Annotated in this window: 201 protein-coding genes, 1 pseudogene and 1 riboswitch (2 of these 203 cut by a window edge); of the genes and pseudogenes, 99 read left to right on the top strand and 103 right to left on the bottom strand. The window is 76.5% G+C overall.

Annotated elements, in window-relative coordinates; genetic code table 11:
* On the bottom strand, positions 1-802 hold the 5' portion of the coding sequence (locus tag CHC04_RS09930) for a hypothetical protein (RefSeq protein WP_089403740.1). 125 nt of this gene lie to the left of the window's left edge; the window shows 802 of its 927 coding nt (coding positions 1-802); its start codon is at positions 800-802; its stop codon lies off the left edge, out of view.
* 5 nt (positions 803-807) lie between these two features.
* The gene (locus CHC04_RS09925; protein WP_089403739.1) at positions 808-2031 is read right to left on the bottom strand and encodes an ATP-grasp domain-containing protein; all 1224 of its coding nucleotides are present in this window, start codon (positions 2029-2031) and stop codon (positions 808-810) included.
* A gap of 97 nt (positions 2032-2128) precedes the next feature.
* Between CHC04_RS09925 and CHC04_RS09920 the strand changes: the two genes are divergently transcribed.
* Positions 2129-3355, top strand: coding sequence for a hypothetical protein (locus CHC04_RS09920; protein ID WP_089403738.1), 1227 nt, complete (start codon positions 2129-2131; stop codon positions 3353-3355).
* A gap of 17 nt (positions 3356-3372) precedes the next feature.
* Positions 3373-4584 (top strand): ATP-grasp domain-containing protein, encoded by a 1212-nt coding sequence (locus CHC04_RS09915; RefSeq protein ID WP_217897281.1) that lies wholly within the window; start codon positions 3373-3375, stop codon positions 4582-4584.
* A 213-nt stretch (positions 4585-4797) separates the two neighbouring features.
* Here CHC04_RS09915 and CHC04_RS09910 read toward each other — a convergent pair whose 3' ends face one another.
* Positions 4798-5280, bottom strand: a complete 483-nt coding sequence (locus CHC04_RS09910) for a hypothetical protein (RefSeq protein ID WP_089403737.1) — start codon at positions 5278-5280, stop codon at positions 4798-4800.
* Between the two features lie 465 nt (positions 5281-5745).
* Positions 5746-6471 (bottom strand): esterase family protein, encoded by a 726-nt coding sequence (locus CHC04_RS09905; RefSeq protein WP_089403736.1) that lies wholly within the window; start codon positions 6469-6471, stop codon positions 5746-5748.
* A gap of 102 nt (positions 6472-6573) precedes the next feature.
* On the opposite strand from CHC04_RS09905, the gene CHC04_RS09900 reads away from it, so the two are divergent.
* Entirely contained in the window at positions 6574-8055 is a 1482-nt protein-coding gene (locus tag CHC04_RS09900) for a glutamate-cysteine ligase family protein (RefSeq protein WP_089403735.1), read from the top strand.
* A gap of 53 nt (positions 8056-8108) precedes the next feature.
* On the opposite strand, the gene CHC04_RS09895 is transcribed toward CHC04_RS09900, so the two are convergent.
* Both CHC04_RS09895 and CHC04_RS09890 read right to left on the bottom strand, forming a co-directional pair.
* A complete protein-coding gene (locus CHC04_RS09895) occupies positions 8109-9368 on the bottom strand; it encodes an ATP-grasp domain-containing protein (protein ID WP_089403734.1) in 1260 nt (419 codons plus the stop codon).
* Positions 9369-9436: 68 nt separating this feature from the next.
* A complete protein-coding gene (locus tag CHC04_RS09890) occupies positions 9437-10852 on the bottom strand; it encodes a M20/M25/M40 family metallo-hydrolase (RefSeq protein WP_245817093.1) in 1416 nt (471 codons plus the stop codon).
* Positions 10853-11415: 563 nt separating this feature from the next.
* Here CHC04_RS09890 and CHC04_RS09880 point away from each other — a divergent pair.
* Positions 11416-11820 carry a hypothetical protein gene (locus CHC04_RS09880; protein ID WP_089403732.1) on the top strand — a complete coding sequence of 135 codons (405 nt, stop codon included), beginning with the start codon at positions 11416-11418 and terminating at the stop codon, positions 11818-11820.
* A 145-nt stretch (positions 11821-11965) separates the two neighbouring features.
* Here the strand turns inward: CHC04_RS09880 and CHC04_RS09875 are convergent, their stop codons facing one another.
* The 5 genes from CHC04_RS09875 to CHC04_RS09855 all read right to left on the bottom strand — a co-directional run bounded on the left by CHC04_RS09875 (position 11966) and on the right by CHC04_RS09855 (position 17037).
* Positions 11966-12874 carry an NAD-dependent epimerase/dehydratase family protein gene (locus CHC04_RS09875; protein ID WP_089404023.1) on the bottom strand — a complete coding sequence of 303 codons (909 nt, stop codon included), beginning with the start codon at positions 12872-12874 and terminating at the stop codon, positions 11966-11968.
* A 59-nt stretch (positions 12875-12933) separates the two neighbouring features.
* Positions 12934-13974: an alcohol dehydrogenase catalytic domain-containing protein gene (locus CHC04_RS09870; protein ID WP_089403731.1), complete on the bottom strand. Its 1041-nt coding sequence runs from the start codon at positions 13972-13974 to the stop codon at positions 12934-12936.
* Between the two features lie 300 nt (positions 13975-14274).
* Complete coding sequence (locus CHC04_RS09865) at positions 14275-14769, bottom strand: STAS domain-containing protein (protein WP_217897280.1); 495 nt, start codon at positions 14767-14769, stop codon at positions 14275-14277.
* Between the two features lie 172 nt (positions 14770-14941).
* Positions 14942-16738: a SulP family inorganic anion transporter gene (locus CHC04_RS09860; protein ID WP_089404022.1), complete on the bottom strand. Its 1797-nt coding sequence runs from the start codon at positions 16736-16738 to the stop codon at positions 14942-14944.
* Between the two features lie 8 nt (positions 16739-16746).
* Positions 16747-17037, bottom strand: a complete 291-nt coding sequence (locus tag CHC04_RS09855; RefSeq protein WP_089403729.1) for a three-helix bundle dimerization domain-containing protein — start codon at positions 17035-17037, stop codon at positions 16747-16749.
* A gap of 166 nt (positions 17038-17203) precedes the next feature.
* Here CHC04_RS09855 and CHC04_RS09850 point away from each other — a divergent pair, with 166 nt between their 5' ends.
* Positions 17204-17509, top strand: coding sequence for a hypothetical protein (locus CHC04_RS09850; protein WP_089403728.1), 306 nt, complete (start codon positions 17204-17206; stop codon positions 17507-17509).
* A gap of 10 nt (positions 17510-17519) precedes the next feature.
* Here CHC04_RS09850 and CHC04_RS09845 read toward each other — a convergent pair whose 3' ends face one another.
* The 3 genes from CHC04_RS09845 to CHC04_RS09835 are packed head-to-tail and all read right to left on the bottom strand — an operon-like array spanning position 17520 to position 20047.
* Positions 17520-18284 carry a CPBP family intramembrane glutamic endopeptidase gene (locus CHC04_RS09845; protein WP_089403727.1) on the bottom strand — a complete coding sequence of 255 codons (765 nt, stop codon included), beginning with the start codon at positions 18282-18284 and terminating at the stop codon, positions 17520-17522.
* Positions 18281-19222 carry an NAD(P)H-binding protein gene (locus CHC04_RS09840; RefSeq protein ID WP_089404021.1) on the bottom strand — a complete coding sequence of 314 codons (942 nt, stop codon included), beginning with the start codon at positions 19220-19222 and terminating at the stop codon, positions 18281-18283. The genes CHC04_RS09845 and CHC04_RS09840 overlap by 4 nt, the downstream gene beginning before the upstream one ends.
* Positions 19223-19273: 51 nt before the next feature.
* Entirely contained in the window at positions 19274-20047 is a 774-nt protein-coding gene (locus CHC04_RS09835) for an enoyl-CoA hydratase/isomerase family protein (protein ID WP_089403726.1), read from the bottom strand.
* A 114-nt stretch (positions 20048-20161) separates the two neighbouring features.
* Here CHC04_RS09835 and CHC04_RS09830 point away from each other — a divergent pair, with 114 nt between their 5' ends.
* From CHC04_RS09830 to CHC04_RS23540, 3 genes are all read left to right on the top strand, one after another.
* Positions 20162-20473: a hypothetical protein gene (locus CHC04_RS09830; RefSeq protein WP_089403725.1), complete on the top strand. Its 312-nt coding sequence runs from the start codon at positions 20162-20164 to the stop codon at positions 20471-20473.
* A gap of 197 nt (positions 20474-20670) precedes the next feature.
* Positions 20671-21264, top strand: a complete 594-nt coding sequence (locus CHC04_RS09825; RefSeq protein ID WP_141233754.1) for a hypothetical protein — start codon at positions 20671-20673, stop codon at positions 21262-21264.
* 432 nt (positions 21265-21696) lie between these two features.
* Positions 21697-22113 (top strand): hypothetical protein, encoded by a 417-nt coding sequence (locus tag CHC04_RS23540; RefSeq protein WP_141233753.1) that lies wholly within the window; start codon positions 21697-21699, stop codon positions 22111-22113.
* A 455-nt stretch (positions 22114-22568) separates the two neighbouring features.
* Here CHC04_RS23540 and CHC04_RS09820 read toward each other — a convergent pair whose 3' ends face one another.
* Positions 22569-22922 carry a hypothetical protein gene (locus CHC04_RS09820; protein ID WP_089403723.1) on the bottom strand — a complete coding sequence of 118 codons (354 nt, stop codon included), beginning with the start codon at positions 22920-22922 and terminating at the stop codon, positions 22569-22571.
* Positions 22923-23426: 504 nt separating this feature from the next.
* Between CHC04_RS09820 and CHC04_RS09815 the strand changes: the two genes are divergently transcribed.
* Entirely contained in the window at positions 23427-23894 is a 468-nt protein-coding gene (locus tag CHC04_RS09815; RefSeq protein WP_089403722.1) for a hypothetical protein, read from the top strand.
* 215 nt (positions 23895-24109) lie between these two features.
* Here the strand turns inward: CHC04_RS09815 and CHC04_RS09810 are convergent, their stop codons facing one another.
* A complete protein-coding gene (locus CHC04_RS09810; RefSeq protein ID WP_176449925.1) occupies positions 24110-25801 on the bottom strand; it encodes an MFS transporter in 1692 nt (563 codons plus the stop codon).
* A gap of 127 nt (positions 25802-25928) precedes the next feature.
* On the opposite strand from CHC04_RS09810, the gene CHC04_RS09805 reads away from it, so the two are divergent.
* Together CHC04_RS09805 and CHC04_RS09800 are read left to right on the top strand one after the other, a co-directional pair.
* Positions 25929-26648, top strand: coding sequence for a DUF2652 domain-containing protein (locus tag CHC04_RS09805; protein WP_089404020.1), 720 nt, complete (start codon positions 25929-25931; stop codon positions 26646-26648).
* A 22-nt stretch (positions 26649-26670) separates the two neighbouring features.
* Positions 26671-27510 (top strand): TIGR03084 family metal-binding protein, encoded by an 840-nt coding sequence (locus CHC04_RS09800; protein WP_089403720.1) that lies wholly within the window; start codon positions 26671-26673, stop codon positions 27508-27510.
* 19 nt (positions 27511-27529) lie between these two features.
* On the opposite strand, the gene CHC04_RS09795 is transcribed toward CHC04_RS09800, so the two are convergent.
* The 3 genes from CHC04_RS09795 to CHC04_RS09785 all read right to left on the bottom strand — a co-directional run bounded on the left by CHC04_RS09795 (position 27530) and on the right by CHC04_RS09785 (position 30901).
* Entirely contained in the window at positions 27530-28327 is a 798-nt protein-coding gene (locus CHC04_RS09795) for an SDR family oxidoreductase (protein WP_089403719.1), read from the bottom strand.
* 37 nt (positions 28328-28364) lie between these two features.
* On the bottom strand, positions 28365-30581 hold the full coding sequence (locus CHC04_RS09790; protein ID WP_245817092.1) for a thiamine pyrophosphate-dependent enzyme: 2217 nt from the start codon (positions 30579-30581) through the stop codon (positions 28365-28367).
* 77 nt (positions 30582-30658) lie between these two features.
* Positions 30659-30901, bottom strand: a complete 243-nt coding sequence (locus CHC04_RS09785; RefSeq protein WP_089403717.1) for a hypothetical protein — start codon at positions 30899-30901, stop codon at positions 30659-30661.
* A gap of 174 nt (positions 30902-31075) precedes the next feature.
* Here CHC04_RS09785 and CHC04_RS09780 point away from each other — a divergent pair, with 174 nt between their 5' ends.
* From CHC04_RS09780 to CHC04_RS09770, 3 genes are all read left to right on the top strand, one after another.
* The gene (locus tag CHC04_RS09780; protein WP_089403716.1) at positions 31076-32509 is read left to right on the top strand and encodes an APC family permease; all 1434 of its coding nucleotides are present in this window, start codon (positions 31076-31078) and stop codon (positions 32507-32509) included.
* 1 nt (position 32510) lies between these two features.
* Positions 32511-32990 carry a universal stress protein gene (locus CHC04_RS09775; RefSeq protein WP_089403715.1) on the top strand — a complete coding sequence of 160 codons (480 nt, stop codon included), beginning with the start codon at positions 32511-32513 and terminating at the stop codon, positions 32988-32990.
* 112 nt (positions 32991-33102) lie between these two features.
* Complete coding sequence (locus CHC04_RS09770) at positions 33103-34119, top strand: LLM class flavin-dependent oxidoreductase (protein ID WP_176449924.1); 1017 nt, start codon at positions 33103-33105, stop codon at positions 34117-34119.
* A 27-nt stretch (positions 34120-34146) separates the two neighbouring features.
* Here the strand turns inward: CHC04_RS09770 and CHC04_RS09765 are convergent, their stop codons facing one another.
* Entirely contained in the window at positions 34147-36117 is a 1971-nt protein-coding gene (locus CHC04_RS09765) for a glucuronyl esterase domain-containing protein (RefSeq protein ID WP_089403713.1), read from the bottom strand.
* A 109-nt stretch (positions 36118-36226) separates the two neighbouring features.
* Here CHC04_RS09765 and CHC04_RS09760 point away from each other — a divergent pair, with 109 nt between their 5' ends.
* Genes CHC04_RS09760 through CHC04_RS09750 form a run of 3 tightly spaced genes read left to right on the top strand, consistent with a single transcriptional unit; the run spans position 36227 to position 39374 of the window.
* The gene (locus tag CHC04_RS09760) at positions 36227-37114 is read left to right on the top strand and encodes an ATP-grasp domain-containing protein (RefSeq protein ID WP_176449923.1); all 888 of its coding nucleotides are present in this window, start codon (positions 36227-36229) and stop codon (positions 37112-37114) included.
* Positions 37111-38469, top strand: a complete 1359-nt coding sequence (locus tag CHC04_RS09755; RefSeq protein WP_141233752.1) for a circularly permuted type 2 ATP-grasp protein — start codon at positions 37111-37113, stop codon at positions 38467-38469. The genes CHC04_RS09760 and CHC04_RS09755 overlap by 4 nt, the downstream gene beginning before the upstream one ends.
* A gap of 56 nt (positions 38470-38525) precedes the next feature.
* Positions 38526-39374: a tryptophan 2,3-dioxygenase gene (locus CHC04_RS09750; protein WP_089403710.1), complete on the top strand. Its 849-nt coding sequence runs from the start codon at positions 38526-38528 to the stop codon at positions 39372-39374.
* 10 nt (positions 39375-39384) lie between these two features.
* Here the strand turns inward: CHC04_RS09750 and CHC04_RS09745 are convergent, their stop codons facing one another.
* Positions 39385-39693 (bottom strand): hypothetical protein, encoded by a 309-nt coding sequence (locus tag CHC04_RS09745; RefSeq protein WP_141233751.1) that lies wholly within the window; start codon positions 39691-39693, stop codon positions 39385-39387.
* A 90-nt stretch (positions 39694-39783) separates the two neighbouring features.
* Positions 39784-40611: a hypothetical protein gene (locus CHC04_RS09740; RefSeq protein WP_089403708.1), complete on the bottom strand. Its 828-nt coding sequence runs from the start codon at positions 40609-40611 to the stop codon at positions 39784-39786.
* 251 nt (positions 40612-40862) lie between these two features.
* Between CHC04_RS09740 and CHC04_RS09735 the strand changes: the two genes are divergently transcribed.
* Entirely contained in the window at positions 40863-41897 is a 1035-nt protein-coding gene (locus CHC04_RS09735) for a uroporphyrinogen decarboxylase family protein (RefSeq protein ID WP_089403707.1), read from the top strand.
* The gene (locus CHC04_RS09730) at positions 41894-42289 is read left to right on the top strand and encodes a nuclear transport factor 2 family protein (RefSeq protein WP_217897279.1); all 396 of its coding nucleotides are present in this window, start codon (positions 41894-41896) and stop codon (positions 42287-42289) included. The genes CHC04_RS09735 and CHC04_RS09730 overlap by 4 nt, the downstream gene beginning before the upstream one ends.
* Before the next feature lie 9 nt (positions 42290-42298).
* Here the strand turns inward: CHC04_RS09730 and CHC04_RS09725 are convergent, their stop codons facing one another.
* Genes CHC04_RS09725 through CHC04_RS09710 form a run of 4 tightly spaced genes read right to left on the bottom strand, consistent with a single transcriptional unit; the run spans position 42299 to position 46185 of the window.
* The gene (locus tag CHC04_RS09725) at positions 42299-43162 is read right to left on the bottom strand and encodes a dioxygenase family protein (protein WP_089403706.1); all 864 of its coding nucleotides are present in this window, start codon (positions 43160-43162) and stop codon (positions 42299-42301) included.
* 55 nt (positions 43163-43217) lie between these two features.
* Complete coding sequence (locus CHC04_RS09720) at positions 43218-44189, bottom strand: zinc-binding dehydrogenase (RefSeq protein ID WP_089403705.1); 972 nt, start codon at positions 44187-44189, stop codon at positions 43218-43220.
* Entirely contained in the window at positions 44186-44998 is an 813-nt protein-coding gene (locus CHC04_RS09715; protein ID WP_089403704.1) for a citryl-CoA lyase, read from the bottom strand. Before CHC04_RS09715 ends, CHC04_RS09720 begins: the two co-directional genes overlap by 4 nt.
* Positions 44995-46185: a CaiB/BaiF CoA transferase family protein gene (locus CHC04_RS09710; RefSeq protein WP_089403703.1), complete on the bottom strand. Its 1191-nt coding sequence runs from the start codon at positions 46183-46185 to the stop codon at positions 44995-44997. The genes CHC04_RS09715 and CHC04_RS09710 overlap by 4 nt, the downstream gene beginning before the upstream one ends.
* Before the next feature lie 229 nt (positions 46186-46414).
* On the opposite strand from CHC04_RS09710, the gene CHC04_RS09705 reads away from it, so the two are divergent.
* The 3 genes from CHC04_RS09705 (at position 46415) to CHC04_RS24090 (ending at position 49076) form a co-directional block, all read left to right on the top strand.
* Complete coding sequence (locus tag CHC04_RS09705) at positions 46415-47914, top strand: amidohydrolase family protein (RefSeq protein ID WP_089404018.1); 1500 nt, start codon at positions 46415-46417, stop codon at positions 47912-47914.
* A 115-nt stretch (positions 47915-48029) separates the two neighbouring features.
* Positions 48030-48824, top strand: a complete 795-nt coding sequence (locus CHC04_RS09700) for an IclR family transcriptional regulator domain-containing protein (protein WP_245817091.1) — start codon at positions 48030-48032, stop codon at positions 48822-48824.
* Between the two features lie 81 nt (positions 48825-48905).
* Positions 48906-49076, top strand: a complete 171-nt coding sequence (locus tag CHC04_RS24090) for a hypothetical protein (RefSeq protein WP_176449922.1) — start codon at positions 48906-48908, stop codon at positions 49074-49076.
* A 31-nt stretch (positions 49077-49107) separates the two neighbouring features.
* On the opposite strand, the gene CHC04_RS09695 is transcribed toward CHC04_RS24090, so the two are convergent.
* The 6 genes from CHC04_RS09695 to hutH form a co-directional block, all read right to left on the bottom strand.
* Entirely contained in the window at positions 49108-49512 is a 405-nt protein-coding gene (locus tag CHC04_RS09695; RefSeq protein ID WP_089403701.1) for a hypothetical protein, read from the bottom strand.
* Between the two features lie 61 nt (positions 49513-49573).
* Positions 49574-50731 (bottom strand): imidazolonepropionase, encoded by a 1158-nt coding sequence (gene hutI, locus CHC04_RS09690; RefSeq protein WP_089404017.1) that lies wholly within the window; start codon positions 50729-50731, stop codon positions 49574-49576.
* Entirely contained in the window at positions 50728-52074 is a 1347-nt protein-coding gene (locus tag CHC04_RS09685) for a formimidoylglutamate deiminase (RefSeq protein ID WP_089403700.1), read from the bottom strand. Before CHC04_RS09685 ends, hutI begins: the two co-directional genes overlap by 4 nt.
* Positions 52071-53309 (bottom strand): allantoate amidohydrolase, encoded by a 1239-nt coding sequence (locus CHC04_RS09680; RefSeq protein ID WP_217897278.1) that lies wholly within the window; start codon positions 53307-53309, stop codon positions 52071-52073. The genes CHC04_RS09685 and CHC04_RS09680 overlap by 4 nt, the downstream gene beginning before the upstream one ends.
* Positions 53306-54982, bottom strand: coding sequence for a urocanate hydratase (hutU, locus tag CHC04_RS09675; RefSeq protein ID WP_089403699.1), 1677 nt, complete (start codon positions 54980-54982; stop codon positions 53306-53308). The genes CHC04_RS09680 and hutU overlap by 4 nt, the downstream gene beginning before the upstream one ends.
* Before the next feature lie 35 nt (positions 54983-55017).
* Entirely contained in the window at positions 55018-56589 is a 1572-nt protein-coding gene (gene hutH, locus CHC04_RS09670) for a histidine ammonia-lyase (RefSeq protein WP_245817090.1), read from the bottom strand.
* 90 nt (positions 56590-56679) lie between these two features.
* On the opposite strand from hutH, the gene CHC04_RS09665 reads away from it, so the two are divergent.
* The 5 genes from CHC04_RS09665 (at position 56680) to CHC04_RS09645 (ending at position 62424) form a co-directional block, all read left to right on the top strand.
* Positions 56680-57438: an IclR family transcriptional regulator gene (locus tag CHC04_RS09665; protein ID WP_245817089.1), complete on the top strand. Its 759-nt coding sequence runs from the start codon at positions 56680-56682 to the stop codon at positions 57436-57438.
* Positions 57439-57682: 244 nt separating this feature from the next.
* Positions 57683-57997, top strand: a complete 315-nt coding sequence (locus CHC04_RS09660) for a hypothetical protein (RefSeq protein WP_089403697.1) — start codon at positions 57683-57685, stop codon at positions 57995-57997.
* 34 nt (positions 57998-58031) lie between these two features.
* Positions 58032-60161: a hypothetical protein gene (locus CHC04_RS24085; protein WP_176449921.1), complete on the top strand. Its 2130-nt coding sequence runs from the start codon at positions 58032-58034 to the stop codon at positions 60159-60161.
* 45 nt (positions 60162-60206) lie between these two features.
* Positions 60207-61376, top strand: coding sequence for a M1 aminopeptidase family protein (locus CHC04_RS09650; protein WP_089403696.1), 1170 nt, complete (start codon positions 60207-60209; stop codon positions 61374-61376).
* Positions 61369-62424 carry a hypothetical protein gene (locus tag CHC04_RS09645; RefSeq protein ID WP_089403695.1) on the top strand — a complete coding sequence of 352 codons (1056 nt, stop codon included), beginning with the start codon at positions 61369-61371 and terminating at the stop codon, positions 62422-62424. Before CHC04_RS09650 ends, CHC04_RS09645 begins: the two co-directional genes overlap by 8 nt.
* Positions 62425-62624: 200 nt before the next feature.
* On the opposite strand, the gene CHC04_RS09640 is transcribed toward CHC04_RS09645, so the two are convergent.
* Positions 62625-63005: a hypothetical protein gene (locus tag CHC04_RS09640; protein WP_089403694.1), complete on the bottom strand. Its 381-nt coding sequence runs from the start codon at positions 63003-63005 to the stop codon at positions 62625-62627.
* A gap of 198 nt (positions 63006-63203) precedes the next feature.
* Between CHC04_RS09640 and CHC04_RS09635 the strand changes: the two genes are divergently transcribed.
* Positions 63204-64118, top strand: a complete 915-nt coding sequence (locus CHC04_RS09635) for a hypothetical protein (RefSeq protein WP_089403693.1) — start codon at positions 63204-63206, stop codon at positions 64116-64118.
* 323 nt (positions 64119-64441) lie between these two features.
* Here the strand turns inward: CHC04_RS09635 and CHC04_RS09625 are convergent, their stop codons facing one another.
* The 3 genes from CHC04_RS09625 to CHC04_RS09615 form a co-directional block, all read right to left on the bottom strand.
* A complete protein-coding gene (locus CHC04_RS09625; protein WP_089403691.1) occupies positions 64442-65422 on the bottom strand; it encodes a leishmanolysin-related zinc metalloendopeptidase in 981 nt (326 codons plus the stop codon).
* Positions 65423-65604: 182 nt separating this feature from the next.
* On the bottom strand, positions 65605-65826 hold the full coding sequence (locus CHC04_RS09620) for a hypothetical protein (RefSeq protein WP_089403690.1): 222 nt from the start codon (positions 65824-65826) through the stop codon (positions 65605-65607).
* Positions 65827-65969: 143 nt separating this feature from the next.
* The gene (locus CHC04_RS09615) at positions 65970-66731 is read right to left on the bottom strand and encodes an AfsR/SARP family transcriptional regulator (RefSeq protein WP_089403689.1); all 762 of its coding nucleotides are present in this window, start codon (positions 66729-66731) and stop codon (positions 65970-65972) included.
* A gap of 448 nt (positions 66732-67179) precedes the next feature.
* On the opposite strand from CHC04_RS09615, the gene CHC04_RS24540 reads away from it, so the two are divergent.
* The 3 genes from CHC04_RS24540 to CHC04_RS09600 all read left to right on the top strand — a co-directional run bounded on the left by CHC04_RS24540 (position 67180) and on the right by CHC04_RS09600 (position 69723).
* Entirely contained in the window at positions 67180-68034 is an 855-nt protein-coding gene (locus tag CHC04_RS24540; RefSeq protein WP_217897277.1) for a helix-turn-helix transcriptional regulator, read from the top strand.
* 214 nt (positions 68035-68248) lie between these two features.
* The gene (locus tag CHC04_RS09605; RefSeq protein ID WP_089403688.1) at positions 68249-69223 is read left to right on the top strand and encodes a zinc-binding dehydrogenase; all 975 of its coding nucleotides are present in this window, start codon (positions 68249-68251) and stop codon (positions 69221-69223) included.
* A gap of 143 nt (positions 69224-69366) precedes the next feature.
* Positions 69367-69723 carry a hypothetical protein gene (locus CHC04_RS09600; protein WP_089403687.1) on the top strand — a complete coding sequence of 119 codons (357 nt, stop codon included), beginning with the start codon at positions 69367-69369 and terminating at the stop codon, positions 69721-69723.
* Between the two features lie 62 nt (positions 69724-69785).
* Here the strand turns inward: CHC04_RS09600 and CHC04_RS09595 are convergent, their stop codons facing one another.
* The 3 genes from CHC04_RS09595 to CHC04_RS09585 all read right to left on the bottom strand — a co-directional run bounded on the left by CHC04_RS09595 (position 69786) and on the right by CHC04_RS09585 (position 72737).
* A complete protein-coding gene (locus CHC04_RS09595; protein WP_089403686.1) occupies positions 69786-70058 on the bottom strand; it encodes a hypothetical protein in 273 nt (90 codons plus the stop codon).
* Between the two features lie 74 nt (positions 70059-70132).
* The gene (locus CHC04_RS09590) at positions 70133-71182 is read right to left on the bottom strand and encodes a PD-(D/E)XK nuclease family protein (RefSeq protein ID WP_089403685.1); all 1050 of its coding nucleotides are present in this window, start codon (positions 71180-71182) and stop codon (positions 70133-70135) included.
* 64 nt (positions 71183-71246) lie between these two features.
* Positions 71247-72737 (bottom strand): hypothetical protein, encoded by a 1491-nt coding sequence (locus CHC04_RS09585; RefSeq protein ID WP_089403684.1) that lies wholly within the window; start codon positions 72735-72737, stop codon positions 71247-71249.
* A gap of 195 nt (positions 72738-72932) precedes the next feature.
* Between CHC04_RS09585 and CHC04_RS09580 the strand changes: the two genes are divergently transcribed.
* Positions 72933-73493: a hypothetical protein gene (locus CHC04_RS09580; RefSeq protein ID WP_089403683.1), complete on the top strand. Its 561-nt coding sequence runs from the start codon at positions 72933-72935 to the stop codon at positions 73491-73493.
* A gap of 16 nt (positions 73494-73509) precedes the next feature.
* Here the strand turns inward: CHC04_RS09580 and recD2 are convergent, their stop codons facing one another.
* Positions 73510-75744, bottom strand: coding sequence for an SF1B family DNA helicase RecD2 (gene recD2 / locus CHC04_RS09575; RefSeq protein WP_089404013.1), 2235 nt, complete (start codon positions 75742-75744; stop codon positions 73510-73512).
* Positions 75745-75874: 130 nt separating this feature from the next.
* Between recD2 and CHC04_RS09570 the strand changes: the two genes are divergently transcribed.
* Positions 75875-76372: a single-stranded DNA-binding protein gene (locus CHC04_RS09570; protein ID WP_089403682.1), complete on the top strand. Its 498-nt coding sequence runs from the start codon at positions 75875-75877 to the stop codon at positions 76370-76372.
* Between the two features lie 54 nt (positions 76373-76426).
* Here CHC04_RS09570 and CHC04_RS09565 read toward each other — a convergent pair whose 3' ends face one another.
* A complete protein-coding gene (locus CHC04_RS09565; RefSeq protein WP_141233750.1) occupies positions 76427-77668 on the bottom strand; it encodes a WS/DGAT domain-containing protein in 1242 nt (413 codons plus the stop codon).
* A 242-nt stretch (positions 77669-77910) separates the two neighbouring features.
* Here CHC04_RS09565 and CHC04_RS09560 point away from each other — a divergent pair, with 242 nt between their 5' ends.
* Positions 77911-80124, top strand: coding sequence for an MMPL family transporter (locus tag CHC04_RS09560; protein WP_089403680.1), 2214 nt, complete (start codon positions 77911-77913; stop codon positions 80122-80124).
* Here CHC04_RS09560 and CHC04_RS09555 read toward each other — a convergent pair.
* Both CHC04_RS09555 and CHC04_RS09550 read right to left on the bottom strand, forming a co-directional pair.
* Positions 80069-81019, bottom strand: coding sequence for an NAD-dependent epimerase/dehydratase family protein (locus tag CHC04_RS09555; RefSeq protein ID WP_176449920.1), 951 nt, complete (start codon positions 81017-81019; stop codon positions 80069-80071). The genes CHC04_RS09560 and CHC04_RS09555 overlap by 56 nt on opposite strands.
* Positions 81016-81744 carry a GDSL-type esterase/lipase family protein gene (locus tag CHC04_RS09550; protein WP_176449919.1) on the bottom strand — a complete coding sequence of 243 codons (729 nt, stop codon included), beginning with the start codon at positions 81742-81744 and terminating at the stop codon, positions 81016-81018. Before CHC04_RS09550 ends, CHC04_RS09555 begins: the two co-directional genes overlap by 4 nt.
* A 61-nt stretch (positions 81745-81805) precedes the next feature.
* Between CHC04_RS09550 and CHC04_RS09545 the strand changes: the two genes are divergently transcribed.
* From CHC04_RS09545 to CHC04_RS09535, 3 genes are all read left to right on the top strand, one after another.
* Positions 81806-83086, top strand: a complete 1281-nt coding sequence (locus CHC04_RS09545) for a glycerophosphodiester phosphodiesterase (protein ID WP_089403678.1) — start codon at positions 81806-81808, stop codon at positions 83084-83086.
* Complete coding sequence (locus tag CHC04_RS09540) at positions 83083-83268, top strand: hypothetical protein (protein ID WP_089403677.1); 186 nt, start codon at positions 83083-83085, stop codon at positions 83266-83268. The genes CHC04_RS09545 and CHC04_RS09540 overlap by 4 nt, the downstream gene beginning before the upstream one ends.
* Before the next feature lie 68 nt (positions 83269-83336).
* Complete coding sequence (locus CHC04_RS09535) at positions 83337-84422, top strand: biosynthetic peptidoglycan transglycosylase (RefSeq protein ID WP_245817088.1); 1086 nt, start codon at positions 83337-83339, stop codon at positions 84420-84422.
* A gap of 39 nt (positions 84423-84461) precedes the next feature.
* Here the strand turns inward: CHC04_RS09535 and CHC04_RS24080 are convergent, their stop codons facing one another.
* Positions 84462-84599, bottom strand: coding sequence for a hypothetical protein (locus tag CHC04_RS24080; protein ID WP_176449918.1), 138 nt, complete (start codon positions 84597-84599; stop codon positions 84462-84464).
* 87 nt (positions 84600-84686) lie between these two features.
* Here CHC04_RS24080 and CHC04_RS09530 point away from each other — a divergent pair, with 87 nt between their 5' ends.
* Positions 84687-85583 carry an SDR family oxidoreductase gene (locus CHC04_RS09530; protein ID WP_089403676.1) on the top strand — a complete coding sequence of 299 codons (897 nt, stop codon included), beginning with the start codon at positions 84687-84689 and terminating at the stop codon, positions 85581-85583.
* Between the two features lie 155 nt (positions 85584-85738).
* On the opposite strand, the gene CHC04_RS09525 is transcribed toward CHC04_RS09530, so the two are convergent.
* Entirely contained in the window at positions 85739-86221 is a 483-nt protein-coding gene (locus CHC04_RS09525; protein WP_089403675.1) for a cupin domain-containing protein, read from the bottom strand.
* 417 nt (positions 86222-86638) lie between these two features.
* On the opposite strand from CHC04_RS09525, the gene CHC04_RS09520 reads away from it, so the two are divergent.
* Positions 86639-87415 (top strand): helix-turn-helix transcriptional regulator, encoded by a 777-nt coding sequence (locus CHC04_RS09520; protein WP_176449917.1) that lies wholly within the window; start codon positions 86639-86641, stop codon positions 87413-87415.
* A 29-nt stretch (positions 87416-87444) separates the two neighbouring features.
* Positions 87445-88356: an alpha/beta hydrolase gene (locus CHC04_RS09515; protein WP_089403673.1), complete on the top strand. Its 912-nt coding sequence runs from the start codon at positions 87445-87447 to the stop codon at positions 88354-88356.
* 27 nt (positions 88357-88383) lie between these two features.
* On the opposite strand, the gene CHC04_RS09510 is transcribed toward CHC04_RS09515, so the two are convergent.
* Positions 88384-89214: a DUF6807 domain-containing protein gene (locus CHC04_RS09510; RefSeq protein WP_089403672.1), complete on the bottom strand. Its 831-nt coding sequence runs from the start codon at positions 89212-89214 to the stop codon at positions 88384-88386.
* 3 nt (positions 89215-89217) lie between these two features.
* A complete protein-coding gene (locus CHC04_RS09505; RefSeq protein ID WP_089403671.1) occupies positions 89218-90381 on the bottom strand; it encodes a Gfo/Idh/MocA family protein in 1164 nt (387 codons plus the stop codon).
* A 275-nt stretch (positions 90382-90656) separates the two neighbouring features.
* On the opposite strand from CHC04_RS09505, the gene CHC04_RS09500 reads away from it, so the two are divergent.
* Positions 90657-92054: an MFS transporter gene (locus CHC04_RS09500; RefSeq protein WP_089403670.1), complete on the top strand. Its 1398-nt coding sequence runs from the start codon at positions 90657-90659 to the stop codon at positions 92052-92054.
* A gap of 90 nt (positions 92055-92144) precedes the next feature.
* Positions 92145-93152 (top strand): glycerate kinase, encoded by a 1008-nt coding sequence (locus CHC04_RS09495; RefSeq protein ID WP_089403669.1) that lies wholly within the window; start codon positions 92145-92147, stop codon positions 93150-93152.
* A gap of 21 nt (positions 93153-93173) precedes the next feature.
* On the opposite strand, the gene CHC04_RS09490 is transcribed toward CHC04_RS09495, so the two are convergent.
* Positions 93174-94232 (bottom strand): LacI family DNA-binding transcriptional regulator, encoded by a 1059-nt coding sequence (locus tag CHC04_RS09490; protein WP_217897276.1) that lies wholly within the window; start codon positions 94230-94232, stop codon positions 93174-93176.
* 145 nt (positions 94233-94377) lie between these two features.
* On the opposite strand from CHC04_RS09490, the gene CHC04_RS09485 reads away from it, so the two are divergent.
* The 4 genes from CHC04_RS09485 (at position 94378) to CHC04_RS09470 (ending at position 98213) form a co-directional block, all read left to right on the top strand.
* On the top strand, positions 94378-95547 hold the full coding sequence (locus CHC04_RS09485) for a Gfo/Idh/MocA family protein (RefSeq protein WP_089403668.1): 1170 nt from the start codon (positions 94378-94380) through the stop codon (positions 95545-95547).
* Positions 95544-96725 (top strand): dihydrodipicolinate synthase family protein, encoded by a 1182-nt coding sequence (locus CHC04_RS09480; RefSeq protein ID WP_089403667.1) that lies wholly within the window; start codon positions 95544-95546, stop codon positions 96723-96725. The genes CHC04_RS09485 and CHC04_RS09480 overlap by 4 nt, the downstream gene beginning before the upstream one ends.
* A 71-nt stretch (positions 96726-96796) precedes the next feature.
* The gene (locus CHC04_RS09475; RefSeq protein ID WP_089403666.1) at positions 96797-97663 is read left to right on the top strand and encodes a sugar phosphate isomerase/epimerase family protein; all 867 of its coding nucleotides are present in this window, start codon (positions 96797-96799) and stop codon (positions 97661-97663) included.
* 82 nt (positions 97664-97745) lie between these two features.
* Positions 97746-98213, top strand: coding sequence for an Hsp20/alpha crystallin family protein (locus tag CHC04_RS09470; RefSeq protein ID WP_089404009.1), 468 nt, complete (start codon positions 97746-97748; stop codon positions 98211-98213).
* A 48-nt stretch (positions 98214-98261) separates the two neighbouring features.
* Here the strand turns inward: CHC04_RS09470 and CHC04_RS25260 are convergent, their stop codons facing one another.
* Positions 98262-99872 (bottom strand): polysaccharide deacetylase family protein, encoded by a 1611-nt coding sequence (locus CHC04_RS25260; protein WP_089403665.1) that lies wholly within the window; start codon positions 99870-99872, stop codon positions 98262-98264.
* Positions 99873-100277: 405 nt separating this feature from the next.
* Here CHC04_RS25260 and lysS point away from each other — a divergent pair, with 405 nt between their 5' ends.
* Positions 100278-103709 carry a lysine--tRNA ligase gene (lysS, locus tag CHC04_RS09460; protein ID WP_089403664.1) on the top strand — a complete coding sequence of 1144 codons (3432 nt, stop codon included), beginning with the start codon at positions 100278-100280 and terminating at the stop codon, positions 103707-103709.
* Positions 103710-103718: 9 nt separating this feature from the next.
* Here the strand turns inward: lysS and CHC04_RS09455 are convergent, their stop codons facing one another.
* Both CHC04_RS09455 and CHC04_RS09450 read right to left on the bottom strand, forming a co-directional pair.
* Positions 103719-104585: a DMT family transporter gene (locus CHC04_RS09455; RefSeq protein WP_089403663.1), complete on the bottom strand. Its 867-nt coding sequence runs from the start codon at positions 104583-104585 to the stop codon at positions 103719-103721.
* Between the two features lie 4 nt (positions 104586-104589).
* Positions 104590-105768 (bottom strand): cation:proton antiporter, encoded by a 1179-nt coding sequence (locus CHC04_RS09450; RefSeq protein ID WP_089403662.1) that lies wholly within the window; start codon positions 105766-105768, stop codon positions 104590-104592.
* A gap of 144 nt (positions 105769-105912) precedes the next feature.
* On the opposite strand from CHC04_RS09450, the gene CHC04_RS09445 reads away from it, so the two are divergent.
* Positions 105913-106668: a hypothetical protein gene (locus tag CHC04_RS09445; RefSeq protein ID WP_217897274.1), complete on the top strand. Its 756-nt coding sequence runs from the start codon at positions 105913-105915 to the stop codon at positions 106666-106668.
* A 188-nt stretch (positions 106669-106856) separates the two neighbouring features.
* Positions 106857-108443, top strand: a complete 1587-nt coding sequence (locus tag CHC04_RS09440) for an AfsR/SARP family transcriptional regulator (protein ID WP_141233749.1) — start codon at positions 106857-106859, stop codon at positions 108441-108443.
* Here CHC04_RS09440 and CHC04_RS09435 read toward each other — a convergent pair.
* From CHC04_RS09435 to CHC04_RS09420, 4 genes are all read right to left on the bottom strand, one after another.
* On the bottom strand, positions 108388-109443 hold the full coding sequence (locus tag CHC04_RS09435) for a lysophospholipid acyltransferase family protein (protein WP_089403660.1): 1056 nt from the start codon (positions 109441-109443) through the stop codon (positions 108388-108390). The genes CHC04_RS09440 and CHC04_RS09435 overlap by 56 nt on opposite strands.
* A gap of 1 nt (position 109444) precedes the next feature.
* Positions 109445-110314: a patatin-like phospholipase family protein gene (locus CHC04_RS09430; protein ID WP_089403659.1), complete on the bottom strand. Its 870-nt coding sequence runs from the start codon at positions 110312-110314 to the stop codon at positions 109445-109447.
* A gap of 74 nt (positions 110315-110388) precedes the next feature.
* Positions 110389-110874 carry a hypothetical protein gene (locus CHC04_RS09425; protein WP_089403658.1) on the bottom strand — a complete coding sequence of 162 codons (486 nt, stop codon included), beginning with the start codon at positions 110872-110874 and terminating at the stop codon, positions 110389-110391.
* Positions 110875-110973: 99 nt separating this feature from the next.
* Positions 110974-113430 carry a phosphoketolase family protein gene (locus tag CHC04_RS09420; protein ID WP_089403657.1) on the bottom strand — a complete coding sequence of 819 codons (2457 nt, stop codon included), beginning with the start codon at positions 113428-113430 and terminating at the stop codon, positions 110974-110976.
* A gap of 152 nt (positions 113431-113582) precedes the next feature.
* Between CHC04_RS09420 and CHC04_RS09415 the strand changes: the two genes are divergently transcribed.
* The 3 genes from CHC04_RS09415 (at position 113583) to CHC04_RS09405 (ending at position 115126) form a co-directional block, all read left to right on the top strand.
* Positions 113583-113909 (top strand): DMT family transporter, encoded by a 327-nt coding sequence (locus CHC04_RS09415; protein WP_089403656.1) that lies wholly within the window; start codon positions 113583-113585, stop codon positions 113907-113909.
* On the top strand, positions 113909-114475 hold the full coding sequence (locus CHC04_RS09410) for a TetR/AcrR family transcriptional regulator (protein WP_089403655.1): 567 nt from the start codon (positions 113909-113911) through the stop codon (positions 114473-114475). The genes CHC04_RS09415 and CHC04_RS09410 overlap by 1 nt, the downstream gene beginning before the upstream one ends.
* Positions 114476-114553: 78 nt before the next feature.
* On the top strand, positions 114554-115126 hold the full coding sequence (locus CHC04_RS09405; protein ID WP_089403654.1) for an RNA polymerase sigma factor: 573 nt from the start codon (positions 114554-114556) through the stop codon (positions 115124-115126).
* A gap of 18 nt (positions 115127-115144) precedes the next feature.
* Here the strand turns inward: CHC04_RS09405 and CHC04_RS09400 are convergent, their stop codons facing one another.
* Positions 115145-115594: a hypothetical protein gene (locus CHC04_RS09400; RefSeq protein WP_089403653.1), complete on the bottom strand. Its 450-nt coding sequence runs from the start codon at positions 115592-115594 to the stop codon at positions 115145-115147.
* Between the two features lie 152 nt (positions 115595-115746).
* Positions 115747-118371, bottom strand: a complete 2625-nt coding sequence (locus CHC04_RS09395) for a CHAT domain-containing protein (protein ID WP_089403652.1) — start codon at positions 118369-118371, stop codon at positions 115747-115749.
* 47 nt (positions 118372-118418) lie between these two features.
* Here CHC04_RS09395 and CHC04_RS09390 point away from each other — a divergent pair, with 47 nt between their 5' ends.
* A complete protein-coding gene (locus CHC04_RS09390) occupies positions 118419-119834 on the top strand; it encodes a S8 family peptidase (protein ID WP_089403651.1) in 1416 nt (471 codons plus the stop codon).
* 41 nt (positions 119835-119875) lie between these two features.
* Here CHC04_RS09390 and CHC04_RS09385 read toward each other — a convergent pair whose 3' ends face one another.
* The 6 genes from CHC04_RS09385 to CHC04_RS09360 form a co-directional block, all read right to left on the bottom strand.
* Positions 119876-121876 carry a cytochrome b5 domain-containing protein gene (locus CHC04_RS09385; RefSeq protein WP_089403650.1) on the bottom strand — a complete coding sequence of 667 codons (2001 nt, stop codon included), beginning with the start codon at positions 121874-121876 and terminating at the stop codon, positions 119876-119878.
* Positions 121877-121898: 22 nt separating this feature from the next.
* Positions 121899-122204 (bottom strand): hypothetical protein, encoded by a 306-nt coding sequence (locus CHC04_RS09380; protein WP_089403649.1) that lies wholly within the window; start codon positions 122202-122204, stop codon positions 121899-121901.
* A gap of 16 nt (positions 122205-122220) precedes the next feature.
* Positions 122221-122967, bottom strand: coding sequence for an AfsR/SARP family transcriptional regulator (locus CHC04_RS09375; RefSeq protein WP_245817087.1), 747 nt, complete (start codon positions 122965-122967; stop codon positions 122221-122223).
* A 90-nt stretch (positions 122968-123057) separates the two neighbouring features.
* The gene (locus CHC04_RS09370; protein WP_089403648.1) at positions 123058-123786 is read right to left on the bottom strand and encodes an HpcH/HpaI aldolase family protein; all 729 of its coding nucleotides are present in this window, start codon (positions 123784-123786) and stop codon (positions 123058-123060) included.
* A gap of 65 nt (positions 123787-123851) precedes the next feature.
* A complete protein-coding gene (locus CHC04_RS09365; RefSeq protein ID WP_217897273.1) occupies positions 123852-125810 on the bottom strand; it encodes a potassium transporter Kup in 1959 nt (652 codons plus the stop codon).
* A gap of 119 nt (positions 125811-125929) precedes the next feature.
* Positions 125930-127288, bottom strand: a complete 1359-nt coding sequence (locus CHC04_RS09360) for an NAD(P)/FAD-dependent oxidoreductase (protein WP_245817086.1) — start codon at positions 127286-127288, stop codon at positions 125930-125932.
* A 92-nt stretch (positions 127289-127380) separates the two neighbouring features.
* Between CHC04_RS09360 and CHC04_RS09355 the strand changes: the two genes are divergently transcribed.
* The 3 genes from CHC04_RS09355 to CHC04_RS09345 all read left to right on the top strand — a co-directional run bounded on the left by CHC04_RS09355 (position 127381) and on the right by CHC04_RS09345 (position 130926).
* Positions 127381-129012 carry an alpha-amylase family glycosyl hydrolase gene (locus tag CHC04_RS09355; protein WP_089403646.1) on the top strand — a complete coding sequence of 544 codons (1632 nt, stop codon included), beginning with the start codon at positions 127381-127383 and terminating at the stop codon, positions 129010-129012.
* A gap of 174 nt (positions 129013-129186) precedes the next feature.
* On the top strand, positions 129187-130452 hold the full coding sequence (locus CHC04_RS09350) for an epoxide hydrolase family protein (RefSeq protein ID WP_089403645.1): 1266 nt from the start codon (positions 129187-129189) through the stop codon (positions 130450-130452).
* A gap of 30 nt (positions 130453-130482) precedes the next feature.
* Positions 130483-130926 (top strand): VOC family protein, encoded by a 444-nt coding sequence (locus CHC04_RS09345; protein ID WP_089403644.1) that lies wholly within the window; start codon positions 130483-130485, stop codon positions 130924-130926.
* 104 nt (positions 130927-131030) lie between these two features.
* Here CHC04_RS09345 and CHC04_RS09340 read toward each other — a convergent pair whose 3' ends face one another.
* Complete coding sequence (locus CHC04_RS09340) at positions 131031-132293, bottom strand: epoxide hydrolase family protein (RefSeq protein WP_089403643.1); 1263 nt, start codon at positions 132291-132293, stop codon at positions 131031-131033.
* A 497-nt stretch (positions 132294-132790) separates the two neighbouring features.
* Between CHC04_RS09340 and CHC04_RS09335 the strand changes: the two genes are divergently transcribed.
* Positions 132791-135601, top strand: a complete 2811-nt coding sequence (locus tag CHC04_RS09335) for an ATP-binding protein (protein WP_245817085.1) — start codon at positions 132791-132793, stop codon at positions 135599-135601.
* A gap of 24 nt (positions 135602-135625) precedes the next feature.
* Here CHC04_RS09335 and CHC04_RS09330 read toward each other — a convergent pair whose 3' ends face one another.
* Positions 135626-136222, bottom strand: a complete 597-nt coding sequence (locus CHC04_RS09330) for a redoxin domain-containing protein (protein ID WP_089403642.1) — start codon at positions 136220-136222, stop codon at positions 135626-135628.
* Positions 136223-136470: 248 nt separating this feature from the next.
* On the opposite strand from CHC04_RS09330, the gene CHC04_RS09325 reads away from it, so the two are divergent.
* From CHC04_RS09325 to CHC04_RS09305, 5 genes are all read left to right on the top strand, one after another.
* Positions 136471-136668, top strand: a complete 198-nt coding sequence (locus CHC04_RS09325; protein ID WP_217897272.1) for a hypothetical protein — start codon at positions 136471-136473, stop codon at positions 136666-136668.
* Positions 136669-136726: 58 nt separating this feature from the next.
* Positions 136727-138058 (top strand): dihydrolipoyl dehydrogenase family protein, encoded by a 1332-nt coding sequence (locus CHC04_RS09320; protein ID WP_089403641.1) that lies wholly within the window; start codon positions 136727-136729, stop codon positions 138056-138058.
* A 149-nt stretch (positions 138059-138207) separates the two neighbouring features.
* On the top strand, positions 138208-138813 hold the full coding sequence (locus CHC04_RS09315; RefSeq protein WP_089403640.1) for a sulfite oxidase-like oxidoreductase: 606 nt from the start codon (positions 138208-138210) through the stop codon (positions 138811-138813).
* Between the two features lie 17 nt (positions 138814-138830).
* Complete coding sequence (locus CHC04_RS09310) at positions 138831-139541, top strand: FAD-binding oxidoreductase (protein WP_217897271.1); 711 nt, start codon at positions 138831-138833, stop codon at positions 139539-139541.
* A 31-nt stretch (positions 139542-139572) separates the two neighbouring features.
* Positions 139573-140004: a CBS domain-containing protein gene (locus tag CHC04_RS09305; protein ID WP_089403638.1), complete on the top strand. Its 432-nt coding sequence runs from the start codon at positions 139573-139575 to the stop codon at positions 140002-140004.
* Between the two features lie 107 nt (positions 140005-140111).
* Here CHC04_RS09305 and CHC04_RS09300 read toward each other — a convergent pair whose 3' ends face one another.
* The 3 genes from CHC04_RS09300 to CHC04_RS09290 all read right to left on the bottom strand — a co-directional run bounded on the left by CHC04_RS09300 (position 140112) and on the right by CHC04_RS09290 (position 141712).
* Positions 140112-140396: a DUF6510 family protein gene (locus tag CHC04_RS09300; protein WP_089403637.1), complete on the bottom strand. Its 285-nt coding sequence runs from the start codon at positions 140394-140396 to the stop codon at positions 140112-140114.
* 41 nt (positions 140397-140437) lie between these two features.
* Positions 140438-141430 carry an alpha/beta fold hydrolase gene (locus CHC04_RS09295; protein ID WP_089403636.1) on the bottom strand — a complete coding sequence of 331 codons (993 nt, stop codon included), beginning with the start codon at positions 141428-141430 and terminating at the stop codon, positions 140438-140440.
* Between the two features lie 102 nt (positions 141431-141532).
* Positions 141533-141712, bottom strand: a complete 180-nt coding sequence (locus CHC04_RS09290; RefSeq protein WP_089403635.1) for a hypothetical protein — start codon at positions 141710-141712, stop codon at positions 141533-141535.
* 216 nt (positions 141713-141928) lie between these two features.
* On the opposite strand from CHC04_RS09290, the gene CHC04_RS09285 reads away from it, so the two are divergent.
* The gene (locus CHC04_RS09285) at positions 141929-142606 is read left to right on the top strand and encodes a TetR/AcrR family transcriptional regulator (RefSeq protein WP_089403634.1); all 678 of its coding nucleotides are present in this window, start codon (positions 141929-141931) and stop codon (positions 142604-142606) included.
* On the opposite strand, the gene CHC04_RS09280 is transcribed toward CHC04_RS09285, so the two are convergent.
* Positions 142563-145358 (bottom strand): ATP-binding protein, encoded by a 2796-nt coding sequence (locus tag CHC04_RS09280; protein WP_089403633.1) that lies wholly within the window; start codon positions 145356-145358, stop codon positions 142563-142565. The genes CHC04_RS09285 and CHC04_RS09280 overlap by 44 nt on opposite strands.
* Positions 145359-145649: 291 nt before the next feature.
* Here CHC04_RS09280 and CHC04_RS09275 point away from each other — a divergent pair, with 291 nt between their 5' ends.
* The 3 genes from CHC04_RS09275 to CHC04_RS09265 all read left to right on the top strand — a co-directional run bounded on the left by CHC04_RS09275 (position 145650) and on the right by CHC04_RS09265 (position 148967).
* A complete protein-coding gene (locus CHC04_RS09275; RefSeq protein ID WP_089403632.1) occupies positions 145650-146159 on the top strand; it encodes a DUF5709 domain-containing protein in 510 nt (169 codons plus the stop codon).
* 38 nt (positions 146160-146197) lie between these two features.
* Positions 146198-147109 (top strand): DUF5996 family protein, encoded by a 912-nt coding sequence (locus tag CHC04_RS09270; RefSeq protein ID WP_089403631.1) that lies wholly within the window; start codon positions 146198-146200, stop codon positions 147107-147109.
* A 73-nt stretch (positions 147110-147182) separates the two neighbouring features.
* A complete protein-coding gene (locus CHC04_RS09265; protein ID WP_176449916.1) occupies positions 147183-148967 on the top strand; it encodes an alpha/beta hydrolase in 1785 nt (594 codons plus the stop codon).
* Positions 148968-149091: 124 nt separating this feature from the next.
* Here the strand turns inward: CHC04_RS09265 and CHC04_RS09260 are convergent, their stop codons facing one another.
* Complete coding sequence (locus tag CHC04_RS09260) at positions 149092-149679, bottom strand: DUF1349 domain-containing protein (RefSeq protein WP_089403630.1); 588 nt, start codon at positions 149677-149679, stop codon at positions 149092-149094.
* Between the two features lie 19 nt (positions 149680-149698).
* Complete coding sequence (locus CHC04_RS24885) at positions 149699-150328, bottom strand: DUF4234 domain-containing protein (RefSeq protein ID WP_245817084.1); 630 nt, start codon at positions 150326-150328, stop codon at positions 149699-149701.
* Between the two features lie 167 nt (positions 150329-150495).
* Between CHC04_RS24885 and CHC04_RS09250 the strand changes: the two genes are divergently transcribed.
* Complete coding sequence (locus CHC04_RS09250) at positions 150496-152967, top strand: lysylphosphatidylglycerol synthase domain-containing protein (RefSeq protein WP_089403629.1); 2472 nt, start codon at positions 150496-150498, stop codon at positions 152965-152967.
* Positions 152968-152983: 16 nt separating this feature from the next.
* Here the strand turns inward: CHC04_RS09250 and CHC04_RS09245 are convergent, their stop codons facing one another.
* Positions 152984-154459, bottom strand: a complete 1476-nt coding sequence (locus CHC04_RS09245) for a serine hydrolase (protein WP_217897270.1) — start codon at positions 154457-154459, stop codon at positions 152984-152986.
* A 422-nt stretch (positions 154460-154881) separates the two neighbouring features.
* Complete coding sequence (locus CHC04_RS09240; RefSeq protein WP_089403628.1) at positions 154882-155895, bottom strand: site-specific integrase; 1014 nt, start codon at positions 155893-155895, stop codon at positions 154882-154884.
* A 142-nt stretch (positions 155896-156037) separates the two neighbouring features.
* Here CHC04_RS09240 and CHC04_RS09235 point away from each other — a divergent pair, with 142 nt between their 5' ends.
* The 8 genes from CHC04_RS09235 to CHC04_RS25255 all read left to right on the top strand — a co-directional run bounded on the left by CHC04_RS09235 (position 156038) and on the right by CHC04_RS25255 (position 164416).
* The gene (locus CHC04_RS09235; RefSeq protein ID WP_089403627.1) at positions 156038-157252 is read left to right on the top strand and encodes a hypothetical protein; all 1215 of its coding nucleotides are present in this window, start codon (positions 156038-156040) and stop codon (positions 157250-157252) included.
* A gap of 46 nt (positions 157253-157298) precedes the next feature.
* Entirely contained in the window at positions 157299-158357 is a 1059-nt protein-coding gene (locus tag CHC04_RS09230) for a DUF2855 family protein (protein WP_089404000.1), read from the top strand.
* 97 nt (positions 158358-158454) lie between these two features.
* Entirely contained in the window at positions 158455-159477 is a 1023-nt protein-coding gene (locus CHC04_RS09225) for a 3-oxoacyl-ACP synthase III (protein ID WP_089403626.1), read from the top strand.
* Positions 159474-162044, top strand: coding sequence for an alpha/beta fold hydrolase (locus CHC04_RS09220; protein ID WP_176449915.1), 2571 nt, complete (start codon positions 159474-159476; stop codon positions 162042-162044). Before CHC04_RS09225 ends, CHC04_RS09220 begins: the two co-directional genes overlap by 4 nt.
* A 2-nt stretch (positions 162045-162046) precedes the next feature.
* Positions 162047-163021 (top strand): NAD-dependent epimerase/dehydratase family protein, encoded by a 975-nt coding sequence (locus tag CHC04_RS09215; RefSeq protein ID WP_245817083.1) that lies wholly within the window; start codon positions 162047-162049, stop codon positions 163019-163021.
* Positions 163022-163206: 185 nt separating this feature from the next.
* On the top strand, positions 163207-163608 hold the full coding sequence (locus tag CHC04_RS09210; RefSeq protein WP_089403624.1) for a RidA family protein: 402 nt from the start codon (positions 163207-163209) through the stop codon (positions 163606-163608).
* Between the two features lie 70 nt (positions 163609-163678).
* Positions 163679-164188, top strand: a complete 510-nt coding sequence (locus CHC04_RS09205; protein ID WP_089403623.1) for a phosphohydrolase — start codon at positions 163679-163681, stop codon at positions 164186-164188.
* A 93-nt stretch (positions 164189-164281) separates the two neighbouring features.
* Complete coding sequence (locus CHC04_RS25255; RefSeq protein WP_281252213.1) at positions 164282-164416, top strand: hypothetical protein; 135 nt, start codon at positions 164282-164284, stop codon at positions 164414-164416.
* Positions 164417-164444: 28 nt separating this feature from the next.
* Here CHC04_RS25255 and CHC04_RS09200 read toward each other — a convergent pair whose 3' ends face one another.
* Positions 164445-164696, bottom strand: coding sequence for a hypothetical protein (locus CHC04_RS09200; protein ID WP_089403622.1), 252 nt, complete (start codon positions 164694-164696; stop codon positions 164445-164447).
* Between the two features lie 121 nt (positions 164697-164817).
* Between CHC04_RS09200 and CHC04_RS09195 the strand changes: the two genes are divergently transcribed.
* The 4 genes from CHC04_RS09195 to CHC04_RS09180 all read left to right on the top strand — a co-directional run bounded on the left by CHC04_RS09195 (position 164818) and on the right by CHC04_RS09180 (position 170158).
* Complete coding sequence (locus tag CHC04_RS09195) at positions 164818-166239, top strand: sensor histidine kinase (protein ID WP_089403621.1); 1422 nt, start codon at positions 164818-164820, stop codon at positions 166237-166239.
* A gap of 73 nt (positions 166240-166312) precedes the next feature.
* The gene (locus CHC04_RS09190; RefSeq protein WP_089403620.1) at positions 166313-168025 is read left to right on the top strand and encodes a PHA/PHB synthase family protein; all 1713 of its coding nucleotides are present in this window, start codon (positions 166313-166315) and stop codon (positions 168023-168025) included.
* 71 nt (positions 168026-168096) lie between these two features.
* The gene (locus CHC04_RS09185; protein ID WP_089403619.1) at positions 168097-169059 is read left to right on the top strand and encodes a threonine/serine dehydratase; all 963 of its coding nucleotides are present in this window, start codon (positions 168097-168099) and stop codon (positions 169057-169059) included.
* Positions 169060-169162: 103 nt separating this feature from the next.
* Positions 169163-170158, top strand: coding sequence for an endonuclease/exonuclease/phosphatase family protein (locus CHC04_RS09180; protein WP_089403618.1), 996 nt, complete (start codon positions 169163-169165; stop codon positions 170156-170158).
* Positions 170159-170320: 162 nt separating this feature from the next.
* On the opposite strand, the gene CHC04_RS09175 is transcribed toward CHC04_RS09180, so the two are convergent.
* The 4 genes from CHC04_RS09175 to CHC04_RS09160 all read right to left on the bottom strand — a co-directional run bounded on the left by CHC04_RS09175 (position 170321) and on the right by CHC04_RS09160 (position 179688).
* Positions 170321-170995, bottom strand: a complete 675-nt coding sequence (locus CHC04_RS09175) for a hypothetical protein (RefSeq protein WP_089403617.1) — start codon at positions 170993-170995, stop codon at positions 170321-170323.
* Between the two features lie 317 nt (positions 170996-171312).
* Positions 171313-173274, bottom strand: a complete 1962-nt coding sequence (locus CHC04_RS09170) for a 3-oxoacyl-ACP synthase III family protein (RefSeq protein ID WP_176449914.1) — start codon at positions 173272-173274, stop codon at positions 171313-171315.
* A gap of 21 nt (positions 173275-173295) precedes the next feature.
* The gene (locus CHC04_RS09165; protein WP_089403616.1) at positions 173296-178815 is read right to left on the bottom strand and encodes an ATP-binding protein; all 5520 of its coding nucleotides are present in this window, start codon (positions 178813-178815) and stop codon (positions 173296-173298) included.
* Positions 178816-178872: 57 nt separating this feature from the next.
* Complete coding sequence (locus CHC04_RS09160; RefSeq protein ID WP_089403615.1) at positions 178873-179688, bottom strand: 3-oxoacyl-ACP reductase family protein; 816 nt, start codon at positions 179686-179688, stop codon at positions 178873-178875.
* A gap of 363 nt (positions 179689-180051) precedes the next feature.
* Between CHC04_RS09160 and CHC04_RS09155 the strand changes: the two genes are divergently transcribed.
* Positions 180052-182349, top strand: a complete 2298-nt coding sequence (locus CHC04_RS09155) for an MFS transporter (protein ID WP_176449913.1) — start codon at positions 180052-180054, stop codon at positions 182347-182349.
* 74 nt (positions 182350-182423) lie between these two features.
* A complete protein-coding gene (locus CHC04_RS09150) occupies positions 182424-182669 on the top strand; it encodes a hypothetical protein (protein ID WP_089403613.1) in 246 nt (81 codons plus the stop codon).
* Between the two features lie 21 nt (positions 182670-182690).
* Here the strand turns inward: CHC04_RS09150 and CHC04_RS09145 are convergent, their stop codons facing one another.
* The gene (locus tag CHC04_RS09145; RefSeq protein ID WP_141233748.1) at positions 182691-182939 is read right to left on the bottom strand and encodes a hypothetical protein; all 249 of its coding nucleotides are present in this window, start codon (positions 182937-182939) and stop codon (positions 182691-182693) included.
* 231 nt (positions 182940-183170) lie between these two features.
* Between CHC04_RS09145 and CHC04_RS09140 the strand changes: the two genes are divergently transcribed.
* Positions 183171-184121, top strand: coding sequence for a hypothetical protein (locus tag CHC04_RS09140; RefSeq protein WP_089403611.1), 951 nt, complete (start codon positions 183171-183173; stop codon positions 184119-184121).
* A 14-nt stretch (positions 184122-184135) separates the two neighbouring features.
* Here the strand turns inward: CHC04_RS09140 and CHC04_RS09135 are convergent, their stop codons facing one another.
* Both CHC04_RS09135 and CHC04_RS09130 read right to left on the bottom strand, forming a co-directional pair.
* A complete protein-coding gene (locus CHC04_RS09135) occupies positions 184136-184957 on the bottom strand; it encodes an alpha/beta hydrolase (protein ID WP_245817082.1) in 822 nt (273 codons plus the stop codon).
* Positions 184958-184964: 7 nt separating this feature from the next.
* A complete protein-coding gene (locus CHC04_RS09130) occupies positions 184965-185993 on the bottom strand; it encodes an aldo/keto reductase (protein WP_089403610.1) in 1029 nt (342 codons plus the stop codon).
* 223 nt (positions 185994-186216) lie between these two features.
* Between CHC04_RS09130 and CHC04_RS09125 the strand changes: the two genes are divergently transcribed.
* From CHC04_RS09125 to CHC04_RS09115, 3 genes are read left to right on the top strand one after another with little or no spacing between them, the layout of a single operon-like run.
* Positions 186217-187512 (top strand): cytochrome P450, encoded by a 1296-nt coding sequence (locus CHC04_RS09125; protein ID WP_089403609.1) that lies wholly within the window; start codon positions 186217-186219, stop codon positions 187510-187512.
* Between the two features lie 39 nt (positions 187513-187551).
* Positions 187552-189066: a flavin-containing monooxygenase gene (locus tag CHC04_RS09120; protein ID WP_089403608.1), complete on the top strand. Its 1515-nt coding sequence runs from the start codon at positions 187552-187554 to the stop codon at positions 189064-189066.
* A gap of 33 nt (positions 189067-189099) precedes the next feature.
* Positions 189100-190035 (top strand): alpha/beta hydrolase, encoded by a 936-nt coding sequence (locus tag CHC04_RS09115; protein WP_089403607.1) that lies wholly within the window; start codon positions 189100-189102, stop codon positions 190033-190035.
* A 173-nt stretch (positions 190036-190208) separates the two neighbouring features.
* Here CHC04_RS09115 and CHC04_RS25250 read toward each other — a convergent pair whose 3' ends face one another.
* Entirely contained in the window at positions 190209-190694 is a 486-nt protein-coding gene (locus tag CHC04_RS25250) for a cupin domain-containing protein (protein ID WP_217897269.1), read from the bottom strand.
* Positions 190695-190791: 97 nt separating this feature from the next.
* Between CHC04_RS25250 and CHC04_RS09105 the strand changes: the two genes are divergently transcribed.
* The 5 genes from CHC04_RS09105 to CHC04_RS09085 all read left to right on the top strand — a co-directional run bounded on the left by CHC04_RS09105 (position 190792) and on the right by CHC04_RS09085 (position 194843).
* The gene (locus tag CHC04_RS09105; protein WP_176449912.1) at positions 190792-191979 is read left to right on the top strand and encodes an MFS transporter; all 1188 of its coding nucleotides are present in this window, start codon (positions 190792-190794) and stop codon (positions 191977-191979) included.
* A 502-nt stretch (positions 191980-192481) separates the two neighbouring features.
* Complete coding sequence (locus CHC04_RS09100) at positions 192482-192685, top strand: cold-shock protein (RefSeq protein WP_089403605.1); 204 nt, start codon at positions 192482-192484, stop codon at positions 192683-192685.
* A 109-nt stretch (positions 192686-192794) separates the two neighbouring features.
* On the top strand, positions 192795-194090 hold the full coding sequence (locus CHC04_RS09095) for a D-arabinono-1,4-lactone oxidase (protein ID WP_089403604.1): 1296 nt from the start codon (positions 192795-192797) through the stop codon (positions 194088-194090).
* Between the two features lie 10 nt (positions 194091-194100).
* A complete protein-coding gene (locus CHC04_RS09090; protein ID WP_089403603.1) occupies positions 194101-194379 on the top strand; it encodes a YciI-like protein in 279 nt (92 codons plus the stop codon).
* Entirely contained in the window at positions 194376-194843 is a 468-nt protein-coding gene (locus tag CHC04_RS09085; protein ID WP_089403602.1) for a heme-degrading domain-containing protein, read from the top strand. Before CHC04_RS09090 ends, CHC04_RS09085 begins: the two co-directional genes overlap by 4 nt.
* Positions 194844-194846: 3 nt before the next feature.
* Here the strand turns inward: CHC04_RS09085 and CHC04_RS09080 are convergent, their stop codons facing one another.
* Together CHC04_RS09080 and CHC04_RS09075 are read right to left on the bottom strand one after the other, a co-directional pair.
* Positions 194847-196115, bottom strand: coding sequence for an RNA polymerase sigma factor (locus tag CHC04_RS09080; RefSeq protein WP_245817081.1), 1269 nt, complete (start codon positions 196113-196115; stop codon positions 194847-194849).
* A 7-nt stretch (positions 196116-196122) separates the two neighbouring features.
* Positions 196123-196467 (bottom strand): YciI family protein, encoded by a 345-nt coding sequence (locus tag CHC04_RS09075; RefSeq protein ID WP_089403601.1) that lies wholly within the window; start codon positions 196465-196467, stop codon positions 196123-196125.
* Between the two features lie 306 nt (positions 196468-196773).
* Here CHC04_RS09075 and CHC04_RS25535 point away from each other — a divergent pair, with 306 nt between their 5' ends.
* Complete coding sequence (locus CHC04_RS25535; RefSeq protein WP_281252211.1) at positions 196774-197187, top strand: WhiB family transcriptional regulator; 414 nt, start codon at positions 196774-196776, stop codon at positions 197185-197187.
* A 65-nt stretch (positions 197188-197252) separates the two neighbouring features.
* On the opposite strand, the gene CHC04_RS09065 is transcribed toward CHC04_RS25535, so the two are convergent.
* From CHC04_RS09065 to hppD, 4 genes are all read right to left on the bottom strand, one after another.
* On the bottom strand, positions 197253-198113 hold the full coding sequence (locus CHC04_RS09065) for an LLM class flavin-dependent oxidoreductase (protein WP_089403600.1): 861 nt from the start codon (positions 198111-198113) through the stop codon (positions 197253-197255).
* Positions 198114-198143: 30 nt separating this feature from the next.
* Positions 198144-198557, bottom strand: coding sequence for a TIGR03668 family PPOX class F420-dependent oxidoreductase (locus CHC04_RS09060; protein ID WP_089403599.1), 414 nt, complete (start codon positions 198555-198557; stop codon positions 198144-198146).
* A gap of 40 nt (positions 198558-198597) precedes the next feature.
* Entirely contained in the window at positions 198598-199503 is a 906-nt protein-coding gene (locus CHC04_RS09055) for a PaaX family transcriptional regulator (protein ID WP_217897268.1), read from the bottom strand.
* A 400-nt stretch (positions 199504-199903) separates the two neighbouring features.
* Complete coding sequence (gene hppD / locus CHC04_RS09050) at positions 199904-201109, bottom strand: 4-hydroxyphenylpyruvate dioxygenase (protein WP_089403598.1); 1206 nt, start codon at positions 201107-201109, stop codon at positions 199904-199906.
* A 160-nt stretch (positions 201110-201269) separates the two neighbouring features.
* Here hppD and CHC04_RS09045 point away from each other — a divergent pair, with 160 nt between their 5' ends.
* Together CHC04_RS09045 and CHC04_RS09040 are read left to right on the top strand one after the other, a co-directional pair.
* The gene (locus tag CHC04_RS09045) at positions 201270-201788 is read left to right on the top strand and encodes an Lrp/AsnC family transcriptional regulator (RefSeq protein ID WP_089403597.1); all 519 of its coding nucleotides are present in this window, start codon (positions 201270-201272) and stop codon (positions 201786-201788) included.
* Positions 201789-201815: 27 nt separating this feature from the next.
* Complete coding sequence (locus CHC04_RS09040; RefSeq protein WP_245817080.1) at positions 201816-202229, top strand: PaaI family thioesterase; 414 nt, start codon at positions 201816-201818, stop codon at positions 202227-202229.
* A gap of 6 nt (positions 202230-202235) precedes the next feature.
* On the opposite strand, the gene CHC04_RS09035 is transcribed toward CHC04_RS09040, so the two are convergent.
* Positions 202236-203516 (bottom strand): hydroxyacid-oxoacid transhydrogenase, encoded by a 1281-nt coding sequence (locus CHC04_RS09035; protein ID WP_089403595.1) that lies wholly within the window; start codon positions 203514-203516, stop codon positions 202236-202238.
* A gap of 130 nt (positions 203517-203646) precedes the next feature.
* On the opposite strand from CHC04_RS09035, the gene CHC04_RS09030 reads away from it, so the two are divergent.
* Both CHC04_RS09030 and CHC04_RS09025 read left to right on the top strand, forming a co-directional pair.
* On the top strand, positions 203647-204618 hold the full coding sequence (locus tag CHC04_RS09030) for a cyclase family protein (protein WP_089403594.1): 972 nt from the start codon (positions 203647-203649) through the stop codon (positions 204616-204618).
* 7 nt (positions 204619-204625) lie between these two features.
* Positions 204626-206275, top strand: a complete 1650-nt coding sequence (locus CHC04_RS09025) for an AMP-binding protein (RefSeq protein WP_089403593.1) — start codon at positions 204626-204628, stop codon at positions 206273-206275.
* 36 nt (positions 206276-206311) lie between these two features.
* Here the strand turns inward: CHC04_RS09025 and CHC04_RS09020 are convergent, their stop codons facing one another.
* The 4 genes from CHC04_RS09020 to xylA all read right to left on the bottom strand — a co-directional run bounded on the left by CHC04_RS09020 (position 206312) and on the right by xylA (position 210879).
* Positions 206312-207223 carry a hypothetical protein gene (locus tag CHC04_RS09020; protein WP_141233747.1) on the bottom strand — a complete coding sequence of 304 codons (912 nt, stop codon included), beginning with the start codon at positions 207221-207223 and terminating at the stop codon, positions 206312-206314.
* A gap of 130 nt (positions 207224-207353) precedes the next feature.
* Complete coding sequence (locus tag CHC04_RS09015) at positions 207354-208166, bottom strand: sulfite exporter TauE/SafE family protein (RefSeq protein ID WP_217897267.1); 813 nt, start codon at positions 208164-208166, stop codon at positions 207354-207356.
* Between the two features lie 111 nt (positions 208167-208277).
* Entirely contained in the window at positions 208278-209675 is a 1398-nt protein-coding gene (xylB, locus tag CHC04_RS09010) for a xylulokinase (protein WP_089403591.1), read from the bottom strand.
* Between the two features lie 13 nt (positions 209676-209688).
* Complete coding sequence (xylA, locus tag CHC04_RS09005; RefSeq protein WP_089403590.1) at positions 209689-210879, bottom strand: xylose isomerase; 1191 nt, start codon at positions 210877-210879, stop codon at positions 209689-209691.
* Between the two features lie 103 nt (positions 210880-210982).
* Here xylA and CHC04_RS09000 point away from each other — a divergent pair, with 103 nt between their 5' ends.
* Positions 210983-212200, top strand: coding sequence for an ROK family transcriptional regulator (locus tag CHC04_RS09000; protein WP_089403589.1), 1218 nt, complete (start codon positions 210983-210985; stop codon positions 212198-212200).
* Here the strand turns inward: CHC04_RS09000 and CHC04_RS08995 are convergent.
* From CHC04_RS08995 to CHC04_RS08970, 6 genes are all read right to left on the bottom strand, one after another.
* Positions 212188-213162 carry a VldE C-terminal domain-containing protein gene (locus CHC04_RS08995; RefSeq protein WP_089403588.1) on the bottom strand — a complete coding sequence of 325 codons (975 nt, stop codon included), beginning with the start codon at positions 213160-213162 and terminating at the stop codon, positions 212188-212190. The genes CHC04_RS09000 and CHC04_RS08995 overlap by 13 nt on opposite strands.
* A 247-nt stretch (positions 213163-213409) precedes the next feature.
* Positions 213410-213562, bottom strand: a riboswitch (cyclic di-AMP (ydaO/yuaA leader).
* A gap of 147 nt (positions 213563-213709) precedes the next feature.
* Complete coding sequence (locus tag CHC04_RS08990) at positions 213710-214321, bottom strand: DNA-directed RNA polymerase subunit alpha C-terminal domain-containing protein (protein WP_089403587.1); 612 nt, start codon at positions 214319-214321, stop codon at positions 213710-213712.
* A gap of 25 nt (positions 214322-214346) precedes the next feature.
* Positions 214347-216239 carry a serine/threonine-protein kinase gene (locus CHC04_RS25240; protein ID WP_281252210.1) on the bottom strand — a complete coding sequence of 631 codons (1893 nt, stop codon included), beginning with the start codon at positions 216237-216239 and terminating at the stop codon, positions 214347-214349.
* A gap of 206 nt (positions 216240-216445) precedes the next feature.
* Positions 216446-221047 carry an HAD-IC family P-type ATPase gene (locus CHC04_RS08980; protein ID WP_089403586.1) on the bottom strand — a complete coding sequence of 1534 codons (4602 nt, stop codon included), beginning with the start codon at positions 221045-221047 and terminating at the stop codon, positions 216446-216448.
* Positions 221048-221196: 149 nt separating this feature from the next.
* Entirely contained in the window at positions 221197-222282 is a 1086-nt protein-coding gene (locus CHC04_RS08975) for a serine hydrolase domain-containing protein (RefSeq protein WP_176449911.1), read from the bottom strand.
* Between the two features lie 23 nt (positions 222283-222305).
* On the bottom strand, positions 222306-223949 hold the full coding sequence (locus tag CHC04_RS08970) for a bifunctional 3'-5' exonuclease/DNA polymerase (RefSeq protein ID WP_089403584.1): 1644 nt from the start codon (positions 223947-223949) through the stop codon (positions 222306-222308).
* A 61-nt stretch (positions 223950-224010) separates the two neighbouring features.
* On the opposite strand from CHC04_RS08970, the gene CHC04_RS08965 reads away from it, so the two are divergent.
* On the top strand, positions 224011-224304 hold the full coding sequence (locus CHC04_RS08965) for a hypothetical protein (protein WP_089403583.1): 294 nt from the start codon (positions 224011-224013) through the stop codon (positions 224302-224304).
* Positions 224305-224329: 25 nt separating this feature from the next.
* On the opposite strand, the gene CHC04_RS08960 is transcribed toward CHC04_RS08965, so the two are convergent.
* A complete protein-coding gene (locus tag CHC04_RS08960) occupies positions 224330-224827 on the bottom strand; it encodes a hypothetical protein (RefSeq protein WP_141233746.1) in 498 nt (165 codons plus the stop codon).
* A gap of 72 nt (positions 224828-224899) precedes the next feature.
* Positions 224900-225799, bottom strand: coding sequence for a hypothetical protein (locus CHC04_RS08955; protein WP_089403581.1), 900 nt, complete (start codon positions 225797-225799; stop codon positions 224900-224902).
* Between the two features lie 234 nt (positions 225800-226033).
* Between CHC04_RS08955 and CHC04_RS24075 the strand changes: the two genes are divergently transcribed.
* A complete protein-coding gene (locus CHC04_RS24075; protein WP_176449910.1) occupies positions 226034-226174 on the top strand; it encodes a hypothetical protein in 141 nt (46 codons plus the stop codon).
* An 88-nt stretch (positions 226175-226262) separates the two neighbouring features.
* Positions 226263-226955 (top strand): IclR family transcriptional regulator, encoded by a 693-nt coding sequence (locus CHC04_RS08950; protein WP_089403580.1) that lies wholly within the window; start codon positions 226263-226265, stop codon positions 226953-226955.
* Positions 226956-227007: 52 nt separating this feature from the next.
* Here the strand turns inward: CHC04_RS08950 and CHC04_RS08945 are convergent.
* Positions 227008-227310: pseudogene (locus CHC04_RS08945) on the bottom strand (hypothetical protein); the annotation flags it as partial.
* Between the two features lie 146 nt (positions 227311-227456).
* Positions 227457-227489, bottom strand: partial view of an FAD-dependent oxidoreductase gene (locus CHC04_RS08940; RefSeq protein ID WP_281252209.1) — the end only. It continues 1683 nt past the right edge of the window; 33 of the gene's 1716 nt are visible here — the last part of the coding sequence; its start codon lies beyond the right edge, outside the window; it ends in the stop codon at positions 227457-227459.

The raw sequence follows: 227489 nt of genomic DNA, 5'->3' as shown, positions 1-227489 counted from the left end.
CGAACCGGCGGGCCAGGACGGACATCCGGAGGGGGTCGTCGGTCCGCAGCCGCCGCCGCGCGTGCGGCAGCAGGACCAGTCCGGGGACGACGCCGATCCCCGCGTCGAAGACCTCGGTGAGCGACGCGCCCTGCGCCGCCCGGTCGTGGAAGAGCACCACCCGGGGGGTCAGCGCCATCGCCCCGGCCGACCACGCGACCACCCGCGGCGGCAGGTGCGGCGCCAGGTGGAACAGGTGCACGATGCGCACCAGCTCGCCGACGTGCCCGCCGGCGACGACCAGGCACTCCGCCGCCGACAGCAGGCCGCGCACCTCCTCGCGGTGCCCGGCGATGGCGCCGCGGGACTCCAGCCGCCAGGTGCCGTAGAAGTCGTCGTGCAGCTGCTGCACCCGGGCCACGTGCGACGCATCGAGCAGCCGCACCGCCGCCAGCGCGTCCTCCATCGCCCTCGCCTGGACCGTCGGGTGGCCGACGCTGCGGCCGGCCACCGCGTAGACGGCCTGCAGGGCGTGGTCCAGCCGGACGAGGTAGAGCTGCTGCAGCTCGTCGAGCACGAGCCGGTGCTCGCGCTCGGCCTCGGCGTACTCGGGGTCGGCCCGCAGCACGTCCATCCAGCGGGCGAACAACCGCAGGTTCCTCGCCTGTCCCCCGGCCAGCGCGAGGATCTCGGCGTCGTCGGACTCCCGCTCCTGCCAGCCGGCGTTGACGACGGCCACCGGCCCGGTGATCCCCAGGGAGGACAGCACCCGGTCGAGGGTCGGCCGCCGCTGCGGGCCGAGCAGGGTGATCGAGGGCGACACGGGCGTCAGCCGGCGTGGACGTGCACGGTGCGCCCGACGTCGTCGAGCATCCCGCGCAACGTGTCGAAGTCCGGGTGCCGCATGCGCACGTAGGCGTTGGCCATGTAGCCGGCGGTCTCGGGCTGGGTCGGCGTCCCCGGCGGTGGCAGGTGCGCGTCCAGCACCCACTGCCCGTGGCGCGCCTGGATCTCCTCGACGCCCGAGTAGCCGGAGATGGTGCCGTCCCGGTCGGGGCGCAGGGCCACGATGCCGGCCGAGTACTGCCGCGACGGCCGCCCCCAGACCTGCCCGTGCACGATCGAGTCGGCCCACTGCCGGTAGACGTCGAGGTCGTTGGCGGCCGAGTAGAGGTCCCAGGCGCCCACGCCGGGCGGGCGGCAGCCGATCTCGCTGAACCTCAGGCCCTTCGGCCCGAAGAACCACTCCATGTGCGTGGCGCTGGTGCCGATGCCGAGCGCCTCGTTGACCCTCCGCCCCAGGTCCCGCAGCTCCTGGTAGTCGGCCACGGCGTCGATCCGGTTCGTGGCGACGAACTGGGGCGAGATCCAGCGGGTGCGCATCGCCTCGAGCACGTTCGGGAAGTAGTGCGACACGAAGTCCAGCGCCGGGACGCCGTCGACCGACAGGGTGTCGTAGAAGCCCTCGTGCCCCTCGACGAACTCCTCGACGGCGATCGAGTCGACCTGCTGCGCGCCGAACCTGCCCAGGGCGGCCTCGAGCTCGCCGTCGCCGTCGACCCGGGTGGTGTCCAGGGCGCCCGCGCCCGTCCGCGGCTTGAGGACCAGCGGGTAGCCGGTCTCCCTCGCGAAGGACCACACCTCGGCGGCGCTGGACGCCGCGGTGGACGCCGCCGTCGGCACGCCGGCCGCGCGGAGGACCTCCTTCATCGACGGCTTGTCCCGGCACAGCCACGCTGTCCGCACCGACGTCCCCGGGATCGTGCAGTTCTCCCGCACCTGCGCGGCGGCGAGGGTGTGCGACTCGATGGTGGCCTCGAGCCGGTCGACCCAGACCCTGTCCTGGATCCACCGGACGGCGTCGGTCATCGCGCCGACGTCGGTGACGTCGGGGACCTGGTGGTAGTGCACCATCCACGACCGCAGCTCGTCGTCGAGCCACTCCTCCGGGCGGTCGCCGACGCCGTAGACGGACGCCCCCACCTCGGCGAGGGCGCGCACGAAGTGGCGTTGCGTCGACGGGAAGGCCGGATCGACGAACACCACGTTCATCCCCGGGACTCTAGAAGGCCGCTCGGCCCCCCGCAGGGTCCCGCCGCGGGCCTGCGAGCGGTGGGGGGCGGGGGGGTCCTTTCGGTAGCGTCCGCGCATGGTCGTCGCCGCCTTCGTCGCGCCGTACCTGATGGAGGCCACGACGCGGTTCGTCTCCGCCGCCGCGGAGCTGCCCGACGTCCGGCTCGGGCTGGTCACCTGCGAGCCCGTGGAGCGGGTCCCGCCGCACCTGCGCGAGCGGTTGGCCGGTCACTGGCGGGTGGAGGACGCGCTCGACCCGCGGCAGCTGCAGTGGGCGGTGACCGGCCTCGCCGGCCAGGTGGGCCGGGTGGAGCGGCTCGTCGGGGCGCTGGAGCAGCTGCAGGTACCGCTGGCGCAGGTGCGGGAGGCCCTCGGCATCCCGGGCATGGACGTGCGGACCGCGGTCAACGTGCGCGACAAGTCGCAGATGAAGGAGACGCTGCGGGCGGCCGGCGTCCCGTGCGCCCGGCACGCGCTCGTGCGCTCCCCCGCCGAGGCCGTGGCCTTCGCCGACGAGGTCGGGTTCCCGCTGGTCGCCAAGCCGCCGGCCGGGGCCGGCGCGCAGTCGACGTTCCGTCTCGACGACGGCGACGTGCTCCGCCGCTGGCTGGCCGCCGTGCCGCTGGGCCCGCACGACCCCGCGCTGCTCGAGGAGTTCCTCACCGGCGAGGAGCACACCTTCGACAGCGTCACCCTCGGCGGCTCGACCGTGTGGTCGTCGATCGCCGACTACCGGCCGCCGCCGCTGGAGGTCCTGCGCAACCCGTGGATCCAGTGGACGGTGCTGCTGCCCCGGGACGTCTCCGGTCCCCGCTACGAGGGCATCCACCGCTGGGGGCCCGCGGCGTTGAAGGCGCTGGGCGTCACCGACGCCCTCACGCACATGGAGTGGTTCGCCCAGCCCGACGGTTCCGTCGCCGTCTCGGAGGTGGCCGCGCGGCCGCCCGGGGCGCAGCTGAGCTCGATGCACGGCTACGCGCACGACTTCGACCTGTACCGGGCGTGGACCGAGCTGGTCGTCCACGGCCGCTTCGCGGTGCCCGAGCGCCGGTACGCGGCCGGGACGGCGTACCTGCGCGGCATGGGGCACGGGCGGGTGCGCGCGGTGCACGGCCTCGACGCGGTCCAGCAGCAGGTCGGCCACCTCGTCGTCGAGGCGCGCATCCCGCAGCCGGGGCAGCCGGCCGCCACGGACTACCTGGGCGAGGGGTACGCGATGGTGCGCGACCCCGACACCGCCGTGGTCGAGGACGCGCTGCACCGCATCGTCAGCGGGGTGCGCGTGGAACTGGCCGAAGGCTGACACGACCTGGAGGTCCTGTGGACGTCGTCATGCTCTCCCCCGGCTACCCGGCGGAGATGGCCTACTTCACCCGGGCGCTGGCCGGGGTCGGCGCCCGGGTCATCGGGGTGGGTGACCAGCCGCCGGACGCCCTGCCCGAGGCCGCCCGCTCGTCGCTGGCCCACTACGAGCACGTGGACCTCGCCGACGAGGGTGCGGTGCTCGGTGCGCTGCGCGGGCTGTCGCAGCACGTCTCGATCGACCAGGTGGAGTGCCTCTGGGAGCCGTACATGCTCCTGGCGGCGCGCATCCGGGAGACCTTCGGGCTGCCCGGCATGACGGTGGAGCAGACGGTGCCCTTCCGTGACAAGGAGCGGATGAAGCGCGTCCTCGACGCCGCCGGCATCCGGACGCCGTGGCACGTCAGCGCGCGCACCGTCGCCGAGGTGTGGGCGGCCGCGGAGAAGGTGGGTTACCCGCTGATCGTCAAGCCGATCGCCGGCGCCGGCTCGGCGGACACCTACCGGGTGGACTCGCCGCGGGAGCTGAGCGAGGTCCTCCCCCTGCTGCGGCACGTGCCCGAGGTCAGCGTCGAGGAGTTCGTCGACGGCGAGGAGTTCACCTTCGACACCATCTGCGCCGACGGCCGGATCCTGTTCGAGCACGTCCTCTGGTATCGCCCGCGGCCGCTGCAGATGCGGATGCACGAGTGGGTCAGCCCGGTGTCGATCTCGCTGCGCGACCTGTCCGTGCCGCACCTCGCCGGCGGACGGCGGATGGGCGAGGCCGTGCTCGCGGCGCTCGGCTTCCGCTCCGGGTTCACGCACATGGAGTGGTACCTCAAGCACGACGGCGAGGCCGTGTTCGGGGAGATCGGGGCGCGCCCGCCAGGTGCCCGCGTGGTCGACGTCATGAACTACGCCACCGACGGCGACACCTACGTCGGCTGGGCGCAGGCCGTCGTCCACGGGTCGATGCAGCCGCTCGAGCGCCGCTACAACGCCGGCGCCGTCTTCAAGCGGGCCCGCGGCTCCGGGCGGATCACCCACTCCGAGGGGCTCGACGCGCTGATGAGCCGGTACGGCGAGCACGTGGCGCTCGTCGACCTGCTACCGGTGGGGGCGCCGCGCCGCGACTGGCGCTCGACGGTCACCGGCGACGGCATGGTCGTCGTCCGGCACCCGGAGCTGCAGCAGGTGATCGAGATGACCGAGGCGTTCGCCCGCGACTTCCAGATGTTCGCCGGCTGAGTCCGGTCAGCGAGGTCCCGCGCTCCGTCCTCCGACGGGATCGCCGCCTGTAGGCGTGAGCACGGTCGCACGACGCGGATGACCGCTCCGGGGCACAGTGCGACCCACGTCATGCCCCGTGGGAGCAGCTCGACGGATGTCGCCTCATCGCCGACCTGACCAGGCAGCGCGCCTCGCCGCCGCCGTTCGTGTGCGCGTCCCGGGGCCGACGGATCAGACGGGCGTGCAGGTGCCGTTCTGTCGGTCGACGCGCACGACCCCGTTCGCGAGCGTGAACACGGTGGTGAGGGTGCAGGTCTTGTTCGCGCCGAAGCACGTGAGCGTGGACCGGCTGCGGTCGGTGACGTGGTAGGCCTGGGTGGCATCCGGAGTCAGCAGGTAGTTGATGCTGGTGCGGTTGGACGTCGAATCAGTACACCCCTCCACTCCTGTGTATGTCGTCGTCCCGTTGTTGTGGTAACTCAAGGTCATGCTCCCGGACGGCGTCACCGTGAAGTTCTCGGTGGTCGTGCCTCGTGCACAGAAGGTGGAGCCGTCGCCCTGGGGGAAGCAGGTGTCGTAGTCGAAGCTCGTCGCACCAGAGCTCGCAGGGACAGCGATCGCCGCTGGTGCTCCCAGTGCGACCAGCGCTGCCGTGAAGCCCAGAACGGCAGGCAGTCGGAGGAACCTCATCGGGATGATGCGTCGGCGGCTCATGCCGTCCTCCTGGAGGGTGGGACTGGCAACCCTCCTGCCGGTGACGGCTCATCCGAAGCGGCCCGGGCACCGCCCTTCTCCGACCCAGCAAGCCGTGGCGGACGGTGGGCGCCCCAGCACCCTCGCGGATGGACATCTGTCCTCCGTCACAGCCTCGTCCACTGCCTCCGCAGTCGCGCCGGTGCCTCCACTCCGACCCTCACGGGCGCTCGCGGAACAGGAGGTCGCCGTCTTCATGCGGCCCCGCATGGAAGCGGTCACCCGAGTGTCGCGCCGACAGGAGCGGTCCGGTTCGACGGATGGCTTCAGGCCCGTCCCCACCAGTCGGCCGGGTCGAGCCCGCGGCGGCCGGGCCGGTGCCTGAGCGCGGAGCCGGGATGCGGCCGGCACGCGAGGTCGTCTCCCTGAGACTGCCTCCAGGGACGTGGCGGGCGGCGGTGACCGTCCCCGTCGACGGCCGTGGGGTCAGCAGAGCTCGTCGAGGTACTGCGGCAGCATCCGCTGCCAGGTCTGCCAGTCGTGCGGCCACTCCGGGCCCCAGACGTCGACCCGGTTCGGGACGCCCTTGCCGCCGAGCACGTTGCCGGCGTCCCAGGACGCGTCGACGTCCTCCCACGCCCCCTGGCCGGTGGCGATGACGGCGAACCGGGTGCGCAGCAGGTCGAGCTGATCGCCCTCGAGCCCGGGCAGGAAGTCCAGCGGCGAGGCGAAGAAGAGGTCCGGCGAGGACCGGTGGTCGAGGAACTTCTGGATCCGGTACGTGCCGCTCATGCCCACGGCGGCGCCGAACACGTCCGGGAACCGGCACAGCACGGCCAGCGAGTTGAACGCCCCGATCGAGGCGCCGGTGACGACGATCGGCGTCTCGTCCCCGCCGGAGTCGGCCCGGATCGCCGGCACGACCTCGTGCCGGACGGCGTGGTGGAACTGGTTGAACAGCCACATCCGGTACTCCGGCGAACCCGCCTTCGCCACCATGGCCTGCCCGGGCACGCTGTCGCAGGAGTAGAGCTTGACCCGGCCGCTCTCGACCAGCGGCCAGCAGGCGCCGACCACGCCGTTGCGCTCGATCTCCTCGGCGTCGCCGCCGGCCGTGGGGAAGACCAGGACGGGGGTGCCGTAGTGACCCCACCGGGCCAGACCGATCGGCTGGTCCATCCGCTCGGAGTGCCAGCGGTCGGTCACCTTCACGCCGGGAACCCTCGCACGGCCCCCCACCGGCGACAAACGCGGCGGCGCAGCGGGTTCTGTGCCAACCTGGCCGCACGTCGGCACCGATGGGAGGCGACCGTCGTGGGGCAAGAGGTCGAGGCCCGGACGTTCTCGCGCGCGGACCGCCTGCGCTACCGCGAGAAGCTGCGCCGCTGCCTGGACGTGTTCGGCCGGATGCTCAACGAGTCGAAGTTCGACTTCGAGCGGCCGCTGACGGGCACGGAGATCGAGTTCAACCTGGTCGACGCCCGGCAGGACCCGGCGATGCGCAACGAGGAGGTCCTCGCCGCGATCGCCGACGAGGTCTTCCAGGCCGAGATGGGCCAGTTCAACATCGAGATGAACGTGCGGCCCACGACGCTGGCCGGCACGGCCGCCGCGGACCTCGAGACGGAGCTGCGGGCCAGCCTCAACGCCGCCGAGGAGCGCGCCCGCGCGATCGGGGCGCACATCGTCATGATCGGCACGCTGCCGACCCTGGGGCCCGAGCACGTCAGCGGCGACGCGATCACCGCGCACCCGCGCTACGCGCTGATCAACGAGCAGATCTTCGCCGCGCGGGGCGAGGACCTGCACATCGCCATCTCCGGGCCCGAGCGGCTCGACGTGCACGCCGACACGATCGCGCCGGAGGCCGCCTGCACCAGCACCCAGTTCCACCTGCAGGTCAGCCCCCAGGACTACGCGGCCCACTGGAACGCCGCGCAGTGCATCGCCGGCGTCCAGGTGGCGCTCGGTGCCAACTCGCCGTTCCTGTTCGGCAAGGAGCTGTGGCGGGAGACCCGGATCGCGCTGTTCGAGCAGGCCACCGACACCCGCCCGCTCGAGCTCAAGGAGCAGGGTGTCCGCCCCCGGGTCTGGTTCGGGGAGCGCTTCATCACCTCCGTGTTCGACCACTTCGAGGAGAACGTCCGCTACTTCCCCGCGCTGCTGCCGGTCTGCGACGAGGAGGACCCGGTGGCCGTCCTCGACCGCGGCGACATCCCGCAGCTGTCCGAGCTGCGGATGCACAACGGGACGGTCTACCGCTGGAACCGCCCGGTCTACGACATCCACCGGGGCCGCCCGCACCTGCGGGTCGAGAACCGGGTGCTGCCCGCCGGGCCGACGATCGTCGACGTGTTCGCCAACGGCGCCTTCTACTACGGGCTGCTGCGCACCCTCGCGGCGCAGGACCGGCCGGTGTGGTCGCAGATGTCCTTCGCCACCGCCGAGGAGAACTTCGACGAGGGCGCCCGCAACGGCATCAACGCCCAGCTGTACTGGCCCGGCCTCGGCACGGTGCCGGTGACCGAGCTGGTGCTGCGCAGGCTGCTGCCGATGGCCCAGCAGGGGCTGGCCGAGTGGGGCGTCGACACCGCGGTCAGCGACCGGCTGCTCGGGGCGATCGAGCGCCGCTGCACCGCCTACCGCAACGGCGCGGAATGGCAGGTGGAGGTGTTCCACCGGATCGACGAGCAGCGGCAGCCGCTGGACCGCCGGGACGCGCTGCGGGAGATGCTGCGCCGCTACAGCGACCTCATGCACGCCAACGAGCCGGTCGCGGACTGGCCGCTCGACTGAGGCGATGGAAGCTCTCCCTGCGGCGTCGGGCCCGGAACCGCAGGCAGAGCTTCCTATGACTGCGCGCGACCGAGCCGGTTCTCCTCGTCGCGCGTCCACAGCGCGAGCAGGCCGCGGTAGTGCGCGATGAAGTGGTCGTGCTCGTGCGGGGGGAACGTGGAGCGCACCGTGTCGACGAGCAGCCGGTCGAAGTCGGCGCTCTGGACCCACTCGAGCACGACCGCGTCGAGGTGGGCGAGCCGGCTGGCGCAGAAGTCGGAGTAGGCCTCGACCGAGAAGTACTCGTCGGCCAGGCCGCGGTAGGCCTTGAGCTTCTGGGCGTAGCCCAGGTCGTCGCGGTCGGCGATGTCGAAGTAGCGGCGGGTGTCGAGGTCGTAGCGCGGCCGTCGTCCGGTGGCGGTGCAGTACACCGACCAGCGGACGAGCGCCTTCAGCGCCCACGGGAAGTAGTAGTGCAGGCTGGTCAGCGCGATGTCGGGGCAGGCGTTGGCGTAGTCGATGGGGTGGACGACGCCGTCCTTGATGAGCGTCTCGCAGGAGTTGAACTCCCAGCGGAAGAACGCGTTGACCAGCCGGCCGATGCTGACCGTCTCCTCGCCCGTGGCGGCGTCCAGGAAGCCGTGGGCGACCGAGTACCGGCCGTGCATGGGCTGGTCGGGGTCGAACTTCATCACCATGGTCTCGGGGCCGATGGACAGGCTCCGCGCGAAGACGTCGTACCCGGCGACGGCCTTCTGCAGGTGCATCAGCCGCTGTCCCGAGGCGTCGTAGGCCCGCTGCAGCTCCTCGGCGTTGCGGATCATCGTGACGCCGACCCAGGCGCCCCCGTCGTAGGGCTTCATGAACAGCGGGTAGCCCATCCGCTCCGCGATCGCCGTGAGGTCGAACGGCCGGTTGTACTTCTCCGCCGTGTAGGCGTACTTGGCGTGGTCCGGCGGGTTCTTGTACGGGATGAGCACCGTGTCGGGCACGCGCAGCCCCAGCCGCAGCATGGCGCAGTACGCCGCGTGCTTCTCCATGCTCTGGAAGGTGAAGGGGCTGTTGAGCAGGTAGACGTCGTCCATGAGCGCGGCCTTCTTCAGCCACTCACGGGGGTGGTAGTACCAGTAGGCCAGGCGGTCGATGACCAGGTCGTAGCGCGGCTTGGCGCACAGGTCGAACGGCTCGACGGTGATCCGCTCGACGTCGTAGTGGTGGGCGGCGCCGGTGCCGTCGTGCACGGTGCCGAGGCGGCGCACGATCGCCTCGAAGGCGGTGGGCCAGTCCTCCTCGGTCCCGAGCAGCAGCCCGATGAGGTGCCGGGAGTCGGACATCGACGCTCCTCCAACGGTGGCAGGGCCTCCCGCGCCGCTCCGGTGACCTGGGCGGACGCGGAGGGAGCCTATGACCGGCCGGGGATCCCTGCGAGTTCGCGCCACAGGTGCGCGGCCGCCTCGGCCCCGCGCTGCAGCATGGGCAGCAGCACCCGCTCGTTGGGCGAGTGGATCCGGTCGGTGGGCAGCATCGCGCCGAGGAACAGCAGCGGGGCGCCGAGCCTCTCGACGAGGGCGGCCTCCGGTCCGCTGCCGCCCTCGCGCAGGTGCAGCACCTCGTCGGGATGGCCGTCCCAGGCCCGGGCGATGGCCCGCCGCAGGGCTCCCATGCCGGGCGAGTCGAGGTCGCTGGCGCACGGGGCGACGCCGGCCTTCCCGACCCGCACGTCGGCGGTGATCCCCTCCGGCAGCCGCTGGTCGACCCAGGCGCGGACCTGGTCGGCGACGTCGGCGGGTGCCTGGTCGGCCACCAGCCGGAAGCTGATCTTCGCGTGCGCCTCGGCCGGGACGATCGTCTTGTGCCCCGGGCCGGTGTAGCCGCCCCACACGCCGTTGACCTCGGCGGTGGGCCGGGCGCCGATCCGCTCCAGGGTGCTGAACCCCGCCTCGCCGTGTGCGGCGGAGCCCGCCGCCGGCCCGGCCAGCCACGCCTGCTCGTCGAAGGGCACCCGGCTCATCAGTTCGCGCTCCCGGTCGCCGAGGGGGCGCACCTCCTCGTAGAAGCCGGGCAGCGTGACCCGGCCCTGCTCGTCGTGCAGGCCCGCCAGCAGGGCGGCCATGGCGTGCAACGGGTTGGGGACCGCGCCGCCGAAGGACCCCGAGTGCAGGTCGACCTCGGGGCCGCGCAGGGTGATCTCCGCGCCGGCCAGCCCGCGCAGCGAGACGACGGCGCTGGGCACGTGGGGAGCGGCCATCCCGGTGTCGCTGACGACGACGACGTCGCAGTCCAGCCGGTCCCGCCGCTCGTCCAGCAGGGCGGTGAGGTGCGGCGACCCGGACTCCTCCTCGCCCTCGACCAGCAGCTTGACGGTGACGGCCGGGGTGTCCCGGCCGGTCGCGGCGAGGTGGGCGCGCAGGCCGAGCAGGTGCATGGCGACGTTGCCCTTGTCGTCGCTCGCGCCGCGGGCGTGCAGCTCCGGGCCGTCCGGGCCCTCGACGACCGTCGGCTCGAACGGCGGGTGCACCCACAGCTCGAGCGGGTCCACCGGCTGCACGTCGTGGTGCCCGTAGACGAGCGCGACCGGGGCCCCGGCCTCGCTCGACGGCCACTCGGCGAAGACCGCGGGCGCGCCGGCCGTCGGCCAGACCTCGACCGTCGGGAAGCCGACCCCGCGCAGTGCCTCGGCCAGCCACTCGGCGCTGCGGGCGACGTCGGGGGCGTGCGCGGGATCGGCGGAGATCGACGGGATCCGCAGCCAGGCGTCGAGATCGGCGCGCAGGTCGTCGAGGTGTGCGGTCACGAACTCGCGCTCGGGGTTGGTCACGACCCCCGACCGTAGCCCGCTGCCGAGCACGTCCCGCCGCCGTCCACGGCACCCCGCGACCCCTACGCCAGGGTCGTCGCGCCGCATCTCCGCCTCGCCGCTCTCCACCCGGTACTCGGCAACCTGCCGGCACCGCGCGGGGAGCGGGCACCTGCCGCTGCGTCCGGCCCGGCGGGGTCGAGGTCGTGCAACAGGAGGTCGTGGTGTGGTCGCCACCTCACGGCGCGACTGGCCCGGCCTGCTGTGCCTGCTCACTGCGGAGCGGGACGACGGCCAGGTCTACGACCGCGATCTCAGCGCGATCTCCGTGGAGATCCGAGCGCTTGCGAGGCGGTCCGGGGACGGCAGCGCTCGTCCGACGGTTCCGGGTGAGTTGTGGTCCGTCGACTGGTCCGTCGACCGGAGTGGAGACACGCGTCCCAGCGCTCCGGGCTGCTACACCAGCGGTGATGCTGCGGTGACGTTGGGGTGACATGCCCGGTGAACAGTGTGGGAGTCCCTCGATCAGGGGCGCAGTGCTCGCACGACGACTGCCCAGGTCCTGCACGTGAGGAGTGACTGTCATGCCATCTGTCAACAGCGCCAACCTGACCCTCACCACGGTGGGGCAGAACGTGACGATCAACATCACCTACAACGCGGTCTTCACCGCGTTCGAGCGACAACTGGCCGCTCTCGGTATGACCTTCCACGATCACACCGAGGCGATCGGAGTCGATCCGGCAGGCGGAACGACCGGGACGACCGTGGCGACCCTCCCGACCACCAACTTTGCGGTCACCGCCGGCGCTGGTTCCCTGTCCATCCCCGTCAACAAGTCGGTGAGCAGGACCCGGGCCTCCCTCCAGGAGGACCCTGCGGCCGGTGATGCCGATGAGATCCGGTGCCGGATCCGGATCCACTCCGTCGGGCTCCCACCGGAGTTCACCGCCAACGTGTTCTCGGACCAGGAGGTCTTGTTGGGGTGAGTCGCTGAGCCCGTGGCGATCCCCTGCAGCCGTGGGCGGAGTTGGGAGCACAGGACGCACTCCGGTGTGCAGCGGTGCTCGGCGTGGGTCGGGAGTCCCAGTCCTCCGGGACCCCGACCACCCTCGTCGGGCGCCCCTGCCGCTGTCACCGACGCTCCACCAGGCCCTGCCGGAGCTCCGCGAGGGCCTGCACGAGGCCCACCCGCGGCTCCCAGCCCCACCCCCGCGCGCGGTCGGTGCGCAGCTGCCCGGTCCAGACCGGCTCGTCGGTCCACTCCGGCGTGACGCCCAGCGCGTCGGTGACCGTGCCGAGGTAGTCCCGCCAGGTCGCGGGCTCCCCCGCCACGTTGACCGGGGTCGTGGCGCCGGCCACGGGACCCCGCTCCGGGTCGTCGGCGGTCGCGATCGCGCCCGTGGCGACGTCGGCGACGAAGGCCGCCAGGTCCTCGACGTGCACCCAGGCCCAGGTCTGCGCCGGGTTCGCGCGGCGCGCACCGTCGCGGACCTCCTGCGGCCGCAGCGAGTTCCACACCGACGTCTCGCCGGCGCCCAGGATCGCCGGCGGGCGGACCAGCACGGTCGTGAGCCCGCCGACCTGCGCCAGCGCGGCGTCGGCGGCGTTCTTGGTGTCGGGGTAGTCGCCGCTCCCCTCGGGCAGCAGGGCGCCGTCCTCGGCCACGTCGCCGACGCCGGCCGAGCGGTCGTAGACCCCGGCCGTGGACACGTGCACCAGCCGGGCGACGCCGGCGTCCCGGGCGGCCCGGGCGAGGACCGGCGTGCCCTCGACGGCGACCCGGTGCTGCACCTCCCGGGGCGAGCCCATCGGGTGGACCGTCGTGACCACCGCGTCGGCACCCCGGGTCACCGCGCGGGCGAGGGCCTCGTCGGCGAAGTCACCGACGTGCTCGGTGACCCCGTCGAGCGCCGGTGCGCTGCCGGCGCGGCGGACCACGGCGCGCACCCGCGCCCCCCGCTCGACCAGCGCCCGGCACACCGCGCTGCCGACCAGTCCGTTCGCACCGGTCACCACGACGACGGGAGAGGGGTCGGCCACGCCGTCCACCCTGCCAGCGGCTCCCCGACGGCGCCCCTCGCGGCCCGCCGCCGAGGCCGTCACCGGGACGGGTCGACGATCGTCATGCCGGCCACCGGCGCCCGGTCGAACCCCGGCAGCAGTGCCGCCGCCTCCCCGAGCCCGATGGTGCGTTCCACCAGCCGCTGGGGCTGCAGCGAACCCCGTTCCACGAGCCGCACCATCCCGGGGTAGTCGCCCGCCGCCATCCCGTGGCTGCCCAGGACGTCGAGCTCCCAGCCGATCACCCGCTCCATCGGCACCCGGGGGTGGCCGTCGACGGGAGGCAGCAGCCCGACCTGCACGTGACGACCCCGACGGCGCAGGCTGAGCACCGCAGCGGCGCAGGTCTGCTCGCTGCCGACCGCGTCGACGGCGACGTGGCTCCCGCCACCGGTCAGGTCCGCGACGGCGGCCGGGACGTCGGCGCCGTCGGCCCGGATCACGTGCTCGGCGCCGAGGGCGGAGGCTACGTCGAGGGCCGCGGGGTTCCGGTCCACCGCGACCACCCGGCCGCCCAGCGCCCGGGCGATCATCACGGCGCTCAGCCCCACGCCCCCGGCCCCCACCACGGTGACCCACTCCCCCGCGGTGAGCCGGGCGCGGGCCACCAGGGCGCGGTAGGCCGTGGCGAAGCGGCAGCCGAGGCTCGCCGCGGCGGTGAGGTCGACCTGCTCGGGGACGGCCACCAGGTTCGCGTCGGCGGCGTGCAGGGCCACGTACTCGGCGAAGGACCCCCAGTGGGTGAAGCCCGGCTGCTGCTGGTCGGGACACACCTGGGCCTCACCGGCCCGGCACCACTCGCACCGGCCGCAGCCGCACACGAAGGGGACGGTGACCCGGTCGCCGACCCGCCAGCGGCCGACGTCCGCGCCGACCTCCGCGACCACGCCGGCGAGCTCGTGCCCCGGGACGTGGGGGAACGCGACGTCGTCGTCGTGCCCCGCCCACGCGTGCCAGTCGCTGCGGCACATCCCCGTGGCCACCACCCGCACCACCACCCCGCCGGGCGGTGCCACCGGGTCGGCCACCTCCCGGACCTCGGGCCGGGCCCGGACACCGTCGACGACGAGGGCACGCATCCCGGCATGGTCTCAGCCACCCGCCGGCCGGCCGGGGCGAGGACCACCACCGCCTCCCCGGACCGATCCGTCCGGGCCGACCCCGCGGTCCGGGGCTCCCCGCCGACCTCATCCCCCGGGTGACGGGCCGGCGCCGGAGCGGAGGGCCGGCGGCTGCCGGACCTTCCTGACCCCGCCGGTCACCCGCCGCGGGGCACACGGTCAGGAGCCGGCCCTGCTCGAGTGCCGCCACGCCGTCCTGCGCCGGTGGTCCCTGGCGCCCGCAGGTCCTGCGGCCGGACCGCCGGCGGTCCCGCCTGGTCACGGTGGCCCTCCCGGCCCGGGGCCGGCCCCCGGGTCCCCGGGCGCGGCCTCCTCCCCCAGCAGGACGTGCCGGTCCAGCCGCAGGAGGGTCAGCGCGTGCCGGAGGGCCGGCGACGCCCCGCGCAGGGTGATCCGCCGGCCGTGCCGCACCGCCCGCCGGTACGCGCCGAGCAAGACGCGCACCCCCGCGTCGTCGACGTGGGTGAGCCCGCCCACGTCGACGGTCCAGGTCGGGTGCCGCGCCGTGAGCAGGGCCGAGATCGCGTCGTACAGCAGGTGGGTGGTGCGCACGTCCAGCCGGCCGGTCATCACCAGACGCCCGGTGACCAGGTCGACGTGCACCTCGGAGACCGGCGGGTCGGACGCGGGTCGTGGGCGCGGGTGCGCGGAGGAGGCCGCGGCGGGCGCCCGGCCCCGCGGGCGGCGGGCGGCGGGGCCACGCAGGATCGACCGCAGCGCGTCGCCGGGTGTCGCGTCGGGTTCGGTCGCCACCATCGTCCCCCTCGGTCCGCCGGCGGGACCGGCCCGCGGCGACAGCGTGACAGGGCGTGCGACCCGGGGCCTCCTCCGCTGCGGACGAGGTGTCCGCCCGTGCCGGCGGACTCGGCCCGGTGGCGGCGGGCGCCACCTCGGCCCCCGCGTGGACCCGGGCCGCCGCGGCCCCTCAGCCCGGGTGCTCACCGCGCGGGGTCACCGGCGCCGTCGGCGGCGCGGGGAGCGGTGCCGCCGGTCGCGGCAGCACGGCCGGGTCGGGCGCCGGCCGGGTCTCGTCGGACCACCGGGCACCCGTCCGGGCGCGGAACGCCTCGACGGCGGCGTCGACGGTGGGGAAGAAGTGCTGCGGCTCGATGGCGCGGTCGAGCCCGTACCGGTCGATCTTGGCGCGCACCGGGTCCTTGAGCTCGGCGAAGACCAGGTCCTGACCGCGGGCGTCGAGCAGGCGGTCGAGGTCGAACAGCACGTCGGCGGCGGTGGTGTCGACGTCGGTGACCGGCTCGGCGGCGACGACGATCCAGCGGGGCGGCGGCTCGGTCCGGGCCAGCGCCACGACGGCGTCGCGGAAGGTCTTCGCGTTGGCGAAGAACAGCGGCGCGTCAAACCGGACGATGACCAGCCCGGGGAGCAGCTGCGCCGCCGGGTACGAGCGGACGTCGTGGTACCCGGGCACGCCGTCCACCCGGCCGAGCGTCGTCTGGTACGGCCGCCAGGCGTGGCGGAAGACGTTGAGGATCGACAGGCCGACCGCGATCCCGATACCCGGCAGCACGCCGAGCAGCGCGACGCCGGCGAACGCGGCGAGCGACAGGCCGAACTCCACCCTGCGCTGGTGCCACAGCCGGACCACGGCCGGCAGGTCGGCCAGCGAGAGGGCGGCGGTGACGACGACCGCGGCCAGGGCGGCGTCGGGGAGGTCCCGGAACAGCCCGGGGAGCAGCAGGATCATCAGCAGGATGAGCACGGCCCCGGTGACCCCGGTCAGCTGCGAGCGGGCACCGGCGCGCTCGGCCACCGCCGTCCGGGACGCGCTGGTGCTGACCGGGAACCCCTGGAAGAGGCCCGCGGCGACGTTCGCCACCCCGATCCCGGCCATCTCCTGGTTGCCCCGGACCTCCTGCCCCGTGCGCTCGGCGAACGCCGACGCGGTGGAGACGGTGTCGGCCAGCGCGACCAGCGCGATGGCCAGCGCTCCGCCGGCGAGCGGGGCGAGGTCGGACCAGCCGACGCTGGGGAGGGTCAGCGGCGGGAAGCCCCGGGGCAGCTCCCCCACCAGGCCGACCCCGCGGTCGCCCAGGTCGAACAAGGTCGTGGCCGCGATCGCCAGGACGACCATGACCAGCACCGACGGCACCTTGGGCAGCCAGCGCTGCAGCGCGAGGACCAGCACGACGCCGCCGATCCCGACCGCCGCCGCCGCCGGCACGACCTCCCCGCCGGCGACGCCCTGCACGGAGCCGGCGACCTCCCCGACCAGGCCGTCGGCGTCGACGGAGAAGCCGAGCAGCTCGGGCAGCTGGCCGACCAGGATGGTGAGGGCGAGCCCGTTGAGGTAGCCCACCATCGTGGGCTTGGACAGCAGGTCGGCCACGAAGCCGAGGCCCGCCCACCCGGCCACCACCATGACGACCCCGACCAGCAGCGCGAGCACCGAGGCCAGCGCGACCGCCCGCCCGGGATCGCCGCCGGCCACCACGAGCGGCAGCACGGTCGCCGCGATCACCGGCCCGAGGGAGGAGTCCGGCCCGAGCACCAGGATCCGCGACGGGCCGAACACCGCGTAGCCGAGCAGGCAGGTGATCGACGTGTACAGGCCGGTGATCGGCGGCAGGCCGGCGAGATCGGCGTAGGCCATGCCCTGGGGCACGAGCAGCGCGGTGAGCACCACCCCGGCCCCGACGTCCCGGCCCAGCCACCGCCGGTCGTACCCGCGCAGCGCCCGGACCCCGGGCGGCACCAGGCGCACGGCCCGGCTCACCGGGGACGGGGACCCGCGCCGCCCGGCGGGTCCGGCCGGACCTCGCGCCGGGCGCGGTAGGTCTCGCGCAGCCGCTTCTCCACGAGGATCGGGACGAACGCCTGCACCCGGGCGCCCGCGGAGGTCCTCAGCACCTGCGTCGCCAGCGAGCGGACATCGTGCCGGTCCACTCCGTACTCGGCGTACAGCCGTCCGGCGCGCAGCTCGACGACGGGGTCAGCCACCGGTACCAGGCCGCCGACCGGGTCCTCGTCCTCGGCGGCGGCCACCGCGGCGGTCACGGTCATCCGGGGCCTCCTCGTCACTGCGTTCTCCGGAGCCGCCCCCAGTGTGGCGGCGGCCCGCCCTCATCCGTGCCGGACGAGGGCCGGCCGGGCCTGGCGGTCCCGGCAACGGCCCCGTACAGGGCCCGGTCGGCCCGCCCGAGGTCGCCGAGCACGGCATCATCCGGACGTGGACCCCGAGCAGCTGCTGCGGACGGCGGCCGACCGGCTGGAGGCGCTGGCCGCGCGGACGACGCCCGGTGACTGGCGGACCACCGGCCTGCTGGCGACCCGCCCCGAGGTGGTCGCGCACGCCCCCGACGGCGGCACGGAGCACGTGGCCGAGGCGCGAGCGGGGACCAGCGCGTGGATCGCCGCCGTCTCCCCCGCCCTGGCCGCGCCGCTGGCGGGCTGGCTGCGCGCCGCGGCGGCGCACCGGCCGGTCGACCCGGCGGCCGCGGCGTTCGCCGCGGCGCTGCTCGCGCGGCTGCCCTGACCGCCCGCGCTCACCCGGGGGTCGGCGAGCGCTCCTCGGCGAGCCGGGAGGCGAACAGCGGCGGCAGGTAGCGCAGCATCAGCGACGACCAGACCACGTGGGTGAGCACCGGTGCCTGGATGCCCCCGGTGATCCGGCGCTGCTGGGCGAAGAGCAGCCCCATCGGCACGCTCGCCAGCACCAGCGCCGGGTTGCGGGTGGCGACGGTGGCCAGGCCGTAGACGGCGGTCGAGACGAGCACCGGGCGCTCGGCGCCGGCCGCCGCGTACAGCGCGCCGCGGAAGAACACCTCCTCCGCGACGCCGTTGGCCAGCGTGGTGGTGAGCACCAGCGGGGCCGACCCCTGGTCGGCGTAGCGCAGCACCGAGCCGATCGCCCGCTCCAGGACCGGGATCCGCCGGGCGACCAGCGCCGCGGCGTAGAAGGCCCCGAAGGCGCCGGCCCCCGACACGACCGGCGTGAGCACCGGCCGGCGCAACCGGTCGCCGCGCCCGAACATCCGCCCCAGGTGCAGCGGCCCGGACGCCAGCCCCCCGACCACCCAGGTGCCGGCGACCCCGAGGGTCAGCCCGTAGAACCGCGGTGACCCCGGCGGCGTCGACAGCGACACCCCCAGGAGCGACGCGCCGGCCACCGCGACGGCGCCGGTGACCCGCCGGCGGCGCCGGAAGGCGTCGTCGCTCTCCCAGTGGTCGCGCGGCACGCTGCGCAGCAGTGGCCCGGCCACCCGCTCGACCCGGGCGCGCAGCGCCTGGCCCGCACTCCGCCGGGTCATCGCCGCGCTCCCCGGCTCAGCCACCCTCCGCGCCGCTCGCCGACCTGCCGCCGGCGTTCCCGCGCCCGCTCGACCAGGGCCGCCACCACCATCTCGTCGTAGTCGAGTGGGTCGAAGGGGACCACCGAGCGGACGGCGTCGTCGGTGACGACCACCTCGTTGGTCATGGAGTCGATGAGCGACCGTCCGGTGGCCACGTCGACGTCGGTGACCAAGGCCAGCCAGCGCGAGGACAGCTGCGGGCTGAGCAGCGGCACGGGGACGACGAACAGGTGCCGGTTCTGGATGTCGGCGACCCGGGTCAGCATCTGCAGGTAGGTGAGCACCTCCGGGCCGCCGACCTCGAACACCCGGCCCTCGGCCTGCGGTGCGTCGAGGACACCGACCAGGTACCGGACGACGTCGGCGACGGCGATCGGCTGCGTCCGCGTGCTGACCCAGCGGGGGGTGACCATGGCCGGCAGGTGCGCCACGAGCTGGCGGGTCATCTCCCACGACACCCCGCCGTGGCCGACGACGATGCCCGCCCGCAGCACCGTCACCGGCACGCCGGTGCCGCCCAGGAGCCGCTCGACCTCGCGGCGGCTGCGCAGGTGCCGGGACAGCCGGTCGCCGTCCCGGCCGAGGCCGCCCAGGTAGACGATCCGGTCGACGCCGGCCGCGGCGGCGGCCCGGGCGAAGGCGCGGGCCGCGTCGGCGTCCTTGCGCTCGAAGTCCGCGTCGCCGAGGGAGTGCACCAGGTAGTAGGCGGCCTCGCAGCCCTCGAGCGCCTCCCGCAGCGACGCCTCGTCCCCGACGTCGCCGGCCACGGGGCGCCCGGCCCCCCGGTATCGCTCCGGCCGCCGGGTCATCGCGCGGACCTCGTGGCCGGCCTCCTCGAGCGCGGGGGCCAGCCGGCTGCCCACGAACCCCGACGCGCCGGTGACCAGGACCCTCACCGGCACAGCCTGACCCGGGCGGGCCGCGGGCGCGACCCGTCGGCCCGGCGGTCAGTCCGACCAGACCGGTGGCCGCCGGGCGAGGAAGGCGGCCGGCCCCTCGCGGAAGTCCGCAGTCGCGCCGAGAGCCACCGCCTCCTCCCGCTCGATGGCCAGGCCCTCCTCGAAGGGCAGGTCGATGCCCTCGGTGATGCAGCGCCGGATCGCCGCCAGCGCCCGCGCGGGTTTACGGGCCAGCCCCTCGGCGTAGCCCTGCACCTCCTCGCGGAGCCGCTCGTCGGCCACCACGACGTCCACGAGGCCGATGGCGAGGGCCTCCTCGGCGCCGAGCAGGGTGCCGTCGTAGAGGAAGCGCAGCGCCCGCGGCCGGCCCAGCAGGCGGGCCAGCGCCTGCGTCGCGCCGACCGGCGGGATGAACCCGATGGCGATCTCCGGCTGCCCGAGCCGGGCGGTGCGCGCGGCGAAGCGGACGTCGCAGTGCAGCACCATCTCCAGACCGCCCCCGACCGCGGTGCCGTGCACGGCCGCCAGCAGCGGTTTCGGCGACGCGCGCATCCTGCGCACCAGGTCGTGGCAGACGTCCACCCAGCGGCGCACGTCCCCGTCGTCCATGGCGGCGAGGACCCGCAGGTCCGCGCCCACGCTGAAGTGGGAGTCGAGGGCGCTGGCGACCACCACCACGCGGACGGCGGGGTCGGCGAGGTGCTGCTCCAGCGCCTCCGGGACCTCCCGGAGCATCTCCCAGTGGAAGGCGTTGACCGGCGGGCGGTCGTACTCGATCCACCCCACCCGGTCGCGCACCGTGACCCGCAGGAAGTCGGCCATGGGCCATCCTGGCACCGCGCCGTCCCGCGCCCCCGGCGTCGGGTCGGCTCCCCGCGCCGGCTCGACCGCACGGTGCGCCGGGGCCAGGATGGGCGGGACGGAGGGGGTGGCGTCGTGACCGATGAGCAGCCGGTCGAGCCGAGCGAGGTCTACCGGGCGGACGGGAGCCGGGTGCCCGACCGGCGTCCCGGGCGCGGGACGCTGCCGGTCGCGGTGCGGTCCCTGCTGCCGGCCCTGATCCGCAGCACGACCGCCGGGCCGCTGGTCGCCGCCTCCGCGCTCGCGGTCGCGGCGGCGGTCACCGCCCGGGCCGCCGAGGTGGCGCGCCAGGTGGTGGAGCAGGCGGCCCGGGAGGCGGCCACCCGTCCCACCGGGCCGTGGATCGAGGTGTCGGTCACCCGGATCGAGGTGCGCTGGCCGCGCTGAGCCGCGACGGCGCGCACGCCCCAGCGTCCCCGCGACGACCGCAGGAGGGGACGCCGGCGCTCAGGGCCAGGGCCCGTCCCGGGAGTCTCGTTTGTCCTTGCGCCTGACACTAAAGGCGGCCTCAGGGACGCTCACCAAGCCGAGACACTTCGGCAGCAGTCACGAGAGCGCGTCCGTGACAGCGAGGTGACGAGCTCGTGACGAGGTTCGCGGAGCATCCCTCTCAGCCGCCTGCGCGAGCCGCTGACACTCATCCGGGCGGGTTCGCTGCTGGCAAGGTTGGAGAGGGTAGAGCTGTGGAGACAGCGAAGCTGGTTGTTTCAATCCTTGCAGTCGTCCTCGCGCTCGCGTCGTTTGTGGTGGCCCAGCACTCCGCCGCCAAGGCTCGTCGAGCCGAGGACGTGCGCAATCTGCTTGGAGACAAGGAGACGGTCGCGTTTGGGGCTCTCAAGGTATTGCGCGACGGCCTCCCTCCCCAGCGCAAGTCGCGAGAACTGCTGATCGGAGCAATCTTGCAAGCCTGCATATTTGAGCGCTCCGACAGGGCCCGAGCGCTCCTCTACCGGGTGATGGAACGGGAGCGCGTACGTTACGGCAGCGAGTTTCGGGCCGCGTACCAAAGGGTCGAGGAGACCTTTACTTCCATGTCCGCGTACGGCTTCACTCCCGAAGAACTCGACCTCAGGCGTGGAACGAAGTACCTGAACGTCGTCAAGAAGGTGCTTGATGCATCCTTCGAGACAGAGACAGAAGAGGGGATGACCGGACACCGGCTCCAAGTAGGCGGTTGACGTCGTTTCGAATGACCCACCCAGGTCCAAGATCTCGTTCGTCTGGGAACTGACGTGTGGCGTTCGGATGCGGACGTGGCCCGTGGCCGATGATTGAAGCGGGTGAGTTCCGCGATCCCGATGCCGATTTGGTCGCCTGACACTCCGGCCACTCAGCGAGTCAACCCCTAGTCACGGAGTCTTGATATGACAGGAGACATCCCGGAGGAATCAAGACCTCAACGCGGGCTTCCCCCATGGCTCGAAGGCGCGGTAGGCGTCCTAGCAGTAGTTGGCATACCACTCTATGCAATGCTTGCGGTAGCTTATTATGCGTTCTACGGCACACTCGGTATATCGCCAACGGACGTGGGACTTGACTACATCACTACCTTGTCGAGCTCGGTCGGAGCCCTAATCTTTCTGGCCGCACTTATCATCTACACTCTGGTAGTGGCGACCTTGCCTGCTCTATTGCTAAATAGGGGACTTGCACGTTTGCGCAACCGTGAGGATATAACTAAGCGGCAAAGGCGCCAGCTGATGCTCATCCTTGGCGGCATAATCGTGTCCTATCTACTCGTGACATGGTTCTTGGCGTTCATGGCCCACAGTCAAGCCAAGAGAGTTGCGAGTGGTTACGCTGTACCCGGACTGAGCGTCTTCGGCATTCCGCTATTGTCTATCGGCGCCAACGACGCGCACGTCGCGTGGGTTCCGGGCAAGGAGCCAATTGATGGGCCTGGCAACCTAACCCACCATCTGCTCTATCTTGGCGGCTCGGATGGTACGGAGGTGTTCTACGACACGGACGAGTCCACCGTGCTTCGACTTCCTGCAAGCTCCATCTCGGTAGAAGTGGTTCCATGAGGGGAAGGCGTCCGCGACGTAGCTACGTAGCAGATCCTCACCGGGGGCTTGTATTCCACGACAGACGAGACTCGATGAGGTGCTTTGTCGTATGATTCTTCTTCCGCGACCCATTCTGACCTCCGTGACGCGGCGGTCCTTTCCACATCCGGGCAGGGGCGAATGTCAGGCTTGGATTCGACGCCCGCGCGACCGTCCGTCAGTACTCACCGGGCGTCCCATTCTTGCGCTCGGCAAGGAAAGGAGCAAGAGCCACGAGGCACGCAGGAGTCGTACGGCGACCTTCAGTGCCGCGTGTCTCTAGGTGGGCCGCTCAGGGACAGTGGCCGGGCTCGCCGTGAGGACGGTCCATCGGACAGCTCAGTCTGCGGCCTCAGTGCCTAGAGGCTCGACACACGTCCCCTCGTAGGGGTGGCGCCGGGCAACGGCCGAGGGACAGTGCGGTGGACACCGGCTCAGAAGGCGCGCGCCACGATGACGACGAGAATCAACGCTGTGAGGGCCGCGAAGGCGAGAGCAGCGGCAAGCGCGACAGGGTGCCGGATCCCGGCGCGGGACTCCCCGGGCGCGTGGTCGCGGACGCGGTTGTGTCGGTCCAGGACGAGGGCCACGACTCCCACCGGCACAGCCGCGGTCAGCAAGCCGATGCCGATCCATGCAGTCGTCGACTGCCGTTCGACGTCCCAGTACATGCCGCTGTCCGGCGCTGCCGCGGCGATGAGGTAGAGAAGTCCGAAGAGAAGCAGGACCCAGCTCAGGCCGGCAACAGCCCGCGGGATGTCCTCACGTCCCCTCACGGCCTGTCTCATGGCCGCCGTCCTCACCACTCAGCACACCCGATGCTGGACCGCTGACGCTATCCCCTCATGCACGCCTGGTGAAGCTCGGCCTCGCCTGGACACGCCTGCAGCGCTCCCCACGCCACCTGGCAGCCATCGGAGAAGGTCGACCGACACACGTGCGAGCAGCGAGGACGTCATGCGACGTCACCAGGCCTACGTCCGCTCTGCAGCCATCGAGCTACGCCGTCCCTGACTGGGCCGCTGTGAGACAGGCGGACGGGTGCCACGGAGGAGCTACAACGCCCTCGAACTCGACCCGGGCGTTCCCGCGGGAACGCCGTCAAGGGCACAGCGTTGCGTTCCGTTCCCGCGGGAACGCCTCCGTACCGGGTCTCGCTGAGTAGGCCGCCCGGAGCCAGGGACCGGTGCCCGCGTCGTGGGCGCCCCCTGCAACACCCGGCTCCCCGGGGAGCGGCGAACGGCACGGCGCCATCGCCAACGGGTGGACCCTGCGCTGCGACACTCCTGCAGATGACGCCCCCGATCGGCTCCGAAGCGCAGCGCCGCAATCCGGCACTCGAGCCGCTGGCGCCGCTCCTGGGCGACTGGCGCACGACGGCGACGCATCCGCAGGTGCCGGGGACGACCTTCCACGGCCGCACGTCGTTCGCCTGGCACGAGGGCGGCGCCTTCGTGGTGATGCGCTCGGAGATCGACGAGCCGGAGATCCCCAGCGCCGTGGCGGTGATCGGCTCGGACGACGCCGCCGGCACCTTCACGATGCTCTACTTCGACGAGCGGGGCGTCTCCCGCCGGTACACCGTCGAGGCCGGCGACGGCGAGGTGTCGTGGCACCGCGACGAGGCGGGGTTCGCCCAGCGCATGGTCCTCACCCTCGCCGGCGACGGCAGCCGACTGGACGGGAGAGGGACCATGTCGCACGACGGCGGCCCCTGGGAAGACGACCTGCAGCTGTCCTACGAGCGCATCGACTCGTAGACGACCTCACGACCAGCGCCGGCGGCGGCCCGTGGACTGCGCCGTGAGGCTGGAGTGGCGTCCCGGAGCGGGCCGCTCGAGGTCGCTCGGCGGCCAGGATCCCCGACGCCCTCAGCGAGGTGCCGACGTGCCGGACGGCTCCTCAGGATTGTCATGGGGCGGTGTTGCAGGGGCTGGAGTCGGGTCACGCCACGCACGTGATCCCAGGACGGGCCCTAGCCGGACCCCGGACCGCCGTCGGGCCGGGCCTGCGGCCGGACCGCGTGCCGCTGCGAGTCCTCGGTGAGATAGCTGCGGACCAGCTGCTCGGCGGTCGAGGAGGTGGCGGAGAAGCCGGTGACCGCCGACACGAAGTCGGGGCCGCTGAGCGCGGCCAGCTCGGTGTCCTCGAGGGCGCGCACGGTGGCCGTCCGCGGGACCGCGCGCAGGAGCGCGATCTCGCCGAACGCCTCACCGGGGCCCAGCCGGCGGATCTCCCGCCCGTCGTCCAGCACGGCCACCGAACCCGAGGCGACCACGTAGAAGTCGTCGCCGGGGTCGCCCTGCCGGAACACGTCGGTCCCCGCCGCCACCCGGGACCGGCGCAGGCGCAGCGCCAGGCTCTCGATGGCCGGCACCGGCAGCAGCCGGAGCATGCGGACCCGCCGGAGCAGCACGATCCGGTCCTTCCGGACCCCGATCTCGGCGTCGATCGCCCGCAGTGCCGCCCAGCGCGCCGCGACGGCCACCGGGAGGACGCCGCCGGTGACGGCGAGCGCACCGGCGTCGCCCAGCGCCGAGACGAGCAGGGGGACCACCAGCGAGCCGAGCGCCAGCGCCAGCGCGAACACCGCCTCGGTCAGGGCGAGGACCCGCGCCAGCGTCTCGTCGGGGACCAGCCGCTGCAGCAGCGTGAAGCCCGTGACGTCGACCAGCGCGTTGGCGGCACCGACGAGCAGGAACGCGCCGACCGCGACCCAGCTGCCCGTGAGCAACCCGACGACGACGAGCGGCGCCCCCCAGAGCGCGACCCCCACGCCGAACAGCGTCCCCAGCCGGGAACTCCCGGCCGCGCCGATCGACGCCATCGCCGCCACCAGCCCGCCCACCCCGAACGCCCCCCACAGCAGCCCGACCCCCGGGCGGCCCAGGTCCGTGACGTCCACCGCGACCACCACGGCCAGCACCGTCAGGGCGCCGCGGACCACGCACTGCACGCCGCCCAGGACGATCACCTCCGCGGCGCGGCGGCTCCGGCGCAGCTCGCGCAGGCCCTCGGCGACGTCCACGAGCACCCGCGTCCGCCCGGCCCGCGAGCCGGCGGCCGCCGGTCGCGGCGACCCGGGGCGCAGGCCGGCGACGAGGACGCCGGCGATGCCCGCGAGCAGGGCCACCACGCCGAAGGCGGCGGCCGCACTGGCCCCGGCGAGCAGCGCCGCCGCGGCGAGCGGGCCGACCAGCGCCGCCACGCCGTCCAGGACGGACCGGACCGCGTTGACCCCGGCCAGGTCCTCCGGTGTCGTGCACAGCGCGGGGAACAGGGCGCCGAGCACCGGCCGGTACGCGGCGTGGCAGACCGTGGACGCGGTGAGCAGCGCGTACACCACCACCGGGTGCCCGCTGGCGGCCGCGACCCCGGCCCCCGCCGCGGTGACCGCCCGGAGCCCGCACGTGACCACGAGCAGCCGGCGGCGGTCGACCCGGTCGGCCAGCGCGCCCAGCCAGGGCAGCGCGACCGTCGCGGGCAGCACCCGCAGGAACCCGATGACGCCGACGCCGACCGCGCCGTCGGTGTCGAACGCGTACACCGTCATCGCCGTGAGGAACAGGAACTCGCCCGTCCACGCCGACAACGACGACAGCTGGGCCAGTCGGAGGTCGCGGTTGCGGGCCACCGATGCCAACGCCACGCGGTAGGCACCGGGCACGGCGCGGACGCTAGCAGCGGCGAGGCGTTCCACGGGTGCCTCCGGGCCACCCACCGGGATGCCGGCCGGCCCCGGCTGCGGCGTCGCGGACGGGCCGCCCGCGCTCCGCGCCGCGCTAGGGTCCGGCATGGCGACCAGCCGTGCGCTGCTCCTGATCGCCGACATCGGCGGCTACACCCAGTACATGCAGTTCCACCGCAGCGTCCTCGGGCACGCCGAGGCGGCCACGCGGCGGATGCTCGACAGGGTCGTCGGGGCGGCGCGGGACTTCGACCTGATCGAGATCGAGGGCGACGCGGCGTTCCTCTCGCGGGACGCCGAGAACCTGGACGGGCCGGCAGCGCTGTCCGCCGTCGCCCGCGCGGTCGTCGCCATGCACCGCGCCTTCCACGTCGAGCGCCGCTTCGTCGAGCTCAACATGTGTCCCTGCGGGAGCTGCACGCGGACCAGCGACCTGACGCTGAAGTTCGTCGCGCACGTCGGGGAGGTCGCGACCCAGACGATCAGGCGCCGGAGGAAGCTCGTCGGCGTGGACGTCATCTACGTCCACCGCCTGCTCAAGAACGCCGTCGACGTCCCCGAGTACCTCCTCGTCTCCGACGACCTCTTCCGCCACGGCGGTGCCGCCTCCTCCGGGGTGGTCATGCAGGAGCTCACCCAGGACCTCGAGGGGATCGGGCGGGTGCAGACGTTCTTCACCAGCGTCGAGGACATGGCCGCGCCGCTCCCGCCCCTGCCGGACCCCTCGTGGCCGCAGCGCATCGGCAGCACCCTCGGGATGGTCGGCCGCGGCCTCCCGCACGTCCTCCCCCGCCGGCGGCTCCGGACGCTCGCCGCGGCCGGCTGAGACCCCGGCGGGGACCAGGGGCATGACCGATCCCGACCGTCCGGACGCGCGCGCCGCCGCCCGGCTCCGGCTGGTGACCGCCGACCTCGCGGCGGAGACCCGCTCGCTGCAGGAGGTGCTCGACGGCGCCGGCCCCGGCCGGTGGGCCACCCCCACCCCGGCCGCCGGGTGGACCGTGCAGGACCAGGTCCACCACCTGGCCTACTTCGACGAGGCCACGGTGCTCGCGGCCACCGACCCCGCCCGCTTCCGACGCGAGGCGGCCGGGCTCACCGCTCCCGGCGACGACTTCCCCGACCGCCTGGTCCGCGACCAGCGCTCCCTGACGCCGGTGCAGTCGGCCGCCTGGTCCACGCGGGCGCGTGCCGCCCTGCTCGACCTGGCGGCGAGCGCCTCCCCCGGCCTGCGCCTGCCCTGGTACGGACCGGACATGGGCATCACCTCGGCGCTCACCGCCCGGCTGATGGAGACCTGGGCGCACGGGCAGGACGTCGCCGACGCCCTCGGGGTGGCGCGCGAGCCCACCGACCGGCTGCGCCACGTCGCCCACCTCGGCGTCGCCACCCGGGCGTTCGCCTTCCGGCTGCGCGGCCTCGACCCGCCGGGGGACGACGTCGCCGTCGAGCTGACCGCGCCCAGCGGGGCCGTGTGGCGCTGGGGGAACCCGGTCGCCGCGCAGCGCGTGACCGGCCCCGCGCTCGACTTCTGCCTGGTGGTCACCCAGCGGCGGCACCCGGCCGACACCGCGCTCACGGTCACCGGCGACGTCGCCGCCCGGTGGATGGCGGTGGCACAGGCGTTCGCGGGCGTGCCGGGCCCCGGGCGGCAGCCCCTGGGCGGCGACCCGGGCCGGAGGAGCTGACCGAGAACCGTCGCGGCGGTCAGCTCGTCGTCCGCCGGATGAGCTTGCGGACCCCGGCCAGCCAGCGCTCGGGGTCGGCCGCCTTCTGCGCCCAGTAGGTGCCGACCTCCGGGTGCGGCAGGACCAGGAAGCGGTCGGCGGCCAGCCCGTCGACCACCGACTGCGCGACGTCCTCGGGCGTGATGACCGTGCCGGAGGCGGCGACCACCGCGGCTGCCCCGCTGCCCTGCTCGAGCGGGTCCAGCAGCAGCGGGGTGGCCACGCCGAGCGGGCAGAGGACGCTCACGCCGATCCCCCGGTCGCCGTAGGTGACCGCCAGCCACTCCGCCAGCGCGACGGCGCCGTGCTTGGTCACCGTGTAGGGCGCGTCACCGGGCGTGGTGAGCAGGCCGGCCGCGGAGGCCACGTTGAGCAGGTGCCCGCTGCCCCGCTCGAGCATCGACGGCAGCACGGCGCGGGCGGCGTACACGTGGGCGAGCACGTTGACGGCGAACACCCGCTCCCAGACGGCGGTGTCGGTCTCGATCCCGCCCCCGGAGAAGACGCCGGCGTTGGAGCAGAACAGGTCGACGCGGCCGTGCGCGGCCAGCGTCCGCTCCACCAGCGCCGCGACGGCGGCCTCGTCGGTGACGTCGGTGGTGTCGGCGGTGACGGCGGTGGCGCCGCCGATCCCGGCGGCGACCCGCTGCGCGGCCGCCCCGTCGCGGTCGCTGACCACGACGGCGGCGGCGCCCTCCGCGGCGAAGCGGCGGGCCAGCGCGGCGCCGATGCCGCTGCCCGCTCCGGTGACGACGGTGACGGCGTCCCTGAGGTCCATGCCGGGTCCCTACCCCGATCCGGCCCGGTGTGCTGCGTCAGCTCCCGCGGCGCACCAGCTCCCGCGCGGCACGCTCCACGTCGGCCTCGGAGACGAGCACGTGCAGGGCGGCGTCGCCGAGCGGGATGAAGCTGTCGGCGCTGGTCACCCGGGCCATCCTTCCGGTGAACCCGGCGTCGACCAGGCCCGCCAGCACGCCCTCGGAGACACCGCCGGAGCGGCGGGTCTCGTCGACGACCAGGACGCGGCCGGTCGCCTCCGCCTCCCGCACGACGTCGGCCATCGGCAGCGGGGCCAGCCAGCGCAGGTCCACCACGCGGCACCCGATCCCCTCGCGGGCCAGGCGCGCGGCGACCCGGAGGCTCATGTGCAGGCCGTTGGCCCAGGTGACGACCGTGAGGTCGGTCCCCTCGCCGTGGGTGCGCGCCGAGCCGACGGGGACGTGGTGCTCGGCCCACTCCGCCGGCGGGCGGTAGGGCGCGGTCCACCCGTCGTCGCCGTCGGCGTGCAGGTCCCGGGTGTGGTAGAGCGCGATCGGCTCCAGGAAGACGCACACGGCGCCGTCGACGGCCGCCGCGGCCGCGCAGGTGCGCAGCATCGCCGCGGCGTCGTCGGGCCGCCCCGGCGAGGCGATGACCAGGCCGGGGACGTCGCGCAGCACCCCGACGGCGTCGTCGTTGTGGAAGTGACCGCCGAAGCCCTTCTGGTACCCGTAGCCGGCGACGCGGACGACCATCGGGTTGCGGTACTGGCCGTTGGAGAAGAACTGCAGCGTCGCCGCCTCGCCGCGCAGCTGGTCCTCGGCGTTGTGCAGGTAGGCCAGGTACTGGATCTCGGGGACGGGCAGCAGGCCGGACACGCCGGCGCCCAGCGCCAGCCCCAGGACGGTCTGCTCGTCGAGCAGGGTGTCGAAGACCCGGGCGGCGCCGGCCTTGCGCAGCAGGCCCCGGGTCACCCCGTAGACGCCGCCCTTGGCCGCGACGTCCTCCCCGAAGACCAGGGCGCCGGGGTGGTGCGCCAGCACGTCGAGCAGCGCCCGGTTGATCGACTGCGCCAGGGTCATCGGCGGCTCGTCCTCGGGCAGCGTGCTCCCGAACAGGGCGGCGCGGCGCTCGGGCGGCGCGGCCTCGGCGGCGACCCGCGCCACCTCGTGCGGCGTGGCCGGGGCGAGTGGTGCCACCACCTCGGCGGCCGACCCGAGACGGGGCAGGTCGGCGACCTCCCGGGCCAGGTCGAGCACCCGCGACCGCGTCGCCTCGTAGCGGTCGAGCACCTCCGCCGGGGTGAGCAGCCCGGTGTCGACGAGCAGCCGGGCGGTGCCGAGCAGCGGGTCGCGGCGCAGGTCGGCGGCGATCTGCTCGGCCCGCCGGTAGGCGCTCTCGACGTCCGTGCCGGCGTGGCCCATCAGCCGCACCGTCCGCAGGTGGAGGAACGCCGGACGGCGGTGCCGGCGGACCCAGTCGGCCGCGCGCCGCGCCGTGACGACGGCGTCGACCAGGTCGGCGCCGTCGGCGGCGAGGTACTCCAGCCCCGGTCGGCTGCCGTAGGCGTGCGCCACCCAGCCCTCCGGGGTGGGCACGCTGATGCCGATGCCGTTGTCCTCGCACACCAGCAGCAGCGGCATCGGCAGCCCCCGGTAGCCGACCTGCACGGCGGCGTTGATCGCACCGACGGCCGTGGAGTGGTTCGCCGAGGCGTCCCCGAAGCTGCAGACGGTGACGGCGTCGCGCGGGTACTCCCCCTCCAGCCCCAGCTTGCGGGCGCGGTCGATGGCGAACGCGACGCCGAGGGCGCGGGGCAGGTGGGAGGCGATGGTCGACGTCTGCGGCAGCACGGCGAGGTCGCGGCGGCCGAAGACCTTGTGCCGGCCCCCCGAGATGGGCTCCTCGGTGGCCGCGACGATGCCGAGCAGCACGTCGCGCAGCGGGTCGGAACCGCCGGCCACCTGGTTCGCCCGCTCGAGGAAGAACCCGCCGGAGCGGTAGTGCAGCAGCGCGGGGTCGGTCGGGCGCAGCGCGGCCGCCACGGCCGCGTTGCCCTCGTGCCCGGACGAGCCGATCGTGTAGAAGCCCTCGCCGCGTCCCCGCAGCCAGCGGGCGGCCAGGTCCAGGTGCCGGCTGCCGAGCTGGGCGTCGAAGAGCCGCAGCACCTCCTCGGGCGCGAGGTCGGGGGGCAGGACCGCCCGGTCGCCGCCGCGCGCGACGCCGTCGAGGCCCTTGACCGTCTCGATGAAGTGTTCGTCGACCTGCTCCACCGCCACACCTTGTCCCGCGGGGACCGCCCGGTCCAGCAGCCGCCCCGGTACCGCTGTCGAGTCGGCCTACGGCCGGCTCACCGGAAGAGGTCCCAGAAGCTGCCCGACGTGTCCCACGGCCGCCCGGCACCGTCGCCCGGCCGGGGCAGGGCGTGCCGCACGAGGAAGACGCCGGCCAGGAACGGCAGGATCCCGACCGCGAAGCCGACGCCGCCCACCAGGGCACGTCCGGGGTCGGCGACGGCGAGCACCATGCCGCCGACCGACACGGCCAGCCCCACCACGATCCACACGACGCCCCACACCGTCCGCCCGCGCATGCCACTCCTCCCGTCGGAGCCGAGGACTGTCACACACCGGACGGCCGAACGGGCGGTTCCGGCGCGCACGACGGTGGGCGGGCATCCGCCCGGGCCCGGCCCGAGTTGCACCGGCGCCCCGGCGGCGCTTCGGTGGACGGGCCAGAAGCTCACCCTCGACGAAGCGGGGACCTCGTGGCGGAGACCAGCACCGGCGCCAGCACCGTCGACGACGAGGACACCGGACTCCGGAGGTCCATCACCGGCGGGCAGCTGTTCTTCTACACCCTCGGTGACGTCCTCGGCTCCGGCATCTACGTCCTGATCGGCCTGGTCGCGGCCGCCGTCGGCGGGGCGTTCTGGATCGCCTTCGCCCTCGGCGTCACCGTCGCGGCCATCACCGGCGCCGCCTACGCCGAGCTGGTGACCAAGTACCCCCAGGCCGCCGGAGCCTCGCTGTACATCAAGAAGGCCTTCGGCAGCACGGCGCTGACCTTCCTGGTCACCGTGTCGTTCCTGTCGGCCAGCTTCGCGGCGACCGGATCGCTGGCCACCGGGTTCGCCTCCTACTTCGCCACGCTCTGGGACGGCCCGCCGGCGCTGCTCGTGTCCCTCGTGTTCGTCCTGGCCCTGGTGGTCGTCAACTTCATCGGCATCACCGAGTCGGTGGTGATGAACATGCTGATGACCTTCGTCGAGGTCGCCGGCCTGCTCGTCATCATGGTCATCGGCATCTGGTTCATCGCCCAGGGCGACGCCGACTTCGGCGTCCTCGCCGACATCAGCGTCTCGGGCAACCCCGCGCTCGCGGTCCTGGCCGGCATCGCCTTCTCGTTCTTCGCGATGACCGGCTTCGAGAACACGGCCAACGTCGCCGAGGAGACGATCGAGCCGCACCGGAACTTCCCGCGGTCACTGGTCGGCGGGATGGTCGTGGCCGGCCTCGTCTACGTCCTGGTGTCCATGGCCGCGGCTCTCACGGTGCCCACCGACCAGCTCGCGGACTCCGACGCGGCCCTGCTCGAGGTCGTGAAGCAGGGCATCCTGCCCTTCTCGACCGACGTCATGACCACGCTGTTCTCGGTCATCGCGCTGATCGCGATCACGAACACCACGCTGGTCACGATCGTCACCCAGCCGCGGATCCTCTACGGCATGGCCAAGGAGGACGTCGTCCCCGGCGTCTTCGCGAGGATCCACGCCACCCGCCGCAGCCCCTGGGTCGGGCTGCTCTTCAGCGCGGCGGTGGTCGCGGCCCTGCTGATCGCCGGCAGCATCGTGGTCAGTGCCGGCGGCATCGACCTGGTCAACACGCTGGCCCTGGTCACCGTCGTCCTGCTGCTGGCCATCTACGCCCTGGTGATCGTCGCCTGCCTCAAGCTCCGCGGGCAGGACGAGGACGGGCGCACCTACCGTGCCAACACGCCCCTGCTAATGGTCGGGCTGATCGGCAACCTGGCGATCCTCGGGTTCGCCGTCTACGACGACCCCTCGTCGCTGGTCTGGTGCGCCGGCCTGATCGCCGTCGGCGTGGTGCTCTTCCTCGTCGAGTACGCCGCCGGGTCGCGGAACCGCCCCCCGGGCGCCCGGCGCGGCGATCCCGAGGCCGTCTCCCGGAGGGACGCCTGACGTGCACGTCGTCGTCGCCACCGACGGGTCGCCGCAGTCGCTGGCCGCGGCGCGCCACCTCACGTCCTTCGCGGACCCCGCGAAGATCACCGGGATCTCGGTCGTGGCGGTCCTCCGGCCGCTGGCCTCGGTCGCCTTCGCCGACGAGATCTCCGAGGCCGAGCACCACGAGGTCGGCGAGGGGGCCGGCAGCTTCCGCGAGGCGGCGCAGCGTGCCGTCGACGCGGTGGCGGCCGTCTTCGACGGCTGGGGACCCGAGGTCGGCAAGCAGATCCGCAGCGGATCGCCGGCCGCGGAGATCATCGAGGCGGCGACGGAGCACGACGCCGGGCTGATCGTGATGGCGGCCGGCGGACGCGGGCTCAGCGACGTGATCCTGCTCGGCAGCACCGCCCAGCGGGTGCAGCACTACGCCCCGTGCCCGGTGCTCGTCGTCCGCCCCGCCCCCCGGCCGAGGAGGGCCACCCGGCACGAGGCGTGACCCGCGCCGTCCCAGGCGCGCCGGTCCGGCCCGCTCGACAGCCGGCCGCGTCGGGGCCATCCTCGCCGCGGGTGGTCGCCACCCGACCCGCGGTCGGCAGGAGGGAGCCGACGTGCCCGCTCCGGAGTTCCTCCTGCGGTCCTACCCCCTGCCCGACGACGTGGGTGCCCACGCCGCGGCCGCCGAGGAGGCCGGCTGGGACGGCCTGCTGCTGACCGACACGCAGAACCTCAGCATGGACGTCGTCGGCTCGCTGTACCTGGCCGCCTCGGCGACGTCGCGGCTGCGGCTGGGCACCGCCGTCACCAACCTCGTCACCCGCCACCCCGCGGTCGTGGCGTCGACCTTCGCCACCCTGCACCACGTCACCGGGGGTCGGGCGCACCTCGGCGTGGGACGGGGCGACACCGCGCTCGAGCTCGTCGGGCTGCGGCCGCCGTCGGCGCGGGAGTTCGAGCAGCAGCTCGGCCGGCTGTGCGGCTACCTGCGGGGCGGCACGGTCGACGTCGACGGGTTCGGCAGCCGGATCACGTGGCTGCCGGTCGCCGGCGAGCGGGCGGTCCCCGTGGACGTGTTCGGCTCCGGCCCGCACGTGATCGCGGCCGCGGCCCGGCAGGCCGACCGGGTCACCGTCACCGTGGGGGCGGAGCCCGAGCGGGTGGCATGGGCGGTGCGCACCGCCCGGGAGGCGCGCGCGGCCGCCGGGCTCGACCCGCAGACGCTCGACGTCGGGGCGTTCGTCGTGGTCGGCGTCGGCACCGACGAGCACGCGCTGGCCGAGCTCGTGCGCGGCAACGCGAGCATCTCCGCCCACTTCCAGCGGGGCGCGCCCTCGTCCCTGTCGACTGCCGACGCCGCCGTCGTCGCCGACGTCAGCGCCCACTACGACACCTACCACCACGGGCTGGAGCACGCGGCGCAGGCGGAGTCGCTGTCCGAGGAGTTCCTGCGGCGGTTCTGCGTCATCGGCGACCCCGACGAGTGCGTGCAGCGGCTGCTCGGGCTGATCGGGCTCGGGCTGTCCCACGTGACGGTCGTGGGCGGGTCCCGCGACATCGACCCCGGCGTGCGCGAGCGCTCCGACCGCCTGGTCGCCACGGAGGTGCTGCCCGCGCTGCGCTCCCCGTAGGGCCCGGTACGCGCCGGGAACGGCCGGTCAGCGGGGCGGCGGGCCGTGCGCGTCCAGCCAGCCGGCCATCGCCGACCGGGTGGCGGCGGAGAGCCGGTGCCAGTCGGGCAGCGGCACCCGCGGCACGTCGGCAGCCCGGCACGCGGCGGCCACCGCGCCGGGCGGCGCCTCGGGGTCCCAGGCCGGGTCCAGCACGACCGCGGGGCGGTCGGCGACCGCGGCGAGCAGGTCGGCCAGCGTGTACCCGGGCCGGGCTCGCAGCAGCGGCTCCCCGCAGGTGGGGGCGGCCAGGACCAGGCCGGCCGGCGGCACCTCGCCGACGGCGGACAGGTGCAGCGCCACCAGCGCCCCGGTGCCGTAGGCGGCCACCCAGGCCCGGTCGTGCCCGGTGGCCGACGCGGCGACCGCGGCCACGGCGGCCGCGTCGGCGGTCATCCGGCCCAGCGGCGAGGAGCCCGGCCCGGGGCGCTCCCCGTGCCGGGAGCCGCTGCCGACCGGGTCGTGGCAGGCCACCGTCCAGCCGGCCGCGGCCAGCAGGGCCGGCAGCGGCTCGGCCTGCTCGTAGCCGGCCCGCCAGCCGGTCGCCGCGCACGGCGGGCCGAGCCAGAGCACCAGCCCGCGGCCGCTCCCCCCGCCCGGCGGGGACAGCAGGGTGACCGCGACGCCGTCGGGGGTCCGCAGCGGCCCCTCCCCCGCCACGCGCGGGCGGGGGACGGTGCGCCCGGCCGGCCCCAGGGCGGCGCGGACGGCGGCGCGCAGCTCCGCACCGCGCACCGGCCGCGGGCCGGGGCGCACCCGGTCGGGCGGCCACGGGAGCGGGGACGGCGCCGCCGTGGCCGGCGCGCGACGGCGGGGCGGGCCGCCGAGCACCGAGGTCGCCCAGTCCAGCTGGGCGGCCACCGCGGTCTCGTCGGCGGTGTGCCCGCCCGGGCGCAGGGCCAGCTCGAGGGCGTCCGCCCGGCCGAGCAGGGCGTAGGCCTCGCGGGCGGCGTCGACGGCGGCGCGGGCGGCCGGGACGCGCTCGACCGGGTCCTCCACGGCCACCGAGACCAGCACCGGCCGCGGCGCGGCCAGCGCGAGCAGCTCGTGCGCGTCGGTGGGCAACCGGTGCTCGCGCCCGGCGAACCAGCGCAGCCGCGGGTGGTACCAGCCCGGGTAGTGCCGGGTGAGCAGCTCCACGCCCTCGCCGAAGTGCCGGTCGGTGCACAGCCGGGCGGGGATGGCGCCGAGCACGCCGCTGGAGCTGGAGACGACGCCGGCGAAGCGGTCGTCGGAGGCCGCGGCCAGCAGCGCGGTCTTGCCGTTGCGGCTGTGCCCGCCGACCAGCACCCGGCGGGCGTCCACCCCGGGCGCGTCCTGCAGCGCGTCGAGGACGCGGGACAGCGCCCACGCGCGCCAGGCCAGCCGGCCGGCGACGACGGAGGGATGGGCCCGCTCGACGGCCACGGTGTCGTCGTCGCCGTCGGCGGCCGAGACCAGGCAGGCGCCCCACCCGCGGGCCAGCGCTGCCTCCGCCCACGGGCCGTGGCTGGACTGCAGCAGGTAGACCGGCACGTCGCGCCGCACGCCCGCCGCGGGCACCGGCAGCAGCAGCCGCGCCCGCACCGACCACTCGCCGCCGACCGTGGACCCGCCGACCGTGAGCTCCCGGACCACCACGCCGCCGCCCGTCCGCACCCGCTCGACGCGCACCGGCGTGCGGCGCGGCGCGGGCGGCAGCTCGCCGGTCAGCCAGCGGCGCCAGCGGGCGCGCAGCACCGCGCGGCGCGCCGCCCAGCCGGCGGCCCCGGCGGGGCCGGCCGGGAGGCCCTCGACCGGCGACCACAGGCCGGTGCGCGCGGGCAGCCGGGCGAAGTCCGGCGCCAGGTCGCCGCCGGCCGCCCGCCACGTCTCGAAGGGCTCGCTGGCCGGCAGCACCCCGGCCAGCTCGGCGGTGTAGCGCCGCCGGCGGGCCGCGGCCGAGCGCCCGTCCCGGGAGCGGTCCGCGACTGCCGTCATGCACCCGCACGCTAGGGCCCCGGGGATCCGCGCGGGTGTCGCGCGTGTTGCGTCCGTGCTCCCGCGGACGGGTGGTTCGACGGGGCCGGGGCGCGGGAACTGCAGCCGCGTGCGCGTGCTGCTGGTGATCACCGACGAGGACTGGTACGAGGACGCCGGCTACGCGGCCGCCTGGGTGCGGGCGCTGGAGGAGCAGGGCGCCGAGGTCGAGCGGCTGGCCCGGGTGCCGGCCGACTGGCCGGTCACCGGCCCGCCCCCGGGACGCTACGACCTGGCGATCGCGCACGTGCTGGTCGAGGAGGTGGTCGCCTACGCGCCCACCTTCGCGCTGGCCACCCTGCTCGAGGCGGCCGGGGTGCCGCTGCTCAACCCGGTGACCTCGCTGGTCGCCTCCGCCGACAAGCTCGTGACCCACGCGGTGTGGGCGGCCGCCGGCGTGCCGCAGCCGGCCGCGTGGGACCTGGCCCGGGTGCGGGAGTGGCCGATGCCCGGCCGGCAGATGGTGCTCAAGCCCTCCCTCGGCGACGGCGCCCGCTACATCGAGCTGGTCGGCGACCTCGACGCCGCCCGCGCGGTCGAGGCGCGCTGGCGGGAGCACGAGGCCGCCGGGGGCCACCGGCGCGGCACGTCGCTGCTGCAGGAGTGGATCGCCGAGCCGGCCTGCGCGCGCGTCTTCGCCACGCCGCACGCCACCTCCCTGGTCTACGAGAAGTCCCGGGAGGAGGGCGCGCTGGTCACCCACGGGACGGTGTACCCGCGGGTGTACGAGGCGCCGCCGGAGATGGCGCAGCTCGCCCGGCGGATGGTCGCCGCGCTCGGCGGCGGGCTGATGGGCGTCGACGTGCTCGTCGAGCCCGGCGGCCGGCTGCTCGCGCTGGAGGCCAACGCGCCCTTCGGCTTCGACGTCACCGACCCGCAGCAGGGCCGGTGGGTGGCCCGCGCCGCGCTGGCCGTGGCGGAGCGGGCGGCGGCCGAGCGCGCGGCGGCCGCCGCGTGAGCCTCGGCACCGGCCTCGACGAGGCGCTGCTGCCCGACGGCGGCGACCGGGAGCACGCGGCGGCCGCGATGGCCGCCGTCCGCGCGTACGGCCCGGCCGCGCTGGCCGCCGACGTCGCCCGCGCCGCCGCCGACCTGGACCTGCAGCACGGGCCCGCCGCCGAGTCGCACCCGTTCATCGTCGACCCGGTGCCACGGGTGCTGCCGCGCGCGGAGTGGGCGGAGCTGGCGGCCGGGCTGGACCAGCGGCTGCGGGCCCTGGAGGCCTTCGTCGCCGACGTGCACGGTCCGCGCGAGGCGGTGCGCGCCGGCGTCGTCCCCGCCGAGGTGGTCGACACCAACCGCTACCTGGCGCCCGGCCTGCCGCCGCCGCGGCGCTGGATCGGCATGGCCGGGCCCGACCTCGTCCGCGGCGCCGACGGGCGGCTCGTCGTCCTGGAGGACAACGTGCGCACCCCGACGCTGCTGGCCTACGCCCTGGCCGCGCGGGACCTGGTCGCACCGCGCCTCGGCGTGCGGCCGGGTCCGGCGCCGGTGCGGGAGGCCGCCGAGACGGCGGTGCGGCGGATGCTCGCCGACGCCACCGACCTGCCCGACCCGGTGGTGGCCGTGCTCGGCGACGGGCCGCGCAGCGCGGTGGCCTGGGAGATCGACCGGCTCGGGGAGATGGTCGGCGCGCCGGTCGTGCTGCCCGGGCAGCTGACGCTCCGGGGCGAGGAGCTGCGGCTGCCCGACGGGCGCCGGGTGGACCTGCTGTGGCGGCGCACCAGTGAGGAGCGGCCGACCGACGACGACGGCCGGCCGAACGAGCTCGGCGCGCTGCTGCTGGGGCCGCTGCGCGCGGGCACGGTGACCGTGGTCAACGCCTTCGGCACCGGCGTCGCCGACGACAAGCGCACCTTCCCCTACGTCGAGGACCTGGTCGGCTTCTTCCTCGGCGAGCAGCCGCGGCTGCGCTCGCAGCCGGCCTACGACCTCGGCGACCCGGCGCAGTGCCGGGCGGCGCTGGACCGGCTGCCGGAGCTGGTGCTCAAGCCGCGGTCCGGCTCGGGCGGGCACGGGGTCCTGATCGGCCCGCGCGCGGCCGCCGACGAGCTCGAGCGCGCCCGCGCCGCCGTCCTGGCCGACCCCGGGGAGTGGATCGCCCAGGAGCCGGTGGCGCTGTCGACCCACCCCACCGTCGTCGACGGCGCGCTCGTGCCGCGGCACGTGGACTACCGGCCCTACGCCTTCTGCACCGACCACGGGACGACCGTGCTGCCGGGCGGCTTCACCCGGGTGTCCCTGACCGAGGGCGAGCTGGTGGTCAACGCCTCGCAGGGCGGGGGCGGCAAGGACACCTGGGTGGTCGGCTGAGCGCCCCGGCAGGCGACCGGACGAGGATGGCGTCCGGTTCCGGAGAGGGAGGCGTCATGGCGATCGAGGACGGCGTCCGCGACCTGGAGGCGGGCGTGGCGACCGACTTCCACGAGCGGATGGACTACGGCGGCTACCTGCACCTCGACGCGCTGCTGAGCGCCCAGCACCCGATCAGCGACCACCACGACGAGCTGCTGTTCGTCATCCAGCACCAGACCACCGAGCTGTGGCTGAAGCTCGCCCTGCACGAGCTGCGTGCCGTCCGCTCCCACCTCGACGACGACGACGTCCGCCGCGCCCGCAAGGGCCTGGCCCGGGTCAAGCACGTCTTCCGCACCATCACCGAGCAGTGGTCGGTGCTCGCGACCCTGACGCCCAGCGAGTACACCGAGTTCCGCGGCGTCCTGGGCAACGCGTCGGGTTTCCAGTCCTACCAGTACCGCGCCGTCGAGTTCGTCCTCGGCAACAAGAACGCGCAGGTGCTGCCGGTGTTCGGGTCCCGGCCGCAGGCGCACGCGGTGCTGGCGGAGCTGCTCGACAGCCCGACGGTGTACGACGCCTTCCTGCGCTTCCTCGCGCGCGCCGGCCACCCGGTGCCGGAGCACGTCCTGCACCGGGACGTGCGCCGCGCGTGGGTGGCCGACGAGTCGCTGCTGCCCGTGTACAAGGCGATCTACGAGGACACCACGACCCACTGGGCGGAGTACGCGACCTGCGAGGACCTCGTCGACCTCGAGGACGCCGTCCAGCTGTGGCGCTTCCGCCACCTGCGGACCGTGCAGCGGACCATCGGCTTCCGGACCGGTACCGGCGGCAGCTCCGGCGTGGACTTCCTCCGGCGCGCGCTGGACCTGACCTTCTTCCCCGAGCTCTACGCGGTGCGGACGTCCATCGGCACGTGACCGCCGGCGGTCAGAGCTGCAGGATCGACGCGGCGACCAGGTGGGCGGCGGCCACGCCCTCCGGGTCGTGCAGGTCCCCGGGGTGCTCGGTCACCGCGCGGGCCCGGGCGCGCACCGCCGCGCCGGGGTCCTCGGCGACGAGGTCGCGGCACAGCGCGGCGACCACCGCGCGCGCGTCGTGCTCGTCGAGACCGTCGAGGGCCAGGCCGTCGTGCAGCAGGGTCGCTGCCTCGCGGAACACCTCCCGGGCCGCCTCCGGGTCCACCTCGGGCCGGTCCCGGGCCACGGCCTCGGCGGTGGCCAGGAACGGCTCGAACACGGGGTCCACGCTCCGGGGCGGCATGCGGCGAACCTCCCAGCGCGCCTCCGCCCGGGCAACGGGTTTCCGCGACCGCCCGACGGCGTGCGGTCAGGGGATGTGGGCGGGGATGCGCCGGCCCTCGAGGAGCAGGCACAGGTGCTGCAGCCCGGCGATCGACACGGCCTGCAGCAGGGGCAACCGCACGAACACCAGGCCGACGGGGCCCAGGAAGCCGGCGAGGAGCCACACCGAGGTCGCCAGGCAGAGCAGCCGCCGGCCCGGCCTCCCGGCATCCGGACCCCGCGGCGCGAGGGGCAGTGCCGCCACCGCGAAGGCAGCTGCCAGGGCGATCGTCAGCAACGCGGCGCTGCGCGCGCCGCCCAGCCAGTCGGCGGGGAGGCTCCCGACCACGGCTGCCGCGATCGCCGCGGACCACCACAGGCGGCCGGTGGCGCGTCCCGTCCCCCGGCCCGAGGGCTCGTAGCAGTCCAGCTCGGTCGGCGGGTGCTCGGCCAGCATCCGGGCGCGGTCCCGGTGGACGGCCACCGAGGGGTGGTTCCGCAGCACCCGGTCGACCAGGTCGTCCGGCACCGCGGCCGACAGCCACAGCGCCTCGACCCGGCAGTGCTCGGCGCGCAGGCCGCGGGTCCCCGCGATCACGTGCCCCCAGCAGGCGACCACGGCGAGGACGTGCCGGCTGCGGGGCTGGTCCCCGAGCCACCGCTCCCCGCCGAAGGCGTAGAAGCCGCACGTGCAGTCCGGGGCGGGGCTGGGGTGCGGCGGGCGGTCGGTCCGGAGGCAGCGCGCGGTGTTGGCGCCCTCGTGCCACGGGTCGGCCGAGAACAGGGGGTAGAGCAGACCGTCCGGCCCGATGCGGAAGGTGCGCAGTGCCCTGATCTCGCCCACCTGTGGCTCGAAGCCACCGTAGGGGTCCACCGCACTACCTCGACGGGGACGGTTCCCGCTGCGGCTCGGGTCGCTCGGGCGAGGCCGGCCCGGGGGTCGGCTCGGGCACGGGCAGGACCTCGATGCGGCGGACTTCCTTGCCGATGTTGCCCACGTCACGAGGGTAGGGACCCGGGGCGGGATCCGCGCCCCCTCCGCGCGCCGTCCCGTCCGGGACCGGTGTGGCCGGCGCCCGGGGGCGCGGAGACGATGGGCGCACCGAGACACCCCGGGAGGACCGGATGCGGGCACCGCTGCCCCTGCTGCCGACGATGATCGTCGGCAGCCTGCCCCAGCCCGACTGGCTCATCGACCGGGAGCGGCTGGGTCACCGGTTCCCCCCGCGGGTGCGCGCCCGGGAGCTGTGGCGCATCCCGCCGCAGCACCTGCAGGAGGCCCAGGACGACGCCACGCTGGCAGCCGTGCGCGCCCAGGAGGAGGCCGGGCTGGACGTGGTGACCGACGGCGAGATCCGCCGGGAGTCGTACTCCAACCACTTCGCGACGGCGCTCGGCGGGCTCGACCTCGACCCGCCCGGGACGGTGCGCAACCGGTCGGGGATCGAGATCCCGGTGCCCCGGGTGACCGGCGAGATCCACCGACCGTCCCCGGTCCAGGTGGACGACGTCCGGTTCCTCCGCGCGCACACCGACCGGGCGACCAAGATCACCGTGCCCGGGCCCTTCACGATGGCGCAGCAGTCGCAGGACGAGCACTACCGCGACGACCGGGCGCTGGCGATGGCCTACGCCGACGTCGTCCGCGAGGAGATCGCCGACCTGTTCGCCGCCGGCGCCGACGTCGTCCAGGTGGACGAGCCGTGGCTGCAGGCGCGTCCCGAGGTGGCCCGCCGCTTCGGCGCCGAGGCGGTGACCCGCGCCGTGGCCGACGCTGCCGGGCCGGTGCACGTGCACCTGTGCTTCGGCTACGCGGCGATGGTCTCCGAGCGGCCGGCGGGCTACTCGTTCCTGCCCGAGCTCGCGGACACCCCGGCCGACACGATCTCGGTCGAGACGGCGCAGTCGCGGCTGGACCCCGCGACCCTGCGGCCGCTGCGGGGCAAGGGCATCGCGCTCGGCGTCCTCGACCTGTCGACCCCCGAGGTGGAGACCCCGGAGACGGTCGCCCAGCGGGTGCGGCGGGCGCTGGACCACGTCGACGTCGACCGGCTGGCGCTCTCCAGCGACTGCGGACTCAAGTACCTCCCCCGGGCGTCGGCCGCCGGGAAGATGCGGGCACTGGCGCAGGCGGCGGCGATCCTGCGGGCCGAGCTGTGACCGGGGTGCCGGGCGCGCACGCCGAGGACGTCCACGCGGTGCTGGCCGCCGAGGACCGCCGCTACCGGGCCATGCAGGACGCCGACCTGGCGGTGCTCGCGGAGCTGTGCGCCGACGAGCTGAGCTACGCCCACTCCAGCGGCGCCCGGGACACCAAGGACGAGTACCTGGGCAAGGTGCGCTCGGGCTACTACGTCTACCGCCGCATCGACCACCCGGTGGAGCGGGTGGCCGTGGTGGGCGACAGCGCGCTCGTCGTCGGCCGGATGACCGCGGACGTCGACGTCGACGGCGTGCCGAAGACGATCGACAACCTGGCCCTCGCCGTGTGGACGCGGGCCTCGGGGCGGTGGCGGCTGCTGGCCTACGCGCCGACGCCGCTGCCGGCCTGACCCCCTGGCCTACGCCGTCGGCTGGAGCACGAAGTCGTACCTCGCCTCGAGCCACGGCTCGGCCGAGGTGCCGCCGTCCGGGGTCTCGCCGGGCTCCCGCTGCTCGAACCGGACGACCAGCTCGGCCTTGGTGCCGAAGACGACGTCGCTGTCGAGGTACTGCGCGCCCTCCTGGAACAGGTGGGTGATCAACGGCTCGTAGCCGGGCACGTCGAGCAGGAAGTGCACGTGCGCCGGCCGGAAGTGGCTGATCGCCGTCTGCGTGATGAGCTCGCCCACCGGCCCGTCCATCGGGATCGTGTAGCCCAGCGGCGCGACGGTGCGCAGGCAGTAGCTGCCGTCCTCGCGGGTCCGGTACTTCGCGCGCAGCCGGGCCTCGTCCACGTCGGCGTGCTGCGACTCGTAGAGCCCCTCGTTGTCGGCCTGCCAGACGTCGAGCACCGCCCCCGGCACGGGGGCGCCGTCGAGGTCGGTCACCACGCCGGAGACGAACAGCGGCGTGCCGGGCAGGCCCTGGGACATGTCGGCGCCGTACCCGAGCTCGGGCGAGCCCTCGACGTGGAACGGGCCGAGCACCGTGGCCGGCGTGGCGCGGGGGTCGAGCCGGTGGTTCATCTGGACGACCAGCATCGACAGGCCGAGCACGTCGGAGGCGAGGATGAACTCCTCGCGCTTGGCGTCGCTGATCTGCCCGGCGCGGGTCAGCCACTGGACCGCCGCCATCCACTCCGCCTCGGTCAGCCGGACCTCGCGGGCGAAGTCGTGCAGGTGCCGCACGAGCGCTGTCAAGAGCTCCGCCGTGCGGGGGTCCCTGGCCGTGCCCCAGCGCTCCACGGCCAGATCGGTGATGTTCTCCTCGGTGACCAGCTGCACGGTCGCCTCCTCCTCGGGGGCCGCGGGCGGCGCGCGCCGCCCGCGAGTGGGTCGTTCAGGGCGTCATGACCAGCCGCACGCCCGCCTGCCCGGACGCCTGCCGGCGCCAGGCCTCGGCGATCCGGGCGAGCGGGAGCACCTCGTGGGCGACGGCGAGCCGGCCGGCCGCCGCGTGGCCGGCCACCGCGGTGACGGCGTGGCGGCGCTCGTCAGCGGTCAGGTGGTTGTTCGTGTGGCCGAGCACCGACGCCGACCTGCTGCGGATCTCGGCCGAGGAGAACTGCGCGACGTCGCCACCGGACCCGCCGAGGTTGACCAGCCGCCCGCGGACCGCCAGCACCCGCGAGGCGGCGGTCGCTGCGGTGCCGAACACCGGGTCGACCACGACGTCGGCGCCGGCTCCGACGGCGTCGCGGAGCCGGGCGGTCAGCTCGTCGACGTCGCCGCCCGGGGCGAGCACCTCGTCGGCGCCGGCGCGGCGGGCCCGCTCCCGGGCCTCCGGCGACCGGGACACGGCGACCACCCGGCCGGCGCCGAGCAGCCTGGCCGCTCCGATCGCCGCCTGCCCGACCGCTCCCCCGCCGCCGAGGACGAGCACGGTCTCGCCGGCCCGCAGGTGGGCCCGTTCGGTGAGCACGACCCAGGCCGCGATCCCGGACGTGCCCAGGGCGGCGAGTGCGGCGTCGTCGACGTCCGCGTCGATCGCCACGACGTCCTCGTCGGGGACCACGCACTCCTCGGCGAGGCTGCCGTCCCCTGGCCGCATGCCGGCGGCGGTCGAGACGAACACGCGGGTCCCCTCGGCCAGCACCGCCGAGCGCCGCACCACCCCGACGCCCTGGACGCCGGGGACGTAGGGCGTGGCGGGCCGCCCGAAGTACGAGGCGCCCGACGCGCACAGCTGGTCCAGCGGGACGATCGGCGCCGCGGTCACCGCGACGAGCGTCTGCCCGGCCGCCGGCACCGGGTCGGGGTGCTCGGCGTACGCGGGCGTGCCGCCCGGTTCGGTGAGGACCGCCGCGTTCATCCCGGCGACTCCTGGCCGTCGGGGTCGACGTAGGTCGCGTTGCGGTCGACCGCCAGGTAGGCGTCCATGCCGATCGGCCGGCGGCGCTCCTCGGCGATGTGTCCCAGCAGGCCGGCCGCCCGGGCCAGGAGGGCGACGCCGCGCAGCATCTCCACGGGCAGTCCCAGGTCGGCCAGCGCGGCGCCGCAGACCCCGGCGCCGTTGAGCGGCAGCCGCCGGCCGAGGACCTGCTCGTGCACCCGGCCGACCGCCTCGAACAGGCGCAGGTGCGGCCCCCGCAGCCCCTCCTCCTCCGCGATGCGGACGAGCACCGCGGTGCGTGGGTCGCGCACCTTGTGCACCGGGTGGCCGAGGCCGGGGACGAGGCGGCCGGCTGCCCGCGTGGCCCGGACCGCCTCCAGCGCCAGGGCGTCCCAGCCGTCGTCGTCGGTGGGCAGCGGACCCTCCTGCGCCTCGAGGACCGCGTGCAGGAAGACCCCGCAGTCCTCGGTGACGCCGAGGAACCGGGAACCGCCGCCCAGCAGCCCCGCGGCCAGCGCCCCCTGCAGGGAGTCCGGCGCCGACAGGTAGGTCAGCCGGGTGGCGATCGCGGTGGGCGTGAAGCCGTGGTCGGCGAGGGCGACCAGCACCGCCTCGAACACACGGGTCTCGGCCGGCGTGGGACGACGCGTGCTCAGCAGCCAGAACGCCAGCTCGCCGAAGCCGACCCGGCCCATCAGCTCGGTGGTGAGGTCCCGGCCGAGCAGTCGGATCTCCTCGGCGGTCGACGTCCCGAGGGACGTCGGGAACGAGAGCCCGTCACCGCTCATGCCGATGCCTCCTCACCGGCGGGCTCCGCCAGCCACCGGCGGATCTCCGCGCCGTGCTCGTCGAGCGTCGGCGGTGGCAGCCGGTACTCCGCCGCGGTCGCCGAGAAGGTGATCGGGTTGCGCACCGAGGGGACCGCGGTCGCGCCCTCCCCGGCGCTGACCACCGGGGCGAGGCCGATCTCCTCGGCGAAGGCCACGCCCTGGTCGATGGTGTTGATCGGTCCGCACGGCACCCCCGCGCCGATGATGTCGCGGAACCAGTCCGCCTTCGAGCGGGTGCGGAGCCGCTCGACCAGCAGCGGTCGGAGCTGGTCGCGGTTGGCCGTCCGGTCCTCGTTGCGGGCGAACCGCGGGTCGTCGACGAGCCCGGGCACCCCGAGCACCTCGCAGAGCCGACGGAACTGGCCGTCGTTGCCCGCGGTGACGATGAGCTCCCCGTCGGCGCACGGCAGAGGCTCGTAGGGGAACAGGCTGGGGTGGCTATTGCCCATGCGGAAGGGGACGACCCCGCCCGCGACGAACGCGCTGGTCTGGTTCACCAGGCCCGACAGGGCCGAGGAGAGCAGGTCGACCTCCACGTGCTGGCCCTCTCCGGTCTCGTGGCGGTGGTTCAACGCCGAGAGCACCCCGATCGTGGCGTGCAGACCGGCCATGACGTCGAAGAGCGCCACGCCGGCCCGGTACGGCTCCCCCTCGGGGTCGCCGGTCAGGCTCATGAACCCCGAGATGGCCTGCACGATGAGGTCGTAGCCCGGCAGCGACCGTCCCCCCGGCGCGCTGCCGAACCCGCTGATCGACGCGTAGACGACCCGCGGGTTCTCCGCCGCGACACTGGCGTGGTCCAGGCCGAAGCGGGCCAGTCCGCCGGGCTTGAAGTTCTCCACGAGCACGTCGGCCCGCCGCGCCAGCTCCCGCGCGAGGGCGGCGTCGCCGGCGTCCTTGAGGTCCAGCACGACCGAGCGCTTGTTGCGGTTGACGCCGAGGTAGTAGGTCGACACGCCGTCCCGGACCGGGGGCTGCCAGGTGCGGGTGTCGTCCCCGCCCGGTCCCTCGACCTTGACCACCTCGGCGCCGAGGTCGGCCAGCAGCATCGTGGCGTAGGGGCCGGCGAGGACCCGGGAGAAGTCGGCCACGAGGAGGCCCGCGAGCGGCCCGCGGGGCGCCGGGTCGGGGGGTCCTGACGTCATCGGTCGGGCTCGCCTCTCGTCCGGGGACTCCGCGATGCGGACGTGCGTCCGGGCCGGAGTCTGGAGGCCGCGACCGGGCCTGTCAACGGTCGCTTGCCGTCCGTCACGCCCGTCCCTCGGTCCTTGACACGTGGTCGGCGTCACACCAGAGTGGCGCCGCTCGGACCAGTGGCCGTCAGGCGGACAGCGGTCCGGGTGACACCCCCCGGCCGAGGAGGAGACGATGGGCATGTCCGGTGCTGCCAGCGGCGACGGGGCCGGCGTCCCCGTGGCCGGCCGTCCGCTCGTGTTCCGCGGCGGCACCGTCCTGACCGTGGACGACGCCGCGACGGTCCTCCGGGACGCCGACGTGCTCGTAGTCGACGACCGGATCGCCGCGGTGGGACACCGGCTGGACGTCCCCGAGGGCACCGCCGAGGTCGACGCCTCGGGCGGCATCGTCATGCCCGGCATGATCGACACCCACCGGCACATGTGGCAGACGGCCATGCGCGGCTACGGCGCCGACTGGACGCTCACCCAGTACTTCGTCTGGTACTACCTCGAGCACGGGCGGAAGTTCCGGCCGCAGGACATCGCGGCGGGCAACCGGCTCGCGGCGATCGAGTCGCTCGACGCCGGCGTCACCACCACGGTCGACTGGTCGCACAACCTGCACACCACCGACCACGCCGAGGCAGCGATCGAGGCGCTCCGGTCGGTGCCCGGCCGGTTCGTCCTGGCCTACGGCAACATCCAGGCCGGGCCGTGGGAGTGGAGCGCCGACCCGGCCGTCCGCTCGATCCTCGAGCGGCTGCGCGACGCCGGGGACGACCGGATGGGCGTGCAGATGGCGTTCGACGTCACCGGCGACCCCGCCTTCCCGGAGCGGGCGGCCTTCGAGGTGGCCCGCGACCTCGGCATCCCGGTCACCACGCACGCCGGCGTGTGGGGCGCGACCAGCGACACCGGCATCCAGCAGATGTACGACGGCGGGTTCATGACGCCGGAGACGACCTACGTGCACGCCTCGACGCTGACCCGCGACAGCTACCAGCGGATCGCGGCCACCGGCGGGTCGATCTCGGTGGCGACCGAGTCCGAGTGCAGCGCCGGGCAGGGCCACGCGCCCACCGAGCAGGTGCTGCAGTACGGCATCCCGGTGTCGCTGTCGATGGACACCAGCGTCTGGTGGAGCGGCGACATGTTCTCCGCCATGCGCGCCACGCTCAACGCCGACCGCATGGCCGAGCACCTCACCGCGCACCTCCAGGGGGAGACCATCACCCACCTGCGGCTGCGGGCGGCGAGGGTCCTGGAGTGGTGCACCCGCGGCGGGGCACACACGATCGGCCGCGACCGTGACCTGGGCAGCGTCGAGGTCGGCAAGAAGGCCGACCTCGTCCTGGTGAAGAACGACCACTCCCCCGTCTCCTTCCCGCTGCTCAACCCGGTCGGGCACGTGGTGTTCCAGGCCCAGCGCGGCGACGTGCACACCGTCGTCGTCGACGGCCGGGTGGTGAAGTCCGACGGCAGGCTGGTCGGGATCGACCTCGCCGCGGTGCGCCAGGAGATCGAGGACACGATCGGGTACCTGAGGGCGGAGTGCGGTGAGGAGGTCTGGGAGGCCGGGATGTTCCCGGATGCGCCGGAGGCGGAGCAGTCGATCCTCGAGAACCCGTACCAGTACACCGACTTCAAGGACGAGTCCAAGCGGGCCGGCGGCGAGGAGCGCGTCCTGGGGCGGTGACCGACCCGGACCGGTGACGCGCCCGGCGGGGCGCACGCCGCCGCCCGCGGCCCGTGTCATCCTCGCCGAGGGGGAGGGATGTGCGATGGCGGGGCGCGGCAGGGGACCGGACTTCGTGGAGGCTCTGGCCCGCGGGCTGGACGTCCTGGCCTGCTTCGACGCCGACCACCGCAGCATGTCGCTGACGGAGGTGGCGACCGCGGTCGGGCTCGCCCGGCCCACCGCCCGTCGGCTGCTGCTCACCCTGGAGGAGCTGGGGTTCGTCCGGTCCTCCGGCGGGGCGTTCCAGCTGACCCCCAAGGTGCTCACCCTCGGCATGGCCTACGTCGGGGCGCTCGGCCTGTGGGACATCGCCCGCCCGCACCTCGAGGCGCTGGTCGCCCGGACCGGCGAGTCGTCGTCCATGGCGCAGCTCGACGGCGCTGACATCGTCTACGTCGCCCGGGTGTCGGTTCCCAAGCTGATCGCGCTGCGGGTGGACATCGGCACGCGGTTCCCGGCGGTGCTGACCTCGCAGGGCAAGGTCCTGCTGGCCGCCCTGCCCCCGGACCGGCTCGCCGCGACGCTGGCCCAGCCGAGCCGGTCGGGGCTGCCCACGCGGACCGACCGGACGCCGGAGCAGCTGCACGAGGAGCTGACGGAGGTCCGCGCCCGGGGGTGGGCGCTGGCAGACGAGGAGCTGGCCCCGGGGGTGCGCTCGGTCGCGGTCCCCGTCCGCGACCGGGACGGCGTCGTGCAGGCCGCCATGAACGTCACCGTGCACGCGGCCGAGACCACCACCGACCAGTTGCTCGGAGAGCACCTGCCGCTGCTGCTCCGCGCGGCCGGCGAGGTCGGTGCCGAGTGGGCGCTGTGGCAGTCCCGTCCGCACGTCCAGCTGCCTCGGCCGTCGGGCTCGGCCACCGCGTAGCCCGGCGGGACGGCGGGCGGCTCCGGACCTCGGGGTCCGCCGGGCCTCGCCACGGGCACCGCGCGCTGCTTGACTCCCCGCATGGTCGCCCCGCTGCCCGAGCCCGGTCCGGAGATCGACCCCGACGAGCCGATCCCGGACGACCCGGGCGAGCTGCTGCCCGACGCCCCCGAGCCGCTGCCGCCCCCGCCGATCGAGGCCACCCCGGACGCTCCCGGCGGCGACCCCGGCGGCGTGCCCGAGCCCGCCTGAGCGGCGCACCCACCGGCGGGCCGGTGGCGGGTCAGCGGCGGGCGAGGACGGCCATCGCCACCGCGCACCCCCACCCGACCGCGACGACCGGCGTCTCGAGGGGGTCGAACCCGCCCGGCCGGATCCGCACCCGGTTCCACCGCTCGCTCGGGTAGCCCAGCGACAGGCCCGTCCCCAGCCACCGCAGCACCCACCGGGCGCGGTCGTCCGGCCCGCGCAGCAGCCGGCCGACCGCCCACAGCTGCGGCCCGAGCAGGTACGGGGGCGCGCTGTAGGCGGTGCCGAACCACAGCCAGTCCCGCACGAGGTGCTCCGGCGTGCCCGCCATGAACGGGACGTCGACGGTGCGGCGGCGCCGCAGGGCGACGACGTGACCGACTCCCTGGGCCGCCAGCTGGGCCGCGGCGACCGCCGCGAGCGCCGCCCGGTGCGTCATGCCGCCGCACGGTAGGCCGCCCGGCCGCCTCAGAGCTCCTGCGCCTCGGAGCTCCAGCGCCTCAGAGCTCCAGCGCCGAGGCGATCGGCACGCCCGGGCGGTAGGCCAGGTGGACGGAGCTCGGCGCGGCGAGGACGGCGAGGTCGGCCCGGGCGCCGACCGCGAGCGTCCCGACGTCGGTCCGGCGCAGCGCCCGGGCGCCGCCGGCGGTGGCCGCCCACAGCGCCTCGGCCGGCGTCAGGTGCATCTCCCGCACCGCCAGGGCGATCATCAGCGGCATCGAGGAGCTGTAGCAGGTGCCGGGGTTGCAGTCGGTGGCCAGCGCGACGGTGACCCCGGCGTCGAGCAGCCCGCGCCCGTCGGGATAGGGCGAGCGGGTGGCGAACTCGACGCCGGGCAGCAGCGTCGCGACGGTGTCGCCGTCGGCCAGGGCCGCGACGTCGGCGTCGGACAGGTGCGTGCAGTGGTCGACGCTGGCCGCCCCCAGCTCGACGGCCAGCTGCACCCCGGGACCGGGGCCGAGCTGGTTGCCGTGCACCCGCAGTCCCAGGCCGGCCGCCCGCCCGGCCGTCAGCACCGCGCGGGCCTCGTCGCCGTCGAACGCGCGGGCGCTGCCCGGCTCGCAGAACACGTCGATCCACCGCGCCAGCGGCGCGCACGCCCGCAGCATCTCCCCGGTGACCAGCGCGAGGTACTCCTCCCGCGCGGCGCCCGGCGGCACCACGTGGGCACCCAGGAACGTCGTCTCGGACGTGACGGCCGCGGCCGCGGTCAGCGACGCGACCTCGTGCTCCACGGTGAGCCCGTAGCCGCTCTTGACCTCCACGGTGGTGGTGCCCTGCGCGCGCATCTCCGCGACCCGCGCGGCGGCCAGCCCGCCCAGCTCGGCCGCGCCGGCGCGCCGGGTGGCCGCCACGGTGGTGGCGATGCCCCCGCCGTCGTAGGGCTGCCCGGCCATGCGCGCGGCGAACTCCGCGGCCCGGTCGCCGGCGAAGACCAGGTGGCTGTGGGAGTCGACGAAGCCGGGCACCACCGCCCGCCCGCCGACGTCGACCCGGCGGTCGGCCGCCGGCGCGGCCGCGGCCGGCCCCGTCCACCGCACGCGGCCGTCCTCGGCCACCACGGCCGCGCCGCGCAGGACGCCGAGCGGGGACCCGTCGCCCACCGCGGGGTCGTTGGTGACCAGCTCGGCGATGCCGGTGACCAGGGTGCTGGTCACCGCGCCCACACCCGCCGCACCGCGGCGCCGAGCAGGGCGCCCACGTCGCCCAGCCGGTGCCGGCCGCCCTCCACGACGGGGACGCCGTCGACGTAGACGGTGTCGACGTCGGCGCGCGAGGCCGTGAGCAGGACCTGGTCGGGCAGCGCGCCCGCGGTGCCCACGGTGTCGGTGCGCAGCACCACCAGGTCCGCCCGGGCGCCGGGCTCGATCCGGCCGGCGTCCTCCCAGCCGAGGCTCGCGTGGGCGGTGAGCGCCGCCAGCAGCTGGCCGGGGGTGAACCGGCCGCGCTCCAGGGTCACCAGCCGCTCGTGCGCCTCCATCGCCCGGGCCTCCTCCAGCAGGTCGGCGACGGCGTGCTGGTCGCTGCCCAGGCTCAGCGCCGCCCCGGCGTCGAGCAGCGCGCGGGCCGGGCCGATGCCGTCGGCGAGGTCCCGCTCGGTCGTGGGGCACAGGCACGCCGTCGCGCCCGCGCCGCCGAGCAGCGCGACGTCGGCCTCGGTCAGGTGGGTCGCGTGCACCGCCGTCGCGGCGGCGTCCCAGGCCCCCGCGTCGGCCAGCAGCCGGGTCGGGGTGCGGCCGTAGAACGCCCGGCAGGCCTCGTTCTCGGCGGGCTGCTCGGACACGTGCACGTGCAGCGGCGACCGGTCCGCCCCACCCAGCCCACCGCGTGCGGCCGCCACGACCACCGGCAGGTCGGCGGCCGGCACCGCGCGGACGGAGTGCACGGCCGCGCCGACCCGGAATCCGGCCGACCCGCGCAGCGCCGACACCCGCTCGGCCCAGCGGTGCACGTCGCCGTCGCCGAACCGCAGCTGCGCCCCGGCGAGCTCCTCGTGCCCGGCCCCGGACAGCCCGCCGGCGAGGTAGGCGGTGTCGAGCAGGGTGAGCCGGACGCCGGCGTCGGCCGCGGCCTGCCGGAGCGCCTCAGCCATCGCGTTGGGATCGGTGTAGCGCGCACCGCCGGGCGCGTGGTGCAGGTAGTGGAACTCCCCCACCGTGCTCACCCCGGCCAGCGCCATCTCGGCGTAGGCGGCGCGCGCCAGTTCGAGGTACCCGTCGGGGTCGATCCGCCCGGCGACGTCGTAGGCCGCCTCCCGCCAGGTCCAGAACGTGCCGCCGCCGGCGGAGGTGCGGCCGCGCAGCGCCCGGTGGAACGCGTGGCTGTGGGCGTCGGCGAACCCGGGCACGGCCACCCCCGGCAGCCGGTGCGCGCCGGCGGGCACCTCGGCCGGGGGCACCCCGTGCCGCACCGAGGTGAACCGGCCGCCGGTGATCTCCAGCAGCACGCCGGTGCGCAGGCCGCCGGGCAGGTGCGCGTGCGGCGCGAACAGCACGGTCACCGCGTGAGGGAGGCGACCACGGCGGCCAGGGCGTGCACCCCGCGGTGGCAGTCGTCGGGCTCGGCGAACTCCTCGGGCGAGTGCGAGATCCCGGTGGGGTTGCGGACGAGGAGCATCGCGGCGGGGACGCCGGCGGCGGCCAGGACCCCGGCGTCGTGCCCGGCGCCGGTGGCCAGGCGGGGCACGTCACCCCCGCCGAGCACCGCGGCGAGCCGGTCGGCCAGGGACGCGTCGAAGGACGTCGCGTCGGTCCAGGACTCCTCGGTGAGGGTCCCGCCGAGGTCGGCGGCCGACGCGGCGAACTCCTCGACCAGCGCCCGCACGGCCGCCTGGTCCTCGCCGCGGGCGTCGAGCCAGCCGGTCACCGACGACGGGATCGCGTTGACCCCGTTGGGCCGGACGACGACCTTGCCGCAGGTGGCGAGGACGCCGTGCCGCACCGCGAGCTCGCGGGCCCGCTGCACGAGCGCGGCGAGGGCCAGCATCGGGTCGTCGCGGTCGGCGAGCCGGGTGGTGCCGGCGTGGTCGGCCTGCCCGGCCAGGTCGAACCGCCACCGGCCGTGCGGCCAGATGCCGGTGCCCACGGCCACCGGCCGGTCCAGGCCGGCGAGCCCGTACCCCTGCTCGACGTGCAGCTCGACGAACGCGCCGACGCGGGCCAGGGCACGGTCGTCGCGGCCGAGGTCGCCCGGGTCGCGCCCGGCCGCGGTCAGCGCCTCGGCCAGGGTGGTGCCGTCGCCGTCCACGAGGCCCAGCGCCCGCTGCGCCGGCAGCGCGCCGGTGAGGACGCGCGAGCCGGCGCAGGCGACCCCGAACCGGGCGCCCTCCTCGTCGCCGAAGGCGACCACCCCGACCGGCCGGGACGGGGCGACGCCGGCGGCCCGCAGCTCGTCGACCGCGGCCAGCGCGCCGACCACGCCGAGCGGGCCGTCGAACGCCCCGCCGTCGGGGACGGAGTCCAGGTGCGAGCCGATCACCACCCCGGGGGCGCCGGCGGACACCGCGGCGTCCGGGTCGCCCCACCACGCCCACTGGTTGCCCGCCCGGTCGACGTCGAGGGCCAGGCCGCGCTCGGCGCAGGCCCCGGCGAACCACTCCCGCAGCGCGGCGTCCTCGCGGGTCCAGGCGAAGCGCGAGTAGCCCCCGGTCGCACCGGACCGGCCGACCGGCGCCAGCTCCGCCCACATCCGGTCGAAGCCGGCGGACGCGGCCCGCTGCGGGTCCGGCGCGGTCACCGGCCCGCCATCGGGACCCGCACGCCCCCCTCGGGGTGCTCGGCGAGCGGTCCGGCGTCGTTGCCGAACTCGGGCGCGTCGCCGGAGTCGATGTGCCGGAGGACGCCGGTGCCGGGGTCGTTGGTGAGCACCCGCTCGATCTTCTGCCCGGCCAGCGGGGTGCCGTCGGCGACGGTCACCTGGCCGGCGTGGACGGAGCGGCCGATGCCGACGCCGCCGCCGTGGTGGATCGACACCCAGGACGCGCCGGAGGCGGTGTTGACCAGGGCGTTGAGCAGCGGCCAGTCGGCGATCGCGTCGGACCCGTCGGCCATCCCCTCGGTCTCGCGGTAGGGGGAGGCGACCGACCCGCAGTCGAGGTGGTCGCGGCCGATGACGACGGGGGCCGACAGCTCGCCGGAGGCGACCATGTCGTTGAAGCGCACCCCGGCCTTCTCACGCTCGCCGTAGCCGAGCCAGCAGATGCGGGCCGGCAGCCCCTGGAAGGCGACCTTGTCCTGCGCGGCGCGGATCCACCGGTGCAGGTGGTCGGAGTCGGGGAACAGGTCGAGGACGGCCTCGTCGGTGGCGCGGATGTCGGCGGGGTCGCCGGACAGCGCCGCCCACCGGAACGGGCCCTTGCCCTCGGTGAACAGCGGCCGGATGTAGGCCGGCACGAAGCCGGGGAAGGCGAAGGCGCGGCCGAAGCCGCCCTGGCGGGCCTCGTCCCGGATGGAGTTGCCGTAGTCGAAGACCTCCGTGCCGGCGTCCAGGAAGCCGACCATCGCCTCGACGTGCCGCGCCATCGAGGCCCGGGCCCGGTCGGTGAACTCGTCGGGCTTGGTGCGGGCGTAGTCGGCCCAGTCGCCGAGGTCGACGCCGTCGGGCAGGTAGGACAGCGGGTCGTGGGCCGAGGTCTGGTCGGTGACGACGTCGGCCTGCACGCCCCGCCGGAGCAGCTCGGGCAGCACGGCGGCGCAGTTGCCCACCAGGCCCACCGACAGCGGGACCCGGTCCCGCCGGGCCTGCTCGCAGCGGGCGACCGCCGCGTCGAGGTCCTCGGCGACCTCGTCGAGGTAGCGCTGGGCGACCCGCCGGTGCAGCCGCGCGGGGTCGACGTCGACGACGAGGCAGACGCCGCCGTTGAGCGTCACCGCCAGCGGCTGGGCACCGCCCATGCCGCCGCAGCCGCCGGTCACGGTCAGGGTGCCGGCCAGCGTGCCGCCGAAGCGCTTGGCGGCCACCGCGGCGAAGGTCTCGTAGGTGCCCTGCAGGATGCCCTGGGTGCCGATGTAGATCCACGACCCGGCGGTCATCTGCCCGTACATGGTCAGCCCGAGCTGCTCCAGCCGGCGGAACTCCGGCCAGGTGGCCCAGCCGCCGACCAGGTTGGAGTTGGCGATGAGCACCCGCGGCGCCCACTCGTGGGTGCGCAGCACCCCGACCGGCTTGCCCGACTGCACGAGCATCGTCTCGTCGTCGCCGAGCTCGCGCAGCGTGGCGACCATCGCGTCGAAGGCGGCCCAGGAGCGGGCCGCGCGCCCGGTGCCGCCGTAGACGACGAGGTCGTCGGGCCGCTCGGCCACCTCGGGGTCGAGGTTGTTCATGAGCATCCGCAGCGGCGCCTCGGTCTGCCAGGAGCGGGCGGTGCGGGCGGTGCCGCGTGCGGCACGGACGGGGCGGGCGCCTTCCACGGTGGTCGTCCTCTCGGGTCGGGGTGGGGACGGGGTCAGGCGAGGGGGCCGGTGACCGACTCGGCGGCCGCGACCGCGCCGCCGCCGGCGACGAGCGCGACGACGGCGTCGATCTCGGGGGCGAGGAACCGGTCGGTGCCCGGGCCGGCGACGTGCTCCCGGACGGCGGCGACCACCGCGGCGGTCGCCGGCGCGGGGGTCAGCGGAGCCCGCAGGTCGAGCGCGCGGGCCGCGGTGAGCAGCTCGATCGCCAGCACCCGGGTGAGCCCGTCGAGAGCGCGGCGGAGCTTGCGGGCCGCCGACCAGCCCATCGAGACGTGGTCCTCCTGCATGGCGCTGGAGGGGATGGAGTCGACCGACGCCGGGACGGCCAGCCGCTTGAGCTCGGAGACGATCGCCGCCTGGGTGTACTGGGCGATCATGTGCCCGGAGTCGACGCCCGGGTCGTCGGCCAGGAACGCCGGCAGGCCGGAGTTGCGGGCGACGTCGAGGAAGCGGTCGGTGCGCCGCTCGGCGATCGAGGCCAGGTCGGCCACGGCGACGGCGAGGAAGTCCAGCACGTAGGCGACCGGGGCACCGTGGAAGTTGCCGTTGCTCTCCACCCGCCCGTCGGCGGTGACCACCGGGTTGTCGATGGCGCTGGCCAGCTCGCGGTCGGCGACCGCCGCGGCGTGGGCCAGGGTGTCGCGGGCCGCGCCGTGCACCTGCGGCGAGCAGCGCAACGAGTAGGCGTCCTGCACCCGGGTGCAGCCGGGGCCGCGGTGGCTGGCCACGATCGGCGAGCCGGCGAGCAGGGCCCGGAGGTTGGCCGCGCTGTCGGCCTGGCCGGGGTGCGGGCGCAGCGCCTGCAGGTCGGCGGCGAAGACCGCGTCGGTGCCCAGCAGCGCCTCGACGCTCATCGCGGCGGTGACGTCGGCGACGCGCAGCAGCCGGCGCAGGTCGCACAGGGCCAGCACCAGCATGCCGAGCATGCCGTCGGTGCCGTTGATCAGCGCCAGGCCCTCCTTCTCCGCGAGCACGAGCGGCGCGATGCCGGCGGCGGCCAGTACCTCGGCGGCCGGGCGGCGCCGCCCGCCGGCGTCGCGGACGTCGCCCTCCCCCGTGGCGGCGAGCGCGCAGTGCGCCAACGGCGCGAGGTCGCCCGAGCAGCCCAGCGAGCCGTACTCGGAGACCACCGGGGTGATGCCCGCGTTGAGCATCGCGGCGTAGGTGCGCACCGTCTCCGGGCGGACGCCGGTGCGGCCGGTGGCGAGGGTGGCCAGGCGCAGCACCATCAGCGCGCGCACCACCTCGCGCTCCACCTCGGGGCCGGAGCCGGCGGCGTGCGAGCGCACCAGGCTGCGCTGCAGCTGCGCCCGCCGCTCGGCCGGGATGTGCCGGGTCGCCAGCGCGCCGAAGCCGGTCGAGACCCCGTAGTGCGCGACGACGTCGTCGGCCAGGGCCTCGACCACCCGGCGGCTCGCGGCGACCGCCCGCTCCGCCCCGGGGGCGAGGACGACGGCGGCACCGTCCCGGGCGACGGCGACGACGTCGGAGGCGCTGAGCGGGCCGGTGCCGACGCTGATCGGGACGGTGGCGGTCGTGCTGGTGGTCGTGCTGGCGGTCACCCGGTCATGGCACGCCATCGCGCCGGTCCTCCGACAGAGCCGCGCGGGAGATATTGTCTGGGATCCCAGACACTCGGCGAGGAGGTGCCGGTGGCCCAGGTGCCCGCGGCGCGCCAGGTGCTCGACATCCTGCGGTTCCTGGCCGACCAGGCCGGGCCGGTGCCGGCGGCGGCGCTGGCCCGCGAGCTCGGGCTGCCCCGCTCGACGACGTACCACCTGCTCGGGGAACTCACCGCGACCGGCTTCGTCGTCCACCTGCCCGACGAGCGCCGCTACGGCCTGGGGGTCAGCGCCTACGAGCTCGGCAGCGGGTTCACCCGGCAGGCGCCGCTGCAGCGGCTGGCCCGGCGGCCGCTGTCGGAGCTGACCGACCGCACCGGGCACACCTCCCACCTGGCCGTCCTGCACGGCCGCGACGTCGTCTACGTCATCGAGGAGCGGGCCCGCGGGCGGGCGCCGCTGGTCACCGACGTCGGGGTCCGGCTGCCGGCGCCGCTGACCGCCAGCGGCCGCGCGATGCTCGCCGTCCTCCCGCCGGCCGCCGTCCGCGCGCTGTTCCCCACCGCGGACGGCTTCGTGCTGCGCAACGAGCGCGGACCCGACTCACCGGCGGCGCTGCGCCGGCTGCTGGCCGAGACACGACGCCGCGGCCACGCCCTGGAGGAGGGCGAGGTCACCGCCGGCTTCGCCTCGGTGGGCACCCCGGTGCTCGACCACTCCGGGCACCCCATCGCTGCCGTCGCGCTCACCTTCCCCGAGCACGAGGTGCCCGACGAGGACGGGCGGCGGTCCCTGGCCGCCCAGGTCGCCCGCACCGCGGGGACGATCAGCCGGCTCATCGGCGGCTGACCGGGGGCGCCGGTCGGTGACGCTGCGGTGACGGGGGCCCGGGAGGCTCGTGTCGTCCGGGAGCGGGAGCCGGACGGGACCAGCGGGCGAGGGCGGCGCGGCCCGGGCCCCCGGGGTCGGTGAGAGGAGGCCGGCGATCCCCGGGGCGAGGAGCCACCGCCCCGGCGGGGACCGCGCACCGGCGGTGCCGGTCCGGATCCGGGGCACAGTGGGCACCTCGACCGGACGGACCTCGAGGAGACCCATGACCGCGCACTCCGGACCCGACGACACGGCGCTGACCGGCTCGTGGCGGAAGAGGGACGCGCCGGCGTGCGCGGACCGCTACCCCGACGTCCTCACCTTCTCGACGGGCACCTACCGCGGCACGCGCGGGCCGGAGCAGGCGGGCATCTGGTGGGACGCCGGCATCTACCGGCTCGAGGACGACCGCCGGCTGGTGCTCAGCGTCGCGACCGACGAGCTCGTCGTCTACGAGGTCCACCGCGGGGCCGACGTCCTCGAGGTCGTCGACCCCGACGGCTGCCGCTTCTCCTACCAACGGATCGCACCCCCGTAGTCGGTACGGGGGGCCGAGTGAGGAGGCACCCGTCATGGCCGACGGTTTCCGCGAGATGGAGCTCGAGCCGGGGGCGGACGCGGTCGTCGCGAGCGTCCCGCCCGTCGTCTCCCCCGAGGTCCCGCTGGCCGCCGGGGTCCCCGTCGGCCAGGACGACCCCCGCTTCCCCGACCTCGACCCGGCCGGGTCCGGTGCTGTCGGCGCGGCGACCGGATCCCCGTCGTCGGCCGGCCCACCCCTGCGGTTCTGCCGGACGGTCCTGCGGGCCGGCTGCTACGCGCTCTCCCTGCGGCCGACCACCTCGCCCGCCGGCTTCGAGGGGACCCTGCGGGTCGACCGGTCGGCGCCGGACGCCGGACCGGACGGCATCATCGTGAGCGGTGACCTCTACCGGCGCCCGGCGCTGGTGCCCCCGGTCTCGCCCTCGCTCACCGACCCGCTGCCGTCTCCCCCGCCGGGGAGCGCCACGTCCGGAGCGGTCTCCGTGGCCGCCGCGGCGAGCCGGCCGAGCGCGGCCGAGCCGCTCGCGCCGCCCTTCCGGCCGCGCATCCCGGTCTACCCGCGCGACCGCTACGACTCCTACCTGAAGGTCGTCCAGGTGACCGAGTCCGTCGCCGTGCCGCCGGGCCGGCCGTGCACCGCGACGCTCGTCCTGGAGCAGTACGACTACACCGCCCCGCCGGCGGGGAGCTTCAAGGGCTCCTTCCCCGCGGCGCCCAGCAGGACGGTGACCGTGACGCTGACCCAGGCGCCCGCGCCGCCTCCCTTCGGCGGCCCGCGGTTCACCGGCCGCTGGCTCGAGGGCGGCGTGGACCGGGGCACCGTCACCCTGTCCTGGGTGTCGCCGTTCTTCCGCCGGGCGACGGTGGAGATCGACACCCTCACCGGCGCGGTGGCGCCCCAGCCGGTGCCCGACGGCTCGGGCGGCACCGAGTACTTCGACACGATCTACGCCAAGCACGGCTGGCAGCTGACCGTGGTCCGGGGTTCGACCGACGTGCCGGTGCCGGCCGGGGCGAACCCGACCGACTGCTGGTCGTCGGGCAACCTGCACAGCCTCATGACCGCCGTCCGGGACCCCGCCACGGACCTGGACACCGACTGGCGGATCCACCTCGTGGTGGTCCCGGCCAAGCTCGGCTGCTCCCGCGGCGTCATGTACGACCAGATCGGGGTCCCGCGGGAGGGGTGCGCCAGCTTCTCCGACGACGGCTATCCGTCGGGCGAGTCGGCCAACTTCGGGACCGCCGCCGACCGCAGGCAGCGCGAGGTCGCCCGGGCGTTCCTGCGCAGCGCCACGCACGAGATCACGCACACCTTCAACCAGATCCACCAGGAGCAGGAGACGACCGCCGACAACTCGATCATGACGACCACGCCGAGCGTGGCCGACGTCCTGGGCGGCCCCACGACCGGTGCCCCGGGCGTCTTCCCGGACCAGATCGCGCTGGCGGTCAACACGACGGTGCGGCACCACCTGGTGCACATGCCCGACCCCGTGCTGCGCCCGGGGGGCTGGCCGTTCTTCTCCTGGGTGGGCACCAGCCCCCCGCAGGCGACCGACCGCCAGGACTTCGACCCGTCCGAGCTCGAGCTCGAGGTGGCCGTCCCGGCGGACGGCGTCGCGCTGGGCCAGCCGGTCGAGGTGTCCTGGACGCTCACCAACCGCAGCGGCGACCCCCTCGTCGTCCCGAGCGACGTCAGCCTGGAGGGCCTGTTCGCCACGATGACGGTCACCGACCCGTCCGGCCGGGTCCGCCCGTTCCGCCCGCTCGCCGTCGTCTGCGACGCGGCGAAGCTCGCCGAGCTGCCGCCCGGGGACTCCGTCTCCTCGTCACACCGGGTCTTCTGGAGCACGGAGGGCTTCGCCTTCCCCCGGCCGGGGCCGCACCGGCTGTCGGTCGCCGTCACGTGGTCGGCGCGGGGCATCCCCGTCGGCGTCACGAGGGACGTCGAGCTGTTCGTCCAGTTCCCGACGACGCAGACCGACAACGACGCCGCGGCGCTGGTGTTCACCCAGCAGGTCGGGATGTGGGTCGCCCTCGGCGGCGGGGCGGAGCACCTGGCCGATGCCGTGGACCGGCTGCAGCAGCTCGCGGCGATGTCGGGGACGGACGCGACCCCCCGGCTGCTCGCCGGCTTCTCGGGGCTGCTCCCCCGCTGAGGACGGGCCCGAGCCGGGCGGTGAGAGACCCGGAGGAGGGCTGCCGTGACGACCGACCTCGACCTGGCCCCGCCGCCCGTGCCGCTCGGCGGCGGCAGGACGGCCGTGCCGATCGACGTCTCCGCCGTCACGGCACTGCTCCGCTTCGACGGGGCGAGCCGGACGGCCACCGGCACGGCCACGCTGCGGTTCGCGACGGGGCCGGCCGCAGGCTGTCCGGTTCTCGACCTGCGCCAGCCCGTCACCGGCGTCCGGCTCGACGGCGCTCCCCTGCCCCTGGACGCGCTGGTCCGCCGGGACCTCGGCGGCGGTGCCGGCGCGGAGGTCCTCGTGCTGAACCGGGCGCTCCCGGCCGGCACCGCCCACACCCTGCGCCTGGACTACACCGTGGGGCTGCCCCAGGCACCGGCCGGCGGGTCGCACCCGCCGGCCCTGACCTGGTCGGCCGGACCGCGGCTGACGCTCAGCTTCGGCTTCACCGACCTCGCCCCCGGCCGCTACCTGGAGTCCTGGGTGCCGGCCAACCTGATCTGGGACCGGTACGCGATCGACCTGGAGCTGGTGGTGACCGGCACCCCGGTGGAGCACCGGGTCGTCACCAACGGCGCGGTCACCGCGGCCGGGCCCAACCACTGGCGGGTGGCCTTCCCCCCGCGGTCCTCCGCGCTCTCCCCGATGGTGGAGGTGCGGGCCGCGGACACGCTCACCTCGGCGACGACGACGGTCGCGCTACCGACCGGTGGCGCCCCCGTCACGGTGGAGGCGCTCGCGCTGCGCTCCGACACCACGGTGGACCCCGCAGCCGCCGCGGCCGACGTCGCCGGCTGGCTGGCGGAGAACGCGGCCTCGATCGGGAGGTACGTCCACGGCGGCCGCTTCACCGCGTTCCTGATCCGGGGCGGCATGGAATACGACGGGGCGTGCACGGCCTCGCGGGGGAGCCTGCGGCACGAGGTCTTCCACTCGTGGTGGGGCCGCGGGGTCACGCCCGCGGCCCAGGCCGACGGGTGGTGGGACGAGGGCTGGAACGTCTACCACGACCGTGGCGGCTCGGAGGTCCGGCCCTTCGACTTCGCCGAGCCGCCGGTCACGCTGTCCCCGCACGACCCGTTCACCCGCGCGACCCCGATCGCGGCCTACAGCACCGGGGCCGCGGCTGTTCGCAGGGGCAGCGGCGCTCGCCTCGCCCGCGGCGCTCACCGGGTGGATGGGTGAGTTCTACCGGGCGAACCTCGAGCGCCCCGCGACCACGGAGGCCCTGGAGGCCCACCTCGTGGCGCGCTCCGGCGCGGTCGACCTCGTCGACGCGTTCCACCGCTGGGTCTACGGCCTGCCCGACCCGGCGCCCGCTCCGGAACTGTGGCTGCGCGACGACCCGGGTGAGCGCGGGGGCGGACGGCTCTGGGACTCCCCCGACGTCTGGATCCGGCACGAGGATGACGGCGGCACGGTCCACCAGCAGCCCCGGCCCGGGCGGGACAACTGGTTCCACGCGCGGGTCGGCAACCGCGGCCGGGGCACCGCCCGCCACCTCGTGGTGACCTTCGGTCTCCGGCGCCGCGCCGGCTTCACGCGCACCTGGCCCGCCGACTTCCTGCCGGCGGTCAGCGCGGGGGTCGCCTTCGAGCTGCCCCCGGGCCGGTCCACCGTCGTCCGTGCCCGGTGGCCGGCGGCACAGGTGCCGCCGCCGGGGGCGCACGTCGCCCTCGTGGCCGCCGCGCTGACCCGCGGCGCCCACCCGCCTGCCGGCAGCCGCGTCGGCGAGCGCGGCGACCTCGCGCAGAAGGACCTGACCGTGGTGCGGGCGCCCCGGGGGGCGTCGGTGCTGGTCCCGTTCGAGGTGCGCGGCGCGTCGGCCGGTGCGGCGACCGGCCTGGAGGTCCGGCGACCACGGGAGCTGGCGGGCGTCGGGCTGCGCGTCGCCCGGCCGCGGGCGGGCGAGGTGGCCGTGACGGCCGACGACCCCCTGGCCGCCGCGCTGGAGCCGCCGGCGCCGCCGGATGCGGGTGGCGCCGTCCTCGTCGGCGGCGAGGACGAGCTGACCCGCGGGTCCTTCGACCTCGCCGCCGCGCTGCCGCTCCCCGACGCCCCCCGCGCGGCCCTCGACCTGCCGCTCCCCCTCGGGCCGAGCACGCTGGCGCTCGTCCTCACCGTGCCGCGCGACCTGCCCCCGGGCACGGAGGGGACGGTCGACGTGCTCCGCCGTGACGGGTCCGGGCCGGTCGCCGGCGGGTTCGCCGTGCGCCTCGTCGTCGACCCCTGACCTGCGCCGTCGACTGCTGCCGGTGCCGGCCCGCTCCCGGACAGTGCGCCGCATCGTCCCCCCACACCTGTCGGCGGCCGGACGGTGTGGGCTGCGGTGCAGGTGCGCGGCCGGGATGTGCACGTGTCCCGCACACCGTCCGCCGGCACCGTCTCCCACGGGCCGCCGCCGCTACACGGTGGTGGACGTCCGGGGGATCCTCAGGGCGGGCCCTGGAGACCGAGCGCGTCGAGCAGCGCGGCGTGCCCGCGCCGGCGGGCGAGGCCGAGCAGCCAGCCCTCGACGTCCTCGGTGTCCGTCCTGCCGGTGACGGCGCCGGCGGTCTCCACCTTGACGCCGGCGCGCACCGTGACCGAACGCGGGCGGCCGGCCGCCGGGGCGAACGACACCACCAGTCCGCCGTACCCCAGCCCGGGTGCGTCGCCCGGCTGAGGGCCCGGAGGCAGGCGGTCGAGCCGGCGCGCCAGCTCCTCCGCCTCGGCCGGCGTCAGGTCGAACGTCGGGTTCGGACGGCCCGAGTAGACGAGCAGGTCGACGCGCGCGCCACCGTGCGCCGGCGACGACCGAGGAGAACCGCTCACCAACACCACCCCGCACCCATTCTGACGGCGGGCGAGGCGCCGGGACCCGTGACGTGAGCGTGACGGGACCGTGACGCCCTGCACGCCATCCTCTGCTCGCGGGGCACCGGTCGGGTGCCGTGGCCGCGGGTGAGGCTCCCGGAGCAGGTCTTCGACGCCGTCCCGCCACCACGCGCGACGAGGCAGAGGAGCGGATCGATGTTGCGGATAACGGTTGACGTCTTCTCGGGCCGGCAGAACCCGGTCGCCGAGGTGGGCGACGACCGGGAGGCACGAGCGCTGCTGAGGGAGGTGCAGGGCCTCACGACCAGCCTCGCCGACGCCGATCCGGGCGGCGGGCTGGGGCCGCGGGGGTTCCTTCTCGAGACCCTCGGGGACGACGTCGCGGTCGACCCGTCCGCGGGTGCGACCAGCTACCTGTCCCTGTCCGCGCTCGGCGCGGCCGACCGCGGCACCGAGATCGCCGAGCGGCTGCTGAGCCTGGTGGAGACCGGCCGGGCGCCCGTGGACGCGCCGGACGCGGCGACCCTCGACACCGACCTGCGGGACCACCTGCTGGCGCAACTGGCCGGCGGGGGCGCCGAGTCCGTCACCGACCAGGTGGCCGCGGCGTCGGTGGCTGCGCCGGCGGAGCCCGCGGACGTGACCTGCACGATCGAGCTGGGGGTGTTCAACCCCGGCTTCTGGAACGACGACGCGACCGTCCGGCTGAACAACAACTGCTACAACTACGCGAGCAACTGGCGCACCGACACCTTCGCCCAGCCCGGCCGCGGGTGCGGACGCATGTACACGGCGATCACCTGTCCCGAGGTGACCCGCGCGGCCCTGTGCGACGGCGTGCACCGGCGGTTCGACTGCTTCCCGGACAGCGAGAAGCCGCGCTACCTGGTCGCGCTCGTGGTCGCCCCCGGCCCGGGGTTCGTCGACTACCACTGGTTCCGCAAGCAGAGCGGCGGCTTCTGGGGCCACAAGCCCGGCGGTACCGCGGCACGCAACACCGACAACAGCGGCGTGCTCATCACCAACCCCGAGACCGCGAACCGGGGGCCCTACACCCAGTTCTGCGGCTACTTCTACGGCTGCGACAGCCAGCGCCGGCGCATCCGCTGACACCCGCAGGCCGGCCCGCCCGGGAGGCTCCCGGGCGGGCCGGCCCGTGCTGGAGGAGGAGAGGGCCGGAGGAGAGGGTCAGCCCGCTCCGGCCGGTGGCCCCGCGGTCGGGGGCGTCTCAGCAGGACCCTCCGTCTCGGGAGGGCCCTCCGTCTCGGCAGGGCCCTCCCGCTCGGCACGGCCCTCCCGCTCGGCACGGCCCTGCCCGAGGAGGCGGACCTCGTCCCCCGCCACCTCGGGCGTGAGCCGCTCGACGTGCTCGTCGATCCACCCCCACGCCTCGTCGCCGTCCGGCTCCCGGTCCGGGACCCGCACCGGACCGGCTACCGACGGAGGACCGAGTCGGGTGCGACCTCGGGGGTGGGGTGCTCGACGTAGCCGCCGGTGCCGCCGATCTCCCCGATGACCTCGTGCATCCGCCCGGCCGTGAGCACACCCATGACGGCCAGGGACGTCGGTGACGGGAGGCTGTAGTCGTCGCAGGCGTCGAGGTCCACCTGGTAGCCCAGGTCCTGCAGGGCCCCGCCGGTCACCCGGCTGAGCGGGTTCGCGCCCTGGTTGACGAAGCCGGTCATCATCTCGGCGCCGAAGACGCTCTCCCGCCAGTGGCTGCCGATCGTCCCCGGCCCGAAGTCGTCCTCGATGGGCACCGGCACACCGGCCCCGTCCCCGCCCGGTACCGCGGCCGCGAGGTCCGCGAGGTCGGCGATCCGGACACCGGCGCACGGGTCCTGCAGCCGGCCGAACTCCGCCATGGCGGTCGGCCCGGTGAACGACCACTGCGGGGTGTTGCGGTTGGCCACGAAGCCCTTCGCGCTCCAGACGAAGTCGAGCATGCCGATGACGTGCCCCATCTCGTGCATGATCACGATGTCCCAGAGACCCTGCGCCATCATCGTCGGGATGTCGTCGACGTCGAACTCCATGCCGCCGGTGATGGGCAGGAACTCGTGCGTGCTGCCGGCCGGCCGCACCAGGCGGGGTCCGGCCCGGCCGAGGACGCGGCCGGGCCCGTCGATGGACACCCCGGCGGCGTCGATGCGGACGTCGTCGACCGTCGTGCCGTCGGGGAGCTCGACGTCCTCGAGGTCGCCGACGATGACCTCGGCCCACCGGTCCGCAGCCGTCCGGAAGGCCTGCTTCTGCTCCTCCGTCAGGCCGCCGAGGAACCGGACCTCGATGCGGAAGGGGTTGTCGGTGTCGGCGATGCGCTTGGCGACATCCTCCCTCGCCCTGGCCTCGTACACCTCCTCGACCTCGACCGCGTCCAGTCCCGAACCGAGTCCGGCGAAGAAAGTCGTCACTGTGACCTCCCGGTGAGGGCGTCGTCGTGCCGGTGGCCGGCAGGACGTGGACGGGACGCCGCGAGGCGACGGGTGTGCCGCGGTCCATCCCGCGCCCGCACGCTACGAGCGCTGCGTCAACGAACCGTCACCGTGCCGTCACCGGCTCCGCCGGCCCGGCGGCCGCGGCAGGGCCCCCCGCGTCACCCGACGTCGTGCGGCGGCCCGGCCCGCCGCACGACGTCGTCGAGCCAGTCGCGGACGGCGTCGAGCACCTCCTCCGGGGACGCCGCCACCGCGACCGTCACCTCCGGGGCCGACGTCCCCGCGGGGGTGTCCGCCTGCGTCAGCAGCCGGGCCCGGAACTGCCCGGCGCCCTCGAGCCAGACGCGGACGAGGAGCGCCGCGCTCGGGTGGTCGGCCACGTCGTCTCTCCTCCGGGTCCCACGCAGCGTCGCGGCGCCGGCTCCGGAGACGCCCGGCGCGGTCGACGTGCCGGGAGCCATGCTCAGACGTCGTGCTCCCCGGCGCAGTCCCCCGGACGGAGGACCCCCCGGGGCCGGAGGGGTCACCGCCCCGCGAGAGCCGGGGAGTGCGGCGGGAGTGACCGGCGGATCCGCGGGACGTGCCGGAGCAGCCGGGACATCTCCTCGCTGGGAGGCACGCCCAGCTCGGTCTCGAGCACGGTGCGGAAGAGCTCATAGGCCCGGACCGCCTCGGCGACGTTGCCCTCGGCCAGGTGGATCCGGACCACCATCCGGTGGGCGCTCTCGCGCAGCGGTTCGGCGCGGACGGCGGCGTGGGCGGCCTGCAGCGCCTCGCCGTGGCGGCCGAGCGAGGTCAGCCGGGCGGCCACGGCCTCCAGGCCCCGCATGCGGAGGTCCCGCAGCCGCTCGCGCTCCAGCAGGACCCAGTCGTCGTACCACCCCGGGAGAAGGTCGCCGAGGAGAGCGGCGTCGGGGAGCGCGACGTCACCGGAGGCCGTGGACGGCGTCACGGCCCGGCGCGCCCAGGCGTCGAGGTCGCGCACGTCGACCCGGACACCGGTCGCCAGCCGGAGGGCGTCCCCGGACACCTCGACCAGGTCCGGCGCCGCCTTCCGCAGCCGCCACAGCGCCGACCGCAGGCACCCGTGCGCGTGGTCCTCGGGCAGGTCGGGCCACAGGTGGCCGGCCGTCACCGCCCGCGTCTGCCGTCGGGACAGGCACAGGTGTGCCACCAGCCGCTGCACCGCACGCGGCAGCTCGTCGCCACCCGGTCGCGGACGGCGCCAGGGCAGGTCCAGCCCGAAACCGTCGAGCAGGGTGACGGAGGCGGAGGGGCGGTCCACGTGAGGGTCCTTCCTCTCGGACGGGCAGCGGGGACCGGGGCGGCGCCGGGATGGTGCCGGGGTGGGAGCAGGCACCCGATGCGGGACGGCGGGCGTCGCCGGCGGTGGGACCCGGGGAGGTCGTGCGGGGACCGCGGTGCGGCCGGGCGCCGCGGAGGCGCTGCGGCCCACGCCCCGGTGGCCCGGTGAGGTCGGGCGGCTCAGCCGGCGGAACGCCGCGGCGTCGGGCAGGACCGGGCGCTCCCCGTCCGGGGAGGTCCGGGAGGTCTGGGTTGGTCGACGACCGACATGGTTGCCCCCTGGACGCACGCGTTCTCGATGCGGGAGAGCAACGCTAGCCACGGCCGCGGGCCGGAACCGTACGCAGTTGTGCGTAGGGACGGGCCGCCGGGACGGGCCGAGTCCTAAGGCCCTTCCTCACCGGTACCGCGGCAATACGCTCGGTCACGTGTCGCGCACCACCACGTGCTCCGCAGCGTGGCTGGAACTCGTCGGGGACATCCTGCAGCGGGCGCCCGGGGACGCGGAGTTCCCGCACCCGCAGGTGGCCGACCTGCTGCTGCGGTCCTTCGACTCGGCCTGCTGCTCGCTGAACCACGTCGACGGCGCCTGGGTGGACCACGTCGTCCGCGGCTGGCCCGAGGGCTTCCTGCCGACGGTGCCACCGTCGGGGGTCCTCCCGAGTGCCCGCACCCAGCCGCTCATCCGCTGGCACGCGGCCACCGGCAGCGCGGCGGCCCAGATCCTGGGGCGCGTGCCCCGCGAGGTGGCCCCCGCGACCATGGTGGCGGAGTGGTCGGCGTTCGCCCGTCCGCTGGGGATCACCCACCAGCTCTCCCTGCCGCTGCGGGTCGGCGAGGGGATCGAGGCCTACGTGCTGAGCCGTCCCGACGACGACTACACCGACGACGACGCCGAGCTGGCCGGCCTGGTCCTCCCGGTGCTCGCGGCGCTGGCCCGCCACCACCTGGTGGTCTCCGACGCACCGCCGTGGCGCCGTGAGCGCGCCCGCGACACCGGCCTCACCGAACGCGAGTTCGCCGTCCTCACCCTCCTCGGCGCCGGACTGACCGCGGCGGCGATCGCCCGCCGCCTGCAGACCTCCCCCCGGACGGTGCACAAGCACCTCGAGCACGTCTACCGCAAGCTCGGGGTGCGCGACCGGCTCATGGCCGTGCAGCGGGCCCGGGACACCGGCCTGCTGGCCACCCCCGGCGGCCCCGTCGGTCCCGCCCGTCCCGCCGGTCCCGCCGGGACGACGGATCCCGGAGCGCTGGTCCCCTCGCCGCGGCGCGGGGACTGAGCGCCGGCCCGGCCCGGCCCATCGTGTCCCGAGCGCCGCCGACGTCCGCGGCACCGAGGACCGGAGGAGCCGCGTGGACCACGGAGGACGGCTGCGCCCGGCCGAGCAGCGCAGGGTCGTCGACGACTGGGCCGCGGACCCTGCACTCGCCGGGGCGGCCGTCCGCGGTGATGCTGCAGGCACCAGCCACCGCCCGGCAGGACGGAGATCCCCCATGTGGGCACAGACGCTCAGCGGCCCCTTCCGCTTCGAGCAGGTCGAGGTCGCCGCCCCCGACCCGGCGGCCCTGACGCCCGGCCACGTGCTGCTGGCCACCCGCGCCGGCGCCCTCTGCGGCAGCGACCTGCCCAACTTCCGGGGCGGGCTGTGGCCGCACCCGGCGGCCGAGGACGGCTGGGGGGCCACCCGCGCGCCCGGGTTCCCGATGCACGAGATCGTCGGGGAGGTCGTCGCCAGCCGGCACCCCGACCACTCCCCCGGCGACCTGGTCGTGGGCTGGGCGTCGATGTTCGACGGCATCGCCGAGCTCGTGGTCACCGACGGCGACGGCCTCGCCGGCTACGACGCCGGCCTGCCGGCGACCACCGCGGTCATGCTGCAGCCCCTGGCCTGCGTCCTCTACGCCGCCGAGCAGCTCGGCGACGTCACCGGGCAGGCGGTGGCGGTGATCGGCCAGGGCCCCATCGGCCTGCTGTTCAGCTCCGTCCTGAAGGCCCGCGGGGCGTCCCGGGTGACCGGCGTCGACCCGGTGGACCGCTCCGACGTCGCGCGGGTCTTCGGCGTCGACGAGACGGTCACCGCCCGGGCGGAGCGGTGGGCGGGCCGGCTGTCCGACGCCGACCGGCCGTCGGTGGTCGTCGAGGCGGTGGGCCACCAGATCTCGACGCTGCAGCCGGCGCTGGACGCCGTGGCGCCCGGTGGCCAGGTGTTCTACTTCGGCGTCCCCGACGACCGAGTCTACCCCTTCGACATGATGACCTTCCTGCGCAAGAACCTCACCCTGCGCTCGGGGGTCACCCTGGAGCGGCGGCGGGTGCTGGCCGACGCCGGCGCGTACCTCGCGGAGCACCCCGGGCTGCGGGACTGCTACGTGACGCACGTGCGCCCCGTCGCCGAGGTCGAGGCGGCCTTCACCGCGGCGATCTCCCCGCGGCCGGGGCAGCTCAAGATCGCCGTCGACATGGGCTGAGGGCGGCCGGCGGTCCGGCGCCGACACCGTCGTGCACCGGCAGATCGCCGTCCACGCGCGGATCCACGTGGTGACGGCCCGGTGACGTCGTCCTCCCTACCGTCCGTCCGCCCCACACGGACCCGGTCTCCCAGGAGGACCCCATGTCGACGCTCGTCGTCCACCTCTGCTGGACCGACGCCGACCCCGAACACCTGACCCGGCTGCAACGGCTGCTCCCGCCGCGCCACCTGGTGCCCGAGGGCCCGTGCCTCCACCGCCGCACGTGGCTGTCCGGCTCCCGGGTGCTGGGCATCGAGGTGTGGGGGGACGACGACGAGGCGCGCCGGCATCTCGCGGAGCTGCCGCTCGACTCGGCCGCGGCGGGTCTCGAGCCGCCGACCGTCGTCGCCTGCGTGTACCCGGACGTGTACCGGTCGGTGCTGCCGGTGCTCCTCGGGACGGCGGACGCGCGGACACCGGCGGGCGGCACGCTCGCGGACACGGGCGCACGGCGCTGAGCGGGACCGCGGTGGCGGTTGCTCGCCGTACTGCGAGCGGGACCACCCGCCCGGCGTACGGGTCAGGCGACCTCGCGCGCCGGCGTCCCCGCGCCCGGCTCGGGCCCGGCGAGGACCCAGGTGGTGCGCCCGTGCAGCGGCGGGGTCTTGGTGCCGTCGGTGAACCACACGACCACGCCCCCGTGCGCCCGGCAGTGCGAGCGCACGACCCGCACCCGCCCGTCCTGCCTGCTCTTGGCCGGCCGGACCAGCGGGAGACCGAAGTCGGTGCCGACCACGTCGGTGGTGAGCACCGGCTCGCCGGTGGGCAGGCGGGAGGTCGGGAGGGTGGTCATCGGGGCCTCCGGTGATCGCATCGAGTCGTCGAACGTGTGTTCGATCGTCCTCCCGTCGGGGGACGGGCGCAAGCTCAGTCCGGCCGCGTGCCGCTGCGGGTGACGCGGATCGTCCGCGGGGTGCGGGTGGTGCGGATCGGGAGGCTCTCGCCGAGCTCGACCAGGCGCTCCACCGCGGCGTCCTTGTCCACCTGGGAGCGCAGGCCGCCGCCGGACCACTCGCAGTCCAGGTCGCCCGCCGGTCCGGAGCGGCCGCGCAGCCGTTCCCGCGCGTACTCCTTGTGCCGCCGGGCCTCGTTCTCCGCGGCCCGCCAGGCGTCGTAGTCGTGCACGGCGGCGACGTAGTCCTGGTCGGTGACCGTCAGGCGGGACTGGCGGGATCCCTCCCCCTCGGTCGCGGGGTCGACCGGCGGACCCCAGCACAGGTCGAGGAACGGGCACCAGTCGCACATCGTGTCCACGCCGGGCCCGAACCCGTCGCGCGGGACGGCGTCGGCGCCGTCGTCCTCGACGGTGGCGTAGACGTCGGCGAGCCACATGATCGCCTCGGCGGTCAGCGCCGGGTCGTGGTCGGCCTCGAAGACGACGTCCTCGCCCGAGTCGCGCGACAGGTAGCGGATCCGCAGCCCGTCGACGTCCTGCCCGGCGCCGGCCTCGAGCCGGCGGTCGGCGGTCTGCCCGGTGCGCAGCAGCCAGGCGTAGACGGCGACCTGGAACCAGTGCCGCACCGGGACACCGCGGGTGAGGACCCGCTCGAACCCGAACCGGGACGTCGTCTTGAGGTCCTCCACGACCGGGGCGTGCCACCAGTCGCAGCGGCCCTTCACCTGCTCGCCCCGCAGGGCCACCTCGGTGAGGCCGCCGTACTGGCGGCGCAGGGCGCGCAGCACCCCGCGGTGCAGCTCGGTGCCCATGAAGGCCTGCAGCCCGGTGCGGGTGTTGGTCGGGCGGCGGCGGGCGATCCGGTAGGCCGCCCGCCGCCGGCACTCGCCGAGCTCGGAGGCGCCGATCATCCGCTGGCGGGAGCGGGCCCGGCGGCTGTCGAGGTCGCGCACCGCGGCGGCCAGGCTCGGCGCGGCCCGCCGCTCGGCGGCGCTGGGGCGGGCGGGCAGGACGGCGGTCACCGCGTCCTCCTCTGGTCGGGGCCGGGGCGGGGCCGGGAGTCCGGCCCCGCCCCGGCGGCTCGGCTCAGGCGACGTCCGGGCGGTCGTCGGCCGAGGCCCGCTGGCGGGCGATCACGTCGCGGACCAGCGCGGTCAGCCGCTTGGTGGCCACCTGCTCGGCCGGCCGGCCGAACCGGGCGCCGATCTGCTCCTCCGTGACGCCGAGGGCCTCCAGGCTGGCCAGCACGCCCCGGCGGGCGGCGTTGAGCCGGCGCTCCCGCGGGTCGTCCGGGGTCGCCGAGGGCTCCAGCAGCGGGTTGACCGGCGCGGTCTCGGGCTCGGGCGACGGGCGGGCGGCCGCCGCGGCGGCCCGGGCGGCCTCGACCACCGCGGCCGGCGTCTGCGGCGCCGGGGCCTGCGCGGCCGCGGGCGCCCGGCGGCGCTCCGCGGACCGGCCCCCGGCGGATGACGACGCCTCCACGAACTCCTCGTGCCGGGCCTGGATCAGCTCGGCGACGGTGTAGTTGCCGCCCGGGGTCGGCACGTCGACCGAGAGCAGCGCGGCGCGGTTGGCCTCGGCCCACACCTCGCGCAGCTCGTCGTCGTCACCGGCCTCGCCGATCCGCGCGACGAGGTCGGCGAGGTCCGAGCCCCGCCGTCCGGCCGCCGCACCGCCCCCGACGCCGGCCGCGACGGCGCCCGCTCGGGCGGCGGCGGCCTGCTCGGTCCGCTCGTGGTCGAGCAGCCCGCCGCCGTGGAAGGCGACGAGGTCGCGCACGTGCGCGGTGCCCGGGTCGCACTTGAGGGCGTCGAAGACCAGCCACTCCAGCAGCCGGCCGTTCGCCTCGCGTGCGGTGACCTCGCGGGCCGGGTCGTCGTTGGGCTTGATGCCCACGTGCACGCTGCGCGCGCCGACGATCAGCGGCCGCCGGCCGCGGCGCAGCCGCATCCACACGCTGGCCGCGTAGGGGAACTCCCGGTGGGTCTGCACCGACCAGGTCTTCTGCCCCTCGATCGGGCGGCCGTTGGCGTCGACCTCGGTGACCTCCTTGCCGCGCGCGGTCACCACGACGATGCCGGGGAAGGTCAGCAGCTCGGTCTGCAGCTTGCGCCAGCGCGCGCCGGCGTCGTTCCACAGGTTCTGGCTGATGGTGATCTCGGCGTTGGGGTCGCGCTTGAGCAGCTCGCGGTTGCGGGCGGACTTCGCGGCGCGCTCGCTGGCCCAGTCCTTCAGGCCGTCCCAGATGGCCGAGCCGGTGTCGATGCCGAGCACGACCGGCGGCTCGCCGGCGTCGGCCGCGCGGCGCGCCTCGGCCTTGACCGCCTGGACGGCGGCCAGCACCGCGGCGTAGGAGCCGTCGTGCTCCACGAGCTCGTAGCGCGCGCCGGGGATGGCGCCGTACTCGTCGCCGGCGCCCTCGTTGAGGTCGATCCAGTACAGCGCGCCGATCTTGTCGCTGGCGCTGAACTGGGCCAGCGCCCAGCTCTTGCCGGCCTTCTCCTCACCCTCCAGGAGGATGCACGGCCACGGCACGCGGCCGGTGGGCTTGCGGGTCTTGAGGCCGGAGGTGGCCATGGGGGACTCCTTGTCGACACGGGGAAGATGTCGATCCGGAATCTAGGGACGGGTACCGACAGAACCGTGCTGTCAAGCCGCCCCGCCGGACACGCGGGCGGGGCGTTCGCTCTCGGCGGAACGGTGACCGGCGTCCCACGGGGGCGCGGCGCGGCGGGCTGCACCGGGGACCGGCCGGCACTACCGTGCGGCACCGTGGGCGCCTCCTCCGACGACGGTCCGGGTGGGGCACGGGACGCCGTCCTCCCGCGACCGGCGACGCGCTACGAGCTGTGGCTGCGCAGCCAGGAGACCGCGCAGCGCCTGCAGGACGTCTACCGGCGCATGGCCGACGCCGGCAGCCCCGAGGCGTACCGGGCCTCCGCACCGGAGTTCCTGCGGCTGGTGCGCCGCCTGCTGACCCTGCGGCTGACCGCCGTCGCCACCGGCCGGCGGCTGGCCTTCGAGCAGCGGGTGCCGCCGGCCGGCGGCGTCGCGGTGGCCGCGCTGTGGGCGGAGGTGTTCTGGGCGGCGCGGGCCGCTTCGCCCGACGACGACTCCGGGGTGCTCGAGCGGGCCGACGCCTCCATCCGCGGCCTGCTCGCGTGCGCCCCGGACGACCTGGCCGACCGCTACGCCCTGACCGCCTGGTGGCTGCGGCTGCAGCAGGTGGAGGACACCTTCGCCGGCCTGGAGGTGCAGGCGCAGGCGGCGCTGGAGACCCGGGAGGAGCTCCGCGAGCACGAGCTGGAGACGCGCCGGCTGCACGCCCGCTGACGCCCTCGGGTCCTCGTCACGCCGCGCCCGGCAGCGGCTGGGGACGGCCGCGCAGCCGGCGGGCGAGGGCGGTGTGCCGCCGGCCGGAGCCGGTGGCCCGCACCGCCTGACCCAGCGCCCGCGGGGAGCCGACGAGCACGACGAGCTGCTTGGCGCGGGTGACCGCGGTGTAGAGCAGGTTGCGCTGCAGCATCATCCACGCGCTGGTCGTCAGCGGGACGACGACGCAGGGGTACTCGCTGCCCTGGGAGCGGTGGACGGTGACCGCGTAGGCGTGCACGAGCTCGTCGAGCTCGGCGAAGTCGTAGCGGATGGTCTCGTCCTCGTCGGTGACCACGGTGAGCGTCTGCTCGACCGGGTCGACGGCGGTGACGACGCCCTGGGTGCCGTTGAAGACCCCGTTGGCGCCCTTGTCGTAGTCGTTGCGGACCTGGCTGACCTTGTCCCCGACGCGGAACACCCGCCCGCCGAACCGCTTCTCGGCCCGGTCGGGGGCGGCCGGGGTGAGCGCCTCCTGCAGCAGCTCGTTGAGCGCGGCGGCGCCGGCCGGCCCGCGGTGCACCGGGGTGAGCACCTGGACGTCGCGGCGGGGGTCGAGCCCGAAGCGGGCCGGAATCCGCCGGACGACGACGTCCACGGTCAGCCGGGCGGCCTCCTCGGCGTCGTCGGTGCTGAACAGGAAGAAGTCGTCGAGGCCGCGCACCTGCGGCGGGCGGCCGGCGTTGATCCGGTGGGCGTTGGTCACCACCCCCGACCGGCTGGCCTGGCGGAACACCTGGGTCAGCCGCACGTGCGGGATGGGGGTGCCCTCGGCGAGCAGGTCGCGCAGCACCTCCCCGGCGCCGACCGAGGGCAGCTGGTCGACGTCGCCGACGAGCAGCAGGTGCGCTCCCGGGGGCACGGCCCGCACCAGCTTGTTGGCCAGCAGCAGGTCCAGCATCGAGGACTCGTCGACCACCACCAGGTCGGCGTCCAGCGGCCGGTCCCGGTCGTAGGCGGCGTCGCCGCCGGGCCGCAGCTCCAGCAGCCGGTGCACGGTGACCGCCTCGACGCCGGTCAGCTCGGTCAGCCGCTTGGCCGCCCGGCCGGTGGGGGCGGCCAGCAGCACCCGCGCGCCCTTGGCCGCCGCGAGCGTGACCACCGAGCGCACCGTGAAGCTCTTGCCGCAGCCGGGCCCGCCGGTGAGGACGGCGACCTTCGCCGTCAGGGCCAGGCGCACGGCGTCCTGCTGGCCGGGTGCCAGGTCCACGCCGGTGCACCGGCGCAGCCAGGACAGCGCGGCGTCCCAGTCCACCCCGCCGAAGGCCGCCATCCGGTCGACGTCGGCGCCGGCCAGCCGCTTGAGCCCTCCGGCGAGGGAGACCTCGGCGCGGTGGAAGGGGACGAGGTAGTACGCCACCGTGGGCGGCTCCCCCGGCGCGCCGGGAAACTCCTCGCGGACGAGGTTGTCCTCGGCCACCAGCAGGGCCAGGCAGTGCCGGACCAGGCTCGCCGGCACCTGCAGCATCTCCACCGACCGGGCGAGGAGGTCGTCCTCGGGGAGGAAGCAGTGACCCTGGCCGGTGGCCTCGGAGAGCACGAACTGCACGCCGGCCTCGACCCGCTCGGTGCTGTCGTGCGGGATGCCGACCGCGGCCGCGATGGTGTCGGCGGTCTTGAAGCCGATGCCCCAGACCTCGGCGGCCAGCCGGTAGGGCTCGGCGCGGACGACGCCGATCGACGCGTCGCCGTACTGCCGGTAGACGCGCACGGCCAGCGACGTCGACACCCCGACGCCCTGCAGGAAGACCATCACCTCCTTGATGGCCCGCTGCTCCTCCCAGGCCTCGGTGATCAGCCGGGTGCGCTTGGGGCCGAGGTTGGGCACCTCCGCCAGGCGCCCGGGCTGCTCCTCGATCACCCGCAGCGCGTCGGTGCCGAAGTGGTCGACGATCCGCTCGGCCAGCCGCGGGCCGATCCCCTTGACCAGCCCGGAGCCCAGGTAGCGGCGGATGCCCTGCACCGTGGCCGGCAGCACGGTGGTGTAGTCCTCGACGAGGAACTGGCGGCCGTACTGGGGGTGCGCCCCCCACCGTCCGCGCAGCCGCAGCGTCTCCCCCGGCTGCGCGCCCAGCAGCGACCCGACGACGGTGACCAGGTCACCGCCGCGCCCGGTGTCCACCCGGGCCACGGTGTAGCCGGTCTGCGGGTTGGCGAAGGTGACCCGCTCCAGCGTCGCCTCCAGGACCGACGGGGTCCGCACCTCCTGCACCCTGCCGATGGTCACACCTCCGGCGCGCGGGGGCCGGGCCACCGGTCGCGGGCCCGGGAACTGTCGGTGCCCGTCCGTAGCCTCCGGGCGCTCACCTGAGCGCTGCACCGACGTTACGGAGGACCGGACCATGGCCGGCGAGACTGTCATCACCGTCATCGGCAACCTGACCAGCGACCCCGAGTTGCGCTGGACGCCCTCGGGCGCGGCGGTCGCCAACTTCACCATCGCCTCGACCCCGCGCACCCTGGACCGCCAGACCCAGGAGTGGAAGGACGGCGAGGCGCTGTTCCTGCGCTGCAACGTCTGGCGGCAGGCGGCGGAGAACGTCGCCGAGTCACTGACCCGCGGCTCCCGGGTGGTGGCGCAGGGCCGCCTCAAGCAGCGCTCGTTCGAGACCAAGGAGGGCGAGAAGCGCACCGTCGTCGAGCTGGAGGTCGACGAGATCGGCCCGTCGCTGCGCTACGCGACGGCCACCGTCGCCCGCGCGTCCCGCCCCGCCGACCGCCCCGGCGGCAGGAACGGGCACGCGGGCGGGTCCGGCGAGGCCGGCCCCGCGCCGGCCCGGGCCGGCGCGGACGACCCGTGGGCCGCGGCCGGTGACCCCGGCGAGGAGCCGCCCTTCTGAGCTCCCGCCGTCGGTGGAGCCGTGCCGGCCGGGCCGGCACGGCTCCACCCCGGGTCACCCGGCGGCGCGCCCGAGCTCGGCGGCGTCCTGCTCCACCGCGGTGGCCAGCCGGTCGAGGTCGCCGACGACCGCCGGGTCGGCGACGAGGCCGAAGCCGAGCCGGTCGGCGACCGACAGCACGCCCACGCGCAGCGCGTGGTGCTGCGCCACCTCGACCAGGGGCTGCACCGCGCCCACGGGTGCGCCGAGCACGGTGACGGCCCGGTCGGGGCCGCGCACGTTCGACACGTTGAGCGCGAAGGACCGCCCGCTGCGCTCCAACCGCTGCGACCAGCCGGCCAGGCGGGGTGACAGGCGCGCCATCCGGGCGGTGAGCTCGTCGAGCTCCCGCGCGTCGTGACGGGCCTTGCGCAGCGCCGTGTCCCGGCGGACGGCGGCCAGCCGGGCCACCGGGTCGGCCTCGTCCACCGGCAGGTCCACCCGGAACCAGGAGTCGCGGTTGCCGAGGTCGTCGCCGTCGGAGTGCAGCGTCACCGGCACCTTGACCCGCAGGCCGTGCAGCTGTCCGTGCCGCTCCTGCAGCCACCGGCGCAGCGCACCGGCCACCACCGCGAGCACGGCGTCGTTGACCGTGGCGCCGGCCAGCCGGTGGGCCGCCCGGCGCAGCGGCGGCGCCGCGACCACGGCGAGGGCCACCGCGCGGTCGCGGCCCACCTCCGCGTCGAACGGCGAGCGCCGCAACCCCGGGACGAGCTCCCCGGTCAGCACGCCGGCGAGCGAGCCGCGGGCGGCGCCGGGATCCCCCGGGGGCCGCGGCGCCGGGCGCGCGTCCCCTGTCGGGGCCGGGTCCCACAGCACGTCCTCGGCCAGGCGCACCACCGTCCCGCCGTCGGCCAGGGCGTGGTGCACCCGCCACACCAGCACCGCACCGCCGCCGGCGACCGGCCCGACCACGTCCATCCGCCACAGCGGCCGGCTGCGGTCCAGCCGCTCGGCGAACAGCCGGGCCAGCTCACCGCGCAGCCCCGCCTCGTCGAGCGGGCCGGCCGTGGCGACGGCTCCCACGTGGGCGGCGACGTCGACCCCGCCCGGGCGCCACACCGGCTCCTGCGGCGTCCCGTCCAGCCGCCAGGTCAGCCGGGGCGCGCCGGTCAGCCGGCGGCCGACGGCGTCGCGCAGCCGGTCCAGGTCCGGCGCGCCCTCCGGCAGGTGGACCACCGTCGCCGTGTGCCCGACCAGGCGGGCACCCTCCAGCGCCAGGATCGCCCGGTCCTCGGCGGTCAGCGGGACCTGCACGCCGCCAGCCTGCCGTCGCGCGAGGGGCGCGAGCAAGGAGGCCGCGGACGAGGACGAGGAACGCCGCCGCTCACGGTGGGCGAGGGACCGGTGACGCCGGTGCGGCCCACGCCGCACGGGAGCCCCGATGCGGCTCCCGGCGGGAAAAGCCGGTGACGGCCAGCCCGGCCCGTCGCTAGCGTCCCGGCCGCACCGTCGCCGTCCGGGACACGGGGACCCGGCGCTCCCCCGAGGAGACCGCCATGGGCAGGTCGTTCGCTTCCCGTGTCAGCCATCCCCGCCTGAAGTGGGTGGTGCTCGTCCTCTGGCTGGTGCTGGCCGCCGCCTCGGCCCCGCTGGCCGGCGGGCTCACCGACGAGCAGGAGAACGACATCGCGGCCTGGCTTCCCGAGGACGCCGAGTCGACCCAGGTGCTGCGGCTGCAGGCCGAGCTCGGGTCCGACCCCGACGTCATCCCGGCCGTCGTCGTCTACGAGCGCACCGAGGGCGTCACCGCCGACGACGCCGCCGCCGTCGCCCAGGACGCGCAGGCGTTCGGGGCGCTGGAGGAGCTCGACGGCGCCGTGGTCGGGCCGATCCCGTCCGAGGACGGGCAGGCGCTGCAGCTCATCGTGCCGCTGAACGTCGGCGCGGACGGCTGGGAGGCGATCGCGCCGCTGGTCGACGGCATCCGCGCCGAGGCGAGCGACGGCCCCGACGGGCTGGCCGCCTACGTGACCGGTCCGGCCGGCAGCGCGGCCGACTCCTCCGAGGCGTTCGCCGGCATCGACGGCACGCTGCTCTTCGCCGCCCTCGGCGTCGTCATCGTGATCCTGCTGTTCACCTACCGCAGCCCGGTGCTGTGGATCCTGCCGATCTTCTCCGCGGTCATCGCGCTGTTCTGCGCGCAGGCGGTGGTCTACCTGCTGGCCCGGTACGCCGACCTCACGGTCAACGCCCAGAGCGCCAGCATCCTCACCGTCCTGGTCGTGGGCGCCGGCACCGACTACGCGCTGCTGCTCGTCGCCCGCTACCGCGAGGAGCTGCGGCTGCACGCCGACCGGCACGAGGCCATGACCGAGGCCGTGCACCGGGCCGGCCCGGCGGTGCTGGCCAGCGGCGGCACGGTGGTGCTCGGCATGCTGTGCCTGGTCGCGGCGCAGATGAACTCCACCGCGGGCCTCGGTCCGGTCGCCGCGATCGGTGTCGCGGTGACCCTCGTGGTGCTCATGACGCTGCTGCCGGCGCTGCTCGTCATCTGCGGGCGGTGGGTGTTCTGGCCGGTGCGGCCGGCCTTCGGCAGCGCGGAGCCCAGCGCGACCGGGCTGTGGGCCCGCGTGGGCCGGCTGATCGCACCCCGGCCGCGGGCCACCTGGGTGGTCACCAGCGTCCTGCTGCTGCTCGCCTGCCTGGCCGTGTTCCGGCTGGACCCCAGCGGCCTGACCCAGGCCGAGAGCTTCCGGGGGACGCCGGAGTCGATCCAGGGCGACCAGGTCGCCGCCCGGCACTTCCCGGCCGTGGCCGGCAACCCCGTCACCGTCGTCACCGGCGCGGACGCAGCCGACGAGGTCGCCCGCGCCGTCGCGGACACCGACGGCATCGCCGCGGTCGACCCGCCGCAGGTCAGCGGGGACGCCGCGCTGGTCACCGCGTCGCTGGCCGACCCGGTCGACAGCCCGGCGGCCTACGCCACCGTCGACCGGCTGCGCGCGGCGCTCGACGACGTCGGGGACGGCCAGGCGCTGGTCGGCGGCAACACCGCGCTCAACCTCGACGTCCAGAACGCCTCGCAGCGGGACAACCGCGTCGTCATCCCGCTGATCATGCTCGTCGTGCTGGTCGTCCTGGGGCTGCTGCTGCGGGCGCTGGTGGCACCGGTGCTGCTGGTCGCCACGGTCGTGCTGTCCTTCGGCGCCGCGCTGGGCCTCAGCGCCCTGGTCTTCGACTGGACGCTCGGCATCACCGACACCGACAGCTCGTTCCCGCTGTTCGTCTTCGTGTTCCTCGTGGCCCTCGGCATCGACTACAACATCTTCCTGATGACCCGCGTGCGGGAGGAGGCCGCCGACCACGGCACCCGGCGGGCCGCGCTGGTCGGGTTGGCGGCCACCGGCGGCGTCATCACCTCGGCGGGGCTGGTGCTCGCGGCGACCTTCGCCGTCCTCGGCACGCTGCCGCTGACCTTCCTGACGCAGCTGGGCATCGCCGTGGCACTGGGCGTGCTGCTCGACACCATCGTCGTCCGGTCGGTGCTGGTCACCGCCCTCACCCTCGACGTCGGCCGGCGGATGTGGTGGCCCAGCCGGCTGACCCGCCGCCTCGACGAGCCCGGGCCGCCACCCGGCGCCCCGGTGCCGACGACGGCCGCGGCGGGGTCCGCGGTGCCGGCGCCGCGGTCGGTCCCCGACGGCGGCGCCCCCGTCAGCGGAGGGCCGCCAGCGTCCGGTGGACGCCCTCCCGGTACGGGGTCGGGGTGAGCGCGAACGCCCGGGCCGCCCGGCGGCCGTCGACGACGAAGGCCTGCTCGAACTGGTAGGCCATCTCGGCGACGTCGCGGACCAACGGGTGCAGGCGGCCCAGCAGCCGGACCCGGGCGCTGCCGTGGGACACCAGCCGGAGACGGGTGCCCGCCTGCCGGCACGCCTCGGCGGTCAGCGCGCGGCCGGTCGTCGGGGCGGGGTGGGGCACGTGCCAGACCCCCGCGTCGGCGGTGTCCCGCGTCCCGGCGGCGGCCAGGGTCGCGGCGAAGTCGTCGACGAAGGTGGGTGTCAGGGGGAGGTCGGGGTCGCCGAACCACTGCACGGGCCACCCCCGCAGCGCCGGGAGGAACACGTTGCCCGCGACCAGCGACCGGACCCCGGGCCCGTAGAGCTCCCCCGCCCGCACGACGCTCACCTGCACGCGCCCGGTCGCCGCGGCGGCCAGGACGCGCTCGGCGATCCACGCGCGCAGCACGCCCCGGGGGCTCACCGGCCGCCACGGGGTGTCCTCGGTCATCGGGCCGGCGACCCGCCCGTACATCCACGTGTCGTCGGCGTACACGAGCCGCGCGCCGACGCGGGCGGCGGCGTCGAGCAGGGCGTCGGTGACCACGGGGAGGTCGCTGGTCCAGCGCTCGAGCGCGGGCAGCACGCAGTGGTGGACGGCGGCCGCCCCGCGACAGGCGGCGGTCAGCGCGGCGCCGTCGGCGGCGTCGGCCGCGGCCGTCTCGACGCCGGGGGTGCCGACGTCGCGGCCGTCGCGGGTGACGGCCCGCACGCGGTGCCCGGCGGCGTGCAGGTGCGCGACGAGCCGCCGGCCGGTCGCGCCCCCGGCTCCCACGATCACCTGCACGCCGCTGCCTGGTGCGGCCGCGACCGGGTGCCCGGTCACCGTGTCGCCTCCGCGTGCAGCGCCGTCCAGAAGGCCTCCCGGACGCCGCCGGCTCCCCAGGCGTTGGGCTCGATCAGCCGGCAGAACCACAGGTCCCGCTGCGCCGGGCGGGCCTCGGGGCGGGTCGGGTCACCGACGTCGAGCCCGTGGCCGGAGAACGTGGCGGCGACGTCGGCCACCGCGGCGCCGTGCCGGGCGGCAGCCTCGCGCAGCGCCCGGTTGAGCTCGCCGATCAGGGCGACGGCGTCGGGCCAGGGCGGCAGTCCGAGCCGGGCGGCGTCGCCGGTCCCGTCGCTGGGGTCGTAGACGGTGCCGACGACGACGCGGCCGTCCGGCGCCAGCAGGCCGGCGATCACGGCCAACGCGGTGTCCACGGCCGCACCCACGCCGGCGACGACCTCCCGGGCGGCGGCGGTGTCGCCGTAGGCCGACAGCAGGTCGTTGCCCCCGACGGTGAGGGTGACCAGCGTCGGCCGCCGCGGCAGCGCCCGGAGCCGGGGCAGCTGCACCTGCAGCAGCGTGCGGGTCGTCGCGCCGTCGGTGGCCAGCAGCGCGAACCCGGTGGTGGGGTCCCGGCCGACCAGGTCGCGGCCGCGCCAGTCGGGGAAGTCGTCGTCGCGGTTGCGGAACAGCAGGCTCGCCCCGCCCCGACCGGGCCCGCCGGCGTAGTCGTCGATGGAGATCGAGTCGCCGAGGGCGGCGTAGAGCGGCGCGGAGTCGGGCACCGGTCCATCCTGCGCGCGGCACGCGGGGGTCACCTGCCCCCGCGCCGCCGTAGGGTTCCGCGTGGACTTCGCCGACCTGCGACGCCCGTTCGTCATCGCGCACCGCGGCGGGGCGCTGCAGGTGCCCGAGCACACCCTGGAGGGCTACCGGGTGGCGGTGGGCCAGGGCCTGCCGGTCATCGAGCAGGACGTCCTCGTCCTCGCCGACGGCGGCCTCGGCGTCATGCACGACGGCACCGTGGACCGCATGACGACGTCGAGCGGCAACGTCGCCGACCACACGTCGGTGTCCTGGAAGCAGCTCGACATCGACGCCTCGGCCACCCTCGGCGGCGGCTGGCCCGACGGGCTGCGCCCCCCGCTGTTCGACGAGGTGCTCACCGAGTTCGGCAACCGCGTCCTGCTGTGCGCCGAGGCCAAGGGCACCGACGCGATGGCGCCGATGCTCGCCGCGCTCGAGCGGCGCGGCGTCCGCCGGGGCGCGGTGCTGCTGCAGTCCTTCTCCCTCGCCGACTGCCGGCTCGCCCGCTCCCGGGGGTGGGAGGTGGTCTGGCTCGGCAGCACCGACGTCGCCCGGGCCGCCGCCGAGGGCATCGGCTGGCTCGGCCCTGAGGCCGGGCAGGTGACCGCGGCGCTGTGCACCCGGGCGCACGCCGCCGGCATCGAGGTGGCCTGCCACACCGTCAACCGCCGGTACCGGCGCGACGCCCTGGTCGCCGACGGCGTCGACGCGGTGTTCTCCGACGACCCGGTGTACCTCGCCGGGGACGCCGCGCGCCGCACCACCGACCTGTTCGCCCGGCAGGTCTGGCTGCCCGGCATGCAGGCCGACACCGACCGCGGCCGCTTCTTCCCCGACGACCGCTCGTGGGGGTTCGCCGCCTCCGACGACGCCACCTCGGCGCTGCTGGGCTTCCTGGCGCCGCCGGAACCGGCCGCCTTCACGCTGCGCCTGCGCGTCCGCCTCGACGAGGCCCGCGGCGACCCGCACGCGTGCGGGGCGTCGGTCCTGCTCAGTGCCGACGACCGCCCCTTCCTGCCCCCGCCCGGGGTGTCCCCCGGCGTCGAGGGCCTGCTGGTCCTGCTGCGCGCCGACGGCACGATCGGCGTCTCGTGCGTCTCCGACGGCGTCGCCGTCCCGGTGGCGTCCTCGACGGAGGGTGCGCCGCTGCCGGCCGGCCGGTACGTGCCGCTGCAGGTCACCGTCACCGGTCCGGACCTGACCGTCCGCGCGGGCACCGCCACGGTCACCGTCACCGACGGCGGCGTCCGCCCCGTGCCCGTCGTCCACCTCGGCAGCGTGTCGGCCGGGGTCCGCTTCACCGACCTGGAGCTGACGTGACCGACCCCTGCGCGCTCCCCGACCGGCTGCCCGGTCACGGCCCCGCCGACCCGGATGGCTACCTCGTCGAGGAGGTCCCCGACGGCTACCGGTGGACCTGCCGCGCCGACGGCCGGACCGCGGGCCCCTTCCCCAGCCGCGAGGAGGCCGTGCTCGCCGCCGCCGTCGACCGCACCGCCTGACCGGCGCGGCGGCATTCCTCTCGTAACCTGGGGATCCCCGTCCGTCGGTCCCGGGAGGACAGCACCGCATGCCCTTCGCGTCCCGCCGCCGGCCGCCCGCCGACGTCCCGCCCGGGCAGCGGTGGACCGACCGGGTGCCCCGGCGCCGGCCGGCCGACGGCGACGGGCGGTTCCCGCCGTACGGCGCCCCGGGACCGGCCGCACCGCCGCAGGACCCGTGGGCGGCGCCGCCGGCCGGGTCGCGGCCGTGGCCGCCGCCCGCCCCCGGCACCCCACCGCCGCCGGAGCGGGCCGGGGCCCGGCGGCGCCCGGACGAGGCGCCGCAGGACGACGCCCGGCGGCTGCGGCGCCGGCGGGTCCGGCGCCGGGTGGGCCGGGGCATGGCCGTCGCCTTCGTGCTGCACCTGCTCGTCCTGGTGTCGCTGCGCTGGGTCGACCCGCCGACGACGGCGTTCATGCTGGCCAACGAGCAGGGGGCGATCCAGCAGTCGGTGCCGGTGGAGCACGTGTCGCGCAACTTCCTCGCCGCCGTCATCGCCCACGAGGACCAATCGCTGCCCTACCGCGACGGTGCCTTCACCTGGGACGAGCTCTCCGGCCGCGCCGAGGCCCGGCTGCGCGGCGAGGAGGACCCCTCGGGGTCGACCATCCCGCAGCAGGTGGCCAAGAACCTCTTCCTCAACCAGTCGATGAGCATCTGGCGCAAGGCGGTCGAGGCGGGCCTGTCCGCCGAGCTGGCGCTGGTGCTCGACGACCGCCGCATGCTCGAGCTCTACGTCAACCACGCCCAGCTCGGCCCGCAGGTCTACGGCATCTGCGCGGCCAGCTGGTACTACTTCGACACCCCGCCGTCGACGCTGACCGTCGACCAGGCCGTGCAGATCGTCGGGCTGCTGCCCTCCCCCGGGCACGTGCAGCGGGCGCCCGGCGGCGGACTGGACTTCGACGTGGCCGACGGCCTCGGCTGGCTGTCGCGCTCGCACGTGCTCAACGCGCAGAACCGGGTGCCGCGGCACATCGAGCAGAAGGGGTTCGGGCCGGTCGAGGACGTCGGGATCACCGGCCTCGCCGCGGACCAGCCGCCCAGCGACGACGACTGCTCGGAGATGCCCGAGGAGGTCGCCGAGTTGATCGCCGAGCAGGGCACCGCCTGAGACGAGCAGGGCACCGCCCGAGACCGGTGCGCCGGGTCCTCAGGACGGCGGCGCGTCCCCGCCGTCGTCGTCGGCGAGGTCCTGCGGCACGCCCTCCGACGGGGCCCGGTGCCGCCCCGGTTCCAGCTCCTCGGCCAGCCGCTGTTCGACGTCGGGCTGCTGCTGCGGGTCGGTCACGGCACGACCCTCCCCCGTTCCGCGGGATCCCGCAGCGGATCGGCACCGTCCGGTCTGCCCGCCGCGCGCCCGGGTAGGAGCAGTGTCATGAGCCAGGACCAGTACGCGCCGGAGGACCCCACCTCGCAGCACGTCCAGCCCGACGCGCAGCCCGAGCAGCAGATCGGCCACCCCGGGCTGGAGTCGGAGATGGACCTCGAGCCCGACTACGGCGAGCAGACCTACCGGGGCAGCGGCCGGCTGGAGGGCAAGCGGGCACTGATCACCGGCGGCGACTCCGGCATCGGCCGGGCGGTGGCGCTGGCCTACGCCCGCGAGGGCGCCGACGTCGTCATCTCCTACCTGCCGGACGAGGAGGAGGACGCGCAGGTCACCGCCCGCGTCGTCCGCGACGCCGGGCGCACCGCCGTGACCGCACCCGGCGACCTCCGGGACGAGGACTTCTGCCGGCAGCTGGTCGAGCGGACCGTCTCCGAGCTCGGCGGCATCGACGTGCTGGTGAGCAACGCGGCCTACCAGATGTCGGTCGGGGGCATCGAGGACCTCAGCACCGAGCAGCTGCTGCGCACCTACACCACCAACGTGTTCGCCACGTTCTGGCTCTGCCAGGCCGCCGTGGGGCACATGCAGCCGGGCTCGAGCATCGTCATCACGACCTCGATCCAGGCCTACCAGCCCTCGCCGTCGCTGCTTGACTACGCCTCCACGAAGGGTGCGCTGGTGACCTTCACCAAGGGGCTGTCCCAGGAGCTGGCGCCGCGGGGGATCCGGGTCAACACCGTCGCCCCGGGACCGATCTGGACCCCGCTGATCCCGGCGACCATGCCGGCCGAGGAGGTGGGCTCCTTCGGTGCGGAGACCCCGATCGGCCGCGCCGGCCAGCCGGCGGAGCTGGCCCCGGCCTACGTCTTCCTCGCCGCGCAGGAGTCCAGCTACGTCACCGGCGAGCGCATCGGCGTCACCGGCGGGATGCCGATGCCCTGACCGGAGCCGCGAGCAGCGACCCAGGGAGGCGGGACCGGGTCGTCCCCGGATCGCCCGATCCCGCGCCGGGCGCGCCCGCCGGGCCTCCCGGGTGGTACGGCCGGCGGCCGGACGGCTGTCCCCGGCGGGCGCGGTGGCGGGGACCCCCGGGACGCTCAGCGACCGGGGTGGTCCTCGTCCCCGTAGCGGTCGCGCAGCGGCCCGATGACGCTCCGCAGGTCCCCGCCCGCAGCGCCGGCCGCCGCCACCACGTCGAGGAAGAACTGCTCGAAACCGGCGGGGGCGAACACGCACAGCATCCGGGCCGGCTCGTCACGCTCGTTCGCCCACCGGAACCAGGCACCCGGCGGCAGGTGCACCACGGTGCCGGGGCCGGCGACGGCGTCCCCGTCGGCGAACCAGTGGTGCAGCTCCCCCGCGAGCACGTACACGACGGCGCCCTCACGGGTGTGCCGGTGCAGGTGCGGCGGCGGGGAGAACCGGGGCGGCACGCGGTACTCGACGAGGGACAGGCCGGCGCCGTCCGCGGCGGCGAGCTTGACCTCGATCGTGGGCAGCCCCGGTGCGACGGCAGCGGTGACCGTGCCGGCTCCGGGCGGCACGACGCGGGGGCGGGTGGTCGGGATCGTCTGCGACACGCGGTCACCCTCGCCGTGGGCGCGGGGCCGCCACCATCCCCGGCTCCCGGGGTGCGCCCGCCCCGCCGCCTACCATCCCGCCGTGCCGAGCCGCAGCCGTCGTGTCCGGGACGAGCTGCAGCGGGCGCTCGACGGCGCCCCGGACCTGGCGACGACGGTCCGCGCGGCCGACGGGGTGCTCCGCCGCGTCCTGGGAGCCCAGGATGCGGCCTGGGGCACCGTCGACCCCGTGACGACGCTGACCACCAGCTGCGCCCGCTCGGGCTCCTCGACGCCGGACCGGCCGACGCGCCGGCCGCGGACGCCCGGGAGCGCCGCCTCTTCCAGCTGGAGTGGGCCGACGGCGACCCGCACACCTTCTGGGACCTCGCGCGGCGGGCGCTGACGGCCGCCGCGCTGCGGGACGCGGTCCCCGCGGTGCGGGAGGTGCGCCGCTACGAGGAGCTGCTCGAGCCCGCCGGCGTGCACGACGAGCTGCGGGTGCGCCTGGCCGTCGACGGCGACCAGTGGGGCACCGTCGTCCTGTACCGGACGGAGGAGCGGCCGTTCACACCCGACGACGTGGCGGTCGCCGCCGCCGTCGCCCCGGCCGTCGCCCGCGCGATCCGCACGGCCCTGCTGCGCGCCGTGTGCGACGACCCGCGGGTCGAGGTGCCACCGGGCGCGCTGCTGCTCGACGGGGACGGCGCCGTGCTGGTGAGCTCCGCCGCGGCCGAGGAGCTGCTGGGGATGCTGCCCGCGCGCCAGGTCGCCACGGTGCTGACGACCCTCGCGACCGCCGCCGGAGCGCGCGGCACCACGTCGGTGACGGTCACCGGCCCCGCCGCCGTCCTGGCCTTCCACGCCTCCCCCGCCAAGGGTGCCGACGGCGCCGTCGCCGCCGTCGTGGAGCGCCCGCGGCCGGTCGAGCTGTCGCCGCTCCTCATGCGGGCCCTGGGGTTCACCGCCCGGGAGCGGGAGGTTGCCGAGGCGCTCCTGCACGGCGCGACCCGGACCCAGCTGGCCCGCCGGCTCCGCACGACCGAGCACACGGTCGGTGACCACCTGCAGAACCTCCACCGGAAGGCCGGCGTGGCCGGGCGGGCGGAGCTCGCCGCCCTGCGGCACGGCCGCCACCACGAGCCCCCGCGGGCCGCCGGCGTGCCGCCGGGTCCCTACGGGTACTTCGTCGGCCTCGAGGCCGCACCGCGGTAGCCGCCCGGCCGCCCGAGGAGGAGCCCCGGATGTCGACGCCGTCGTTCCACCCCGACCTGCGGGCCGCGCGGTTCGTGCCGCGCACCGTGGTCGGCCCGCGCACCCTGCGGCCCGTCCGGCTGGTCACCCGGGCCCTCGCCGCCACCCGCCGGCAGTGGGGCGCGGAGGAGCTGCCGGTCGCGCCGGGCGTGTCGGTGCGGCTGTTCCGCCCGGTCACGACCGGGGCGCGGACGCCGGCGCTGCTGTGGCTGCACAGCGGCGGGACGGTCATCGGCACCGCCCGCCAGGACGACCGCGCCTGCCGCCGGTTCGCCGACCGGCTCGGCGTCACCGTCGCCTCCGTGGAGTACCGGCTGGCGCCCGAGCACCCCTTCCCCACGCCGCTGCACGACTGCGAGGCGGCGCTGCGGTGGCTGGCCGGGCAGCCCTCCGTGGACCCGGAGCGGATCGCGATCGGGGGTGCCAGCGCCGGCGGCGGGCTGGCGGCCGCGCTGGCGCTGCTGACCCGCGACCGCGGCGGGGTCCGCCCCGTGCTGCAGCTGCTCTCCTACCCGATGCTCGACGACCGCACCGCGGCACGCACCGACGTCGACCAGCGCTGCGTGCGGATCTGGAACCAGTCGAGCAACCGCTTCGCGTGGCGCAGCTACCTGGGCCCGGCGTGGCGGGCCGGCGACGTCCCCGCGCTGGCCGCACCGGCGCGCGCTCCCGACCTCTCCGGCCTGCCCCCGGCCTGGATCGGCGTCGGCACCTGCGACCTCTTCCACGACGAGGACGTCACCTACGCGCGGCGACTCCGGGAGGCCGGTGTGCCGTGCACGCTGCACGTGGTGCCCGGGGCCTACCACCTCTTCGACGACACCGAGCCCCGGGCCGGCGTGTCCCGTGACTTCCTGCAGGCGCGCACCGCCGCCCTCGCCGCCGCGCTGCACGCCGGCTGACCCGCTGCCGGGGAGCCCGATGCGGGGTCAGGAGCCGGCCGACGCCCAGTCCGCGACGGCGGCGTCGTCGAGGACACCGTCGACGACCAGCGCCCGGAAGCCGCGCGTCACCGTCTCGCCCGGGGGGAGGACCAGCGGCCGGCGGGCGGCGAGCTGCCACCCGACGCCGGGGTAGTCGCGCACCCGGACGAACCAGGGGTCCGCGCGCGTCGCCGCGTCGGTGCCGGTGAGCGCGAGGGTGAACCCGGCGCCCGGGTCCCGCCACGCCAGCCACGGGGCGACCGAGCCGTGCACCGCCTCCTCGCCCTCGCGGTCGGCGGTGCGCACGCTCGGCGCACCGCCCGGGGGCAGCCGCCAGAACAGGCCGCCGTAGCCGGCTCCCGCTCGGCCGTTGGTGGCCGGGCTGCCGAGGGCGAGGGCGCGGCCGGAGACGTTGGTCAGCGCCGTGCCGATCCCGAGCTCCCAGCCCGGGCCGGCCGGGCGGGCCCGCAGCCGGCGCCGCTCGGTGAGGACCACCTCCCCGCCCGGGACCAGCCAGCGCAGCCGCTCGTCGACGCCGGCGGGGTCCGCGGCGGTGAACCCGGCGTGCTCGATGCGCCCGTGGTCCTCCCGCCAGGTGTAGCCGGCCTCGGGCAGGTACGTGGGGCCGCCCCAGAGGTTCGCGCCGCCGACGTCGGGGACGGCGACGGACACCCCCAGGTGCCACGGGTGGTCGGCCGGCTGCGCGTCGGTGACCGTCCGGCCGCCGAGGGTGCGCACCGGGTGCAGGTGCGGCCGGGGCGCCAGCACGGGGTCGAGCCCGCCGCCGTCGGCGTACTCGGCGACCGGCACGCCGCCGACGGCCAGGGTGGCGAGCACGCCTCAGCCGCGGGCGGCCACGGCCGGCCGCGCCCACGGCAGGTCCAGCTCGGAGAGCAGGGCCAGCCGGTCGGCCGACCGGACGACGGCGGCGGCCGAGCCGGGCACGACGTGCCGCGCCGTGGCCCCGGTCGCGGTCACCCGGCTGTGCGGGGGCGCGATCGCGACCGGGTCCGCCGCCAGCCGCACCGCCTCGACCACCTGCATGAACGCCCGGGTACCGGCCAGGGGCACCAGCAGCGGCACGGCGGGGTCGCGCACGTGGGCGGCGAGGTTCTCCAGCAGGTCGGTGGCCCCGTGCTCGCGGACCTCGCTCCGGCCGTCGCGCTCGAGCCGGACCTGTCCGGACCGGTAGGAGAGCACGACGCGGCCGCGGGTGCCGTGCACGACGAGGTGGGGCTCCACGACCTCGTCGGCGGCCAGGGTGACGGCCACGGTGACGGTGGTGCCGCGGGCGGTGACCAGCCGCAGCGAGGAGGTGTCGTCGGCCTCGATCGGGTTGGCCCGGAACAGCTCCACCCGCACGTCGTCGACGCCCTGCTCCCCCGCTCCCCCGTCCAGGGCCAGGGCGGTGGCGATGGCGTGCGCGAACGGGTTGGTCAGCGCACCGTCGACCACGGGCACGCCGTCGAGGCTGCGCCGCCCCGCCCAGGGCGCGCGGGCGTAGTAGGAGGCGTCGCGCTGCCAGGCGCCGGCCGCGCCGATGCCGAGCACCTCGCCGACGGCGCCGTCGGCGAGCAGGTCGCGGACCGCCGGCAGGGCCTGCGACCCCAGGCTCTGGAAGCCGACCTGGCAGGGCCGCCCGGTGGCGGCCAGCCCGGCGAGGAGCTGCTCGAACGCGGCGAGGGTGGGCGTGGGGGGCTTCTCCAGCAGCACGGCCGACCCGGCGGACGCCGCCGCGAGCGCGAGCTCGGCGTGGGTGTGGATCGGCGTGCTGACGACGGTCACCTGCGGCCGCACCGCGTCGAGCAGGTCGTCGAGCCGCGCCGACACGGGGACGTCGCCGGCGAGGGTGCGCTGCGCGGCGTCCAGCGGCCGCGGGTCGCAGATGCCGGCCAGCCGGACGGGGACACCGGCGCGGGTCAGCCGGTCGACGTTGCGGAGGTGCCACTCGCCGTGCCCGTGGGCACCCACGAGGACGACGGGGACCGGACTCGGCGCGACCATGCTGGTGCCCTCCCTGGGGTCGGCTCTCCGGGACCCGGCGACCCTAACGTGGTGCGGCTCACTTGGAAAGCGGTTGCCGAGTATCGGCATCCCGTGCCCGTCGGCCAGCCTCCGAGCGCCTGTTCGGCCGCTGAGGCGACTGTGACGCGGACGACATGTCGGTATTGACAGGTAGGTCACACCGTGCTGCCCTGGTAAGCGCTTACCGAGCGACCCCGCCGCCTTGGCACACCGCACGGGATCGCCGATCGTCACCGAGGAACCCAGGAGGCGTCATGCAGGCAGAGGTGCGCGGAGCCCGGCCCCCGGGCCAGGGCGCGGAGGCCCGCGCGATGTCGAGGAAGGCCGCGATGAGCGGCTGGATCGGCAGCACGCTCGAGTACTACGACTTCGCCATCTACGGCCAGGCCGCGGCGCTGGTGTTCCCGGCGGTGTTCTTCCCCTCGCAGGACCCGACGGTGGCCCTCATCGCCTCGCTGGCCACCTACGCGGTGGGCTACGTCGCCCGGCCGCTGGGCGCCTTCGTCCTCGGCACCTGGGGCGACCGGCACGGCCGCAAGAACGTCCTGGTCCTCGCCATGATGCTCATGGGCGTGTCCACGCTGGCCGTGGGTCTGCTGCCCACCTACGGCCAGGTCGGCGTCCTCGCCCCCGTGCTGCTGGTGCTGCTGCGGCTCGTGCAGGGCTTCGCGGTCGCCGGTGAGCTCGGCGGAGCCAGCGCGATGATCGTCGAGCACGCCCCCGCCGACCGCCGCGGCTTCTACGCCAGCTTCAGCCTGCAGGGCACCCAGGCCGGCTCGATCCTCGCCGCCGCGAGCTTCATCCCGCTCGCGGCGTTCCTGCCGGAGGCGGCCTTCCAGTCCTGGGGCTGGCGCATCCCGTTCCTGCTGAGCGCCTTCGTCATCCTGGCCGGCTACCTCATCCGCCGCCGGGTCGCCGAGACGCCGGTCTTCCTGGAGGAGACGGCGCGGGGCGGCGCGCCCAAGGCCCCGGTGCTGCAGGTCGTCCGCGAGAGCCGCGGCACCATCGTCCGCTGCGTCCTCATGGCCCTGGCCAACGTCGTCGGCACCACCGTCGTCGTCTTCGGCGCGGCGTACGCCACCAACGAGGCCTACGGCGTCGGTATGAGCCCGGCCACCTACCTCTGGCTGCCGCTCGCGGCCAACGTCGTCGCCGTGGTGCTGATCCCGTACTTCGGCAAGCTGTCGGACCGGATCGGCCGCCGCCCGCTGATGATCGCGGGCCCGCTGGGCGCCGGCGTGCTGTCCTTCGGCTACCTCTACGCGGTCGGCCAGGGCAACGTCGTGCTCACCATCGCCCTGGCCATCCTGATGTTCGGCGTGCTCTACCAGGTCTGGAACGCCACGTTCGCCAGCTACTTCCAGGAGCTGTTCCCCACCCGCCACCGGGTGACCGGCTTCGCGGTCTCGCAGAACATCGGCCTGATGCTGGTGGCCTTCCTGCCGTCGGTGTTCGCGTTCATCGCCCCGCCCGGCTCGGCGAACGTGCCGCTGGTCATCGGCGGGCTGACCCTCCTGCTGTGCATCGTGTCGGCCGTGGCCGCCTGGACCACCCCGGAGACCTCGCGGGTGGACCTGCGCGACCTCGAGCAGCCCGGGCGGGCGGGGATCGCGACCGCCGCACCCGACCGGGAGCGGGCCGGCGCGGCCTGACCCGGCCTCGTCCCTCCTCCCGCTGCCCGTCCCCGGCTCTCCCGGGGGCGGGCAGCGGTCCCCGTCCTCCCCCACCCGACGGAGACGCGCATGCGCATCCTGATCGCCCCCGACAAGTTCCGCGGCACCGCCACCGCCGTCGAGGCGGCCGCGGCCCTGGCGCAGGGGGTCACCGACGCCGGCCACCGGGCGGTCGCCGTGCCCCTGGCCGACGGCGGGGAGGGCACGCTGGAGGCGCTCGGCGGCGCGACGCACGCGACCCGCGTCACCGGGCCCCTCGGTGCGCCGGTGGACGCGGCGTGGCGGCTGTCCGGCGGGGAGGCCGTGGTCGAGACCGCCCGCGCCTCGGGCCTGCTGCTCGCCGGCGGCCGGGAGGCCAACGACCCCTGGGCCGCCACCAGCCGCGGCACCGGCGAGCTCGTCGCCGAGGCGGTGCGCCGGGGGGCCCGGCGGGTGGTCGTCGGGGTCGGCGGGTCGGCGTGCACCGACGGCGGGGCCGGGGCCGTCGAGGTGCTGCGGGAGCTCGCGCCGCTCGACGGCAGCCGCGGCTGGACGGTGCAGGTGGCCTGCGACGTCGGGACGACGTTCCTCGACGCGGCACGGGTGTTCGGCCCGCAGAAGGGCGCGACGCCGGAGTTGGTGCGGCGGCTCACCGCCCGCCTGGAGGAGGTCGCGCACGACCACCGCGAGCGGTATGGCGTCGACGTCCGGGCGCTGCCCGGCTCGGGCGCCGCGGGGGGCCTCGCCGGCGGGCTGGCGGCGCTCGGGGCGTCGCTGGTCCCCGGGTTCGACCTGGTGGCCGAGGGAGTCGGGCTGCGCGCCGCCGTGCGGGCCGCCGACCTGGTCGTCACCGGCGAGGGGATGCTCGACGCGCAGTCCTTCGAGGGCAAGGTCGTCGGGGGCGTCGCCGCGCTGGCGCGGGCCGCCGGCGTGCCCTGGGCCGCGGTGGTGGGGCAGGCTCTCGTCGACCCGCCCGACGGCCGGGTGGTCGACCTCGTCGCCACCTTCGGCCGGGACCGGGCGCTGGGCGCCACGCCGGCCTGCCTGCGCACCGCGGGCCGCGACCTGGTCGCCGCCGCGGCCGGCCGGCCCGGCTGACGGGGCCGGCCCCCGCGGAGGTCAGGCCGCCCGGGCCGGGCCGGTGCTGGCCCGCAGGATCAGCTCCGCCCCCACGGGCACCCGGCGCGGCGCGTCGCCGGCCTCGGTGAGCACCAGCTCCATCGCGCGGGCGCCCATCTGCTCCAGCGGGAGGCGCACGGTGGTCAGGGCCGGCTGCAGGTCGGCGGCCAGCCACAGGTCGTCGAAGCCGACCACCGAGACGTCCTCGGGGACGCGCCGGCCGAGGTCGGACTGCAGCGCCGACAGCGCCCCGACGGCCATCAGGTCGTTGAGCGCGAAGACGGCGGTCAGGTGCGGGTGCCGCTCGAACAGGGTGAGCGTGGCGGCGTGCCCGCCGGCGCGGGAGAAGTCGCCCTCGGCCACCGCGACCGCGTCCCGGTCCCGCCCCAGCGAGGCCCACGCGTCGAGGAAGCCGCCGAGCCGGTCGGCCACGGTCCGCAGGTCCGCCGGCCCGGTGACGACGCCGACGTCGCGGTGCCCGAGGTCGTGCAGCAGCCGCGCCACCTGCGCCGCACCCCGGGCGTTGGCCGGCAGCACCGTGTCGAAGGGCAGGCCGCGCTCGCTGACCAGGGCGACGCGGCCGCCGCCGTCACCGAACTCCCCCAGCGCCCGGTCGAGCTCCGCCGCGCCCGCCAGGCGCCCGCTGCCGGCGAGCAGCACGGCACGCACGCGCTGGGCCTGGAACCGCTGCACGTACTCGACCTCGCGCCCCGGGTCGCGGAACGTGCTCGCCAGCATGGTGAGCAGGCCGTGCTCGGTCGCCACCCGCATCGCGCCGGCGGCGATGGAGGCGAAGTAGGGGTCGTCGACCTCGTGCACCACCAGGCCGACGACGTTGGTGCGGGCGCGCGCCAGCGCCTGCGCCGGCCCGTTGGACACGTAGCGCAGCTCGGCGGCGGCCTGCCCCACCCGGGCGGCGAGGTCGGGGCGGACGACACGGTCGCTGCCGTTGAGCACCCGGGAAGCGGTTGCCAGGGAGACACCGGCGCGGTCGGCCACGTCGCGGAGGGTGACCGCGGCCGGTGCCCGCCGGGTGCGGGGGTCGTCCGAGGGCTGCACCAGCGCAGCGTATCCGCCCGGCGCGGCGCGCGGCGTCCCCCGCACAGGGGGACCCGCCGGCCGGCCGGGTCCGGGCAGGGGGTTGCCCGCCTCACACTCCCCGCCTACGCTTCCGGTAAGCGCTTTCCAAACCGAGGAGACGGCGATGGGCACACCCCCGCTGGGCATCATCATGAACGGCGTCACCGGCCGGATGGGCTACCGGCAGCACCTGCTGCGGTCGATCCTGGCGATCCGCGAGCAGGGCGGTGTGCTGCTGTCCACCGGCGAGCGGGTGCAGGTCGAGCCGCTGCTCGTGGGCCGCCGCGCCTCCGCGCTGCAGGAGATCGCCGAGCGGCACGGCATCGCCGACTGGACCACCGACCTCGACGCCGCGCTGGCCGACGACCGGTGGCGGGTCTACGCCGACTTCCAGATCACCTCGGCGCGGGTGGCCGCGATCCGGCGGGCGATCGCCGCCGGCAAGGACGTCTACACCGAGAAGCCCACCGCCGAGACCCACCGCGAGGCGCTGGAGCTGGCCGAGCTCGCCGCCGCCGCGGGGGTCAAGAACGGCGTCGTCCACGACAAGCTGTTCCTGCCCGGGCTGCTCAAGCTGAAGCGGCTGCTCGACTCCGGCTTCTTCGGCCAGGTGCTCTCGGTGCGCGGCGAGTTCGGCTACTGGGTGTTCGAGGGCGGCTGGCAGCAGGCCCAGCGCCCCAGCTGGAACTACCGGGCCGAGGACGGCGGCGGCATCGTCGTCGACATGTTCCCGCACTGGAACTACGTGCTGGAGGACCTCTTCGGCCGGGTCGAGTCGGTGTACGCCAAGGCGGTCACCCACGTCACCAGCCGGGTCGACGAGCGCGGCGAGCCCTACGCGGCCACCGCCGACGACGCCGCCTACGGCGTCTTCGAGCTCGAGGGCGGGGTGGTCGCGCAGATCAACTCCAGCTGGGCGGTCCGGGTGGCCCGCGACGAGCTGGTCGAGTTCCAGGTCGACGGCACCCACGGCAGCGCCGTCGCCGGGCTGTTCGGCTGCCGGATCCAGCCGCGCAACGCGACGCCGAAGCCGGTGTGGAACCCCGACGTGCCCGACCCCCGCGACTACCGCGCCGGCTGGCTGGAGGTCCCCGACAACGACCCGGCCGAGAACGGCTTCAAGATGCAGTGGGAGCAGTTCGTCCGGCACGTGGTGGAGGACGGCCCGCACCCCTACGACTTCGCCTCCGGCGCCCGCGGCGTCCGGCTGGCCGAGGCGGGGCTGGAGAGCTCGGCCACCGGCCGCCGGGTGGCGATCGAGGCGACCAGCGACGACCGGGTGCCGGCGCGATGAGCACCGCCGTCCTCCTGGGCAGCGACGGGCGCACCCGGCTGCTGCCGCTCGGTGAGCCCGCCGCGGTGCGCCGGCCCGCCGGCCCGCTGCGGTCGCGGACCGCCTACGCCGCGGCGCACGTCGTCCCGCGGGTGGCCGGCGAGAACGTGCCCGGCGCGCCGGCCGACGTCGACTGGGACACCACCCTCGCCTTCCGCCACCACCTGTGGTCCTGGGGCCTGGGAGTGGCCGACGCCATGGACACCGCGCAGCGCAACGCGGGCCTGGACCCGGCCGCCACCCGCGAGCTGGTGCGGCGCAGCGCCGCCGACGCTCGGTCGGTGGGCGGTGCCCTCGTGGTGGGGGTGAACACCGACCACCTCGCCGACGACGTCGTCCCGCTGTCGCGGGTGGTCGACGCCTACGTCGAGCAGCTGCACTCCGCCGAGGACGTCGGGGCGGGCGTGGTCCTGATGGCCAGCCGCCACCTCGCGCGGGTGGCCGAGGGCCCGGCCGACTACGAGCGGGTCTACGCCGAGGTGATCGCGCGGGCCGGCGCCCCGGTGCTGCTGCACTGGCTCGGCGAGGCGTTCGACCCGCAGCTGCGCGGTTACTTCGGCTCGACCGAACCGGCCGCGGCCGCCGACGTCGTCGTGCGCGTCATCGAGCGCGACGCCGACCGCGTCCGCGGCATCAAGACGAGCCTGCTCGACGCCGGCGCCGAGATCGCCCTGCGCCGCCGGCTGCCGGCGGGCGTGGCGGTGTACACCGGCGACGACTTCCACTACGTCGACCTGGTCGAGGGCGACGAGCAGGGCTTCTCGCACGCCCTCCTCGGCGCGTTCGCCGCCATCGGCCCGATCGCGGCGTCGGCGGTCGCCGCTCTCGACGCCGGCGACCCGGCCGGCTACCGGCGGCTGCTGGGGCCCACCGAGGCCCTGTCGCGGCAGGTGTTCGCCGCACCCACGTCGTCCTACAAGACCGGGATCGCCTTCCTGTCCTGGCTCAACGGCCACCAGCCGGCGTTCGCGATGGTCGGCGGGATGCACAGCGGCCGCAGCCTGCCGCACCTGTCGGAGGTCGTGCGGCTGGCCGACGCGGCCGGCGCCCTGGAGGACCCCGACCTGGCCGCCCGCCGGTGGAACGGCCTGCTGGCGCTGTCCGGCGTCGAGGTCCCGACGCTGGAGGCGGTGGCGTGAGGAACGGTGGCGTGAGGAACGGTGGCGTGAGGAGCGGTGGCGTGAGGAGCGGTGGCGCTGGAGGCGGTGGCGTGAGCGCGCACCCGCGGCTGTCGCTGAACCAGGCCACGGTCAAGCACGCGTCCCTGCTCGACGCGCTGGACGCCACCCGGGAGGCCGGGATCGGCGCGATCGGGCTGTGGCGGGAGCCGGTGGCCGAGGTGGGCCTGGAGAAGGCGTGCGCGCTGGTCACCGACTCGGGGCTGCGGGTCTCGAGCCTGTGCCGGGGCGGCTTCTTCACCGCTCCCCCCGGCCCGGCCCGGGCCGCGGCCCTCCACGACAACCGCCGCGCGATCGAGGAGACCGCGGCGCTGGCCGCGGCCGGGGCGCCGGGCTCGGCGCCGGTGCTGGTGCTGGTGGCCGGCGGCCTGCCCGACGGCGACCGCGACCTGCCCGGTGCCCGGGAGCGGGCCCGCGACGCGATCGGCGACCTCGCCGGCGACGCCGCGGCGGCCGGCGTGGTGCTGGCCGTGGAGCCGATGCACCCGGTCTTCGCCGCCGACCGCGGTGTGGTCTCCACGCTCGGCCAGGCCCTCGACCTCGCCGAGCAGTTCCCGGCCGCGGCGGTCGGCGTCGTCGTCGACACCTACCACGTGTGGTGGGACCCCGACCTGCCCGCGCAGGTGGCGCGGGCCGGCCGCGGAGGCCGGATCGCGAGCTACCAGGTGGCCGACTGGGTCACCCCGCTGGGGCCGGACGTGCTCACCTCCCGCGGCCTGCCCGGGGAGGGGCACGTGGACCTGCCGGCGGTCAGCGCCCTGGTGGAGCGGGCCGGGTTCGGCGGCGACGTCGAGGTCGAGGTCTTCGACCGCGCCCTGTGGGAGGACGACCCGCGCGCCGTGGCGGTCCGGACGGCGGCGGCCTTCGCCGTGGCGGCAGGGGTCCGGGTCCGTGCATGACGGCCCGGTCGCGGGGAAACGGGATCGGCGTCCCTGATCCCTCCCAGCGAGCGAGCACGTCGAGGAGGACGCCGTGAGCGTGATGCGCTTCGACCCCTTCGGTGACCCCTTCCGGGGCATGGACCGGCTGGCCAGCCAGCTGATGAGCGGCACGAAGACGCCGATGGGCATGCCGATGGACGTCTGGCAGGCCGACGACGGCTACCACGTCGCGCTGGACCTGCCCGGCGTCGACCCCGCCGGCGTCGAGATCACCACCGAGCGGAACACGCTGACCATCCGCGCCGAGCGCCGCTCGGAGTACGGCGAGAGCGGCAACGTGCTGCTCGCCGAACGGCCGCAGGGCCGGTTCACCCGCCAGCTGCAGGTCGGCGACGCCCTGGACACCGCCCGGGTCTCGGCCACCTACACCGACGGCGTGCTGCACCTGGTCATCCCGGTGTCGGAGCGGGCCCAGCCGCGCCGCATCGAGGTGCAGCACGGCGGCGCGCAGCAGCAGCTCCCCGTCACCGGGGACGACGGGGACGCCGGCGAGGAGCGGCAGGGCTGACCGGGCGCCCGGGTCGGGCGGGGACGGCTCCCCGCCCGATCCGGGGTCTCAGCCGTGCACGTACACCTGCCCGGGCTGCACGGGCCCGAGCAGCTGCGGCACCGTGACCAGCGTGTAGCCCGCCGCCCGCAGCGCGTCGACGATGCCGGGCACCGCCTCGACCGTGCTCGGGTGGATGTCGTGCATCAGGACGATCGCGCCGGGGTGCACCCCGTCCAGGACCCGCTGGGTGGTGGTGGCGACGTCGCGGTTGAGCCAGTCCTGCGTGTCGACGTCCCACTCGATCTGGGCGTAGCCGCGCTGCGCCGTCACCGAGGCGACCGTGGCGTCGGTGGCCCCGTAGGGCGGGCGCATGAGGTCGGTGGCGATCCCGAGGTCGGCCAGCACCGCGGTGGTGCGGTCGAGCTGGTCGCCGACCGCGGCGGCCCCGACGTCGGGCAGCCGCGGGTGCGACCAGCTGTGGTTGCCGACGGCGTGGCCGTCGGCGACCGCCTGCCGGACGAGGTCGGGCTCGGCGGCGGCGGCCTGCCCGACGACGAAGAAGGTCGCGCGCACGTCGGCCGCCCGCAGCTCGTCCAGCAGCCGCGCGGTGTAGGGCCCCGGCCCGTCGTCGAAGGTGAGCGCGACGCACGCGAGCACGGCGCAGTCGACCTCCTGGCCGGGCGGCGGTGACGGCGCGGGAGGTGCGGGGGGTGCCGGCGGCAGGGGCTCCGGTGCCGGGGGCTCCGGTGCCGGGGGCTCGGCTGCCGGCGGTTCGGGCGCCGGGGGCTCGGGCGCCGGCGGGACGCCGGCGAACGGGGCGGCCGTCACGGCCGCCTGCCGCACGGCGCGGCCGGCGTCGGTGAGCACGCCCTCGACGACCTCCGGGGCGAACCGCACCGCGACGTCGCCGAAGGGCTCCGCCCGCCCGTCGCCCAGGCCCACCACGGCGGTCACCGACCCGTCCGCCCCGAAGCGCAGGTCGGCCAGGGCGACCGCGCCGCCGAGCAGCTCGTGCCCCAGTCCGGCCCGGCGGACGGCGTCGGTGAACCAGGCGAAGGCGAGGTCGGGGTCGGCGACCAGGTCGGGCGAGGTCCAGACGGCCCCGGAGGCCACGTCGGTGTAGACGCCGGTCGTGGTGGTCTCGGCGGGCAGCCCGCCGATCCGGGTGCGCACGCCGACCGAGGCCCCGAGGACGCTGCCGGCGGCGAGCACGGGCGTCACGTCGACCGTCAGCTCGTTCCACGAGCCGGGGACCAGCTCGTCCTCGTAGCGCTGCGCGTCCTCGGCGACGAGGTCGCCGAGCGCCTGGTCCAGGGCCGGGAGGCCGGGCACCGCCACGGTGCTGACCTGCCGGTGGTCCTCCGGGGTCTTGCTGTCCTCCCTGGTCACGGCCAGCCCCACCGCGGCCGGGTCGAGCGCCTCCGGGAGCGCGACCACCGCCGCGGGCGGGGTCACCCCCGTCGGGGTGGCCGGCCCGGCGCCGTCGCCGGTGCCGTCAGCGCTGCCGGTGCCGGTGCCGGAGTCGCCGCCGGTGCCGGTGCCGGTGTCAGAGCCGTCGCCGGTGTCGTCGCCGGCGACCGCGCCCACGGCCTGGGCGCCCACGGCCTCGGTGCCGACGCTGAGCACCCCGTCCGGCCCGTCGCCGCCGCAGGCGCCCAGCACGAGCGCCGCGACCACGAGGGGGACCGCCCTCCCCGGCCTCACCACCGCGCCGCACCCGGGGCGGCGGGCCGGACCCCGCCGCCCGGCGGGCCGGCCGGGCCGCAGCGAGCGGAGGTCGTCGGTGCGGGTCGGTCGGGGGGTGGCACGGGAACCGCCGCGGGGTGGGGCAAGGACCAGCTCCTTCACGCGTCGTGCGGACGTCCGTGTCCCGGGGGCCGACGGGCGTCAAGGTCCCGGGCACCGCTCCAATCCCGCTCCAACGGCGTCGCGGGCACCCGCCTGCGAGCCGGCGGCAGGGGGTGGCGGGCGACCGGTCGCTCCCGGTTGGATCGCAGGTCGGAAGGGTCGTCCGGCCGGCTCCCCCGGCGCCGACACGCGGACGGCACCCGTCCGTGGACCGGATGCCCCGGGAGGTCCTCCGTGACCGGTGACGAACCCCTGCCCGGCGCCCCCACCGACGCCGGTGACGGCGCGGCGGGGAGCGCGGGGCGCAGCTCCGGGCAGCGCGCCCACCGGCTGGCCAAGCTGCGGGCCCTGCAGGCCCGCGGCGCCCTGCCCTACCGGTGGCCCACCGACGCCACCGCGGCCGGCATCCGCGAGCGGCACGCCGGCCTGCCGCCCGGCCGGCGGACCGAGGACCGGGTGCGCGTCGCCGGCCGGCTGGAACGGGTCCGCCGGCAGGGGTTCCTGACCTTCGCCACGCTGCGCGACCGCACCGGCGCCGTCCAGCTGTTCGTGGACACGTCGGTGCTCGGCGCCGGCCGGCACGCCGAGTTCGACGACGCCGACCGCGGCGACTGGCTCGGCGTCGAGGGCACGGTCGTGACCACCCGGCGCGGCGAGCTGTCGGTGTGCGTCGAGGACTTCGCCGTGCTGGGCAAGGCGCTGCTGCCCCCGCCCGACCCGCACACCGGGCTGACCGACGTCGAGACCCGCTACCGGCAGCGCTACACCGACCTGGAGGTCAACGAGCGCACCCGGGAGGTCTTCCGGATCCGGCACGCCGCCGTGCGGGCCATCCGCCGGTCGCTGGAGGACCGCGGGTTCACCGAGGTCGAGGGCCCGGTGCTGCAGACCATCCAGGGCGGCGCCAGCGCCCGGCCGTTCGTCACCCACCACAACGCGCTCGACGTCGACCTGTACCTGCGCATCGCCCTGGAGCTGCACCTCAAGCGGCTCGTCGTCGGCGGCATGGAGCGGGTGTTCGAGATCGGCCGGGTGTTCCGCAACGAGGGCATCGACACCCGGCACAACCCGGAGTTCACGATGCTCGAGGCCTACCAGGCCTTCGCCGACTACACCGACATGATGGACCTGGTCGAGGACCTGGTCGTCGAGGCCGCCCGCGCCGCCCTGGGCGGGGACCTCACCGTCCACGCCGCGGGGCACGCGATCGACCTGGGCGCGACGCCGTGGCCGCGCCGCCGCTTCGCCGACATGATCGCCGACGCCACCGGCGAGACCATGCACCCGGCCATGCCGGTGGCCGAGGCCCGCGCGGTCCTCGACCGGCTGGGCATCCCGTACGAGGCGGCGTGGGGCGCCGGGCGGCTGATGAAGGAGGTCTACGACGAGCGCGTGCAGCACTCCGTCGTCGGCCCGGTGTTCTGCGTCGACTACCCGCGCGAGGTCTCGCCGCTGGCCCGCACCCACCGCTCCGACCCCGCCTACGTCGAGCGCTTCGAGCTGATCGTCGCGGGGTTCGAGCTGTCCAACGCCTACTCCGAGCAGAACGACGCCGTCGAGCAGCTCGCCGCCTTCGAGGCCGAGGCGCGGGCCAAGGCGCACGGGGACCCGGAGGCCGGCGACGTCGACCTGGACTACGTGCGCGCGCTGGAGCGGGGCATGCCGTGCACCGGGGGCATCGGGATCGGCATCGACCGGCTGGTCGTGCTGCTGGCCAGCGTGGACTCCATCCGCGAGGTCGTCCTCTTCCCCACGCTGCGCCCGGAGTCCGGGCCGCCGCCCGGCGGCGGGCCCCGCGGCGCGCCGCGCCCGCTGCTGGCGCCGACGCCGCTGCCCGCGGCCGCCTCGCCCGGCGACGGCGCGGCGCGCAGCGGGTCGGTGGTGGCCCTCCCGACGACGGCACCCTCGGCGCACCCGGTGCCCCCACCGCCGCCGCGCGCGGGTGTGCACCCGGTGGCGGTGCGCGTCCTCGCCGCGCTCACCGCGCTGGCCGGCGTGCTGCACCTCGCCGTCCGGGTGCCCGTCGTGCACGACCGGTGGGGCCGGGCGCCCGAGCTCGACCCGCTGGAGCTGCCGGTCGCCGGGTCGGTGACCTCGGTGGTGGTCGGGTTGCTGCTGGTCCTGCTCGCCGGCCAGCTCGCCCGGCGCAAGCGACGCGCCTGGCAGCTGGTCGTGGCGCTGTTCGCCGTCGGCGCGGTCGCCCACGTCCTGAAGGGGCCGCACCCGGTCGCGGTCGCCGTCTGCGCGGCGATGCTGGCCGCGCTGGTCACCTACCGCCGGGCGTTCGCCGCGCCGGGCGACCCGCCGTCGCTGCTGCGCGTGCTCCACGTCCTGCCGCTGTACCTGGGCGCGGTGCTGCTGACCGGCCTGACCACGCTGTGGGTCGACCGGGCCGACGTCGAGCCCCGGCTCACCCTCGGCGGCGCGCTGCAGACCGTGCTCGCCGGGCTGGTCGGCCTCGACGGGCCCCACACCTACCGGTCGGCGTTCCTCGCCTCGTTCCTCCCCGCCGCCCTGCTCGCCCTGGGCATCGCCGGCGTCGTCGTGCTGGCCGTGCTGCTGCTGCGGCCGCTGGCCGCCCGCCGCCCGCACACCGAGGACGACTGGGCGCACGCCGAGCGGCTGGTGCACACCCACGGCTGGGACACGCTCGCCTACTTCACGCTGCGCGACGACAAGAGCTTCTTCTTCTCCCGCGACGGCGAGGCCTTCCTCGCCTACACCTACCTCGGCGGCTACGCGCTGGTGTCCGGGGACCCCGTCGGTGCGCGGGAGTCGGTGGTGCGGGTGCTCGACGAGTTCCTCGCGTTCTGCGACGAGCGGGCCTGGACGCCGGCGCTGCTGGCCGTCCGCGAGGCGAGCATGCCGCTGTACGCCTCCCGCGGCTTCACCTCGGTCTACCTCGGCGACGAGGCGGTCGTCGACTGCCGGCGGTTCACCCTCGAGGGCCCCGGCCGCAAGGGCCTGCGCGCCGCCGTCCGGCGGGTGGGGCGCACCCACCGCTTCCGGCTGCTGGCCGAGACCGACGCCCCGCCGGCGCTGGTCGACCGGCTCAACGCCATCAGCGCCCGCTGGCGGGGGAAGAACCCCGAGCGCGGGTTCACCATGACGCTGTCGCAGGACGTGCGCGGCGCCGGGGCCGATCCGCAGTTCCTGCTGTGCGTGGCACTCGACGCCGACGGGGTGCCCGGCGGCTTCCTGCGGCTGGTCCCGGCCTACGGCCCCGACTTCGGCTACACCCTCGACCTCATGCGGCACGACCCGGACGCGCCCAACGGCATGACCGAGTTCCTCGTCGCCGCCACCGCCACCGCGCTGGCCGAGCGGGGCGTGGCCCGGCTGTCGATGAACTTCGCGATGTGGGGGCGGCTCCTGGACGACGACGTGCCGTTCACCCCGGTCCAGCGCGCGGCCCGCTGGGCGGTCGGCGTCCTCAACCCCTTCTTCCAGATCCGCTCGCTGCGGGAGTTCAACGCCCGCTTCGGCCCGGAGTGGCTGCCGCGCGTGCTGGCCGTGCGCCGGCGCGCCGACCTGCCGCGGGTCGGCCTGCGCTACGCGGGGGCCGAGGGCTTCCTCGCGGTCCCGGGCGTGGGGCCGCTGCTGGTGCCGCGCGCGGTCGGCGGCGTGCCCGCGCCGTCCGACCCGGCGGGACCGGCGGCGGCGTGACCTGCGGCGTCAGGCGGCGGGCGCGGCGACGGCGGTGGCCGCCGAGGACCGGGCGAGGGCGACGGTCGCCGCGACCATCGCCGCCACCAGGACGGCGACCAGCACCCACTCCGCTCCCCCGGCCCGCAGCCGCTCACCGAGCACCGTGACGCCCAGCGCGGCGGCCACCACCGGCTCGCCGACGGTCGCCGCGGGCAGCGACGCCCCGAGCGGGCCGGCCTGGAAGGCCGACTGCTGCACGAGGGTCCCGCCGAGCAGGGCCGCGGCCAGCAGCCAGGTGCTCCAGTGCGTGGCCACCGCGACCGGACCCTGGTCGAGCCGGTCGACCACGCCCTTGGTGAGGGCCGCCGCCAGGCCGTAGGCCGCGCCGGTGACCAGCGCGAGCAGCACCGCGCGGGCGGCACCCCGGCGCAGCGCGGCACCGAGCAGGCACCCGCCGCCGCCGACGGCGAGGACGACCCACGCCGGCAGCCACGTGCGCCAGCCGGCGGAGTCGGCGCCCGCGGTGGGCTCCCCGGTGACCACGAACGCCGCGAGGGCGACGACGAGCACGCCGGCCCAGGCCCAGTCGCCGCGGGTCAGCCGGCGGCCCGCCCACCGGGCTCCCAGCGGCAGCGCGAACAGCACCGTGGTCACCAGCAGCGGCTGCACCAGCAGCAGCGACCCCAGGCCCAGCGCCGCCGCCTGCGCCAGGTAGCCGCCGGTGTCGGCCAGCGTGCCGCCCCACCAGCGCGGCGACCGGAGCAGCCGGCCCACCAGCCGCAGCCCGCGGGCGTCGGCGTCCGGGACCGCCGCCGCCGACCGCTGCTGCACCGCCGAGGCCAGCGCGAACAGCGCCGCGGCCAGGACCGCGAGTGCCGCCGCGGTCACCGCCACGGGGTCAGGCCGCCACCGGCGTCCGCTCGCGCGGGCGCCGGTCCAGGGCGACCACCAGCGCGGGGAACAGCAGCACGGTGACCACGCCGGCGCCGACCAGCGCGGCGGCGTTCTCGGGCAGCATGGTGCCGCTGCGCAGGCCGATCTCGGTGAGCGCCACGAGCACCGGCAGCGCGGTCGCGCTCACCAGGGCGGTCTGGGCCCGCTCCCGCAGGGCCAGCACACCGCGGTAGACGAGCAGCGCCGGGCCGCCCCGGACGGCCAGCATCAGCGCGAAGAACAGCACCAGCCGCAGCGGTGCCTCCGCGATCGAGGGCAGGTCCAGGGCCATGCCCGAGGCCACGAAGAACACCGGGACGAAGAAGCCGTAGCCGACGGCGTCGAGCTTGGCCTCCAGCTGCGGCGCGGCCGCGCCCACCCACCGCCGCAGGACCATGCCGGCCAGGAAGGCACCGAGGACCGCGTCCAGGTGGAACTGGTCGGTGACCGCGATGAGGGCGACCAGCAGCAGCACCGTGCCGCGCAGGGTGATCTGGCTGGTCTCGTCCTGGCCGGCGGAGATCACGCGGGCGAGCCGGCTGCCGTCGCGGACGGCCCGGCGCAGGACCGCCAGGACGACGGCCAGCACGGCCACCGCGGCGAGGGAGACCAGCGCGGCGAGGCGGCCCTGGGTGCCCAGGAACACGGCGATGGCGAGCACCGGCAGCAGCTCCCCGACCCCGCCGGTGGCCAGCAGGTACCGCCCCAGCCGCCCGTGCAGCATGCCCTTCTCGCGCAGGATCGGCAGCAGCGTGCCCAGCGCCGTGGTGGTCAGGCCCAGCGCCACGGGCAGGAACGCGCGCACCACGCCCCCGGCGGTCAGCAGGCCCACCACGCCCAGCGCCAGCGCGGCGGACACCCCCCACGCGAGCAGGGCCCGCCGGCCGGCGTCCTCGCGGAACAGCCGCGGGTCGAGCTCGTAGCCGGCCAGCAGGAAGACGAAGCCGAGCCCGACGTCGGAGAGGACCCGCACGTCCTGCGCGGTCCCGACGTCGAGTGCGTGCGGCCCGATGAGCATGCCGCCGGCCAGCAGGAGCACCACCTGGGGCACCGGCAGCCGTGGGAGCAGCCCCACGACGACGGCGGCGACCAGCGAGACCGCGGTCACCGCGGCCAGGGTGTCGAGCACGACGACGTCGTCCACCGGGCTCTCCCGTCTCCGGAGATCCCGCGAGGATGCCCCTCCGGCCCGCCCGGGCGGAAGCACACCGGGCACGCGGGGCTCCCGCCGGGGCGGGGTCCGGGGCACGATCGCGGGGACGGTCGCGGGCAGGGGGCGGGAGGTGCCGTGGGCCTCGAACCGGAACTGATGCCGGTGGTCGACGGACGGCGGGAGCTGGTCGCCTGGCTGGTCCTCGGCTTCCTGGTGACCTTCCTGGTCACCCGGTTCGTCACGCGCGCCATCCGGCAGGGACGGGGACCCTTCCGGGACGCCAGCGTCGGCGGGGTGCACGTCCACCACGAGGTCTACGGGATCTTCCTGCTGCTGGGCACCGGCACCGTGGAGTTCACCTACCGGCCCGGCGGTGCCGGCGGTGTCGTGCTCGCCCTGCTCTTCGGCGCGGGCGCGGCGCTGACCCTCGACGAGTTCGCGCTGTGGCTGCACCTGGAGGACGTGTACTGGTCCCGCGAGGGCCGCAGCTCGGTCGACGCGGTGCTCATCGCCCTGGTGGTCGGCGTCCTGCTGCTGGTCGGCGCCAACCCCTTCGACGCCGACGAGGCCGACAGCGAGGCGGTGCTCGCCCTGACCCTGGCGGTCAACCTGCTCTTCGCCCTGGTCGCCATCCTCAAGGGCCGCGTCCTCCTCGGCGTGGTCGGCGTGTTCGTGCCCCTGGTCGCGCTGGTCGCCGCGCTCCGCCTCGCCCGGCCGGCGTCGCCGTGGGCGCGGCGCCGCTATCCCCCGGGCTGCGCGGCCGCCGACCGCTCGCTGCGCCGCTTCCCGCCGGGCCGGCGCAACCGCTGGGACGCGCTGGTCGACCTGTTCGCCGCGGTCCCGCGGGCCACGCCGGCGCGGCCGGCCGTCCGCTCCGCCGCCGGCGGGTGAGCACCCGGCAGGACACGTTCAGGCCTCTGGTGTCTCGTAACCCCTTCCGGGGCGGGCGCGGATGCGGTACGCAGTGTCCCGACAGGGTCGTCACGCACGGTGGTCGGACGCTCCGGTGGCGCAGTCGCCGCCGGTCCGGGTCACGCGTGGGGTCGCGGGCACGGGGGACGCACGCGAGGAGGCCGTTCGTGGGGGGAACCGTGTCCCGGCTGCTGGGGTTCCGGGACCTCGGGCCGCTGGAGGTCCGGCGGGCGGGGGAACCGGTCCCGCTGGGCGGCGCGCGGCTCACCGCGGCGCTGTCGCTGTTGCTCGTCCACGCCGGCGGGCACGTCAGCGTCGACGCGCTGACCGAGGCGATGTGGGGCGCGCAGTCCCCCGCCCGGTCGTCGTCGACGCTGGACTCGCACGTCTGGCGGCTGCGCAAGGTCCTCGAGCCCGACCGGGCGCCAGGGGTGCCGTCGGAGGTGCTGGTGCGCGAGCCCGGCGGCTACCGGCTGGTGGTCGACCCGGGGACCGTCGACTCGCGGCGCTTCGCCCGCCTGGCCGACGAGGCGCGGGCGCTGCTGTCCTGCGGCCGCGCGGAGGAGGCCCGCCGGGCCGCCGAGGAGGCGCTGGCCCTGTGGCGCGGGCGCCCCTACCCCACCGTGGCCGACGCGCCGTGGGTCGCCACCCACGTCGCCCGCCTCGTCGAGCTGCGCGACCAGGTGCGGGAGGTGCTGGCCGAGGCCCTGCTCACCACCGGGGCGCCGGGGCAGGCACTGCTGGAGCTCGGGCCGCCCCTGGCCGAGACGCCGCTGCGGGAGCGGCTGTGGGTCCTGCGCATGCTGGCCCAGCACCGCCTCGGGCGCCCCGAGGAGGCGCTGCGCAGCTACCGGCAGGCCCGGGCGGTGTTCCTCGACGAGCTCGGGCTCGAGCCCGGACCCGACCTGCGCGAGCTGCAGCGCCGGATCCTCACCGAGGACGCGACGCTGACCGACCGCACCGGCTCCGGCCGGCCCACGGCGCCGCCCTCCTCTCCGCGGGGCGCACCGACCGAGCGGTCACCGGGCCCCGCCGCGGCGGGCCCGGCGCCGGACGAGCCGCTCCCCGGGGCCGGTCGGGGCGAGGACGAGCCCGGGCCGGCAGCCGACGCCCGGGACCGGGGGCAGGAACGCACCCACCGGCAGGGCGCCGGCCACCCGTCGGCCCGGCGCGGACACCTCCTCGGGCGACCACCCCTCCCGCCGCAGCGTCTCCCGGCGGCCGACCAGCAGGGACACCGCCGCCCGGCGCAGCGGGCCCCCCGCCACCGCGCCGACGTGGAGACCCACGGCCGGCCCCTCCCGCGGGCCCTCGACCGCCACGGTCTCCGTGCCGGACGGCAGGGACGCGACGGTGACCCGGGCGGCCCGCAGCCCCCCAACGGCGACGTCCCGGGTGGCGACGCGCTCGACGGTGCCGTGGCGGACCCGCCGGAGACGCGCGACGACCCCGGAGCCGAGCCGGACGGCGCCGCACCGCCACCCGACCCCGTCCCGGACGACGACGACGACGACGGCGGCGGCGGCGGCGGCGGCGGCGGCGGCGGCGAGGGAGGGAACCGGCCGGCCGGGACCCGCCCGCGTGGGCACGGGAGGCCGCCGGGTCCGGACGGCGCCGCGGTCCCCGCGCCCGGCGCGCTGCCCCTCCCGCCGGGGCGGGACACGCACCGGACGGCGGGCCGGCGGGGCGGGCGGGACCTCACCCGTCCCGGCGCGCGGCCTCCTCCCGCCGGGTCGCGGCCGAGGTGGTCGTGATCCAGTCGTCGATCGTCTCCCACCAGCGGTAGAGCCAGTCGGTCAGCTCCGCCTCGTCGCGCGGGACCTCCGCGGCCGGGATGAACCACCAGCGCAGGTGGAGCGTCTTGTCCATCGGCAGGCCCCGCCACACGTCGCCGACCGTGCTCAGGTGCTCCAGGCCGGTGTGCGCCACCAGGACGACGTCGGCGTGCGGGGCGGCCTGCAGCGCCGCGACGACGCCGCCGGGGCGCGGGGGCAGGAGGTGGCGCATCCGCTCGGCGCGCGTCAGCGCGGCGAGCAGCCCGCGCTCGCGCAGCCGCTGCAGGGCCCGCACCTTGCGCTGCGGGGTGTAGTTGGCGCCCTCGGGGAAGATCAGCAGCGCGTCCTCCTCGCCGAGGTCGCTGGCGAGGCCGGCGATCGCCTCCTCCGGGCCGGGGCCGGCCGCCCGGCGGGCGGAGACGAAGTGGTTGGGCAGCCGGTTGAGGTAGACGTCGATGAGCGGGTCCAGCTGCAGCACGTCCTTGAGCACGATCCGCGGCTGGCGCAGGTGGTCGCGGTTCATCAGCGTGTGCACGAGCAGGAACGAGTCGCCCGGGCCGGCGTGCCGGGACAGCACCACCATGGCGTTGGTCGAGCCGGGCACCCCGTCGTCCAGCGGCGACCAGGACTCCCCGTCGGTGACCAGGCGCAGGGAGAACAGCCGCTGGGCGGTCCGCATGAGCGCGTCGAGCAGCAGCCGCAGCACCGTGTAGTGGGCCGCGCGGGAGGCCGGGCCGGACAGCCGGCGGCCGAAGCCGCTGGCCACCCACAGCACCGCGGCGGCGGCGAGGCCGGCGACCTCCAGCGCCAGGTACACCAGCCCGAAGCACAGCAGCCGCAGTGCGCGCAGCCGGCCGGGCAGGAAGACCGAGACGAGCAGCGCCAGGACCACCAGCACCGGCAGCAGCAGGACCCCGGTGACCAGCGCGGCGATCAGCAGCGGACCGGTCACCCGGCGCACGCGGCGGGAGGGCAGCACCTCAGCCTCCCCCGTCCCGGTCGGCCGCGACCCGGTCGAGGGACTCGGCGGCCGCGGCGTGCGCCTGCTCGATGCGGGCGCTCACGCCGGAGAAGTCGCGGTAGCGCAGGTTCGCCGCGCCCGGCGGGTCGGGGTCCCCGGCGGGCAGCACGTGGACCGTGACGCCGGGCGGGAGCGTGGCCAGGTCCGCCGCGAACCGGTGCCGGCGGGCGATCTCGAAGGCGACCGTGGCCACCTCCCACGGCCGGGCCGGCGGGCGCAGCGGCCGGTCGATCCGCCCGACGTGGAGCACGTAGACGGTGTCCGCCCCGAGGGCGACGGCCCGGCCCACCGGGATGCTGTGCACCAGCCCGCCGTCCACGTAGTGCTCGCCGCCGACCTCCACGGCCGGCAGCAGCCCGGGGACGGCGCAGGAGGCCAGCACCGCGTCGACCAGGTCGCCGTCGGTGAACCAGTGCTCGGCGGCCCGCTCGATGCTGGCCGCCACGCACTGGAACGGCACGCGGAGCCCGGCGAAGGTCCGCACCGGCAGGTGCTCCTCGAGCAGCTCGCGCAGCGGCTCGCGGGGGTGCAGGTGGGTGCGGGTGCGCACCAGGGTGCCCACCCGGGCCAGCACCGACCCGGTGAGGACCCGCCGGGAGGCCAGCTCCTCCCAGACGCCGCGCAGGCGGTCGACCGCGCCCGGCGTCGGGTCGGCGGCGACGACCGCGCCGTTGATGGCGCCCACCGACGTGCCCACGACCAGGTCGGGCCGGACCCCGCGCTCCAGCAGGGCCTGCAGCATCCCGACCTCGGCCGCGCCGAGCACCCCGCCGCCGCCGAGGACGAACGCCGTCCCGCCCCCGCCGGCCGGATCGGGGAGCGGCGCCATGCCCGCATCGTGCCACCCGTCCCCGGGGGCGGCAGCCGCGCCCGGAGCGGGGTCCGGCCGCCGCGGGGAGGGGCTCAGGGGCGGCCGGTGAGCCGCAGCAGCAGGCCGGTCACGAGCCCGTGCGTCGCGTGCCCGACCACGCCGCGGGCGTGGCTGACCAGCGGGTAGGCCGTCATCGTCGACAGCGAGGTGCCCTCGTCGACGACGAGGAAGGCGCCGGCCCCGACCAGCGGACCGGCCACCATCGGCGACACGCCCCGGCGCACCAGGGCCGCGGCGAGCACCCCGTAGGTGACGCCGAACGTGCGGTGCACGGCCAGCCCGACCCGGGCGGCCGCGGCGTCGTCGAGGTCGCGGCCGCGGACGCGGCCGAGCTGCTTACCGAGCTGCACCAGCATGCCGCCGGGCGCGATCTCCTGCTCGCGCTTCCGCGACGCCTCGCTCTGCCGGGCGTGGAACCAGGTCGTGGCGGCGTCCATGCTGCGACTGGCCACGTACCCGGCCAGCGCGCCGGTCCACAGCCGGCCGCTCCCGCCCGTCCCGGTGCGTGTCCCCGCCATCCCCGCCTCCCTCTCCCGACGGCCGTGCCTCGCGCGCCTGATTGCAGCGGGCGGGCACGGCCGGCGGGAGGGTCCAACGTCCTGCGCGGGAGGGGGTGCTCAGTCCTCCGGCTCGTGCAGCGGACCGCTGCCCACCACGACCGGTCCCCCGCCGGAGCCCCACTGCCAGCCGCGGATCTCCGGCAGGTCCTCGCCGTTCGCGCGGACGTACCGGCGGTGCTCGATGAGCTGGCCGTGCAGCCGGTCGCGCAGGTGCGCGCCGCGCGCCCGCAGTCGCGGCACCCGGTCGATGACCGCGATGGCCAGGGAGTAGCGGTCGATGCCGTTGATGACGCACATGTCGAACGGCGTCGTCGTCGTGCCCTCCTCCACGTAGCCGCGCACGTGGATGTTGTCGTGGTTGCTGCGCCGGTAGGTCAGCCGGTGGATCAACCACGGGTAGCCGTGGTAGGCGAACACCACCGGCTTGTCGGTGGTGAAGTAGGAGTCGAAGTCGGTGTCGGACAGCCCGTGCGGGTGCTCGCGGTCGTCCTGCAGCCGCATCAGGTCGACGACGTTGACGAACCGGACGCGCAGGTCGGGGAAGGCCTCGCGCAGGATCTCGGCGGCGGCCAGGGCCTCCATGGTGGGCACGTCGCCGGCGCAGGCCAGCACGACGTCGGGATCGGTGCCGGCGTCGGTGCTGGCCCACTCCCAGATGCCGATGCCCTTGGTGCAGTGCTCGACGGCCCGGTCGAGGTCGAGGTACTGCAGCGCCGGCTGCTTGCCGGCCACGATGACGTTGACGTACTGGTGGGTCCGCAGGCAGTGGTCGGCCACCGACAGCAGCGTGTTGGCGTCCGGGGGCAGGTAGACCCGGATGACGTCGGCCTTCTTGTTGACCACGTGGTCGATGAAGCCGGGGTCCTGGTGGGAGAAGCCGTTGTGGTCCTGCCGCCACACGTGCGAGGTCAGCAGGTAGTTCAGCGAGGCGATCGGCCGCCGCCACGGGATGCCGTTGGTGGTCTTCAGCCACTTGGCGTGCTGGTTGAACATCGAGTCGACGACGTGGATGAACGCCTCGTAGCAGGAGAACAGGCCGTGCCGGCCGGTGAGCAGGTAGCCCTCCAGCCAGCCCTGGCACAGGTGCTCGGAGAGCACCTCCATGACCCGCCCGTCCGGGGCGAGGTGGTCGTCGTCGGGCTCGCGCCGCGCCACCCAGGTGCGGTCGGTGGCCTCCAGGACGGCGCCGAGCCGGTTGGAGTTGTTCTCGTCGGGGGCGAAGAGCCGGAACGTCTCGGGGTTGCGGCGCACCACGTCGCGCAGGAACTCGCCGAGCACCCGGGTGGCCTCCACCGCGCCGGTGCCGGGCTCGGCCACCGGGACGGCGTAGTCGCCGAACTCGGGCAGCCGCAGCGGCCGCAGCAGCAGGCCGCCGTTGCTGTGCGGGTTGGCGCTCATCCGCCGCGGGCCCTGCGGGTGCAGGTCGCGGACGGCGGGCACCGGGGCGCCGTCGTCGTCGAAGAGCTCCTCGGGGCGGTAGCTGCGCAACCACTGCTCGAGCACCTGCCGGTGGGCGTCGTCCTCCCGGGCGTTGGCGAAGGGCACCTGGTGGGAGCGCCACGAGCCCTCGACGCGGTGGCCGTCGACCTCGGCCGGCCCGGTCCAGCCCTTCGGCGAGCGCAGCACGATCATCGGCCAGCGCGGCCGGTCGGTGACGCCGTCCTCCCGGGCGCGCCGCTGGATCCCGGCGATCTCGTCGAGGCAGCGGTCGAGCGCGGCGGCGAACTGCTGGTGCACCACCTCCGGGTCGTCGCCCTCGACGAAGTACGGGGTGTGCCCGTAGCCGCGCAGCAGGTCGGTGAGCTCCTCGGGCTCGATGCGGGCGAGCACCGTCGGGTTGGCGATCTTGTAGCCGTTGAGGTGCAGGATCGGCAGGACGGCGCCGTCGCGGGCCGGGTCGACGAACTTGGTGGTGTGCCAGCTGGCGGCCAGCGGACCGGTCTCGGCCTCGCCGTCGCCGACGACGGCCGCGACGACCAGGCCGGGGTTGTCGAAGGCGGCGCCGTAGGCGTGCACGAGGGCGTAGCCGAGCTCGCCGCCCTCGTGGATGGAGCCGGGCGTCTCGGGGGCGACGTGGCTGGGGATGCCCCCGGGGAAGCTGAACTGGGTGAACAGCCGCTTCATCCCCGGCCCGTCCTGCGACACGTCGGGGTAGACCTCGCTGTAGGTGCCCTCCAGCCACGCCGCGGCGACCGGGCCGGGCCCGCCGTGCCCGGGGCCCATGACGTACATGCAGTCGAGGTCCCGGGCGGTGATCGCGCGGTTGAGGTGGGCGTAGACGAAGTTCAGGCCCGGCGTGGTCCCCCAGTGGCCCAGCAGCCGGGGCTTGACGTGCTCCGGGCGCAGCGGCTCGCGCAGCAGCGGGTTGTCCATCAGGTAGATCTGGCCGACCGACAGGTAGTTGGCCGCCCGCCACCAGGCGTGGATGCGGTCGAGCTCCTCGGGGGACAGCGGCCCGGGCGAGCCGGCGGTCTGCGGTGGGGCGGTGTGCTCGCGGGTGCTCGTGTCGGTCACCGGCGTCGTCCTCTCGGGCCCTGGTCGCGGCTGACGGTCCCCACCCTGGTGGATGCGGCGGCCGGACGCGACCGGCCCGGTCCCGCCCCCACGCCTGCACGGTACTCGTGTACCGTATTTCTCGTACACTCGTACCGGTCTGAGGAGTCTCCGTGGCCTGGGTCCTGCTGGTCGTCGCCGGCGTCTTCGAGACGGCGTTCGCCGTGTCCCTCAAGCAGTCGGAGACCTTCACCCGCCTGTGGTGGTCGGTGTCGTTCGTCGTCTGCGCCGCGGCCAGCTTCGCGCTGCTGTCGGCCGCGCTGCGCACGCTGCCGGTGGGCACCGCCTACGCGGTGTGGACCGGCATCGGGGCCGGCGGCACCGCCGTGGTCGGGATGCTGGCCTTCGGCGACCCGGTCACCACGCTGCGGATCGTGGCGATCCTGCTGATCCTCGGCGGGGTGGTGGCGCTCAACCTGGCGCCGTCGGCGGCGCACTGATGGCCCGGCTGACGGCCAAGGGCGAGGCGCGGCGCGGCGCGATCGTGCAGGCGGCGGCGCGGCTGGTGGCCGCCGAGGGCCCCGACGCGCTCACCCACCGCGCGGTCGTGGCCGCGTCGGGCGTGCCGCTCGCGGCGACCACCTACTACTTCGCCTCGATCGACGACCTGCGCGCGGCCGCGGTCGGGCACCTGGTCGACGACGAGCGCCGCCAGGCCCGGTCGCTGGTCGAGGCCCTCCCCCGCCGCCCCCGGTCGGCGGCGGTCACCGCGCGGCACGTCGTCGCCGTGCTGCTCGGCGCGGACCGGGACGACGCCGAGCTGCTGGCGCTCTACGAGCGGTTCCTCGCCTGCGGCCGCCACCCGCGGTTGCGGCCGCTGCTCCGGGAGGCGCGGGCGGCGATCGACGCCGAGCTCGCCGAGCTGCTCGACCGCTGCGGCCGGCCGGCCACCGACGTGGCGACGCTGGTGGCGCTGGTCGACGGGTCGGTGGTCTCCGCGCTCGTCGAGGGCGACGGGTCGGCGCGCCGCCGCGCCGAGGAGGCGGTGGCCCGGGCCCTCGGGTGAGCCTCCACCGGGCCTCGACCGGCACCGGCGTCACTAGGCTGGGGCAGCCGTGGCGTCCGGGAGCGAGGGGGACGGTCCGTGGAGCCCGATGCCGACGAGGACGCCGTCGCCACGCTGGTCGCCCGGGCACTGTCCGGCGACGCCGCGGCCTGGGACCGCCTCGTCGAGCGCTTCCTGCCGCTGGTCCTGTCGATCGTGCGCCGGCACCGGCTGCAGGACGCCGAGGCCCAGGACGTCGCCCAGACGGTGTGGCTGCGCCTCGTCGAGCACCTCGGCGCCATCCGGGAACCGCGGGCGCTGCCCGGCTGGATCGCCACCACGACCCGCCACGAGTGCCACCACCTCCACGGCGGCCGCTGCGTCGTCCCCTCCGAGGACCTCGACACCCGGGGGCGGCCCGACGACGACACGCCCGGTCCGGAGCACCGGCTGCTGCAGGGCGAGCGGCACGACGCCCTGCTCGCCGCCCTCGCCGAGCTGCCCGAGCGGCAGCGCGCCCTCCTGCTGCTGCTGATCGAGGACCCGCCGCTGCCCTACGAGGAGATCAGCCGCCGGCTGGACATGCCGGTCGGCAGCATCGGGCCGACCCGGGCCCGGGCCATCGCGCGGATCCGGACCCACCGGGCGGTGCAGGCGCTGCTGGAGGTGTGAGGCGGCCGGGGCCGCGCCTCACAGGCGCACCCAGTCGGTGACCAGCACGCCCGACGGCGTGGCGCAGCGCAGCCGGGTCGGGCCCGACACCGGCCGGTCGAACCGGAACCGGCCCCACTCGTCGGCGTCGGTGCGGTCGACCTCGCCGCCGGGGGACAGCAGCGACACCTGCCCCGGAGCGGCCGGCACCAGCTGCCCGACCAGGCAGTCCTCGTCCCGGGCCACCTCGACCGACCGGTCGCCGGCCTCGAACACCAGGTCCCGGGGGCCGCCGGGCCCACCGCGCACGCCCGCCGTGGCGTCGACGAGCGAGTCGCTGGTCAGGGCGGCGAGCTCGGCGTCGACGGTGCGCCACGAGAAGGCCGCGCGGGCGGCGTCGGTCATCGCCGGAGTGGGCGTACCGGCCGCGCGCAGCGCCGCGCGCAGCTCGCCGAGCAGCTCGTCGTCGCCCGGCCCCGGTACCGACACCGCCGCCTCCCTCCCTGTCCGCCCCCGCACCGGCATGGTGCCCCGCCGCCGGGCCGGCTGCCAGCACGCGGCGCCGGCCACCCGGGACCGTCCCGGACCCGCCGCTCCCTCTCAGAGGCCCGGGACGCGCCCCTGATACCCGCGCGGGCCGCTCACCCGGCCCCGTAGGCGCCGAAGGCGCACCGGTGGACGAACGAGCGCGGGTCGGCGGAGTCCAGCGCGGCGCGGGCGGCGTGCAGCGCGTCGGCTGCGGTCAGGCCGGCGGCCAGGCCGCGGTGCACGGCGTCCATGAGGCCGACGGACTCCAGGTCCCCGACGGCGACCGTGCTCGCCAGGACACCCGTCGTCCCCCGCGCCAGCAGGGCGCTGACGAGGCCCAGCAGCTCGTCACCGGCGTACGGGACGTCGGCGGCGGAGTCGCAGGCGGCGAGCACCACCCGCCGGGGGGCGATGCCGCGGCGGTCGAGCTCGTGCACGGTCAGCAGCCCGTCGGCGAGCTCCAGCGCGGAGAAGGACGGGTTGTCCGACCGCAGCCGGCCGTGGCAGGCCAGGTGCGCCAGGCCGGCGCCGGCCAGCGCGCCGGTCGTCGCGGTCACCGTGGCCGCCGCGCCGGTCAGGACGGTCGCCTCCGCGTGGGACCGGCGCACGGCCTCGACCTCGGCGACCGCGCCGGGCAGCCGCGGCCCGGCCACCAGCACCACCGGGCCGGCGGAGCGGGGTGCGGCGGCGGTGCGGGCCCACAGCGCGGCCGACGGCGCGGTGGACACCGGGGCGCCGCGCAGGGCCGGCCAGGGCACGCGGCGGGTCCGCCCGTCGGGCACGACCACCAGCGGCACGTCCGCGGGCAGGCCCAGCGGGGCCAGCAGCAGGTCCGCCAGCCGGTGCAGCCCGTGCTCGGCGGCGGCCCGCGCGGCCGCCAGCGCCGGTGCCCGGCCGGGGCGCAGCAGGCGGCGCAGCGCGAACAGCAGGCTGTCGCACTCCGCGGTCACCGGCCGCGCCGGGCCGAGCCGCACCAGCCGGCTGCGGCCGCCGTGCAGGACGACGGCGACCAGCTCCCCGCCGACCGTGGCGAACGACGCCAGGGCGCGCCCGTCGAGGTGGCGGCGCAGCTCGGCGGGCGTGCAGACCGGCGCCCGGCCGGCCCCCGAGCCCGGCCGCTGCCAGGTGGCCCGCCGCAGCCGCGCCTCCGCGGCGCTCTGCCGGGCGCGCAGCTCCGCCGGCTCCTCGCCGGTGTCGCGCAGCGCCTGCGCCAGCTCGGCGTGCACCAGCCGGAGCTCGGCGAGCTCGTCCTGCAGCCCGTCGGGTGCCGGCGGCTCGACGCCGAGCAGCGCGGCGGCGCGGGTCTGCTCCATCCACCCCAGCACCCGCAGCGGGGAGCCGGTGGACAGCAGCGTCTCCAGCCCCAGGCGCCCGAGCTCCACCCCGTGGCCGGAGGCCAGCGCCCGCAGCTCGGTGGACCCGAGGGCGGCGCGGTGGCGGGCGAGGTCGGCGAGCCCGGCACGGCAGTGCCGCAGCACCGCGTCGTCCCGGCCGGCCAGCCGCTCGGCGCAGGCGGCGGCGAGGTGCCCGCGCAGGCGCAGCAGCACCGGCCCGCGCCGGCTGCGGTCGCGCGCTGCCCCGAGGCAGCGCCGGGCGACCCGGGGGCGCCCCAGCTCCGCGGCCAGCCGGCCGGCGGCCAGGTGGGCGGCCGCGGCGGCCGACGGCACGCCCGACCGGTCGAGGAACCCGGCGGCCCGCGCCGTGCGCCGCAGCAGCGGCAGGTCGCCGCTCCCGTCGAGGAGGGCGGCCTCGGCGGCGAGCACCGTCGCGCGCGCGGCCCAGGCCGTCCGCCGCTGCCGCCGGAACAGCGCCTCCGCCGCGTCGGCCGCCGTCCTCGCCGCCGCGGCGTCCCCGGCGAGCAGCGCCGTGTGTGCCACGGTCAGCCGCGCCTCGGCAGCGAGGAGCAGCACGCCCTGGGCGTCGAGGTCGGCCGCGGCGCGCCCGGCCAGCTCCCGCGCCTCCGGCAGCAGCCGCAGCTCGGCCAGCACGTCGGCGTACTCCATGTGGTACTCGCCCAGCGGCACGCCGGTCTGCGTGAACAGCTCCGTCGCGCGGTCGAGCTGGGCCAGCCCCTCCGCCAGCCGCCCGCTCTGGGCCAGCACCAGCCCCCGGTTGTGCGCCACGAACGCGTACATCGACGGCCCGATGCCGGCGGCCAGCTGCTCGGCGCGGTCGAGGTGCCGCAGGCTCTCGTCGAACCGGCCCCGGGAGGCGGCCACCAGGGCGAGGTTGTTGGCCGCGCTCCCCCGGTTGTCCAGCGTCGCCGCGGGGTCGGCCACCACCCGGCGGTAGGACGCCGCGGCGGGCTCGAGCCGCCCGAGGTTGTGCAGCAGCACCGCACGCATGAAGTCCGCCTCCGGCGGGGGGCGGCCGTCGGCGGGCACGGCCCGGTCCAGGTCGCGCAGCGCGACGGCGACCCGTCCCAGCTCGAGGGCCACCGCGGCCCGGGTGACGAGCAGCTCCGCGATCCGGGAGGTCAGCCCGGCCCGCCGGGCCAGCCGGAGGGCCTCGTCGAGGAGGCGCAGGGCCCGCCGGTTGTCCCGCCGGGCCCGGGCCGACCAGGCCACCGCACGCAGGCCGACCACCAGCGCCTCGGGATCGGGGGCCCGGCGGGCGGCCTCGACGACGTCGGCGGCGACCCGGTCGAAGCGCCGCGGGTCGCCCACGACGCCGTCGTAGGCCTGCTGCGCGCGTATCAGGAGGGAGCCGATCGGCTCTTCCGGTGTGACGCCGGTCACCGGGACGATTCTGCCCCGATCCCGGCGCGGCGAGGAGGAGATCCCCGATGGCGGACGCCCACCAGTTCCCCCAGGCACCGGACGACCGGCGCTCCCCGGAGCAGATCACGGCCCAGCGGGCCGCGGTGCGGACCCAGATCGCCGCGTGGCTGGCCGAGATGGCCGCCAGCGGAGGTCCCCGGGAGGACCACGTGCGTGCCCTGACCGACCTGCAGGAGCGGCGCAGCGGCCTCGGTCCGGCCCGCATCCGGCTCGAGGAGGACGGGACGGCCGTGACCCCGAACCGGCTCGTCGTGCGCCGGGCGGACGTGCCCCGGGTGCTCGCCGAGCTGGAGGCGATGTACTACGCGCCGCAGGTGGTCGCCGTCCCCGGGGTCGACGACCTGCGGGTGCTCGTGACCGTCGGGGCCGGCGCCCGGAGCCTGCGCGCCTCGGGGGCCGTGGCACGGGCGGTGACCGCGGGCCGCGCGGCGCCCAGCCACGTCTCCCTGCTGGGGGCGATCCGGAAGGCCGCGGGCGGGCCGGAGCCCTCCGGCCCGGGCCGTGGCGGGTCCTGGGACTTCCAGGCCGAGCCCCGGAAGGGCGGGGACCCCGTCGTCGCGGTCGTCGACAACGGGGTGAGCGCCGAGCAGCGCGGCGACGGCTGGCTGGCCGGCCTGGCCGGCACGGACAACCTCGACCTGCTCGACGTCGTCCCGGCCGACCACTACCTCGACCGCGCGGCCGGGCACGGCACCTTCACCGCCGGCATCGTGCAGCAGGTCGCGCCGGGTGCCCGGCTCGTGCTGCGGCGCGCGCTGGACACCGAGGGCGAGGGCGACGAGGTCGACATCGGCCGGGAGGTCGTGCGCGCGGCCCAGGACGGCGCGGAGGTGATCAACCTGTCCCTCGGCTTCCAGACGGCCGACGACCGGCCGCCGCTGGCGATGGAGCGGGCCCTGCGCAGCGCGATCGCGATCGCCGACCGCGCGCGTCGCCACCTGCTCGTCGTCTGCGCGGCGGGCAACTTCGGCGACGACGGCCGCCCGTGCTGGCCCGCGGCGTTCGCCGCCGAGCCGGGGTTCGAGCGGCACGTGGTGGCCGTGGCCGCGCTGCGCCTGGACGACCGGGACGACCAGCAGGTCGTGGGGGCGGAGTGGTCCTCGCGGGGTGACTGGGTGACCTGCTCGACCCTCGGGCAGGGCGTCGTGTCCACCTACGTCATCGGCGAGGAGGCGCCGTCGTCGGACGCGCTGGACCCCGACGTCTTCGGGCCGAGCTCGTGGGCCACCTGGAGCGGCACCTCGTTCGCGGCTCCGCAGGTGGCCGGGGCGGTCGTCCGGATGGTGCGCGACCGGCGGGCCCCGTCGGCGCGGGCGGCGCTCGACGCGCTGCTCGCCGAGGCCGGTGTGCACTCACAGCGGAAGAACGGGACCCCCCGGCTCGACGGCTTCGGCGTCCCCCTGCGGATCCTGCCCGTGTGAGACGGCCCGGCCTCCCGGGCGACGTCCCGGGAGGCCGGCCCTCAGCGCGCGGGCCGGACCCGGTGCACGGCGACGGTGGCCGCCCCGGCGCAGACCGGGACCGCCCGCGCCGCCAGGCACCACAGGTCGCCGCGGGCCAGGACGGTGTCGCCCCACGCGTCGAAGGCCCGCGCGCCGGCGACCAGCAGCGCCTTGGTGGTGGCCAGCCGCCGCTCGACCAGGTCGAGCCGGTGCCGGAGGGTCCCCGCCGGCGGCGGCCCGGGGACCGTCCTGATCCCGCGGGGCGCCGCGCCTTGCTCGCGGAGCACGCGGGCGGCGAGGGGCGCGAGGGCCTCGGCGGCGAACCGCGGCAGGTACTCGTCGCCGAAGCGCGCGGCGGTGTCCGCGGCCCGGTCGGCCTGCAGCGCCGACGGCCGGGCGCCGCCGGGCCGGCACAGGTCGGTGTCCCGCCCGAAGGAGCGGTCGAGACCGAAGGCGTTCTGCAGGTGGACGAGGCCGGTCAGGGCGTCGGCCCAGGCGTCGTGCAGCGGGCGGGCCAGGGTCAGGCGGGGGCGCAGCAGCGGCCCGACGTCGGTGCCGGCCAGCACGTGCCCCGGTCCCGGCCGGCCGCCGTGCACCCGGCCGAAGGCGGTCGTGGCGTCCAGTCCCGCGTGGGCCCGCAGCACCGCCGCCCCGCCCGGGTGGCGCTGCAGGAAGGCGGTGACGTCGTGCACGCGGCCGCCGACCGCCAGCCACCAGCCGTGCTCGTCGTCGTTGTGCTCGGCGAGGTCGGCCAGGCCGGGGCCCCGGCGCACCGGCCGGCCGGGGACGGCGGCGGGGGCGGGCCGCAGGGCCGCCGGTGCGGGGTCCCGCTCGGCGCGGGACGCGGTGAGGGCCGCGTCGACGGTGTGCCAGGTCAGCTCGCGCGGGGACCCGGCGAACCCGCCGATGGTCACCCCGCGGCCGACCATGAAGGCGACGGCGAGGTAGCCCGACACCAGGCGCCGGTGCCGGCCGAGGAAGCCGTCGGCGCCGGCGTGGGCCTCCCGCGCCGCCTCGAACGAGGCCACCAGCTGCGGCCGGCGCCGGGCGTCGACGTAGGCGGCGACCGGGACCTCCTCGACCGCGTCGGCGAACCGCCGCCAGCGCGGCGGGGCGCTGCGGCGGTGCCGCAGGATCTCCTGCCCGAGCTGGCTGGAGTGGTCGCGCCGGCCGAGGAGCGCGTCGAGCAGGCCGAAGACCGGGGAGGCCGTGCCGCTGGGCCCGAGGTCACCGGCCCGCAGCGGCACCGCGAGCGGGGCCACGGTCTTGGCCCAGACGACGGGGTCGACGCGGGTGCGGCCGCCGGGCCGGGGGTCGATCAGCCGCAGCGACCGGGTCGCGGCCCGCAGCGCCGCGGTCACCGCGTCGAGGGCGGCGCCCAGCGCCTCGGCGTCGTCGTCGAGGACCGCCTGCTGGGCGTCGGCCGCCGCCGGGACCACCGGCGCGCACTGCGCCAGCACCTCGACCTGGGTGAGGTAGAAGACGCGCTCCTCCTCGTTGCCGGCCGCGGGCACCAGCAGGCGCAGGTCGTCGGACACCAGCGGGAGGCCGTCGCGCCCGGCGGCGGAGCGCCAGTTGTGCACGATCAGGTCGGGATAGCCCAGCACGGGGTCCGGGGAGCGGCCCAGCCGGCGCAGCACCTGCGCCCAGGGGACGGCGAGGGCCGGCGGCAGGCCCGCGGGCCGGGGGGCGCGGCCGTGCACGTGCGCGTGGGCGAGCAGGCCCAGCACGGTGGCCGCCCGCTGCAGCGCGGTGTCCGCCAGCGCCCCGGGGTCGGCCGGCAGCACGGGCAGCCGCTCGACGGCCTCCCGGACGGAGACGTCGCGCAGCAGGGCCGGCAGCTCCGCCGCCGCCCGGTCCCAGGCGGCGTGGGTGCCCGGCAGCCGCGCCGCCGGCGGACGGGTGGGCAGGAACCCGCGCGCGGCCGACAGCGGGCCCAGGTTCTCGTGCCCCAGGCGGGCGTCGACCTCCGCCGCGGCGGCGAGCACCCGCGCTGCCGGCGCGGTGCGGACCGGGGGCACGGCACCTCCTCGCAGCCGGCGGTCAGTCGCTGGGCGGCCGTGGCCGGGGCACCCGGCGGCGGTTCCGCTCGGCCTCGGCCAGGGCGCCGCGGAAGCCGTCCGCGTACCAGGCGGGGGCGTTGAGCCGGACCCCGGCCGGTGCGCTGCCCGCGCCGTCCCAGACCAGGAGGGCCAGCCCGTCCGGGCCGCGCCCGTGGCAGCACGCCCCCAGCAGGACCGCCTCCCCCGCCGGCCCGGCGGCGGCCTCGAGGAGCCCGTCGGCGCGGCCGAGGGCGCGGGCGCGCTCGAGGGCGCGCAGGTACGGCGAGGACGGGGCGTCGTCGGTCATGGCGCGGATCCCGGGGTCAGGAGGCGGCCCGGCGCGGCCGGCCCAGGCCCTGCACCAGCCGGGTCATCTGCCCGGTCGGCGGCACGCCGAGCTCCTGGCGCAGCAGGTCGCGGAACGTGTCGTGGGCGCGCAGCGCCTCGGCCAGGTTGCCCTCGGCCAGGTGCACCTGCACCACGGTGCGGTGGGCGCTCTCCCGGAGCGGCTCGGCCCGCACGGCCAGGTGGGCCGCCTGCAGCGCGTCGGCGTAGCGGCCGGCGGCGCGCAGCCGCCCGGCCAGGGTCTCCAGCGCGTGCAGCCGCAGCTGGGTGAGCCGGTCGCGCTCCGGCAGCACCCAGTCGTCGTACCAGCCCGGCAGCAGGTCCCCGAGGAGGGCCGGGCGCGGCAGCGTCAGCCGGCCGGCGGCCACCCGCGGGTCGCGGACGTGCACGGCCCACTCCTGCAGCTCGCGCACGTCGACGCGCACGCCGTCGGCGATGCGCAGCGCGCCGTCCGCGGTGTCGACCAGCCCGGGTGCGCAGCGGCGCAGCCGCCACAGCGCCGACCGCAGGCTGGCCCGGGCCCGGTCCTCGTCGACGTCGGGCCACAGCCGGCCGGACACCGCCGCGCGGGCCGGCCGGCCGGTCAGGCACAGCAGGGCCACCAGCCGTTGCACGGCCGGGGGCAGGTCCCCGGCGGCCGGCAGGTCACCGGCCGCGAGGGAGAAGCCGTCGAGCAGCGTGACACGCGGTCCGCTGCGGGGTGCGAGGCGCAGGTCCTGGTCCACGGGCGGTCCCCTCCGTCGGTGACGACGACCGGCAGAGGGGCCCGGTCCCGCCGCTGATACACCGGCGGGACACCGCGGTCGGGTGCGGTGTCAGGTACGGGCGCGGGCGACGCCGAGGTGGCCGGTCACCGCCTCCCCCAGCGAACCGGCGTCGACGGCGACCGTGACGATCGTGGCGCCCTCCGCGGCCCACCCCGCGGCCTCCCGACCGCTGGAGGCGTGCACCCCGACGGGCACGCCGGCGGCCACCGCGCGGGCCACGACCGAGGACAGCACGCCGCGCAGCTCCTCCCGCCGGTCGGCTCCCGCCAGGCCCAGCGACAGCGACAGGTCCCCGGGGCCGACGTAGACCCCGTCGAGCCCCTCGACGGCGAGGACGGCGTCGAGGTCGTCGAGCGCGCTCGCGGACTCGACCATCACGACCACCAGGGGCTGCTCGCACCCGCCCGACAGCCGCCCGATCGACCGTCCGCCGGCCGGGGCGTACCGGCAGGCGGCCACGACCTCCCGGGCGTGCGCGGCGTCGCGCACGTTGGGGACGACCACGCTGCGGGCGCCGAGGTCGAGCGGGCGGCCGACGTCGGCGAAGGAGGGGCTGCGGGTGCGCACCAGCGGCACCGCGCCGGCCGCGGTCACCGCCGCCGCGACCCCGGGCAGCTCGGCCTCGGCCGCCGCGCCGTGCTGCAGGTCGACGACGACGTAGTCCGCGCCGGTCCGCGCGAGCACCTCCGCGGTCACCGCGCCCGGCAGCAGGCTCCACACCCCGTGGGCGGGCCGCCCCTGCGCCCACCGCCGCCGCAGGTCCCCCTCGTCGGTCACGTCCCGCTCCCCTCGCCGCCGCCCGGCCGGAGCCCCGGCCCGCGGCCGATCCTCCCCCGGCGGGGTCAGAGGTCGATCTCCGCGCCCATGACGACGGTGCGCTCCGGGGGCAGCGCGAGGTGCTCCGGGCGGCCGGTCCCGCCGTGGGCGAGCAGCACGAACAGCCGGGTGCGCCACGCGCTCATCCCCGACCGCGGTGTCGGGCGCAGCGCCGGCCGGGTCACGAACCAGGTCGCCGCGTCCGGGTCGGCGGGCGCGCCGGTCCCCGCGACCCCGGGCAGGGCGCGGCGCAGCGCGGCCTCGAGGTCCGGGCGGTCCAGGAAGCCGGACTCCACGACGACGTGGACGAACCCGGCCGCGGGGGGACCGAGGGGACGGGTGGTGACCCGCCGCTCCTCCGGCAGGTGCGGCACGGCCGCCGTCCGCCCGGTGAGCAGCACGACCCGCTCGTGGAGCACCGAGAAGCGGGCGACGGTCGCGCGCAGCGCCAGCGGCGCGGTCGCGTCCGTGGGGTGCAGGTAGACCGCGACCCCGGGCACGCGGGGGACGGCGGCCGCGCGCACCTCGGCGAGGACGGCGTCCAGCGGGCCCTCCTGCTGGGCGCGCCGGGCCACCAGCAGCTCGCGCCCCCGGCGCCAGGTGGTCATGACCGTGAGGACGGTGCCGGCGATCAGCAGGGTCAGCCAGCCGCCGTGCGGCACCTTGGGCAGGGTCGCGGCGGCGTAGGCGACCTCGACCGCGCCGAGCACGCCGCCGAGGAGCACCAGCCGGCGCCGGGACCACCGCCAGCGCACCCGGGCGAGCACGAGCAGCAGCGCCGTCGTGACGAGGAACGTGGCCGTCACCGCCACCCCGTACGCGGCGGCCAGCCGGGCGGAGGAGCCGAACCCCACCGTCACGGCGAGGACCAGCACGAACAGCACCGCGTTGACCGCCGGGACGTACACCTGGCCGGCCTCCTGCGCGGAGGTGTGCCGCACCCGCCGCCGCGGCAGGTAGCCCAGCGCCATCGCCTGCCGGGACACCGAGAAGGCGCCGGCGAGGACGGCCTGGGAGGCGATCACCGTGGCGGCGGTGGCGAGCACGACCACGGGCAGCTGCGCCCAGGACGGGAAGAGCAGGAAGAACGGGTCGTCGCGCGCTCCCGCGTCGCCCTCGACCAGCGCCGCCTGGCCCAGGTAGTTGAGGACCAGGGCCGGGAAGACGAGCAGGAACCAGGCGCGGCGGATCGGCCGGCGCCCGAAGTGCCCCATGTCGGCGTAGAGGGCCTCGGCGCCGGTGACCGTCAGCACCACCGCGCCCATCACCGCGAGCGCGACCCCCGGCCGGTCGACGGCGAACTCCAGCGCGTAGCCCGGCGAGAGCCCCCGCAGCACCTCCGGCCGCGCCAGGACGTGCGCCAGCCCGGCCGCGCCGAGGACGCCGAACCACACGAGCATCACCGGCCCGAAGGCGCGCCCGACGCGGCTGGTCCCCCACCGCTGGACGAGGAACAGCGTCGTCAGCACCGCGACCGCCAGCGGGAGCACCACGCGGGAGAGCCCCGGGTCCACGACCTCCAGGCCCTCCACGGCCGACAGCACCGAGATGGCCGGCGTGATCACGCTGTCGCCGTAGAACAGCGACGCCCCCAGCACGCCCAGCGCCATGGCCACGGCGGCGCGGCGGCCGGCGGCGGGGCCCAGGGAGCGGGCGACGAGGGTGGCCAGCGACAGCACGCCGCCCTCGCCGTGGTTGTCGGCCCGCAGGACGACGACGACGTACTTGACCGTCACGGTGAGGGTCAGCGACCAGAACACCAGCGACGCGACCCCGAGGACGTCGCGGGTGGCGGCGCCCACCGCGCCGCCGTCGACGGCGAAGACCGTCTCCATCGCGTAGAGCGGGCTGGTGCCGATGTCCCCGTAGACGACGCCCAGCGCGCCGATCACCAGCGCGGACTCCCCCGGGGCCGGCCCGGTGCGCGGCGGCCGCGCCGGACGGCGGTCGCGCCGGACGCCCTGGCCGGTCCCGGATCGCGCCACGGCGGCCGCTCCTCCCCGCGTCCGGGCCGCCCTCCCCGGCGGACCGGCGCGGAGCCCATGGTGTCCCTCGCGGCCGGTCGCGGACACCCCGCCGTGCGCCGTCCCCGGCGCCGGCGGCCTCAGGCCGTCGAGCCGTAGATGGCCGTGGCCTGGGCGGTGGCCAGCCGCGCGTCCTCCTCGCGCACCACCGACAGCTGCGTCTCGTCCGGCGGGAGCACGCTCTGGAACACCCAGTCGAGGGCCACCCGCACCCGGTTGGACATCGCCGGCAGCGCGTACAGGTGGTAGCCGCGGGTGACCACCTTGGCCACCGGCCCGGTCAGCGGGACGCCCAGCGGGCGGGCGACGGCGTCGAACCCGCCGAGGTCGGCCACCAGGCCCAGGTCGGTGTGCCGGTAGGGGCGCGCGGTGCCGTGGCCCAGGGCGGCGGCGATGTTGCGGCCCAGCGCGACGCCCTGGCGCTGGGCGTGCTGGGCGGTGGGCGGGGTGTCGGGCAGCCGCCCGTCGGCGGTCCCGCGCGCGGCGAGGTCGGGCACCGCGGCGGCGTCGCCGGCCGCCCACAGGCCGTGGACCCCCGGCACCGACAGGTCGGGGTCGGTGACCAGCCGGCCCTTGCGCGTGGGCAGCCCCAGGGCCATCACCAGCGGGCTGGCCACCACCCCGGCGCCCCAGACGAGGGTGCGGGTGCGGATGGTCGTGCCGTCGGTGAGGGTGACGCGGGTGTCCTCGGCCTCGGACACGCTGGTCCGCAGGCGGACGTCGACGCCCCGGTCGTGCAGCACCCGCAGCGCGTGCTCACCGAGCCGCGGGCCGAGCTCCGGGAGGACGGCCGGGGCGACGTCGACCAGCACCCACCGCACGTCCCGGGCGCGGGTGCGGTCCCAGCGGCCCTCGATGCGGGTCAGCCAGCGCTGGGCCTGGGCGACGAACTCGGTGCCGGTGTAGCCGGCGCCGACCGCCACCACGGTGAGCATCTCCTCGCGCGCGGCCCGGCCGGCCTCGGTGTCGGGCTGGGCGTCGGCGAGGTCGAGCTGCTCGAGCAGGTGGTCGCGCAGGTAGACCGCCTCGACGAGGGTCTTCAGGCCGCGGGCGTGGTCGGGCACCCCGGGGATGTCGAACTGCCGGGTGACGGAGCCGGGCACCAGGACCAGGTGGTCCCAGTCGAGCCGGTGCTCGAGGTCGGCGCGCCGGACGGTGACCATGCGCGTGGTCAGGTCGACGTCGGAGACGCGGCCGAGCACCAGCCGCACCCGCGGCAGGGTGCGCCGCAGCGACACCGCGATGTGCCGGGCCTCCACGACGCCGGTGGCCACCTCGGGCAGCAACGGGCTGTAGAGCAGGTAGTCGTTGGGCGTCACCAGCACCAGCTCGGCGGCCTCGCGCGGCAGGTGGCGCTGCAGGTGGCGCAGGGCGTGGAAGCCGGCGAACCCGCCGCCGACGACGACCACCCGCGGACGGCGGTGCGGCGGACTCGTCACCGCCTGCCCGGCGGTACCACCTCCCGGCCGGATCGAGCGGAGCGGCGGACGGCGGCGAGCGGGCGTGCCGGTCATGGCGGGATGCTCGCACCATGAGCGGCGACCCGACAGCCCCCCGCCCGGACACCCCGCAGGCGGCGGAGCCGGAGTGGTGGCGGCGCAGCGCCGTCTACCAGGTCTACCCGCGGTCGTTCGCCGACTCCGACGGCGACGGCGTGGGCGACCTCGCCGGCCTGCGGGCGCACCTGGACCACCTGTCGGCGCTGTCCGTGGGGGCGGTGTGGCTCTCCCCGGTGTTCCCCTCGCCGATGGCCGACTTCGGCTACGACGTCGCCGACTTCTGCGCCGTCGACCCGCTCTTCGGCGGCCTCGACGAGCTCGACGCCCTGGTCGCCGACTGCCACGAGCGGGGCATCCGCGTGGTGCTGGACTGGGTGCCCAACCACTCCTCAGACCGGCACCCGTGGTTCCTGGCGTCGCGGTCCTCGCGCGAGGACCCGAAGCGCGACTGGTACGTGTGGCGGGACGGCGCACCCGGCGGCGGGCCGCCCAACGACTGGCGCTCGGAGTTCGCCGCGGTCGGGCCGGCCTGGACGTTCGACGAGCCCACCGGCCAGTGGTACCTGCACTCCTACACGCCGCAGCAGCCGGACCTGAACTGGGAGAACCCCGAGGTCGAGGCCGCGATGCACGACACGGTCCGGTTCTGGCTGCGCCGCGGCGTCGACGGGCTGCGGATCGACGCGCTGCAGCGGCTGGCGAAGGACCCGCTGCTGCGCAGCAACGCCGGGTCCGGCCGCCGGCACGACCAGGACTGGGAGACCGTGCACGAGCGGCTGCGCGGCATCCGGCGGGTGGTCGACGAGTTCCCCGACCGGATGATCGTCGGCGAGGTCTACCTGCTGGACCTGCAGCGGGTGCTCGCCTACCTGGCCGGCGGTGACCAGCTGCACCTGGCGCACAACTTCGTCTTCGTCCACCTGCCCTGGGACGCCGGCGCCTTCCGCACCGCCGTCGAGGAGTTCACGGCCCGGGCCGAGCCGGAGGCCTGGCCGGCCTGGTTCCTCGGCAACCACGACCACTCGCGCATCGCCACCCGCTACGACGGCGCCGAGGGGGACGGCGGACACGGCCCGGCCCGGGCGCGGGCGGTCGCGCTGCTGCTGACCGCGCTGCGCGGCACGCCGTTCCTCTACCAGGGCGACGAGCTGGGGCTGCCCGACGCCTCCGTGCCGCCCGACCGCGTGGTCGACGTCGACGGGCGCGACCCCGAGCGCGCGCCGATCCCCTGGCGGCCGCCGTCGGTGGCCGGCCCGGGCGCCGGGTTCACCACCGGGCAGCCGTGGCTGCCCCTGGTGGCCGACGCCGAGCGGCTGTGCGTGGAGCGCCAGGCCGCCGACCCGGACTCGACGCTGTCGCTGGTCCGCCGGCTCGGTGCGCTGCGCGCGGGCTCGCCGGTCCTGCAGAGCGGGTCGCAGCGGGTGCTCGGCGCCGGCCCCGACGTCCTGGCCTGGGTGCGCGGCGAGGGGGCCGACCGGCTGGTGGCCGCGGTCAACTTCGCCGCCGTCCCCCGGCCGCTGGCGGCCGACGGCCTCCCCGCGGGGGAGCTCGAGGTGCTGCTGTCCACCGACCCCGGCCGGGCCGGGCGCCCGGACGACGCGACGCCGTCCGGACTTGTGCTGCGGCCCGACGAGGGCGTGCTCCTGCGGACCCGGGTCCCCTGACGCCCGACCTCCGACCCCCGGCCCGGTGCCGGGCACCGGCCGGCGACCGGGTGCCGACCCGGGACATGCACGGGCGCGACGCCGGCCCGGGAACTGCCAGCGTGGGCCGGTCCCCACAAGCAGGCGGTCGGCGCCCCCGCAGCCGGGCCCGCCGCCCCACCGGAGGAGGCCCGCATGTCCCGGTCGACCGCGCCCGCGCCGATCCCCGCCGCCCAGCAGCCGGACGGTGCCGCGATCCGCCCGTTCCGGATCGAGGTCCCCGACGAGGCCCTCGCCGAGCTGCGCCGGCGGATCGAGGCGACCGTGTGGCCCGAGCGCGAGACCGTGCCCGACACCTCCCAGGGCGTGCCGCTGGCCACGATGCAGGCGCTGGCCCGGCACTGGGCCACCGACTACGACTGGCGCCGCGTCGAGGCGCGGCTCAACGCGCTGCCGCAGTTCCGCACCGAGATCGACGGGCTCGACATCCACTTCCTGCACGTGCGCTCCCGGCACGAGGACGCGCTGCCGCTGGTGGTCAACCACGGCTGGCCCGGGTCGGTGATCGAGCAGCTGAAGATCATCGAGCCGCTGGTCGACCCCACCGCGCACGGCGGCAGCGCCGCCGACGCCTTCCATGTGGTCATCCCCTCGATGCCCGGCTACGGGTTCTCCGGCAAGCCGACCGGCACCGGCTGGGGACCGGAGCGGATGGCGCGGGCCTGGGCGCAGCTGATGACCCGGCTGGGCTACGACCGCTACGTCGCCCAGGGCGGGGACTGGGGCGCCTTCGTCGTCGACCAGATGGGCCTGCAGGCCCCCGAGGGCCTGCTCGGCATCCACACCAACATGCCCGCCGTCGTCCCGGCCGACGTCGACCGGGTCCTCGTGGCCGGCGGCCCGCCGCCGGACGGGCTCGCCGACGACGAGCGGCGCGCCTGCGAGCAGCTGCTGCGCACCTACGGGCAGGTCGAGTACGCGCGCTACATGGCCGCCCGCCCGCAGACCCTGTACGGCATCGCCGACTCCCCCGTCGGCCTGGCCGCCTGGCTGCTGGACCACAACGACGCCGACGGCCAGCCCGCCGCGGCGGTGGCGCAGGCGCTGGAGCGGGAGACCAGCGACACCGGCGAGCTGACCCGCGACGAGGTCCTCGACAACATCACGCTCTACTGGCTGACCACCACCGGGGTCTCGGCCTCGCGGCTCTACTGGGAGTACCGGGGCGGCTTCTTCGACGCCAAGGGCGTGCAGATCCCGGTCGCGGTCAGCGTCTTCCCCGGCGAGCAGTACGAGGCCCCCCGCAGCTGGACCGAGCGGGCCTACCCCGGCCTCGTCCACTACGACCGGCTGGACCGCGGCGGGCACTTCGCCGCGTGGGAGCAGCCCTCCCTCTTCGTCGACCAGCTCCGCGCCGGCTTCCGGTCCCTGCGCGGCCCGCAGGTCCCCCAGCCGCGCTGACCACGCTCCGAGCCGAGAGGAGTCCCTCCCGTGGACCTGCACCTCGAGGTCGTCGTCCTGCCCGTCTCCGACGTCGACCGCGCCAAGGAGTTCTACAAGGGCCTCGGGTGGCGGGAGGACGCCGACATCGTCGGCGGGGACCAGTTCCGCATCGTGCAGCTGACCCCGCCGGGATCGGGGTGCTCGATCAGCTTCGGCACCGGGGTGACCACCATGACCCCGGGGTCGCTGCAGGGCCTGCTGCTCGTCACCCGCGACATCGAGGCCGCCCGCGCCGAGCTGCTGGAGCGGGGTGCCCCGGTCAGCGAGGTCTTCCACGGCTCGGCCGGCCGCTTCCACCCCGACGACCCGGGCGTGCGCCAGCCCGGTCGCGACCCCGAGGGCCGCAGCTACCAGTCCCACGCTGTGTTCAGCGACCCCGACGGCAACGGCTGGGTGCTGCAGGAGATCACCGAGCGCCTGCCGGGCCGCTGACGCCGTCCACCCGCGACGACGACCCGCGACGACGACCCGCGACGACGACGGGCCCGGCGGTCCGGGGGACGCGGTGTCCCCCGGACCGCCGGGCCCGTGACCGGTCAGCGCGGCCCGGGCACCTGCGGTGCGCGCAGCGGGCGGAACGCGGCCCGGACCTCGGTGGTGAACACCTCGGGCTCCTCCCAGGCGGCGAAGTGGCCGCCCCGGTCGACCTCGTTGAAGTAGCTGAGGGTGGGGTAGCTCTGCTCGGCCCAGCTGCGCGGGGTGCGCCAGATCTCGCCCGGGAAGGTGGTGAACCCGACCGGCACGGTGACCGGCGGCGGGGTCTGCCCGGCCGCGGCCGCCGCGGGGGCGTCGGGGCCGTAGCTCTCCCAGTAGGACCGGGCCGCCGAGGCCCCGGTGCCGGTCAGCCAGTACAGCGTGACGTTGTCGAGGACGTGGTCGCGGGTGAGGTTGCCCGACGGCTGCCCGTCGACGAAGGCGCGGGAGATCTTGTAGTAGGCGTCGGTGTCGTGGTCGAGCAGCCAGGCGGCCAGGGCGACGGGCGAGTCGAGCAGGCCGTAGCCGATGGTCTGCGGCCGGGTGGCCTGCTCGAGGAAGTACGCGAAGCCGCTCGACCGGAAGGTGGCGATCGCGTCGAGGGCCGCGCGCTCCTGCTCGCCGTCCCCCGGCAGCTGGGCGCCCAGCGCGGTGACGAGCAGGTTCAGGTGGATCCCCAGCAGTCCCTCCGGTGCCTGGCGGCCCATCGCGTCGGTGACGCCGGCGCCCACGTCGCCGCCCTGGGCGACGTAGCGGTCGTAGCCCAGGCGGCGCATCAGCTCGGCCCACGCCCGCCCGACGCGGGCGACGTCCCACCCGATCTCCGCCGGCTCGCCGGAGAAGCCGTACCCGGGCAGGGACGGCAGCACCAGGTGGAAGGCGTCCTCGGCGCGGCCGCCGTGCGCCGTCGGGTCGGTGAGGGGTCCGACCGTCTCGAGCATCTCGACGACGGACCCGGGCCAGCCGTGCGTCATGACCATCGGCAGCGCCTCGGCGTGCGGCGAGCGCACGTGGAGGAAGTGCACGTCCACGCCGTCGATCCGGGTGAGGAACTGCGGCAGCGCGTTCAGCCGCGCCTCGCAGCGGCGCCAGTCGTACTCGGTCGCCCAGTAGCGGGCGAGCTCCTGCAGCGTCCGCAGCTGGACTCCCTGCGAGCGGTCGGGCACCAGCTCCCGCGTGGGCCAGCGGGTCGCCTCGATGCGTCTGCGCAGGTCGGTGAGGGCCTCCTCGGGGACCTCGATCCGGAAGGGGCGGACGGCGGTGCCGGACTCCTGCGCGGCGGTGGACGCGGCAGTGGGCGTCGGGGGGACGGTCGACCGGGTCACGGGTGCCTCCTCGCGGTCTCGCACTCGGCGAGCGGTGGTGAGCGGGGTGCTCGGCTCGACCCTCGTCCGCTCGGCCCGGGGGGCGCGCCAGGGAGACCCCCTGGCACCTGCCCTGGCCGCGGGCACCCCTGCGCGGGCCGGGCCGCGCGGACGGGCGAGCGCAGTGACGTCCGGCGACGGAGGGTCACCGCCACCCGGGGTCCCGGCCGGACCACCGGGCTCCCGGCCCGCTGCCTGTTCCCCTGCGGGCTGGCGAGAGGGACTCTCGTCGTCGTCAGTCCTGCATCCCGGAAGGCGCGTCGCGGGGGCATGCGGCGACCGGCTCGGCCGAGGGGACCTTCGATGGCACACCCGGAACCCGTCGCGCGCTGCGGCGGTGCGCAGCCCCCGGACCGCCTCCCCGCGAGCGCGGCGCCCCTGACCCCGGCGCCCGGGACCCCGGCGGCCGTGACCCCGCCGCCCCCGTGACCGACCTCCGCCGCAGGACGGCCGCACCGGTGCGCCACTCCCGCGCGCCCGTGCCGCAGCCGGCGTCCCCCCTCCCCCGGACCAGCCCGTGGCCCGGGCTGCTGGGACGGCGCACCGAGTGCGAGACCCTGAGCGGGCTGGTGGCCGCGGCGAAGGCCGGCCGCAGCCAGGTCCTGGTGCTGCGCGGGGACGCCGGCATCGGCAAGACCGCCCTGCTGGACTTCCTGCTCGAGCGCGCCGTCGGCTGCCAGGTGGCCCGCGCGGCCGGCGTGGAGTCGGAGATGGAGCTGGCCTTCGCCGGCCTGCACCAGCTGTGCAGTCCGTACCTCGACCGGCTGTCCACGTTGCCGGCTCCGCAACAGCAGGCGCTGGGCACCGCCTTCGGGCTGCGGGCCGGCACCGCGCCCGACCGCTTCCTCGTCGGCCTGGCCGTGCTGACCCTGCTGTCGGAGGTGGCGGAGGAGCGGCCGCTGGTCTGCGTCGTCGACGACGTGCAGTGGCTCGACCACGCCTCGGCGCAGACCCTGGAGTTCGTCGCCCGCCGGCTCGCGGCCGAGCCGGTGGCGATGGTCTTCGCCGTCCGGCCCTCGGACCGGGAGCCCACCCTCACCGGCCTGCCCGAGCTCGAGGTGCGCGGTCTGAGCACCACCGACGCGCGGGCGCTGCTGGACTCGGCGGTGACCGGCACGCTCGACCCGCGGGTGCGCGACCGCGTGGTGGCCGAGAGCCACGGCAACCCGCTGGCCCTCCTGGAGCTCCCGCGGGGGCGCACGCCCGCCGAGCTCGCCGGCGGCTTCGGGCTGCCGGACGCCACGCCGCTGGCCGGCCGGATCGAGGACAGTTTCCGCCGCCGGCTGACCCCGCTGCCCGAGGTCACCCGCCGGCTGCTGCTCATCGCCGCGGCCGACCCGGTCGGCGACCCGGTCCTGGTGTGGCGCGCCGCCGAGCGCGTGGGCATCGGCCCCGACGCGGCGGTCCCCGCGACCGACGCGGGGCTGGTGGAGATCGGCACGCACGTGCGCTTCCGGCACCCCCTGGTGCGCTCCGCGGTGTACCGCGCGGCGTCCCCGGAGCAGCGGCGCACGGCGCACCGCGCGCTGGCGTCGTGCCTGGACCCGGGCACCGATCCCGACCGCCGCGCCTGGCACCGGGCGCAGGGGACGGGCGGCCTGGACGAGGACGTCGCCGCCGAGCTGGAGCGGGCGGCGGTCCGGGTGCGCGCCCGCGGCGGGCAGGCCGCCGCGGCGGTCTTCCTCGAGCGGGCGGTGGCGCTGACCCCGGACCCCGGGCGCCGGGCCCGGCGGGCGCTGGCCGCGGCGCACTCGGCCAACCTCGCCGGGGCGCCCGAGCGGGCCCTGGACCTGGTGTCCACCGCGCAGGCCGGACCGCTCGACGAGCTGGACCGGGCACGGGCGGAGCTGCTGGCCGCCCAGGTCACCTTCGCGGCGACCCGCGGCCGGGACGCGCCGCGGCTGCTGCTGTCGGCGGCCCGGCGGCTGGAACCGCTGGACGCGACGCTGGCCCGCGCCACGTACCTCGACGCGTTCTCCGCGGCGGTGGCCGCCGGGCGGGAGGCCCGCGGCGGGGACCTGCGCGACGTCGCCGCCGCCGTCCTGTCCGCCGGGTGGGGCCCGTCCCCCGGCGCGCTGCCGCGGTCGTGCGCGCTGCTGCTGGACGGGCTGGCCCTGCTCCTGACCCAGGGGCCCGGCGCAGGCGTCCCGGTGCTGCACCAGGCGCTGGCCGCGCTGCGTGACGAGCCGCTCCCCGAGGACGACGCGCTGCGCTGGCTGTGGCTGGCCTGCCGCACCGCGCGGGCCCTGTTCGACGACCTGAGCTGGGACGTGCTCAGCGAGCGCCAGGTGCGGGTGGCCCGCCGGACCGGCGCGCTGTCGCTGCTGCCGATGGCCCTGACCGAGCGGTTCAGCATGCAGCTGTTCGCCGGCAACCTGGCCGTGGCGACGTCCCTGGTCGGCGAGGCGGCCTCCGTCACGGAGGCCATCGGCAGCCGCGTCACCCCCTACGGCGCGGTCTCCCTGGCCACCTGGCGGGGCCGCGAGGCCGAGGCGCGGGCGCTGGTCGACGCCAGCCGCGAGGACGTCGTGCGGCGCGGCGAGGGCCTGTGGCTGATCTCCGCGGACTGGACGACGTCGGTGCTCATGCTGGGGCTGTGCCGGTACGACGAGGCGCTGAGCGCCGCGGAGGGGGCGGCCCGCGAGGCCGACGGGCTCGAGCTGTGGACGTGGGTGGAGCCGGAGGTCGTGGAGGCGGCCGTCCGCAGCGGCCGGCCCGAGCGCGCCACCGTGCCCGCGGAGCGGTTCAGCACCTTCGCGCGGTCCAGCGGCACCGACTGGGCGCTCGGCGTGGACGCCCGCTGCCGGGCCCTGCTCACCCACGGCGAGGAGGCCGAGGCGCTCTACCGGGAGTCGGTCGAGCGCCTCGGCCGCACCGGCATCCGGGTGGCGCTGGCCCGCGCGCACCTGCTGTTCGGGGAGTGGCTGCGCCGCGAGGGCCGGCGCCGGGAGGCCCGCGACCACCTCCGCACCGCCCACCGGATGCTGGTCGACATGGGCATGGAGGCCTTCGCCGAGCGGGCCCGCCAGGAGCTGACCGGCACCGGGGAGACGGCGCGGCGCCGGGTCGTGGCGACCCTCGACGAGCTGACCCCCCAGGAGGCGCAGATCGCCCGGCTGGCCGCCGAGCGGCTGACCAACCCGGAGATCGGCACGCAGCTGTTCCTCAGCCCCCGCACGGTCGAGTGGCACCTGCGGAAGGTCTTCACCAAGCTCGGCATCGGCTCCCGGCGCGAGCTGGTCGCCGCGCTGGCCCGCGCCGACGCCTGAGCGCCCCGCCACCCGGGGCGGAGGTCACCCCGCGACCCGGGCCCCGGTGCCCACGCGGCGGTCCCAGCCGTGGAAGTGCGACCAGTCGCCGGCGTCCCAGGCCTCGCGCAGCCCCGGCGCGCCGAGGTCCCAGTCGGGGCGGACCTCGGCGGTCGCGGCGCGCAGGTCGCGCCACAGCTCCGCCGGCGAGGGCCGGCCCCAGAACCAGTAGCCGTTGTAGACCGAGTGCACGACCAGGCCGGGCTTGAGCACCAGCGTGTGCGGGATCATCGGGTCGTTCTCGGGGTCGGTGTACTCCTGGATGTCGAGGTCGCGCTGCACGATCCGCCCGGGGTCGGACAGGAACGTCCACTGGGCGCCGACCGAGGCGCGGAACTCCTGCAGCGACCGGCGGTCGTCGGTGGTGACGGTGACGATCCGGGTGTAGGCGACGGCGAACCTCGGCTGGGCCGCGGCCAGCTCCAGGTGCTGCTGGTGGTCCTTCGGGCAGTAGTGGCCGCGGGCGAGGAGCAGGACCATCGGGTCGCCGCCCTGCAGCTCGCCGAGCGTGCGCTCGGTGCCGGTGTGGTCGGGCAGCGCGTAGTCGGGGAAGACGCCGCCCGGCGTGATGTCCGAACGCATGGGATGCCCCTCTCCTCCGGCCCCCCGTCCTCCCGGACGAGGCTGCACCGTGCCCGCGGCCGGTCGCGCCCGGCAGATGCCCTGGCCCTCCACCCGCCGGTCCCCGGTGGGGTCCCGGCCCGCCCGCGGGTCCCGGGACCAGGCGCCGGACCAGGGACTGTCCCTGGCTCGCCGCCGGCGGCGACGGGACAGCCTGGTCCCGACCGGCGCCGGTCGGTGCCGGGTCCGGCGAGCACGAGGAGCGCACCGTGGACGAGATGGACGTCGCGACGCTGGCCGGCCTGCTGCGCGAGGCCGAGGAGCACCACGGGCAGTACGAGCCGGTGGGGCCGCCGCACCACTGGTCGGACTGGTACGCCGGCTACATCGTGGCCCGCCGGCAGGGCCGCACCGCCGACGAGGCCGTCGCCGAGGCGACCGCCGTCATCGAGGGCGCCCGGCACTGACCCCTCCGGACCGGTCCGCCGGGCCCCGGCACCCGAGGAACGCACCCGAGGAGCAGACGTGGACTACGACGTCATCGTGCTGGGCGGCGGAGCGCCCGGTGAGCACTGCGCCGCCCGCCTCGCCGAGGGCGGCAAGCGGGTGGCCGTCGTCGAGCGCGAGCGGGTCGGCGGGGAGTGCTCCTACTGGGCGTGCATCCCGTCGAAGACGCTGCTGCGACCCGGTGAGGCGCTGGCGGCCGCGCGGCGGGCACCCGGAGCCGCACAGGCGGTGACCGGCCCGCTGGACACCGCCGCCGCCCTCGCCTGGCGGGACTTCATGGTCTCGGACTACGACGACTCCGGCGCCGTGAAGTGGGCCGAGGGGGAGGGCATCGACGTCCTCCGCGGCCACGGCCGCCTCGCCGGCCACGGCAGGGTGACGGTGGCCGGGCACACCCACACCGCCGAGCACGTGGTCGTGGCCACCGGCTCGGACCCGTTCGTGCCGCCGGTCCCGGGCCTGCGCGAGCTGCCCGGCTTCTGGACCAGCCGCGAGGCGACCGGCATGACCGCGGTCCCCCGCCACCTGCTGGTCCTCGGCGGCGGCCCGGTCGGCGTGGAGATGGCCCAGGCCGTCACCCGGCTGGGCGGCTCGGCGTCGATCGTCGAGGGCATGGACCACCTGCTCTCCCGCGAGCCGCGGCCGCTGGGGACGGCGCTGGGCACGGCGCTGGCGGCCGACGGCGTGGGCCTGCACCTGGGGCGGATGGCGTCGGCGGCCCGCTACGCGGACGGCGAGTTCGTGCTCGAGCTGTCCGGCGGCGAGCTCCTGCGCGGCGACCGGCTGCTGGTGGCCACCGGCCGCCGTCCCCGGGTGCACGACATCGGCCTGGAGACCGTCGGCCTGGAGGAGCTGCGCCTCGACACCCGGTGCAACGCCCGCGAGGGGCTGTGGGCCGTCGGCGACGTGATGACCCCCTGGCCGCTGACGCACGTCGGCAAGTACCAGGCGCGAGTGGTGGCGTCGAACATCCTCGGCCGGCCCCGCACGGTCGACTACTCCGCCGTCCCGCGGGTGACCTACACCGACCCGGAGGCCGCCGCGGTCGGCGCCGCCGACGGCCCGGTCACGGTCACCGTCCCGCTGTCGCAGGTGGCGCGGACGGCGACCTACACGCGCTCGTACGACACCGAGCCGGGCTTCCTCACCCTCGTCTCCGACGGGACCCGGCTGACCGGGGCGTACGCCCTCGGCCCGGCCGCCGGGGAGTGGCTGCAGCAGGCCACCCTCGCCGTCCGGGCCCGGGTGCCGCTGGAGGTGCTCGAGGACGTGATCCAGCCGTTCCCGACCTTCTCCGAGGCCTTCCTGGAGGCGCTGCTCCGGCTGCGCGCCGCGGCCGGACGCGGCTGACCGTCCCCGATCCCGTCGCGCCGGCCCGCGCACCGGCGCGACGGTCATCTGACCGATGCCGGCCCGCGCGGTCCCCCACAGGGTGGGACCGGCGGGCGGCGGCCCCGGCGGCACGGACCGGGGGTCGCCGCACGAGGAGGAGGGCAGCCATGTCACTGGTCTCTCGGGGGTTCGGCCGCCGGAGGTCCGGCACCACCGACGACCGCCTGCCACCGGGGCAGTACGACACCGGGAGCCGTTTCCCGGTGCTGTCGGCCGGACCGACGCCGCACACCCCGCCGGCCCGCTGGGACTTCTCCGTGCGCGGTGAGGTGGAGACGCCGCGCACCTGGACCTGGGAGGAGTTCCGGGCGCTGCCGCGTGAGGCGATCTCCGTCGACATCCACTGCGTGACGAAGTGGTCGAAGTTCGACACCCGCTGGGAGGGCGTCGCGGTCGACACCCTGCTGGCCGACGTCGGCACGCGGACCACCCACGTGCTGGCGTTCTGCGACGGCGGCTACACCACCAACCACCGCCTCGACGACGTCACCGGCGGCCGGGCGTGGGTGGTCGACACCTACGACGGGGAACCGCTGGCACCCGAGCACGGCGGCCCGGCGCGGCTGCTCGTCCCGCACCTGTACTTCTGGAAGAGCGCCAAGTGGGTGCGCGGGCTGATGCTGACCCGCACCAACGAGCCCGGCTTCTGGGAGACCTTCGGCTACCACGACCGCGGTGACCCGTGGCTCGAGCAGCGGTACAGCGGCGACTGACCTGGCTGCAGGCCAGGATGGCCGACAGCCGGCCCGCGAGCGCGCGGGTCCGGCGGCTGGTCTTCGACGTGGACGGCTGGCCCGGGCACCTGCCCGGGCAGCACGTCGACGTGCGGCTGACGGCCGAGGACGGCTACACCGCGGAGCGCAGCTACTCGATCGCCTCCCCGCCCGAGGACCCGCAGCTGCACCTGCTCGTCGAGGACCTCGACGGCGGCGAGGTGTCGCCCTACCTCACCGAGGACATGCGCCCCGGCGACGTCCTGGAGCTGCGCGGGCCGATCGGCGGCTACTTCGTGTGGTCGGCGGCCGCCGACGCCGGCACCCCGGCGGAGCAGCGGCGGCCGGTGCAGCTCGTGGCCGGCGGCGCCGGGGTCTCCCCGTTCCTGGCGATGCTCGACCACTCCCGCCGGGCCGGCGACCCCACCCCGGTCCGGCTGCTCTACTCCGCCCGCTCCGCCGACGACGTCCTGGGCGAGGAGCTCCTCGGGCCGCAGACGACGGTCACGCTGACCCGCGGCGCGCCGGCGGGCTGGACCGGGCGCACCGGCCGCATCGACGCCGACCTGCTGCGGCGGGAGGCGTTCGCACCCGCCGAGCGGCCGCGGGTCTTCGTGTGCGGGCCGACCGTGTTCGTGGAGGCCGTCGCCGGCACCCTCGTCGACCTCGGCCACGACCCGCGCAGCATCCGGCTCGAGCGCTTCGGCGGCTCGACCGACCCGCAGTGACCGCGACCGCCCCGACGTCCCGAGGAGAGCCATGACCGCTCCCGCCGGTGCACCCCCGACCGTGGGGTCGGCGATGCGCCCCCCGGTCACCACCGTGGAGCTGCGGGCGCACCTGGCCGCGGCGGCCTACCTGATGAAGCGGTCGGGGGACACCGCTCTCGTCGTCACCCGCGCCGACGACACCGGCGTCCCGATCGGGATCGTCACCGACGCCGACGTCAGCCAGGCGGTGGCCGACGGCCACGACCTCGAGGCTCTGCGGGTCAGCGACGTGGTGTCCGGCCCGCCGGTCACGGTGGCCCCGGACACCCCGGTCCCCGACGCGCTGCGCGTCATGGTCGACCACCGGCTGCACCACCTGCTGGTGCTCGCCGAGGGGAAGCTCGCGGGCATCGTCGACATGCTCGACCTGTGCCGCGTCTCCCTCGACGTGGCCGCGCCCGTGGCGCCCGGCACGGCCTGAGGGCCCGAGCCCGCGCGAGCGGGCAGTCGTGGCTGTCCGCCACGGCGTGTCGGCGCGTGCCGCCGACCACAGGTGCGCACTCGGGCCCCGGACCGTCCCCGGGGCGGTCAGCCGGCCGGCGGTGCGGCGAGCAGCAGCACGCCGCTCATCTCCAGGCGCCGCCCGCCCTCGTCGGACGCGCAGCGCATGACGACCTGCATGCAGCCCGGGCAGCGGACCACCATGGCCGGGGCGTCGGCGTAGACGAGGTGCGCACCCAGCGCCGACCGGTTGCCGCAGTGCGCGCAGGTGACCATCGCGGTGGTCGGGTCCAGGGTCATCATCTCGGTCAGCACGCCGGCCGCCGCGTTGCCGTCCAGCCGGCGGTCGGGCTCGCCCGTCGGGTCGCTCATCGGGTGTCTCCCCTCCCCCGCGCCCCGTGGCGCGGGCGTCCTCACGTCCCGGACCGGTGGTCGGCCGGGACCGCGCGCAGCGGCCGCGCCGCGCGGCCGTCTCCGCCGCCGTCGCCGTGGAACCGGCGGATCGCCGCGAGCGTCTCCGCCGGTCGCTCCTCGGCCAGGAAGTGGCCGCTGTCGAGTGCCTCGCCGGTGACGTCGTCGGCCCACTCCCGCCAGACGGCCAGCGTGTCGTACCAGGACGCCAGGGCGCCCCGGCCGGCCCACAGCACCTGCAGCGGGCAGCCGATCCGCCGCCCGGCGGCCCGGTCGGCCTCGTCGTCGTCCCGGTCGCAGGTGGCCCCGGCGCGGTAGTCCTCGCAGATGGCGTGCACCACCGCCGGGTCCCGCACGCAGCGGGCGTAGTCGGCCACCGCCTCCGGCCGGAAGCGGCGGATCGCGCCGCCGAACTCGGCGTCGAAGAAGAAGAACTCCGGGTCGGGGGCGATGAGCCGCTCGGGCACCGGCTCGGGCAGGGCGAGGAAGGCCCAGTGCCAGTAGCCGAGGGCGGTGCGGGCGTCGGCCCGGGCCCACACCTCGGCGGTGGGGACGACGTCCATGACGGTCACCCGGCGCACCGCCGTCGGGTGGTCCAGGGCCATGCGGTAGGCCGCCCGCCCGCCGCGGTCGTGACCGACGACGTCGAAGCGGTCGAAGCCGAGCCGGCGCATGAGGCGCACGCCGTCGCCGGCCATCGCCCGCTTGCCGTAGGTCTCGTGGCCGGGGACGGTCGGCGGCTGGCTGCTGTCGCCGTAGCCGCGCAGGTCCGGCGCGACCACGGTGAACTCCTCGGCCAGCGCGCCGGCCAGGCCGCCCCACATCAGGTGGGTCTCCGGGTAGCCGTGCAGCAGCAGCAGGGGCGGCCCCGAGCCGCCCGAGCGCACCCGCAGCGTGACGTCGCCGACCGGGAGGTGCGCCTGCGCGAAGCCGGCGAACCCGTCGCCGGAGCCGTCGCCGCCGGGCCCGGGCGTGCCTCCCCTGGGGCCGGTCATGTCGGGCTCCTCTCGGCGGGCCTGCCGTGCGCCGAGTCTGCGCAGGTCACCGGGCCGGGGCATCGGTCATGTGACCGGGGCCGGCCGGTGCCCGGGGCGGCGTCAGCCCGGCTGCGGCTCGACGCGCTCCAGGGACTGCACGTGCTCGTCCTGCACCCGCAGGATCGCGGAGTTCCCGCGGAAGAGCACGGTCCAGCCGTCCTCGCGCTCCACCACCACGTCGTCGAAGGTCTCGCGCACGACCTGCTCGCCGTCGCCGTACACCATCCGGTAGGTCGGCACGGCCCACTCCCTCGCCTCGGTCCGGTGTCCCGGTGTCCCGGTGTCCCCGGGCCGGTGTCGCCGGCCCGGGGACACCGTGTCCGGGCCGCGCGGCGGCCGCATCGGTCATGCGACTGCCACCGGGACGCGCCGGGGCCTGCCCGACGGCGTCCTGACCGGGCAGGATGCCCCCCACGGCACACCCGCCGACGACGCCCAGCCGCCCCGGAGCCAGCCATGCGCGCGACCGCCTCGCTGCGTGACGCCAAGCGCCGGCAGACGCGCGAGAGGCTGGAGCAGACGGCGCTGCGGCTGTTCGCCGCGCGGGGCTTCGACGAGGTCACCGTCGAGGACGTCTGCCGGGAGGCGCAGGTTGCGCCGGCCACCTTCTACCGCCACTTCGGCAGCAAGGAGGAGGTCGTCTTCGACTACGTGGCGGGCTTCGGCACCGCGCTGCAGGCCGCCGTCGCGTCCGCGCGCGGGGAGACCGCCCCCTCCCGGCAGCTGCTGCGGGTGCTGGTGCACTTCGCCGGCCACCTGCAGTCGCAGCTGCCGTCGCTGACGCTGCGCGACGGCATCGTCCTCGGCCACGACGGCCTCATGCGGCGGACGCTCGCCGTCCAGCGCGACGTCGAGACGGGGCTCGCTCAGGGGCTGGCCGAACTGCGCGGCCTGCCCGCACCCGACGACGACGTCGTCGCCGAGGCGGCCCTCGGGCTGGTCGTGCTGCGGCTGGCCGTCCGGTCGTGGCGGGGCGGGCACACCGACCACCTGCCCACGGCCACCGAGGCGGCCTACGCGCGGGTGCGCCGGCTGCTCGAGGTCGACGGCTCCCGGCCGTGCGCGCCACCGCCGCCGGAGCACCCGCCGGTCACGCCGGCTCCCGGTTCCCGGCCTCCTGCGGGACACGGGTGAGCGCGTCCCGCAACGCCGCGCGCGAGGAGATGCCGAGCTTGGGGAACACCCGGTACAGGTGCGCGCTCACCGTCCGCGGCGAGAGGTAGAGCTGCGCGCCGATCTGCTTGTTGGTCAGCCCCGACGCGGCCAGCAGCGAGATTTCGTGCTCCTGGGGGGTGAGCTCGACCGGCGCGGCCCGGCCGGCCGGGGACCGGGACACCCCCGTCGCCCGCAGCTCGTGCTCGGCCCGCGCCGCCCACGGCCGGGCCCCGAGCCGGGTGAACGCCTCGAGCGAGGCGGCCAGGTGCAGCCTGGCGGCCCCCGTGGCCCGGACCCGGCGCAGGTGCTCGCCGTAGGCCAGCCGCACCCGGGCGTGCTCGAAGGGGTGGCGGTCGGCGCCGGGCACGGCCATCGCCTCCTCGAAGCAGGCGGCGGCGCGGTCGTCGGGCGCGGCCAGCGCGGCGCAGCCGGCCGCCAGCAGCGCCGGCCGGGGACGCAGCCGGACGACCTCCAGCTCGCGCAGCGCCGCCGCGTGCGCCGCCGCCTCCGCGCGCCGGCCGGTGCGCACCGCGGCCTCGACCAGGTCCAGGGGGACCTCCAGGGCCACCGGCAGGTGCGGCGGCAGCAGCCCGGGCGGGCCGACCGCCGTCCCCTGCCGGTAGGCCTCCTCCACGTCCCCCGCCGCCAGCGCGGCCAGGGCGCGGGCGCGGGCGGCGGCGTGCTCCAGCCCGTGCAGGCCGCGCGGGCCGGCCCAGGACGACACCCGGGCGGCCAGGGCGCGGGCCGTCGCGCCGTCGCCCTCGGCGGCGGCGAGCAGCGCCAGGACGCCGGTCGCGGTGGCGGCGGGCAGCCGGTGGTCCAGCGCCTCGCCCCGCTCGACGGCCTCCTCGGCGGTGCGGCGGGCCTCTCCCCACCGGCCCGCGTCGAAGGCGTCGCGGGAGAGCAGGACCAGCGCGCCGACCGCGGAGCCGGCGGCACCGCCCTCCCGGCCGTCCCAGACCACCCGCCACAGCGCCGGCCGGCACTCCTCCAGCCGGTCGACGGCGAGGGCGGCGGCACCGATCCGCACGATCCGCGCCGGGTCGGCCTCGGCGTCGATCCCGGCGAGCACGCCGTCGAGCCGGCTCAGGTCCGCGGCGGTGGTGCGCGCCGGGGCGCCGCGGGTGCTGCGGGCGACGGCGAGGACGGGCCCGAGCCGGGGACCGAGCCGGGCGGTCGCCGACTCCAGGGGCGGCCACCGGTCGGCGCGGCCCGCGGCGCAGCAGACGTCGAGCAGGTCCGACAGCGCCTCGTCGAGGTCGCCGGACCCGACCGGGCCGCGCAGCGCCGACCCGATCGCCCGGACCAGCCCGGCGTGGGCGCTGTCGGCGTCGCCGGGGCCCAGGAACAGGTGGACGGCGGCGGCCAGCGCCGCCGGCAGGGCGTCCCCCCCGTCGGGGTCGGCCCGCCGGGCCTGCAGCAGCAGGGAGGGGACGCTGCGCAGGTCGCCGAGGACCCGGGCGCCGAGGTAGGCGGCGCGGGACAGGCGGCGGGCCCGCGCGGCGCCGGAGGGGCTCAGGTCGGCGGCGCGCAGCAGCGCGGCGACGGCGCGTCCGCCGTCGCCGCGGCGCAGCGCGCGGTGCGCGGCCTCGTCGAGCAGGTCCGCCGCCTGCCCGTCGGAGCCGACGGCGGCCTCGGCCAGGTGCCAGGCCCGGCGGTCGGGCTGGTCGGCGAGGACGTCGGCCAGCGCCAGGTGGGCGCGGCGGCGGTCGCCGCTGGTGGCCAGCTCGACGGCGGCCGAGCCGGTGAGCGGGTGCCGCAGGGACACCCGCTGGGTGTCCGCGTCGACGTGCACCAGGCCGGCCTCCTCGGCCGGGGCCAGGACGTCGAGCCAGTCCTCCCCGGGGGAGGCCGCGCCCAGGACGGCGAGGTCGCCGGTGCCCTCCAGGGCGGCCAGCAGCAGCAACCGCCGGGTGGCCGGCGGCAGGTCGGCCACCCGGCCGGCGAACCGGGTCCGCAGCCGGCGGCCCAGCGGCAGCACCGGGGGCAGCGCCTCGAGGGCCGCGCGCTGCCGCCCGCTGAGCTGGTCCGGCAGCTCGAGGAGCGCGACGGGGTTGCCCCGGGCCGCGGCGACGATGCGCCGGCGCACCCGCTCGGCCATCGCCGGGTGGCGACTGCCCACCAGCTCCGCGGCCGCCCCGTCGTCCAGGGGCCGCACCTCGTGCTCGGGCAGGCCGGCCGGCGGGAGGGACCCGTCGTCCTCCGTGCGGGCCGCGGCGAGCAGCCCCACGCGGGCGCCGGAGAGCCGGCGGGCGACGAAGCCGAGCACCGCGACGCTGACCCGGTCGAGCCACTGCAGGTCGTCGACGACCAGCAGTACCGGCCCGCCGTCGGCGACCCGGCGCAGCAGGGTGAGGACGGCGGTGGAGACCACCAGCCGGTCGGCGGGCGGGCCGGCCTGGTAGCCGAGGCTGCGGGCGAGGGCGCCGCGGTGCAGCGGCGACAGGGCGGCCCACTCGTCGAGCACCGGCACGAGCAGCTGGTGCAGCCCGGCGAAGGGCACCTCCGCCTCCACCTCGGCGCCCGCCGAGGACAGCACCCGGGTGCCCGAGGCGGCCGCGGCCCGCGCGGCGAGGTCGAGCAGCGCCGTGCGGCCGACCCCCGGCTCACCGGTGAGCAGCAGGGCCGCGCCGGACCGGGCCGCCCGCTCCAGGAAGGAGGCCAGCAGGGCGGACTCCTCCGACCGGCCCACCAGTCCCCCGGCCGGGTGTGCTGCGTCGCCGTCGTCCACCGGTGCCCCCTCCACCTCGGAGCCGTCCCGTCCCGACCGGTCGGCCGGGTACGGACGGCCGGCCGGCCCCCGTGGAGGCGAGAGCGTCTCTCGCGAGCGGGGAGGGGAACAACCGCCCCGGGCACGCGGCCGGCCCGGCCGCCCGACACGCCCGTGGGCGTCCGCCGCCGCGACGGGACGTGCGCGCTCAGTCAGATGACCGATGCAGGCTCGCTATGCCGGACCCGATGCTCGCCGCACCAGCGGCGGGCGGTCGGCGGCCGCCGGCCACCGACCGGGAGGGGCGCCGGCATGGGCACCGGGAGCTTCGGCACCGACGGCATCTACGACACCGACGGCACCGACCCCGAGGAGGACACCGGCCTCCTCGACGCGAAGGACACCCTGGAGGACCTCGACGGGGTCGACGACGTCCTCGACACCGGCTGGTCCCCGGCCGAGCGGCCGTGGGGCGTCGACGAGTGGGGCACCACCGAGCGGGAGGAGTCCGCCGGGGAGGGCCTCAGCGGCCGCCTGGCCCGCGAGCTGCCCGACACCGACCGGCTGGAGGACGGGCGGGTCGAGGGCGACGGCCTCGGCGACACCTCCGACACCGACGGCGAGCCGCTCGACGACGAGGTCGGCGACCGGCGGGCCGGCCGGCTGGTCGAGGACGACGGCGAGTGGGACGACGAGGAGCCCGAACTGCACGCCGCCGACGCCGGCATCGACTCGGCCGCCGCCTCGGCCGAGGAGGCCGCCGTGCACGTCGTCGCCGACCGCGACGCCGACCGCTCCGCCGTCTGGGGGGACCCGTCCTGAGCGCGGGTCCCGGTCCCCAGGACGGAGCCGGAGCCGGAGTGGCGGGCTGGCCGGCGCTGCCGGTGGCGGAGTGGCAGGACACCCGCGACACGCTGCACCTGTGGACGCAGGTCGTCGGCAAGGTCCGGCTGGCGCTGGCGCCGGAGGTCAACCACTGGTGGCAGGTGCCCCTGTACGTGACCGCGCGGGGGCTGACCACCTCGCTCGTGCCCTACCGCAGCGGGCTGGGGCTGGAGGTGGTCTTCGACCTCACCGACCACCGGCTGCTGGTGCACACGACGACCGGGGCGACCCGCCGGATGGCGCTCGAGCCGCGCAGCGTGGCCGACTTCCACCGCGAGTTCCGGTCCTCCCTGCACGAGCTGGGCGTGGACGTCCCCGTCCGGCCGGTGCCGGTGGAGCTGCCCGACGCGATCCCGTTCGACCAGGACCACGAGCACGCGAGCTACGACGCCGACGCCGTCCACCGCTTCTGGACCTCGCTGGTGAGCGCGCACCGGGTGCTGAGCGTCTTCCGCGGCCGGTTCCGCGGCAAGGCCAGCCCGGTGCACTTCTTCTGGGGCGCCTTCGACCTCGCCACCACCCGCTTCTCCGGCCGCGCCGCCCCACGGCACCCCGGCGGCGTGCCCAACTGCCCGGACCGGGTGATGGAGGAGGCCTACCGCGAGGAGGTCTCCAGCTGCGGGTACTGGCCCGGCGGCGCCGCCGAGGGCGCGTTCTACGCCTACGCCTACCCGGAGCCCCCGGGGTACCGCGAGGCCGCCGTCGAGCCGGCCGGCGCGGCCTACGACGGGGCCCTCGGGGAGTTCCTGCTCCCCTACGCCGACGTCCGGGCCGCCGACGACCCCGACGCGCACCTGCTGCGGTTCCTCACCTCGACCCACGACGCCGCGGCGGCCACGGGCCGCTGGCCGCACCCGGACGGCGCCCCGGACCCGGCGGGGGCGTGAGGCCCGACCCCCTTGCCGGGGAGGGACCGGGCGGCGGACCCTCGGTCGTGCTCCCCGCAGGACGGAGGTCGCCGTGTCCAGCTCCGCGTCCCGGGAACGGCCGTCCCGCGAGACGCTCCCGGCGTCGGTCCCGGAGCCGCGGGACCAGGCGGACCGGCCCGCGGCCCCCGGCGACCGGACCGGGGCCGACGGCGCCCGGCGCGGACGGCGCCCGGCCCGCGAGCGACCGCGCCGGCGCCCGTTCCGCTACACCCTGCCCGGCACGGTGGGCACCCTCGTCTTCTTCTGCCTGTCGCTCACCCCGTCCCTGCTCCCGCGCACCGGGCTGACCCAGGGCCTCATCAGCGGCATCACCGCCGCCTTCGGCTACGGCGTCGGGGTGGCGGTCGCCGCGGCCTGGCGCGCGGTCGTCGACCGGGACGCGCGCCGGGCCCGCCGGCGCTCGTGGCTCGTCCTCGCCGGGGTCGCGCTGGTCTGCGTCGTGGCGGCCACCGTGTACGGCCGCTACTGGCAGGCGCGCATCCGGGAGCTGATGGACGCGCCGGCCGACAGCGCGGTGTCGGTGGTCGTGGTGCCGCTGGTCGCCGGCGTGGTATTCGTCGTCCTCGTCGCCCTGGCGCGGGCCATCCGGCGCGCCGGCAGCTGGACCGCGCAGCTGCTCGACCGGTGGATCGGCGCGCGCGCCGCCCGGCTGCTCGGCTGGGCCGTCGTCCTGACCGGCGTGCTGCTCCTGCTGACCGGTGTCGTGGTCGACCAGCTCGTCGCCGCCGCCGACCGGGCCTTCTCCCTGCGCAACGACCGGACCGACGACGGGGTGGCGCAGCCCGTGGTGCCCGAGCGCTCGGGCGGACCCGGGTCGCTGATCAGCTGGACCTCCCTCGGCCGCGAGGGCCGCACGTTCGTGGGCACCGGCCCGTCGGCCGGGGACATCGGCGCGTTCACCGGGGCGGCGGCCCGGCAGCCGGTGCGCGCCTACGCCGGGCTGGACTCCGCCGCGAGCGCCGAACTGCGCGCCCGGCTGGCCGTCGACGACCTCGCCCGCGCGGGCGGCTTCGACCGCGCGTACCTGCTGGTGGTCACCACCACGGGGTCGGGCTGGGTCGACCCCGGCGCGGTGGACTCGCTGGAGTACCTCGCCGGCGGCGACAGCGCCACGGTGGCCATCCAGTACTCCTACCTCCCGTCGGTGCTGTCCTACGTGGTCGACAGCGACCGGGCCCGGGAGGCCGGCCGGGAGCTCTTCGACGCGGTGTACGAGCGCTGGAACCGGCTGCCGCTCGACGACCGGCCCCGCCTGCTCGTGGCCGGGGAGAGCCTGGGCTCCTTCGGCGGCGAGACCGCGTTCAGCGGCGAGTACGACCTGCGCAACCGGACCGGCGGTGCGGTGTTCGCCGGCCCGCCGGAGTTCAACACCCTCTACCGGGAGTTCGTCAGCGACCGCGACGAGGGCAGCCGCGAGGTCGCACCCGAGTACCGCGACGGGCGCACGGTCCGGTTCACCGACGACCCCGCCGAGGACGTCGCGCCCACCGGGGAGCCGTGGGACGGCTCCCGGGTGCTCTACCTCGTGCACCCCTCCGACCCCATCGTGTGGTGGACCCCGGAGCTGCTGTACGCCCGCCCGACCTGGCTGGAGGAGCACCGGGGCGACGACGTCGTCCACGCGGTGCGGTGGATCCCGTTCGTGACCTTCTGGCAGCTGACGGCCGACCTGCCCTCCGCCGGCAACGTGCCGGACGGGCACGGGCACGTCTACCGGTCCCAGTACGTCGACGCGTGGGCGCGCGTCCTGCAGCCCCCGGGCTGGGACGCCGAGCGGGCGCGGCAGCTGCGCGGGCTCGTGGCGGCCGACGCGTGACGCAGGAGCGTCGGCGACCCACCTCGCCGACCGCCGCGGGATCCGACGCACCGCCGCCCGGAGCGGCCCCGCCCCCGGACCCGCAGAGGGGGCACCGGTGTCCGCCTCCGGGAACCCACGGCGGTCAGTGCAGGGCGGCGTCGGCCGGGCCGGTGGCCCACCGGCGGAAGCGCACCACCAGACCGGCCCGGGTGGGGGCGCAGCAGTAGGGCCCCGCCGCGGCGGGGACCCCGGCGGGGAACGGGGCCACGCGGACCAGGCGGAACGGCTCGTCCCCGGCCCGGGCCCGCACGGTTACCGCGTCCCCCGCCCGGCTGGCGCGCACGGTGACCGTGCGCCCGGCCCAGCCGGGCACCGGCGCCACCGACCAGTCCGAGCGCCCCAGGGTGACGACGGCGCCGACCTGCAGCACGCCGTCGGAGACCTCGACGCCGGCCTTCAGCCACGTCTGCTCGTCGGCGCGCAGCACCAGCCCCGCCTGGTCGAAACGCGCACCGAAGTCGGCGTCGAACGCCACCTCGACGGCGCCCGGGTCGCCCAGCGGCGCCAGCAGGGCGTGGGCGTCGTCGTGCACGAACCCGTACGAGGTGTGCCGCCAGGCGTCGCTGCCCTCGGCCGCGGTCACGAGCAGGTCGGGACCCTCCTCGGCCACCGCGACCGGCGCCGTCGTCCAGGTGCCGCGCGACCAGGCGACCGGTCCGGGGGCAGTCACCGACGCGCCGGTGCCGGGCTCAGCGGGCGCCGAGGCCGGCCCAGTACTCGTTGAGCGCCCGGTTGGTCTGCACGAACCAGACGAAGGGGCCGAACAGGACGAGGATCCCCGGGAAGTACCACAGCCCGGTCAGCGCGGTGACCGGCGGCCGGCGGCCGGCGCGCGTGTACAGCCCGCCGACCTCGTGGCTGAGCAGGAAGGGCGACACGACGCCGAAGAACAGCGAGATCAGCAGCGCGATCAGGCCGCCGAGGCCCTCGCCGCTGTGCCGCTTCATCTCCTCGTGCACCTGGTAGTAGTAGACGAACCCCCAGATTCCGAGGGTGACGAAGAAGAGCAGCATCGTCAGGCCGGTGGGCCGGATCCGCCCGATCGGCCCGGTGGGCCGGGCGCGGAGGTCATCGGCCGGCGGGGCCGGCATCGGCTGCTCGTAGCCCCGGGGCGGCGGCACCGGCGGCACCGGCGGCACCGGCGGCACCGGCGGCCCGTACCCCGGCGGCGGCTGCTGCGCGTACCCCGGCGGTGACATCGGCGGCTGCTGTCGGCCGTACCCCTGGGCCGGCGGCGGCGGTGCGGGCAGCTGCCAGGGCTCGGTCGGGACCGGGGGCGGGGCCGACTGCAGGGGGCCCGGGTCGTCGGACGTGGTCATGGCGCACCTCCTGGGGAGGGGGGCCGCCGGTGGCATCGGCGGCCCGGCCGACCCTAGCGACCGGACCGGCCGCCGTGGCGGGCCCAAGTGCCCTCCTGTGCGGGCCCAGGGCGGCTACCCTTCCGCGCCACGGTGTGCGCAGCGACGACCCGCGGAGGGCGGACCGCATGGACACGACGGACACCGCCGGCCGCTCGAGCGCTCCTCCGCCCCGGGTGCCGGACGCCCCGGTGTCCGGGTCGGCACCGGTCGCGGTGGCCCGCGCCGTCCCGGCGAGGGGTGAGCACCGGCGGGAGGAGGTCACCGGCTACGAGCGGTCGCCCAGCGACGTGCTGCGCACCTGCGTGCTGGCCCTCGCCGCCGTGCCGCTGCTGGGGGTCGCCCGGTGGGCCCGCGGGGAGGCCGCGGCACTGGACGGGGACCTGGTCGGGCGGCTGTCCTCGGCCGCACCGCTGCTGGAGCGGACCATCGTGGTCACCGCCGCGCTGCTGGTCGCCGGAGCGGTGGCCGCGGCCTGGACCGCACCACTGCTGACCCGCAGCCCCCGCCTGGCCGGGTACCTGATCGTGGCCGGCGCCGCGGCCGTCGGCGCCGCGCACGGGGTGGACGTGGTGCTCGGCGGCGGGGCGGACGTCCCGGGCCGGGAGACGGAGCTGCCGTGGGAGCTCGACGGCGTCCTCGGGGTGGACGGCCTGGCGGTCGCGGCGGCGTCGTTCGCGGTGCTGGCGCCCTTCGTGTCCCGCCGCTGGCGGCGCGCCGGCGTCCTGCTCCTCACCGGCACCGCGCTGCTGCACCTGCTGGTGCCCCCGGCCCTGCCCACCGACCTGCTGGTCGCGCTCATGCTCGGCACCGCCGTCGGCTCGGCGACGCTGCTGCTGCTCGGCCGCCCCGTCGCCCGGCCCACCCGCGACGCCGTGGCCGCCGCGCTGGCCGGCAGCGGCCTGGACGCGGTCGCCGTGGAGCCGGCCGTCGTCGACGCCCGGGGCTCGGTGCCCTGGACGGCCGTGCTGCGGGACGGGCAGCGGGTCTTCGCCAAGGTCATGGGCGCCGAGAACCGGGCCGCGGACCTGCTGTTCCGGGTCTACCGGTTCCTCCGGCTCCGGGACGTGGGCGACGAGCGCCCGTTCTCCTCGCTGCGCCGCACGGTGGAGCACGAGGCGCTGGTGTCCCTGTTCGTCCGCGACACCGGCGGACGCACGCCGCGCCTGCGGGCGATCGCCCCGGTGGGGCGCGACTCCTGGCTGCTGTCGCACGACCTGGTCGACGGCACGACCCTCGACCGGCTGCCGGACGCGGCGCTGACCGGGCCGGTGCTGTCCGGCATCTGGGAGCAGGTCGCCCTCCTGCGGCGGCACCGGGTGGCCCACCGCGACCTGCGCGCGGCCAACGTCCTGCTCGACCGGTCGGGGACGCCGTGGCTGATCGACTGGGGGTTCAGCGAGGTGGCCGCCGGACCGGAGCTGCTCGACGCCGACGTCGCCCAGGCGCTGGTCGCCCTCGCGCTGCGGGCCGGTGTCGACCCCGTCGTCGACACCGCCGTCGCCGCGCTGGGCCCCGAGGCGGTGGCCGCGTCCCTGCCGCGGCTGCAACCGGACTCCCTCAGCGGCGCCACCCGGGACGCGCTCCGGCACGACCGGGAGCTGGCCGGGCGGCTGCGCGCGGCCGTCGCGCGGCGGTGCGGGGTGCCGGAGCCGGGCCTGGCCCGGCTGGAGCGCATCCGGCCCCGCACGCTGCTGGTGGTGGCGGTGCTGGCGCTGGCCGGGTACCTGCTGCTGCCGCAGCTCGGGGACGTGCCGGGCATGGTCCGCCGGGTCCGGGACGCCGACTGGGACTGGGCGTCGGTGGTGGTGGCGGCGTCGGTGCTGACCTACGTCGGTGCCGCGCTGAGCCTGGCGGGGGCGGTGCCCGCGCGGCTGCGGCCGGTGCCGCTGTTCGCCGCGCAGCTGGCCTCCTCCTTCGCCGGGCGCCTGGTGCCGGCCGGGCTCGGCGGGATGGCGCTGAACGTGCGCTACCTGCAGCGCAGCGGGGTGGACGTGGCGGTGGCCACGTCCGGCGTCGGGCTCAGCTACGCCGCCGGGACCGTCGTCCACGTGCTCCTGCTGCTGGGGTTCGCCGCGCTGGCCGGCCGCTCGCTGGGGTCGCTGCGCCCGGCCGGGTCCCCCGCGCTGCTGTGGGGTGCGCTGGCGCTGCTGGTGCTGTGCCTGGCCGCGGTCGCGGTGCCGGCGCTGCGGCGGCGGGTCACCGCGCGGCTGCTGCCGCCGCTGCGCCGGTCGGCCCACGGCGTCGCCGCGGCCCTGCGCAGCCCGGGCCGGCTGGTCCTGCTGGTGGGCGGCTCGGCGGCGACGACGCTGGGCTACCTGGTCTGCCTGTACGCCGCCACCCGGGCGCTCGGGGGTGACCTGGGCCTGGCTGCCGTGGGGGTGGTCTACCTCCTGGGTGCCGCGGTCGCCGCGGCCGCGCCGACGCCCGGCGGCCTGGGTGCCCTGGAGGCCGCGCTGGTGGCCGGGCTGGTCGCGGCCGGCATGGACCACACGGTCGCCGTCCCGGCGGTGTTCCTCTACCGGCTGGCCACGTTCTGGCTGCCGGTCCTGCCCGGGTGGGCGGCGTTCGCGTGGCTGCGCCGGTCGGGGCGGGTGTGAGCGCCGACGCAGCTGGTCAGCCGCGGGTGAAGGTCCCCAACCCGGTCCGGTCGTAGAAGTCCAGCCGGACGCTCGTGGCCGTGCCGCTCGCGTCGACGGCGAACAGCGCCCCGGCGAGTCCGGTGGCGTTCTCGCCGATGGACTCGAAGGTGAAGACGTCGCCCGAGTAGTGGGTCAGGGGGAACGACGTCGGCGCCTCCGGCGGTCCCATCGCCATCGTCAGGCGGTCCCCGTCCGCGGTCACCGTGAGCGGTCCGTAGTAGGGGTTGGCGTAGGTCCCGGTGTAGGCCGCGAGGTCGCGCGCCGGTTGCGGGTCGGCCGCCGGCTGCGACCAGTCGGTCTCCGGCGCCTCGGCCTCCTCCAGCTGGGCGAACAGCCCCGAGAAGAAGGTCAGCCAGTCGACGGTCGGCTCGCCGTGCTCGGCAACGTCGAAGAAGCCGGCGGCCACCGCCTCCGGGATGCCCTCCGGGGAGCCGTTGGTGAGCACGACGATGCCCAGCTGCTCACCCGGGAGCAGGGAGACGGTCGTCGCCGCGCCCAGGGCGAACGCTCCGGAGTGGCCGAGCTGCAGCCGGCCCGCGTCGTCGTAGCCCACGTTCCAGCCCAGCCCGTAGAAGCCGGCGCGGCCGGCGGGGGCCGGCGGCGGGCCGGACACCGAGTGCGGCAGGTGGGTGACGGCGAGCGCGTCCGGGTCGATCACCTGCGTGCCGTCGTGGACACCCTGGGCGAGCTGCAGGCGCACCCACTCGGCCAGGTCGCGCACCGAGGAGCTCGCGCCACCGGCGGGCGCCTCGGCGTCGGCGTCGCGGGTGTACCGCGCCACCCACGTCCCGTCACCGGCCGGCACGTGGATGAGCGCCCGGTTGGGCTCGGCCTCGTAGTCCGCGTGGCGGTAGCTGGTGTCGGCCATGCCCAGCCGCTCGAACAGCCGCTGCTCGGCGAGGTCCTCCCACGGTGTCCCGGCGGCGACCGCCGCGGCCTCGCCACCCGCGGTGAAACCGAAGTTGCTGTAGGAGTAGCTGGACCGGAACGGCAGCAGGGGCTGCTGGTCGAGGCGGTCGAGGATGTGGTCGCGGTCCCAGCCGAGGTCCTCGAGCAGGTCGCCCGATCCCGTCTGCAGGCCGCTGCGGTGCGATAGGAGGTCGGCGATGGTGGCGTTGGCCGTGACGTAGGGGTCGCTGAGGGCGAACGCCGGGTTCGAGGCGATCACCGGATCGTCCCAGTCGACGACGCCGTCACCGACCAGGCCGGCGACGACGGTGGAGGCCAGGGGCTTGGACAGGGACGCCAGCTGGAAGACGGTGTCCGGGTCGACCGTCTCGGGCCGGCCGACCTCGCGGACGCCGAAGCCCGCCGCGTGGACGACCCGGTCCCGGTGGACGACGGCGACCGCGACACCGGGGACCCCGGTCCGGTCCATCGCGTCGGTCACCAGCCCCTCGAGCGCGGCCACCGCGGCGTCCACCTGCTCGTCGGTCAGCAGGGGTGGCACCTGGGCAGGGGGCGCCGCCGGCAGCGCGCCGGCGGCCGCCGGCGACGTCGCCGCCGCGACTCCGGTGCCCGGGTCGACAGCCGTGGCACAGGCGACCGTCGACGCCGTCACGGCCGCCACCACGGCGGTCCCCAGCGAGCGACGCAGCCGTGGCCGGCCGGCCGGCACGGGACGGGAGGAGCGGTCGCGGCGCGACCGGAGTGCGGGCGGGAGACCGGCGGAGGAGAGGTGGGACACGGTCCACGGTCCAGACTGGCACCGTCGAGCCGGTGCCCGGTCACGAGCACGACGGGTGGTCCGGCGGGGAACCGCACCTCGGGTCCACCCCTGGTGGGCCCGGACCGTAGCCCCGGAGCCGCCCTCGCGTCCACGACGGCCGGAGGTCCTCCCGGCCTTCCCGTCCGGACCGGATCGTCCGGAGGTCAGAGGCCGAGGGAGCCCGAGGCGGGGTCGGCCCACCGGCTGGAGGCGTCGTAGGAGCGGACCACCAGCGACCGCCAGCGCCCGGTCCGGCTGATCTCCTTCTCCGGCACGCCCTGGGCGTAGGCGGTGGTGGCGAACCCGCGGCGCAGCGAGTGCGGCGACAGTCCCTCGGGTGAGACGCCGGCACGAGCGGCGGCCCGCTGCAGCACCAGGTCGACGCTGCGGGTGGTGAGCGCGGCGGTGCCCAGCCGCGGGTCGCGGCCCTTGCCCACCGACCGGAACAGCGGCCCGGAGGTGACGCCGCGCTCGGCCAGCGCGGCGCGCCAGGCCGCGACCGCGCGGACGGGACAGGTCACCTCGCGGACGCCCACGGCCAGGGCGAGGGTCTCCCCCGCGCCGTCCTGGTCGGTCTTGGAGTACCGCAGCAGCACGTCGAGGCCGCCGTGACCGGCCGGGGTGAGGTCCTCGATCCGCAGCGCGCACAGGTCCGAGGCGCGCAGCCCGAGGGCGAACCCGACCAGCACCAGGCAGCGGTCGCGCAGCCCGGCCGGGGTGTCCGGGAGGTCCTCGACGAGCGCCCGCACGGTGGCGGTGTCGACCGCGCGGGCCCGCCGCGGCCGGTGACCGGCACGCACCGCCGTGCGGCGGATCCCGGCCAGGGTGCGGCGCACCCCCTCGTTGTCCCCCGGCGCGGGGTGACCGGCGCTGCGGTGGGCGTCGTTGAGGGCCGACAGCCGGCGGGCGACGTAGCTCGGGCTGTGGCCGTCGTCGGCCATGGCGGCGAGCCACGCGGCGACGGTCAGCGGGTCGGCGGGTAGCCCCGCCGGCAGCGACCGCTGGCGGCACCACGCCGCCCAGGCCCGCAGGTCGCGCGCGTAGGCGTCCCGGGTGGCGGCCGACCGCGCGGCGGCGACGTAGGAGCCGACCGACGTCAGGTCCCCGGGCAGCAGCAGGCCGCCCTCCCCCGCGGCGTCGACGGCGCGGTCCTCCCCCGAGCCGGTCGGAGCGGTCATCCGGTGGGGCCTCCGGCTCGGTCCAGTGACGGGCAGATCACTTCGCAGAATAGGTGCTTCTCGGAAGCCCTCGGCCGGCGGCTCCATATAAAGCCGGATCGAACGGATGGATGTGACGGCAATCCAACTATGGTCTGCGACCATGACGATGGAGGACGGCGCGGCCCAGCCACGGCAGGACACGTGCGCCTTCCCGGGCTGCGCCGAGCCACCACGACCCCGGGTCCCCGGACGCAGCGGACCGTCCCCGCGGTTCTGCGAGCGGGCCGACCACAACCCCGAGACGGCCCGGCGGGCACGGGCGCGGGCGGCGGCGGGCCGCTCCCCCGGAGTCGGGGCCACCGCGGCGGCGCTGGCCGAGGACCTGCCGCCGGAGGGCCGGGTCCGCCAGCTGGTGGGGCGGTGGGCGGCAGCGGCCCGCGAGGCGGCGGCCGCGGCCGAGAACCAGTCGGCCCTGCTCACCGCCGCCCTGGAAGCCCTGGACGCCTACCGCGACGAGGCCACCGTGGAGGCGCGGCTGGCGCAGGCGCGGTCCGACGTCGACGCCGCCCACGCCGCGCAGCTGCGCGCCGAGGAGCAGGCCCGCCTCGCCGAGCGGCTGCGCGCCGAGGCCGAGGACGCCCGCGGAGCCGCCGAGCGCGACGCCGCGGAGACCCGCGCGGCCGCCGAGGAGCAGGTCACCGCGGCCCGCGCCGAGGCCGACCGGCGCACCGCGGCCGCCGAGGAGGCCGGCCGGGCCGCCGAGGAGGCGCGGGAGGAGGTGCGGTCCGAGCGCGACCGCGCCGTGCAGGAGCGCGCGGCCGCCGACGAGCGGGCCCGCGACGCCGAGGAGGCGCGCCGTGCCGCCGAGCGGGACGCCGCCGAGGTCCGGGAGGCCGAGCGACGCGCCCGCGCCGACGCCGCCCGGGAGCACGACGCCCTCGTCGAGGCCCGCGCCCGCTGGGACGTCACCGAGCAGACCCTCACCGCGACGCTGCGGACCCGGACCGGGGAGCGCGACGAGGCCCTCGCCGCGCGCGACGCCGAGCGGGCCGCGGCCGCCGCCGCGGGCGAGCAGGCGCGCGGCGCCGAGCGGGAGCGGGACGCCGCCCGGCGCGCCGAGCAGGACGCCCGCGCCCGCGCCGACGCGGCCGAGGACCGCGCGGCCGCCGCCGGCCGGGACCGCGAGGAGGCGCTCACCGCGGCCGCGCGGGCCACCCAGCGCGCCGAGGACGCCGAGCGCCGGGCGGTCGCGGCCGAGACCGAGGCGCGCGACGCCCGCGAGCGCGTCGGCGCGCTGACCGCCGAGGTCGACGCGCTGCGCGCGCGGATCGGCGCGCTGCGCGCCCGCCTCCCCGACGAGCCGGCCGACAGGTGACCCGGCGGCGTTGACCGCCGCACCCGCGCAGCGGCACGGTGGCCGCGTGACCGCACCCGGCTGGGCCCTCGAGGTCGCCCGCGACGACCCCACCGCCACCACGCTGCTCGACGTCGACGTGCCCGACCCGGCCGACGGCGAGGCCGTGCTGCGGGTCGAGCGCGTGGGTGTGACCGCCAACAACGTCACCTACGCCGTCCTCGGCGACACGCTGCACTACTGGGACTTCTTCCCCGCCGCCGGCGCGGGCGCCGGCCGGGTACCGCTGTGGGGGTTCGCCGAGGTCACCGCCTCCCGCGCCGACGGCGTCGGGGCCGGGCAGCGGCTCTACGGCTACCTGCCCCCGGCCAGCCACCTGCTGGTGCGACCGGAGCGGGCCGGCGCCTCCGGGTTCCGCGACGGCAGCCCGCACCGCGCTGCGCTGCCGGCCGTCTACAACTCCTACGCGTCGGCCGACCCCGGCGCCGACGCCGGCCAGGAGGACCTGCAGGTGCTCTTCCGGCCGCTGTTCCTCACCTCCTTCCTGCTCGCCGACCAGCTGGCCGGGCAGGACGCCGACGTGGTGGTCCTGTCGTCGGCGTCGAGCAAGACCGCCTACGGCACCGCCTTCCTGCTCTCCGGCGGCGACGTCGAGGTCGTCGGGCTGACCAGCCCGGGCAACGTCGGGTTCACCCGGTCGCTGGGCTGCTACGACCGGGTGCTGCCCTACGACGCGGTGACCGAGCTCGCCGCCGAGCCCACGGCCTACGTCGACGTCGCCGGCAGCACGCCGCTGCGCCAGGAGCTGCACCGCCACCTGGGCGCGGACCTGGTGCTGGACCTGGTCGTCGGCGTCACCCACCGGGACACCAGCCCGCCGGGCCCGCTGGACGGCCCGCGCCCGACGGTCTTCTTCGCGCCCGACCGGATGGCCGCCCGCACGGCCGACTGGGGACGGGCGGGGTTCGAGGAGCGCTCCGGCGCGGCGTGGCGCCGGTTCGCCCCCGCCGTGGCGGCCTGGGTCGACGTGCGGGTGTCCTCCGTGCCGCAGGCGCTGCGCGACGTGTGGCTCGAGGTCCTCGGCGGCGGCGGGGACCCGCGTGCCGGTCACGTGGTGCGGCTCTGAGAGGGTCGGTGTACCCCTGCTGCGGCCGGGTAGAGCCCGCTGGACCTGGGCGGACCACCGCAGCGGCCCACCCCCTTGCGCTCACGACTGGACCCGGATGACAGGCAACGCCACCCACCGCTTCCGCAACACCGCGATCCTGACCGTGCAGACGGCGGACGCCTCCCAGGTGGTCACCTCCGACGCGCTCGACGCGCTCCTCGTCGACACCTACCGGCGGGTGGGCCTGCGGCCGGGCCTGCTCGAGCGGCTCGCCGGCATCCGCGAGCGCCGCTGGTGGGCCGACGGCGTCTCCTTCACCGACGGCGCGGCCACCGCCGGGGCCAAGGCGATCAGCGAGAGCGGCGTCGACCCCGCGCAGATCGGGCTGATGGTCAACACCTCCGTCAGCCGCAAGCACCTCGAGCCCTCGACCGCGGTCGCCGTGCACGACGCGCTGGGGCTGCCCAGCTCGTGCCAGAACTTCGACGTCACCAACGCCTGCCTCGGCTTCGTCAACGGCATGGAGCTGGCCGCGGCGATGATCGACAGCGGGATGGTCGAGTACGCCCTCGTCGTCAACGGCGAGGACTCCCGGCCGGTGCAGGAGCGCACGATCGACCTGCTCAACCGGCCGGAGACCACCGCCAAGGACGTCATGCAGCACTTCGCCACGCTGACGCTCGGCTCCGGCGCCGCGGCGATGGTCCTCGGCCCCGCCGACCGGCACCCCGAGGGCCACCGCCTGGTCGGCTCGGTCAGCCGCGCCGGCACCGAGCACCACCAGCTGTGCACCGGCGACAACGACGGCATGCACACCGACCTCAAGGGCCTGCTCGCCGCGGGGCTCGCGCTGTCGGAGCAGCTGTGGGCCGAGGCCGCCGCCGAGTTCGACTGGGTGGGCATGGACCGCTACGTCGTCCACCAGGTGAGCAAGGTGCACACCCAGGCGATGTGCGACCGGTTCGGCATCGACCCCGCGCGGGTCCCGACCACGTTCCCCACCCGGGGCAACCTCGGGCCGGCGTCGGTGCCGTTCACCCTGGCCAGCGAGGCCGGCAGCCTCGTCGACGGCGACCGGGTGCTGCTCATGGGCATCGGCTCGGGCCTGAACGCCTGCTGCCTCGAGATCGCCTGGTGAGGGCCGGCGCGCCGACCGACCTGCCCGGGCTCGACCCGACCTGGTCCCGCCGCGTCCGGGTCAAGGACGCCGACGGCCGGGAGCACGGCTGGCACGTGCTCGACACCGGACCCGAGGACGGCGCGGCCGGGACGCTGCTGTGCGTCCACGGCAACCCGACCTGGTCCTATCTGTGGCGCCGGCTGCTGGCCGCCCCGCCGCCGGGCTGGCGGGTCGTGGCCCCCGACCAGCTGGGCATGGGCTGGTCCGACCGGCTCGACGCGCCGCGGACGCTGGCGCAGCGGGTGGCCGACCTCGGCGACCTCACCGCCGCGCTCGACATCCGCGGGCCGGTGGTCACCGTCGCCCACGACTGGGGCGGGATCATCTCGCTGGGCTGGGGCCTCGAGCACCGCGACCAGCTGCGCGGTGTCGTGCTCACCAACACCGCGGTCGCGATGCCGGAGGGCGACCTCGGGCCGGCGCTGATCCGGCTGGCCCACGCACCCGGCATCCGCGCCACGGCCACCGTCGGCACGCCGGTGTTCGTGCGGGCCGCCACCGCGCTGTCCCGGCCGGCGCTGCCGCCGGAGGTGCGCCGCGCCTTCGCCGCCCCCTACCGGTCGCCGGGGCGCCGCCGCTCGGTGGGCGACTTCGTCGCCGACATCCCGTTCCGCGAGGGCCACCCCTCCCGGGCGGTGCAGGAGGCGATCGCCGAGGGCGTGCGCACCCTCGACGTCCCCGCGCTGCTGCTGTGGGGCCCGCGCGACCCGGTGTTCGGCGAGCGGTACCTCACCGACCTGCGCGACCGGCTGCCGCGGGCCCAGGTCCACCGCTACGAGGGCGCCTCGCACCTGCTCCCCGAGGACGCGCCCCAGTACGCGGCCGCCGTCGCCCGCTGGGTCGAGGACCTCTCCGCCGGCCCGGCGGCTCCTGCGGCGCCGTCCCCCGACCCGGCGCCGGTCGCGCGCCCCTGGGCGGCGCTGGCCGGCCGCGCCGGCGACGTCTCCCCGGCGGTGGTGACCGTCGGCGGCACCGCCGTGACCTGGGCGCAGCTGGCCCGTCGGGTCGAGCACCTGGCCGCGGGGCTGGCCGCGGCCGGCGTCCGCCCCGGGCAGCGGGTCGCGCTGCTGCTGGAGCCCTCCCCCGACCTCACCGCCGCGGTGTACGCCGTGTGGCGGGCCGGCGCGGCCGTCGTCGTGGCCGACAAGGGCCTGGGCTTCGCCGGGATGCGCCGCGCCCTGCGCGGCGCGGCGGCCGACCACGTCCTCGGCGCCGTCCCCGGCCTGCTCGCCGCGCGGGCCATGGGCCTGCCCGGGACGCGCATCGCCGCCGGACCGCTGACCCCGGCCCGCCGCCGGGCGCTCGGCGCCGCGCACGACCTCGCGGAGCTCGAGGAGCGGGGCCGGAGCGCGCCGGTGCCGCCGGAGTGCCCGCCGGACACCGACGCCGCCGTCGTCTTCACCTCCGGCGCCACCGGTCCGGCCAAGGGCGTGGTCTACACCCAGCGCCAGGTCGGCGCCCAGCTGGACCTGGTGCGCCGCACCTACCGCCTCTCCCCCGACGACGCGCTGGTCGCCGCCTTCGCCCCGTTCTCGATCCTCGGACCGGGCCTGGGCATCGCCTCGGCCGTGCCCGACGTCGACGTCACCGCCCCGGGCACGCTCACCGCCGCGAAGCTCGCCGACGCCGCGGCCGCCGTCGACGCCACGGTGGTGTTCGCGGCGCCGGCCGCCCTGCGCCGGGTCGCCGCGACGGCGGCGGAGCTCACCGCCGGGCAGCGGGCGGCGCTGGCCCGGGTCCGGCTGCTGATGTCGGCCGGCGCCCCCGTGCCCGCCGCGCTGCTGCGCTCGCTGCGCGACGTGCTGCCGGCGGCCGAGGCGCACACCCCCTACGGCATGACCGAGGCGCTGCCGGTCACCGACGTCTCCCTCGAGGAGATCGACCTCGCCGGCGACGGCGAGGGCGTGTGCGTCGGCCGGCCGGTCGACGGCGTCGAGGTGCGGGTCAGCCCGCTGTCGGCCACGGGCGCCGCCGACGGCCCGCTCACCGGCGCCGCCGGCGTGACCGGCGAGGTCTGCGTGCGCGCGCCGCACGTCAAGGACCGCTACGACGCGCTGTGGGCCACCGAGCGGGCGGCCTCCCGCGACCCCGGCTGGCACCGCACCGGCGACGTCGGCCACCTCGACGACGAGGGCAGGCTGTGGATCGGGGGCCGCCTCGCCCACGTCGTCCCCACCGCCGAGGGCGTGGTGACGCCGGTCGGCGTCGAGCAGCGCGTCGAGCGGCTGCCCGGGGTCTCCGCGGCCGCGGCGGTCGGCGTCGGTCCCGCCGGCGCGCAGGTGGTCGTGGTGGTCGTCGTCCGCGCCGAGCCGGCCCGGCGCGGCCGCCGGCTGGCGGTGGCCGGCGACGACCTCGCCGCCGCCGTCCGGGCAGCAGCCGGGGTCGACGTCGCCGCGGTGCTCGTGGCCCGGTCGCTGCCGGTCGACATCCGGCACCAGTCGAAGGTGGACCGCACCGCGCTGGGCCGCCGGGCCGCCCGGCTGCTCGCCGGCTCCCCCGTCCGGCGCCGGGGCCGCACCCGGTGAGGGTGCTGGTCACCGGGGCCAGCGGCATGCTCGGCCGGGCCACGGCCGAGGCCCTGCTGGCCCGCGGCGACGACGTCACCGTGCTGCAGCGCCGGCCCGCCGGGCTGCCGTGCGCCGAGGTGCTCGGCGACGTGGCCGACGCCGCGGTCGTGACGCGGGCGGCCCGGGGCCGGGACGCCGTCGTGCACCTCGCGGCCAAGGTCGACGTGACCGGCCGGTGGGCGGAGTACGAGCGGGCGAACGTCGGGGGCACCCGCACCGTGGTGGCCGCCTGCGCGGCCGAGGGCGTCGGGCGGCTGGTGCACGTGTCCTCGCCGTCGGTCGCGCACGCCGGCGACCCGCTGACCGGCGCCGGCGCCGACCCCGCCGACCCGGCCGCGGCCCGGGGTTCCTACGCGCGGTCCAAGGCGCAGGCCGAGGTGCTGGCGCTGGCCGCCGACTCCCCCGGCCTCGCCGTGCTCGCGGTGCGCCCGCACCTGGTGTGGGGTCCCGGTGACGAGCAGCTGGTGGCGCGGATCGTCGCGCGGGGCCGGGCGGGCCGGCTGCCGCTGGTCGGGTCCGGGGCCGCGCTGGTCGACACCACCTACGTCGACAACGCCGCCGCGGCGCTGGTTGCCGCGGTCGACGCGTGCGGCCCGGTGCACGGGGAGGCGCTGGTGGTCAGCAACGGTGAGCCCCGCCCGATCGGGGAGCTGCTCGGCCGGCTGTGCGGCGCGGCCGGCGCACCGGGCCCGCGGCGCCGGGTGCCGGCCCGGGCGGCGTGGCTGGCCGGCGCCGTGGTCGAGGGGGTCTGGGCCGCCACCGACCGCCGCGCGACCCCTCCCCTGACCCGGTTCCTCGCCGAGCAGCTGAGCACCGCACACTGGTTCGACCAGCGGCGCACCCGGGCCGCGCTCGGCTGGCGCCCCGCCGTCCCCCTCGAGGAGGGGTTCGCGCGGCTGGCCGCCTGGTACGCCGCCGCCGACCGGCAGGCCTGAGGACTCCCCTCGCCGGGCCCCCGGCTCCGGCCGGGTCACGGAGTGAACCGCACGGGGTGCGCAGCGTCGGCTCCGGCGCCCGTGTCGGCCGGCTGGGGTCAGCGCGGTCACCTGGTCGGTCCCACCGGGTCCACGCTGAGCACCGCGTCGCCACCAGCGGGGTGGCGCGTGGAGGGAGGACCGCCATGACCGCCAGCCGGACAGCGGTGAACCCGTGGCCGTGGTCGCTGGCCTACGGGTTCGACCAGGGACAGCTGGTCGAGGGCGCCAGCCGGCTGCTGGTCGTCTCCGGGCAGGCCGCCACCGCGCCCGACGGGACCCCACAGCACGACGGCGACGTGCGTGCCCAGGTGTCGCTCTCCGTGGACAACCTCGAGGCGGTGCTCGGCGAGGCGGGGATGACGCTCGGGAACGTCGTCCGCGTCACCGTGTACGCCACCGACGTCGACGCGGTGGTGGGGTGCTGGGAGGAGCTGGTGGGGCGGTTCGGCGCGGCCGGCGCACGGCCGACCAGCACGCTGGTCGGGGTCACCCGCCTGGCGTTCCCCGAGATGATGGTGGAGATCGAGGCCACCGCCGTCGACTGAGGCGCCGTTCGGATGGCGGGTCGGCCGGGCCTGCCGCACCCGTCGGCGGACGCGGCCTAGCCTCGGCGCCGTGGGGTTCACCGTCGCCGACGCGCACCTGCTCGCGCTCGCGGCGCACGAGGGCCAGGCGGACGCCCGGGGCCACGACCTCTACCTGGCCTCGCTGCGGCCGATGGCCGAGGCGCTGCGCCGGTACGGCCCGCACGCGGAGATGGCCGGGCTCCTGCGCGACATCGTCGCGGCCACCCGCGACCACCCCGACCCGGCCCGCCGCTACGACCTCCAGCGGCTGCGCGCCCTCGGGGTGCCGGAGGTCGTCGTCGAGGCGGTCGACGCGGTGACCCCGCGCCCCGGAGAGGCCTACATCTCCGGCCTGATCCGCCGCTGCGCCGCGCACCCGCTGGGCCGGCTGGTCGGGCTCGCCGAGAACAGCGCCGCGCTCACCGCCAGCGCACACCTGGCCGCGACCGACCCGGCCAAGGCCCGCAGCCTGCGCGAGGGCCGCTACCGCCCGGCCCGCCGGATCCTGCTGGCCGCCGAGGCCGCCGACGCCGTCCACGGCCGCCGCGTCCTCGTCTGATCCGTCCACGGGTCCGCCCGTCCTCACGACGCCGCGGCAGGCGTAGCGTCCGGGCACGGAGCCGCTCAGGTTCCCGACGAGGGAGCGCGCGCCATGGCCGACAAGTCACCTCGGCACACGATGTCGAAGAAGTCCGGCAAGTCCATCAAGGAGAAGCGCCTCGAGCGCAAGGCCAAGACCGACACCCAGCCGCCGATGGAACGGCTGACCCAGGACAAGAAGCGCTGAGCCCGGGCCGCCGGCGGACGGGTCCCGGTCACGCCCCTCCGTCCGGCGGCGAGCCGGCCGTCGCGGCCTCGCGCAGGTCGGTGATCGCCAGGACGCGGCCGGTCGGGTAGACCTCGATCTCGGCGTCCTCCGTCAGCGCCGACACGACGGTCAGCCAGCCGGCGGGCCCGAAGCGGATGACCTGCGCGGGCAGCTCGAGCGGGCGGGAGGGGTCCGCCGGGTCCTGGACCACGACCCGCCCCTGGTAGAGGTGGCGGTCGTTGACGGTGGTGATGTCCATCGGGCCAGCGTCCTCCGGGCCCGGGCGCCGGGACACTCCTCCGCAGGTCCCGGACCGGAGGCCTGTCCTGCAGCGGCCCACCCGGGCATGCTCGGGAGCCGGCCACCGGAGGGAGCGGTCCATGCCCGTCCACCTCGACGACCTGCGCGGGCTCGCGCTCTTCGCCGGCAGCGACGACGACCAGCTGCGCACGCTGCTCGACGCCGGCACCGAGGTCGCGTTCGAGTGCGGCGACGTCCTGTTCGAGGAGGACTCCCCGGCGCACTCCTGGTGGGTGCTCCTCGACGGCTGCATCGACCTGCTCCGCCACCTCGGGCAGGACGAGACGCGGCTGGGGACCATGGACGTCCCGGGACGCTGGGCGGGCGGTTTCCGGGCGTGGGACGAGCACGGCGCCTACCTCGCCACCGGCCGGGCGACGACGGCCGGGCGGGTCCTGCGGGTCCCCGCCGAGGAGCTGCGCCGGCTGTGGGCCGCCCGCTTCCCGCTCGGCCTGCCGCTCATCGAGGGGGTCTCCCGGTCGGCGCGCAACTACGAGTCGATCGCGCGGCAGCGCGAGGCGCTCGCCGCCCTCGGCAAGCTCGCCGCCGGGCTGGCGCACGAGCTGAACAACCCCGCCGCCGCGGCCACCCGGGCCGTCGACGCCCTCGGGGAGGCGCACACCGACGTGGTCGCCGCGGTGCGCCGGCTCACCGCGGCCGCGGTCACCGACGAGCAGTTCACCCGGCTCGACACGCTGCGCCGGGAGCTCGAGGGCCGGCCGGCCCTGGGCCCGATCGACCTCGCCGACCGCGAGGACGAGCTGGCCGACTGGCTGTCGGAGCACGGCGTGGCGCGCGACCGGGTGCTGGCCCCGACCCTCGCCGGCGCCGGCGCCGACGTCGCGTGGGCCGAGCAGCTGGCCGAGGCGCTGGGCCCGGACCGGCTGGAGCCGGGGCTGGACTGGGTGGCGAGCACCCTGACGGCGACCGGGTTGCTGGCGGAGGTCAAGGACTCCACCCGGCGCATCTCCGACCTGGTCGCGGCGGTCAAGTCCTACTCCCAGCTCGACCGCGCCGCCGTGCAGCTGACCGACCTGACCGAGGGCCTGGACAGCACGCTGACGATGCTCGCGCACCGCATCCCCGCCGGGGTGGGCGTCGTGCGGGACTACGGCGCGGACGTGCCCCGCATCGAGGCGCTGGCCGCCGAGCTCAACCAGGTGTGGACCAACCTCCTCACCAACGCCCTGGACGCCGTGGGCGAGTCGGGGACGCTGCGCGTCTCCACGCGCCTGGAGCCGGGCACGGCGGTGGTCGTGGAGGTCGCCGACAGCGGTGCCGGGATGTCGGCGGAGACGCTGGCGCACGCCTTCGACCCCTTCTACACGACCAAGGGCGTCGGCCAGGGCACCGGACTGGGCCTGGACATCTCCCGGCGGATCGTCGAGCGGCACGGCGGGGACATCGGGATCGACCAGCGGCCCGGCGAGACGGTGCTGCGCGTCCGGCTGCCCACCAGCGGCGTCGCCGCGGCCCACCGGCGGGCGGGCGGGACCGGCTGACGGGTGGCCCTCCCCTGGCGGCGCGCGGGCCAGTACGGTCGTCGCTGTGTGATCCGGCTCACAAGGGGGTCCCGTGACGACGACACCACCACGCCCGCGCTCCGCCCGCACGGCGGACCCGGCCCCGGCCACCGTGCCGGTGGAGGGCGGCGAACCGGTCGCGATGCCCTCGACCCGCGGGATGGTCCGCGGCGTCGTCGCCACCCTCGCCCAGCCCCGCCCGCTGGCGCGCGAGGCCGTGCGGCTCGGGCGCGACGGCGTCCGCATCCTGCGGGGCACCGACGAGATCGCGCCCTCCCCGAAGGACGCCCGCTTCGCCGACCCCGCCTGGTCCCAGCACCCCGGGTACCGCCGGCTCGCGCAGTCCTACCTGGCCGCCTCGGCGTCGCTGCGCCGCCTGGTCGACGACTTCGAGGCCGGCGGCGCCGACTGGCGCGAGGTCGAGCAGGTGCGCTTCGTCCTCAACGCCCTCACCAGCGCGATGGCACCCACCAACACGCTGGCCGGCAACCCCGCCGCGCTCAAGCGGGCGTTCGACACCGGCGGGCGCAGCCTGGTGCGCGGCGCCCGGAACGTGCTGCACGACCTGGTGCGCAACGGCGGGCTGCCCTCGCAGGTCGACCGCAGCGCGTTCACGGTGGGCGAGGACCTCGGCGTCACGCCCGGCGCCGTCGTCCACCGCGACGAGGTCGTCGAGCTGATCCAGTACACGCCGTCCACCCCGCGGGTGCGGCAGCGACCGCTGGTGATCGTCCCGCCGCCGATCGGGCGGTTCTACTTCCTCGACCTGCGGCCCGGCCGCAGCCTGGTCGAGTACGCCGTCAGCCGGGGCCTGCAGGTCTTCATGATCAGCTGGCGCAACCCGACGAGGCAGCAGGCCGCGTGGGGCCTGGACGAGTACGCGCAGGGCGTGGTCAGCGCCGTCGACGTCGCCCGGGAGGTCACCGGCTCCCCCGACGTCACCACCCTGGGGCTGTGCGCCGGCGGGCAGATCATGACGACGGCGCTCAACCACCTCGCGGCCACCGGCGACGACCGGGTGCGCGCCGCCGGCTACGCGGTGACCCTGCTGGACTTCGCCAGCCGCGCGCCGCTCGGCGCGTTCTCCGGCCGGCGGCTCGTCGACGTCGCCCGGCGCAACTCCCGGCGGCAGGGCGTCATCACCGCCCGCCAGATGGGGTCGGTGTTCACCTGGATGCGCCCCGACGACCTGGTCTTCAACTACCTCGTGCGGCAGTGGCTCATGGGCGAGGACCCGCCGGCGTTCGACATCCTGGCGTGGAACGCCGACGGCACGAACCTGCCCGCGCGGCTGCACGAGCAGTTCCTCGAGATCTTCTCCGACAACGCGCTGGTCAAGCCCGGCGCGCTGCGGGTGCTCGGCACGCCGGTGCACCTGAGCCGGATCACGATCCCGACGTTCGTCACCGGCGCGCTCACCGACCACCTCACCCCGTGGGACGGCTGCTACCGGACCACGCAGCTGCTCTCGGGGCCGAGCACCTTCGTGCTCAGCAACAGCGGGCACATCCAGAGCCTGGTCAACCCGCCCGGCAACCCCAAGGCGCGGTACTGGACCGGCGGCGAGCCCGGGCCGGACCCGCAGGCCTGGCGCGCGAGCGCCGAGGAGCACACCGGGAGCTGGTGGGAGCCGTGGTCGGAGTGGGCGATCGGGCACTCCGGCGACGAGGTGCCGGCGCCCGCCGCGGCCGGGAGCGCCGCCCACCCACCGCTGGAGCCGGCGCCGGGCTCCTACGTCCGCGACCGGGTCCCGGCCGGGCGGTAGGCCCCGGCGCGAGGAGGGGGCTCCACGGGCGGGGTCGTCCGGCCGGCCGACCCCGCCACTACGGTGACGTCGTGATCGGCAGGGACGACGTCGAGGCCGCTCGGCGCCGCATCGCCGCGCACGTGCGCCGCACGCCGGTCACCGTGCTGGCGGCCGGCGACCTCCTCTCCGGCACGGCGGTGGCCCTCAAGCTCGAGCAGCTGCAGCACACCGGGTCGTTCAAGGCCCGCGGCGCGCTCAACCGGCTGCTGGCGGCGGCCGAGCGCGGCGAGTTGGGCCCGGCCGGCGTGGTCGCCGCCTCCGGGGGCAACGCCGGGCTGGCGGTGGCCCACGCCGCGGCCCGCGAGGGGGTGGCCGCCCGGGTCTACGTCCCCACCACGGCGCCCGCGGTCAAGGTCGCCCGGCTGCGCGAGCTCGGCGCCGACGTCGTGCAGGTCGGCGACCGGTACGCCCTCGCCCACGAGGCCGCCGTGGCCCACGCGGAGGCGTCCGGCGCGCTGCTCTGCCACGCCTACGACCAGCCGGAGATCTGCGCCGGCCAGGGCACGCTCGCCCTGGAGCTGCACGAACAGCTCGGCGGCGACGTGGACACCGTGCTCGTGGCGGTCGGCGGTGGCGGGCTCATGGCCGGGGTCGCCGCCGCCCTGGAGGGTCGCGCCCGCGTCGTCGGCGTCGAGCCGAGGACCGCCCCGACCTTCGCCGCGGCCGTCGCGGCCGGCGAGCCGGTCGACGTGCCGGTGTCGGGCATCGCCGCGGACTCCCTCGGTGCGACGCGCGTCGGCGCCATCGCCTGGGCGGTCGCGCGTCGCACCGGTGTCCGCTCGGTGCTGGTCGACGACGCCGACGTCGTCGCGGCCCGGCGCCTCCTGTGGGAGCGGTACCGGCTGGTGGTCGAGCACGGCGCCGCCTGCGTGGTGGCGGCCCTCCTGTCCGGCGCCCACGTCCCCGACAGCGGCGAGCGCGTCGCCGTCGTCCTGTGCGGCGCCAACACCGCGTTGGAGGACCTCGCACCCGAGGGACCGGGCGGCCGCTGACCCCGTCCCGGTCGTCCGCGGCCGTCCCGGTGCGGTCCCGATGACGCGGCGGTGACGCCTCCGGCCGAGCATGGCGGGTGGCGCAGGCGGAGGTGACCCGGACATGGACGTCAAGGTCGGCACGTTCAACGTGCTCAACCTCGCCCGGGAGGGCGAGCGCTTCTACCCCGACGAGAAGCCCTACACGGCCGGCGAGTACGCCCGGAAGGCGGCGTGGACCGCCGGGCAGCTGACCCGGATGAAGGCGCACCTCGTGGGCTTCCAGGAGGTCTTCCACGAGGAGGCCCTGCGGGACGTCTGCGACCGGTCGGGTCAGTTCCCCGGCGGCACGGTCGTGGCCCCGGGCGCCGACGGCGTCAGCGGTCCACGGCTCGGCCTGGCCACCCGGTTGCCCGTCGACGAGCCGGTCACCGCCATCACGGACTTCCCGCCCGGGCTGGACGCAAAGGTGGAGGGGCTCGCGCTGCCGGTCGGGACGTTCAGTCGCCCGGTGCTGCGCGCGCGCGTGGTCCTCGATCCCGCCGCGGGCACCACCACGACGGTGTTCGTCGCACACCTGAAGTCCAAGCGGCCGATCCGCGACCCCGCGGCACCCGAGCACGACCCGCGCGAGGAGGCGCTGGGCAAAGCCCGGGCGCTGATCCGCCGCGCCGCCGAGGCGGCGGCGCTGCGCTTCCTCGTGCTCCAGGAGGTCGTCGACAACGCCCGGCCGGTGATCGTGCTCGGTGACCTCAACGACGCCGCCCGGGCGGTCACCACGGACATCGTCATGGGCGACTCACCGTCGAGGTTCTGGCCGAGGGACCCCGAGGACCGCAGGGCCTACTGGGATCGGCTGCTGTACTCGGCCCACGAGCTCACCGCCCGCCGCAGCGGCCGCGACGTGAGCTACACCCACATCTTCAACGGGCACTACGAGAACCTCGACCACGTCCTCGTGAGCCAGGAGTTCTACGAGCGCAACCCGCAGCGCATCGGCGAGGTCATGGACCTGCGGTACCTCAACGACCACCTGGTCGACAGCCAGGTCAGCAACGAGCGCCGGGACCGCACGGTCTCCGACCACGCCCAGCTGGTCGCCGAGATCCGCCTGTCGTGACGCAGCACCGGCGGCCCGCGGCCCGCGCTGGTCGGACGCCGGGCGTCGACGCGGACCGGAGGGGTGCGGTCAGGACGGTGTCGTGTCGTCCCCAGCCGAACCTGCACACCCTCCGTCCGCGTCGGAGCGCCCTTCGGCCGCTTCGGCCGGAGCGCTGATCGGCTAGACCAGTGCGGGCTCCGCGGCGGACTCGACGGGCGACCGGGACACCTCCACCTGCAGAGGTTCGACGTCCGACCGCACCGCCTTCACCTCCCAGTAGAACGCCTGGCTGGGGTTGGCGGAGTCGACGCCGCGCACGGTGAACGAGCCGTTCCGGACCTGCGAGGCGGCCAGCGCGGAGATGGGCTGGTCGTCGTGACACAGCGGTGTCAGCTGCACCGTCCGCCCGTGCTCCGCCGTCAACGACTCGAAGTAGTCCGGGAGCGTGACCGTGGTCGTCCCCCTCTCCAGGCGGCCCTGCCCCCGGTACAGGACGGCGTGCTCGGGGCCCTCGATCGAGCCGTGGACCAGTCGCAGGTGGGCGGGGTCGAGCGGGTGGGGGATGCTGAAGCTCTTGGCCGTCGCAGTCAGCCTCCCCTGCACCCTCATGTCACCGTTCTGGCTGATCGTGACCAGGTCCGTGAAGTTGTTCGGGTCGCCGGCGACGTTGTTCCGCCGGAAGAAGAAGAACCCGTTCGCGGCGTTGAAGCAGATGTCGCGGTGGGAGATCAGGTGGTGGGCGAACCCCTGCTGGTTGACCAGGCCCATCTGCAGTCGCGACCCCGGCAGCGCACCTGTCTCGTTGATGTCGATCACCCCGATGGGCGATCCGGTCCCGAAGTACAGGTTGGCCATGACCCTCTCCTCTCGGTGTCGATCCTCGTGCGGATGCGGGCACCCGCAGGGGACTCCGGATCCTGCGAGCTGCTGCGACTGCCTCCGCTTGCCCGCCCGGCTCCCTCGAGGCGGCCCGCGCTCCGGGCTGTCCGGTGCACCGGCCGGCGTCGGCGGCCGGCCGGGGACACGCCGGCGGTCGCCGTCACAGCAGCGGACAGAGACTGACAGCAGGGGCGTGACGAGACCGTCACCACCGCGTCACGCAGGCAGGCCCCGCCCGCCGGGCACGTCCGCCAGGAGGGCTCCCGCACCTGGCCGGGACCCTGGGAGGGCCGTCAGCCGAAGGCCTCCTGCATGCCCTCCGAGGCCGAGCGGGTCTCGTCGGACGGCGGGGGCGCGGGGGCGTCGGCGCCGTGCTCGTGCGGCACCGCCGGCGTCGACACCGCGACCACGGCCGGGTCGACCCGCAGCACCACGTACCCGGCCACGGCACCGGCGCCGAAGCCGGGCGCGAACACCCGCACCGGCTCGGTGATGACCCCGTCGCGGACCGCGTCGTGGATGGCCAGCGGGATGCTCGCCGACGAGGTGTTGCCGACCTGGTCGATGTCGAAGTACAGCTGGTCGGCCGACAGCCCGGCCCGCTCGGCCAGCTGCACCACCATGGTCTTGTTCGCCTGGTGCGGCACGATCAGGTCGATGGCGTCCATCATCGAGCCCTCCCGCCCCTCCGGCGCCGGCAGCTGCTCGAGCTCCTCGATCATCTGCGTGAGGTAGCGGCCGGCCAGCGCCTTCACCTGCGGCCCGAACACGGTGATGTTGTTGTCGAACTCGGGGTTGGGCCACAGGATCGAGTTGACCTCGCTCGCCGGGCCGCTGGCGTAGGTCTTGAGCAGGTCGACGTCGCCGTCGTCGCCCTCGGGTGCCGGGCCGACCACCATCGCCGCCGCGCCGTCCCCGAAGATCATCCGGGAGGTGCGGACGTTGCCGATCTTGTCGGAGAACTTCTCGGCGCAGACCACCAGCACCGGCCGCTCGACCTCCTGCAGCAACCGGGTGGCGTCGGCGACGCCGTAGGGCATGCCGGCGCAGGCGGCGATGACGTCGTAGGCGGCGTACACCTGGTGCATCCCGAGCTGGCCGCACAGGTAGGTGGCCAGCGACGGGATCAGCCGGGAGCTGGTGCAGGTGCACACCAGCACCGCGCCGATCTCCTCCGGCTCCCGGCCGGCCCGCGCCAGCGCCCCCTCGGCGGCCTGCAGCGCCAGCTCCTCCAGCGGCAGCGAGCTGTACCGCCGTTCCCGGATGCCGGTCTTGGCCGCGATCTCCTCGGCGCTCATCGGCGACCAGTTGTAGGCGGTGTTGCGGATCAGGTCCTCGTTGCTGCACACCTGGTCGCCGTGCACGGCCACCAGCGCCTCCAGCCGCGGCCGGGCGGCGAAGCGCGCCCGCACGTCGACCGCCGGGAACGGCCGGACCGGCGGGCGGGACTCACGCGGCGCCGGCGCGTGCCGCGGCGGGACACCGGCGCGCAGCCGGCGCAGGAAGCCGCGCACCTCGCGGTCGCGCGGGTGGAAGACCACCACCCAGTCGTCGTCGCGCAGCCGGCTCGCCTCGGTGAGCTCCACCTGCGAGCGGTCCCACGGGTACTGGTTGTGCAGCACCATCGCCCAGCGGTGCAGCGCCTCCAGCTCGGGCACGTCCTCGCTGCAGTCGACGATGTCGTCGTAGCTGTACACCGGGTGGTCGGGGTCGTAGGACGCCAGCCGGAAGGTCAGCGCGCCGGACTGCTCGAGGAACTCCGCGACCGTGGGCTTGACCGCCGGCAGCGTGGTGGCCTGGTGCCGGCGGTGGCCGTAGACGTCGAAGAGGATGCCGAACACGCGGTCCTCCACCTCGGCATCCCACCGCGCCGGCAGCTCGGGGTAGGCCTGCTCGACGGCGGCGATCTTCGTCTCGCCGTCCTCCCACGGCCGCAGCACCGGCAGGAAGACGTCGTCGCGGGTGCGGGGGACGTCGGCCCAGCGGGTGGGCCGCTTGTCGTACATGGTGATCGAGAAGCGGTTGGCCCAGAACAGGTTGAGCGCGACGTCGCGCATGAGGTCGTAGCGGGTGGCGTAGGCGCCGGTGCGCACCTTGCCGAGGATCTCGGTCCCGCTGGGGGCCTTGGTCTCGAAGTCCCGCCGGATGACGCTGTCGAGCTGCTCGAGCGTCTCCACGGTGGAGAGGTCCAGCTCGGGCATGACGTTCGAGGGGAACACCACGCGGCCGTGCCGGTTCAGGACGAAGGTGTTCACGGGGGTCCTCCCTGTCGACGGTCAGCTGCGGACAGCCCGCTCCATCCCCCGCTCGACGGCGGTGATGAGGCGGGGCCGCAGCTCGGCGGCGGGCACGATGTCGTGCACCGAGCCCACCCGGCGGGCGCGCTCGATGTCGTGGACGGCCTCGAACTCGGCGGCGACCTCGCCGAGCTTCTCCGACCGCACGGCGCTGCGGACGCCGGCCAGCTGCGCCCGCAGGTGCGCCTGCTCGACGGCGTCGGCCGAGCCGAGGGCGGCCTCGATCTCCCGCACCCGCGGGTCGGCGGCGGTGCGCCGGTCGACCTCGCGGGAGAAGACGACGGCCGCGGCCGGGGCGCCGCCGATCACCGAGGCGTAGGAGCCCTCGACGGCGAGCACCTGCATCTGCTCGTTGAGGGCGCCGGAGAACACGACGAACGCGCCGCCGTGGTAGCGGGAGACGACGCAGAACACGATCGGCCCGTCGAAGTTGGTGATCGCCCGGCCGATCTCCGCGCCGTACTCCAGCTGCAGGTTGCGCAGCGACTCCGGTGACCCGTCGAAGCCCGACAGGTTCGCCAGCACGACCAGCGGCCGGTTCCCGCTGGCGGCGTTGATCGCGCGAGCGGTCTTGGCCGACGAGCGGGGGAACAGCGTGCCCGCCGTCCACTGGTCGGGCCCGTCGGCCGGGCGGCTGCCGCGCCGCGGGATCGGCCGGGACTCCACCCCGACCAGGCAGACCGGGTGGCCGCCGAGGTGGGCGTCGAGGACGACGGCGGTGTCGGCGTCGGCCATGCCGGCCCACCGCTCCAGCACCGGGTGGTCCTGGTCGCTGACCGCCCGCATCACGGTGCGGATGTCGAAGGCCTTCTTGCGCTCGGGGTTGGCCTCGGCGGAGAACACGTCGCCGACGGTGGTGAAGTCGCTGGCCGGGTGCGTGTGCGGGAAGGAGCGCACGTCGCGGTCGCGCGGGTCGGAGGTGCCGGCCGGCCGCGGCCACCGCTCCCCCGGCGCCCGGTAGGTGTGGTCGTAGTGGCGGGCCAGCACGTCGAGGGCTCCGGTGAGGTCGGGCGCCCAGTACTGCGCCTGGCCGTTGGGCCCCATGACCCGGTCGTAGCCGCCGATGCCGAAGTTGTCCTCCGCGGAGACCCCGCCGGAGTAGTCCAGGGAGTGCTTGCCGGTCAGCACCATCGCGCTGTCCGGCGTCATGACCAGGATGCCCCGGGTGTGCATGAGCATCGTCGCCTCGGCGTTCCAGTACGGCTGGGCGCCGACGTTGATGCCCGTGACGACGACGTTGACCTCCCCGCCGGCCTGCGTGAACGTGATGATCCGGCGCAGCGCCCGCGACACCCAGTCCATGTTCTCGGTGCCGCTGTCCATCGAGATGCGCGCACCCGACGACAGCGCGAACCACTCGACCGGGATGCCGCGCTCCTCGGCCAGGTCGAGGGCGGCGACGATGCGGGAGCACTCGGGCTCGGCGACGGTGCCCAGCGCCTTCGTCGGGTCACCGAAGAGAGCCACCCGGGTCACGCCCTCCGGGTAGCGCTTCGTCGGGGTGCTCACCAGCCCGACGACGACGCCGGCCCGGTTCTGCCCCGGCGGCCGGTCCACCGGGGCCAGCCGGCCGTCCTCGCCGAGGTCGAGCTCGGTGAACGACCCGCCCGGCCCGGCGAGGATCGGGGCCAGCTCGTACGGGTAGGGGGCGCCGCGGGCCCGGGCGCTGAGCACCTTCTCGGTGTAGTCGTCCAGCGGCCGCAGCGGGGTGGTGGGCCGGTCGGTGACCGCCATGCGCACCCCGACGCCGGGGCGGTTGGCGAAGCGCAGCGCCACGTCGCGCGGCGGCCGGCCCTCCTCCTCCTGCAGCCGGGCGAGGAGCACGATCTGGTCCAGGCCCGCGCCGAGGGTCAGCGGCGCGGCGGTGCGGGCGAACTCGGCGACCTCCGCCAGCGGCACCTCGATCGAGGGCCAGGTGTAGAGGTGGATCCGGTTGTGCTCCAGCGGCCGCCGGGAGCGCCGCAGCGACTGCGACCGCCGCAGCCCGTCGAGGCAGGACAGCAGCTGGCGCTCGATGGTGGGGAACCCGACGACGTCGCCGCGATCGTCGCGCACCGGCGTCAGGTCGCGGACCTCGGCCAGCGCGATGAACCGCTCGTCGTTGGGGTGGTCCTTCGCCGTGACGTGCAGCAGCACGGTGTCCTCCGGCGAGGGCACCCGCTCGACGTCGAAGGCCTCCAGCCGCCACAGGTCCAGCCGCTGGGCGGTGAGCGGGTGCAGGCCGCGCAGCAGCCGCGCCTCGGCCGGCCGGCCGTCGTCGTCCGGGCGGAAGGTGAGCGTCTCGACGTCGCCGTCGGGGGTGGACGCGGTGACGGTGACGCGGCGCGCGGCGCGCAGCCCGGGGACGCCGTCGACCAGGCCGCGGGCGGTGTCCGACAGCGCGTCGGGGTCGGCCGGGCGGTCGGGCCAGTCGACGTAGAGGTCGACGACGGTCCGCCCCGGGTCGGCGAGGCGGTCGACCGCGCCGGCCACCGCCGCCAGCGCCTGCGGCAGCCGCTCGGCGCGGGTCATGAGCGCCAGCAGGTGCAGCCGCTCCCCGCCGAGGGCGTACTCGGCGGTGACGCAGGTGTCGCCGTCGAGCAGGCTCGACCGCACGTCCTCGAGGTTGCGGCTGCGGTAGTAGCGGCGGGTGAGGACCTCCAGCACCGGGTCGGGGACGCTGGTGGTGCGTCCCAGCCGCTGGGCCAGCAGCCGGACCAGCGGCTCGGGGCTGGCGACCAGCGCCTCCATCCGCCGGATGCTCTCGGCGGTGTCGCCGCGGGCGCCGGCCTCGTCGAGCTCCTCCAGCAGCCGGGCGGCGCGGTCGAGGACCTCCTGCCGGGCGGCGCGGACGACCGGCTCCTCGAAGTGCCGGAAGCGCACGGCGCGGGCCAGGTTCCCGACCGAGGGGTGGCGCAGCTGGGTGGCCACCACCAGCCGGTCGAGCACCTCCCCCACCTCCGCGCGGGAGGGCCCGTCGGGCAGCCGGTCGGCGGTGAGCCAGCGGTCCAGCAGCGCCGAGACGGCGGGCAGCTGCTCGGCGGTGCGCTGCTGGGCGAGGAACACCCGGTGCACCGCCTCCTCCAGCGCCGGGCCGGGCTCGAGGTCGGGCACGCCCCGGTCGAAGCCGTAGTGGGCCAGCGCCCGCCGCAGCCGGGCGCGGAAGGTCTCCGGCAGCCCCTCCCGCTCGGCGTCGAGGGAGTGCAGGAAGGCGTGGAAGTGCTCCCGCGGGCTGTGGACCTGGGTGTCGGCCTCCTCCTCCGCGCTGGCCGGCCGGTTGCGGGAGAGCTCGGCGAGGTCGGCGAAGGTGACCAGCACGTCGAGCTCGGCCGACAGCAGCCGCGCGTCGTCGGCGGGCAGCTCGTCGCGGGCGGCGGCGTACTCGGCGACCAGCCGCCGGGCGTGGCCGGCACCGACGTCGAAGCCGGTGACCAGCGCCCGCAGCTCGGCGAGCAGCCCCAGCGCGCGGGCGCGGGGGTCGCCGTCGGGCTCGTCGTCGCCGCCGGGCAGCGCCACCCGCTCGCCGGTGGCCTCCTCGACCTCGCCGCCGGCCCGGTCGAGCAGCAGCAGCGGCGCGCCGGCGTCGACCTGGCTGTTGACCACCGCCCGCACCTCGCGGACCCGGCCGGCGAACGGTGCGCGCACCGCCGTCTCCATCTTCATGCTCTCCAGCACCGCGACCGGGGCGCCGGCCTCCACCTCGTCGCCGGGGGCGACGCGGACGGCGACGACCACCGCCGGGGCCGGCGCGCGGATCACGCCGCCGACGTCGCGGCCGATCCGGTGGGTGACGCCGTCGACCTCCACCAGCGACGACCCGGGCGCCTCGACGGCGACCACCGCGTAGCGCCGCCCGGCGGCGGCCAGCCGGGTCTCCAGCGGGCCGAGCCGGTCGACCTCGACGTCGACGACGCGCCCGTCGAGCCCGACCCGGTAGCGGTCGTGCCCGACGGTGGCGACGGTCAGCCGGTACACCTGCCCGCGGACGCCGAGCTCGACGGTGCGCCCCACCTCGTGCGGCGCCCGCGGCCGGCCGCCGCGCGCCGAGGCCAGGAACGCCTCCCGCTCGCGCGCCTCCTCGGCGGCGGCGATGTCGACGGCGACCTGCACCAGCGCCACCCACGCGTCCCCGGCGCCGCGCTCGCCGCCGACGATCTCGGCCAGGCCCGAGCGGTCGAGCCAGCCGGTGTCGGCGGTGCCCTCGACCACCTCGGGGCGGTCGAGCAGGTCGAGCAGGAAGGACTTCGTCGTCGCCCCGCCGCGCAGGACCACGGTGGTCTCCCGCAGGGCGCAGCGCAGCCGGGCGAGGGCCTCGGGGCGGTCGCGGCCCCAGGCGATGACCTTGGCGATCATCGAGTCGTACTGCGGCGGGACGACGTCACCGACGCCGAGCCCGGTGTCGACGCGGACGCCCGGCCCGGTCGGCAGCCGCAGCAGCTCCACCCGGCCGGGCGCCGGCGCGAAGCCCTGCTCGGCGTCCTCGGCGGTGAGCCGGGCCTCGACGGCGTGCCCGGTGGCCGGCGGCGGGTCGCCCTCGAGCCGGCCGCCGGCGGCGACGTGCAGCTGCAGCTTGACCAGGTCCAGGCCGGTGGTCGCCTCGGTGACCGGGTGCTCGACCTGCAGCCGGGTGTTGACCTCCAGGAAGGTCGTGAGCCGCTCCTGCGGCTGGTACAGGAACTCGACGGTGCCCGCGCCGACGTAGCCGGCCGCCCGCACCAGCGCGATCGCGGACTCCCGCAGGGCGGCGTCCTGCTCGGGCGACAGCGCCGGGGAGGCCGACTCCTCGATGACCTTCTGGTTGCGCCGCTGCACCGAGCAGTCGCGCACGCCGGGCGCCCAGACCGTGCCGTGGGTGTCGGCGATCACCTGGACCTCGACGTGCCGGCCGCCCTCGACCAGCCGCTCCATGAAGACGACGGGGTCACCGAAGCTCTTCGCCGCCTCCGACCGGGTGCGCTCGAGGGCCTCGGTGAGCTCACCGGGTGTGCGGACGACGCGGATGCCCCGCCCCCCGCCGCCGCTGCGCGACTTGACGATCAGCGGGTAGCCGATGGCCTCGGCGTGCCGCCGGGCGTCGTCGGCCCCCTCCACCGGGCCGGCGCTCCACGGCGCGACGGGCACGCCGACCCGCTCGGCGAGCACCTTGGCCTCGATCTTGGCGCCCAGCAGCCGCATCGCCTCCGGCGGCGGCCCGACGAACGTGACACCGAGGTCGGCGCACAGCTCGGCGAAGGCGGGGTCCTCGGCGACGAAGCCCCAGCCGACCCAGGCCGCGTCGGCGCCGCTGACCCGCAGCGCCCGGCCGAGCTCGGCGTGGTCGAGGTAGGGGTTGACGCCGCCGGTGTCGGCCAGCACGACCGCCTCGTCGGCGGCCCGCACGAACGTCGCGCGGCGCTCGGCCTCGGTGTGCAGCGCGACCACCCGGGTCCGCGTGCCGTGCTCGGCGTCGAGCTCGCGCACCGCGCGGATCAGCCGCAGCGCGGGTTCACCACGGTTGACCACGGCGATCCGTTCGAACACGCGGGTACCTCTCCCTGGTCGATGGGTCGAACGGAGCCCCGGGGGCCGGTACCGCGGCTACATGTCCAGCCCGCCGTTGACCCCCCACACCTGCCCGGTGATGTAGCCGGAGGCGTCGGCGGCCAGGAAGTGCACGACGCGGGCGACCTCCTCCGGCTCCCCGAGCCGGCCGAGCGGGATCTTGCCCTTGAGCCCGTCGAGCACCTTCTCCGGCACGCTCTCGAGCATCTCCGTGGCGGTGTAGCCGGGCGTGACGGCGTTGACGGTGATGCCCAGCCCGTCGGTCTTGCCCGAGCGCTGCACCTGCATCGCGGCCTCGCGGGCCAGCGTCTTGGTCAGCCCCAGCAGGCCGGCCTTGGCCGAGGCGTAGTTGGACTGGCCGATGCCGCCGGTCTCCCCGATGACCGAGGAGATCATCACGATCCGGCCGCTGCCGCGCTCGAGCATGTGCTTGAGCGCCGCCTGCGACAGGTAGAAGGCGCCGGAGAGGTTGACGTCGATGACCCGGCGCCAGTCGTCGTCGGTCATCTTCAGCACCGTGCGGTCGGCGGTGATGCCGGCGTTGTTGACCAGGATGTCGAGCCGGCCGTGCCGCTCGATGACCTCGGCGACGGTGCGCCGGCAGTCGTCGGGGCTGGCGATGTCCCCGCGGTGGACGCTCATCCGGCTGTCGGGGTAGGCGCCGGAGAAGTCCTGCGCGAACATCTCCGCCCGCTCGGTGTTGCCGCTGTAGCCGGCCGCCACGTCGGCGCCCTGCGCGGCCAGGCTGCGGCAGATGGCCGCGCCGATGCCGCGGGTGCCGCCGGTGACGAAGGCCACCCGGCCGGAGAGCTTGTCACCGGCCCTGCTGGTACGGGTCTGGGTCGCTGTCACCGGCTCCTCCTGGGGCTCGGGCGCGTGCGCCGCTTCCTGCACCGGAGACAGGGGGACGACGTGGCTGACGACGCCACCTGCTCCGGCATCGGGTGCGGGCAGCATCCTGCGCGGCGGGCGGCAGGGCAAGCGCACGCAGGAGCGCGGGGCGCGGCCGGCGCACGGGCCGGTCGGCGGGAGCGGGCCTGGCGGACCCGTCGGGTGACCCCGTGGATCACGCAGCGTCACGCCATGCGGGGTCACCCGGACGGGTGAGCCGTCGCTCGGCCGCCGATGACGGTGCGGGGCTTGTGGTGCGTATCCGCAGGCCAGCACCCTGAGCGCCGCCCAGCACCGGCTGACCAGGCGACCACAGGAGACCGCGTGGCCGACGCCCGAACGACCCGCGGGGGCCTCGGCGCCCTGCTCGCCGTCATGTGTGCCGCCCTCGCCCTGGTCATCGGCGCCGGCTCGTCGCTGGCGCTGGCGCTGCCCGAGCTCGCCCGGGACACCGGCGCCACCCAGACGGAGCTGACCTGGGCGGTCAACGTCTACGCGCTGACCTTCGCCGCCCTGCTGCTGCCGCTGGGCATCGCCGCCGACCGCTACGGCCGGCGCGGCGCGCTGCTGCTCGGGCTGACCGTGTTCGCCGGCTGCAGCGCGGCCTCGGGTCTGGTCAGCGACCCGGCGGCGCTGATCGCGCTGCGCGGGCTGGCCGGCGCCGGCGCGGCCGCGGTCATGCCGGCCACCCTGTCGGTGCTGGTCGACGCCTACCCGCCGCAGCGCCGGGCCTCGGCCATCGGGGTGTGGGCGGCGGTCTCCGGGGCCGGCGCGCTGCTGGGCCTGCTGCTCGCCGGCGTCCTGCTGGAGTTCGCCTGGTGGGGCAGCGTGCAGCTGGCGTTCGGCCTGCTGTCGGCCCTGGTCGCCGTGCTGTGCCTGGTGGTGGTCCCGCCGTCGCGCAACCCGGACCTCCCGCTGGACCCGCTCGGCGGCCTGCTCGCGCTGCTCGGTCTCGGCGCGCTGGTGTGGGGGATCATCGAGGGCCCCGAGCGCGGCTGGACCGACGCGGTCACGCTGGCCGTGCTCGCGGCGGGCGCGGTGTGCCTGGTGACGTTCGCCGTCCACGAGCTGCGCACGGCCACCCCGATGCTCGACGTGCGGCTGTTCCGCGACCGCGGGCTGTCGGCCGGCAGCACCGCCGTCTTCCTGCAGTTCTTCGCCGCCTTCGGGCTGTTCTTCCTCGCGCCCCAGTGGCTGCAGTACGTGCACGGGCTCACCCCGCTGCAGGCCGCGCTGTGGCTGGCGCCGATGGCGCTGGGGATCGGCCCCACCGCGCAGCTGGCACCGGTCCTGCTGCGGCGGCTCGGCGCCCGTACGGTGGCGGCCTGGGGGCTCGGGCAGATGGCCGTCGGTCTCGCGCTGCTGGCCGCCCAGGCCGACGGCGCGTCCCCGCTGTGGCACTTCGCCGGAGCGCTGTTCGTCTTCGGCATCGGGTTCGGGCTGGCCCTGACCCCCGGCACCGCGCTGATCATCGACGGCCTGCCCGCCGACCGGCGCACGCTCGCGGCCGCGGTCAACGACGTGACCCGGGAGGTCGGCGGGGCGCTCGGCGGCGCGGTGGCGGCCAGCGTGCTGCTGGCCGGGTACCGGGCCGACCTGCAGCCGGTGGTCGCCGGGCTCCCCGACGGCGCCGCCGCCCGGGCGGAGTCCGGGGTCGCCCAGGCGCTGGCGGTGGCCGGGCGGGAGGGACCCGGCGCCGCCGCGGTGGCCGACGGCGCCCGCGACGCGTTCGGCGCCGGCTACGCCTCCGCGCTGCTGCTGGGCGCCGCGGTGCTGCTCGCCGGCGCGCTGCTGTGCGGGCTGCTCGCGCCGCGGTCGCTGACCGGCCGGCACCGCCGCCCGGAGCCGGTCCCGCTCGTGGCGCCGGCCCGGCACCCGGTGGTCAGCGTCGCGGCCCCGTCGGCCGTGGTCCGCAGCCGGCGTCTGCCCCGCGCCGTGGAGGCCGCGGTCGCCGCCGCCGTGGTGCTCGCCGTCGTCGGCGGCGTTGCCTACGCCACCGAGGCGCTGTCCTCCCCCGACCCGGCGCCGCCGCCGTCCGCGGTGCCGAGCGCCGACCGGGGCGCGGTCGTCCCGCCCGGGCCGGCGCGCGGCGCCTCGGTGATCCAGGCCGCACCGCCGGTGGCCGCCGCGCCGGCGCCGGCCACGCAGGCCCCGCCACCACCGGTCGAGGAGACGCCGACGCCCGCGCCGGTGACGACCGCGGCGCCGGACCCGGTCACGACGACCGCACCGCCTCCCACGACGCCACCAACGACGACGCCACCTCCCACGACGGAGCCACCCACGACGGAGCCGCCGGCACCGACGACGACCCCCGTGCCGACTCCGCCCCCGCCCGCCGAGACGACCACCCCGCCGGCGGAGACCACACCCCCCACCGAGACCACGCCGCCGACGGAGACCACACCGCCACCGACCACCCCGCCACCGACCACCACGCCGCCGACGGAGACCACCCCTCCGACCGAGACGACCCCGCCGGTGGAGACCACCACCCCGCCCGCCGCGACGACCACCCCGCCGGCGGAGACCACCCCGCCCACCGAGACGACGCCGCCGGCCGACCCCCCGCCGGCGGAGACCACCGCGCCCACCGAGACGGCCCCGCCGCCCGGTCCCTGAACCCGGCAGCCCTGCTGTGCTACCGGGCCGTTCCACCCCTGTCGCCGGCCGGTGCCGGGGTCGATCCTGGCGTCATGGTCCAGCTGGTCGCCGTCCTCACCGGGGTCGTCCTCACGGCCGCCGTCCTGCCGCGGCGGGACGAGCCCCCGGGAGCGGGCAGGCTGCGCCGGGCGGTGGTCCGGCACTGGCGCGCGCACGTGCACCTGTGGGACACGGTCCTGGCCCGGGACGCGTGGGGGCCCTCCGACGGCGGCGCCCGGCCGCTGCACTGGGTGGGGTCGGCGCTGGAGGGCTCGGTGCTGCCCGGTCCGCCGCGCTGAGCCCCGGCCGGGCGTGCCGGGTCACCCTTCCGCGATCGCCCCCGGCCCGTCGGCGGGGTCGGCCGGTGCGGCGCCGGCCCGACCCGAACGGGCGTCCAGCCACGCCTGCCACTCCGACCGGTTGCCGGCACCGGGCCGGGCGGCCGCCAGCAGCAGGACCATGACGGCGAGGGCGGCGAGCAGGAGCAGCCCGGCCCCGACCCCCTCCCACCCGGACAGCAGCGGGACGGTCAGGTCGCCCGGGGCCGGCGTGCTGGGAACGTTCTCCATGGGGTCAGCGTGCTCGCCCGCACGGGCTCCGCGCCCCGCGACCCCGGCGGTGTCACCCGCCGGGACGACGTCCGGCGGGAGGTGACGCAGCGGCGGCATCCCGGCGCCGCCGTCGCCCCTTCGGGCGGGCTTCCGACGCCCCCGGGTGACCACCGCCGGATCCCATCCGCCGGCCGGCCCGGGCGGCCGTAGCGTGCCCAGCCCGGACCCGACCGCGGAGAGGCAGCTGGCATGGGCATCGAGCTCCGCACCGACTCGCAGACCGCCACCACCGACCTCCCAGACCCGCGGCGCCCCAACGTCGCCGGTGACCTGCCCACCGTCCTCGCGGCCGGCCCGATGTTCGACCGCGCGCTGGCCGGCTACGACCGCTTCCAGGTCGACACCTACGTCCGGTGGGCGGAGGACGAGCTGGCCACCGCGGAGCGCGAGCGCGAGCACCTGCTGGCGCGGCACCTGGAGACCGCGACCGCGCTCGCGGAGGCCCGGGAGCTGCTGGCCCACTCCTCCGGCGGCGCGGAGCTCGTCCGGGTGTCCGGGCGGATCGCGGCGCTGCTGGCCGCGGCCGCCGACCAGGCCGACGGCATCCGCGCCGAGGCCCGGGCCGACCGGTGCGCCGCCGCGGCCGAGGCCGAGCAGGTGCTGGCCTGCGCCCGCGGGGTGCGCGCCGACGCCGCGGCCGAGGCCGAGCGGGTGCTGGCCGTGGCGGCCGCCCGCGCCGAGCGGACCGCCGCCGAGGCGGGCCGGGTCCTCGAGGCGGCCGAGCGGGCGCGCCGGGACACCGACGCGGCGATCGCGGCGCGGCTGGCCGAGGCGCGGGCGGTCGAGGACGCCGCCGCGGAGCACGCCGCGGCGGTCGCCCGGCGGGCCGCCGACGACGCGGCCGCCGCCCGGCTGCAGGCGCGCCAGGAGATCGTCCGGATGCTGGACACCGGGCGGGAGCAGCGGCAGCGTGCCGACGCCGAGGCGGCCGCGGCCCGGCAGGGCCTCGACCGGGCCGCCGCGGCACGTCGCACCGCCCTGCTCGCCGAGGTGGCGGAGCTCGAGCGGCGGCGGGACGCGCTGCGGACGGAGGCCGCCGCGCCGGCCGGGCCGCTCCCGGCCCCGCCGGCCCGCCGCCGCGGGGGGCACGCGCGCCGGCTGCTGCACCGGTTCCGGCCGGGGTCCCTGCGGGCGCGCTGAGCACTGCGCCCGCCTCACCCCCGTGCCGGTCCGGCGAGCTCCACGACGGCGGCCACCAGCGCCTCCCCGTCGAGCAGCACGGCGTCGTTGTGGTCCGCGCCGGGCACCTCCACCAGCCGGTGCAGCCGGGCGGCGGCCGCGGCCACCCGCCGGCTCTGCTCCGGCGGCACGATCGCGTCGGCGTCGCCGAGCACGACCGTCGTCGGCACCCGCACGCGGGCGACCTGCTCGGCGACCGGGTACCGGTCGCGCAGCAGCAGCCGGACCGGCAGGAACGGGTAGTGGTGCCCGCCCACGGCGGCGAGGTCGACGAACGGCGAGCGCAGCAGCAGCCCCGCGGGCGGGTGCTCGGTCGCCAGCGCGGTGACGACCCCACAGCCCAGGCTCTCGCCGTAGTAGACGAGCCGCTCCTGCGCGACGCCCGCGTCCCCGACCAGCCAGTCGCGCGCGGCCCGCACGTCGAGGGCCAGCCCCTCCTCGCTCGGGCTGCCCGGGTTGCCGCCGTAGCCGCGGTAGTCGAACAGCAGCACCCCGAGCCCGGCGTCGGCCAGCGCCCGCGCCAGCGGCGCCCGCAGCGCCCGGTGTCCGCCGTTGCCGCCGGCCACCAGGACGGCCGGCGCCCCGCGGTCCGGGCCCGGGACGAACCACGCGCCGAGCGAGAGGCCGTCGGCGGTCCTCAGCCGGACGTCGCGGGCGCCGGGGACGGCGTCGGCGGCGGCCGGCAGCGGACCGTCGTCCGGGAGGTAGACCAGGCGCCGCTGGAACACCCACAGCAGGCCGACCAGCACCGCGCACACGACGAGGACCACCAGCAGCGCCCGGATCACGCCGCGCACGGGCCGGTCAGCCGGACAGGGTGCGGCTGCGCTGCTCGACCCCCAGCTCGCCGTAGGGGTAGTCCGGCGCGGCCGGGTCGCTGACCGCGTCCAGGCGCGCGGTCTCCTCGGCCGACAGCACCAGGTCCGCCGAGCCCAGGTTGTCGCGCAGCTGCCCGGTGGTGCGCGCCCCGAGGATCACCGAGGTGACGGCCGGCCGGGCGCGCAGCCAGGCCAGCGCCACCTGGGGCATCGACACCCCGCGCGCCTCGGCGACGTCCTGCACCGCCTCCAGGACGTCCCACGTGCGCTCCCGCCCGCCGACGCGGTCGTAGGCCTCCATGCCGCGGTCGGGGTCCTCGCCGAGGCGGGTGGTGCCCTGCGGCCGCTGGTCGCGGGTGTACTTGCCCGACAGCCAGCCACCGGCGAGCGGACCCCACGGCAGCAGGCCCAGCCCGTTGAACAGGCACGCCGGCACGATCTCGGCCTCGACGCCGCGCACCAGCAGGCTGTAGTTGGGCTGCAGCGTGACCGGGACGGCCAGGCGGTCGCGCTCGGCGACGTCGACGGCGCGCTGCAGCTGCCAGCCGGTGAAGTTCGACAGGCCGGGGTAGCCGACCTTGCCGGCGGACACCGCGTCGTCGAGGAAGCGCAGCGACTCCTCCAGCGGGGTCAGCGGGTCCCACGCGTGCAGCTGGTAGAGGTCGACGTGCTCGACGCCGAGCCGGCGCAGCGAGTCGTCCAGCGCCCGCCGCAGGTGCCGGCGGGAGCTGCCCAGCGCGTTGGGCTCGGTGCCCATCGGGAAGCGGCCCTTGGTCGCCAGGACGACGCGGTCGCGCACGTCGGCCGGGCGGGCCGCCAGCCAGCGACCGACGATCTCCTCCGACAGGCCGGCGGAGTAGACGTCGGCGGTGTCGACCAGCGTGCCGCCCGCCTCGACGAAGACGTCGAGCTGCTCGTGCGCGCCGGGCTCGTCGGTCTCGGCGCCGAAGGTCATCGTGCCCAGGCACAGGGCCGAGACGGCACAGCCGCTGCGGCCGAGGGTGCGCAGTTCCATGCGCACAGCAGGCCACACCGGGCGCGCTCCCGCTCGTCGACGCGGGGACGGCCGGGCCCGCGGTCCGGCGGCGCCCCTACGGGTCCACCCCCAGCCCGCCGCACGCAGTCGGGGGGGCCACCCGATGGTCGCCGCAGTGCCCGGTCGGGAGGCTCGACCTGCCCGGCCGGGACGCGGTCACCTCCCGCCGGAGCCCCGCCGTCCGTGGCCGAGACGAGGCGTCATGAGCACTCTCGAGCAGGTCCGCACCCCCGCACCACCCGCGCGCCGGACCCCGCCGCCGTCCCGGCTGCGCGCGTGGCTGGGCTCCCGGGTGGGCTCCCGGCTGGCCCGCCGGGTGCGGCGCCGCGGACCGGACCCCGCCGTCCTGCGCGCCCTCCCGCGGTCGGCCACCCTGCCGCTGCGGCGCAACGGCCTCGACCCGGTGCCGGAGTTCACCGAGCTGGCGGCGCGCGGGCCGGTGCACCGCCTCGAGCTGCCCTTCGACCTGGCGGTGCACCTCGTCACCGGCGCCGCGGAGGCCCGCGCGGTGCTCGCCGACCACGCCGGGTTCAGCACCGACGTGCGCCACCTGTTCGGCGGCGACGGCCCGGTCACCGCCGACGACGTCGGCGGCCTGGGCATGACCGACCCCCCGGACCACACCCGGCTGCGGGCGCTGGTGGCACCCGAGTTCACCCGCGCCCGCGTGCAGCGGCTGGCGCCGGCCGTCGAGCGGACGGTGCACCGGCAGCTCGACGCCCTGGCCGCGGCCGGGTCGCCGGCCGACCTCGCGCGGCACGTCTCCGCGCCGGTGCCCCTGCAGACGATCTGCGACCTGCTCGGGCTCGACGGGGCCGACGCAGGGCTCGTCCGGCGGCTGGGCGCCCGCCGCTTCGACGCCACGCGGGGCACCGCCGGGGCCCTCGGCGCGGTCTCCGCGCAGCGCCGGTCGCTGGCCGAGGCGGTGGCCGCCCAGCGCCGCGAGCCCGGCGACGGCCTCATCGGGCGGATCGTGCGCGCCCACGGGGACACCGTGTCCGACGCCGACCTCGTCGGCCTCGCCGACGGCGTCGTCACCGGCGGGTTCGAGACGACGGCCGCGATGATCTCGCTGGGCACGCTGGTGCTGCTGCGCGACCCCGCGACCGCGGCGCTGGTGCGCGAGGGCTCCCCGCGCGACGTCGAGCGGGTGGTGGAGGAGCTGCTGCGCCACCTGTCGGTGGTGCAGGTGGCCTTCCCCCGCTTCGCCCGGCGGGCCGTGGACGTCGGCGGGCACCTGGCCTTCGGGCACGGCATCCACCGGTGCGTCGGCGCCGAGCTGGCCCGGCTGGAGCTGGCCGTCGTGCTGCCGGCGCTGCTGCGGCGCTTCCCCGACCTGGCCCTCGCCGTCCCGCCCGAGGGGCTGTCGTTCCGCCGTCTGTCGTTCGTCCACGGCGTCGACGCGCTGCCGGTGCTCACCGGCCGGCGGGCGCGCCCGGTGACGACCCGCCGTGCCGACACCCCCGTCTCCTCGCCGTATCGCAACTCGCCCGGTTAGGTTCATGACCTGCGTCACAGTCCCCAGGGAGGTCAGGCCATGACCACGACCGGAACGGCGACCCTCGAGGCCCCGGCCCCCACGACGGAGGACGTCGAGCACGTCGACGTCCTCATCGTGGGGGCCGGGGTGTCGGGCATCGGGGCCGCGCACCACCTGCGGGAGCGGTTCCCCGACCGGACGTTCGTGCTCCTCGACGCGCAGGAGGCCCGGGGCGGGACCTGGTGGACCCACCGCTACCCGGGCGTGCGCTCCGACAGCGACCTGTTCACCTACGGCTACCGGCACAAGCCGTGGCGCGGCCCGTCGATCGCCGCGGGCGAGGAGATCCTGGCCTACCTCGACGAGGTCATCGCCGAGGACGACCTCGCCCCGCGCATCCGCTACCGGCACCGGGTCACCGCCGCCTCCTGGTCCAGCGAGGACGCCCGGTGGACGGTGGAGGTCACCCGCGAGGACACCGGCGAGCGGCTGCGGATGACCACCGACTGGCTGTGGATGTGCCAGGGCTACTACAACCACGCCGAGCCCTACCGGCCGCGGTGGGAGGGCATGGACCGCTACCAGGGCGTCGTCGTCCACCCGCAGTCCTGGCCCGAGGACCTCGACCTCACCGGCAAGCGGGTGGTCGTCATCGGCTCGGGGTCGACCGCCGCCACGCTGATCCCGGCGATCGCCAAGGACGCGGCGCACGTGACGATGCTGCAGCGCTCCCCCTCCTACTTCCTCGCGCCGCCGCTGACCCACGAGCTCGCCGTGACGCTGCGCGCACTCGACGTCCCCGAGGACTGGACGCACGAGATCCTCCGCCGCGCCTACGCCGCCCAGTTCAACGAGCTGGCGCGTCTGTCGCACGAGGCACCCGACGACCTGCACGCCTTCCTCATCGAGTCCATGCGGCCCCTGCTGCCCGAGGGGTTCGACGTCGAGAAGCACTTCACGCCGCGCTACCGGCCGTGGCAGCAGCGCATCGCGATCGTCCCGGAGGGCGACCTGTTCGCGGCGATCCGGGAGGGGAAGGCGTCGATCGTCACCGACACCATCGACACGTTCACCGAGAAGGGCATCCGGGTCGGCTCCGGCGACGAGCTCGAGGCCGACGTCGTCGTCACCGCCACCGGCTTCAACCTCTCCGCGTTCGGCGACGTCTCCTTCACCGTCGACGGGGAGCCGGTGGCCTTCCCGGAGCGGGTCACCTGGCGCGGCCTGATGATCAGCGGCGTGCCGAACATGGCCTACGTGTTCGGCTACTTCCGGCACAGCTGGACGCTGCGCGTGGACCTCGTCTGCGACCTCGTCGACCGGCTCTTCGCGCGCATGCAGGAGAAGGGCGCCCGGACGGTCGTACCGGAGCTGCGCCCGGAGGACGCCGGGATGCAGCTCAAGCCCTGGTCGGACCCGGAGAACTTCAACGCCGGCTACGTCCTGCGCTCCCAGCACCTGCTGTTCAAGCAGGGCGACCGCGAGCCGTGGACCCACATGCTCGAGCACGCGCAGGAGGCCGAGCTGCTGCCGAAGGCCGACCTCGACGACGGCTCCCTCGTGTACCGCTGACCACCTCCCCCCGACGACGTCAGGAGTCCCCCCGTGCCGGTCGACCCGCACATCGCCGCCCTGCTCACCGTGCTCGAGGAGTCGGGTGCGCCGCCGCTGAGCGAGGGCACGCCCGAGGCCGGGCGCGCCTATTACCTCGCCCTCACCCGGGACGTGCGCACGCCCGAGCAGGTCGTCCCGGTGGGCAGCACCGAGGACCGCACCGTGCCCGGCGCGGAGGGCGACCTGCGGGCGCGGGTGTACCGCCCCGACGCCTCCGGGCCGTTGCCCACCGTCGTCTTCTTCCACGGTGGCGGCTGGGTGATCGGCGACCTCGACACCCACGACAACATGGTCCGCAACGTCTGCCGGCACGCGGAGGCCGTCGTGGTCGCCGTCGACTACCGGCTGGCGCCCGAGCACCCCTTCCCCGCCGCCGCCGAGGACGCGGTCGCGGCGGCCCGCTGGGTGGCTCAGCACCTCGACGAGTTCGGCGGGGACCCCCGCCTCGCGGTGGCCGGCGACAGCGCCGGCGGCAACCTCGCGGCCGTCGTCGCCCAGACCCTGCGCGACGACGGCACGCCGCTGGTCGGGCAGCTGCTGATCTACCCCGCCGTCGACGCCGAGGGCGAGTACCCCTCCCGCCAGGAGAACGCCAAGGGCTACTTCCTCGAGCAGGACACGATGGACTGGTTCTACGGCCATTACGCCGGGGCGTGGGAGGACGCCCGGGACGCGCGCCTGTCGCCGCTGCACCACGGCGACCTGTCCGGCCTGCCGCCGGCGGTCGTCGTCACCGCGGAGTACGACCCGCTGCGCGACGAGGGCGAGGCCTACGGCAAGGCGCTCGAGGCCGCGGGCGGGACGGCGCACGTGCTGCGCTACGACGGCATGATCCACGGCTTCTTCGACATGGGCGGGGCCTCGCCGGCCGCACAGGCGGCGATCGAGGAGAGCTGCGCCCGGTTCCGGGAGGTCATCCACCGCTGAGGACCGGTCGCCACGGCCCCGCCCGTGCAGGTGTGCGGTGCGGGCGGGCCAGGCGCCGTCCGGGCCGAGCGCGCAGTCGCTGCCGCCCGGCACGGCGTGTCGGCGCGTGTCGTCGACCGCAACCGATCACTCGGGGCGCGCCGGACCGCCCCCGCGGCGTCACGCGGCCGGCGTCACACCCAGTACGTGTCGTGGCGGAGCATGAACTCCGCCCGCTCCTCCGGCGTCATGCGCTCCCCGCGGGCCAGCGTCTGGAAGTACTCCTCGCGCGGGCCGCCCGGGGCGAACATGAGCAGCATCGTGGCGCGGTCCCCGCCGCGGAAGCCGTGCACGCCCCCCTCGGGGACGTAGAGGAAGTCGCCGGGGCCGGCGGTGCCCCACGACCGGCCGTCGTAGACCTCGACCGTGCCCGACAGCACGTAGAACTGCTCGGAGATCGACCGGTGGAAGTGCGGCCCGGGGCCGGAGGGCTCCTGGCCGAAGGTCCACCGGTAGAGGCCGAAGCGGCCCGCGGTCTGGTCGCCGGTGGCGAGGAACTCGCAGGTGACGCCGGCGGCCGAGACGGTGTCCGGCGGGCGGTCGGCGGGGCGCAGCCAGGCACTGGCCTCCCCGGTGGTGCCGCGGTAGAGGTCGGGCGGGTAGTGCCGGTGCAGGGACACGGGGGTGCCCTCCTTCGTCCGTCGCCGGCGCTCATCCTGGCAGCGGCCGGGCCGGCGCACCCGGTCGCCGGACGGCGGGGGCGGTACCGTCCGCCGCGTGCCGGACGCCGCGCCCCCGCAGGACACCCGGCGGGGCACGCGGCGGCAGCTCGACGCGCTGACGCTGGGGCTGTTCACCGTCGCGCTGGGCACGAACGTCCCCACCCCGCTGCTGCTGGTCTACCGGCGGACGCTGGGCCTGTCCGACGCCGACCTCACCGCCGTCTTCGGCTGCTACGCCATCGGCCTGATCGCCGCCCTCACCGTGGCCGGCGCGGCGTCGGACCGCTTCGGCCGCCGGGCGCTGGTGCTGCCGTTCTCGGTCCTCGCCGGGCTGGTGTCGCTGCTGTTCCTGCCCGCCGTCGACCACCTGCCGCTGCTCTACCTGGGCCGGCTGCTGCAGGGCGTCGTCTCGGGGGTGGTGTTCTCCGTCGCCAACGCCTGGCTGCAGGAGCTCGCCGGTCCGCACGGCCAGCGGTCGGCGGCCACCCGCGGGGCGGTGTCGACGTCGCTGGGCTTCGCCGTCGCCCCGGCCATGAGCGGGCTGCTCGCCCAGTACGGCCCCGCGCCGACGACGCTGCCCTACCTCGTGCACGTCGCCGTCCTCGTCGTCGGCCTGGGCGCCCTGCTGACCGTGCCGGAGACGGTCGAGGTCCGCCGTCCCGGCCGGCTGATGACCCTGGGGCTGCCCCCGGAGGCGCGGCGGCCGTTCTGGGCGGTGCTCGCCCCCACCGCCTCCGGGGTGTTCGCCTTCCCCGCCGTCGCGGCCACCCTGCTGCCGCTGCTGGTCGTCCCCGACGGCGTCGGCGTGGCCTACGCCGGGCTGGTCGGCGGGCTGGCCCTGGGCGCGAGCGCGGTCGCCGCGCGGGTCGGGCGCCGGTTCGAGCGCGGCGCCGCGCCGCTGGGCATGGCGCTGGGCGCGGCCGGTGTCGGGCTGGCCGTGGCCGCCATCGTCACCCGCTCCGAGCCGCTGCTGGTGCCGGCGTCGCTGCTCATGGGCAGCTGCGGCGGGCTGTGTCTCACCGCCGGGCTCACGCTCACCGCCCGGCTCGCGCCGCCGCAGACCCGCGGGGCGATGAACAGCGCCTTCTACGCCTTCGCCTACGTCGGCTTCGGCGCGCCGCTGCTGCTCGCGTGGCTGGGCTCCCTCGTCGGCTCGGTCGCGGCGATGTCGGCGTTCGTGGCCGTCCCCGCCGCCCTCGCCGGCTGGCTGTGGCTGGAGCTGCGCACCGGCGGCCGGCGCTGACGGTCCGGGCACCGGCCGGCAGCGGGTAGCGTCCTCCTCGACCGGAGGGGGTCCCATCACCACACGCCGTGCCCACTGTGCCGACGCCCATCTCGGGTGCCCCTGCCGGGGCGACGAGGCGGTCCACGAGGAGCGCTCGCGCGAGCTGGGTGCCGCGCGCGCCCGCGCCGAGCCGGTCGACTGCCCCGAGTGCGGGTCCCCGACGACGCACCTGTCCCTGGTCGCGTGGGGCCACTGCCGTGCCTGCCGCACGGCACAGTCGCGGGTGGTCGACCCGCTCCGCTGGTGACGCCGCCGACTGTGACACTGCCGGCGGTGGTACCGCCTGCCGCCGAGCAGCCGGTACAGTCGTGCCCGGTCGCTGTCGTACCTCTGCTTCGTTCTCGGACGTCCGCAGTCGTCTCTGCCTGACGTTCCACTCGGTCCTGCCGGTCGGTGCGGCGACCCGGGAACCGGTACCTGCCGGGCTCGACACCCCCCAGCACGGACGAAGGAGAACGACATGGCCCAGGGCACTGTGAAGTGGTTCAACGCGGAGAAGGGCTTCGGCTTCATCGAGCAGGACGGCGGCGGTCCCGACGTCTTCTGCCACTTCTCGGCGATCAGCGGCAGCGGCTACCGCTCGCTGGACGAGGCGCAGCGCGTCGAGTTCGACGTCACCCAGGGCCAGAAGGGCCCGCAGGCGGAGAACGTCCGCGCCATCTGAGCGCCCCCCCGCACGACGGCGAGACCCCCACGGCCCCGGGCCGTGGGGGTCTCCCCGTCTCCGGGTGTTGGATGGGCCGGGGCCACGCCGAGGGGAGACCGCAGCAGCCATGCAGGAGCGCGTCACGGCCGGAGCCGCCGCGGGGCCGGCCGGGAGGAACTGGGCCGGCAACCTCGCCTACCGGGCCGCCCGGCTGCACCGGCCGACCAGCGTCGCCGAGGTCCAGGAGATCGTCGCGGGCAGCCCGCGGGTCAAGGCCCTGGGCTCCCGCCACTGCTTCAACGACATCGCCGACACCCCCGCCGACCTCATCTCCCTCGATGCACTGGAGGGGGACGTCGAACTCGACGCGCCCGGCGGGGCCGCCCCGGGTGTGGCGTGGGTCCTCGGCGGCACGCGGTACGGGGACCTGCTCCCCGAGCTGGCGCGGCACGGCTGGGCCCTGCACAACCTCGCCTCGCTGCCCCACATCACCGTCGTCGGCGCCACCGCCACCGGCACCCACGGGTCGGGCGGCCGCAACGGCTCGCTGAGCACCTCCGTCGCCGGGCTCGACGTCGTGCGGTCCGACGGCGAGCTGGTCCGCCTGCGGGCCGGGGACGCCGACCTCCCCGGCGCCGTGGTCCACCTCGGCGCCCTGGGCGTGGTGACCCGCATCGGGCTGCGGTTCCAGCCGACCTTCTCCGTGCGCAACAACGTCTACCTCGGGCTGACGTGGGACCGGCTGCTCGCCGACTTCGACGAGGTGGCCGACGCCGCCTACAGCGTCAGCGTGTTCACGAACTGGCACGAGGTCACCCAGGTGTGGGTGAAGTCGCGGGTCGACGAGCTCGAGGTGGCCCCGGAGGAGTTCTTCGGCGCCCGGTCGGCCACCGAGCCGAGCCACATGCTGCCCGACACCCCCGTCGAGAACCTCACCGAGCAGCTCGGCGTCCCCGGGGAGTGGCACGAGCGGCTGCCGCACTTCCAGCTCGGGTTCACCCCCAGCCGCGGCGAGGAGCTGCAGAGCGAGTACTTCGTGCCCCGGGCGCAGGCCCGCACGGCGGTCGGGGCGCTGCGCGCGCTGGCCGGCCGGATCGCGCCGCTGCTGCTGGTCAGCGAGATCCGCACCGTCGCCGGGGACGACCTGTGGCTCAGCCCCGCCTACGGCACCGACGTCGTCGCGCTGCACTTCACCTGGGTCCCCGACGAGCCCCGGGTGCGCGCCCTGCTCCCGGCCATCGAGGAGGCGTTGCGCCCCTGCGGCGCCCGCCCGCACTGGGGCAAGCTCTTCACCACGAGCGCCGGCGAGCTGGCCGGCCTCTACCCGCGGCTCGGGGACTTCCGCGAGCTGGTGCGGCGCTTCGACCCGCGCGGCGCCTTCCGCAACGACTACCTCGACCGGACCGTCGCCGCGCACGTGTGAGAGTGGCGTCATGCTGGTCCTGGAGTACGAACTGGCCGACGACTACCTGGCACGCCGGGCACCGCTGCGCGAGGAGCACCTGGCCCTCGCGCGCGCGGCGCACGAGCGGGGCGAGCTGCTGCTCGCCGGGGCGCTGCCCGACCCGTACGACCGGGCGCTGCTGGTGTGGACGGCGGAGCGCGACGTCGTCGAGCGGTTCGCCGCGTCCGACCCCTACGTCGTGCACGGCCTGGTCACCGCGTGGTCGGTCCGGCGGTGGGACGTCGTCGTCGGCGGGGGTGCGGCGTGACCGGCTTCCCGACCGTCGCCGAGCTCGCCGCGGAGGAGGACGAGCTGCAGTTGCCGACGTTCACCAACGACGACGCCTGGGAGCTGGGGTCGGCGCTGGTGGCCGCCGCCCGCCGCGCCGACGCGCCGGTCGCGGTGGAGATCGTCCGCAACGGGCACCGGCTGTTCTCCGCCGCGCTGACCGGTGCCACGCCGGACAACGCCGACTGGATCGCGCGCAAGTGCCGGGTGGTGCACCGCTTCGGGCACGGCTCGCTGTACGTCCGGCAGACCTGGGTCGAGCGCGGGACGACGTTCGAGGAGTCCTCGGGCCTGGACCCCCGGCGCTACGCCGCGCACGGTGGCGCCGTCCCGCTGCTGGTGCGCGGCGTGGGACCGGTCGGCGTCGTCGCGGTGTCCGGGCTGCCGCAGCTGGAGGACCACCGGATGGTGGTCGCCGCGCTGCGCGCCCACCTGGGGCGCTGAGCCTCACCCCAGCTCGGCCAGCCGGCCGGCGAGGAAGGCCCGCTCGACGGCGTTGGCGGTGAGGTGCAGCGCCTCGGTGTAGGCCAGGCGCGCCTCCTCGAGCCGGCCCAGCCGGCGCAGCAGGTCGGCCCGGGCCGCGGGCAGGTAGCCGTAACCGGCCAGCTGCGGCTCGGTGGCCAGCTCGTCGAGCGCGGCCAGCCCGGCCGCGGGTCCCGACGCGAAGCCGACGGCGACCGCGCGGTTGAGCGCGACCACCGGCGAGGGCCAGACCTGGCCGAGCACCCCGTACAGGGCGACGATCTCGGCCCAGTCGGTGGCCTCCCAGGTGGGGGCCTCGGCGTGGACGGCGGCGATCGCCGCCTGCAGGGCGTAGCGGGACGGCGGCCGGGCCCGCAGCGCCTCGCGCACCAGGGCGACCCCCTCGGCGACGGCGGCGGCGTCCCAGCGGGAGCGGTCCTGCTCCTCGAGCAGCAGCAGCCGGCCGTCCTCGCCGGTGCGGGTGGCCCGGCGGGCGTCGGTGACCAGCAGCAGCGCGAGCAGCCCGGCCACCGCGGGGTCCCGGGGCAGCAGCGTGCGCAGCATCCGGCACAGCTGCAGCGCGCGCTCGACCAGGTCGCGCCGGACGAGCTCCTCCCCCGCCGGGACGGTGTGGCCGGTGGTGAACAGCAGGTGCACCACCGCCAGGACGGCGTCGACCCGCTCGGGCAGCTCCGTCGGCGGCGGCACCCGGTACGGGATGCGGGCGACGGCGATCTTCTTCTTGGCGCGGGTGAGGCGGGCGGCCATCGTCGGCTCGCTGACCAGGAAGGCGCGGGCCACCTCCGCGGTGGTCAGCCCGCACAGCAGCCGCAGCGTCAGCGCCACCTGCGCGGGGCGGTCCAGCGCCGGGTGGCAGCAGGTGACCACCAGCCGCAGCCGGTCGTCGGGGTAGCCGTGCGTGCCGTCCCCGGTGTCGTCGTCGGCCGGGTCCGGGGCGAGGTCGTCCTCGACCAGCAGCGGCAGCGAGCGACGGGCCACGCCCTGGTGGCGCAGCACGTTGAGCGCCCGCCGCCGGGCCACGGTGGTGAGCCAGGCCCCGGGCCGCGACGGGACGCCGGTGTCACGCCAGTCGGTGAGAGCCGTGGCGAAGGCCTCCTGCACGCACTCCTCGGCGACGTCGAGGTCGCGGGTGACGCGCACCGTCGCGGCGAGCACGAAGGCCCACTCGCGACGGTGCGCGTCGGCGACCGCGGCGGCGACGGCGGAGGCGTCGGGCACGGGGTCGGCGGTCACGGTCGGCTCAGTCGAACACCATGACCGGGCGGACCTCGACCCCGCCGAAGCGGGCCGGCACCGCCCGCGCGACGGCCAGGGCGGTGTCGAGGTCGGGGGCCTCGACGAGGTAGTAGCCCCCGAGGGCCTCCTTGGTCTCCACGAACGGGCCGTCGGTGACCTCCGACCCGCCGCGCACGCTGGTCGCCGTCGTGGTCGGCTGCAGGGCCGACCCGCCGAGCAGCTTCGCGCCGAGGCCGTCGACGCCGGCGGCGAACCGGTTGTGCTCCTCGATGATCTCGCCCCACACCTCGGGCGCCGCCGTCGCGTAGGACGCCTCGTCCTCGTAGATCAGGATCAGGTACTGCGCCATCTGGCCCTCCCGGGTCCCGGGGGCCCGCCGGTCGGGCCCTCCACCTCTACGACACGCAGCACCGCACCAGATCGACAGGTCCGCCGGAAGATCTCCGCGGCACCGGTACCGCGTCCGGGGAGCCCGCCGCTGGCGACACGCCGGGTCGCCCGGTCGAGGGCACGATGCGCCAAGCGGACGGCGGGGTTTCGCGCAGTTCCTGCCAGTGCGTCCGGCGGCGCCCGCTGCGTAACGTCACGGACAGCAGTCAGGGCGTACCCGTCCGTCACAGGGCGCCACGCCGTACCCCGATCCGAGGAGCTTCCCGTGCACTCCTTCTCGCGCACCCACCTCAGCCTGGTCCCCGGCGACGAGGCCGCCCTCCGCTTCGACGACCCCGACTTCGGCTACGACGAGGGCCACGACGAGGGCTACGACGAGGGTTACGAGCACGGCGACGGCGCGCAGACCCCGCTGTCCTTCTGGGCCGACACCACCGAGGGCGGCTCGGCCGCGTGGCGGCTGGACGCGCTGTGCGCCGAGACCGACCCCGAGGCGTTCTTCCCGGAGAAGGGCGGCTCCACCCGCGAGGCCAAGCGCGTCTGCGCGGGCTGCTCGGTGCGCACCGAGTGCCTGGAGTTCGCCCTCGCCAACGACGAGCGCTTCGGCATCTGGGGCGGCCTGTCCGAGCGTGAGCGGCGCCGGGTGCGCCTGGAGCGCCGCGAGCGCCTCAGCGCCTGACCGTGCCTTCGTCGCGCTGTCGGCACCGCCCCGGCACAGGTGACCAGGGCGCGCTCGCCGGAGGACTACAGCGCGGCCTCGGCGAGCAGCTCCACCTGGGCCGGGTCGGAGACGGTGGGGTCGAGGACGAGCTCGTCCACGCCGATCTCGGCGAAGCCGGCGACGGCGTCCCGGATCGCCTCCGGTGAGCGGTGCGCGCTGCCGGCGATCATCTCCGCCGTCTCGCGGCCCATCGGCGCGTAGTAGTCGAGCAGGTAGCGCCGGGACTCCTCCTCGGTGTCGCCCAGCGAGAAGTAGTTGAGCGCCACGAACCGCGGTGAGCCCTCCTTGCCGGCCTCCCGCCAGGCGGTCCGGACCCGGTCGAGGAACGGCGCGGTCATCTCCGGCGGGAGGCCGCCGGCGGTCCAGCCGATGCCGTGCTCGACCGTGCGGCGGATCGCCGCCTCGGTGTTCCCGCCGATGAGCAGGGGCACGGCGTCGTGCCCGGTCTCCGGCGTCACCCGCCGGGTGCCCTCGACGATCGGCTCGCCGGCCCACGCCCGGTGCAGGTCGGCCAGCTGCTCGTCGAACAGCCGCCCCCGGGAGGCGAAGTCCCGGCCGGTGAGCCGGTAGTCGACGTCACGCCACCCGGCACCGAGGCCCAGGGTCAGCCGCCCGCCGGTGAGCTCCTGCACCGTGGACGCCTGCTTGGCCAGCTCCGCGGTGCTGCGCGCCGGGGAGATCAGGACGTTGGTGATGAACCCGATGCGCTCGGTCACCGCCCCGGCGGCGGCGAAGACGGTCAGCTCCTCGTAGCTGGGATAGGAGACCGCACCGATCGAGGCCAGGCTGGAGAAGCCCGCGGCCTCCGCCCGCCTGGCCCACTCCAGCAGCTGCGCGCCCGTGGTGCCCCGGACGCTGTTGGGGATGCCGATGCCGATCTCCACCTGTTCCTCCTCCTCATCAGGACGTGCCGGTCAGGACGTGCTCGACCACCCGCTCCAGCGCTCGACGGTGACCACCAGCAGCGGCCCGTCCGGCGGCTGCGAGCGGTACTGCGGGTGCCGCGCCGACAGCGCCGCCACGCCCGGGTGCGTCGCCGGGGGTTCCTCCACGACGGCGGCGGTCCCGTCCGCGCGCACCCACCACAGCCGCGACCAGTCGTCGTCGTAGTGGTCGACCAGCAGCGCGCAGCGCGGTTCGGCGCGGACGTTGGCCAGCCGCTGCAGCCGGCGGGTCCGCTTCGGCTTGGCGTCGACCGCCGAGTAGACGGTCCCGTCGACCAGCGCGAAGACGACGGGCACCACGTGCGGCGCGCCGTCGGGCCGCACGGTGGCGAGCCGGGCGACGGCGCTGGAGGCGAAGCGGCTGCGCAGGTCCGCCGTCTGCACGCCGCCAGTCCTACCAGAGCCGCAGCCCCGGGACGATGGGTCAGCCGGCGACGAAGTCGGCGACGAACCGCCGGGCCGGGGCCTCGAGCCGGTCGCGGAGCTCGAAGAACAGGTCCGCGGCGCGCTTCCCCTCCCACCTCGGCGGCAGCAGCTCCGCCGGCAGGCCGGGGTCGAGGTAGGGGAACTTCCGCCACTGGTGCAGCGTCGACACGTGGTCGACGAAGGCGTCCCGGTCGTCGCCGGGGCGGGAGCGCCACCGCTCCGCCGTCGTAGCGGCGGCGCCCAGGAACTCGACGTAGAGATCGCGCAACTGCTCCAGGTGCCAGCAGCGGCCGACCAGCGCGGGCAGGTCCTCGAAGCCGAGGTGGTGGGCCTCGAAGACGGTCACGTACTCCTCGAAGCCGAGGGCCTTCACCGCCGACTCCAGTTCCGGCTGGATCCAGCGCGGGGCCAGCCACAGCCCGCTGCCCAGCATCCCGAAACCGAGCCACTCCAGCCGGCTGCGCAGCACGTGGCGCTTGTCCCGCTCCCGCTCGGGGACGGAGTAGGAGACGAGCACCCAGCCCTCCGCGACGGTGGACGAGTGCACGCGGGAGTAGATGCGCCGGTCGGCCTCGTCCAGAGCGGCCAGGGCGCTCTCCGACAGCCGGTAGCCGCGCTGCCCGTCACGCGTCTCGGGGACCAGCAGGTCGCGCTGGCGCATCCGCGAGATCGCCGACCGGGTGGCCGGCTCCTCGACCCCGACGACGGCCATCAGGCCGACCAGCCTGGCCACCGGCAGCCAGCCGCCGAGCGGGCGCATGAAGGCGCCGCAGACGTCCATGATGAGCAGCCGCGGCTGCCCGGGAGCACCGTGCTCGCGCTGCAGTGGCGACGCCGACATCGACGGCGTGCCGCCGGTCCAGCGCCCCCGCGCCGGGCCGGGGGGCTCCGGGGAACGGACCACGACCGCACCTCCTCCGTCGTCCACCCGCCGCTGCCACGCGGCCGGGTGCGCGCCGCGCAGCCGTCAGCGTGCCACCGCCCGGTCACGCGGTGACAGCGTCCCGGCACGAGCAGGTGCCGGAACCGACGCGAACGGCCCGCGCCCCCGCCGGTGGGAGGGGGACGCGGGCCGGGGGGACGTGCGGGACGGCCCTTCCGCTCGAGTGGGCAGTCGCGGGCGGTGACACCCGCCGACACGCCGCGCCGAGCGACACCCACTGCCCACTCGGCGCCGCCCCGGCGACGTCCTGGAACGGCCCCCTCGCAGGGCCCCACCGCGAGCGGAGGTGACCGGCTGGAACTGCCCCCTTCCAGGGGGGCCCGCCCTGAGCCTGCGAGCGGTGGGGGGCGAGGGGGTCCTTTCAGAAGTTGCCGCGGCGCTCCTGCTCGCGCTCGATCGCCTCGAACAGCGCCTTGAAGTTGCCCTTGCCGAAGCCCAGCGAGCCGTGCCGCTCGATGAGCTCGAAGAAGACCGTCGGGCGGTCGCCGGTGGGCTTGGTGAAGATCTGCAGCAGGTAGCCGTCCTCGTCGCGGTCGACGAGCACCCCGCGGGCCTGCAGCTCCTCGACCGGGACGCGGACCTCGCCGATGCGGGCGCGCAGCTCGGGGTCCTCGTAGTAGGAGTCCGGCGTCGTCAGGAACTCCACACCCTCGGCGCGCATCGCGTCGACGGTGGCGAGGATGTCGTTGGTGGCCAGCGCGACGTGCTGGGCACCGGCCCCGCGGTAGAACTCCAGGTACTCGTCGATCTGCGACTTCTTCTTCGCGATCGCCGGCTCGTTGAGCGGGAACTTGACCCGGTGGTTGCCGTTGGCGACCACCTTGCTCATCAGCGCGGAGTAGTCGGTGGCGATGTCGTCGCCGATGAACTCGGCCATGTTGGTGAAGCCCATGACCCGGTTGTAGAAGTCGACCCAGGTGTCCATCGCGCCGAGCTCGACGTTGCCGACGACGTGGTCGACGGCCTGGAACAGCCGCTTGGGGGCGCCCGGCCGCTTCTGGTAGGTCGAGGTGCGCGGCACGTAGCCGGGCAGGTGGACGCCGGTGTAGCGGGAGCGGTCGACCAGGCTGTGGCGGGTGTCGCCGTAGGCGGCGATGGAGGCCAGCCGCACGGTGCCGTGCTCGTCGGAGACGTCGTGCGGCTCCTCCAGCACGGTGGCGCCCTGCGCGCGGGCGTGCGCGACGCAGCGGTCGACGTCGGGCACGGACAGCGCGATGTCGACGATGCCGTCGCCGTGCCGGCGGTGGTGGTCGGCCAGCGGGCTGTCGGGGTCGTAGGCGCCCTGGACGACGAACCGCGCGGCGCCGGAGCGCAGCACGTAGCCGTGGTGGTCGCGGTTGCCGGTCTCGGGGCCGGTGTAGCCGACCAGCTCCATGCCGAACGCCGACTGCAGGAAGTGCGCCGTCTGCAGCGCGTTGCCCACCACCCACACCAGGGAGTCCCAGCCGCTGACCGGGAACGGGTCGGCCGAGGCGTCGTACTCGACGAGGCCGACCAGCTGCTGGAGCTGGTCGGCGCCCAGGCCGGCCAGCTTCTCGTCGTCGTTGAGGATCTGCTCGAGGCTCATCGCCGTCTCCTCCCGCGGGGGTCGTCGGTGTCCCCCGCACTGCACACCGGCGAGGGACACCTGGGCAACCGGTACGGCTGGTGCTGGTACGACTGACCAGGACGACCAGCAGTCAGCCCGCTGAGCTGGTCGCCGGGACCAGCAGCAGGAGGACCAGCGCATGACCGACCGCCGGGTGCTCGACGCCCTCGACGTCGCCCTGCTCGACGCCGTGCGGGAGCACCGCTCGGCCGGGCCGCTGGAGCTCTCGCGGCTGCTGGGGGTGGCCCGCGGCACGGTCTCGGCGCGGCTGCAGCGCCTGGAGGAGGCCGGCGTGGTCACCGGCTACGGCCCCGACGTCGACGTGCGCGCCGCCGGGTTCGGGGTGCAGGCCTTCGTCACTCTCGAGATCGCCCAGGGCGCCATCGACGCCGTCCGCCGCGACCTCGAGGCCCTCCCCGGCGTGCTGGAGGCGCACGCGACCACCGGCAGCGGCGACGTCCTGGTGCGGGTGGCCGCCCGCTCGCACGAGGCGCTGCAGCAGATGCTCGTCGACCTCAACCGCTCCTCGGCGGTGGTGCGCTCGACCAGCGTCGTCGTGCTCTCGGAGCTGGTGCCCTGGCGCACGCTGCCGCTGCTGCGGTCGGAGGCCGCGCCGGGCGCCGGCCGCTCGGCCATGCCGGGCCCGTCCGGGGGCTGACCCGCGCGGCGTGCGAGGCTGCGGGGCGTGCCGTCCCCGGAGATGCTCGCCGCCCGTGTGCAGGCCGTGCTCGACATCCCGCTGCACCGGCACCTGGAGATGCGGCTGCGCGACCCGGCCGACCCGCCGGCCGGCATCTGGTTCCCCGTCGGCGCGGCCGCGCAGAACCAGGCCGCGCTGCTGCACGGCGGGGTCGTCTACACCTTCCTCGACGTCGCGGCGTTCCTCGCGCTGCTGCCGTCCCTCGGCGACGGCGAGCACGCGGTCACCCACGACCTCACCGCCTCGCTGCTGCGGCCGGTGCGCGCCGGCGCCCGGGTCGACGTCACCGGCTCGGTGCTGCGCCGCGGCCGGGCGGTGGCGTTCCTGCGCGCCGAGGCGACGGTGGACGGCGCCCTCGTCGCCTCGGCGCAGGTCACCAAGACGATCGTCGCGGTCTGAGACCGGTCACCAGAGCGACATCGAGCGGAGGAAGATCCCCGCGACGTCGTCCTCGGTGACCTCCCGCGGGCAGGTGGCCAGCAGCCGCTGCTGCTTCATCGTCCCCTCGACGAGGTCGGGCACGTCGCCCTCGTCGAAGCCGACGGCGGCGATGCCGTTGGGGATGTCGATGTCGCGCATCAGGTCGGTGAGCACGGTCGGCAGGAACTCGGCGGGCTCGTCGGGCTGCCCGGCGTTGGGCGCGAGCAGCTGCGCGGCGCGCACGTGCCGCTCGGGGGAGGCCTCGAAGGTGAACCGGAAGGCCTCCGGCGCGGTCAGCGCCACCGACATCCCGTGCGGCACCATCGGCTCGCCGGCCGGGTAGTCCTTGGGGTGGAAGTCCTTGACCTGCCCGGCGATCGGGTAGGCGTTGGCGTGCGGGACGTGCACCCCGGCGTTGCCGAAGCCCATCCCCGCGAAGGTGGCCGCCATCGCCATGTCGGCGCGGGCCTGCGTGTCGTCGCCGTGCCGGACCGCCCGCCGGAAGGAACCGGCCAGCAGCGACAGCGCCTTCTCCGACCACATGTCCGAGATCGGGTTGGACCCGCAGTAGGGCACCCGCTGCTCGGGGGTCTTGCGGTCGTAGGTGGTGTACCAGCGGGCGGTGTAGCTCTCCAGCGCGTGGCAGAGGATGTCCATGCCCGAGGCGGCGGTGACGCCCGGCGGCTGGGTCACCGTCAGGTCGGGGTCGATGACGGCGAGGGTGGGCCGCAGCCGCGCGTGGCTGATCCCGGTCTTCACCCGCTGCGCGATCACGTCCATCACGCAGATGGTGGTGCTCTCCGAGCCGGTGCCGGTCGTGGTGGGGACGGCGACCAGCGGCCGCAGCGGCTCGCTCGGCGCCTGCCCCTTCCCGACCGGCACGTTGACGTAGTCCATGAGCTCGCCGGGGTTGGTGGTGAGCAGGTTGATCGCCTTGGCGGTGTCGATGCTCGACCCGCCGCCGACGGCGACGAACGCGTCCCACGGCCCCGACGCCCGCGCCTGCTCGATGGCCTCGGTGAGGCTGACGTCGGTCGGCTCGACGTGCACGCCGTCGTACACCCGCGCCTCGATGCCGAAGCGGCCCATCTGGTCGGCCACCCGCTGCGGCAGCCCGGTCGCCGCCACCCCGGGGTCGGTGACCACCAGGACGCGGCGCACACCGAGGCGGCTGAGGTCGTAGCCGATCTCGTCGGAGGCGCCGCTGCCGAACTTCAGCGACGGGGCGCCGTAGGTGAACACGGACTCGGGGACGGGAGCGCTCACGGGGACCTCCGGGCGGCCGGGGCGGGGCGGGCTGTCGTCGGTTGCGGTCGATGGTGCACGCCGGTTGTGTTCCGCACCACAGCGGGGCAGGGTCGGGGGCCTTCCCGTCCCCCCGCCCCGGAGGTCAGCAGTGACCGCAGAACCCGAGACCACCGCCGTCCCCTCGCTCGACGACCTGCTCGCCGACTCCCCGACCAACTGGGGGAAGTGGGGCGACGACGACGAGGTCGGCGCGCTGAACTACCTCGGGCCCGAGCAGGTGCTCGCCGCCGTCGGCCTGGTCCGCCAGGGCAAGGTCTTCACGCTGCAGCGGCTCATCGGCGACCCGAAGGGCGACCCGGTGTGGCCCGGCCGCTCCCCCGCCGAGCGCACCCAGATCCTCGACGAGTCCACCTGGGACTCCGACGACGCGCCGCAGTACCCCGGCGGCCTGCACTACGCCGACGACAAGATCAACGCGTTCCTGCAGGGCTCCACGCAGTACGACGGGCTGGGCCACGTCTGGTACGGCGGGAAGATCTGGAACGGCTACGACGCCCGCACCACCGTCGGCGGGCTGGACAAGGCCAGCGTCGAGCCGATCGCCCAGCGCGGCGTCGTCGGCCGCGGCGTGCTGCTGGACATGGCCCGCTTCCGCGGCAAGCCCACCCTCGACAAGGGCGAGACGTTCACCCACGAGGACCTGCTCGCCTGCGCCGAGCAGCAGGGCGTGCAGATCAGGAAGCGGGACGTGCTGATCGTGCGCACCAACTTCCTGCAGCTGTTCTTCGAGCAGGGCGAGGCCTTCTACGAGGGCTTCAACGAGCCCGGCCTGGTCTACAGCCCCGAGCTGGTGCAGTGGTTCCAGGACATGGAGATCCCCAACCTGGTCACCGACACCATCGCCAACGAGGTCACCACCGACCCGAACAACGGCGTCGCGCTGGTGCTGCACAACGCGCTCATGCGCAACCTCGGGGTCACCCTCACCGAGATCGCCGACCTCGAGGCGCTGGCCGCCGACTCCGCCGAGGACGGCCAGTACGAGGGCCTCTACGTCGCCGCCCCGCTCAAGGTGCACAAGGGCAGCGGCTCCCCGGTCAACCCCGTCGTGATCAAGTGAGCCCCTCGTGAGCGCCTACGACGAGCGGCCCTGGCTGGCCCTCTACGGCGACCAGCCGGCCGACTACGAGATCGAGTTCCCCGACGCGCTGTCGATGTTCCGGGCCGGCGTGCAGCGCGACCCCGACGGTGACGCGCTGCGCTACTTCGACGGCACCGTCGTCCGCCGCGACCTCGACGAGACGACCGACGCGCTGGCCGCCGGCCTGCTGGCCAACGGGTTCTCCCCCGGCGACCGGCTGGCGGTCTACCTGCAGAACGTGCCGCAGTTCGTCATGGCCATGGTCGCCACCTGGAAGGCCGGCGGGGTCATGGTGTCGATCAACCCGATGAGCCGGAAGCGGGAGCTGTCCTACCTGCTCGCCGACTCCGGGGCGACGGTGCTGCTCAGCCTGGACACCCTCTACGACGAGGTGGCGCGCGAGGTCGTCCCGGACACCGACGTGCGGCTGGTGCTCACCACCAGCGGGCTGGACCTGCAGACCCGCGACGACGAGCGGCTGTTCGCCGGCGTCACCCGGCAGCGGCACGAGGGCACCACCGACCTGCTGGAGTTCGTCGAGGCCCACCGGGGGCAGACGCCGCCCCCGGTGACGCTCGGGCCCGACGACGTCGCGTTCCTGACCTACACCTCGGGGACCACGGGCGTGCCCAAGGGCGCGATGAACACCCACCGCAACGTCGTGTTCACCGCGCAGGTGTACCGGGACTGGGTGCACGCCGGGCGGGACGGGCCGGTGTTCGGCATCGCGCCGCTGTTCCACATCACCGGCCTGATCGGGCACGTCGCGGTGACGATGCTGGTGCCGGCGCCGCTGGTGCTCGCCTACCGGTTCGAGCCGCAGGTGGTGCTCGACGCGTTCCTCGAGCACCGCCCGGCGTTCACCATCGGCGCGATCACCGCGTTCAGCGCGCTGCTCAACGCCCCCGGGTTCAGCAAGGAGCACTTCGACTCCTTCACCTCGATCTACTCCGGCGGCGCGGCGATCTCCCCGGCCGCCGAGCGCGGGTTCTTCGAGGCCACCGGCAAGCAGGTGCACAACGCCTACGGCCTCACCGAGACGACGTCGCCGATGACGGTCACGCCCTTCGGGTCGCCGTCGCCGGTGGACCCGACCTCGGGCGCGCTGTCGGTCGGGGTGCCCGCGCCCAACACGGTCGTCCGGATCCAGGGCGACGACGGGCAGGACCTGCCGCTGGGCGAGGTCGGCGAGATCGTCGCCGAGGGCCCGCAGGTGGTGGCCGGCTACTGGGGCAAGCCCGAGGAGACGGCGGCCGGCCTGCCCGGCGGGGCGCTGAAGAGCGGTGACGTGGGGTTCATGGACCCGCAGGGCTGGGTGTTCATCGTCGACCGCAAGAAGGACATGATCAACGCCTCGGGCTACAAGGTGTGGCCCCGCGAGGTCGAGGACGTCCTGGCCGAGCACCCCGCCGTCCGGGAGTCCGCCGTCGTCGGCGTCCCCGACGAGAAGCGCGGGGAGACGGTCAAGGCGTTCGTCAGCCTCAGGCCGGGGGCCAGTGCCACCCCGGAGGAGCTGATCGCCCACTGCAAGGAGCGGATGGCCGCCTACAAGTACCCGCGCAGCGTCGAGCTGCTCGACGAGCTGCCCAAGACGGTGACCGGCAAGATCCTGCGCCGGGAGCTGCGGGGCAGCTGAGCCGGACCGGGGTCCCCGCCGCGGCGGGGACCCCGGTCAGCCGGCCGCCGCCGTCGTGCGCGCCGACCCGGTGTCCCCGCGCCGGGCGACCCGGGCGGCCCGGGCGCCGACGGCACCGGTGGCGACGACGGCGACGAGGAAGACGCCGTAGGCCCACACCCACCCGTCGTCGGTGTCCACCTCGGGCAGGTACCAGACCAGCGCCACGAGCTCGAGGACCCCGAAGACGGTGTAGGTGACCCCCGCGACGAACAGCCGGCTCAGGTCCCGCTCCCGGATGACCAGCGCCGCGGCCACGCCGAGGGCGATCATCCAGGCCCCGATCACCTGGGAGCTCAGCGGGGTGATCTCCCACGGCCAGAAGGACGTGACGGTCTGCACGTGGTGGTGCACGAACAGCCCGCCGGCGAACAGGACGCCGCCCGCCGCGAGCATCACCGCCCCCTCGACGGCCAGCAGGCCCGCCAGCCAGCCCGGCATCGGTGCCGGCACCGCCGGCCGCCCACGCCGGCGGACCTCCTGGGCGAGCACCACCGCCACGCACAGCGCCGGGATGACGAGGTAGACCGCCAGCCACACCCAGGCCGCCACGCGGGCGACCGGCCCGCCGGTCAGCAGGTGCAGGCGGTGGGTGTGGACGAGCGTCGCCACGCAGGTGACGAGGGTGAAGACGGTGACGGTGAGCACCGGGACCCGGATCCGGCTCCAGCGGTCCTCGCGCAGCGACAGCGCCGACAGCACCGCGCCGGCGCCGTAGGCCGCTCCGAGGAACGCGGCGGTCGGCTCGGCCCGGATGGTCCAGGCCCAGAAGCGGTCGGCCACGTCGGCGAGCACGAACAGCTGGTTGACGGCGAGGAGGGTGAGCACCAGGAAGGCCACCAGCAGACGCCTCGTGCCGGGGCGGATCGCCTCGGTCGGGTCCTGTGTCCGCTCGTCGACGTGCTCCATGGGTCGCGCCGGCCTCCCTGGCCCGGGTCCCCCTCCTGCGCCGGACACCGCGACCGGCGCCCCAGGCTGGCGCGTCCGCGCCGCGCGCGCCAGGGTCCATCGGCCCCGGTCGCCCGCGGGCCCGCCGGGGTCAGCCGGCCAGCGGGCGCAGGTTCTCCGTCCACACGTCCCAGCCCAGCCGCACGATCAGCGCGGTGACCACCACCAGGAACACGACGCGGATGAAGCCGGTGCCGCGGCTGGTGGCCGTCCGGGAGCCGACGTAGCCGCCGAGGGTGTTGGCCGCGCCCAGCGCCAGGCCCAGCCCCCAGACCACCGACCCGTGCGGCACGAAGAAGGCCAGCGCCCCGAGGTTGGTGGCGACGTTGACGATCTTGGCCTTGGCGCTGGCGTTGAGGAAGTCGTAGCCGAGCAGCGAGACCAGCGCGAACACCAGGAACGAGCCGGTGCCGGGTCCCAGGACGCCGTCGTAGAAGCCGATGACCGCCCCGACGGCCAGCGCGGTGCCGTGGTGGCGACGGCCGGTGTGCCGCAGCGCCGTCACCTCGCCCAGCGCCGGGCGGAACGCGGTGAACAGCGCGATGCCGACCAGCGCCACCACGATGACCGGCTTGAACACCTCCGCCGGCAGCAGCGCCGCCACCGACGCCCCGCAGAACGAGCCCACCAGGGCGACCGCGGCCATCGGCAGCGCGGTGCGCAGGTCGGGGTGCACCCGCCGCTGGTAGGTGATCGCGCTGGTGGTGGTGCCGAACACCGACGCCAGCTTGTTGGTGGCCAGCGCCTGCACCGGGGACAGCCCCGGGACCAGCAGCAGGGCCGGCAGCTGCACCAGCCCGCCCCCACCGACGACGGCGTCCACCCAGCCGGCCGTGAGCGCCGCGAGCAGGACCAGCGCGAGGACCGAGCCGGTCAGCCCCTCCGGCAGCCACGCCTCGCTCACCGGCCCGCCCCGGTCACCGGGCCGCCCGCCCGCACGCCGCCCCGCCTCGTCGTCACGGGGGACCAGCCTCCCCCAGGCCCGCCGGAGCGGAACCGGCGGGTCCGGGTCCGCTCAGGTGCGGCGGGCGGTCAGGTCGCGCACCTCGGCGTACCGCTCGCGGACGGCCGGGGTGGGGTCGGCCTCGTGCACCTCGGTGCCCGGCCGCGCCCACGCCGGCGGCTCGGCGTCGCCGGACAGCACCCAGGCGGCCTGCCGGGCGGCGCCGTCGGCCACGTACTCCCCCGGCGGCGGTACCAGCACCGGCACCCCCAGCACGGCCGGGGCGATCGCGCGGACCGCCGTCGACCGGGCGCCGCCCCCGACGAGCAGCACCCGCCGCACCTGCGCGCCGGTGGCGCGGACGGCGTCGAGCCCGTCGGCCAGCCCGCACAGCAGCCCCTCGACCGCGGCCCGGGCGAGGTGCGCCGGTGTCGAGGTGGCCAGCGTCAGCCCGTGCAGCGCGCCGGTGGAGTCCGGCCGGTCCGGGGTCCGCTCCCCCTCCAGGTACGGGACGAGCACCAGGCCGCCGGCGCCGGGCGGCGCCGACAGCGCCAGCCGCGACAGCTCCTCGTGGTCGACGCCCAGCAGCCGGGCGGTGGCGTCGAGGACCCGCGCGGCGTTGAGCGTGGCGACCAGCGGCAGGAAGCGGCCGGTGGCGTCCGCGAAGCCGGCGACCGCGCCGCTGGCGTCGGCGGCGGGGGTGTCGGACACGATCGACACGACGCCGGACGTGCCGACCGAGCAGACGACGTCGCCGGGCTCGGCGGCCAGCCCGAGCGCCGCGGCGGCGTTGTCCCCGGTGCCGGGGCCGAGGACGGCGCCGGTGGTGGACCTGCCGGCCGGCTCGGCCGGGCCGAGGACCCGCGGGACCACCGGGGTGCGCCCGAAGGCGCGCTCGAGCAGGTCCGGGCGGTACTCGCCGGTGGCCGCCGACCAGTAGCCGGTGCCGCTGGCGTCGCCGCGGTCGGTGACCAGCGCGTCGAGCGCGGGCCGGCCGGCCAGCACCCAGGTCAGCCAGTCGTGCGGCAGGCACACCGCGGCGGTGCGCGCGGCGTTGTCCGGCTCGTGCTCGGCGAGCCACCGCAGCTTGGTCACGGTGAACGACGCCACCGGCACCAGCCCGACGGCGTCGGCCCAGGCCGACGGCCCGCCGAGCTCGCGGGTGAGGTCGGCGGCGGCGCCGGCGGAGCGGGTGTCGTTCCACAGCAGCGCCGGCCGGACGACGGCGCCGTCCTCGTCGAGGCAGACCATGCCGTGCTGCTGCCCGCCGACGGCCACCGCCTCGACGTCGTCGAGCCCGCCGGCCGAGGCGACGGCGCTCTCCAGCGCACTCGCCCAGGCGGCCGGGTCGACCTCGGTGCCCTCGGGGTGCGGCGCCCGGCCCTCGCGCACGAGGGTGCCGGACGCCGCGTCCCGGACGACGACCTTGCAGGCCTGGGTGGAGGTGTCGACCCCCGCGACCAGCGTCATCGGTACTGCGTCGTCAGCCGCGGGCGCCGAGCAGGTGCTCGAGGGCCAGCTGCGACAGGCGGACCTGACCGCCGCGGCGGGCGCCGGCGGCCTCGGCGTCGAAGTCCTCGAACGCCGAGCGGTCGGCGAGCAGCTGGTCGAACGACTCGCCGTCGCCGAGGGTGGGCTGCGCCAGCTCGGGGACGGCGGCGTCGACGAGCGCCTCCTGCACCTCGGGGTCGGCGCGGAAGGCGGCGGCGCGCTCCTTGAGCAGCAGGTAGGTGCGCATGTTGGCCGCGGCCGACTCCCAGACGCCCGTCAGGTCCTCGGTGCGCAGCGGCTTGTAGTCGAAGTGCCGGGGGCCGTCGTAGGCGGGCCCGCCGCCCGGCCCGCCGTGCTCGAGCAGGTCGACGGTGGCGAAGGCGCTCAGCAGGTCGCCGTGGCCGAAGACCAGGTCCTGGTCGAAGCGCGGGCCCTTCTGGCCGTTGAGGTCGATGTGGAAGAGCTTGCCCTGCCACAGCGCCTGGGCGATGCCGTGCGTGTAGTTGAGGTTGGCCATCTGCTCGTGCCCGACCTCGGGGTTCACGCCGACGAGGTCGGCGTGCTCGAGGGTCGTGATGAAGGCCAGCGCGTGCCCGATGGTGGGCAGGAAGATGTCGCCGCGCGGCTCGTTCGGCTTGGGCTCCAGGGCGAAGCGCAGGCCGTAGCCGCGGTCCTCGGAGTACTGGGCCAGGGTGTCGATGCCCTCGCGGTAGCGGTCGAGCGCGGCGCGCAGGTCCTTGGCGCTGTCGACCTCGCTGCCCTCGCGGCCGCCCCACAGCACGTAGGTGGAGGCGCCCAGCTCGGCGGCGAGATCCATGTTGCGCATGACCTTGCGCAGCGCGAAGCGGCGGACGCCGCGGTCGTTGGCGGTGAGCGCGCCCTCCTTGAACACCGGGTGGGTGAACAGGTTGGTGGTGACCATCGGCACGACCGTGTTCGTGTCGGCCAGCGCCTGCTTGAACCGCTCGATGGTCTTGGTCCGGGAGGCGTCGTCGCTGCCGAACGGGATGACGTCGTCGTCGTGGAAGGTCACGCCGTAGGCGCCGAGCTCGGCGAGCTTCTCGACGCTCTCGACCGGGTCGAGAGCCGGGCGGGTGGCGTCACCGAACGGGTCGCGGGCGGTCCAGCCGACGGTCCACAGACCGAAGCTGAACCTGTCCTCGCGGGTGGGCTGCAGGGGCATGGGGATCCTTCCGCCGGGTACCGGGGCGCTCGTCCGGGTGACGCGGGCCACCGCTTTTGTGCTCCGGTAGAACATAAACGATCCGCGCCGATAACCTCAACCCGTGGACGACGGCCGCGCGACGACCGGCGCCCGGCAGTCGACGCTGCGGGCGACGAACCTGGCGCTGGTGCTGCGCGCGGTGTGTGCCGATCCCGGTGAGCTGTCGCGGGCCGGTGTCGCGGCGGCGCTGGGCACCGCCCGGGGCACCGCCGCCCGCCTGGTCGACGAGCTGGTCGCCGGCGGCCTCCTCGACGAGGTGGAGCGCGGGCCGGCCGCGCGCCGCGGCCGGCCGGCCACCCCGCTGGCGCCGGGCTCCCGCCCGGCCGGGCTCGGCATGCAGGTCGACGCCGGGCTGGTCGCCGTACGGGTGCTCGACCTGCGCGGGCGGACGGTGGCCGAGCGGCTGCACGAGGAGGACCTGCGCGGCAGCGACCCGGGGACCACGCTGGCCCTGCTCGGCCGGCTGGGCGCCGAGGTCCTCGCCGGGCTGCCCGACGGCGTCCGGGTGGTGGGGGCGGGGCTGGCGCTGCCCGGCCTGGTCGACGCCGGCCGGGGCCTGCTGCTGCGCGCGCCCAACCTCGGCTGGTCGCGGGTGCGCCCCGCCGAGGTGCTCGCCGGGCTGCTCCCGGGCGCGCCGGTGCCGGTGCCGGGCAACGAGGCCGACCTGGCCGCGCGCAGCGTGGCCGAGCACGCGCCGGGCCGCCCGGGGCCGCACCGGGACTTCGTCTACCTGTCGGGCCAGATCGGCATCGGCGGCGCCGCGGTGCTGGCCGGGCGCGTGATGACCGGCAGCTCCGGCTGGGCCGGCGAGATCGGTCACGTCTGCGTCGACCCGGCCGGACCGGACTGCCCGTGCGGGTCGACCGGGTGCCTGGAGCGCTACGCCGGCCGGCTGGCGCTGCTGGCCGCCGCCGGGGTGCCCGCCGACGCCGGCCCCGCCGAGCTGCGGTCCCGGGCCGAGGCCGGCGACCCCGGCGCCCGCCGTGCCCTCGACGGCGCGGCGTGGGCGCTCGGCGTCGCGCTGGCCGGGGTGGTCAACGTGCTCGACATCCCGACGGTCGTCCTCGGCGGGCACCTCGCCGAGCTCACCGCCCTGCTGCGCCCGCGGCTGGAGGAGCACCTGGCCCGGCGGGTGCTCTCGGCCCGGTGGCGCCGGCCGGAGGTGGCGGCGGGCGGCACCACGCCGGCCGCGGGGGCGACCGGTGCGGCGCTGCGCGCCCTCGACGCGGTGCTCGAGGACCCGGTGCGGTGGCTGGGCGGGAGCCCTCAGCCGGTGTAGTTGACGTGCACGTGGTCGTAGTGGTTGGCCGTGGCGCTGCCCCGGTCCTCCATCTGCGACCACGAGCCGCCGGGCGAGGAGAGCATCTTCTGCTCGTAGATCAGGTAGTCGACGCCGAGCTCGTCCCAGTGGGCGATGTGGTACTGCACGATCGCGTCGCCGAGGGCCGTGTCGCTCATGACCATGTAGTCCAGGGCCAGGCCCGAGGGGTGCCCACCGGGGTCGGTGGCGCTGGCGCGGGTGCCGCCGAGGGTGATCGACGCGGCGCCGGGGACGTTGCTGACCACGGCGTCGGCGGCGGCCTGCACCACCGCGCGCACGGGGCCGGAGGTGTTGGTGATGCGGGCGACCCGCGACGCCGTGGTGCCGGTGGCCGACGACGAGGACGACGCCGACGAGGACGACGACGCGGCCGGGGCGGTCCCGCCGGACTCCTGCTCGGCCGCGGCGGCCTGCTCGGCCTGCTCGGCCTCCGCGGCGGCCTGCGCCTGCGCGGCCTCGGCGGCGGCCTGCGCCTCCGCGGCGGCCTGCGCCTCCGCCGCCGCCTGGGCCTCCGCGGCGGCCTGCGCCTCGGCGGCGGCCTGGGCGTCGCGTGCGGCCTGGTCGGCGCCGGCCTGCGCCTGCGCGGCGGCGGCCTCGGCGGCCTCGCGGGTGCCGCGGCTGGCCGCAAGGGCCGCCAGCGGCTGCAGGTCCTCCGGCTGCACCGGGGGCGCCTCGGCGGCCGGGCCGGTCCGCGCGGGCAGGCCGAGCGCCTGGGCGACGGTCACCGTCTCCGACGTCCCGGCCTGCGCCTCGGCGGCCGGGTCGGGGGCGACGAGCACGTTGGCCAGCAGCGCGCCGGCGGCGGCCACGCCCAGGAGCAGGGCGGGACGGCGGACGGGCGGGCGGCGGCGCGCGGGTGCGTCGGCAGGAACGCGGATCTCGGTGGTGGCGGCGTCCGTGCCGGTGGTGCGGGCGTCCATGCGGGGGTGTGCTCCAGGGGGAGGGCACGGCGCGGCCGGGGCGGCGCCGTGGAGGGGTGCGGGCAGGAGGCGGCACGGCCGTCGCGCGGCACGCGGGCGCACCGGCGGGCACCGCCCGGGCAGGGGCGGGGCGCGGTGCGGCGTCGGGGACGGCCGGGCGCGGTCAGATGCGGGAGCGCACCCGGGTGCGGCGGAGCCGGCGGGGTGGTGCGGTCGTGCTGCAGAAGCGCGCCATCCGGCGGCTCTCCGTTTCTCCCGATGGCCGCCTACCGGGTCAGCTGACGGGTTCGGGCGGGAAGCAGCCCTACCCGCGGCCGGACGGCGTCCGGCGTGCGGGATTCACCCCAGTGGTGCGGTGGGTCCCCGGCTCGCCCGGAGGGCGACTCGGCGGCATCCGTCCGGACTCCCCGGACGGGGACGCGACGACCGGTCGGACGGCGGCCACGGTAATGGCCGTTACCGGTCCGTGACAATCTCGGCAGGGGGGAGCGTGACGAGCGTCGCGTTCCCTCCCGGCGTGTCGCCGGGCGGAGGCCGGGCCGGCGGCTCAGCTGCCGAGCAGCCGGCGCAGCCAGTCGACCTGGGTGCGGACCGACCACAGCGCGACCCGGCCGGGCACGGTCACCGCGGCGCGGGCCAGCCGCGCGCCCAGCCGCAGCAGGTCGGCGTACTCGGCCGGGCGGGGTGCGGGCGCGACGGGGCCGGCGGGCCCGCGGCCGGTGTCCCCGGGGGGTGACGGCGGCGGCCCGGTCGGCGGCTCGGGGACGGGCTCGGTCCACGCCTCGGCGTCGGGGGTCCCGGTCGCGGGCACCAGCAGGTCCAGCGCGGTGCGGCGGCGGGGGTCGCGCAGCGAGGCGAAGGAGGGGATGGCCGGGGAGTCCGGGCCGCCGTCGTCGTCGGCCGGCGGCGCGAGCCGGTCGTCGCGCCCCGGCGTCGCGGCGCGGGGCAGGGTGGCGGGCGGCTCGGGCACGACCCGGCGGATCGCGGTGACCAGTCCCGCACCGAGGCCGGGCACGGCGGCGAGCTCGCGGCGGGTGAGGGCGGCGAGCGCGGCGACGTCGGTGATGCCGGCGCGGGTGAGCGCGGTGACCGCCCGGGTGGGCAGGCCCAGCGTCTCGATCGTCCCGGCCGTCGCGTCCCCGGGTGAGCTGGTCGGCATGGCGGAGGACCCTAACCGCCGTCGCTCAGCCGGCCGCGCCGGTGTCGGGGGCCGGCGGGGTCCCGGCCGGTGCCGACGGCGTCGCCGACCCCGACGGCCCCACGGACGACGACGGGGACGACGGCGGCTCGGACGTGTCCGGGTCCGACGCCCCGGGCTCCGTGGGCGCGGGGTCCGACGGCTCCGTGGGCGCCGTGTCCGTGGGCGTCGGGTCGGTCGGCTCCGAGGGCGGGGTCCCCGTGGGCGGGGTGCCGGTCGGCGCGGTGTCGGTCGGCGCGGTGTCGGCCGGCGCGGTGTCGGTCGGCGCGGCGTCGGTCGGCGCGGTGCCCGTGGGCGCGGCGTCGGTCGGCGCGGTGTCCGTGGGCGCGCTGCCGGTCGGCGGGGTGGCCGTCGGGGCGCTGCCGGTCGGCGCGGTGTCGGTCGGCGCGCCGTCGGTCGGCGCGGTGTCCGAGGGCGCGGTCTCCGGAGGCGCGGTGCCCGAGGGCACGGTCTCCGGAGGCGCGGTCGCCGACGGTGCGGCGGGCGGCCCGGACAGCGCGCCCTCGGACGCCGTTCCACCCGCGCTCCCGGCCGGCGCCCCGCCGCCGGGCGCCGGGGCCGGTGCCGAGGGTGCGGCGGCGACGACGAGCGTGACGACGTCGCCGCGCTGCAGCGGGACGCCCACGGGGTCGAGGTCGGCGACCGTGCCGGGCTCGACGGCCGTCGTCTCCTCGGTCCGCTGCTCGACGGTGAGCCCGAGCGCGGTGAGGTCCGCGGCGACCTCGTCGGCGGGGCGGCCGACGTGGTCGCTCGCCGTCAGGACGACCGCGGTGGCCGCCGCCGCGCTGCCCCCGGCACCGGCGCTGGTCTCCGCGGCCTGCGCAGGAGGCCGCCCGCCGTCCGAGCCGCCCCGCCACAGCACGACCGCCAGCAGGCCCACCAGCAGCAGCGCGAGCACCGGGGTCAGGACGAGCAGGCGCGCGCGCCGGCGGGCCGCCGCGTCACCGGACGCGGGGGCGGCCGGCACCTCCGCCGTCTCCGCGGGGTCGGTCGCGACGGCGCGGGCCGGCGGCGGGGCGGGCGGCGCCGGCCGGGCGGCCTGCTCGATCGTCTGCTCGACGGCGGCCAGGAACGCACCGGCGTCGGGCAGCCGCGCGGCCGGGTCCTTGGCCAGCGCGGCGCCGATGAGCGAGCGGACGCGCGGCGGCACGTCGTCGGGCAGGGGCTGGGGGTCCTCGCGGACCTGCTTGAGCGCGACCGTCACCGGGTTGGTGCCGTCGAACGCCGCGTGCCCGGTCAGGGACTCGTAGCCGACCAGGCCCAGCGCGTAGACGTCGCTGGCGGGGCTGACCCGCTCGCCCGCGGCCTGCTCGGGGGACATGTAGCGGGCGGTGCCGACCACCTGGCCGGTGCCGGTCAGCGGCACGCTCTGCGCCGACCACGCGATGCCGAAGTCGGTGAGCTTCACCCGCCCGTCGGGCCGGACCAGGATGTTGGCCGGCTTGACGTCGCGGTGCACCAGGCCCGCGCGGTGCGCCTCGGACAGCGCCGCCGCGGTCTGCCGGAGCACCGACAGCGCGGCGTCGGGCTCCAGCGGCCCGTCGACGGCCAGCAGCTCGGACAGCGGCGCGCCGTCGACGAGCTCCATGACCAGGTAGGCCAGGTGCTCACCGGTGCCGGCGTCGTCGGACTCGCCGTAGTCGAGGACCGCGGCGATGTTGGGGTGGCTCAGCGCCGCCGCGTGCCGCGCCTCGCACCGGAACCGCTCGAGGAAGACGGGGTCGTCGGCGTACTCGCTGCGCAGCACCTTGACCGCGACCGGCCGCAGCAGCAGCTGGTCGCGACCGCGCCACACCTGGCCCATGCCGCCGGTGGCGATGAGCTCCTGCAGCTCGTAGCGGTCCCCCAGCGTCTGCCGGCCGGTCCCCAGCGAGGTCACGTCCCTGGCTCCGTCCCGTGCTGTGCCCGCGAGGCCCGTCCTCCGGATGCCTGCCCCGGCGGGGCGCCTGCGGTGCGCCCGGGCCCGTCCGCCGGGGCACCTCCCTCCGGTTCCCGCTGGTCACGGTCCTCAACCCCTCCGGAAGGGGGCCGTCCTCGGACACCGGTGCCGCGGCTCCACGCGGAGGTCGACCGGGGGACCGGCGATCAGGCGGCGGGTGCGGGCGGCGCAGCCGGTCGGCTCCCGCCCGCCCGCAGGCGCCGCAGCAGGACCGGGACGACCTCCGCGGCGGCGGTGCCGGCGGCGGCCCAGGCGAGGACGACGAGCCACGACAGCGGGTCCAGCGGCGTGCAGCCGAAGAAGCGGCTGATCCCCGGCGTCTGCACCACCAGGGCCAGCACGGCCAGCGAGGCGGCCGCGGTGGCGAGGACCAGCGGACTGCGGCGGCCGGCCCAGGCGGTCTGGCCCAGCTGGGTGGCGATGAGCGCGGCCAGCCCCGCCGTGCTGGCACGCCGCCTCGACATCGACAGCCACGCGGTGGCCCACGCGCCCGTCGCGCCCGCGGCGGTGGCCGCGCCGCGGACGGCGACCTGGCGCCGCACCGCCTGGGTGAAGCCGCGGTGCGGCCCGGCGCGCAGCACCGGCGCCAGCGGGTGGCCGGCCAGCGGCCCGTCGTCCTCGCCGGCGGCGGCCGCCCGCGGCCGGGCGACGGCGACGGCCAGCGCCGGGAACATGTCGGTGAGCAGGTTGACCAGCAGCAGCTGGCGGGTGCCGATCGGCGCGCGCCCGCCCAGCGCGGTGCCGAGCACGGTGAAGGTGACCTCGCCGGCGTTGCCCCCGACGAGGACGGCGACGGCGTCGCGCACGCGCGACCACAGCGCCCGCCCCTCGGCGACCGCGTCGACCAGCCGGGTCAGGTCGAGGTCGGTGATCACCAGGTCGGCGGCGCTGCGGGCGGCGGGCGACTCGGCGCCGGCCACGCCCACCCCGACGTCGGCCAGGCGGATCGCGGCGGCGTCGTTGACCCCGTCGCCGGTCATCGCCAGGGTGGCCCCGGCGCGGCGCAGCGCGCCCACCAGCAGCACCTTGTGCTCGGGGGTGAGCCGGGCGAACACCGCCGACCCGCCGACCAGGCGCGCCCGCTCCCGCTCCGACGCCCGCGCCAGCTGCGCGCCGGTGACCACCCGGTCGGCGTCGGGCACGCCGGCCTGCGCCGCGATCGCCGCCGCGGTCTCGGGGTGGTCGCCGGTGGCCACCAGCACCCGGATGCCCGCGGCACCCAGCTGCTCGACCGCTGCCGCCGACGAGTCGCGCACCGTGTCCGCCAGGCCCACCAGCCCGCGCAGGGTCAGCCCGGTCGCCGCCCCCTCGAGGTCCTCCGGCCGCCCCGCCAGCTCCCGGTCGGCGACGGCGAGCACCCGCAGCCCCTCGCAGGCCAGCTCCTGCACCCGGGCGGCCGCGTCGCCCGCGTCGGTGCACAGCCGGAGCACGACCTCCGGCGCGCCCTTGACCACCAGCCGGCCCGAGCGCAGCGCCGCGGAGAAGCCGCGCCCGGTCGCGAAGGGCACCGAGGCCTCCGGCTCCCCGTCGCACGCCACGCCGCGACGGTCGGCGGCGGCCACGACGGCGCGGTCGGTCTCGTGCGCCTCGGTGTCGCCGGTGCCCACCCCGGCCGCGGCGAGGCGGAGCAGGCCGTCCTCACCGTCCCCGCCACCGTCCCCGCCACCGTCCCCGCCACCGTCCCCGCCGCCGGGCAGCGGCAGCAGCCGCACCACCTGCAGCCGGTTCTCCGTGAGGGTCCCGGTCTTGTCGAAGCAGACGGTGTCCACCCGCCCGAGCGCCTCGAGGACGCGGGCACTGCGCACCACGGCCCCGCGCCGCGACAGCCGCCGGGCCGCGGCCTGCTGCGCCACCGTGGCCACCAGCGGGAGGCCCTCGGGGACGGCGGCGACCGCGACGGCGACCCCCGCGCTGACCGCCTCGCGCAGCGGCCGCCGCCACAGCACGCCGAGTGCGGTCACCGCGGCACCGCCGGCCAGCGTGAGCGGCAGCACCGACCGGGTGAGCTCGGCGAGGCGGGCCTGGACGCCCGCCGCCGGGGCGGAGCCCCCGGCCGCCCGCGCGGCCCGCCCGGCCTGGGTGGCCGACCCGACGGCGACGACGACGGCGCGCCCGCTGCCGGCGACCACCGTCGTCCCGTCGAAGAGCATGCAGCGCCGGTCGGGGACCTCCGCGCCCGGAGTCGCGGCGACGGACTTGGCCACCGCCAGCGACTCGCCGGTCAGGCTGGACTCGTCGACCTCGAGGTCCTCGCTGTCGAGCAGGCGGGCGTCGGCGGTCACGACGTCGCCGGAGGCCACGTGGACCACGTCCCCGACCCGCAGCGCACCCGCCGGGACCTCCTCCGGCCCGCCGTCGGTCTCCCGGCGCACGCAGGCGTCCTGCTCGAGCAGCAGCGACTCCAGGGCCGTCTCCGCGCGCATCCGCTGGACGGCCCCGAGCAGGGCGTTGCCGACGGTGACCCCGCCGACCAGGAACGCGTCCGCGGTTTCGCCGAGGACGGCGGTGGCGCCGGCGCCGGCGCCGAGGACGGGGGTCAGCGGGTCGGCGAGCTCGGCGGCGACCGTGCGCCCGAACCGGACCGGCACCCGGACGGCCGCCACGCCGGTCCCCCGGCGCCACGCCCGCGCCAGCGGCCCGGGCGGCGCGTCGTCGGCCCGGGGCAGCTCCGCGAGCCGGCGCAGGACGTCGTCGGGGTCGAGGGCGTGCCACGGGGTGTGCACCGACGGCGAGGGGGGCGGGCGGCGCGCGGCCCGGACCGCCGTCACCGTGCCGTCGGCCATCGTCCACACCGTCGCCGTCTTGCCCGGCGTCGTCGCCCGCCGCTGCCCGGCGCGGGCCGACCCGACGGCGGCCAGCAGGCCACCCAGGACGTTGCCGGTCAGCGCGCTCTGCACCGAGCGGCGGGCGACCGCCCGCGCGTCGGTCACGGCCCGGACCAGCCGGCAGGCGTCGGCCAGGCCGGACCCGGTCACCAGGTCCGCGCCCCAGGCGGGCGAGCGGTCCGGCCGGACGGGGGCCAGCGCGACGTCGGCGGCGAGCAGCGCGGCGGTGCCGGCGGCGGCGACGAGCAGCACGCCGCGGCCGTCGGCCTGCAGGCGGCGCACCACGGAGTGCAGTGACTCGTCCTGCGGCGCCACCTCGTCGGCGAGCCCGGCGACCTCCCGCGCGCCGGCGTGGGGGGTGAGCACCAGGCGGGACCCGGTCGCGGCCGCGGTGGTCAGCAGCGCCTCGGCGTGCGGGTCGAGCTCGGGGGCGACCAGGACCGTGCCGACCCGGCGGCGCCGGTCGTACAGCGTGCGCAGCGACGCGCCCGGCGCGTCCGGGGCCTCCCGGGGGTCGCCGAGCCGGGTCCCACGCCCGCCGTCCCCGTCCCCGTCCCCGTCGTCGGCGAGCAGCCGGGACGCAGCGGTCCAGACGGCGGCGTCGTCCCACCCGTCCGCCTCGGCGGTCGCCTCCAGGACGACCGGCGGGCCGGTGCACAGCGTGCCGCCGTCGACGACGACGCAGTCGACGCGGTGGAGGCGGCGGTAGGCCGTGCCGTCGAGGGGCAGCACGCCGGACCGGCACATGAGGAGGTCGAGCGTCGCGGCGAAGGACTCGTGGCCCTGCAGGGCGGCCTTCGGCGAGAGCGCCTTGACCAGGTCGGCGGAGCGGCCGGGCCGGCCGGTGAGGGCCAGGACGGTCAGCGCGAGCGCGGTCGTCGTCGGTCCCAGCCGCGACTGGTAACGGCCGACGGCCCCCGGCGCCAGCGGGACCGGGCGCCGCCCGGGGTCGGCGGGGTCGGGGTCGGCGGCGTCCGGCTCGGGGCGGCACAGCTCCTCCTCGCGCCGCCGCCACACCTGGCGCCGGGCGCGCACCTCCAGCACCTGCTGGGCGGAGGCGGCCGCGTTGATCGCGGGGACCGTCGGGCTCTGGGTGGCCGAGTGCAGCACCGCCGAGAGCCCCTCGAGGACCAGCCGGGCGCCGAACCGGCCGACCCGCCGCACGAGCAGCTCGGTGAACCAGTCCTGCGTGTCGAGCAGCGTGACCGCCAGCGTGGCGTGCCGGCTGAGGGCGGGGATCGGCAGCGCCCGGCCCGTGAGCGCGGCGGCGACGCCCAGCGCGTCGACCGCCGCCGCGGCCGCCGCGGCCAGCAGCGGCTCGAGGTCGGCGGGGTGGTCGGCCGGCTCGGGCAGCACGTCGTGCCGGCGCCCGGCGGCCTGCACCGACCGGACGCTCTCGACGACGTCCTCCACGTCGACCCGCCGCTGGTCGACGCCGACCAGCACCCGGCCCAGGACGTCGTTGACCGTCGCCCACTGCACGCCCTCCAGGCGCTCGAGCTGCCGGCGCAGCGCGTGCCGGGCCTCGGGCGGGTCGTCCGGGGACGGCGCGGGGACCTCGACCTGCACCAGCCCCCGGTCGGCCCACACCCGTGGCGTCCGGCGGCGGTGCGCCGGCTCGAACACGCCCGTGACGGCCCCGGCGAGGTCGCGCACCCGCCCGGTGGGCAGCGGGTCGGCGCCGGTCACCAGCGTGCCGACCGCGCGGGCGCCGGACACGGCCGCCTGCGCGAGGTCGACCGGCCGCCCGGCCACGCGGGAGGTCAGCCCCGACGCCGTCCGGACCGCGGCCCGCGAGGAGCCGGCCAGCAGCCCGGCGGTGACCAGGGCGGGCGTGGCCGCCACCTGCACGCCGGCGACCGCGGCGCGGGCGGTGGCCGACAGGGCGCGCCGGGCGGGAACGGCCCGGCGCAGCACGCTCACCCGGCCGCTCCGGCCGCTCCGGCCGCTCCGGCCCCCGGGTGCCGCTCTCCGGTCACCGCCCACCTCCTGTGACCCCGGTCACCATCCTCTCCCGGACCGGGTCCGTCCACATCCCCCCGGGGCGCGCCCGTCCCGGCCGGCGAACGCGCTCAGGACCAGACGCCGTGCAGCCCCCGGACGAGCCGGTCGAGGTCGGAGGTCCCGGGCTCGTCGCCGTTGCAGGAGACGGCCAGCGCGGTGTGCCGGTCGGCCGACACCGCGAACCACGCGAGGAACCCGGCCCAGGAACCGGAGTGCTCGAGCGCCCCGTCGGGGTGCACGTTGATCCCCGCGGCGTAGCCGTAGCCGCCGGCGACCACGGCCGGGTCGTCGAGCTGCGCGTCGAGCAGGTCCTGCCCGCCGAGCCGACCCGTGCGGTACACGTCGGCCCAGCGCACCAGCTCCGACGGTGTCGTCTGCACCGAGCCGTCGCCGACCTGCAGGAAGCGCGAGCCGGCGGGCCGCCACGCTCCGCTGGAACTGTCCCGCACGTGGCCCCGGGCCGAGGACGGGTCGGTGGCGTCGGGGTCGGCTCCGGCGGGGTCGACGACCGCGTCCAGGCCCAGCGGCTCGAACACGCGCGCGCGGAGGAACGCCGGCAGGGGCTCTCCCGAGGCGTTCCGGACCACCTCGGCGAGCAGGACGTAGTTGGAGTTGGAGTAGTCGAAGGAGGTGCCCGGCGGTCGCACCGTCGCGGCGTGCGAGGCGATGGTCTCGAGGGCCTGCTGCTGGGTGGTGCGCTCGCCCGGCTCGATGCCGGCCGCGGCGAAGTCGGACAGGTAGTCGGGGATGCCACTGGTGTGGTGCACCAGGTGGTCGAGGGTCACCGCGCCGCCCCAGCCGGGCAGCCCGGGCACCCACCGGGACACCGGGTCCTGCAGCGTCAGGACGCCGTCCTGCTCGAGCAGGAGCACGGCCGTCGCGGTGAACTGCTTGCTGACCGAGCCCACGTCGAACGTGGTCCCCGTGGTGAGCGGGCGGCCGGTGCGGAGGTCGGCCGCGCCGCGCGCACCGGCCCACACCACCTCGCCGTCGATGCCGACCGCCGCCGAGCATCCCGGCTCGTCGGCCGCCAGCACCTCCCGGAGCAGCGCGTCGCTGCGCGCGGCCCGCTGGCCGGTGTCGGTGGCGGTGGCCGGTGCCGGGGTCGGTGGCCCGGCGGTGCAGGCGCCGGCGAGCAGGACCGCGACGACCACCGCGGCTCCCCGACCGTGGCGCGTCATCCGGCGTCGGCCCAGGACCGCACGACGGCGACGTCGAGCGGGAAGTCCACCGGGAAGTCGCCGAACAGCAGCCGGCCGGCCGCGGCGGCGGCCTGCCGCACCTGCTCGGCGACCTCGTCGGCCAGGGGTGCCGGCGTGTGCACGACGACCTCGTCGTGCAGGAAGAACGCCAGGTGCGGGCGCCGGTCGAGCCGGCCCTCGCCGAGGCGCCACAGCCGGTTGCGCAGGTCGGCCAGCCAGCACAGCGCCCACTCCGCGCCGGTGCCCTGGACGACGAAGTTGCGGGTGAACCGGCCCCAGGAGCGGCGGGCGCGGTCGGTGTCGCGGCCGCCGGGCTCGGGGGCCTCGCCGAGGTCGGCGTCCCGCTGCGCCCACGCGCCGCGGGGCGACGGCGAGCCGCGGCCGAGCAGGGTGGACACCACCGCGCCCCGCTCGCCGGCCCGGGCGGCGTCCTCGACCAGGCCGATCGCGCGCGGGTAGCGGCGGGCCAGACGCGGCATCACCCGCCCGCTCTCGCCGCGGGTGCCGCCGTAGAGGGCGCCGAGCACGCCGACCTTCGCCTCCGCCCGGGTGGCCACCACCCCGGCGGCCACCATGCCGGCGTAGAGGTCGGCGGCCCGCGCGGCCTCGGCGAGCGCGCCGTCGCGGCTCATGCCGGCGAGCACCCGGGGCTCGAGCTGGGCGACGTCGGCGACGACCAGCCGCCACCCCTCGTCGGCGACCGCCGCCGGGCGCACCTGCACCGGCACCGACAGCGCGCCGCCGCCGGAGGAGGCCCAGCGGCCGGTGACCACGCCGCCGGGGAGGAACACCGGACGGAACCGGCCGTCGTGCACCCAGGTGTCCAGCCACGACCAGCCGTTGGCCGCCAGCAGCCGGGCCAGCCGCTTGTACTCCAGCAGCGGCGCCACGACCGGGTGCTCGACGCGCTCCAGCGTCCACGAGCGGGTGTCCTCGACCGGCAGCCCGGCGGTCTGCAGCGCGCGCAGCACCGCGGCGGGCGAGTCGGGGTTGAGGTCGGGGGCGCGCAGCGCGGCGCGCACCTCGCCGGCCAGCCGCTCGAGCACCGGCGGGCGCAGCCCGGGCGGTGGCCGGTCGCCGAGCAGCGCGGTCAGCAGGCGGCCGTGCTCGTCGACCCGCCAGGGCAGCCCGGCCCAGGTCATCTCCGCGGCGGCGAGCGCCCCGGAGGACTCCGCGGCCAGCAGCAGCCCGAGCCGGCCGCGGTGGGCCGACGCGGCGACGGCGGCCTGCTGGCGGCGGTGCTCGGCGACGGGGTCGAGGGCGTCGGCGGGGTCGGCCAGGTCGAACAGCGCCGGGTCGTCCGCGGTCACCGGCTGCAGCGCCGCCCAGCCGGGGTCCGCCGCCGGCACGGGACCGGCCAGCGGGGAGCGGCGCAGCACCGCGGCGGCCAGCCGCAGGTCGGTGCAGCGCTGCACCCGCACGCCGGCGTCGAGCAGCGCCGGGTACCAGCGGGTGGTGTCGTCCCACACCCAGCGCACCGGCGCCGCCCGCTCCCGCGCCGCGACCCAGCCGGGCAGCTCGTCGGGCGCGAGCCGGGTGACCGCGCCGGGGGTGCCGTCGTCACCGCACGCGGTGGCCGTCACCGCCGCCCCGTCGCGGCGCAGCAGCACCCGGTCCACCCGAGCAGTCTCGCCGACGGGCACGACAGCGCCGGGGACCCCGGGCGCGCAGACTGGCGGCGTGCCCGTCTCCGCCGTGACCCGCCGCGGCGTGGTGCGCCTGCTCGCCACCTCCGCCGGGCGGGTGCTGGTCCTGGCCGGGGAGGTCGACGCCGCCGCGGTGGAGGCGTTCTGGCGCTGCTACGGCCGCGAGCCGGTGCGGGTCGACGTCGTCGACGCCCGCTCGCTCACCGCGCTGTCGCCGTCGGGCCGGGAGCTGCTGGCCGGCACGCTCGAGGAGGCGGAGTGGTGCGGCCGTCCGGTTGCGCTGCGCTGCGCCCCCGACGTCGCCCGCGCGGTCGCCGGGATCGGCTGACGGAGCCGTCGTACTGGGGGGTCGCTCACGTGCCGGCCCCCGGGCCGGCCGGCTCGGGCCACCCGGCCAGGGAACCGATCGAGACGAGCGCGAGCCGGGCGCCGGTGAGCGACCCGGTGCCGGTGCCGTCGGTGACCTCGAGCCGCCACGGCGCACCGGCCTGCCGGGGCCGCCGGGAGCCGGTGCCCGGCACCGCGCGGACCACCTGCCAGGACCGGACCGGCAGCTCCCGGGGCGGCCGTCCCGGCGCGACCGCCCAGACGCCCTCCCGTGCGGCCGCCACCGGCTCGCCCGGGGCGGGTGAGGGCCAGTGCAGCCGCACGGACCCGAGGTCCCGGTGGGCGGCCGGGTCCGCGGGCACCGTCCACGTCGGCCGGCGGGCGCCGGCGGCAGCGTCCGCGCCCAGGGTGACCACGGTGGAGACGGCGTGCAGGACGGCGCGGAGCACCCGCCCCGCGCGGGCCTCGGGCGGAGCGTCCTCGACGGTCCACCCGACCAGGCCGCGCAGCTGTGCCTCGCTCACCCGGACGGCCTGCCCGACGACCTGCCGGGGCACCGTCCCCGCACGCCGGCGTCCCTCGGGGACGCGCCCGGCTCAGGACCGGTGGCGGGCGGCGTGCGCCGCGCGCTCGGGCACCGGGGCGCGGCGCCAGCCGGCCGCCCCGGTGAGCACGATCGCGACGGTCGCGGCGACGTAGAGCCAGGCCACCGGCCGGTCCCACGCCACGTGCTCGCGGTGCAGCAGCACCACCAGCAGCTCCAGCGCGCCGAAGACGGTGTAGGCGATCGCCGCGGTGCGCATCCGCTCCAGGTCGCCGGCCAGCGCGGCCAGGGCCGTGGCGAGGCCGAAGGCGACCAGCCAGGCGCCGACCACCCGGCCGGTCAGCGGGGTGAGCGTCCAGGGCCACAGCGTCTCGGCACTCGACGGCGCGACGGAGATCGCGGCGCCCACGGCGAAGAGCACGATCGACTCGACGGCCAGGGCCGCCCGCAGCACGACCGGCACGGGGAACCGCCGCGGCGGGTCGGTGCCCGGTGCCCGCTCCTGGAAGGCGAGGACGGCGAGGATCCCGAGCGGGATGAGCACGTACACCCCGGTCCAGAACCACGCCGCGCCGCGCGCCAGGGCCGGCGAGTCGGCGAACTCGGCGGCGAAGTGGAAGCGGTCGGCGTGCACCAGCGTGGCGACCAGCGTCAGCAGCGTGAAGACCAGGATGGTGAGCACGGGCACCCGGCTGTGCGCCCACACCGGGTCGCGCAGCGACAGGACGACGAGGGTGAAGCCGGCCGCGTAGCCCGCACCGAGGAAGGCGGCGGTCACCGGCGGCTGGATGGTCCAGGCGAAGGCCTCGTCGGTGCGGGTGGACAGGACGAACAGCGCGGTGAACCCGAGCGCGGTCAGCACGCTGAAGACCAGCAGCAGCCCGCGCATGGCCGGCAGCAGCTCGCGGCGACGGTCGGCGGTCGGGCGCACGGCCGTGGTGACAGGGTCCACCGGAGGACCTCCGAACTCGGTGCTCTCCCCCGTGCGCGGCCCATTGGAGCACCGGAGCGCGGGCCTGTCACCGGAGTTGCGCCCGCCGCCGGCCGTCCCGTCGGACGTGGCCGACGACACGGCCCCGGTTCACCCGCCGTTGGGCGTGGTGACACCGCCCTGCAACGGGGCGCGGGGACCGTGGGACCCGTCCGGACGACGACGTCCCCGATCGAGAACCTCCCTGGAGACGCCATGGACAGCACCGCCACCACCGCCCGCCGGCCCGCCGCGCTCGCCACCCGCACCCGCGCGTGGCTGCGCCGCCTCGACACCTACACCCTCGAGGTCTTCAACCCCGGCGTGCCCTACCGCCCCCGTCCCGACCGGGGCTGACCCGCCCGGGGGACCGCCCCGGCCGCGCCCCCGGCCGGCCGGGGCGGCCGCCGTACGCTGGTCGGACCCGACGGAGGAGGCACCGGGGATGGCGGCCGACGACGGCGCGAGCGCGCCCCAGTCCCAGACGCTCGACCGGGGCCTGCGGATCCTCGAGCACCTCGCCACCGCCGCCGCGCCCCAGCCCGTCGCCGAGGTCGCCGCCGCCGTCGGGCTGCACCGCTCCATCGCCTACCGCCTGCTGCGGACGCTGGAGGACCACCAGCTCGTCGAGCGCGACACCGCCGGCCGCTACCGCCTGGGCCTGGGGATGGCCGCGCTCGCCCGCGGGGTGCGCACCGACCTGCAGGCCGCCGCCCTCCCCCGCCTCGACGCCCTCGCCGCCGAGCTCGGCATGACGGCGTTCCTCGTCGTCCGCGCCGGCGACGAGGCGGTGACCGTGGTCAGCGTCGAACCGCACGACACCACCGCCCACGTGGCCTACCGCCCCGGCACCCGCCACCCCGTCGACCGCGGCGCCCCGGGGCTGGCCCTCCTCCTGCCGCAGCCGCCCTCCCCCGGCGACCGCGCCGAGCTCGTCGAGGCCCGCCGGCTGGGCTGGGCGAGCTCGTACGGCGAGGTGATCCCCGGCCTGCGCTCCGTCGCGGCGCCGGTCCTCGGTCCCGACGGCGGCGCCCGCGCCGCGATCGCCGTGGTCCACGTCGACGACGGCGCCGACACCGACCGGGTGGGCCGCACCGTGGCCGCCGCCGCCGCGCAGGTCGCCGCCGCGCTGCGCTGAGACCGGGCAGCCCGGGTGCCGGCGTCAGCCGCCCGGCGTCAGCCGCTCGCTGTCACCGGGCGAGCAGCCGGAGGAGCGAGCGCAACCGCGCCAGACCGGCGCCGGTGGCCGCCGGGTCGTCGAGGCACACCTGCTGGAACACCATCCCGTCGACGGCGGCGAAGAGCAGGTGCACCAGCGCGTCGTCCGCGTCGACGCCCGCCGCGGCGAGCTCCGCCCGCAGTGCCGCCCGGTAGGTCGCATGGACGTGTTCCACCTGCGGGCGCAGTTCCGGTCGACGCCGCGCCTCCAGGATCAGCTCGTACCGGAACGCCTGGTCGTCGGGGTCGGTCTGCACCATCTCGACGACCCGGCGAACAGCGCGTCGAGGTCCCCGCTGCCCGGGTCGGCGCTGATCGAACCGACGCTGTTGGCCAGGGAGAACTCCAGCGCCACCGCGAGCAGCGCGTCACGGGTACGGCCCTTGTCGTGGCGGTCGTGGGGCCCGCCGCTGACGGATGGTCAGGCGACTACGAAGAACTTCTTGAACGGCGA

Source organism: Geodermatophilus saharensis (genome assembly GCF_900188205.1).
Taxonomy (GTDB): Bacteria; Actinomycetota; Actinomycetes; order Mycobacteriales; family Geodermatophilaceae; genus Geodermatophilus; species Geodermatophilus saharensis.
The sequence above is the reverse complement of the archived record's forward strand: the minus strand, read 5'-3'. Positions and strand labels throughout refer to the sequence as shown.

What these genes read in the sequence shown, in the direction of transcription:
- CHC04_RS09925 (WP_089403739.1), bottom strand. Translation starts at nt 2,031, where the DNA reads ATGAACGTGGTGTTCGTCGATCCGGCCTTCCCGTCGACGCAACGCCAC.
- CHC04_RS09920 (WP_089403738.1), top strand. Translation starts at nt 2,129, where the DNA reads ATGGTCGTCGCCGCCTTCGTCGCGCCGTACCTGATGGAGGCCACGACG.
- CHC04_RS09910 (WP_089403737.1), bottom strand. Translation starts at nt 5,280, where the DNA reads ATGAGCCGCCGACGCATCATCCCGATGAGGTTCCTCCGACTGCCTGCC.
- CHC04_RS09895 (WP_089403734.1), bottom strand. Translation starts at nt 9,368, where the DNA reads ATGTCCGACTCCCGGCACCTCATCGGGCTGCTGCTCGGGACCGAGGAG.
- CHC04_RS09880 (WP_089403732.1), top strand. Translation starts at nt 11,416, where the DNA reads ATGCCATCTGTCAACAGCGCCAACCTGACCCTCACCACGGTGGGGCAG.
- CHC04_RS09870 (WP_089403731.1), bottom strand. Translation starts at nt 13,974, where the DNA reads ATGCGTGCCCTCGTCGTCGACGGTGTCCGGGCCCGGCCCGAGGTCCGG.
- CHC04_RS09855 (WP_089403729.1), bottom strand. Translation starts at nt 17,037, where the DNA reads ATGACCGTGACCGCCGCGGTGGCCGCCGCCGAGGACGAGGACCCGGTC.
- CHC04_RS09845 (WP_089403727.1), bottom strand. Translation starts at nt 18,284, where the DNA reads ATGACCCGGCGGAGTGCGGGCCAGGCGCTGCGCGCCCGGGTCGAGCGG.
- CHC04_RS09835 (WP_089403726.1), bottom strand. Translation starts at nt 20,047, where the DNA reads ATGGCCGACTTCCTGCGGGTCACGGTGCGCGACCGGGTGGGGTGGATC.
- CHC04_RS09820 (WP_089403723.1), bottom strand. Translation starts at nt 22,922, where the DNA reads ATGAGACAGGCCGTGAGGGGACGTGAGGACATCCCGCGGGCTGTTGCC.
- CHC04_RS09815 (WP_089403722.1), top strand. Translation starts at nt 23,427, where the DNA reads ATGACGCCCCCGATCGGCTCCGAAGCGCAGCGCCGCAATCCGGCACTC.
- CHC04_RS09805 (WP_089404020.1), top strand. Translation starts at nt 25,929, where the DNA reads ATGGCGACCAGCCGTGCGCTGCTCCTGATCGCCGACATCGGCGGCTAC.
- CHC04_RS09800 (WP_089403720.1), top strand. Translation starts at nt 26,671, where the DNA reads ATGACCGATCCCGACCGTCCGGACGCGCGCGCCGCCGCCCGGCTCCGG.
- CHC04_RS09795 (WP_089403719.1), bottom strand. Translation starts at nt 28,327, where the DNA reads ATGGACCTCAGGGACGCCGTCACCGTCGTCACCGGAGCGGGCAGCGGC.
- CHC04_RS09785 (WP_089403717.1), bottom strand. Translation starts at nt 30,901, where the DNA reads ATGCGCGGGCGGACGGTGTGGGGCGTCGTGTGGATCGTGGTGGGGCTG.
- CHC04_RS09765 (WP_089403713.1), bottom strand. Translation starts at nt 36,117, where the DNA reads ATGACGGCAGTCGCGGACCGCTCCCGGGACGGGCGCTCGGCCGCGGCC.
- CHC04_RS09750 (WP_089403710.1), top strand. Translation starts at nt 38,526, where the DNA reads ATGGCGATCGAGGACGGCGTCCGCGACCTGGAGGCGGGCGTGGCGACC.
- CHC04_RS09735 (WP_089403707.1), top strand. Translation starts at nt 40,863, where the DNA reads ATGCGGGCACCGCTGCCCCTGCTGCCGACGATGATCGTCGGCAGCCTG.
- CHC04_RS09720 (WP_089403705.1), bottom strand. Translation starts at nt 44,189, where the DNA reads ATGAACGCGGCGGTCCTCACCGAACCGGGCGGCACGCCCGCGTACGCC.
- CHC04_RS09715 (WP_089403704.1), bottom strand. Translation starts at nt 44,998, where the DNA reads ATGAGCGGTGACGGGCTCTCGTTCCCGACGTCCCTCGGGACGTCGACC.
- CHC04_RS09710 (WP_089403703.1), bottom strand. Translation starts at nt 46,185, where the DNA reads ATGACGTCAGGACCCCCCGACCCGGCGCCCCGCGGGCCGCTCGCGGGC.
- CHC04_RS09705 (WP_089404018.1), top strand. Translation starts at nt 46,415, where the DNA reads ATGTCCGGTGCTGCCAGCGGCGACGGGGCCGGCGTCCCCGTGGCCGGC.
- CHC04_RS24090 (WP_176449922.1), top strand. Translation starts at nt 48,906, where the DNA reads ATGGTCGCCCCGCTGCCCGAGCCCGGTCCGGAGATCGACCCCGACGAG.
- CHC04_RS09695 (WP_089403701.1), bottom strand. Translation starts at nt 49,512, where the DNA reads ATGACGCACCGGGCGGCGCTCGCGGCGGTCGCCGCGGCCCAGCTGGCG.
- CHC04_RS09660 (WP_089403697.1), top strand. Translation starts at nt 57,683, where the DNA reads ATGACCGCGCACTCCGGACCCGACGACACGGCGCTGACCGGCTCGTGG.
- CHC04_RS24085 (WP_176449921.1), top strand. Translation starts at nt 58,032, where the DNA reads ATGGCCGACGGTTTCCGCGAGATGGAGCTCGAGCCGGGGGCGGACGCG.
- CHC04_RS09645 (WP_089403695.1), top strand. Translation starts at nt 61,369, where the DNA reads ATGGGTGAGTTCTACCGGGCGAACCTCGAGCGCCCCGCGACCACGGAG.
- CHC04_RS09635 (WP_089403693.1), top strand. Translation starts at nt 63,204, where the DNA reads ATGTTGCGGATAACGGTTGACGTCTTCTCGGGCCGGCAGAACCCGGTC.
- CHC04_RS09605 (WP_089403688.1), top strand. Translation starts at nt 68,249, where the DNA reads ATGTGGGCACAGACGCTCAGCGGCCCCTTCCGCTTCGAGCAGGTCGAG.
- CHC04_RS09600 (WP_089403687.1), top strand. Translation starts at nt 69,367, where the DNA reads ATGTCGACGCTCGTCGTCCACCTCTGCTGGACCGACGCCGACCCCGAA.
- CHC04_RS09595 (WP_089403686.1), bottom strand. Translation starts at nt 70,058, where the DNA reads ATGACCACCCTCCCGACCTCCCGCCTGCCCACCGGCGAGCCGGTGCTC.
- CHC04_RS09585 (WP_089403684.1), bottom strand. Translation starts at nt 72,737, where the DNA reads ATGGCCACCTCCGGCCTCAAGACCCGCAAGCCCACCGGCCGCGTGCCG.
- CHC04_RS09570 (WP_089403682.1), top strand. Translation starts at nt 75,875, where the DNA reads ATGGCCGGCGAGACTGTCATCACCGTCATCGGCAACCTGACCAGCGAC.
- CHC04_RS09560 (WP_089403680.1), top strand. Translation starts at nt 77,911, where the DNA reads ATGGGCAGGTCGTTCGCTTCCCGTGTCAGCCATCCCCGCCTGAAGTGG.
- CHC04_RS09535 (WP_245817088.1), top strand. Translation starts at nt 83,337, where the DNA reads ATGCCCTTCGCGTCCCGCCGCCGGCCGCCCGCCGACGTCCCGCCCGGG.
- CHC04_RS09530 (WP_089403676.1), top strand. Translation starts at nt 84,687, where the DNA reads ATGAGCCAGGACCAGTACGCGCCGGAGGACCCCACCTCGCAGCACGTC.
- CHC04_RS09515 (WP_089403673.1), top strand. Translation starts at nt 87,445, where the DNA reads ATGTCGACGCCGTCGTTCCACCCCGACCTGCGGGCCGCGCGGTTCGTG.
- CHC04_RS09505 (WP_089403671.1), bottom strand. Translation starts at nt 90,381, where the DNA reads ATGGTCGCGCCGAGTCCGGTCCCCGTCGTCCTCGTGGGTGCCCACGGG.
- CHC04_RS09500 (WP_089403670.1), top strand. Translation starts at nt 90,657, where the DNA reads ATGCAGGCAGAGGTGCGCGGAGCCCGGCCCCCGGGCCAGGGCGCGGAG.
- CHC04_RS09495 (WP_089403669.1), top strand. Translation starts at nt 92,145, where the DNA reads ATGCGCATCCTGATCGCCCCCGACAAGTTCCGCGGCACCGCCACCGCC.
- CHC04_RS09485 (WP_089403668.1), top strand. Translation starts at nt 94,378, where the DNA reads ATGGGCACACCCCCGCTGGGCATCATCATGAACGGCGTCACCGGCCGG.
- CHC04_RS09480 (WP_089403667.1), top strand. Translation starts at nt 95,544, where the DNA reads ATGAGCACCGCCGTCCTCCTGGGCAGCGACGGGCGCACCCGGCTGCTG.
- CHC04_RS09470 (WP_089404009.1), top strand. Translation starts at nt 97,746, where the DNA reads ATGCGCTTCGACCCCTTCGGTGACCCCTTCCGGGGCATGGACCGGCTG.
- CHC04_RS09430 (WP_089403659.1), bottom strand. Translation starts at nt 110,314, where the DNA reads ATGGCGCCGCTCCCCGATCCGGCCGGCGGGGGCGGGACGGCGTTCGTC.
- CHC04_RS09425 (WP_089403658.1), bottom strand. Translation starts at nt 110,874, where the DNA reads ATGGCGGGGACACGCACCGGGACGGGCGGGAGCGGCCGGCTGTGGACC.
- CHC04_RS09410 (WP_089403655.1), top strand. Translation starts at nt 113,909, where the DNA reads ATGGCCCGGCTGACGGCCAAGGGCGAGGCGCGGCGCGGCGCGATCGTG.
- CHC04_RS09390 (WP_089403651.1), top strand. Translation starts at nt 118,419, where the DNA reads ATGGCGGACGCCCACCAGTTCCCCCAGGCACCGGACGACCGGCGCTCC.
- CHC04_RS09380 (WP_089403649.1), bottom strand. Translation starts at nt 122,204, where the DNA reads ATGACCGACGACGCCCCGTCCTCGCCGTACCTGCGCGCCCTCGAGCGC.
- CHC04_RS09355 (WP_089403646.1), top strand. Translation starts at nt 127,381, where the DNA reads ATGAGCGGCGACCCGACAGCCCCCCGCCCGGACACCCCGCAGGCGGCG.
- CHC04_RS09350 (WP_089403645.1), top strand. Translation starts at nt 129,187, where the DNA reads ATGTCCCGGTCGACCGCGCCCGCGCCGATCCCCGCCGCCCAGCAGCCG.
- CHC04_RS09330 (WP_089403642.1), bottom strand. Translation starts at nt 136,222, where the DNA reads ATGCGTTCGGACATCACGCCGGGCGGCGTCTTCCCCGACTACGCGCTG.
- CHC04_RS09315 (WP_089403640.1), top strand. Translation starts at nt 138,208, where the DNA reads ATGTCACTGGTCTCTCGGGGGTTCGGCCGCCGGAGGTCCGGCACCACC.
- CHC04_RS09310 (WP_217897271.1), top strand. Translation starts at nt 138,831, where the DNA reads ATGGCCGACAGCCGGCCCGCGAGCGCGCGGGTCCGGCGGCTGGTCTTC.
- CHC04_RS09305 (WP_089403638.1), top strand. Translation starts at nt 139,573, where the DNA reads ATGACCGCTCCCGCCGGTGCACCCCCGACCGTGGGGTCGGCGATGCGC.
- CHC04_RS09300 (WP_089403637.1), bottom strand. Translation starts at nt 140,396, where the DNA reads ATGAGCGACCCGACGGGCGAGCCCGACCGCCGGCTGGACGGCAACGCG.
- CHC04_RS09295 (WP_089403636.1), bottom strand. Translation starts at nt 141,430, where the DNA reads ATGACCGGCCCCAGGGGAGGCACGCCCGGGCCCGGCGGCGACGGCTCC.
- CHC04_RS09285 (WP_089403634.1), top strand. Translation starts at nt 141,929, where the DNA reads ATGCGCGCGACCGCCTCGCTGCGTGACGCCAAGCGCCGGCAGACGCGC.
- CHC04_RS09275 (WP_089403632.1), top strand. Translation starts at nt 145,650, where the DNA reads ATGGGCACCGGGAGCTTCGGCACCGACGGCATCTACGACACCGACGGC.
- CHC04_RS24885 (WP_245817084.1), bottom strand. Translation starts at nt 150,328, where the DNA reads ATGACCACGTCCGACGACCCGGGCCCCCTGCAGTCGGCCCCGCCCCCG.
- CHC04_RS09250 (WP_089403629.1), top strand. Translation starts at nt 150,496, where the DNA reads ATGGACACGACGGACACCGCCGGCCGCTCGAGCGCTCCTCCGCCCCGG.
- CHC04_RS09240 (WP_089403628.1), bottom strand. Translation starts at nt 155,895, where the DNA reads ATGACCGCTCCGACCGGCTCGGGGGAGGACCGCGCCGTCGACGCCGCG.
- CHC04_RS09235 (WP_089403627.1), top strand. Translation starts at nt 156,038, where the DNA reads ATGACGATGGAGGACGGCGCGGCCCAGCCACGGCAGGACACGTGCGCC.
- CHC04_RS09225 (WP_089403626.1), top strand. Translation starts at nt 158,455, where the DNA reads ATGACAGGCAACGCCACCCACCGCTTCCGCAACACCGCGATCCTGACC.
- CHC04_RS09210 (WP_089403624.1), top strand. Translation starts at nt 163,207, where the DNA reads ATGACCGCCAGCCGGACAGCGGTGAACCCGTGGCCGTGGTCGCTGGCC.
- CHC04_RS25255 (WP_281252213.1), top strand. Translation starts at nt 164,282, where the DNA reads ATGGCCGACAAGTCACCTCGGCACACGATGTCGAAGAAGTCCGGCAAG.
- CHC04_RS09200 (WP_089403622.1), bottom strand. Translation starts at nt 164,696, where the DNA reads ATGGACATCACCACCGTCAACGACCGCCACCTCTACCAGGGGCGGGTC.
- CHC04_RS09195 (WP_089403621.1), top strand. Translation starts at nt 164,818, where the DNA reads ATGCCCGTCCACCTCGACGACCTGCGCGGGCTCGCGCTCTTCGCCGGC.
- CHC04_RS09180 (WP_089403618.1), top strand. Translation starts at nt 169,163, where the DNA reads ATGGACGTCAAGGTCGGCACGTTCAACGTGCTCAACCTCGCCCGGGAG.
- CHC04_RS09175 (WP_089403617.1), bottom strand. Translation starts at nt 170,995, where the DNA reads ATGGCCAACCTGTACTTCGGGACCGGATCGCCCATCGGGGTGATCGAC.
- CHC04_RS09150 (WP_089403613.1), top strand. Translation starts at nt 182,424, where the DNA reads ATGGTCCAGCTGGTCGCCGTCCTCACCGGGGTCGTCCTCACGGCCGCC.
- CHC04_RS09145 (WP_141233748.1), bottom strand. Translation starts at nt 182,939, where the DNA reads ATGGAGAACGTTCCCAGCACGCCGGCCCCGGGCGACCTGACCGTCCCG.
- CHC04_RS09140 (WP_089403611.1), top strand. Translation starts at nt 183,171, where the DNA reads ATGGGCATCGAGCTCCGCACCGACTCGCAGACCGCCACCACCGACCTC.
- CHC04_RS09130 (WP_089403610.1), bottom strand. Translation starts at nt 185,993, where the DNA reads ATGGAACTGCGCACCCTCGGCCGCAGCGGCTGTGCCGTCTCGGCCCTG.
- CHC04_RS09125 (WP_089403609.1), top strand. Translation starts at nt 186,217, where the DNA reads ATGAGCACTCTCGAGCAGGTCCGCACCCCCGCACCACCCGCGCGCCGG.
- CHC04_RS09120 (WP_089403608.1), top strand. Translation starts at nt 187,552, where the DNA reads ATGACCACGACCGGAACGGCGACCCTCGAGGCCCCGGCCCCCACGACG.
- CHC04_RS09100 (WP_089403605.1), top strand. Translation starts at nt 192,482, where the DNA reads ATGGCCCAGGGCACTGTGAAGTGGTTCAACGCGGAGAAGGGCTTCGGC.
- CHC04_RS09095 (WP_089403604.1), top strand. Translation starts at nt 192,795, where the DNA reads ATGCAGGAGCGCGTCACGGCCGGAGCCGCCGCGGGGCCGGCCGGGAGG.
- CHC04_RS09090 (WP_089403603.1), top strand. Translation starts at nt 194,101, where the DNA reads ATGCTGGTCCTGGAGTACGAACTGGCCGACGACTACCTGGCACGCCGG.
- CHC04_RS09075 (WP_089403601.1), bottom strand. Translation starts at nt 196,467, where the DNA reads ATGGCGCAGTACCTGATCCTGATCTACGAGGACGAGGCGTCCTACGCG.
- hppD (WP_089403598.1), bottom strand. Translation starts at nt 201,109, where the DNA reads ATGAGCCTCGAGCAGATCCTCAACGACGACGAGAAGCTGGCCGGCCTG.
- CHC04_RS09045 (WP_089403597.1), top strand. Translation starts at nt 201,270, where the DNA reads ATGACCGACCGCCGGGTGCTCGACGCCCTCGACGTCGCCCTGCTCGAC.
- CHC04_RS09020 (WP_141233747.1), bottom strand. Translation starts at nt 207,223, where the DNA reads ATGGAGCACGTCGACGAGCGGACACAGGACCCGACCGAGGCGATCCGC.
- xylB (WP_089403591.1), bottom strand. Translation starts at nt 209,675, where the DNA reads ATGACGCTGGTCGCGGGGGTCGACACCTCCACCCAGGCCTGCAAGGTC.
- xylA (WP_089403590.1), bottom strand. Translation starts at nt 210,879, where the DNA reads ATGCCCCTGCAGCCCACCCGCGAGGACAGGTTCAGCTTCGGTCTGTGG.
- CHC04_RS08995 (WP_089403588.1), bottom strand. Translation starts at nt 213,162, where the DNA reads ATGGACGCCCGCACCACCGGCACGGACGCCGCCACCACCGAGATCCGC.
- CHC04_RS08990 (WP_089403587.1), bottom strand. Translation starts at nt 214,321, where the DNA reads ATGCCGACCAGCTCACCCGGGGACGCGACGGCCGGGACGATCGAGACG.
- CHC04_RS24075 (WP_176449910.1), top strand. Translation starts at nt 226,034, where the DNA reads ATGGACAGCACCGCCACCACCGCCCGCCGGCCCGCCGCGCTCGCCACC.
- CHC04_RS08950 (WP_089403580.1), top strand. Translation starts at nt 226,263, where the DNA reads ATGGCGGCCGACGACGGCGCGAGCGCGCCCCAGTCCCAGACGCTCGAC.